This is a genomic window from Acinetobacter sp. G18 (genome assembly GCF_052660225.1).
This window is the reverse complement of the sequence record NZ_CP109658.1, coordinates 1384118-1614803: the sequence shown is the minus strand read 5'-3', so window position 1 is coordinate 1614803 and position 230686 is coordinate 1384118. Positions and strand designations below refer to the sequence as shown.

Here is a 230686-nt window from a genome sequence, read left to right as displayed (position 1 = left end):
AGTAAAGCTGATTTTGAGTTATGACTTTTCTCCATAATCTTTCTCTGTAAAATACCAATAATGTGCAGAGAAAAATAAACCCAGCCATTATTGGCTGGGTTGGGGTATCTTATTAAGTCGCTCTAATAAAAAATCACACGCAGCCTTTTCTGAAGGTCGTGGTGGTTGTATTGATTTTTTTTAGTAAACAGTTCATGAATTAAACTTGCTCATCATTAAAGCGCAAATAAACATAGCATAGTTGTTCCTCAAAAAACAAAGCTTATTTACTTAATTGAATGTAAGTACTCATAGGCCCCTTTTTCATTACTCTCCAGCTTAATAACTGCATCCGTTTCGTCATTTAGTGTCAAATTAAATATTATCCCATTCTCATAAGAAATTTGATGGCCCATTCGAAACTCAGAATCAAGTGATTCAAAAATAATAAATTTTCCCTCGCTATTTGAAGCGATATAGTAAGTATTGTTCCGATGAACATATCTAATTGTATACATCAACATGAAAATCCCATCTCAAATCAATTATGCTTTTTCTTAAAAATAAAAAGACCCATTTTCACTTTTCATTAAAAAGTCCTAATGGAAAAGACGCTTAAACCTAAAATAAGAAACAGTTATTTGATCATATTTCCTACTTAGTAACGTCTATACAACCTCAACACGAATTAAGATAAATAATTATTTAATTCAAACTATTAAAAAATGAACTCCTCCCTTTTACTTTCTAAAATCAATTATTTGGTTTTTCCAACTTATACTATTAAATTAATATTACAGAAATACTTAACAATAAAAAACCCCACCATTAGTCGATAGTTAGCAGGGTACATGGTAAAAAATTTGCTTTTAGCAGGTTATTTCAATTCAGAATTTTATATAATTTTTTAAAAAATTTATTTATTTTTAAATAACTTATCAGTCGTATTTCTATCAATTTTACTACGATGTCCATTTTCAAAGTATCGATCGACATGACATAGTTTTGCTTTGGTATCACAGAACACACCATTTGAGAGTGTAAATGCTGAAGTATCAAAATCGCCTTGAGAGAAAGCCTTATTCGCTTTATAAGGACCTAAGTATTTAGTTGTAAGTTTTTTTGAGATCCCTTTTTTGTCTGCGCATATGTATTTGTCACAAATTACACCCTTTTGAGGTGAAAATACACCAGAGTTGTTTTTTGCCATCGCTACTGAGCTAAACATGAAGCAACTACATCCAATGATACTAAGTAAAGTTTTAGAAATTTTCATTTTTAGAACCGAATAAAATTATTAATTGTTAAGGCATTATATAAATTAGAAGCTTGCCAGAAAACCTCTACCAGCCTATAAATAACAAAAAGTCCACCATTCAATGCCTTTTTAAATAACTTATGCATCATCTGCATAACCATCTCGATCCCGAACAGATAACAATAGTGTTTATGTCATCTAACGCCCAACATAATTGCCCCAGAACTACTTTATTTTAAGGTGTCTTATGCTAAGTTATTTAAAGATTGAATCTTATAGAACCATTCAACAATAATGTTCAAGAATAAGGAAATAACGTATATGAGCCATTTTCAGTTTCAAACCGTTCCAAATATCATCTCTGGCTTAGGTTCTATACAAGAATTACAAAATGTTTTGTCTTCAAAAGCTTATTGTAAGTTATTGCTAGTCACCGATGCTGGCATGATCAAAAATCAATTACATCTACCCATTCTTCAAATTTTAGATACGCTCAATATTGAATATGACATTTATGCAGATGTTCAGGCTGACCCACCAGAACAAGTGGTCTTAGATGCAGCCAATTATGCAAAGCAGCAAAATGTAGATGCCATTATTGGCTTTGGTGGTGGTAGTTCTTTAGATGTTGCAAAAGTAATCGCTTTACTCGCCCACCCCGACCAGACTCAAAGTTTGCAAGACATGTATGGCGTAAACCAAGTCACCACAGCTCGCCTTCCACTTATTTTAATTCCGACCACAGCTGGTACAGGTTCAGAAGTAACACCTATTTCAATTGTGACTACTGGCGAGACAACCAAAATGGGGATTGTCTCTCCAGTACTGTACGCCGACACTGCGATTCTTGATGCTACTTTTACTCAAAACCTTCCAGCGCATATTACTGCTGCAACAGGTATTGATGCGATGGTACATGCCATTGAGGCATATACCTCTAAGCACAAGAAGAATATATACACCGATATTTTAGCTAAAAATGCTTTGAAGCTACTAAACCATAACTTACCGAAAGTTCTTAAAGATGGTAATGATTTAGAAGCACGTCAAAACATGCTGTTCGGTTCAATGCTGGCAGGTCAAGCGTTTGCTAATTCACCTGTTGCGGCTGTACATGCTTTAGCTTATCCACTGGGTGGGCATTTTCATTTATCGCATGGACATACCAATGCCTTAGTTCTGGTTGAAGTTTTAAAATTTAATGCGCCGAATGCAAAAAAATACTATGCAGAGCTTATGCAATGGCTAGATCCATATAGTAATGGTAGCACCGATGGGTTATGTGATCTGTTTATTGACCATATGCAGAACCATTTAGACCGTAGTGGCTTGACCTTAAAACTTAGAGATTTGGGTATTGATGAGTCGAGTTTACCTCGACTTGCTCAAGATGCCATGGTGCAAACCCGCTTACTACAAAACAACCCACGTGACATGACAGAAGCCGCTGCTTTAGCAATTTATCAGGCGATTCATTAATGACTAAACCCGTTTTAAAAAACCGAGATCAATTTAAGTTCTTTTTAGACATTCAAACACGTTGGGCAGATAATGATATTTACGGTCATGTGAATAATGTGACTTACTATAGCTACTTTGATACAGCAGCCAATGCTTTACTCATTCAAAAAACAGGTTTTGATATTCATGAAGCGAAATCAATTGGTTTAGTGGTTGATTCAGCATGTAGCTTTTTTCAAGAGTTATCATTTCCCGAGATTATTCAAGTAGGTGTTGCGATTGGCAAAATCGGTACGACTTCCCTACGCTATGAGTTGGCAATCTTTAAACAAGGTCAAGAGCAAGCCTCAGCTCAAGGACATTTTGTGCATGTGTTTGTAGATCGTGAAACGCGTAAGACTGTACCTATTTCTGAGTCAGTTCGTGAAGCTTTAAAAAGTTATTTATTATAAAAAATGGGGCAAAAAGAAAATGATCTGTTCTTTTTGCCCACCTAAAATTACATCATTGCAGGGTCACTAAAAGAGTCTTCACCCGTTTCGACCCGACCAGCAAAACGTCGATAATAATATGGATCACTTTGACTAGTTACTTCAAAATCATACCAATGCCCTACATCAGCCAAAGCCCAATGTTGTTTAACAACCTGTCCCGCTTTTACGGTAAGTTGTAACGGCGCATCTTGTCGATATGCACAAGGTTTTACCGTCAATATTGCATCCTTGGTTCCTTCATTCATAAGTTCGACATAAACATCACCATTGGCAATGTCATAACAGACGCGAATTTCAGGTTTAACGCCACTATCAACAATACGTTGAATATCCCCTTTGAAATTACGATGGTAGCCATTTGGACCGAGTACCCATAAGTCGTAACGGCCCAAGTTATCTTTTAAAGCATCCCATTCATCATCTAAAGTTTTATTTGGCTCGACAATATAACGCTTAGGAATACGGTCTAAGTTGAGCTTGTCATAAACATGAAAAACCGCAGCTTGCGTACCTGTATTAGAGAATATTAATTGTACCTTACCGTCCGCTTTACAGCGCGCACTGGTATGCAATTCGTAAGGTAGCGCACGCGACAAACGTATGCCACTTTGCTGAATCGGTAACTTAATATCCGTAGGTACAGGAACAGCTGGCAAAGCTTCTTGATTTTCTCTTAATGCATCTGCCTGCAAGCGTGTCTGTTTACCGTTGAGCTGAGGTAAAACATCCGCATTTGGTGTTTTAAAGTTAAATGCACTGGTCAAATCACCACACACTGCACGGCGGTACGCACTAATATTCGGCTCTTTTACACCGAAACGTTTTTCTAAAAACATGAGCACGGACGTATGGTCATACACTTGCGAGTTTACCCAGCCACCACGACTCCATGGGGAAATCACATATAAAGGAACACGCGGGCCTGGACCATAAACACGACCATCAGGTATAGGCTGAGAATGGCTTCCTTCAGGCGCAGCATGATCAAAATATTCATCCTGCATATCGGCACTGCTTAATGTCGATTTGCCAGCATACTGACCATTTGCAAGTCGTGATGGCGCAGATGGTGACGGTACATGGTCAAAGTAACCATCATTTTCATCGAAGTTAATAAGCAGTGCTGTTTTACTCCATACTTCTGGCACAGCAGTTAATGCATCAATAATTTCTTGAATAAACCAAGCCCCTTGAACTGGGCTTGAAGGATCTGGATGTTCACAGTAAATTGATGGCGCGTTAATCCAAGAGACTTGCGGTAATTTACCCTCACGAATGTCTCTTTTAAAAGCGTCAAGGTATTCTTCGGGTTTATTGCCTGGTAAGGTATTTGCAATGCCTTTATAGAGTGGATTTTTGGCATTATCCGTTGCAGCATCATAGGCTTTATACGGTAGTTTTTGGCCCGTATCGGCATACGGTTTATTCGGTTCGCCACCACTTGCAACTGGGTAGCCAGAAGCAATGTTTGCCTTTCTAAAGGAACGAAATGCACCAAGCATATTATCGCCCCATTCATCCGGCATATTTTGATAACAAATCCAGCTTACCCCTGCTTCTTCTAATCTTTCGGCATAGGTCTTCCATGTATAACCGCGATCTGCCGTAGCGGGGTTACCATCAATCCAGTCCCATTCGTTATTTACAAATGAACGCTTGGTCGGTGTTGCCCCATTAGTTCCAGTTAAATGAAAAGATCGGTTCGCATCTGTTCCGGTGTGCATAGAACAATGGTAGGCATCACAAATCGTAAAGGCATTGGCAAGCGCAAACTGATATGGAATTTCTTTTTCTTTAAAGTAGCCCATGGATATATCAGTCTTATGAGTTGGCCAGTTCGCCATACGCCCATTATCCCATGCCAACTGACTATCGTTCCATGTATGCGGTGTGCCATCTGCACGCTGTGCATTATTGGCTGTACCGTCTAAATGAAAAGGCGTTAAAACTTGCCCATTGCGTCTAAGCTGTTCCCAAACCTTACGACCATTTGGCAAGGGAATTGTAAAGCGGTCAGCAAAACCTCGAACACCTTTTAACGTACCAAAGTAATGATCAAAAGATCGGTTTTCCTGCATTAAAATAATAACGTGTTCAATATCTTGAATAGTACCCGTTTTATTATTTGCAGGAATTGCTAAAGCTTTTTGAATACTAGATGGAAAAGCTGCCAATGCCGCAGCACCAAAACCCATATTTATAGAGTAATTTAAAAATTTACGACGTGTAATCATGATCAGGTTCTTTTTATTATTTAAGTTTAAGGAGCACAGCGCATTACAGGCTTTTTACCTGTCTCTGGTGTATTTGAATTATCATTTGATGAGTCGTTACAACCACTCAGCAGAATGGCGCCGATCAATAAAAAATAAGAATATTTAAAGGAAGGTGTTCCTGCGCATTGCCTTTTCATGACGATATATAGTCCATTTAAAATCTAAAATGGCTAACATAGAAAAGTACAATGACAGTGGCGTGACTTGAATATTTCAATCCAGTGAAAAATATGAAAACTCTATTATTTCCACATTTCTCACAAGGTTAAAATTTATGTAAATTTAAGGCTTTAATTGAATATTTTGGAGTTCGCCATCAAAAGTATCAATCAGGCTTTTTATAACGGGTTGTTGCTGTAATAGCTCTGTCGCTCTATGGAAAGCTTTTTCTTTACGAATGCTTTGCATGACATAAGGTGTAGATGTATTAACTGCACCATACTCAACCGTAAATTGTGTATTTGGCCATTGTTGTTTTAAAGCATCAATGAGGCCTTGTTGTAATTGGGTCAACATATTTTCATATTCTTGAGGAATATGGAAAATCGTATTGCCTCCAATTTCTCCAGTCATTACACCATGTTGAGCAAGTTCTTGAACGGCTGGAGAAAGCTGGCTGTTTCTAAACCAGTATTCCCATTTTTCAAGTGTCCACTCACCTTCTAAGACTTGAGCAGAAAGCTTCAAAATATCCTGAGGCATCAACTGCCCGTTATCAGTTGCGCTAGATTCTTCTACAGCTGTAGCAGTTTCAAGAACCACTTCGGGTTGCACCAATGGTTGCTGCTCAATAATAGGTTCAGAAACCAAGTCATGAGTTAAAGGCGCATCCTGACCAAGAGAAAATTCAGCAGCGCTAGATTCTTCAAATAAACCTTGCGGCTCAGCCGTAAAAGTTGGCTCAGGTTCAATTTGTTTGGCCTGAGTTTCAGCCTGAACTTGTACTGCCTTTTGTTCTGGCACGGGAATGAAATCTTCTTCCAGAACACTAATTGTTTCTTGAACAACTGCTGACTCAAGCCCAATTAGCTCATGATGATTTGGATCAAATACCATTAAATCCTGATTAGGTTCAGGTTCAGGTTCAGGTTCAGGTTCAGGTTCAGGTTCAGGTTCAGGTTCAGGTTCAGGTTCAGGTTCAGGTTCAGGTTCAGGTTCAGGTTCAGGTTCAGGTTCAGGTTCAGGTTCAGGTTCAGGTTCAGGTTCAGGTTCAGGTTCAACCATAGCGGGTTGATTAATAACTTCAACCAGCTGAATAGTACTTACAGGTGGAATCTCTTGAACTGTTTGCTGAGCTTGTTGATTTAGCCCTACTACTGCTTGCTCATTTTGTTGAACAGGCTCTGATACTAAAACTTCATTTGGCGCTAAAGGACGGAATGCCAATAAGCGTAAAATACACATTTCAAAACCTTGCTCTTGCGTTACGGCAAGTTGCAAGTCTGAACGACCTTTACATGCAATTTGGTAATAAAGCTGCAAATCTTGAGCAGAAATCAGCTTAGACAGTTGCATGATTTTGCGATTGATTTCATCGCTATATTTCAAACTCAAATCAGGTAGATATTGTAAAATTGCCAATTCATGCAATGTCGAAATCAACTGATCAAGCACCAGTGAAACATCTAAAGCTTGATGTCTAAATTGCAATAAAAGCTGACTAACTTTCTCACGTTGGTTTTGATGAACCGCTAAAATCAAATCATAAATGATCGTACGGTCAATCAAGCCAAGCATTTCTTTAACATCTTGGTGATGTACCGCACCCTGTCCATAAGCAATGGCTTGGTCAGTTAAAGATAACGCATCACGCAGTGAACCTTGAGCAGATTCAGCAATTTGCCAAATTGCATCTTGATCAGCAGTAATTTGCTCTTTTTCAAGAATAGCACCAAGGTGCTTGGTAATTTCATCGACGGCTAAAGGTCGTAGAGTAAATTGCAAACAACGTGAAATAACCGTAATCGGTAACTTTTGTGGGTCAGTCGTAGCAAATAGAAATTTAACGTGTTCTGGTGGTTCTTCTAGTGTTTTTAATAACGCATTAAAAGAATGCGTCGATAACATATGTACTTCGTCAATCAGGTAAACTTTAAAACGACCTTGCGTTGGCGCATAAGGAACGTTGTCTAAAAGTTCACGCGTATCCTCTACTTTTGTTCTTGAAGCAGCATCGATTTCAATCAGGTCAATAAAACGACCTTCGTTTACCGCCTTACACGTTGCACAGACTTCACATGGCGTAGAAGTCACACCTGTTTCACAGTTCAAACACTTGGCTAAAATACGTGCGATTGTAGTTTTACCTACACCACGCGTTCCTGTAAATAAATAAGCATGGTGAAGACGACCGCGTTCCAATGCACTACTTAATGCACGAGAAACATGGTTTTGCCCCACTAACTCATTGAAATTACGTGGACGATATTTTCTAGCAAGTACTTGATACATGTATGCTCCTTGTTACAGGCATAAGCATACTTTGTTTTTAAAAGAGTGTGAACGCATAAAGCTCATATCCGTACAGATAAACTGCGAACCACACTCTTTTTCAAAGCCAGAAGCGTTTATCTGTCTACGGATGATCATGATGAAGCTGTTGATCAGTTACGCCTTCATCCATGGTTTGAACCAGCCCGACACCATCCTTAATTTCAGCCGAATAATTTCCTTTCTCGGTAAAAATCTGCATGATCGTATAATGGTCTTTTTGACTTTGAGTAATAGTAAAGAAATCCTGATTTGGATCGCCTTGGTCAAATTTTCCAGTCCATCGAACAATATCTTGATCAACAGGTTCGATCTCTACAATTTCTCCTGTGCGATTAATGCCATATTCCAACATTTGAAACTTAACAGTGTCACCCACTTTTTTAAGTTCAATCACATTTGGATCATATTTAATCACCATACCTTTCGCATTTTTAAGTAACGGAAAATTAACATTAGAAGGAAGCTGATCTTTTTCTATTTCATTAAAAAAAATCTGTTGCCTAGACAATTTTTCCTTTTCTGAGGCGCTCAAATTCAGCATATTTTGTCGAGCAAATTCATTCTGACGATCTGCGACTTTTGTCCCAGACTCTTGCCGACTTTCTAAAGACGATGTTAAAGCAGAAGAGCTTTGCTGTGAAAAAGCAAACCAGATTAAAACTGCTAACGCCACACAAGCGATAGCAGTTCCTATTAACAATTTATTTTTCTTCATTATTTACAGCTAAAATAGAGATTAGTTATATAGAGAAATTTTCTGCGCATTCAGGTTAATGACACTGACAGCATCAATTTTTCCTTCTACACCTAAACGTACACCATATTTAGGGTTATACAGATACGGGCTAGAGTAAAAATTAATATTATTACCTCCCATTGCTGTACTTCCTAACGGATGGGCAAAGCCTGAGCCAATATTGGTTGAACCATTATGGTACAGGCCAAGATTGTGCCCAACTTCATGACGCATGGCGGCAAAAGAACAACCTGCAATATCATTTGCGCCAATCATGTTATATGCAGAAGCATTGATCCAAGCCCAACCACAGCCACCATCGCCCGGCTCATTACCTTGATAATAAACACCGTCTGCCAATACACGTTTACGCTCATTTTGTACCGTCGTGTCATCTCGTCCAGTCGAGATTGCTTCTTTTAAAGTGGTAGCAGGGATTTTATAAGTTAAATAGCCCACATCTCTTAAGTAAAAACGCGCATTTGAATTTTCAGCGGTTAAGTTTGTTAGATTTACGCCTTCAATCATTCTAAGTTTTGCAGCGCTCTCTCCTAAAATTGCATTTACTTCTGGACTAGAAACTAACAACATATCAATTGTATAACTATCTACTGTCCAGCCTTGAGCGGTGTAAATAAAACGGCGATTTTCACCATTTTTAATTGCAGTAGACAAACCATTAGCCGCATTAATCAAAGTATCTGCCGATGCATTCGACACAATAACTACCTTATCCCCGACTTGAGCTTGAGCGGGTAGTTGCAAGGCGGGCTGCCAATTTGATGTAGACAATTTTACCTTTAAAGTGGGCTGAGTCATATTCGGTAAAGTTGCTGGGATTGTTGCCGATGAATCAATCACCTTTGTAGGTGAAGAGATCAGCTGCCAATATCCTTTGTCACTTACATACATAAACTCATATTGATCGCCTGTTTTAAGCGTTAAAGTCGCTTGGCTATTAACATTGGTATTATTAATTTTTGCAGACCAAGTCGCTGTAGACTTGATAATAATTCTATCTCGATCACTTGCAGTGGTAGGCAAAGTGAAATTGGAAACCCAATTTCCATCTCCAAATGAAACTTCCGTTAGCGGGCTACTTACCGCGGCTATAGATGTTCCGATTTGCTGAACATTTAGCTTCTGAGGTTTTATATATTCTGGAACCCATTTTCCTAAAGCAGAATAATATTTAAACCAATATTCAGAGCCATTTTTTAATGAAAAACTGCTCGGGAAAAGTAAGTTGGTTTTATCAATATCCGAATTTGTACTTGCTGTTGAAACAATTTGTACGGTTGTTCCATCACGTACATCACTCGGTAATGCAATGGTTTGTGCCCATTTGTCATTTTGAATAAGTACTTTTTGCATGGATGCAGTGGTTAATGGAACGACTTCATAAGTCGCACCATTGGTAGGACTCACTGTTGCTAACTGAGCGATCCATTTATTTTGACTGCTATTGAAGATAAATTGATAAACATCTCCATTATTTATCTTCAATACTTCTAACGGAATATTGGTATTAGAAGTATCTAAATAACTACTATAGGCGGCACTAGAACGAACTGTAATCTTGTCCGAATTATTAGCACTTGCCGGTAAAGAGAGATTTTTGACCCAATTCCCATTTGCTAAAGAAAATTCTAAATCTGAATAACCAGATGGAATTGATCCACTATTATTATTCTGATTTGGTGAAAGTACAGTTGCGGCATATACAAGTGAAGACGCAACAATTGCTCCAATAATGAGTGATGTTTTTAATTTAAAATTCACAGCAGCCTCTTTTATTTGTTTTTAGATTTTCGAATAGCAGGTTAACAAACCATTTTTTTAGAGTCAATTTTCAATCAACTCATTTTTCATTAAATTTCAATTACATGAATATTGAATCATTTTGAAATAAAAACATGAAACCTATTAAAGAATAGTTTGTTTATGAGAATTAAATAACTAAATTTATTATAAAGAAAATATTAAAAAAGACATTTGAGGGTAAAAAGAAAGATAAATCTCTCTTTTTACCCTTTATTTTAGTTTACTTTCTTAGGAAAACTCAACCAGACAAATACAGTTAAAAGGAAGAAACAAATGGCGGAGATTGTAAGCACCCAACTATGCGCATAGCTAAAAGCTTGCTGAGCAACTGCAATTAATTGCCCTCCCAAAGGGCTTTCAAGGTTAGAAGCTAAGTGCATGGTTTCACCAATCGAGATACTCGCTTTTTCAATTAAGTTCGATGGAAGCTCTGCTGGCAAAATAATTGAGCGGCTATAAAACCAAGACAACATTAACCCGAAAATAGCGACACCTAAACCAGCACCAAGCTCATAAGCCATACCTTCAATCGCACCTGCTGCACTTGCTTTTTGTGGTGGAACGGATGACATAATCGCAGCAGTTGAAGCCAGTAAAGCAATCTCAATACTAAAGCCTAAAAAGACCATACACGTCCACGCTAAGAAGTGATCAGTCGAAAAGTTAAGCTGGGCAAGCCCCCATAGACTAAATCCACTTATTAAAATACCAACAGTAGATACAAGTCTAAGCCCCCATTTATTTAAACAAATTCCGGCTAATGGACCACCTAAACTAATTGCGATCATGAATGGAATAATAAACATGGCTGCCTGTAAGGGAGAAAATCCATGTACAAACTGCAATTCTTGAGACAAGAGTAATTCAAAGCCAACCAAAGCAATCATGGAAACCACCGCCATAACAATGCTGGTAGAAATGACTGGATGTTTAAATAACTCCAAATCAATCATTGGCGTGGTCGTTCTTCTTTGACTTCGAATGAAGTGGATTAAAGTACTTATTCCAACCACAAACATCACAACTGTAAGTACCGAGAAGTTGTACATTGCCGATTTGATTGAATAGATGAGGCTTAAAATGGCTACAACCAAAATTAAAGCTTGCCCTAAGTTAATTGGCTGATCAGTTTTTTCTTGTTGTTTAGGAATGATCATCGCAATCATGACCAGAACGACTAAAATAATCGGGATATTGATAAGAAATACAGCTCCCCAATGGAAATGTTCTAATACAAATCCACCAACTAATGGACCAAAAGCTGCTCCGCCACCACCCACTGTAGACCAAAGACCAAGTGCAAAATTTCTCTGCTTTTCTTCGGTAAAAGCATTACGAATGCCTGATAAAGTGGCAGGAATAAGCATTGCTGCCCCTAGACCTAAAACAGCACGGGAAGCAATTAAAGCGTAGGCTGTTGGAGAAAAAGCCGCAACTAACGAACCAACTCCAAAAACTGCGGTTCCAATAAATAATAATTTTTTAAAGCCAATACGATCACCCAGTGCACCCATCGGCAAAATCAAACCCGCCATAATCAGTGAATAGATATCAATAACCCATAAAAGCTGATTGGCAGTTAAATTCAATGCTGCACTTAAAGATGGTGTTGCAACATGCATCACCGTTGCATCAATCGTAACCGGTAAATAAATAAGGACGATAATTGTCAGGATTAACCATTTTTTTTGCATAACGCTCTTCAATATCCAAAACTTGGACATGTGTTCAAATCATGGTTATTATATACACAACTGGACACTTGTCCAACTTTTAGTTTTAATGTAATTTGTGTCGAATTCAGTCAGGTGAAAGAAACATGGCCTATCTTAATCGCGATCAACGCAGAGAAATGATTCTGCAAGCTGCCATGCAAGTTGCTTTGGCTGAAGGTTTTACAGCCATGACGGTACGCCGAATCGCAACAGAAGCACAAACCTCTACCGGACAAGTTCACCATCATTTTTCTTCGGCATCTCATTTAAAAGCTGAAGCTTTTTTAAAGCTCATGGAACAGCTTGATGAAATTGAACAAACCCTAAAAACGACTAGCCAATTCCAAAGGCTATTCATCTTATTAGGCGCAGAAAATATAGATAGACTTCAGCCCTATTTACGCTTATGGAATGAAGCTGAACTTTTGATTGAACAAGATGTTGAAATACGAAAGGCGTATAACCTTGCCATGCAAAGTTGGCATGAATCTATTGTGCAAGCGATTGAATGTGGGAAGAAAGAAGGTGAATTTAAAAATACATCTAATTCAACAGACATAGCTTGGCGGCTCATTGCCTTTGTATGTGGATTAGAAGGTATTTATCAACTTGGTTTACAAGGTTTAGCTGAAGAAGACTTCAAGCGTCATACCGAAGCAATTATTCGCCTAGAATTATTATAAATATAGAAGCTGGCATTCATTAGGATGCCAGCTTTAAAACACTAAAATTAGAACCAGCCTTTACGGCCTTTTAAAATTTGGTCAGTGCAACGTAATGCTTCTTGAGTCAGCCCCCACAAACGGTAATCACCCGTGATTGAACCAATCTGGAAGTTATGAGTATAGGCAAAACTCAGGTCACGCTCAGGATCGCACCATGCGCCTGAACCATTGTAACCAATATGTCCAAAGCCATTTTTAGCGCGTTTACCCATCGTAATAATGCGGTGATATCCTAAGCGCCAATTCATCGGAATTGGCATGACACGATCACGTGCATAACTTTGAATGGTACTGAGTTCTTTAAATACTTCTGGGCGAATGAGTTGTTGTCCATTCCATTCGCCTTGATTTGCTAGCATCGCATAAATTTTAGCAAGACTATTTGTAGTAAATGTACCGTTTGCTGCCGGAATAACTGCTTGTAATCCCTCATCACTAAAGAAACTAAAATTCTTCATTCCTTTTGGAATCATGGCATCCTGAAAATCTTGCGGGTCTTGTCCAGTCCAAGTAATCATTTTTTCAGAAAGTGAACTTTTGCGCGGCTGAGGTTTGTTAGGTTTTTCAGCTTGAGTAGGTGCTGGTTTTTCTGATTTTGGTTGAATAATTAATCGTGCTACTCGATCCAGCTCACTTGCAGGCGTACCAAAATAAGCACCGTCTAACTGCAAAGGTTCAACAAGATATTTTTGCATGAGTTGATCTAAAGATTGACCAGTTGCTTTTTCAAGCACGCCACCGACAAGCCAACCAAATGTTAAGGCTTGATAAGCATTGCCCTGTCCTGCAAGGAATCTTGGCTTGGTGGCTGCCATCACATCTAACATATGTGACCAGTCGAGCATTTCCCTTGCACTTTCGATGACATTTCGAATATCAAACATACCACTTTGATGGCTCAGCACATGGCGTAAAGTCATTTGCTCTTTACCATTTTGAGCAAACTCAGGCCAATAAGTCGCAATCGGTTTATCGTATTCTAAAAAATCTTCACTGACTAAAATATGCGCTAAGGTTGCAAGTATGCCTTTACCTGTAGAGTAGCAAACTGCCAAAGTATCGGGTTGCCAAGCTTCAGTTTGTGATTTGAGACCTGTATAAATATCTACAACTTTCTGGCCTCTAAAATAAATCGCTAATGCAGCTCCACCTTGTCCAGTTCTAGCATCTTGAAGACGGCTAAACTGGTGGGCTAAATCAATAAAACGTTCATCTAAAATACCGTGATAGTTATGGGTATCGGCCAGTAAAATCTCTTTAATCACATGAAGTTCCTTGCATTTTTTGTTATTTTGCTCAAAAGCAGCCCAAACCTCTGTTCAGGCTGCTGATATTTTTATAATGCTTTTACTGTTCCTGCAACGTGCGGTTTTTGTGATTTCGCATTACGAATCAAGAAATCAGTCTTTTTATCTGCATTGGCAGTTAAAAACTCAACTTTTGACGGTAAGAACATTGGTAGCTTAAACCACACATCTGCTTCATAAGCATTTGGTAATTCAAGATTCGCTAGTGCTTTAGCTTTGCTCCACATACCATGTGCAATTGCTTGTTTAAAGCCAAATGCTTTTGCAGTAATGGCATGAATATGAATTAAGTTAAAATCACCAGACACTTTCGCGTAACGGCGGCCTGTGTTTTCTAAAATATCCCACTGGGCCTTTGGAACATAAACTGGTGCTTGTTCTTCTTTGGCTTTCTCACCCACTCTTTTCTCGACTTTTTGGCGAGATAAATAAGTCGTTAAGCCTTCCATCACTACTTCATTGCCAACTTTTGCCGTGGTAATAAAGTCAAACTGAACGCCTTTATCATGCGGTTTTAATTCCCCAAATTTGCATGACAAAGTTAGTTTTTCAGTTACACCAATAGGTCTAGTCTGTTTAATCTGGTTACGGATATGCACTAAACCTAAAATTGGAAATGGAAAGGCTTCTGCTGTCATCATGTGCATTTGCAAGCTTTGAGAAAGCACAGCCAGATAAATTGCCGGTACAAAACCATTATTTTGGAAGCCACATACTTCGTTATAAGCTTTGAGATGGCTCTGATCAATTTCAAGACGGTCTACCACATATTCAACTTGTGGCAAGATTTTTGGCCCCTGAGGCTTTTTAAAAATTAAGCCTTGTACTACTTTTGGATAAGCCAATGCCGCTTTTGGTAGTTGGCTAAAATGACGAGTATTCATACCTAACCTTTTATAATTTATAGATTATTGAATAAAAAAGGGATGCACAAGCACCCCTTTTTAGCTAAAAGTGCTTAAGCGCCCAACAAGCTTTGACCACACACACGTACAACGTTACCGTTTACACCAGTAGACGCAGTTGATGCAAACCATGCAATTGTTTCTGCTACATCAACAGGTAAACCACCTTGTTGCATTGAATTCATACGGCGACCAGCTTCACGAATTGCAAATGGAATTGCCGCAGTCATTTGAGTCTCGATAAAGCCAGGTGCTACTGCGTTAATGGTAATACCATTTTTTAAGATAGGCGCAGTAAATTTCACTAGACCAATCACACCAGCTTTTGACGCAGCATAGTTGGTTTGACCAAGGTTACCAGCAATACCACTAATTGATGATACACAAACAATGCGGCCATTTGCATTTAGACCATCGTTTTCTAACAAGTAGTCATTTACACGTTCAGCAGCAGACAAGTTAATGTTAATTACCAAGTCCCAAAGCTCTGGCTTCATGTTTGCCAAAGTTTTGTCACGAGTAATACCTGCATTATGAACGATAATATCTAAACCGCCTTGTTTTGCCGCAGCAGTTTTAATTTTTTCGCCTGCATCGGCAGCAGTAATGTCAATTGCCAATGTAGAACCACCAATGTCAGCAGCTACACGGTCAAGGTCAGCTTGTTGTTGTGGTACATCTAAACAAATAACATGAGCGCCATCACGCGCCAACACATGTGCAATTGCTTCACCAATACCACGGCTCGCACCAGTTACCAATGCAGTTTTACCAGCAAGTGGTTTTGCCCAATCAACATCAACTATATCTGCTTTAGATACACGAATTACTTGACCAGACACATAAGCTGAACGTGGAGAAAGCAAGAAACGTAAAGTTGATTCAAGGTTTGCAGCAGCACCTTCGTCTACATAAACAACTTGTGCAGTAATACCCTTTTTAAACTCTTTACCTACAGATTTGATAAAACCTTCAAGTGCACGCTGAGCAATCGCCTGTTTTACAGTTTTTGCAGTTTCAGGCGTTGTACCAATCACAATTACACGACCAGAGGTTGCAACTTGACGTGCAATCGGATTAAAGAATTTATAAAGTTCGTTTAACTGTTCTGAGTTTTGAATACCAGAAGCATCAAATACTACTGCTTTGAATTTTGATTCTTTGTCGCCTGCATTGAATGGGCGTAAATTTAAACCAACTTTTGCAGCTTCTTGCTGTAATGCAACATTGTTGCCTACATAACTGTCAGCATGAATATTGCTAAGTACTTGTGCAATCGCACCAGACAATACACTTGATGGCGCTGCGCCAACCAATACTGCACCATTCACTACTGGCTGAGCACTTTCAAAACGCTCTAATGCAACTGGCGATGGTAAACCCAAATTTTTAACAACGAATTTACCAATAGGAGATTGTGTAAATGCTTGGTATTGATCAGTCATGATTATTATCTCTCAAAGAAATGAATTTTCTACGACAGGCTTCATTATGTTATGAGATGGACAGAAACAATATGAAATCAGTCGTTCATTAGAGTTACTCCAAATCATACTTGAGTTCATCTTTGGATGTCTTGACCTGAATGCTATCTACAATGTCATTCTAGTCAATACAGGTCTATTTGAATTGTGTTAAGGTAGCTTACAAGAATATCGTTATTATGCTTGGAAAAGCCTTATGAGCAAAACAACTCAAGAAAATCCAGCAGTCGAGAATTCTGCTCAGGAAAAAGTGTCAAATACATCAAAGTCGGCTTCTAACACGGCTAAGCGTAACAGCACTACTCCTAAAGCAGCAACTAATACACAAAAAACGACACGTACTCGTTCAACGACTGCACCTGCACGTAGCCCTCGTAGTAAGAGCGCTGCTTCAGCAACCTCGTCTACATCTTCAAATGTAGCTGCAGCACCAAAAGCAACAAAAACCAAACCTTCTGTTCAACAGGATAAAACCATGAGTCAAAACACTGTTCGCCGCGTTGCAATTATTGGTGGCAACCGTATTCCATTTGCACGTTCAAATACTGCTTATTTCAAAGCGTCTAATTCTGACATGCTGACAGCAGCATTGAATGGTTTGGTTGAACGCTTTAATTTACAAGGTAAGCGTATTGGTGAAGTTGTTGCGGGCGCTGTTTTAAAACACAGCCGTGATTTCAACATGACTCGTGAAGTTGTACTGAGCACAGATCTTGCTCCTGAAACTCCTGCTTATGACATTCAAATTGCATGTGGTACAGGTTTACAAGCAGCATTTGTCGTTGCCAACAAAATTGCACTTGGTCAAATCGATGTAGGTATTGCAGGTGGTGTAGATACAACTTCTGACGCGCCGATTGCTGTAGGTGATGGCTTACGTAAAGTTTTACTTGAGCTCAATGTTGCTAAAACGGGTAAAGACCGCCTTAAAGCTTTAACAAAAATTGATTTTAAAAAGCTTCTTGATGCACCAAGCAACGGTGAACCACGTACTGGTCTTTCAATGGGTGAGCACCAAGCAATTACTGCATTAGAATGGGGTATCACTCGTGAAGCACAAGACGAGCTAGCTGCAAGCAGCCATCAAAAGCTTGCTGCTGCTTATGAGCGTGGTTTCTTTGATGACTTAATGACTCCTTTCTTAGGTCTTAACCGTGACAACAACTTACGTGCAGACAGTACAGTTGAAAAACTTGCTAAGTTAAAACCAGTTTTCGGTAAAGGCGAAACTGCAACAATGACTGCAGGTAACTCAACTCCGTTAACTGACGGTGCTTCTGTTGTATTGCTTGCATCTGAAGAATGGGCAAAAGAAAACGGTCATGAAGTTTTAGCTTATCTTTCTTTCTCAGAAACAGCAGCTGTTGACTTCATTGGTAAGAACGGTCCTAAAGAAGGTTTGTTAATGGCTCCTGCTTATGCAGTACCTCGTATGCTTAAGCGCGCTAACCTTAAACTTCAAGATTTTGATTTCTACGAAATTCATGAAGCATTTGCATCACAAGTGTTATCTACATTGAAAGCTTGGGAAGACGAAAAATTCTGTAAAGAACGTCTTGGCTTAGATGCACCTTTAGGTTCAATTGACCGCTCTAAACTTAACGTAAATGGTTCATCTTTAGGTGCAGGTCACCCATTTGCTGCAACTGGTGGTCGTATCTTGGCTACTGCTGCGAAATTAATTAATGAAAAAGGTTCAGGCCGCGCATTAATCTCGATCTGTACAGCAGGTGGTGAAGGCGTTGTAGCAATCGTAGAGAAATAATTTTACGATTCACCTAAAAAAAGCACCCTGATGGGTGCTTTTTTACTTTAACTAGTTAATTTTAATGAAGTGATGCAGCTTTAGCATTTGGGAAAAACTTATCTTCAATATGGTCATAGCACCACTGGAAAATAAAGGTATAAACCAAAATACATAAGGTTAAGCCAATATCTAAAATAAATGCATCAATCACTGTCATCTGCATCATATATGCAATCATCGGTACAGTCGCAATCAGCAAACCACCCTCAAAACCAATCGCATGTAAAATCCGCACAGGGATCGTTCTTTCCCAATTATATTTATGCTCTACTTTTTCGAAATAGTGGTTAAAAATCATATTCCAGAAAACTGAAACCACTGCCATAAACACACCGAGTGTTCCAGTCACTTCCATCGGCATGTTAAAAATAAAACTTAATGCAATCGCAATGATGACCAATAAAATTCCTTCATAACTGATTGCATGAATGAGTCTTCTCTTGGAAATCAACATTTTTAAATACTCAATAATTACTTGGATAATGTGCATTTTATTTTTATAATTTTGATTAATCCAATTAGGTTCTTTCAGTTTTTTTGACAGATGAATATTAATCAAGAACAATTGCTCATGTTTCAGGCCGTGATTGAAACTGGCTCCTTTTCAGCAGCAGCACGGAAACTCGGTAAAGTTCCCTCTGCTATAAGCATGTCTATTGCCAATTTAGAAATCGATTTGAACCTGACATTATTTGAACGTAAAGGCCGTGAACCTACCCCAACAGCTGAAGCACGAGTGCTATATGAAAAAACGGCGCAACTATTAATTGAAATGAATCAATGGAAACAACACGCCCATGCATTAAGTACTGGTCTAGAACCAAACCTCACTATTGTTGTGGTGTCTGAGCTGCTACATACCAATTGGACCGACTATGTTTGTCTATTAGAAAGCCGCTTCCCTGACCTACAAATTAATATTGTGTCTGCCCCTCAAGAGGATGCTCTTCACATGTTACTTGATGGCTCTGCCCAATTGGCCCTTATGTTTGAACGTGAGCATTTAGACAATAGAGAGCAGTTTGTAGAACTCAAACGTGAAGCTTTAATTCCTGTTATTTCAAAAACCCATCCGCTCGCAAGCCAAGAGCATGTTTCTTATGAGCAGATTTTGGGCACAAGACAAATTGTGGTGGCAAGTCGAGATGAGACGTTAAAACCCGAATTATTATTTTCAAAACACTACTGGCGTACAGACAACCACCACTCTGCATGCCTAATGATTTTGCGTAATTTGGGTTGGGGGGTACTGCCACAAGAGATGTTTAAAGAAAACCCTGAATTAAACAACAAGCTAAAAGCATTAGATGTATTTGATTTTACACCGCGTTTTGAATATTACGTCGACTTAGTTTGGAGTCGTGAAAATGAACTTGGTGCTGCTGCAAGGTTTTTGATTGACTATATTCGCAATAAGCGCATACAGCAGGTCCCTTAAAATAATTTCAATTTAGATGCACAACATAAACGTTTTTCTTTGAAACATAACAATTGATATATCGACAGTATGGATAGAGTTTGTGCTATAAAGAAAACATAAGATTTATTACTGAAGATGTTGAATATCAATGACTCATACAGCACTTGACCAATTAAAAACATTAACGACCGTTGTTGCTGACAGTAGCGACCTTGATGCAATTCGTAAATTTCGTCCCTTAGATGCTACAACGAATCCTTCATTAATTACGGCAGCGGCGGAACAACCAGAAAGTAAAGAGCTGATTGAAGATGCTTATTATCAAGCCAAAGAAGAAGGCTATAGTAACGATGAGTTAATCGAAAGAACAATTGATATTTTAACCGTAAAATTTGGCGTAGAAATTTTAAAACTCATTGAAGGCCGAGTTTCAACCGAAGTTGACGCTGCCCTTTCATATGACACTGAAGCAACCATTAAAAAAGCGCATGAATTATGTGAACTTTACAAAGGTTATGGTATTGATCAGTCACGTATTTTGATTAAAATCGCGTCGACTTGGGAAGGCATTCAAGCTGCTAAGGTACTTGAAGCTGAAGGTATTGCCTGTAACCTGACTCTGCTTTTCGGTTTACACCAAGCGCAAGCATGCGCAGATGCAAAAGTGACTTTAATCTCACCATTTGTCGGCCGTATCTTAGACTGGTACAAAAAGGCTGAAGGTGTAGATGCCTACCCAATCGAAAAAGACCCAGGCGTAGTTTCAGTTAAGAAAATCTACACTTACTACAAGCAGCAAAATATCCCAACTCAAGTGATGGGTGCGAGTTTCCGTAGCATTGATCAAGTGCTTGGACTTGCAGGATGTGATTTGCTAACGATCTCTCCTGGTCTACTTACCCAGCTTGAGCAAGATACACGTACCGTTAAAGCTGCTCTTGATGCGACTAAATCAAAACAAGCAGAGGCTATTGTTAGACCTGCTCAGAATGAACAAAGCTTTAAAGACGAACTTAATCATGACTTAATGGCATTCCAACTTTTACAAGGTGGTGTTGATGGATTTATTAAAGCTCGTGACCAATTAAGTTTTTTATTACGTCAATCTTTTGGAATTGATGCGGAAATTAAACCTTAAAAAACTGCACTTTTCATACAAAATTGCCGATTTTTGTTATCATGACAAAAATCGGTTTTTTATTGGGTTTCTTGTGTTCGGCATAACAGATATAACAACATATATTATTGGTACATTCCTAATTGTGTTATTACCCGGACCCAATTCTCTTTATGTAATGTCAATTGCTTCACGCTACGGGATTAAAACCGGATATATGGGTGCACTTGGTATTTTTACTGGTGATCTTATTTTAATGCTCTGTACCGTACTGGGTGCTGCTTCTTTATTAAAAGCATTTCCTTGGGTTTTTATTATTCTTAAGCTCGTCGGTGCACTTTATCTGTCCTATTTAGGGTTTAAGCTTTTACAAGGCAGTATTCAACGCTGGAAACTACGTAATCAACCACAACCAGAAATGGCTGATTTACCTACTTTAGATAAAATTCACCCTTATAAAACCGCCTTAAGTATTAGTTTACTTAACCCGAAAGCGATTTTATTTTTCTTATCTTTCTTTGTTCAGTTTATTAATCCAGATTACGCTTATCCAGATTTAAGTTTTTTAATTTTAGCGGTTATTTTACAGATTATTAGCTTTAGCTATTTAACAGCGCTTATTTTCTCTGGAATTAAGCTCTCGGCATTTTTTAAACAAAATCATAAAACTGCAGCAAGTAGTATTTTCTTGGTTGGCATTTTATTTTTTGGATTTGGGTTAAAGTTGGCAACTTCAACGATGTAAGCTACCTAGCCTATAAAGATGAACATACTGAACTTTTAAAATGCCAGCATGCCATCTGTTTTGACTTCATTGAGTACAAAGAATGTCCTAACCTGTCTTACTCCTGGCAAGGCAATAATTTTCTCACTATGAAATCGGTTAAAAGCAGCCAAATCTTTAACACGAATTTTTAGAAAATAATCGACTTCTCCAGCAACTAGATAACATTCTAAAACATTCTCCAAACCACCCGATGCCTGTTCAAACGCTTGAAAGCTATCGGGTGTTGAACGGTCTAGTACTACGCCCACTAATACAATTGTTTCACGCTGTACTGTAGCTGGATTAATTCGCGCACGAACATCCAAGATGGCTCCTATTTTAAAAAGACGCTGGGTATGATTCCAACAAGATGAGGTGCTTATACCTACAAGTTTTGCCAGTTCAGCGTTACTTAAGCGTCCATTTTCTTGTAAACAACGCATAATTTTCAGATCAAGCGGTGTTAAATTTTCAGCTTGTTCATCCATAAGAACAATATCCAGTATTCATTAATTTTTATGAAATGAATAATAGCATTTATAGCTATTTAAAAAATATTATTTCATTTTTAAGATAAAAATAGAAAGCACCTTCTTAAAAAAAATTGTTAGATTTACCTAGCTGAAAATGTAGGCAGAAACATATTAATTTTTCAGGGATTTAGAACATTTAGCCATGCAAAAGATTCTTCAAGATTTTTCTATTCCAGCTGTATTCGCGGGTTTCATTACCTTTCTTATTGGTATTAGTGTTTCGGCTATTTTAGTGATTCAGGCCGCCCAAGCTTTAGGTGCTTCACCTGAACAAATTACCTCATGGTTTTGGGCTTTAGGTTTGGGTCTTGGTTTATCAGGACTTATTCTTTCATGGAAATTTAAATACCCTGTAGCAACAGCTTGGTCTACTGCTGGTCTCGCTTTAATTATTGCAACTGGCGGTGGATATAGCATAAATGAAGCAATTGGTGCTTTTTTAGTTGTTGGTGTACTGACTGCAATTTTAGGTTTTTCAGGAATTTTTCAAAAAGCACTTTCATATATTCCTCAAAGCTTGACCAGTGCCATGCTTGCAGGCGTTTTACTCAAATTTGGTATTTCACTTTTCGCAAGTTTACAAAATGATTGGGCATTCGTTTTATCTTTGCTCGTCATTTATATCATTACAAAAAGATTATGGCCGCGTTATAGCATCGTGTTCACAGCACTTGCTGGTGTCGTGCTCTGCCCTGTGTTTTTAGACTTTCATATGCCTACGCTTCACTGGTCTTTGGCTAGACCTGTTTGGATTAGTCCTGTCTTTAGCTGGTCGGCTCTTTTGGGCTTAGCGTTACCTCTTTTTGTGATTAGTATGGCTTCGCAGTATTTACCCGGTATTGCCATGATTAAGAGTTATGGCTATAAACCACATGTGAATCAACTCATTGGCTGGACCGGTTTAACCCAAGTTTTGCTTGCACCTTTTGGTTGTTATAGCGTCAATATTGCCGCGATTAGTGCGGCTGTATGCCTTGACGATCAGGTTCATCCTGACCCAAGCAAACGCTATATTGCTGGCATAAGCTCTGGTTTTTTCTATGCATTGATGGGACTATTTGCAGCAACACTGACAAGCTTGCTCATGTCTTTTCCTCATATTTTTATTGTAGCTTTAGCAGGTATTGCATTACTTGGTACCATTAGCCATAACATTGCACTTGCATTTGGCCCTGTTGAAGACCGTGAGGCCGCATTATTTACCTTTTTATGTAGTGCTTCGGGTATCCAATTTTTCGGTATAGGTTCGGCATTTTGGGGTCTGATTGTCGGTATTATTGTATTTGTAGTTCTTAAGTTTAAGGCTAGAAAATAAGGCCTAAAATAAAAACTTTGCGCTTAACCGTTTAGAACATTTCATGAACAGTTAAGTGCAAAGTCTTATTAAATTAATTAATTGCGTTTTATCCCAAAAAGCTTGGCGTATTTGTGGCATTGCATTTAAGTGGTTAATAATATGCTGTGCTTCTTCTGTCTCAATTGAAGTCGCAATAAGCGTCACTTCTATCTCAACTTCTTTTTCTCCAAAAGGTGTCACATCAATGTCTTTAGCAGGATAATTGTGATGCTTCAACGTTAGGTTTAACTCATCCATAACCACTTTACTCTGACTGCGGTCACATATGATGTAAATGACATGCAAGACCTCTGTATCATCGTCTAATGGACGGCGGTCAATGATATGAACAATCGGTCTCAATAGCGTATTGGCAGATAAAATAAAAGCTGTTGCCAGTATAGCTTCAATAATTAAATCGGAACCTGCTGCAGCTCCAACCGCAGCAGAACACCACAAAGTCGCTGCGGTATTTAAGCCATGGATATTACCTTCTTGACGCATAATCACACCTGCGCCCAAGAAACCAATACCCGAAACCACATAAGCAATGACCCGAACAGCGCCATCTGCTCCAGTAAGATTTGTTGCAACATCCACAAAAATTGCAGCGCCTACAGCGACGAGTACATTGGTTCGAAGACCAGCAGTCCGTTGCCTATATTGACGTTCAAATCCAATTAATGCTCCTAAAACAAAAGCAACTGAGAGACTAATTAAAGTATCAACAATATTGGATAAATCTGCATGTTGTAGAAATTGCAACTTCATCTTGCACCTATAGTTTTATTGCCAGCCGTAACGGCGGATGTAGATTTTTTTTACCCATTGAGTAATACACATATAAGCAATCAAAATGAATGGCAAATATAAGAAATAACTTAATGGTAGAGCTTGTAGTTTTAAATAACTTGCTAAAGGCCCCATTGGTAAGAAAATACCAATACACATAATCACCACTGTCATGACTAACAATGGGGTTGCAGCACGACTCTGAATAAATGGAATCTTAGCCGTACGAATCATATGAACAATCAATGTTTGGGTGAGTAAACCTACAACGAACCAACCAGACTGGAATAAAGTCTGATGTTCGGGCGTATTTGCGGAAAACACAAACCACATCAAACAAAAAGTGATAATGTCAAAGATTGAGCTAATTGGTCCAAATACCACCATAAAACGACCAACTTCTTCAGGCTGCCAACGCTGTGGTTTTGCTATTAATTCTTCATCAACATTATCAAAAGGAATCACGATTTGTGATACATCATAAAGTAAGTTTTGGATGAGTAAATGAATAGGCAGCATTGGTAAAAATGGAATAAAAGCACTCGCAATTAATACCGAAAAAACATTACCAAAATTTGAACTCGCCGTCATTTTGATGTATTTCAACATATTGGCAAAAGTTCGACGACCCTCAATTACACCCTTTTCAAGTACCATTAAGCTTTTTTCGAGCAAAATTAAATCTGCTGATTCTTTAGCAATGTCTACAGCAGTATCTACAGAAATACCAATATCGGCAGCACGTATTGCAGCAGCATCATTAATACCGTCTCCCAAGAAGCCAACCACATGACCATTTGCTTTTAACTGATCAACAATACGCTCTTTATGTACTGGGCTAAGCTTCGCAAAAATATGGTATTGTTCCACTGCTCTTTTGAGCTGCTCATCAGTTAAGGTTTCAACTACACCACCTAACAGAACTTGATCATAGTTCAAACCAATTTCACGACATACTTTTTGAGTGACAAACTCATTATCACCAGTAAGTACTTTTACTGTTACGCCATGAGCATGCAAACTTTGTACTGCTTCTCGAGCAGACTCTTTAGGTGGATCAAGGAATGCGACATAACCAATTAAAATGAGATCACTTTCATCAACAACCGAATAATTTTCCTGATTATTATCAAACTCACGATACGCTACAGCAACAACACGTAAGCCATCACGGTTATAACGTTGAGTTAATGCTTCAATTGCCACTTCACGTTGTTTTGTTAAAGGTTCTACTTTGCCATTTACTTCAACATAACGGCAAACTTTCAACATTTCCTCAACTGCGCCTTTAGTAATCATACGCACTTTTTCTTGAGGCGTTTGTACCACGACTGACATACGGCGGCGATCAAAATCAAAAGGAACTTCATCTAATTTTTTATAGCGTAGCTTTTGAGTTTTGATCTGATCATCAACAGCTTCCAATACAGCTACGTCAAGCAAGTTTTTCAAACCTGTTTGATAATAACTGTTTAAAAATGCCTGCATGAGTACGAAATCTGACTTTTCACCATTAACATCAATATGTTGAGATAAAAAGATTTTGTCTTGAGTGAGCGTTCCAGTTTTATCGGTACATAAAACATCCATCGCACCAAAGTTTTGGATTGCATCTAGACGTTTAACAATCACTTTCTTTTTAGATAAGAAAACCGCACCCTTGGCTAAAGTTGAAGTCACAATCATCGGTAGCATTTCTGGAGTAAGACCAACAGCAACTGATAGTGCGAATAAAAATGCCTCAGTCCAATCACCTTTGGTAAAGCCATTAATGAACAGTACAACAGGTGCCATCACCAACATAAAGCGAATGAGTAACCAACTGACTTTGTTGACACCCATTTGAAATGCTGTGTTGCTTCGATCAGTAGCCGTAACTCGGTGAGCGAGTGCACCAAAATATGTTTGAATACCCGTACTTAAAACAACTGCTTGAGCCGAACCAGAAACAATATTGGTTCCCATAAATACAATATTATCTAGCTCTAAAGCACTCGTTTCTTCGAGATTTTTCTGTAAAGGAAATTTCTCGACAGGCATCGATTCACCAGTCATTGCAGCTTGAGAAACAAACAAATCTTTGGCATTTAAAATTCTGCAATCAGCAGGAATCATATCTCCCGCCGATAGTAAAATCACATCACCTGGCACCAAATATTGAATTGGCATTTCAAATTGATGGTTGGTTTGATTCTTAATATCAATACCATAGCGCTCATGCATAAGCGCTAAATCTTCTGCACTGACTTGATGACGAAGTACTGTAGCAGTATTGCTCACCATTGCCTTTAAAGCATCCGCAGCTTGATTTGATTTTGCTTCTTGCCAATAACGAAGTAGCGTCGAGAGAATAACCATCACACTAATGATGGTTGAGCCAGTTAAATCATCGGTAAAGAAAGCAATTAATGCCAAAAGGCTAAGCAAAATATTGAACGGATTGCGGTAGCAATACCAAAGATGTTGCCACCAAGTTAATGGTTTCTCATGAGTAATCTCATTAAGCCCCACTGCCATTTGCTGGGTATGTGCTTGCTCTTCTGTAAGCCCTGTGAAGTGAGTATCGAATTGTTTTAATAAGTCACCTGTTTGGGCTCTTGATGCATCGAGCAAACGCATAGATAAATTTTTGCTAATTTCTTGAGCATAGCTTGATTGATGTAGCTCTTTAAAAGATCGATTACGACCAAAAAAACGCATCAAATGAAATCTTTGTAAAAATGCTGTGAAGAGTCGTTGCCAGAATTTCATCACGAAATCCTCCATTTTTTAGGCGTACAAAGCTCTCGACCTTATTAAGAAATAAAGTCTATAAAAATTTAAAATTTAGAAAGGAATAGGAGATCGTAGACTTACGATGAAGAAGAGAAAATTAGCCCAAAGCCAAACCAACGCTGACGGAAAGTCACAGGTTTGAACATAGCTCGGATACTTTGAATCGTATGAGACAAATTATTTACCAACATTGAAGTTTGGTACGCATAGCTGTGTGTGGAAGCATATAAAAACATTGGCTTCTCCCCATTTCTAGCGAGAAACTAAACAGATAAGCGCTTGAAGTACTTGATTACAAATAAAGTAATTTGTATAGGTTTAATCTAATTTTTTACAAAGCTATCTCATTGCAAGATAGCCCTTCCTAAAGGTGATCTTGCTCAGTATTGGCTTTGGTTTAATCGATAATTAAACTCGAACCTCGAACAACTACCCATTTAGGATCTCCATTAAATAAACTCGCGGCAAGTATATGTTTTACTATCTAGCACACAAGTTTATTTTTGTAATTTTTTATTAACAAAAATTTTAATCAAGCTCTATAGCTCTCTTACAACTACTGTTTTCGCCATTTTGTCATGCCATCCTTGTTTTTTCGGATCAAACGCCACCCAAAAAAGACCGATACAAAACACTAAAATGGATGGAATATATCCAATATAACGAATGATAGATTGCATCAAAGTTAACTTATTGCCTGTTTTTTCATCGAGAACCTTTAAACGCATTAAACGCTTTCCTGGGGTACCCGCAAGATAGATCCAACATAAAACGGTATATAAAAACGGAAAAGCATAATTCACGATCAAATCAAAACCATAATTTTGAGGTTTACTGCTCAAACCAGTAGAAAATATCAAATCATAATCGCCATGATAAAAAATCCATGCTGCAGGTATAATTGCTAAAAACATGATAAGGCTATCTATAATCATTGCCCCAAATCTTAGCCAGAACCCTGCATATTCGTATTTATAACTCATGCATACACCTCACTTTTCTTATGTTTTTACTTTACACCAAATACATAATTTCATTTTAGTTTCATCGTAAAGGAAACGTTTTTATTTTTAAATACTTGAAGTAATTTTTTAATTTTCAATTTTATTAAGAATTGCCCTAATTTTTTTCGAGACCCTACGCCCATCACATTAAAATAAAATAGATCATTTTTAAGTATTTTATAAATACAAAACTCTAAATAAAGTAGCTTAATTATTTTCATTCGATTAGGCATATATAACAGCTAACTATTTCCAATAGAAAAACATCGATTTTACGTTCTTTTTTAAATAATAAATCAGCACAAAAAGCCCTAAACTAATCATAATTTAAAGAGGCTTGAAGTTAATATGCTATTAAATTTTTCAGAATGTTAAATACCACCAAAAAACATGATAAAGATCATATTTCTTATTTAACTTCAAAATAATGCTTTTCAGTAACGAGTTTTATTTTTAGATTTTTATATAATCGATCCTTGGCATTCTCGAGCGAAGGGACTACTTTTTCTGCAAATTTATCATCAGCCATAAGCCTTGCATAAGTTTTGTAGCCGATTACTAACTTTTCTGGCTCTTTACCTGTTTGTTTAAATTCTTCAATAAGCTTACTTACTTTCTTTGCTGTTAAATCTGCCATATGATCACTCCCCCTCAATATACTATTTGGTTATACGAGTTCAGTGTGACAAAAATATGAAAAAGTAATTTATTGTAAAGTTCATCTAAAAAATAAGTTTTCAGTTTAATCTTTACCATCTTAATAGTTATATTTAAAAACCTTATAAAACAATGAAATAATTAAACTTAATTTAATTTGATTGCGACTTAATTGAATTGATTTGTACCTTTAAATAAATGTGTTACTCTTAAAGTAAGAAAAGCTTCATACATATAACAACTTGTAAATAAGAGGAATAACATTATGAATTATCAACATATTATTGTACCTGTAGATGGTTCAGAAATTTCTTTGGCAGCAGCACGTCAAGCTGCCCATATTGCTAAGGCTTTTGGTAGTAAACTTACAGCGATTAGTCTTGTTGCAGTAGACCCATTTAGCGGTGTCGATTTTTATTACATCTCCCCTGTTGTAAAAGATTACTTTGTTGAAGCTCGTGCAAATGCTGAAAAAACACTGGCTAAAGTAAAAGCTTTATGTGCTGAAGAAGGTGTTGATATTGATACAGAAATTATTCAGGGTGAAATTTCATCTGACGGTATTTTAAAAGCTGTAGAAGACTTAAAATCAGACTTAATTGTTATTGGTTCACATGGCCGTAAAGGTTTCCAAAAACTTATTTTAGGTAGTTTTGCGCAAGATGTTCTTAACAGCACCAAAATTCAAGTTTTGGTCGTAAAAGAATAATTTCTTGATGTTAAGGAAAAGCCTAATCTATATCTATGGATTGGGCTTTTCTTTTGTGAACTGCATAAATTTTACACAGACTAAAAATCATTATAGAATACCAACCTCGTTTCCTATTCTTTGTGAGTCACGCCAATGAAGTAAGTCCTTTTTCTCATCAATTTTCCTTTTTTTGATGTGCAAAATAGACTATTTCTTAGTGGCTTAACGTCTTTATTTAAAGTTTAACTTTCCTATTTTGTACATCCTGTATTTATGAGGTTTTAATGACTCAGCAGGCATGTGTAATATCACAACTCACTCTAGAATTTCCTTCGAAAGTGATGTTTAAACAATTGAATTTCTCACTAGAGTATCGCCAAGTATCCGCTTTAATTGGTCGTAATGGTCAAGGTAAATCCTTACTTATGCAATTGCTCCAAGAAGTTTGTCCCACTGAGGAAATGCACATCAGCGGTCAAATTACTTGGCAAACGAAGCATGCATATTTATCTCAATTAATGCGTCTTTCTTCATCCACCATTGCAGAAGCTTTAGAGATCGATCATCTCTACAATGCTTTGCAAAGAGTAGAACAAGGCGAAGCTGAATATGATGATTATGATTTATTAGAGGGCAAATGGGATCTTCCTTCAGTTTGGGAGACTTTATTGCGATCGGCACAACTACCAACCGATTTAAAATTTCCAGTTCATCAATTAAGTGAAGGACAAAAAACCAAGTTAGCGTTAGCAGCATTATTTTTAAAAACCGACCACTATCTATTGCTTGATGAACCAAGTAACCATCTCGATCAAGATTCTAGACAGTGGTTGATTGCTCACTTAAAAAATCATCCGGCAGGTGCTCTTATTATTAGCCACGATCTGACTTTACTTAATGAAGTAGACCATATTTACTATTTAAATGAACATGGTTTACATCACACTACTGGAAACTATGATTTCTTTTATGAGCAATATCAAGATCAAATTGAGTCTTTAGAGCAGTCGGTGCATCAACATCAACGTGAAGTTAAACACATAAAGCAGAAGCAACATGATGTCTTAATGAAAGCACAAAAACGTGAACGTGCTGGTAATAAGCTTCGTGATTCAAATTCACAAGCCAAAATTTTACTCGACTTTAAAAAAGAACAGGCTGGACAAAGCTTAGGAGCAATACATTCTCAACATCAGCGTCAAATTGATCAAAACCAGCAAGACTTAAAGAATAAAAAAGTACTTCTGGAAACCGTTAAGCCCCAGCAATTTGTCTTCCCCTCTTTTCAAAAAAGGTCAGGAGAAATTCTCAGGGTTCATAACCTAAAACTCAACTATGGCACACAGCAGCCAATTAATTTCGCAGTCAAAGCTTCTCAAAAACTTCACTTAGTTGGTCGCAATGGTATTGGTAAATCAACTTTGTTGAAACAGATTGTTCAAAGTAGTTTATTGCCTACCGACGAAATTAGCCTATTTGTAAATTGTTTTTATCTTGATCAGAACTTTAGCTTTTTGTTAGATCATCTATCAGCAGTTGAAAACCTAAGGAATATTAATTCGAATATTTCCGAATTGGAGTGGAGAAATTTACTAGGTCAACTCAGGCTCCGTGGTGATAAAGGTACCCATCCTTTAACTCAACTGAGCGGCGGCGAAAAACTAAAAGTAGCTTTATTAGGTTTGAGTCATGCAGAGACTATGCCTGAACTTTTATTACTCGATGAACCAGAAAATCATTTAGACATCGAATCAAGAGAACTTTTCGCAAAAGCAATTTCAAGCTATGAAGGTGCTGTATTAATTGTTTCTCATGATTCAAATTTTGTTGATAAATGCGGAATTGTAGAAAAACTTTATTTAAACTGATTCTATTTTTAATCTATACATAGGCTCGATAGTTTAGAGCTTATGTATAGATTATCTCTGTCATTTTATATTTTTATTATCTAATATTTGCAAATCTAAATTAAAGGACACTGTTCTATTTTTACGTGCACTATTTCGCATTTGATAAACTTGGATAATATAATCACCATCGACGGGCAATACTATTTCTCCGGAATAACCTAATGTCGAACCCACTAACAAGGCTTGATCTTTGCCTGGCTTTTTACCTGGAGCAAAAATATTAACATAAGCTAAATTACTATAACTATTAATATTGAATTTTAAAACTTGCCCACTTTTTGCAAACACTCTATATCTAACATCATCATAACCTTGAAACTTTCCAGTTAATGTCGTTTGATATGAGCCTTTTAAAAAACTTACTTTTGTTTCCACATTCTTAGCAAGAACTGATAATGGTATAGATAAAATTAAACCAGATAATAATATAGTTTTAATGATTTTATTCATTTTTAATCCTCAACATTATTTTGAATAATTATATGAAATATACTTTTTATTAAGTTTTAATTTATGTATAAATTTGATGTGTACCGTTTGAGTTTGTAAATCATTTTCTTATAGCCTTAAAAAAATAGATGTCACTAAACTTTAACTTGCCAGCCCAATAAAACCAATTTAGAATCCGCCCAACGAATTTCTGGGGGCTTCATTGTGAGTACTTGCTCGATTGATAGAATTAAATCATCGACTCATATCTAAGTATCCACTACAGCCCTTTGGCTCTCTTGTGGATCTAAGAGAGTCCCCACCTTATTTTATTCTTATTCATCAGTTTTGTTTACAAACTAGCAAATACTTACATGTGCTCTTTGCTGTATTGGAGTCATCAATGCTATTTCTGAACTTAAAAAAATCTATTGTCTTTGTGAGTACTTGCTTAGCCTTTATTTCAAGTTATGCTGGTCGACCAATGGTTGTCGATGATGCTTCTTTAGTTCCTGCCCACACCTGTCAGCTTGACTCATGGATGCAGAATAACCCTAACGATAAGGAATATTGGGTCATCCCTTCTTGTAATATTGGTGGTAATTTTGAATTTGGTATAGGCATGGGCCGTCATTTTTCTGACGACACTGGCAATGCGACTTATACAACTGTGCAAGGGAAAACACTCTTAAAACCACTTGAGACGAATAACTGGGGGATTGGTTTTTCATTTTCGACTCAAATGAGTAACAACCATACTTCTGAAAAAGATTGGACTGTGAATGTTCCCTTAAGTATTTCTATGTTAGATGACCATTTTTTGGTACATACAAATGTGGGTTGGCTTAAAGAACATACCACTCACCGCGAACAAACTACTTGGGGTGTGGGTACAGAAACATTCATTACGAAACCATTAACATTTACTGCCGAAGTTTATGGAAATGATCGAGACGATTCATTTTATCAAACCGGCATTAAATATATGTTGTACAAAGATAATGTCCAGTTCAATGCAAGTTATGGTAACCGTTTAAATAAAACCAAAGATGACTCATTTTTCTCTGTCGGCCTAATCTTTGTGACTAATCCACTTTTTTCTAAATGAAATGATCACTAAAAAAGCCCATCTCAGGATGGGCTTTTGTTTTTATGAATCTTTATCTAGCGAATGTGGCGTTGTAGTTTTATCTTGCTGCTTCGTATCATTCTCGCCTTGGCAACCCATAACAGAGATTGATACGATTGCTACTAAGCTTAGAGTAGCTATTATTTTAGTCATATTTTACCTCATACAATTTCCATTGATTAGCTAATAAATACTGGCTATCAATATTACGATCAGCATAGGTTTATAGACTTTTTTGTTTTATCTACATAGAAATGTAAACTGAAACAATCCACTGTAGCCAAAGTAAGACACTATTTTAGAAATTGTATAAAGCCACTACTTATAACTTTTCACTAATCCGAGTAATGCAATTCGTTCTGTTCTAATCGTAAGAAACACAAAAATCTAGCTTATCGTGAGGTTGTTTAAAGCATGTCCATGCATCTTTTTCAGGTTTATCAACAATTTTTTTTGTCTTTAAATTACGATAATAAATGTGTGCATCTTTTAAATTAGATAAGTTACTTCCGACAGAAACACATGGGTCCTCGTTTGAACAAATATTTGATTCTTTAATAAATACTTTAGTGTTAGGAAAAATTAATCTTTCAAAGTTAGATGTTGAGTTATTTGTAGAAGAGAGTAAGCAAGTCTCTGTAGTATTTTTACCATTTACGACAAAACAACTTTTACTGACCTCGAAGGGCTCTTGAGCGAATGTCCCCGTTGCATAAGGCAATAGAAATAAAGTAATAAGGCGCTTCATGTTCTTTCTCTCTGTATATTCGATATTTAGCCTAAAACTGCCTATTAATATTTAGACTATATTTAACTGAGTTGCCTATAATACCTCTATTAAGTTTAGTTAAATATTTACTATTTGATAAATTTTACAAAATATTGAAAAAAACAGCTAAACAACTGATATATCAAATCAAAAAATTATTGATCTAAAATTTCCCAATCAGTTCCAATTTGTGCCAAAGCAGGTAGTTCATCGCTATTAAAAACATTATTTTTACTATCAATAGCGAATCGATAGAGTGGAATTGAATCTGCCTCTGTTTTTTTAAAAAAACTAAAATCTTCGTTGATATGGATTAAGTCCTCTGAGCTATTATCTACTGCTATTTTACTTTTACCCACACCTAAAGGTATGTGTATATAACTTTCACAAGTAACATGAACTCTATTGCCATCCAAATCTTGATATGAACATTTCATATTTAAGCCCTTCCATAATTTTTATAGATGTGTAGGAAAACTTAACATGCTATGCACATAAGTTATGGATTTTTTTATGATGTAATTGTTTAAGTATGTATATCATGTTGAAAAGTGAACTGTTTTCTTTAATTAGGATTGATAGAAATTTTCAAAAAAAGCACCGTTATCGGTGCTTATTGTTATTTACACTTTCCATGAGGACTGTTTATTTCTTCTTTTAAAGAATCAATATCCATTTTAATTAATTCTTTATCATTTGCTAGTTCTCGACCAGATTTCTTCATGAAGGTTTTATACTCCTTAAATCTAGCAATAAGAAATTCATTATATTGTAGTTCAGATTGCATATAGGTACATTCTATTGAATCTAGCTTTTTTCTTTGTGCACTAGTTAAATTTTTGTTCGCATTCTTTTTGATAAAAGCGTCTCTTTCTGCCTGAACTACATGAATTTTCTCTATAAGATTATAATACTCGTCTTCAAAACTTGTGTTTGAAGCAGCCATACTATTAGTACAAATAAGTAAGCCCAAGATAAAAACTCTTAATTTCATAATATATAATATTAACTTATCATAATTAAAAAGTGCATATTATAAGACAATCATGATCAAATAAAGTAAATAAGTTATATAAAGAAAACCGCCCCAGAAGGCGGTTGCTGAAATTTTCCAGCGATTATAAAAGTGCGGTGGATACACACTTTTATAGGACTTTAGACTAGATTTATTTTTTTATTATTTTTCTTATACTCTTCAGAATTAAAATAATTTTCGATCATTCTGACGTTTTCTTCGGATACTGCTTTTTTATTTTCCAGTACCCTCTGGGCTTCTTTTTTTACATTAAAGTCTGCTGCTATAATACTTGAAAGTGGTGGAAGTTTTGGCTGCCCACCTATCGTAATTTTTTCAATAAAGCTTGCTAACCACATAATATATTCACCCTTATTTTTATATTTAGGCATTAAGCTCATGTCGATTTTAATGGTGCATTCATTTAAAGGTTTACTTAAGCACTCTTCAAAATCTATAAAATTATATTTCAGTTTACAGGGAGTGCCCTTTATCTCTTTTCGAATAATGCTGACTAAATTATTCAGTTGTTCAATCAGGTTGTCAGAAAATAATTTATCTTCTTCAAATCTTTTATAGATCTTTTCGGCAATTGTTATAAATTTTGGCATGGTTCCTTCCCTCTTATTCTAACTTTTTTTGTTAGACCGATTTTTAAGGAAGTATGATGGATATATCATTTCAGTATGTAAGTGTTGAAATGGCAAGTGTAATCAATAAGAGTGTTATGAAACTTGTGCCCATAACTCACCACAGCAAATAATTAAAATGCAAAATTCATCACAATTTATATGCGGAAAAATTTTATATTTGGTAATAATTTTCTAAAAAAATTAAGCTCATCAATAATATTATTTGACCTAAGTTTTTTCTGATATGTTAGCTAAAAATAGAATATAGGAATATTTGAATTATTTTTATTTACTGCCTTGCTGAATAACGAGGTGATTTAGTCGAAGAATAAAAGTTAACCCTATATTCAGCAAGGTCTTCTATGGTTTATATTTTAGATTGATGCAGCTTATGCACTACTTAGCGCTGCTTCAAACATTTCAATAATTGCTTTGGCTCCTTCAGCCTTTTGCCTTGCGTCTTGATCATCGAAGATAACCGTTTCATCATTGAGTTCACTCACATATCGCCGGGCTTCGTCTAGAGCTCTCCTTAATTTTTGTACTTTGTGTTTGTTTACGTCTTTGGCAATGGTTGGCGCATATCCTCCACGTTTTGCGTTTTTAAGTTGTCTAGCTCTGTTCTCTATTGCTGTAGCCATTCAAACACTCCAACTCACCTAACAAATTTTAGTAAAGCAACTTTATTGTTTGTTATTCTTAAACATTTAGTATTTTCTTTGTTCAAAGTGTCAAATTCGTTACTTAAGCCTCACTCCTTAAAAATTTTGCATCGAGTTTGCTTAAAAATCAGTCTTTTCTAAGTCATGAAACGCGCATAACTCATATAGTCAATTTATACCGCTATTTAATAATAATTTTCCAAAAATATTTATAAATTAATGTATAAAAATATTAAAAAAATGCTATCTACTTGAAAATTCAAAGAAGATAGCATTCTTGTACCACTTACTCTACTGTAAGTTTTTGAAAATCATGGCCTGATGGTGCCTGATACACTCTTAAACCAAACTCAGGCAAAATCGCGATGAGATGGTCAAAAATGTCGGACTGAATTGCTTCATAAGAAACCCATGCAGTGGTATTAGTAAAGGCATAAATCTCTAGTGGTAGACCTTCACTCGTCGGTTGCAATTGACGAACAATTAAAGTTTGATTTTGTGCGATTCCTTTGTGCTGACGCAAATAGAATTCAACATACGCTCTAAATGTTCCGATATTGGTTAAACGTCTTTTGTTATAGCGAGACTGACTACCTAAATGCTTATTGAACTCGTCAATCTCAGATTGTTTAGCATTGAGATATTGATCTAACAATAGAAAATCTTTTAGCTTTTGCTGCTCTTCTTCGGTCATGAAGTGCACACTGCTCTGGTCAATGAAAAGCGAACGCTTCATACGACGGCATCCAGCGTTACTCATACCGCGCCAGTTTTTAAAAGTGTCTGTAACAAGTTTATTGGTTGGAATAGTGGTATAGGTTTTATCAAAGTTTTGTACGGTTACAGTATGTAGTGAAATATCAATCACATCACCATCGGCATTTAACGACGGCATTTCAATCCAGTCCCCTATACGCACCATGTCATAAGAAGCAATTTGTACACTCGCGACCAATGACAAAATTGTATTTTGGAAAACCAACATTAATACGGCTGCCATCGCACCAAAACCAGCAAGCAAGGTAAATACATCCTTTTTAAGGAATGTACCTAAAATCATTAAACCACAGACTACAAACAGGATAAGTTTAACGAGTTGCAAATAGCCCTTAATCGGCTTGTTTCTAGATTTTGGATTACGTTGATAGATTAAATTAAATATATTTAATAATTCACTGATCGTGAGCGCAATAGTCAGGAAAATAAATGCTTGCGCACCCATCTGTACCAAAGCAATTGCTTTTTCAGATAAGTGTGGAACGGTGGTAATACCATTCATAATGACGATAGCAGGAACAATATTGGCAAACCGCTTTATGACACTATGTTGAGCAAAGACAGATTGATTAAGTGACTTGATTTTAGTCACTAAATGACGAATACCCCGAACAATAATTCGCTTAGCAATGAAGTTTGCCAATGCAGCAAATAGAATTAAAATTGTGAGTGAAACTATCATTTCTAGCCAAGGATAATTGCTTAACTCAGCCTGAAGATCTCGATAATAATTAAAAAAATTCAAACCTCTACACCTTAAAACTTTATTTTCAGTAATTTTAAAGTGTTCGTGTGCTATAGATTAAGACTTGTTTACATATGTCGTCATAAATACAACACGTCTATAATACTTAATCGCTAAATTAGATTAATTTATGGAAATATGATTCATACAGGCAATAAGCTTAAATTTTTAGAAAGTTCTTAAATAATTTCTAACGCAAAGCCGCTTTTATCTTTGTAGACCATCTAAATCAGATTTTTGTCCTTTAAGCACATGGTGAATAAATTTACCTAATGCTAAAAATTAGCCATTCGCATTAAATCAAAAATTATGAATGGAGTGACATCTATGCTCACAGGGAATCATCAACTTAAAGCAAGAAAAGTATATTTCGACTTTTCAGAGTCATCTGTATGTTGGATGCCAAATGACCCTCTGTGTTCACATGTTGCTAATGGCATAAATATGCTTTTGCCTGCGGGTGAGTTTTGGTTCTGCCGCGTGTTCAATAAAACTCTACCCTACATTAACGATGAAAAATTAAAACAAGAGGTCGTTGGTTTTGTACGTCAAGAAGCAGCTCATGCTCGTGCCCATGAAAAAGCACAAGACTTTTTAAGGGAGCATGGCTACGACATTCAAGATCCTCTCAATCGTGCTCATCTGGTTTTTAATATTTTATTAGGTGACAAACCTCTTGGTATTCCTTTTTTAAAAGGTGAGAAAGTTGAGGAGTATTGGTTACTATTCCGAGTCGGTGTAATTGCTGCAATTGAGCACTTTACCGGAACGATTGGTCAATGGACTCTCGATAGTAAGTCGTGGGATAAGGCAGATCCTGCCATGGCAGATTTATTCCGTTGGCATCTTGCAGAAGAAGTCGAGCATCGTTGTGTTGCCTATGACTTATTTGAGCACTTATTAACAAATAAATTTGGTTTTTATATTTCTAGGCAAGCCATCATGATGGCAGTTTTCCCATTATTTATTTATTTTCTTGCCGATTTCGCCCGTAGTCTTGGACGACAAGATTTGGAACACCAAGATATTCAAAAATTGATGCGTCGGGGTTACATTAATATTATTCGTGAGTTTGAAAAAACTGCTACTCAATCAGATAACCTACCAACAATCAAATATTTATGGAAAGCGACATTAAGATGGGTGTCTCCAAAATTTAATCCGATCCATGAAGGTGACACCGAACAAGCTTTAGCGTATATGGCTCGCTCACCTGCCGTTCAATACTTTGAACAAATGACACAACATCCTGCTACGGCTTCAACATTAAGCTAAATGCTGACCTATTTTTTGTTTTAATCAGCGCCCCTTTATAGGGGCTTTTTTTATGTAAAAAGCATTATTCACAAAATATATCCGTCATTTTTTCCAAAAGATTACTTTTTGTTAGTGTGATCAATTTTTATAAAATAGTAAGTTCCTGCCTATCTACTTATATTTAAAAACTTAATTTATTTAGCCTTTTACAAAATATAGATTTTATTATTCAAAGAATTAGATCAAAAAAATTAGTGAAAATTCCTATAACTCATCCTACTTTTGCTTTACAAACCGCAACAATCTTGGAATAAATCGTAATAATAATTTAATTAATAATAATTATCATTTACAGCACATAAAAACCTGAGAAGATCTGCCATGATCCATGAAAATATTCTCGAATGCATAGGTAAAACGCCACTATTACAACTATCAAGGCTGTTCACGCATCAATCAGTCTCAGTGATTGCGAAAATGGAATTGTTAAACCCAGGAGGAAGTATTAAGGACCGCCCAGCTTTATTCATGCTACAGGAAGGCCTGAAATCTGGAGTGATTAATAAAGATAGTCATATTGTTGAAAGTTCTTCTGGGAACTTAGCGATTGCACTTGCAATGGCCTGCAAAATATATGGATTAAAATTTACTGCCGTTATTGACCCGAAAATTGCCTCAGCAAATTTACAAATGCTGAAGCTTTACAAAGCCAATATCGAAATGGTTTCTGAAAAAGACCAAAACGGCGGTTACTTAAAAACCCGAATTGACACCGTAAAACGTCTTTGCCAACAACTGCCAAATGCAGTCTGGATTAACCAGTATGCAAATCCAAACAACTGGAAAAGCCACTATTTTGGGGAAGCAGAAGAAATCTTAAGTCAAATTGATCGCAAGATTGATTACCTTGTGATTGGAGCAAGTACCTCCGGCACGATTATGGGCGTGTCTCGTCGCCTTAAAGAAAAGTTCCCCGAATTAAAAGTCATCGCTGTCGATATTGTCGGCTCTGTGCTGTTCGGTGGCACATCTGGTCCACGCGAAATTCCCGGTATTGGTGCAAGCACTGTCCCAGCTCTACTCTCCCCCGATGAAATTGATGATGTCATTTATGTAGATGACTACGAATCGGCACTCGGCTGCCGAGAACTTCTTGAACATGAAGGAATCTTTGCAGGCGGTTCGAGCGGCTCATCTATTTCAGCCATCAAAAAACTGATTCCAACCATTCCAGAAGGTTCATGCGTTTTAACGCTGTTGCCCGATCGTGGCGACCGTTATCTCGATCTGGTTTATGAAGATGAATGGTTCGAAATGATCAAGAAGCGTCACTTCAATCGAAACGTACGACGCCAAGAAAACCTTACTTTACAAAATGTTGTTTAACTTTCTCCTTAGGACATATTCATGAGCAATTTGGCTACCCTTCGCTATTTAAGTCAATCAGATTTATTAAATCTTGGCGCAAATCATAGCAATTCATTTATTGAAGCGATTACTGAAGGTTTAACCCTGCATGCAAATAAACAGTTTGTACAACCCTTAAAACCTTATCTTCGCTGGCAAGGTGCAGACCATATTGCGGACCGTATTATCGCTATGCCTTGTTATTTAGGCGGTAATGACCCGATTGCCGGAATTAAATGGATTGGTTCAAGACAACATAACCCTAAAAAATTCAATATTCCGCGTGCCAGCGCACTGATTGTTTTAAATGACTCAGAAACAAACTATCCGGTTGCAGTGATGGAAGGCAGCTTAATTAGTGCCATGCGAACTGCTGCTATTACAGGCGTTTCGATTAAGTATTTAGCGAAAAAAGACTTTTCAGATATTACCGTGATTGGCTGTGGTCCAATTGCACAAATGCAGATTAAGACGGTACTTGAGCAATACGCTCAAGTGAAAAAAATCCATTTATTTGATGTAAACCCTGAAGCGGCTGAAAAACTCAAAGCGTTGTTCTTATCAGAATATCCGAATCTAGAAATTGAAATCCATGACAGTGCTAAGTCTGCGATTCAACAAGCCGATGTTCTCATTACCTGCACAGTTTCAGATAAACCTTACATTCCGTTTGAGTGGCTTAAAAAAGGCTGCTTTGTTTCAAACATTTCAATTATGGATATTGAGCCTGAAGTCTTCTTAAAAGTGGACAAAGTGATTGTAGATGACTGGGACCAATCAAACCGAGAGAAGAAAGTCATCAATGTGCTGGTTGAAGATGGCTTATTCAGCCGTGAAAAACTACACGCTGAACTTGGCGACATCATTATTGGTCATAAAAACGGCCGCGAACACGAAGATGAAATCATTTTGCTCAACCCAATGGGCATGGCGATTGATGACATTGTCTGCGCTAAGTGGTTCTTCAATGCCGCACAAGAACAAAACGTTGGCACGGTTCTACCGCTTTTATAAGAATAGGAATAAATAAAATGTTAGATCGGATTTACACAGCACAACTACAAAAAACAATAGATGCACTCTACATGGAGAATTATGGAGATTTTAAAGATCATATTTCCTATAAAAAGCCTTATCTGGCAATTACTCTCAATGATGAGTTGGAACTCTATTTCAACTGTTTAAAAGTAGATGGTGTAAATCCTTTCTATGTTACCCAACCCGAAGTTTTGCTTCATAACCTCTTGAGCAATACGACGTCTAAAATTTCTATTTCTGAAGTTTTTAACTATTTAACCCAAGCAAATTGGTGGCCGTCACCACACCATCAAAAAGCGATTGATTATTGGCTAGACAACTTAGTAACGGCTGGAAAAATTCCTCAAATTTTACAGTCAGCCATTTCATTTTCTTCGCCTTTAATCAAAAGCGAGTTGCTATCGCTGGTCGCTGACCGTCCATTTCATCCGTTCGCTCACTCAAAAGGTGAACTTGCACCACTCACAACTCAAAAAGAAATTGAGGTGTATTGGTGGGCATTTAAGAAAGATGACGTGATCAACAATATGGAGTCGATTCCTCACAAAGAGCTCCTGTTATCAGAAGTTGAGGAAAGTCTTATTGCTGACAAAATGGGTGAGCTTTCAGATGACTACATAGCCCTGCCTTTGTTAGAGACTCAACATCGCTATTTAAAGTTTGATGAAAATAAGTACGGCGGTATTGACCTAAACCATGTCACTACCATTGGTTTACCGACTTCTTCTTTAAGAACGCTTATTCACAACACAAAACCTACACTGCATTTGAAACTCTCGACCAATGCCAAAACATTAGGTGCAATCCGCTCTATGCCGGGCCGTTACTTAATGAATGGACATACGGCTTATGATTTTTTAAATGACGTTATTAATGAAACTGCTTTAATAAAAAATCGTCTCTTTTTGAGTAATGAAACACATTGGTGGGTGCTCGGTAAGCAAGAGCCGATTGTAAAAAATTTAGGTGTAATCGGTTGCCAAGTCCGACATTTACCCAATTTTTGCCAAGATAAAAACGTCACGCCTATTACTATGTCAGCTTTAAGCTGTACATATGTTGACCCTTGGAAAACTTTAGGTATTGAAGGTGACAAATGGTCATTACTAAAAGACTTAAGTGTTCATTTTATTCAAACATTCTTAACGCTTTGGGCAAAAGGCGTCATGCCTGAATGCCACGGGCAAAACACCATGGTGTGTTATGAAAATAATAAGTTTAAATGCTTTATTTTACGTGACCACGATACCTTAAGAATATGTACCACAGCCATTGAAGAAAGTGGTTTTATTCCTCCGATTTATACCATCGATACCAGCACGCCGAACAATCTTATCTTTACTAAAAATGAGGACTTATTTAATTACTTCATTACCTTAGGGATTCAAATTAACCTCTACCCAATTGCTTTAGCCACATTGAAATATACGGATCGAACGGAAAACGATTTCTGGGAGATGGTTCAAGACATTATTCAAGATTTTGTAGAAACCCAACCCATTTCAGAGCGAACAAAATCACAAATTCAAACTTATTTTTTTGACAATAAGACTTGGCCATTCAAACAGCTCCTTACGCCTTTACTTGCGCAAGAAAGCGACTCAACAGGCATGCCAAGTAAAATCGGAAGTACGCCAAACCCTTATCACAGCTTATCTGTTTCTAGCTATGAGACCATGGATATCTAAATCATGCGCTCATCTCGCCTAGATCATTTCATTATTTTGCTCTGTCAGTTTTTTTCCACTTTTGGGCTTATGGTGCTGATTCCGATCATGCCGCTCTATATGGAAAAACTGACGGCGCATATGAGTGCTCCAACTATCTGGGCAGGTTTAGCACTCGCGGCTCCGGCTATTGGCAGTTTATTTACAGCACCAATTGTGGGACACCTATCCGACACATTCGGCCATAAAAAAGCATTATTACTTTCACTGGCTGGTTTCTGTATTTCAATACTGCTTATGGCGAGCGCCCAGCATTTATACCTATTTATTTTCGCGCGAATTTTACTCGGGTTTTGCGGTCTTTCCGTGATTTTAAATGCATATGTTTCATATCTTTCCAATGAGCAACAACGAGGCGCTGCTTTTGGGCAACTACAAAGTAGTGTTGCGCTCGCTTGCCTATGTGGCCCCGTGCTCGGCGGGATATTTATGGATCAATGGCGGGTTGAAGTATTACTCAACGCAACAGCATTTGTTGTGATGACACTCATTGTAATTGCGTCATTTGTACTAACCACTCCTGTTAAAACTGAGGCGCCAAAAACCAAAGAGAAATCTAAGCTTCCCGCTTTCTTTGATAGAACGATTTTTTCATGGTTAAGCGCTGGCATTTTGGTTCAAGCCGGTGGCTTTGGTTTGGTGTCTTGCTTCGTTTTGTACATTAGTGAAATAAGCCAAAGCACTCATTCATCGTTATCTGCTGCAAGCTTAACAGGAACCATTCATGCGCTTTCATGGGGAGCAGCCTTTATTGCTGCAACCTATTGGGGAAAAAGAAATGATGATAAAGGAGATTCTTTTAATAACTTCATTTACGCATCTTTAATTTGCGGCATCACAATTTTCGCATTGATCTGGGTTTCAAATATTTGGCTAGTTCTTGTATTACGACTCATACAAGGCTTTTGTTTCGCCGCCCTGATTCCCTCGATCTTACACACCATTTCTCTAAAAGCTGGCGCTCAAAGCCAAGGAAAAGTGATTGGCATTTCTAACAGTGCTTTTGTCTTAGGACAACTTATTGGCCCAATCACCATCACGCTCACCTACTCATTTTTCAATATCACCGCTGCATTAATCTGCACCTCACTATTTTTTATCGGTGCGGGATTAGTGGTGATTTTGAACAGATTCTTAATGGATACAATTTTAGAAGAGGCACAAGAATGAACTCAATTATTACAACAGATGCATGGTCTTATAAACTTTTCGAACAGTACCTAAATACTTTCTTTCGTGAACTCAAAGTGAATCTTGAAGAATGCATTATTCCAGCTCAAGACTCTCCTTTATTCACCCTATATGCAGAGCAACCAGACACCCTATGTTTTGCTTATACATTTAATGCATCTAACACGATTGTTTATGGCGCAGTTCAGCACTTATCAACTACAGGTTATCACAGATATCAACGTGGTTTTGTTCTGCAAAACTTAAACGACAATACATTTGACTCACTTACCGACCCTAAACAGTTAGTGAAGCTGATTACAGATGAGCTGAATAGTCTATTTAAAGACAAAAACCAAAATAAGAACCTGTACTCCGATATTGCCAATAGTATCGAGAACACAAAATTCTTTTTAGAAAATAAGCCTTCCCAAACAGCAACTAAAGCGTTAAGTGGTTTTCAGGCAACCGAACAAGGCATGTTATATGGGCACCCTTTTCATGTGACTTCTAAAGCCAACTTAGGTTTTTCTAAAGAAGACATGAAAAAGTACAGCCCTGAGTTAGGTGCAAGTTTCCAACTCCACTACTTTGCAGTTCATTCTTCTTTAATCCAAAAGCTTGTAAGTGAAGAACAGCCTTCTCATCTTATTGAAAATGAAGTTTTAGAAACTGCAAAAGAGCATTTGCAAGAGAACTTCACTAATTATGAACTGATGCCAACCCATCCTTGGCAAGCCAATTTCTTACTTCAACATCCGTCTTTAAAAAAACATTTAGACAGCCAAAACATAATCTATCTGGGCGCTTTAGGTCAAACGGTATGGCCGACCTCATCTGTTCGCACGGTGTGGTTACCTCAATCGAACCTATTTTTAAAGCTTTCCATTGATGTGCGAATTACCAGTTTCATTCGTAATAACCCAATGGATGAAATGGAACGCGCGATTGATGCGAGCAAAATTATTATTAATCACAAGATTAATGAGCAATATCCTGACCTTGTGATTCTGCCGGAGTTGGAGGCAAAAACAGTCAAAATTCCAGAGCTTGAAAGTTCATTTGGCATTATCTATAGAGCTGGGCTCACTCCTGATGTATTAGAAAATACCCGAATGCTCGGTGGCTTAGTTGAAGAGAACGAAAACCATGAAATCCCGCTTTTAAGCTTTATTCAGCAAGCAGCACCGAATCAAAACTTACAATCGAACGATGCCAAAGACTTCATTACTTTCTGGTGGAAACAGTACGTTAAAGTTTCGCTTATTCCATTAGTTGAGTTGTTTGCAAACAAAGGCATTAGCGTAGAAGCGCACATGCAAAACAGCTTAATGGAATTTAAAAATGGCTATCCACATCGTCTTATTCTTCGAGATATGGAAGGCATTAGCATTGTTCCAGAAATGATAGAAGACGACTCATCTATTTCTGAAGATAGTACTGTTTGGTTCTCTCAAAAAGATGCATGGACGTTTTTAAAATATTATCTCGTGATCAATCACATTGCTCATCTCATCAGTGCAATTGCACGAGTTACAGCAATTGATGAATCTGAACTTTGGCAAGCCACCCGTCTTACGCTCACACAAGAAAACTTTAGCGCCAAAGGCCAGCAGTACCGCGATTTATTAATTCATTCACTCACATTACCAATCAAGGCAAATATGTTAAATACGCTCTACCACAGTGGTGGCAATCCTATTTGGATTGAAGTTGAAAACCCTATTTATAAATATCGCGGTGCAGACGCGCTTTGCCCTCTTCAACCAACACAACAAACCAATTATAAAACCCTCGCGGAAACTCGCGTGATGGGCCAATTACTAGAAGCGCTTATTTTTGAAAATACTTTTAAATACGAGTTTTCTAAAGGTCAGATCAAGTTTTATATTTCCGATACCGTTTTTTATACCTGCACGGCTAAACAACATTTCAGTTTTAAACGAATTAAGTTAGATCCTTCAAGCTTAGTCCGTTCTGATATTACATTAGACGCTGAAACTCACCCTAACTTAAAAACACTACTTGCCGATCTAAAAAATATTATTGAAGCAGACCCGGTTAAATGGCAAAATTTTAATGATGAGCTGAATTTAACTTACGTTAAACATGCGCAGACTTTGAGCCAAGTTCCTACCCAACCTTTAAGAACCTTGCCTTATTTAGAGCAAGAAGCACGGATTACCAACGCACATTTATATCATCCAAGTTTTAAATCTCGTATCGGCTTCGATTTAAAAGAAAATCAAAAATATGCACCAGAGCTTTCTGAAAGTTTTACAGTCCAATGGGTGGCGACTCATAACAGTTTATGCAAACTGGTTTTAAGCGAAACTATTAACTTAGAGCAGCTCTATAAACAGCATTTTTCAGAAAAAGATCTACAAGTCATTAACGATCAATTGAAAGAGCAAAATGTAGATTTTAAAGATTATATTCTTACCCCAATTCACCCATGGCAGTGGGATAAAATTATTGAATTATATTATCAAGATGCGATTAGCAACCAACTGATCATTCCGTTAGATATTAAAGGTCCGACTTATTTACCGCAGCAGTCCATTCGCACATTATCAAATATTAGGGATATCTCGGCGCTTTCTCTTAAATTGGCAATGAACTTAGTCAATACTTCGACCTCTCGCGTATTGGCACCACATACCGTTCAAAATGCGGCAAAAATGAGTGACTGGCTGTATAACATTGTTGAACAAGATCATATTTTAGAAAAACAGCGCAAGCCTGTTATTTTAAGAGAGATTGGTGGTCTTTCAGTTAACCAGCAAATTGCACTACCTGTTCAATACGGCGCACTCGCCTGCATTTGGCGCGAAAGTATTTACAGCTACTTAAAAGAAGGTGAATCGGCCACACCAGTAACAGGTTTGATGCAACTCGATACGGACCAAAAACCTCTCATTGATGAGTGGATTCAAGAGTATGGTATCGAGTTCTGGTTAGAAAAATTACTCACCAATGCTTATTTACCCATCATGCATATTTTATGGTGCCACGGCCTCGCTTTAGAGTCACATGCACAAAACATGGTGCTGATTCATAAAAATGGATTACCCGTTAAAGCGGCCTTGAAAGATTTCCACGATGGAATTCGCTTTAGTCGTCATCTTTTACGTGAGCCGGACCTTTTACCTAACTTACAAGATGCGCCAAAAGAACATGCCAAGATTAACCCGAACTCGTTCTTGGAAACCCACTCTCCAAATGAGTTAAGAGACTTTACTCAAGATGCGCTTTGGTTTGTAAATCTGGCTGAGTTAGCAATTTTCTTAAATGAACATTATGACTTCGATGAAATCAAATTCTGGACCATGTTAAGAACCATCATCAATCAACATAAAGAAGCTCACCCAGAGTTTAGCGAACGATATGAGTTGTTCAACTTTACAGATGACACCATCGATATTGAACAGCTCGCAAGCCGCCGTTTCCTTCCGGAAATTCGCTTGAGAGTACAAACCACACCCAACCCGCTCAGCCTTATTAAGGAAATTGAATATGAATAAGCATTCGATTTCTTTTAAGAAACGAATAGCAAATGGCGAGACGCTCTACGGAATATTTTGTTCCGTAGCGTCTCCAATTAATGTTGAGCAACTGGCACTTGCGGGCTACGACTTTATTATTATCGACTTAGAACATACTTTATTTAGTACGTCTCAAGTCGAGAGCATGATTTTAGCCGCTAGAGCTATGAGCCTTGATGTGTTTGTAAGAGTACCTTTAAACGCTAACTACCTAGTTTTACCTCTGCTCGATGCAGGGGTAACTGGTATTGTTTTTCCGCGCATTGAAAATGCTCAGCAAGCACAAGAAGCCGTGAACTATTGTCACTATATGCCGCTTGGACAAAGAGGACTGAATTCGACAAGGTTAAATCGATACGGCATGGATGATTTAGCGAGTTTTGTTGAACAGGCTGCAAATGAGACCGTTGTCATTGCCATGATTGAAAGCTTAGAGGGATTAGAACAACTAGATGAAATTTTAAAAGTCGAAGGTATTGATATTATTCTTGAAGGTGCTGCCGACCTTTCTCAATCGATGGGAATGCCGTGGCAAACTAGCCATCCAAAAGTGAAAGAAAAAGTTCAAGAGATGTATACAAAGACTAAAAATAGTCAAAAGCATTTCTGTGCTATTCCTCGACAACCTGAAGATATCGCGGCATGGAAACAACAATCCGTTCAGCTTTTTGTACTCGGTGATGACCGCAGCATTATTCGCCGTGCCCATCAAAACCATCTAAATGCCTTTAAGGACAACTCATAACTGTTCAAATCTTTTAGGGGAATAAAAGCCTATTCCCCTAATCCATTGAATAAATTTCAAATATATTATTTTAAAGCAATTAATAATATTGTTAATTACAATGATTCTCATTTATAATTCGGTCAATTTAAAATCACTCTCAGGGCGAGACAATGGGAAATAAGAAAAGTAATAAGCTTTTAACGAGGAAATCTGAAGTTAAAAATATCATTCCACTTCTTTCACTTGGTGGAGCCATTATTCTTTCAAACACAGCATTTGCAGCTTCAACTTCTGACACCACAGAAACAGAAAAAAAGCCTGAAGCTCTTCCTACCATTACCATTACCGCTTCACGTGCAGATGAACTTTCTACATCAGCCAAACAAGTCACCAAGCTCGATGAAAAACAAATTGAACTTTTAAAAAATGGTTCGTCTGGCAACATTGCGACAGTATTAGCGAAAGCCGTACCGGGCCTATCGGACTCAAGCCGAACCATTACCGATTATGGTCAAACTTTACGTGGCCGTAATGCGCTTATTTTGGTGGATGGCGTTCCTATGAACCTTACACGTGATACAGCGAGAGGACTTTCAGCCATTGACCCTGAAAGTATTGCCAACATTGAAGTGATTCGTGGTAGTAACGCAATTTATGGGGGCGGTGCTGCGGGAGGTATTATTTCAATTACTACAAAAGCTGCGGGCGGTGAACCTACGGCTAAAACCGTCGTTGGACTTCAAACACCACTTACAAATCTGCGTTCTAATGCTTTAAGTGGCGATATTCACCAGTATTTTACGGGCAGTTTTAACGCTTTTGACTATGCGCTCGACTTTGGTTATCAACGTATTGGTAGCCCATACGATGCAAGTGGTGACCGTGTTGCACCAGAACCAAGTCAAGGCGACCTTTACGATTCAAATGGTTATAGCATCGGCGGTAAGCTGGGTTACCACATTGATGACAACCAATACCTACAGTTTGCTGCAAACTACTATAATGCCGAGCAAGACTCAGATTATGCATCTGACCCAAGTGTAAAAAAAGCTCCTGCTGGAACTGTCCCAGCCAAAGCCATTAAAGGCTTAAAGCTTAAAGACCAAAATAAAAACGAAAACCAGATCTACAATTTAACCTATAACCATAAAGACTTTTTTGGTAATAAGGTTGATGCTCAAATTTATTACCGCGACTTCTTTACCCGTTTTTCACCGTTTGATGCCCGTGCAAATGCCAACCGTGGTAAACAAGTCGACCAGATTTATCAAGAAAATAACGTACTTGGTAGCCGCTTAACGGTAACCACTCCCCTTGAGTTTTTAGGTGATACATCATTGGTTTGGGGTGGTGACTTTAGCCGCGAAAAAAGCGAAATGCCTTTAGATATTTTCGACCCTAATATTTATGATGAATCTGGCGGTTTAGAGTTTGTAAAAATCGGAAAACTGATTTATCTACCTGAACTGACCACGCAAAGTGTCGGTGGTTTTGTGCAGTTAAAACACCGCTTTAATGACCAATGGTCAGCAGAAGCTGGTACACGCTATGAAGATAGCTATGCCCAGATTGATAGCTTTGTTCCATTATCACAATTAGGCAAAACCAATCCTTACACGGTTCCAGGCGGAAAAGTAAAAGCTGATGCATGGTTGTACAATGCTAATGTGACTTTCTCACCAAACGACCAGCACTCGATTTATGCATCGTTTAACCAAGGTTTTCAGTTACCTGATGTTGGTTTAATTATTCGTAATGCTGGTGAAGGTTTTAACCTTGGATCATCATTCTTAGAGCCTGTAAAAGTTGATAACTACGAGCTTGGCTGGAAAGGTAACTTTAATAACTTCTCTTCAAGCTTAGCGGTGTTCCACTCTACTTCTGACTTAGGTGCTGTGCAATCATTCAACAATGGTTTAGTACTGGCTCGAACGAAAGAGAAAGTTACTGGGGTTGAAGCAACACTTGATTATCTTGATGATGCAAATGTATGGGGAACTGGCGGTAGTGTTACGTGGATGAAAGGCCGTGAAAAACCTCAAAACGGTTCTGAACAAGACATGACAGGCTTCCGTATTCCACCATTAAAACTCACAGCTTATGTTTCTTATAGTCCAACTGAAACTTGGACGAACCGATTACAAGCAACTTACTTCGGTTCAGAAGATTACCGTCTAAATGGTGTAAATAGTTTTGGTCGCTACGATGTAAAATCTTATACCACAGCAGATTTAATCAGTAGCTTTGCGCTGAACAAGAAAGACACCATGACCATTGGTTTAGAAAACATGTTTAACCGCAAGTACTACCCGCTTTATAGCCAATTATTAAGAACGAACGATAACACCAGTCACTTACTTGCAAATGGCATAACGCTTAAAGTGACTTATAGCCATAAGTGGTAAGAGCTTTGGTTAGTCCCTAATATAGTAAAAGCCCCAATCTCGGGGCTTTTATTTTTAGAGTATTTTATAAAAACATCGCTATAAAATATTGGAATTGCTTATCCCGCTCATCTATATGGTTATCGCTGAGCCTTTGGATAATAGCACCTTCAATCATCTGTAAAAATAGTTTAGCCTCATCATAAGAAGTATACGCTTTAATCATTTTTAGCTGACTATAGATTTCATTGGTGAGCCACATTCTATATCTCACCGCAGTTTGATAAGCGTTTGGATAATTATTTTTAGTTTCAAAAATGGTTTTCAATAATAGGTAATACATTCCTTCCAAGTCCGTATGTAAGTCATATAGTGTTTTGAGTTTTTCTCTCACACTTGAGTCTTGGTCATATTCCACAGTTGCAACGACTTTATCTTGTAGCCGTTGTTTTTGCACAAGTAGGCAGATTTCAATAAACCGCGCTTTGGATTGAAAGTAATGATAAAACGTCATTTTTGTAATTTCAGACTCTTTCACTATTCTGTCAACACCAACAAGGTGAAATCCGTATTGATGGAATAAATGAATTGCATGATTCACAACTTTTAAAGCACGTGTAGAAAGTACTAAAGGTGACATATTTGTACCGTTTAAAATAATTTTTTGTTGTATATAAAAGAGATAGAAATGCCATCACTCTTAAATTGAGCAGTAAAAACGGGCATGCAAAAGCGGCACAATAAAGATGTGCTCGCCTATCTCGGGTTTATTGTTGCTATGATTTTTGAGTCGTAACGATTCTTAAGGTGCAGAAAACCTAGAGTCGATTAAACCGTTTTATAGACTGTTTAAATGGTATGAATAGAGAGACTTTGGCAAAGGCCAATAAATGAGAAGAAATAGTACGCATAGCGGACTCCTTTGGCTATAAAGAAGCTTCACCACATTACTGTCAAATAATGGTGGTGAAACGAGAGAAGGTTGACAGACTGATAGCCAAAAGATCAGCACACCCGAAGGTGTCCCCCTCCCGTTCCACCGCAGAGGGGGCACGCAGGGATGCCCACAAAAAAGAGAGACTTTTTCGTGTGCGTTGGCTATCCGACCTGTCAAAGTCGACTGGCAATGTAGGCCAGCAGGCAAAGCATAATCGGAGGGGTTTAGAGTGTCAATGTGATATTGGCTAGAAATAAAGCTTTAAAAACTTTAAAAATAATTTTAGTAAAATAGTTTATTAATCTAATACAGAAGCTTTTTTTCTGGAAATTTACTTATTATGAATAAAATAAATATCTATAATAATTTTAGTTTTTAAAATTAATTGCATTACTTTGGATATAAAAAAGAGATAAAGATGACTACAGCCGAAAAATCAAAAAGAGATTTATTTTTAGAATGTGATTGGTCTTATGATCTTAAAAAATACAAAAACTATAACTACACATCTCTTTGTTTGAGCCTTCATCAAGCTGCAACTGATATGCAGGAATCGGGAAAGATTAAACATTATGAAGTTCTTTTATTTCTTTCATATATTTCATCTTTATCTTTTGTTCCTGAAAGACAACATGAGCCATATAAGGATCCTTCAGAGAGTCTAAGGGAGCAATTAGCAGCATTTAGGCCAGCCCATATGATAAATGAAGACTTTATATTTTTAGAGTCAATTTTAGATGATGTTAAACATCCTCTACTAAAGGCTAGATTAGCGGATTTGCTATGGGTTTATAATAAACCTAAAAATCATCTTCATGCCCGTAAAGCAATTGATGCTTATATAGAAATACCGATAGATCAGAATTGGAATGATAGTATTGAGTTAGGTTGGGACCGAGCCATAACGTTAAGTTTGCAATTAAGAGATAACTCCCGATTAGATAGGATTAAAGCAGAAATGTTTGATGCTATTAAAAGAGAAATATCAAAACCTGAAAGTCACTTTTTAAGCCTTACAATTGGGCGAATGCTTCATAGAACTGGGATAGACAAAGATTATAGAGAACTACTTGGACAATTATTTTTTACTCATGCGGAATGTTTGAAAGGCAAACATAGTTATGGGTTAGCAAGACAATTTTATGAGTTGGCAGTTAAGAAATATTATCAGCTTAAAGATGTAGAAAGCTGGGCTAATTCACTATTAGCAATTGCACAATGTTTTGAAATGGAAGCTGAAGCTTTTCCAACTCCAATGCAAGCTCATGAATCATATGAAAGAGCATTACTTGCCTATAGATCAATTCCTAATGAGAGTCGAAAAACATTAGGAATAGAAGATAAAATAGACGAGATTCAAAGAAAAATAGCCAAAGCTGGTGAGGACTCATTAGCTTATATGGTTGAAATTCCATATCCAAAGACTGATTTCTCAGATGTTGAAATAGAGGCAAAAAACTATGTTAGCGGCAAAAGTGGGGCAATTAATGCTTTAATTTATTTTGTAAAGTTATACCAAGGCCCAAATTATGAAGAGATTGAAAATAATGCAAAACAAGCTTTACACCAATCATTTTTTTCTGGTTTGTATTCAGTAAAACATTTGGATCGTGGGGGGCGTGTTTTTGCTAAAAGCCCTGCAACTAATAAGTTTGAACCATATGACGGTTCAGTAAATGAAGAAGTACTGGAAGGTAAAATACTCGAATTATTTAAATTAGAAATTTCAAGAATCGTTCAACATATGGTTATGCCTGCTTTAGAGCAAATAACTCATGAATATAGAATTAGCAAGGATCTATTGAGGGCTATTTGCGAAGCCTCTCCTATTATTCCACGTGACCGGATTATGTTAATGGTTGATGCACTTTGGTATGGGTTTGAATACGAGTTTGCTGCTTCAATACACTTACTATGCCCTCAAATTGAAAATATTGTTAGGGTTCAGCTAAACAATAAGGGTGCTATAACTTTAACCCGTGATGAAGATGGCGTGGCAAATGAAAATGGATTAAGTACACTAATGAAGCACCCAGAAATTGTAGGAATTTTTGGTAAAAATCTTTCGTTTGAGATTGAAAGTATTTTTAGTAAAGCACTTGGGTATAACTTAAGAAACAATGTCGCTCATGGTTTATTGAATGATGCTGAAGCCACAAGTTCAGTTGGATGCATATATGCTTGGTGGATGACGTTAAGAATAATATTAAAGAACTGGCATTATAAACAAATTAACTTTGGTTGATTTTTTGCAGTAGTGGCCCTCACTTGAGGGCTTTTTTATTAAACTGAGTAATTCATTACTTAGATGCATAAAAGATAAATTTAAGTAACTCATCTGAGAAATTATTCATATGCTTTCTAAGAGTTGAAGAATGGGCATTAAGTACTTCTGAATGCTTCATATATTCATTTTTATCATTCTTATCAAATGCAATGGCATGTAATTTGGTATCAGTATGCTCTAAAACTTTCATTCCTCTATAAGCATTTAATCGTGTTGATTTATATAACTCATATTTATAAAACATGTCGTTAAAAGCAATTTTTAGATCTTCATCTTTTGAATATTTGTAAATCAAGTGACAATTTTCTAAAATTCTATGCATTTCGATATCTAATTGTTTTAATAATTCTTTGGAAAGATCTGTTTCAACCATCTCAATGTTGTCTAATATTTTTTTTAATAAAGTTTCTCGATAATCTTCATCTATGTGTTCATGAATTTTAGCGGCGTTAGTTAGTTTGAAAAAAGATTCTTCGGACAATCTTGATAAAACCTCACTTCCTTTTTGCTCTCTCCAAAAATGGAAGGTATAAATTAATGCAATTGATGGGAATAACGTTGCAGACCAGATCATAAGATTTGTAGCCGTTCCTCTATCAATTTCTTGAACATATACTTGCATGATTGCGTACAAGGCCAAACATAGGGCTAATAAGCATAGATAAATAAAAGTTAAATTAACTACAAGATTTTGCTTTTTCTGCATTTTTAGAACTCTAACTTTCTTTATGGAGTTATTCTAAATTATTTAATTCAAATACTGTTACTAAAATGTCTAAACAAGTTTTCTCTTACTGGAGCGGTATTCTTTGTTCTATCTCTCCTCCTATTCAGTTTAGCCAAATGCATAGAATTAGACAGCTTCTTAATGTGTATTCTCTGATTTAACTAGTAAATTCATACACCGATAAAATGAATAATAAAATCCATTTTATCGGCTTGCCTACAGAGGCTTTTTAAGATTCCATTTTATTTTCTAATATAGTTTGGAAACTCTTTTAAAACCGTACTACATAATTGGCCTTTCATATCTTCACGTTTGCGTGCTTCAAATTGGTCCATACCTAATCTCATAACTTCTCTACCATACTTTTCACCTAGTTCATGTTTGGTACATTTGTCGGCTTCATGAACTAATTCTTGTGAAGTATAGTGATAATTACAATCAAGTTGAGCACGGCTTAAAAAACCATGTAGTTGTACTGCTCTCTCGCAAGTTGTTCGCTGTATATAAGTTTTAGGCTCTTGTTCAGCATAAGCTGATGTTCCTACCAATAAAGTGAAAACTGTTACTAAAAAATTACGCATTATTTCCCCGATAAAATTATTAAAAGTATGAGTGGTAATGTTGCGGGCGTATTAAATAATAATTGTTTACAAGTGTCTATTAATAACAATGAAATTATATAAATCCTCTTATCTTTTGAATATTTCATCACCTTACTAAAAATGTGGAATTAATTTTTAATGAATAAGTGATATAAGTTTTTATAATTATCTTTATTAGTTAAATTAAATTATTATTCTAGTTAGATAACATTCTATTAAACTTAATAAAAGAGATTATAAAGCTATATAAGAATAGTTATAAAATAAAAATGAGAATTAACTTCATTGAATCAGTGCATTTAGTCTTTTGAAAGAGTATGCGATAGACATGCAAATAGATTTTTTTAAATAAAACTAAGATATATGTGAAAGTTGTTTTTTAAAGCAATTTTCGAAGCAAAAAATGCTCAGATTTAAATTTTTATAAGATCCGCAAAGAGCACTGTTTAATTATACTTACCAAAACAGTGCTCTTTACTCTTTTATTTATTCGACATGTTCATCATTTTAGAATGATCCATTTCACTCATTTTAGAGTGATCCATTTGAGACATATCTGCCATATTGCCATGCTCATGCTGCGTATGGTCTTGCTGCATTTTTCCATCATTCTTCATGCTACAAGGTTTTGTGCATTTTTCTTGTGCTTTAGAATTTGGCTTGATTTCCGCATTCGCAGCCGTTGTTTGTTTTGCATCTGCTGCCCAAGACTGGGTTCCAGTGATTAAAGCACCAACACACATAAGCGTTGTTAAACTACGGTGAAATAGAGTTTTCATTTTTAGATCCAAAAATTAACTTTATCTAAATACCCTATAGGCTTCCAACGGACATCTAAGTGACCTGAAAATGACATTTTTGTAATCTACACCGAATCATGTCTTTATAACGTTATTATGTTCTAAATGAATAATATGAGATTTTTTATAAATGAGAATCTTATTGGTTGAAGATGAAATAAAAACAGGTGATTACCTTAAACAAGGTTTATCTGAAGCTGGATATATTACCGATTGGGTGACTGATGGATTATCAGGTAAACATCAAGCTTTTGTAGAAGAATATGACTTGATTATTCTGGATGTGATGTTACCGAAATTAGATGGTTGGAGCATCATTAACGATATCCGAAAAAGCGGCAAAACTATGCCCATTCTTTTTCTTTCAGCACGTGATCAAATTGAAGACCGAGTGAAAGGTCTAGAATTAGGTGCCGATGACTATTTAGTAAAACCTTTTGCTTTCGCGGAGCTACTAGCCCGTGTAAAAAGCCTACTCCGCCGCGGACAGCAAAAAGAAGACAGCAATATTATTAGCATTGCTGATCTTGAGCTTGATTTACGCAAGCGCCGCGTCACTCGAGCGGGTCAACGTATTGACTTAACAGCTAAAGAGTTTGCATTGATGGAATTATTCATGCGTAGACGTGGAGAAATCTTACCTCGTGCTCTTATTGCATCTCAAATATGGGATATGAATTTTGATAGTGATACCAATGTTGTAGAAGTCGCTATTAAACGTTTAAGAAATAAAATTGATAGTAATTTCAGTCCAAAGCTAATCCAGAACATACGTGGAATGGGTTATGTTTTAGAGGTTGAAGATGCCTAATAAACTGTTTAATGCGATCAGCTTTCGTATTGCAATTCTTTTTTCTTGTTCTACAGTTATTATCTTAATGATTATGGGATTGGTCATTCATCAACTCGTCATGCATCATTTCGAAACTCAGGATAGAACTCAATTAGAAGGTAAAATTCAACTTGTAGAAAATCTACTTGAGCAAAATTATCACAACTCATCTGAACTAAATTTATATTTAAAAGATGCCTTAGTAGGACATCATGATTTAATCGTACAGATTGAACGCCCCACGGGCCAAATTATTTTTAGCTCATCGCCTACCGTGATTAAAAGTAAAACACTAATCAAATCTAAACATGGACAGTGGCTTGAATGGAAAGTCCAAAATAAAATTTATCATGGCTTAGTTTATAAAAAATCTTTCGATCAAAATAGCGCTATTCCATCGGCTCAAATTATTGTAGGTATTGATACATCTGAACACATACATTTCTTGAATGATTTTAGACGTCAGCTTTTATCGATTGGTGTAATCGGTACAATTTGTTTAATGCTGTTAGGTTGGTTTGCTGCTTGGCGAGGCCTACGCCCAGTTCAAAATATGGCAAAGGTTGCAGAAGGTATTTCGGCTCAACATCTTTCTGAAAGATTAGATGTCAATAAAACACCAACTGAATTGAAATCGTTAGCTATCGCATTTAACGATATGTTAGACCGACTAGAAACAGCGGTAGATAAACTCTCGGATTTTTCATCTGACCTTGCGCATGAAATTAGAACACCGATTAATAACTTGATGACTCAAACTCAGGTTTGTTTATCGCGTAGTCGAGATATCACCACCTATCAGGAAATTCTATTTTCAAATTTGGAAGAGTTTGAACGTTTAGCCCGAATGGTTTCCGATATGCTGTTTCTTGCCAAAGCAGAACATGGCTTACATATTGCAAACTTACAGGAAGTAAATCTATTTAAAGAAATCTCGGGATTATTTGATTTTTATGATGCGATTGCTACTGAAAAGGGAATGTCACTAGAACAAACAGGTCAAGGTTATATTAAAGGTGATCCTTCAATGTTACGTCGTGCGTTTAGCAATCTTTTATCAAATGCAATCAAATATGGTAAATCAGATTCAGTCATCAAAATTAAATGCCAACAAAATAATGACCAAATTGAACTCACAATTGAAAATGAAAGTCCCCCCCTATCACAAGAACAACTCACTCGATTATTTGATCGTTTTTATCGTACAGATACATCAAGACAGCGAGTTGAGGAAGGTACAGGTTTAGGTCTAGCAATTGCCAAATCTATTCTTGATGTACATGGAGCGACCATACAAGCCAACTATGATGATGGACATATCATTTTTAAAATTATCTTTAAAAGTTAAGAGTATTTTTACTTTCAGATATTTCTTCAAATCATCTAATTAAACAAGATGACTAACTCTGAAAAAGTCTTTGTTCATAATAAATTATCAGTTTTTAAAATGACAAAAATGTAATTTTGAAGTCATCAACGTGATTCTTTTTATGCTGAATAATAGACGTATCAAAAGTGTGATTAATCAAGTACGTCCTTGATTTTAATTCGGTCACAATCCAGTCAAATATTAGTTCTAAAAGGATGAAAAATGAAGATTTTTTATAATAAAATGACTGCTCTACGCAATGTTTTAGTAGGAGCAACTATGCTTGTTTCTGCGTCGAATGTATTTGCACATGTGAAACTTGAAAGCGCAATACCCGGTATTAATGCATCTATAGTCAACCAGCCTAAAAATATAACACTCAACTTTGCTGGTGAAGTGATGTTAATGAACGTTAAATTGCTTGATGCTCAACGTACAGATGTCCCTTTAAATTACCAAGTGAGTCATGATTTAAAAAAATCATTTAAATTTGCTGTACCTCAACTTAAGAAAGGAAAATATACGGTAGCTTGGAGCACAATGGGTTCTGATGGTCACAACATGAGTGGCGAATATACTTTCACTATTAAATAAAACAAAAAATAAAAATTAAGAATCAGCATGCTATTAGCTCAATAGCATGTTGATAAAGTGAAGGAGCGAAATATGATTTCTGAAACTTGGATATATGCTACTTGGTTAATTAAGGTCTTTTTATATCTGGGTGTTTCATTTGTTATTGGGGGTACCTTTTGCTATTTATTGCTTGGTCACTATGTAGAACTGAAACGCATTATTATTAAATATATCGCGATTGGTACAAGTTTAGGGCTTGTCTCTAGTGTTTTAGGTTTCTTCATTCTTATAGGAAGTTTTGCTAATACGGGTCTAGCTGGTATGTGGAATAATAACTATATCAACATACTCATAAATACCCCTATTGGGCATGCTCATATCATTCGATCACTTAGTTTTCTGCTTTTATTCATCTTTATGCTAGTAAAATTAAACAGTCGTACTTACCAAATTTCTAAAATTGAAGGAACAATTTTCGCTCTCTTACTCATCCCAATTATTTTAAGTTTCTCTCAATTAGGTCATGTCACAAATTTATCCTTATTTGCTCAAGCTTTACTTTCAATACATGTATTTGCGATGTCTTTATGGATGGGCTCACTCTATCCCTTATGGAAAACAAGCAGACTAATAAATGGACTCCCGCTACAAGAAAGTATGCACTTATTTGGAAGAATTGCAGGCGTTCTTGTTGGAATTTTAGTGGTCTGCGGAGCTAGTATTGCTTTGTTACTGATTAAAGATTTCAGTACACTCGTTAGTACTCCTTATGGACATGGATTCGTTATAAAACTGCTCTTTGTTCTCTGCATTTTATTACTAGCCGCCTTTAATAAATGGTATTTCACCCCTCATTTACAGCATCCAAAATTTGCAAACCAGTTAGGCTATGCCATTTTATTTGAAATGTCATTGGGTTTAATCATAATCTTAACAACAGGTTACATCACAACTGTCGTTGGTATTGAATAAAAAATAAATACAAATTTAGAGAGTGAGTGTCTAATAGTTTTGATAGCTTAATTAAATTAAGTAAACGTTCAATTTTGGTCAGAGTAATAGTTCTTATTAGATCCGCAAAGAGCACTGTTTAGTCACCCTTACTGAAACAGTGCTCTTTGCTCCATCACAACTCCTATCCAGTAGAGTCCGATGCATAGAAATAGTGTATGGCTGTCTCACTTAAAATGTTGACTGTATTTTCAGTTTTTTTAAATGATCTCAGCATAAAAATCACGTATATTAAAAATTAACAGAAGAATCTTCTTTGGTTTATATTTTGAACAGCACAGAATACACACTAGATCGCATAGATCGGAAAATATTATCTGCCCTTCGTGGAAATGGCCGCTTAACAGTTGCACAACTCGCCGAAGAAGTTGGGCTTTCATCTTCGCCCTGCTGGACTCGACTCAAACGTTTAGAAACTCTAAAAATTATTGAAGGCTATACGGTAAACGTAAACCCAAAAGCCATTGGCATTCACGAGTTATTCTTTATTGAAATTACGCTTGAACGCCACGACGACGAAATGCTAGAAAACTTTAGTGAAGCTTTGGCAGATATTCCTGAAGTGGTCGAGGCGCATTTAGTTACGGGTGACTATGATTACTTGGTGAAAGTGGCCGTAAAAGATGCCGAACATTACGAACGCTTTTTACGTAAAAAGCTCTATTCGATTAAAGGTATTCGGCACACGCGTTCAACCTTTGCTTTACGACCACTTAAATCTGCTAATACTGCCGACTTAATGTTGATTGAATAATTGACTTATATAAGCCGCTTTAGGTGCTTCATTGTTTTAATTTGATTTTATTCAATGTTACACATAAAGCCTTCTTGTCGGCTTCTTTTAGCTGAGGGTGCTGAACTGGCCACATATAGCTACAGCCATGCGGTGCCTTGTTATTATTTTTCTTGAGTTCATAGGCAATATTTTTTAGAAGTTCCGTGTTTAAAGAACTAATTTTTAAACGCACTTCGCTTAAGTCCTGAGGCTTCCAGTTGGTTTCAGGGCTAGACAACCAATCTGCTCTATATCGGTACTGAATAGCTTTGGCTACATTCATTTGTGTCACTATAAACGGCTTTACCGTTTCGCTATTCAGTCCAAAAGACTCGGCTTCAGAAAGTGATTGGTCAAGTACTTTCTTTTCTTGAGCTAAATCTTCAATCGGTAAATGCTGCTCTGCTTTATAGCCTGCAACATCTTTCATATAAGATAAGCGCTCATTAACTAAACGTGCTGCTTGATCATATTGATATGCTTGTGCCAGTGAAGAAAAGCACATCAAAGCTGCTACTGTAGTCGCTACCTTAACCGTTTGTTGAGCATTCTTAATATTTAACATTTGAGTACCTATCGAAATTATTGTTGTGCTGTCATTCCAAAGCAGTACTCTATTTTAAGAACACTCGAAAGTAAAATCTCACGATACGCTGAGCTCTTGGCTCCATGCAGAATCAGATTGGTGATAGATGTGCTGACACACTTGTTTAACAGATGAAATAAAGTGCGGGTTTTGTCCATCCCATTTTTCCAACATGCAATACGTGACATGTATGCCTTTGGGCTGAAATTCTCTTGCCAACGACTGCGATAACGCTCGAATACTCGCAAACATACTTTGGCTTAATACATCGTGGTGAGCAGAATGATGAGATGGCGCTCCAAGAAAAATAACTGTACCCCGCTGCTGCTTTAACATGGGTTTAAGTACGAACTGCGACACGCTCACGGCACTTAAACCTGTGGTCTGCCAACTATGCTCAATTTCTTCTAAAGATAAAGCTTCAATATTTGATGCAGATGAAAAATTTGGCTGAAACACGCATAACTCAATGGTATGACGATGCTCTGTTATATATTTCAGCAGACTTTTTAAATGCTTAGTTTTTACCAAGTTTAAGCGGACACTCGTCATGCCATCATTTATAGAACTTACTTGTATGTTCCGAACAGTAGAATCATGTATGACTTGATATACATGTAATGGAGCTTGATAGTTTTTATCTAAAATTACCAAATCATGGTCGAGTAGTTCTATATCATGACCGGCCACAACCACACAGCCCTGCTTTTTTTGAAACTTCTGAAATATTGTTTTTAGCATATTCGTCTCTCAAAATTTTTCTTGGTATGGGCGTAAATCTAACTCATGTGTCCAGAGTTCAGGGCCTTGCAGATAAAGCATCCAATAGTTTTCTGCTATTGCATCAAGATTAAGTCCGCCCGTTCCACGTGTAAGACGCGCTAAACCGCCTAGCCCAAATAAAGCTTTATTAATTCTGTCACCATTCACCATTCCATCAATAATGACATGAGCAATATGAATGCCTTGTGTTTTATATATTTGAGCTAGATTTAATGCGTAAGCTCGCAACGCAGACTTGCCCATCGTAAAAGCAGCAAAAAAGGGTTTGCCGCGTAAAGAAGCACTCGCTCCCGTAAAAATAAGCGTGCCGTGATTTTGTTCTTTAAAAATTTTTAAGCAGCTTTGAGAAACCAAGTAAGCCGATAAAAACGTGGATTGCCACATATCATTAAAAAACGATAGCGGGCTGCGTAAAAAAATTGAGGGAATATTTCCCCCAACATTATGAATAACAGCAGTAATACGTTCATTTTGACTAGTAACGGTGTCAAATAGGGCCTGTACTTGATTTATATCTTCGGCATCCAAACGAAATGCGGTAGCTTCACCACCCTTTGTATGGATTTCGGCCGCGACTGCTTCAATTTTCTGGAAAGTTCGCCCAGCAACGTAAACTTTTAATCCTTCTCTTGCAAAACGATGACAAACGGCTGCCCCAATTCCCTGTGAAGCCCCGACACCAATAACAACTGCACAATCTCGTGTTTTATCCGGTGTTGCTAATGACATAGTCGTTTCACCCTGTTTGTTTTTTATACCATAAAGCAATAAACGGACGATTCAAAATTTCTTTACTAAACTTTTTACTTGTTCGAACGACTTCACCAAGTTGAGCAACCACGGCAATGTCTGCAATCGTCTGGTTATTTCCCACCAACCATTCACTTTGTGATAAGACCTGCTCAATACGGTCTAAGTGTTTAATAAACTCTGCTTCAACATCCTCGGCTTTCATTCGGCCCAAGCCCTGAAAGAAAAGCTGTGTTTTTAATTCGGCTAGAATAAAAGCTTTCACCATCGGCTTTTCATACGCTGGGCGACCAATGCTACTAATACGGATGGCTTCCTCTAAAGCTTCCGAATCATTTACCCTTAAATACACTTCATAAAAATAAAGAGACTCATCTGCCCAGTCTTCCCACAGTTCGGCAAGTGCTTTTTGATTTGGATCTGCGGGATAAAGTCGCGGTGTATCTGGATAGGCTTCATCTAAATAACGAGCAATACGAGTACTGTCTTGTATACGTTGTCCTTTATGGTCAATCACAGGTACTTTGCCCACTTTACTCAGCAAAGGAACTTTGGCACCAAGAATGCCGTTATAGTTTACTGTATCAAATGGGATACCCTTAAATTTCAAAGCCCTTGCAACTTTTTGACAAAATGGAGAAATTTCCCACTGGTGCAAAATAATACCCGACATTTGTTCACCTTTATTTTAATTGCCTGTTTTACTTACTAGTTCCTTTTTGGAACCAAAAAATAAATATACAGAATACCCTTTTAAGTCAAACCATTTTTGATGACGGTCAAGTTTCTAAAACTAAGAATTATTTGATTTTTATTATGATTAAAAAGAGCTTTTAGTGTTTACGTTATCTTTTAATTTATAGTCTTTCGCAAAGCTATGTACCCTAAAAAACTAAGATACATAGCTTGGTTAAGTCTTTTCTTATAAAGCAACACCACAAATGTCTTTAGTCCCTGTTGGGTAAGTAAACTGCATTTTTGATTTATCTGTAATTAATTGAAGACCCACTGTTTTACCAGTTAAGGCCGAGTTAGCGAAATGATCTTGGTTAATTGCTCCCATGAAGCTGATATATTTTAATTTATTTTCCATATTAAGATTTAAGTAGCCGTAATTTACACCATTAACAATATATCCAATCTGTTTAGTATTTTGATTTACATAAATTCCGACTCTAACCTTTCCATCAGCTGGTACTTGTACCGGATTACTGGTTCTATTAGCACTTAAGAGTGTTAAATGACCATTTCCATCAGATTTATATGTAACACCTAAAGAAACAATTGAGTCTCCATTTAAAACACCTGAATAGTTATTACCTTTTGCAAACATTAAATTTAATGTAAATTCCACCTTAGACTCTGAAGATCCAGTAATAACAAAACCATACTCATACATCTGAGAAGTGCTACCAAGGTTTACCTTGAGATTATTCACATCAAAAATGAACTCCTGACTAAAAATATCTGAAGTAGTAATAGGTTTATCTACTATGGCAACATTATCTGGCGTATTAGAGGTATATTGAGTTTTAAACTGAATATATTTTTTTGAAGCTAAAAGCTTATCGACATCTTTATTTGAATAATAATTTATAACGTCATAACCAGACTGATTCGTATTATTTATATTAGCAACTTGCTCTGCATAACGATAATTAGCTGTGTTTGCTCCGTTTGCTGCTTCAAAAGCTTTTATGTCTTGTAAGGTCGCATCAAAGCTATAGGTACACTCAGCAAAAGAGTTACTCATACCCGAGATACCTATTATTGTTGCTAAAATTATCTTTTTCACGTCATTATCCTTTTTTATATTTGAACGTTTAGTATATATAAATACATAAATAATTTGATTAAATCTGATAAACGGCATTTTTAATAAGACAACAATATATTTATTAATTCTAAAAAAGCACTATCTCTTTTGAAGAAATAGTGCCTGAGGCAATTAATAAGTCACTGTAACAACAACACTATCAGAGTAGCTACCAGGTCTACTTGCAATCGTAGTACCTTGCGGAATTTTTCCATAAACTGTAGTGGTTTGAGCATTACCTGTTCCAGTGCCAGATACTCCTCCCGTTCCCCCAACGCTATTCACTCCACCCGTAGCATCCCACACCGAACTATAGTTAGAATCTTTATATAACTGATAGGGAATAAACTCATTATTACTATTGGCCATACGCCTGAACCCTCCGCTTATACGGTTATTGCCATCCCCTAAATAAATCGAATATGGCGTTCCAGAGTTACATGTCGTATTTACAGCACCTTGAGTCGTGTAGTCACGCTTAGTAATACCAATATCATTAATATTGCCGAAATCGACATTTGAGGTTGAGTTTAATTGGCAAAGCGTAGGTACCACAAAGTTCGCTGTTAACGTTACATTTCCAGAGCTCCAACTGATGACATCCCCTAAACATAACGCCGCTAGAATATCCATATCCCAAAACAGTTGAACCGTAGTTGTATAAGTTCCTTGAGGATATGCAATAAGCGACCCAGTTCGCGCTGGTACTTTCACATTTACCGAGTAACTAAGAATATTATTTGAAGCGACAGTGACCACTGGACCATACCAAACATTGGAAGTTTGGTTAGTGGTAGAGGAACCGGCTCCACCTACAGTTGCAGTGACTGTATACGGTAACGATACGCTATTATTCGCACTGGTTGTTCCTGTAAATACTGTCTTCATACACATAAATGGAGAGATCTGAATTATTCCTCCATTCGTGCAAGTAATTGTTCCCGAAAAGTTTACAGTTGCATCACTATTAATATTTGCTGCTGTGTAAATAAACGTATTATTGGTCGTTCCAGCTACCGTACAGGCAGCATGCGTTGGACTGAAAAATGCATAAACAAGATAAAATAAGCAAATACCTATAAAGTATTTTAAAGATAAGAAAATTTTTTTATAGCTCTCTATTTGAGCCTTATTCATAATATTTAATGACATATATAAGGTCCCAATTTCTTAGTTGAGTACTGATTACTGTTATAAGTGAAGTTAACTTGGCATGAACCATGATCGAGAAGATCTACTTCAAGTTTGTTTTGTTGTAATAGGTTGGGAACAAATACTTCACCATCGTAGCCCACTATTGCATCTTGCTGCCCATTAATTCGAACGCTATAACCCGGTAATAATGGTGAATTGTTTTTATCAACGAGTCTCACTAACCCAGAAACGACCTGATGTGCACCGAAGTCAACTAAAGTCCCTTGTCGATATCCCACCATTGCTTTTTGATCTGTAGATTTAACATTCCAATTTAAAGGTAAATAAGATGGATCTAAATAAATATGGTTCTCTCTATAGGGCATGAGGCTTGGAATAAGAAACCTTCCGGACTTATCAGTTGTTCCTAAATTTATCCCACCATTGATAATCTGGCTTTGCGGTCCGGCATTGGTAACAACAGCATAACCATCTCCAATTTCGTTGGACGCAAAGACGCGTCCTGCCGCTGCAACTAATGATCCTGTCGCTGAAAGTGCAACTTGGTCGTTATCTCCAATTCGGTTATAGCGGCCTGTTAGGTATGCAGCCCGTGCTCGGTAAGAACCATAGATCGATGCATTATTGTTATGTGCATCTTGATCTCGCTCAACATATCCACCCCATCCAAATGAACCAACTTGCGGTTCCGATAGAACAAATACTTCTTGTCGGTAAGTCAGCCTACCACTATCGTTAGATACGCTAGAAATTGCATTAACTCTGGTAGATGGCGTATAGCGAAGTGCAAAGTAAACGCCATAGTCCTTATGGTTTTCATAATCTTTATAAGCTGAACTATAAAAGCCCCAGTTCTTGTTCAGACTTCCGCTTAAGTTAGCAGACAGTAACTTATACGAATTATCACTGTATTTGATCTGGTTATAGCCGACATAAACGCTATAGCCCGCATAAAAGTTATAGTTAATCCCTGCCCTAATAATCTCATCTGCCAGTGCACTGTAGCTCAAATAATTTTGTGGCTCAGAAGTAATCTGGTTTTCTTTTAAATATCGAATTTGAGACACACGGGCTAAGTCAAAATAGTTATCGAATACTTTGCGGTAACTGGTATTAAACGAAATATTCTTGCTAATACGCCCTTCTAAACCAAGTAAGGCAGAATAGCCGTTCTCATCCTTATACTGGCTTGCTGCAATGTCGGCATTAATCACTCCAACACCAAAAACATTCTTGGCAAAACCTGTGCCTAGATTCGACAGGCCATCTGTTGAAGCCTCCGCACCACCACTTAAAGTCAGTGAGTTACTGTAGCCATAGCGAATCGCGCCCGAAGCAAAGGTAGCATCATCATAATCGTTTGAGTACAGCCCATAGTTGTAGCGTGGAACCCCAACATCCACTGAAAACTCATTTATACCTTTTGCCAGAATCTTCGATGAAAAATAGTAAGGTTTTTTAGTAATAGTTTGCCGACCTGTCGCATCGGTGGTCACCAGCGTGACTTCATTTCCTGAAATAAACGGCAGCTGTTTAATATCAAAAGGGCCTGAAGGAACAAGGCCTGAATAAATCTTTTGCTGGTTAACGTATAAGTCTAGTGTTGAAGGCAGTGCCGCTGAACCTGAAAACTGCGGCAGCGCCGAGGTAACAATATCACCACGTTGGGTATAAGCACTCGACCATTGCAAACCGGCAAGACGTACACTACTACCCCAGTCAGAACTGTTGGAAATAAAGTCACCTAGGGTATAGATTCTGACTTTCTCAGGGGCTACATATTGCCATTTACTTTCCAGACGTACCCATTTTTCATGGCTATAGCTCGTTTCATTACTACCGTTGTATAAAACGCCTGATGAAAAATTACCGATGCCGCTATTAAAAATACCTTCAGCCGAACCAGAGAAAATACTCTCATCATTGGTTATGGTGTGATACAGGCTGTAATTCAGGAGTGCAGCATTTAAGGGTTTCATTTTTAGCAGACTGGAGCTAGTGGTCTGTTGACCAGTTAAATCAACTGAGTAACCCATTAACATGTTTGACGGAACTTGTAAGTTCAGAGACTGCTCATTTTCTAAGTACTTAAACTGGATTCCTTTAAGTTCGTTAAGACATACCCATTGGCTATCAGGGATATGTTCATCCATTTTCACTCTTAGCGTTTTTAAGTCACCAGAACGAATATATAACTTTCCATCTTTAGATTGTTTTACGGAAAACAAATCTTCAGAGGTATTTGAATTAATAGAAATATTTAAAAATAGCTGAGTGAAATCATGTTCTTGCTGCTGTCCATTCGTCTTTTCATGCATATATTTATTATTACTTCCTATAGACTTAGGAACACTAGGAACTGCAGTATTTGTATGATCTAGTAACTGTTCAGCAAAAGAATACGTTGGAAAATACGCAACACATAAGACACCTATAATATATTTCATATAAGCCTCTTAAAGTGTGGTTTTCTTACCATTAACTGTCAGAGAAATGCTGTATTTATGATTGGGCTGATATGTAAAATTATTAACTGAATAGCTTCGTGCTTGGTTTGCAAGAATGTAGCCATTCACGGTATTCACTTTAATCGGATAACTCTTATTTTCGGTGTTATCTATAAGTGTTAAGTCATTTAAAAGTGCATGTCGGTTTCCAATATTTCTAATATTTAAAAAAGCTTCCTTTTGATGAGTATCAATTTTCCAATTTAGTTGAGTAATCGCATCTTTATTGACTACAAATACAGGCAATGATGAGCGAAGTAATACATTTACACCTTGAGAAGCTTTACGGCTATCAACTGGTTTTGGTAATTCGTCAATAATAATACGATAGGTTTTTTCACCAGAAATCGGCTCCGGATTAATTCGGACTACCCGTAAATTATAAGACTCGCTAGGTTTTAGCTTTAAAAAAGGTGGGCTAATAGTGATTTCATCTGTAGGTGTTAATTGATCTTGTCCATTATTTTGAGTCCATTCAAATATACGTGCCTGTAAATCAGCACTTTCATTTGACTGATTATATAGACTAATTGAAGAAGCTTTTTGATGACTTAAAATTTCTACACTTACTGGTGAAAGGCGGATTGTAGCGGCGTGAATAGTGCTAGATAAAGATAAGAATAATCCCGTAATAATAAAAATATTTTTTTTCATGTTTTACTCAAATATATCTTTTTAATATATTAGCCCTTTCAAAAGGGCTAACAGCTTTTCTAATTTATACAACTTAATAAGTTACCGTTATTGTTACCGTATCAACATAACTACCCGCACTCGGCAGTGCTGAGCCAGCAGGAAGACGACCATATACATTCACTGTTTGTACTGCACCACTACCTGTTCCACTATAAGCGGTTGTTGCTATCCCAATTGCGGTGGCACGTCCTGTATCCGAATACAGGTTATAAGGAATATATTCATTACTTGCCGCCCCTCCAATCATACGTCGTTGGGTTGATAAAACATTTTGGCCACCATCAAACGACAAAGTCCATGGCACAGTATTGTTACAAAGAACTTTAATTGAAGTACCACCTGTAGTTGAGGTATCCGCATCAACATTACTAGTGAGAGAACTCAAAGTACCAAAGTCCAAAACCGCATTTGTTGTAGTACCTGTTGCAGAGGTATTAAGGACACAACTATTTGTTACTGTCGCCTTAACAGTTAATGTCCCCGTCGCTGTAGCGGCATTTGCTGCGTTCAGGGAAAATAACCCTACAGCTATTGCCGAGAAATAAAAAAAAGTCTTTTTCATGGCCAAAACCTTTTAAATTAAATTGTCGAATTAATAGATATAAAAAAATTAACTCTTATTCTTACAATCATTTTTTATTTGACTGCTCTTTTAAAGCTTATTTTTTATCCTATTTTAAATATCATACATAAAAATAATTAAAATGCATAAACTTGTTATTATTTTTATTTCTATTTAATAAAATATAGTTACTTAAAGTTACTCCATAAATATAAAAATCAACATTAACAAATTATAAGCATTTGATTTAAATTAATTTAACCATTCTATCAAAAAATTTATTGATAAAAATTTAAGTAAATGTGTCATTTTTTAATTTTCGGTAATTAATCACAAAAAATAGCTTTTTTATGCAATACTTCAACTTAAAATTAAATTGATTTATTCTTTAATATATTTAAAAAATACATTTAATATAAATTAATAAAGGACATAATTTAAAGAAATATAAAATAAGGGTAAAAATAAAGGCCTCATACGAGGCCTTTATTAAGTATATTTAAATAATTAAACGCTTAACATACTATTTAAAGTTTCAGAAACGTTTTTAGATTTCACTTTAGGCTGCAATGCCTCTAAAGCTTGTTGTACTTGAGTACGCTGAGGCTCTGCAAGTGTGTACCAACGTGACAATACCTGTAATAGGCGTGAACCTAAAATCGGGTTCTTCTCATCAAGATATTGTGCAAGATTAATAAAGTGCGCTACACCAAAGCCCCAAGTATTTTCAGGATTATTTGACAAGCCCCCACTTACGGCTCGAATACGGTTTGGCGTCGTGAGGTCATAATCAGGATGTTGAGTGAGATATTCAATCGTCTCAACAGTAGCATTTGGATTTGCTGCCTGAATCATAAACCATTGGTCTAAAGACAATGCTTCATCTTTAAAGCGGTCATAGAAATCAGCTAGGGCATCTTGAGCCTGAGGTGCATTTTGCCAAACCAATACACGTAAGGCACCTAAACGTTCAGACATATTGCCTGTGTTTTGATATTGCACATGTGCTAATTCAAATGCAGTTTGGTCGCCCTGACGAGCCATCATCATCAGCATGATATTTTTTAATGCACGTACACCCATCGCTAAAGAAAATTCTTTTTGCTGGTCTGGGTCAAGGGTAAGGTAAGTATCTTTCCAGAATGAACCTAACTCTTGTGCTAATCGATTCAGCAAGGCCTCACGTTTTACATGAACATCGGCTGGTGCATAGTTCTGATCGATGCGACTACCTAAATAACCTTCACTTGGTACATCAAACAAACGTGATGCTAAAAGTGGGTCGCGGCCAACTAACTCAGGCAAAGTGCTCTGAATAGCTTGAATATACGCATCGGCAGAATGGTCTTCTAACAAAATACGCTCAAGCAAGGTTTGCGTTGCTTGCCATTGGTTAAAGCCATTTGTTTCATGTTGAATTAAGAAAGCTAATTCTGCATTGGTATAGTCAAATACAAGATTTACAGGTGCAGAGAAATTACGGAGTAACGACACAACTGGCTGTTCAGTCACACCTGTAAACTCAATGGTTGCCTCGTCTAGGTCAAACAAGTACACGCCATCTTTAACATCATTTACGAATAAGCTGTCACTGTGCAATGTATATTGCTCGCCTGTTTTAGCATTAAATAGCGCTAAAGCCACAGGAATCGGAACAGCTTTTAAATTTGGATATTTAGGATGTGCTTTTAGGCTTTGTTTAAAGCTTAAACGGTAAGTTTGTGCTGCTGCATCGTACTCACCTTTTGCTTCAAGCTTTGGTGTACCCGGTTGGTTATACCAAGTTAAAAATGCAGATAAATCGACACCCGAACCTGCTGATAATGCAGCAACCCAGTCTTCTACAGTTACGGCTTGTCCGTCATGACGGCGGAAGTATTCGTCTGTTCCCTTACGGTATTTTTCTTTACCAAGTAAGGTCGACATCATGCGGTTAATTTCCGCACCTTTTTCATAGACTGTCGCTGTATAGAAGTTATTAATTTCTACAAAGTGGTCTGGACGTGGTGGATGCGACAAAGGACCTGCGTCTTCAGGGAACTGGTGTGATTTAAGTACAGCAACGTCATCAATACGTTGAACCGCAGCAGATTGTAAATCTTCCGAGAAAGACTGATCGCGGAATACCGTTAAACCTTCTTTTAAACATAGTTGGAACCAGTCACGGCAAGTAATACGGTTCCCTGTCCAGTTGTGGAAATACTCATGGGCAATCACCGACTGTACACGCATAATCGCAGCGTCAGTTGTGTATTCTTCATCGGCAAGTACACATGAGGTATTAAAGATGTTTAAACCTTTATTTTCCATTGCACCCATGTTGAACTGGCTTACCGCAACAATCATATAGTTGTCGAGGTCATACGCACGGCCGTAGTGTTCTTCATCCCAACGCATTGAATGCTTTAAAGCTTCCATTGCGATATGGCATTTTGGAATGTCTTTCTCAATGGCATAGATTTCTAAAGCAACATCACGTCCTTCAGAAGTCGTATAGCGATCTTTCAGTACAGCTAAGTCACCAATAACACAAGCGAACAAATAGCTTGGCTTTTTAGTTGGGTCTTGCCAGATTGCAAAGTGGCGGTTTTCACCCGCTTCACCTGTTTCAAGCAAGTTACCATTGGCAAGTAATACTGGGTATTTTTTGTCTGCTTCTACACGAGTCGTAAAGACTGAAAGTACGTCTGGACGGTCTGGATAGAAGGTAATTTTGCGGAAGCCTTCAGGCTCGTTTTGCGTAACAAATAAATCGCCTGCTTTATATAAACCTTCAAGCTGAGTGTTGGTTTCCGGATGAATAATCACTTGAGTCTGTAAAATGACTTCATCTGGTGCGTTAGTGATCACCAATTGTTCACTATCGAGTAAATATTGTGCAGGAGTAAGCTCTTGACCATTGAGCTGAATAGATTGCAACTCAAGGTCACGGCCTAACAGCACCAAGTCTCCAGCAGTTTGACGCTTCATGACTAAAGTTGAATCAACAATTGTTTTATCGTCATAGACTTGAATATCAAGATTAATGGATTCAACCAAGAACGAAGGTTTTTGATAATCTTTTAAATAAACTGTTTGATCTGCCTGAACGGGAGGCTGTGCCGCAATATTCATCTTTATTCCTTATATACTTTTCGAAAACCGTAGTACGAATTTTATGAACTTGATCATACACATTCATACATACTATGTTTGCTTACCTTAATAAAATTAATGGGACTTGATTTATACATTTCAAATTAGAATCTGGTTTTATTAGCACAGATTAGACCAAAATTACGATAATCGTTGTTTATATAATCAATCTATACAATAAAAATAAAACTCCTTTCGCTTTTAACATTTTTTAGGAGCTGCTTACATTTTAGGCATGGTTCTTGCCTTAGCTCATATACCAGTATAAGTATTTCGATCAGAACAAGAGGTAGCTACTATGGAATTAAAAACTTATTTACATCGTTTAGAAAATATTAAAGCTATTCATGATCTAGATGCAGCGGGACTCGACCATCATGTGATTGCCGTGTTTTTAACTGCTGAAGGTATTTCAATAACTGCTCAGGAGGTAACAACTATCGTTAATACTTATGACGCATTAGGTAAAGTGAAATTACCAAGTAAAAAAGTACAGGCGCTTATTAATGCTAAAAAACTTGGACAACATGATGAGAGCTTGCCGTGCCCTGTTTAATCTTAACTTTTAATCTCTTATGAAAACCTAAAGTCAAAATAAAGATTTTAGGTTTTCTATTTTTGCACCAAACAAAAATACAATCTCAGCTATCGGCAATGCGGCTGTGTATAATAGGTCAATCATGATTGATTTAAGTGTTCGGAGCGAAATGGCCTTACAAATTCTACAGAAACAGCTAGATGAAAGTAGCCATTGCCCACTCTGCCAAGCTTCAATGTATTGGGTAGATGCCGAACAATTTGAGCAAGACATTCAGTTCCATGAATGCAGTCATTGCCAGCACCGTGTATTTAAAGACACAAAAATGACGTGCCACTGTGACCAATGCACTAAACAAAGAAAGAAACTTTTACAGCAAACCCGCCTACAAGAACAACGCCAGTTTAAGTCAAAAGATCAACCTCAACGCAGTCTGGAGCAACTTAGTTTTTTAAATAAACTTTTTCTGCTTAGCTTGCTCGATGATTATGCACGTGACGATGTTGCGCATGACGAATATATTCACTGGGACCAAATAAAATATCAACCTATTACACCCAACTGGATGTTCCAAAACCATCTCATTAAACAGCTTCATAAAGATGGGATTTTAAATGCACAGGATCAATCTGACGAACCACAGTGCTTTTATTTAAACATTCGCCTAGATGGCTATAGTGACCCAAGCTTATACAGTGTAGCCCAACAACTACGTCATTGGTTCTATGAAAACTTAAGTCTTGGTATTCCATTTCGTAGTGCCGATGAAGTGAAAGACGTCCTTTTTCAAGTGCTCTATCAAGAAATTATTCAGTTTACTCAGTTCTATTGCCGAACATGGGGTATTCAAATTGCGGGTAGCTCTAACTTTCAAACTTTTTGCTATCGTTTAATGGACTCATTGGCCATTGGTCAAATTTATTATTTGATTCAAACTGCACTCGAATATCTTTATAAACAAAAGGCGCTACAGCCACGTAATGAAAAGTTTATTAATACCAATTTATTAAAGAAAACTTTAGAGCAATATCGGGAACGGGCTTTAGCTGAAAAGTGGGAAACTTCAATGTTGCCACGCCCTTACAATATCCCTTACAGTAAAATGAGCCACATTTTGTTTAACCGCTTTTTAGGTTATGACGAACACATTTTTGTACAACCTGTATGGAAAGCATGGCGAAAAATTGAACCTCGGTTAAACTTTTACTCGGTTAAACGTTGTATGCATTGTGGTTCAAATGATTTAAGTGTTGATTATGATGCAGCAGATTATGTTTCTTTGATTTGCGAAAGATGTAAGCATCAAGATCACTACTTTACCCGTTAAATTCGTTATCTCTGGCTTATAAGGATAATCAGATGACTTCAACATCAAACCTCATAGAACAGGTGATTGAAGCTTGGCAAAACATGCAGGCACAAACGCCTCTTGTACAATGCATTACCAATAGCGTTGCAGCCAACTACACAGCCAATGTGTTACTGGCTTCTGGTGCTTCACCTGCGATGATTGATAATCCTTATGAAGCAGAAAGTTTTACCAAAATTTCATCGGCTTTAAGCATTAATTTGGGGACACCTACTTCAGAGCAAATGCAAGCCATGCAAATCTCTGCCAAAACAGCACAGCTTAACAATATTCCTTGGGTACTTGATCCAGTCGGTTACGGCCCAATTTTAGCTTGGCGTAGTCAAATGACAGACGAGCTTTTACAGTTCAAGCCAAGCGTTATTCGTGGTAATGCCTCAGAAATCAGTACCCTTGCAGGCAATCAGGTTCAATCTAAAGGTGTTGATAGCACTCTAAGTAGTGATCAAGCCTATCAACAAGCTTTTCCTCTCTTAACACATGCAAGCTGTATCGCTATTTCTGGCGAGTCAGACTATATATTGTCTCATGAAATAGATGCAGTGATTCAAGTAAACGGCGGAAGTCCTTTACAACCAAAAATTACTGCAACAGGCTGTGCTTTAGGTGCGTTAATTGGCGCATATAGCGCTGTGACAACACCAACCATTGCTGCTCTTTCAGCTCATGTTCATTTTGCAATTGCAGGTAAACTTGCAGCAAATCAAGCGCAAACCATGGGAAGCTTTAGTAGCATCTTTATGGATTATATCCATATGCTAGATGACAACCTGATTGAACAATATGCGAATATAAAGCTATTAGGTTTAAAGGCATAACCGCAAGTTATGCCTTTATCCTAGTACTCTTATTTTAAAAGTAAGTAGATATCTGTAATAAGGTCACACTCTTTCACATCATGCACAAAGTTGTGATAGTGAAAGAAAACTGGATATTCCCCTGCTTCTTCTGGTTGCTCAGGTAACCAGTTTCTAAAGATGTAATACACGCTATCTTTAATCTGGTCATGGCTACCCAAATGTCTTACGGTTGCATAGCGCCCCGCAGGAATTTCACCTGTCTGCACGCCATAACTATTTTCAGGTACAGCCTTTTCAATTGAACCTGCTATATCAAACCGAAACTCGTCAGCTGGTGTCTGATCGGGGTCAGCAAATGGAATACCATAAGTTCTAGACTTTGTTACAGGCGATAAGCCAGTTTCTTTGCGCCAAGCAATAAACTGCGCAGCTGTTTCCAAGATTTTATCGGGACTTCCTAAATGCGATAGATAGGCAATCTTTTCAGCAGGTCGCTCAACAATATTTACATTCATTTTTAGCTCACTTTTTGGAAGTGTAAAAACAAACTTCTGGTGCCAAGATTCCCAGTCTGGTTTATCTCTAAAAGCCCGAGGAGTTTGATCAAATGAACGTTTAAATGCACGAGTAAATGCCTCGGGACTGTCAAACCCTGCTTGTAATGCAATCTCAATAATCTTGAGATGGGGTTCAAAAGCCAATTGAAAAGAGGCCCGCTTCAAACGAGAAAGTTGAATAAACTTCATCACATTTAAGCCAATATGAATGGCAAAAATACGATGAAAATGAAACTTAGATAAGGCTGCAATCTGGCTCAATCGATCAACATCTAAATCTTCATCTAAATGTCTTTGAATATAGTCGCAAACCAGTTGCAGCTTTTGTGTATATACAGCCATACATTTATGTCTGTTCATTCGATAGCACTACTTTTACATAGTGCTGATCTCTATTCTTGATCGAAATTGCGCTTTTTATAGTTATACAACTTGCTTGAAATAATCTTCTCTTGGCATATCGACAAGCTCAACGCACAATTGAATTTCTTTATTAAACTCTTGTTGTAAATATTTTTTGTTGCTAAGCGCCGCTAATAACTGCTCACCCATAAGCTGTTTTTGTTCAGCCTTTCTTCCCGACAAAATATACGCCTTTACATGAATATAAGCTTGATCAGCTCCTAAGCCAATGAGGAAAACATCATCTTTACGTGCACGGCTTTTAATGTCTTCTGGACTAAATAACTCTGTCTCAATCAGTGTGGTATTAATTTCTTCAAGTAATTGTTTTGCGTTTAATCCAGTTAAGTTTTCTGAATAATCGACTACTACGTGCGGCATAGCCACCTCAAGTTATGTAATAAGTAATTAAGCCAATCAAACTTTATTCAATAAATAATAAAGCTAATCGAACCTGATCATATCCCATTCGAGGACTAGTTGCTTCAACAATTGGTCTTAGTTTGATCGAACCATCATCAGAAAAATGATCTGGATTCTGACGTTTTTTCAACTTCTTGTAAATTTTACGGACTTCTTCAACCACTTCTTCACCAGGATGAGCAACCGAAATATCCAGCTTTTGTTCTTTATGAAGTCGAGCCAAGTGATTAATAATCGTCGCTGGTGTCAGGCCACGTTCATGCGCGATGTCTTCAATCTCGTAGCCTTCTTCAAACAAGGCACGTGTTTCATCTAGCGTTGCCGTAGCGTAATTTTGCTTGCCACCTTTTGCGAGTTTCTTCTCATTACGAGAAATCTCAGTTTCATTTAAGGTGCCGCCACAATGACGAATAAAGGCTTTATGCTGAGCCGTTAAATCTACATCTGCAAAGTTATCTTCGGCTTCAGCCGATAACTCCTGAAAACGGCGATCCGCTTTGACCGCTAAACTATCTAACTCTAAAGCTTGTTCATTAATACCTAATAACTTTAATCCAGTTAAAGATTTTAAGCGCGAAAGCGCAACATAACCCTGACCTTTTTCAAAGGTGTTCATGAGGTTAATTTCTGCAGCTTCCAAAGTCATGCCTTGGCTTTTATGAATAGTAATCGCCCACGCTAAACGAAGTGGAATTTGCTGAAAACTTGCAATCACTTTGCCTGCTTCATTTTCAACTGACCATGTTTCAGGGGCAACGAGCAATGTCGTGCCATCGGTTAGTTTTACTTTCGGCAGTAAGCCATTTTCGTCATCTTCTTCAAAGCCGATAACTTCACCCAAGCTTCCATTGATATATCCCATATCAAAGTTGTTTTTGACAAACATAACTTTGGCATGCTTTTTCAGTGTGAGTTCTTCTGGTGCGCGTACCGAGGATTTTAAAGTTTCTACCAGTTTCTCATTACCATCTAAAACGGCATTGAATTGATGCCCTTCATTATCAATTTCATTTAAATGCTGATAATTAATATTGTCGACATCCATATTGTGCGTATAAAGACGAGTAAAGGTCTCACCAATATCATGCGAGCGTGATTGACGTAATGCGTGTAAATGATCTGCTTGAATATTTTGCGCACGGATCGCATTTAAAATCTGATTCAGAATTTCATCGTCTTGACGGTGTTGTTCTGTTAAATAACATACGCGAAATTTGGCTTCGACCCATGCATCTGACATAAAACAAAACTTGTCGCGATTGGCTTCACCATTACGTCCTACAGGTGGTAACTGGAAGAAATCTCCAGCCACAATGACTTGAATGCCACCAAATGCCTCATCACTTTCTTTAAAATATTTTAGGACTTGATTGACCAGATTGAGCTGCTTTGCATGCAACATTGAGATTTCATCGATAACGAGAACTTGCGCATTTTCAAGGTGTTCCTTGAGATATTTACGCTCTTTCATACGTTTTAGGTCATCGTCAGTTAACTGATCTTTAATACCGATGCCCGCCCACGTATGAATGGTCATGCCGTTCATATGCGTTGCCGCAATACCTGTAGATGCGGTAATAGCCACAGGCACTTTACGTGCTTTTAGATATTGGATGTACTGATTGAGTGTATAGGTTTTCCCTGCACCAGCCGAACCGGTTAAAAAAACATTTTCACCTGCTTTGAGCAGTTTAAGCGCAGTTTCCTGTTTCATAATCTCATATGTACATCTTCAACAGCCCATAGCTTAACGATTTTCCCGAAAAAATTAAATGAATGCGCCAAATTTTATATAAAGTCATTAAAAATCAATAATTAAATCCCAAGTAATATTTGGTAGGTTTTTGGTAGGTAGGAAAATAATCTTCAGATCACAATACTAAGCCCATGGTGAGGCTCACCTGTAATAACAAACAATGGATTTATGGAAAAAGGAATCACTCCATGGCTTTTAAAAATATTGCAGATCAAACAAACGGTTTTTATATTCCTTGCGTATCACTCTTTGGACCAGGATGTGCTAAAGAAATTGGTACGAAGGCACAAAACCTCGGCGCAAAAAAAGCATTAATTGTGACCGATGAAGGCTTATTTAAATTTGGCGTTGCAGACCTTATCGCAAACTATTTAACCGAAGCAGGCGTTTCGAGCCATATTTTCCCGGGTGCAGAACCGAACCCAACCGATATTAATGTTCACAATGGCGTGAAAGCCTATAACGACAATGGCTGTGACTTTATTGTCTCTCTAGGTGGCGGTTCATCTCACGACTGTGCAAAAGGTATTGGCCTAGTTACTGCTGGCGGTGGTCATATTCGTGACTATGAGGGCATTGATAAAAGCAAAGTGCCCATGACACCACTGATTGCAGTAAATACAACGGCTGGTACTGCATCTGAAATGACTCGTTTCTGTATTATTACCAATACAGACACTCATGTAAAAATGGCAATTGTTGACTGGCGTTGTACTCCTCTCATTGCAATTGACGACCCGAAACTCATGATTGCAAAACCGGCTGGTTTAACCGCTGCAACAGGTATGGATGCGTTAACCCATGCAGTTGAAGCATATGTTTCTACGGCAGCAAACCCAATTACTGATGCGTGTGCAGAAAAAGCAATTACGATGATTAGCCAATGGCTACAACCTGCTGTAGCAAACGGTGAAAATATCGAAGCACGTGATGCAATGAGCTATGCACAGTACTTGGCTGGTATGGCATTTAACAATGCATCTCTAGGCTATGTACATGCAATGGCGCATCAATTGGGCGGTTTCTATAACCTACCTCACGGCGTATGTAACGCAATCTTGTTACCACACGTGTGCGAATTTAACTTAATTGCTTGTCCAGATCGCTACGCAAAAATCGCAGATTTAATGGGTGTAAAAACTCATGAACTGACGGTGATGGAAGCTGCATATGCTGCAATTGATGCCATTCGTAAACTGTCTTCATCCATTGGTATTCCATCTGGATTAACAGAGCTAGGCGTAAAAACTGAAGACCTTGCAGTTATGGCCGATAATGCTCAAAAAGATGCGTGTATGCTGACCAATCCACGTAAAGCAAATCATGCACAAGTTGTGGAGATTTTCAAAGCAGCACTTTAATCTTGATGTAATGGCACATCCCTCTAGTAAGTCAAACCCCTCCGACCGTTGACTTACTTTTTGGGGAATACTTAGCTCCAGCGGTATTCCCTTTTTTTAAACCTCTATTCCAATCCAACCTCTAAACCTGATTGACAATTCGCCCATTTCATTGAAGGATACTCAGCATGTCTTAATTACAATAGCTCGATAAAAATGAATACATCCTCAGCTACTCAAAATTATGTTCCAGATATTTTAGGTACTGGCTACGAACAGCTCACACTAAACTTTCCCGATGATTATGAAGGTAAAGTTGTAGCTACCTTAGTACGTAAAAAGGCCGCTCAATCTACTCAAAAAGCTGTGCTGTATATTCATGGTTTTTTAGATTATTTCTTTCAAACTGAAATGGCTGAACAATTCAATGCACATGGTTACGACTTCTATGCCTTGGATTTAAGAAAATATGGTCGTTCCAAGCTACCCCATCAAATCTTCTATAATGTGCTTGATTTAAGTGAATACGATGCCGAAATTACTCAAGCATTAGATATCATTGCTAAAGAACAGCACACACAAGTATTGCTTGCAGGCCATTCGACTGGCGGTTTGACAGCAACGCTTTATGCTGCCCATCACCCGAACCATCCTCTTATTAAAGCGCTATGGACGAATAGTCCATTTTATGACTTTAATTTAAGCTTGGTCGAAAAGAAGTTTGGTATTCCAGTACTCAGTCGAGTAGGAAAATATCTACCTAAAGTTAAATTCCCAAGCCAACTGAACAAATGGTACACCGCGAGTCTTCACAAACAGCTCAAGGGCGAATGGGACTTTAATCTGGACTGGAAACCTACCTCTGCCCCTACGGTTCAACTCAGTTTTCTACATGCGATTCATACAGCACAAAAAGAAATACATCGCGGAGTTAAACTGAATGTTCCCGCACTGATTATGCATTCGCACCAAACTAAAAACCCTAAAAAATGGGGACCAGATGCGACTCAAAGCGATATCATTTTAGATGTTAAAGACATTGCCAAATTTGGTAAAAAAATGAAAGGCGATGTCTCTGTGGTTTCTATTCACAATGGATTGCATGACTTAGTGCTTTCAGGCCAGCCAGTACGGGAACAAGTCTATCAACAATTGTTCCAGTGGCTAGATCAAAAAATCACTTAACTGAGTTTCGGTGAGTCAAGGTATTTCACCAGCAGTTGATGCGCGGGATGTTCACTCGGTACTAACTCCATAAGACGTTCTACCGCATCAATTGCTTCAGGGAAATGAGCTAAATGCTTAAGTAATAAATCTGTTTCTTGAGTTTTAAAAATTGCATCGCTCAAGCGCGATTCAAGGCAGTCACGCCATGCACATAAAAACGGGCTTTCCGTTTTTGCCAGAAAAACACCTGTGTAAAGCTGCAAAGCAGAAGCCGCATATCCCGCATCCAGTGCTTGTTCAGCTTGTAAAAAATCGGCTTCAACATGTACAAGCAAACGATATGGCCGAGATCCAAGTAAACCACCCAAAATATCTCGAAGTTGAGACATTTCAGCTTTAAGCGTCCCCATACTGACTTTACGTTCGCCATAGAGCGCCTGATAAAGATGCTCTAAAGTTAAGCCATGTGGACATAAGGCCAATATCGTCAAAATTTCAATTTGACGCGGTGTTAATAACAGACTTTTGCCATTAAATTTAACTTGTGGTGTCGAAAAAGCACGAATATGTAATTGCTGGCGCTGCTGCTCTAGCAAAGCGGATTGAATAATGGATGCACAACGTTCAGCAGCCAATATTCCTAAACTATTATGATTCTTCCAAGTGGTTGATAAATCAACAACCCCTAGAGTTTGTTTTGAGTATGGATCGATAATCGGCGCAGCATAACACACCCAATCATGAATCGATTCCATGTAATGTTCGTTTGAAAAAACACAGCTTGATTGTTGAGTTTTTAAAGATAACGCTAAGGCATTGGTGCCCACAAATTCTTCACGCCATTGCCCACCTTGTACAAAGTGAACACGCTCAGCTGCACTTTGCATTTGAGCACTTGTTGCCGTCCAAATGATCGTACTACCAATGTCACCAACGGCAATTACCATTGAGGATTGTTCAGCAATATGACGTAAATCATCGGCACACTGACTTAAAGCCATATCTAAAGCGTTTTGTGAAGCAGTTTTTTTCTCGACTAATGGAGCAGCAAAACGTTCTTTAGGAATCGCAGCAGAAGCTGATCGCTCCCACGAGCTTGCAATACTTTGGCCGAGTTTGGCAGCATTCTGAGGAGAGAGACTATTTTGCGTGCGCAGTTGATCAATCAACGTCCGTTGCTGCAATAAATCCTTTTTTGTGAACATTTGTAAATTCCTTATATATCCACATTTCTATTCCAACCTTTCTCCAACCTTCTTCTTTATATCCTAATTATACAAAGTACGAAAGTACCTACTGACAGGGTTCTTGTTAGTCTTTAGTCCTAAAAAGCAAAGGAATATTTATATGCGCTATATCGATCCAAATCAACCAGGCTCAAAAGTTCAATTTAAATCACAATATGAAAATTTTATTGGCGGTGAATGGGTTGCACCTGTAAAAGGTGCATATTTTGATAATGTATCTCCTGTTGATGGAAAAGCTTTCACACGTATTCCACGCTCTAGTGCCGAAGATATCGAACTTGCTCTAGATGCAGCACATAAAGCGAAAGCTACATGGAATAAAGCCTCACCAACGGTACGCTCTAATATACTTTTAAAAATTGCTGATCGTTTAGAAGCAAATCTTGAAATGCTTGCTGTCGCAGAAACTTGGGATAACGGTAAAGCGGTTCGTGAAACTTTAGCAGCAGACCTTCCACTTGCGATTGACCATTTCCGTTATTTCGCAGGTTGTATTCGTGCTCAAGAAGGCGGCATCTCTGAAATTGATGAAGATACCATTGCCTACCATTTCCATGAGCCATTAGGTGTGGTTGGCCAAATCATTCCATGGAACTTCCCAATTTTAATGGCAGCATGGAAACTTGCTCCTGCTCTAGCGGCTGGTAACTGTGTCGTGATTAAACCAGCAGAACAAACACCAGTAGGTATTTTACTGGTTGCTGAACTGATCCAAGACATTTTACCGCCGGGTGTACTTAATATTGTCAATGGTTTCGGTTCAGAAGTCGGCCGTCCTTTAGCGACAAACCCACGTATTGCAAAAATCGCGTTCACAGGTTCCACTCAAACTGGACAGATGGTGATGCAATATGCGACCGAAAATATTATTCCAGTGACATTAGAACTTGGTGGTAAGTCACCAAACCTTTTCTTTGAAGACATCATGGATAAAGAAGATGATTTCTTAGAAAAAACACTTGAAGGTTTTGCGATGTTTGCCTTGAACCAAGGTGAAGTATGTACTTGCCCTTCTCGTGCTTTAGTACAAGAAAGTATTGCTGATCAGTTCTTGGAGTTGGCTGTAGAGCGTGTAAAACGTATTAAAACTGGTCATCCTCTCGATACCGAAACCATGATTGGTGCTCAAGCATCTCTACAACAACAAGAGAAAATCTTACGTTGTATTAACACTGGTCGTGAAGAAGGTGCAGAACTCTTACTTGGTGGTAGCGGCCGTAAAGAAGTAGGCGATGGTTACTATGTCGATCCGACTATTTTTAAAGGTCACAATGGCATGCAAGTTTTCCAAGAAGAAATTTTTGGACCTGTACTTGCTGTGACAACGTTCAAAGACTTTGACGATGCAATTAAAATTGCCAATGACACCATGTATGGTTTAGGTGCAGGTGTATGGTCACGTTCAGCTCACATTTCTTATCGTGCTGGTCGTGCTATTGAAGCTGGCCGTGTTTGGACAAACTGCTACAACATCTACCCTGCACATGCTGCATTTGGTGGTTACAAGAAGTCTGGTATTGGCCGCGAAAACCATAAGATGATGCTAGATCATTATCAACAAACTAAAAACTTGTTGGTGAGTTATTCAACTAAACCAATGGGCTTCTTCTAAGTTTCGCACCAAGTTGATACCAAACTATCAACACTAGAAAGAAGTAAGATGACTAATTATATAAGAAGCCAGTAATTTAGATTGCTGGCTTCTTTATTTACGGTTGTTAAGCTTGAATTTTTATCATTTAGAATAAAAAAGCTCCATCTACTCTCTGAAGAGCTTCATTTAGGCATTGCTTTTGCATTGATTCATACAAATCCACTCGCAGGAGTATTGTATGAATCAACCAGAAACAGCTTCCGTCATTTCTTCAAGCACAGAAGTCTCATCAGCAGAATATTTTGCTCAGCGTCAACTCAAACAAGGTACGGTTGGTTGGTTACTCCTGATTGGTTTAGGCGTAGCTTATGTGATATCGGGTGATTTTGCTGGCTGGAACTTTGGTATTGCTCAAGGTGGTTGGGGCGGAATGTTTATTGCCACTGCACTCGCTGCGCTTATGTACTTATGTCTGTGTCTTTCTATGTCGGAAATGTCCACCATGATGCCTACAGCAGGTGGCGGTTATAGTTTTGCACGTGCTGCCTTTGGCCCTTTTGGAGGCTATTTAACAGGAACAGCCATTTTAATTGAATACGCAATTGCTCCTGCGGCGATTGCCGTATTTATTGGTGGTTATTGCGAATCTTTATTTGGCATAAATGGCTGGATGATTTATCTCGCCTGCTACGCCATTTTTATGGGCATACATCTGAAAGGTGCCGGCGAAGCTTTAAAAATCATGTTTGCGATTACACTTGTCGCAGCAGTTGCTCTGGTCGTGTTTATTGGGGCAATGATTCCACACTTTAATGCACAAAATTTATTTGATATTCCAGTTGGAACAGGTATTGGCGCAAGCAGTTTTCTACCTCATGGCTATTTAGGCATCTGGGCCGCTGTTCCTTTTGCAATCTGGTTTTTCCTTGCAGTTGAAGGTGTTCCATTAGCAGCCGAAGAAGCGAAAGATCCAGCCAAATCTCTCCCACGCGGTTTAATCGGTGCAATGCTTATATTAACGGCGTTTGCCATGCTCATTTTATTCTTGGGTGCAGGTGCAGCGGGTGCAAGTACTTTACAAAACTCTGGCGCTCCCCTCGTAGATGCTTTGGTTAAAGTTTATGGCACCAACACTTGGCTTGCGACTTTTGTTAATTTTGTTGGTCTAGCAGGTTTAATCGCGAGTTTCTTTTCAATTATCTATGCCTATTCACGTCAAATTTTTGCATTGTCACGTGCTGGTTACTTACCTACTTCACTCTCTTTAACCAATAAAAATAAAGCCCCTTATCTTGCGATTATTATTCCGGGCATTATTGGGTTCTTGCTTTCACTCACCAAAGAAGGCGATTCACTGATTTTAATCGCGGTTTTTGGTGCAACCATTTCTTATGTGTTGATTCTTTTATCCCACATCAAACTACGCCTATCTAAACCCGACATGCCTCGTCCTTATAAAACTCCTGGAGGAATCGTTACTTCAAGTATTGCCTTAGTTCTAGCAGTCGCTGCTGTAATTGCAGGCTTTGTTGTTAATCCAAAAGTTTGGTTTATTGCTGCCGCTATTTATGTCGTATTTATTGCTTACTTTTTATTCTATAGCCGTTATCATTTAGTTAAAGGTACACCAGAAGAAGAGTTTGCAAATATTAAAGCCGCAGAACAAGAACTATAAAAAAGGATGCAACTATGAGTTATCGCAATATTGTCGCCAATCAACAGTATCACTTTGCTGACTTGAAGACCTTGATGGCAAAAGCAACGCCGTTACGTTCTGGCGATGAATTAGCAGGTGTAGCGGCCAGAGACGCAACCGAACATGTTGCGGCACAAATGACTTTGGCCGATGTACCGCTTAAAACCTTTTTGAATGAAGTTGTAGTCGATTACGAAACTGATGAAATTACACGACTAATTATTGATGAACATGATCTGGCTGCCTTTGCCCCTATTTCACACTTTACAGTAGGTGATTTCCGAAATTGGCTACTTGGAGAAGAAGCCACTGCTCAAAGCTTAAAAGCATTAGCATCGGGTTTAACTCCAGAAATGGTGGCTGCTGTCAGCAAAATTATGCGCAATCAAGATTTGATTTATGTCGCCAGCAAATGTGAAGTGGTTACCCAATTTCGTAACACGATTGGTTTAAAAGGCCATCTTTCTACCCGTTTACAACCGAACCATCCGACCGATGATGTACTCGGTATTTCTGCGAGTATTTTAGATGGTTTGATGTATGGCAATGGTGATGCAGTAATTGGCATTAACCCCGCCACAGATAATCTGCATAATTTATCAGAGCTACTGAAATTACTTGATCATGTGATTCAGGAATATCAAATTCCGACGCAATCTTGTGTACTTACCCATATCAGCTCAGGCATTCAGCTTGCTGAAAAAAATGTGCCTATTGATTTAATGTTTCAATCAATCGCTGGTACCCAGCTGGCAAACGAAGGATTTGGAATTTCACTCGATTTACTACAAGAAGGATATGAAGCCACACTCGCACTCAACCGCGGAACTATTGGACAAAATGTTATGTACTTTGAAACGGGTCAAGGCAGCGCCTTATCCAGCAATGCTCATCACGGCGTTGATCAGCAAACATTAGAAACGCGTGCTTATGCAGTAGCTCGTAAATACAATCCGCTTTTAGTGAATACAGTCGTTGGCTTTATTGGTCCCGAATATCTTTTTAACGGTAAACAAATTATACGCGCAGGACTAGAAGACCACTTCTGCGGCAAGTTACTTGGTGTGCCAATGGGCTGCGACATTTGTTACACCAACCATGCCGATGCTGACCAAAATGATATGGATGTTCTACTTACTCTGTTTGGCGCTGCGGGCATTAACTTCATTATGGGAATTCCAGGTTCAGATGATGTCATGCTCAATTATCAAACGACCTCGTTCCATGATGCCCTCTATTTAAGACAACTCCTCGGTTTAAAACCCGCTCCTGAGTTTTCAGCTTGGCTTGAACAACAAGGTATTTTTAAACAGCAAAACTCTCAAATTTGTTGGGCAGACCACATGCCTGACCAATTCTCTCGTCTGCTCATGAACTAGGGAGAACGCCATGAAACTGAACCGTGATATTCAATATCCATCTTCTACCCACCAAGACCAGTGGGAAAAACTTAAACAGTTTACTGATGCCCGTATTGCTCTGGGCCGTGCGGGTTGTAGCATCCCCACACAAGCCTTACTTGAGTTCCAGTTGTCTCATGCGCAAGCAAAAGATGCGGTTTATCAAGACATGGATGTTTCCTATTTATCTGAACAATTAGCGCCAAGGCAGCTGCAAAGTCTTCATGTCCAAAGCAACGCCCCTAATAAGGAAATCTATCTTAAACGTCCAGATTTAGGACGTCAGCTTTCAAACCTATCAAAAGAGGCCTTAATTAAGAAGTATGCAGAAAATCCGCAACAATATGATGTTTGTATTGTGGTCGGTGATGGACTCTCGGCAAGAGCAATTGAAGCGAATGCTATTCCATTCATTACCGCGCTAAGTGAACAAGTTCAGCAAGAAAACTGGACTCTTGCACCCATTGCACTGGCAACAGGCAGTCGGGTTGCTTTAGGTGATGAGGTTGCTGAAATCTTTAAAGCACCCATGCTAGTGATGCTTATTGGAGAACGTCCAGGTTTAAGCTCTCCTGATAGTATGGGAATTTACTACACATGGAATGCATATTCAGGCTGTCTTGATGCAAAACGAAACTGTATTTCCAATGTACGCTCAGCAGGCTTAAGTATTCCTGTTGCAGTACAACGGTTAATCGCACTCATGAAAAAATCAAAACAACTTGGCTTTTCAGGTGTTAATTTAAAAGATGAGCATCAACTTGCAGATATAGGCCTTGAGACAACTCAAAAGCTATTATTTTAAAAGATGGAATATGCAAACAGATTCACTCAAAATAGGTAATCGTTTGCATAACAACATTATCTTAACGAAAAATATCAATTTTCAGGTATTGACGATTTATACAGATATTTTCTTCTTTATATTTATCGCTATACTCCACCTATTGATCTTCTATGAATCATTTGTATGAACACAACAAACGCCTTCCCAAAAACTATTTATGCCATTCAGCATCTTGCTTTCGAAGACTTAGGTTCATTAGAAGATGTCTTTTATCAACTTGGCTTCCGCGTCCGTTATTTTGAAGCGGGTGTAGATAATTTAACTGCTGCTTTTGCACACGATGGATTAACTATTATTTTAGGTGGTCCAATCGGAGTTTATGAAACTGAAGATTATCCATTTTTAAAAGATGAAATTACTTTACTTAAACAACGTTTAGCAGCGGATAAACCCACACTTGGTATTTGTTTGGGTGCACAGTTAATTGCTCATGCACTTGGTGCCAAAGTATATGCAGGTCATCAAAAAGAAATCGGTTGGAGTCCACTCAGCTTAAGTTTACGTCCTAATCAGGTATTATCTGCTTTACTTAATAATGTTCATGTCCTACATTGGCATGGTGATACTTTCGATCTTCCTGAAAATGCTGCCCTTTTGGCTAGCTCAGATATTTATACCAATCAGGCATTTGAAGTTGGCAATAATATTCTCGCGTTGCAGTTCCATATTGAAACTACTGAAGAACATTTTGAAAAATGGCTTATTGGCCATACATGTGAACTTCGTAATGCTGGAATTTCTATTTCTAAATTGCGCGAGCAAAATATAGAATATGCATCTGCACTTGAACATGCTGCATTTGAGGTTATTCAAAAATTCCTTAAACGCATTGGATATAGTGGCTAATTTTTAATTCAATATATTAGTTAAAGTATATCCATAAAGCCAAATGCTTATTTTTCACCCAGAGATGGATTATTAATCTGTTTTTGGGAACCTTTATAATTAATTTCCGTGTATTATTAATTTATTAACTTTGTAACATAAAATAAACGCTGATTTATTATGGAAATCCTGAAATTTATTAAAAGCTTTAATACAGTGAACACATATTTATTGCTAGCATCGCTTCTTCTTATAATTATTGTTCTTTATTTCTATGTGGTTAATCCGGCTTAACTTATTTGCCAAAGCATAATATCTGTAAGAAAGCATTTATAAAAAAGCCCAACTTAGTTGGGCTTTTTTATAAATGCTATTTACTCAAAACATGCTGTTCGTCTTGCAAAAAAGTAAGAGATAATCAATCTCTGCTCTCTACTCACAACATGTGGCTCGTCTTGCGAAAAAGTAAGAGATAAGCAATCTCGACTATCTACTCACAACATGTTGTTCGTCTTGCGAAAAAGTAAGAGATAAGCAATCTCGACTATCTACTCACAACATGTTGTTCGTCTTGCGAAAAAGTAAGAGATAAGCAATCTCTTACTTTTTCTCAGGTTTGAAGCTGTCCTTCAAATCAAGAACGCGGTTAAAGACTGGTTTTTCAGGAGTGTGATCGTGTTGATCTGCAACAAAATAACCTTCACGTTCAAATTGGAAACGATCTTCAGGACTCGCTTGAGCTAAAGCAGGCTCAATCACAGCCTGTACCACTTTCAACGATTCTGGATTAAGGTTTGCCAAGAAGTCATCATCTGCATCAGGTGCTGCTTCAGTAAATAAACGATCATAAATACGCACCTCAGCAGGAATACCTTTTGTCGCAGATACCCAGTGAATTACGCCTTTTACTTTACGGCCTTCAGGGTTCTTACCTAAAGTTTCAGGATCAATTGAACACTTCAACTCAACCACTTCACCATTTGCATCCTTAATAACTTCATCACACTTGATGACGTATGCATGGCGTAAACGCACTTCACCATCAGTTGTTAAGCGCTTAAAGCCTTTAGGAGGCACTTCTTCAAAGTCTTTGCGGTCAATATAGATTTCCTTAGTTAAAGGAATCACACGGTCACCCATATCTACGTTAGGATGGCGAGCATGTGTAAGATCCATATCTTCTGGTAAATTAGTTAAAGTCACTTTAAGTGGACTTAAAACAGCCATTCCACGCGCAGCTGTATTTTCCAAAGATTGACGAATACAGAACTCAAGCATTGCAACATCAACAATACCGTCAGTTTTTGATACACCTACACGCTTACAAAACTCACGTAAGCCTTCTGGTGTGAAACCACGACGACGCATACCCACTACAGTCGGCATACGCGGGTCATCCCAACCATTCACATGACCACCTTCCACCAATTTACGTAATTTACGTTTTGATGTAATGGTGTAGTCCACATTTAAGCGTGAAGATTCATATTGATGTGGAACCGCTTGAGATTTTACCTTTTCTACAATCCAGTCATAAAACGGACGGTGATCTTGGAACTCTAATGTACAAAGCGAATGAGTAATCCCCTCGATCGCATCAGACAATGGATGAGCATAGTCATACATTGGATAGATTTTCCATTTATCACCTGTTTGGTGATGTTCTGAATGCAATACACGGTATAAAATTGGGTCACGCATGTGTACGTTTGGACTTGCCATATCAATTTTGGCACGTAAAACAGCTTCACCCTCTTTAAATTCGCCACTGCGCATTTTTTCAAAACGCGCGAGGTTCTCTTCAACAGATGCATCACGGTATGGTGAGTTTTTACCCGGCTCAACAAAACTACCGCGGTTTAACTTAATTTCTTCTGGAGATTGTAAATCAACATAAGCATCGTCTTGCTCAATGAGTTGAACAGCCCATGCATATAATTGATCAAAATAACCCGATGCATAGCGTGGTTCACCATTCCAGTTAAAACCAAGCCATTTCACGTCATTGGCAATACCATCAACATATTCTTGTTCTTCTGCATCTGGGTTTGTGTCGTCAAACCGTAAATTACAAAGGCCATTAAACTCTTCAGCAACACCAAAGTTTAGACAGATTGCTTTTACGTGACCAATATGTAAATAACCATTTGGTTCTGGCGGAAAACGCGTTACGATTTGTTTTGCACGTCCGGCAGCCAAATCATCAGTAATGACTTGGCGAACAAAATCTAATCCAGCCTGTTGTTCTTGCTGCGCAGAATCGACAGAGGCATGAGTATTCGGTGTCGGGTTGTTTGGCAGGTTCGAGACAACATCATTAGGCTTCATAGTGTATCAATCACTTCTTTGTAGATAAAATTTCGAAAAAATAAACGCTATCTTCATTTTTCACAAAGATTTTAACGTTTTTTACTTGCCTTGTAGTTTACAGTTTGCTTATGCTTCTCTCAACCAAAAAACCCATGGTCATAAGCCCATGTTTAGGAGATTAATGTAATGAGTTTTCCTCAAGTCGAATTAAACACCAATAAAGGTCGTATTGTTCTTGAACTAAATACTGAAAAAGCACCAAAAACAGTAGCAAACTTTTTAGAATACGTACGTGACGGTTTTTATGACGGCGTTATTTTCCACCGTGTCATTGATGGTTTCATGATCCAAGGCGGCGGGATGGATGAAAACTTCAAAGAAAAAGCAACTCGCGATGCGATTGAAAACGAAGCTGACAACGGCTTAAGCAATGATGTTGGTACAATTGCTATGGCACGTACTCAAGCGCCTCACTCTGCTTCAGCACAATTCTTCATTAACGTAAAAAATAACTCTTTCTTGAACCATACTTCAAAAACTGCTCAAGGTTGGGGTTATGCTGTATTTGGTAAAGTTGTTGAAGGTATGGACGTTGTAGAAGCAATCAAAGGTGTACGTACAGGTAACCGTGGTTATCACGCTGACGTTCCTTTAGAAAACGTTGTTATCGAATCTGCTAAAATTATTTCTGAATAATTTTAGGAATAAGCTGTGACCTATCTGTTTATTTCAGATTTACATTTGTCACCTGAACACCCTCGACTCGTTCGAGGGTTTTTAGATTTGTTGATACATTATCAAAATAAGCAAACACAGCTTTACATTTTAGGTGACTGGTTTAACGCTTGGATTGGTGACGATTATTCAGCCCCTTGGCTCGATGAAATTGTCGAAGCTTTAAAAGCATTTAATCAAAAAGGTAATCGAGTATACTTTCAAGTCGGTAATCGTGACTTTGCTCTAAATCAGGTTTTCCTGAATAAGTTTAATGGTGTGTTATTACCAGATACGTATTATCTTAATATTTCAGGACAGCAATATCGCCTAGAACATGGTGATGCGTTGTGTACAGATGATATTTCTTACCAAAGATTTAGAAAAATTATTCGAAACCCGCTTTTAGTCGCTTTTTTACGACGAACACCTCTAAGTTTCCGCACGAAACTTGTCAATGGTTTCCGCAAAAGAAGTCATTCAGACAAACAACAAAAAAGTTACGAGATTATGGATGTGAATGAACAGGCCGTAATTGCTGCTTTAGAAAATGTTGATGCACTTATTCATGGTCATACTCACCGTCCCGCAATTCATGAGATACAACAAAAACAAAGAATTGTACTAGGTGACTGGCGTGAAGATCATGCAAAAATTTTAGAAATTGATCCCTCTTCACATATGAAACAAATTAAACTAACTCATTGGTATTATTAATTAATAATTATTTATTTTTCAAATGTCTAGCTTGTTTATTTAAATCGAAATCCCAGATCATACATAGACAGGTAATGAATACAAATTTCCAGTTTATATGTCCGTACTTTTGATATTCGATATATAGAATTAAAATGCACAATACAAATGCAAAAATTAGAAAAGCTTTAACAATTCTAATTTCTCGCAGTTTACTTTTTCGATTAATTGATATTAATTCAAACATTTTCAATAAATTAGTAAAAAATCTATATAAGTATTATATTTATTTATCACATTAAAATGCAGATGTTTTTCTATAAAATCGCGTATGATGCCAATGATTAAAGCCCTTCCATTGTAATATGATTGATATGGAGTAAAGTATGGATATATTAAATACGGTTAAAAGTCGCTACACCACAAAAGCCTATGATCCTGAGAAGAAGATTCCTCAAGAAAAATTCGATAAATTACTAGAAATCTTACGCTTTACACCCTCTTCAGTAAATATCCAACCTTGGCATTTTTTAGTTGCTGACAATCCTGCGGCTAAAGAACGTATTGCTAAGGCTTTAACAGGTCGCTATGCATACAATGCGCCAAAAGTCCTTGAGTCATCACATACACTCGTATTTTGTACAAGAACAGATATTTCACCTGAGTTTTTAAACCAGTTACTTGAACAAGATGATTTAAGTGGCCGATTCAAAGATGAAAAAGCAAAACTCGGCCAAAAAGATACTCGCCATGGCTATGTTGAGTTTTATCGCAATGAGCAGAAGAACTTATTTGGTTGGATGGAAAATCAAACCTTTATTGCTTTAGGGCAACTACTTTTTGCAGCTGGATTAGAAGGAATTGACGCAACACCCATGGGTGGTTTTGACGAAGATATCTTAAATGAAGAATTTGGTCTAAAAGAAAAGGGCTTACGAAGTTCAGTCATTGTCTCACTTGGCTATAGAAGCGAAAATGATTTTAATGCCAAGCTCCCAAAATCTCGCCTACCTGACGAAGTGATTTTTACTCACTTATAAAAGTTAGTAGAGTTCAAAAGAACTTTCTTTTGGACTCCTATTTCATAGTAAGTGCTAAACATACTAGACCACTTATTCCTAAAATTGTTCCTAACATGGTTGGCAGTTTTAATTTTTCTTTATATAAAACTACACCACAAACGATGCCAAGCAATACGACCAAAATATTCATGCTTGCAAAGACAATAGCTGGAGAGTCTTTAAGTAAAATATGTGCTTTAACATATAGAGCTATGTTTGAAAAATTCAGAACTCCAAGTAACAATCCAGCCAGTGTGTTTTTAAAATTCCATGCTGACTTTTTTTGGAAAAATAAATAAATAATTGATAAGACAAAAGATGTTATAAAAATTAGATTCAAAGTTAACGTAAACTGTAATCCTAAACTACTCGTATATTTTAATAAGATATCTACTGCTGCATAACCAAACCAAACACTCATTAAAGCAAAAATTGCTTTTTTTGTCTGCTGGCCTGAAGAACCATTGAACTGTCCAAATACAATTAAAAAAACAGCAAAAATTCCTAAACCTATTCCCAATAATTTAAGAGAACTAAACTGTTCATGAAAAAAGAAATAAGCTGCTAACAAAGAAAGTACTACAGATAGCCGCTGAGCGATTTCAGTTTTGACAATACCAGCATATTCTAATGATTTTGCAAGACACAAAAAAATACTTGGTAGAATGATCCCTAATACAAAAATTAGCCACCAAGGCGTGTTTTGTGTAGATATATGCTGTATATCTGGCTTAAACCACCAATAGCATAACAAGCTTGCACTTGCATAATTCCATGCGATCATCTGCATGGGCTGGTATCCCTTTTTCTTTAAATTTTTGAGCAGCACGGAAACCAAAACACTGCACAGTGCTGCAGCAAATATTAATATCATTCGCAAAGAACCTATTAATTAACCAAAATTTTAAGAAATGAGATGAACTGAAAGCTGGCTAATTTATTTTTATATTTTTAAAGCCATAAAAAAACCAGTCAGTTTATGACTGGTTTTTTATGGTAATCAATTAACGATTATTTTCGTCTTCTTGACCATCTTCAAATTTAGAATCGCCATCAAAACCGCCTTGGTGTCCACCGAAGCCACCTTGACCGCCGAAGCCGCCAGCTTGACCACCGAAGCCACCTTGACCGCCGAAGCCACCTTGACCGCCAAAACCGCCACCTTGACCACCGAAGCCACCTTGACCACCGAAGCCACCTTGACCGCCGAAGCCGCCACCTTGACCGCCGCCAAAGCCAGTACCTTGACCACCGAAGCCACCTTGACTACCACCCTGAGCTGGGAAACCTGCACCTTGTGCACCTGCTGGACGAGGGTTACGAGCTGGAACAACCGTAGAAATAGCGTGTTTGTAAACCATTTGACTTACAGTATTTTTTAATAAAACAACATATTGGTCAAAAGATTCAATATGACCTTGTAATTTAATACCGTTAACAAGGAAAATAGAAACTGGGATACGTTCTTTACGGAGAGAATTTAAGAACGGATCTTGTAAAGTTTGACCTTTAGACATTTTTAACTCCAAAAAAAAATTTTTAAATCAGCGCAAAAAAACTATCTTTATTTTTCAACTAAAAATTATAAAAAGACAGTGTGCAAATTTTGCTTTATCCATAAGAGTTTCGCAAGTCTTCTTTCGCCTGCTTTATCGTCAAGTAAGTTTTAAAATCGTGTATTTCTTGCAAAGAACGTAACCACGTATATTGACGTTTGGCAAGTTGTCGTGTTGCAAATAAGGCTTTATCCTCCATTTCCTGCTTTTTTTTGAGACTCATATCACTTTTTAATAGAAATTCTAGAGCTTGTCGATAACCAACTGAACGCATAGAGGGTAAATTTTCATCTAAATCGTATTTTTCAATTAGAGACTCAACTTCACTCAAAAAACCGATATCCCACATTTTGCTCAATCTTTGCTCAATGCGTTGATGTAATTCTAACCGATCTGGAAGCAAAGCATAGTTATGAAATATGTATCGATATGGTACATTTTTTGGTTGCTCAGCCTGTAATTTAGTAATTGGTTGACCTGTAATACGATAAACTTCAAGCGCTCGGATAATTCTTTGCTTATCAGAAACTTTAAATTTTCCAGCAGCAATCGGATCTACTAACAATAAATCATTATAAACGGCTTCCCAACCTTCATTTGCCGCCTTTTCTTCAATTGCTGCACGAACATTTGCATCAGCACTTGGTAAATTACTTGATAAGCCTTCCAAGAGCGCCTTGAAATACAACATGGTTCCTCCTACCAAAATAGGAGTTTTACCGCGCGAATGCATTTCATCAATTAAAGCACATGCATCTTCAACAAACTGAGCAGCCGAATAAACTTCAAGTGGGGTAATAATATCAATCAAATGATGTGGATATAGCTCCTGCTCTTCACGAGTCGGTTTAGCTGTACCTATATCCATATCTTTATAAACAAGTGCAGAATCAACTGAAATTAACTCAAAATTTCCACGCTCATAAAGTTCACATGCCAAAGCGGTTTTTCCGCTTGCAGTCGGTCCCATTAAATTGATGACGGGCAATTGATTTGACATGTAAAACTACTCTCCTCGAGCAAATAATTTATCTAGTTGAGATAATGGAAATGCACGCCAAGTTGGACGGCCATGATTACACTGACTCGCAAATTCAGTTTGTTCCATTTGGCGCAGCAAAGCATTCATCTCAGAAAGGCTGAGTTGTCTGTGCGCTCTCACTGCCCCATGACACGCCATACCAGCTAACAGTTCATCACGCTTTTGCAGTAACCCTTGTGCTTCATCATTTGGATCTAAATCATTTAGAAGTTCTGGAATAAGATTTTCAAAATCTGCTTTTTGCAAAATAGCTGGCACACCACGCACAATCACTTGCTCGTCCCCATACAGATCGATCTCTAATCCTAAGCGTTCAAGCTGAGGTTTTAAATCCTCAACCCGCACAGCTTGCATACGACTAATTGAGATCACTTTAGGTATAAGCAACTGTTGAGACGTCCAAAACTCAGGTTTATCCCAAGCATTTTTCATTTGCTGCAGCAAAATACGTTCATGTGCTGCATGCATATCAACAATAATCAACCCTTCCGTATTTTGCGCCAGAATATAAATTCCATGAAGCTGAGCAATGGCAATACCTAATGGAAATTCATCGACTTTAGCAACAGGCTCAATATTTTCATCAACTGAAAAATTGGCAGCAGGTTGATCACGTAATGGAGCCAAGTAAGTCTTTAAGGCATTATTTAACTGCGCAGAACCATTATATTTTGGGGTTTGTTCTGCATAGTGAACAGCTTGTGGACGACTGTCATTAAAATCAGTTAAAAGTTCAGTAGACGGCTGATAACTACTCGGCTTGTCTAGTGTTGTATCAACAGCTTGCTCTGTACGATGCAATGTGAATTGTTCTTGATATTTAGGCTGAGGTTGTACCCATGAGGCCTGAGTATCGTCCACCTTCATAGCTTGGGCTAAATCAGCACTCGCTGTCTGAAATTGTGCTAGGGTTTCTTTAGCGTAATGTCTTACAAACTCATGTACTTCGCGTTGATTTAGAAAACGAATCTCATGTTTGGTTGGATGAACGTTAACATCAATATTTTCAGGATCAACTTCTAAGAAAAGTAAATAAGATGAATGCTGATGACCATGTAAAATACCGTCATAAGCCATTCTTAAAGCATGTGAAATGGTTTTATCTTTCACAATTCGGCCATTTACATAGACATATTGTAAGTCTGCTTGAGCACGTGCATCTGAAGGATGTCCTAACCAACCCGACAAACGCATGTTGATACTGTCAGCATCTATCCAGTAAGCATTTTGAACAAACTGTTGACCCAATAATTGCTGTACACGCTGAAATCTTAATTCACCGCTATCGGCTATTGGTAAATTAATCCGAATGTTATCGTTATGCTCGAGTACAAAACGTATATCAAAATGTGTTAAAGCCAGACGACGTACAATTTCTTCAATATGACCAAATTCAGTTGTGGGCTTTTTTAAAAATTTACGGCGAGCAGGAACGTTAAAAAATAAATCCTGAACTCGAATATGAGTGCCCTTTTGTGCAGCCACAGCTTGTACTTGTTGGTGGTCAAAGGCTGTACCATTCACTTCAACCTGATGACCAATTCCGCTTTCATCTTGGCTACTGGTTAAAGTTAATCGTGAAACCGCTGCAATAGAAGCAAGCGCTTCACCACGGAAACCTAAACTGACGATTGCGTGTAAATCTTCTGCTGTTTTAATTTTACTGGTTGCATGACGCATGACTGCCAATGGTAAATCATCAGAATGTATTCCATGCCCATTGTCAATGATCTCGATTAGTGTTGATCCGCCTTGTGCAATCCGCACAATCAGTTCAGTTGCACCCGCATCAATTGAGTTTTCTAATAATTCTTTTACAACCGATGAAGGACGCTCAATTACCTCCCCGGCAGCAATCTGGTTGGCTAACGCGGCGTCTAATGTATGAATACGACGTTGTGCTAGCTTTTCATCAGTCATGAAGCTGTTCCTGCAAAGTCTGGTACAAATGCTCTGTTGGTAAAGTTAAGGTGACGAAACGATTGAGTTCATCATCTGATTTTTGAATATCAATGACAATATCTGCCTGCGGTATTTCGTCTCCACCTTTCGACGGCCACTCAAATAAAAATAGTGCATCCTGAATGTCTAAATAATCACGGATTCCCATTAATTCAAGTTCGTAGGGGTCATTCAAACGATATAAGTCAAAATGAAAAATTTCTTTATTATTGATTTTGTATGGTTCAACAAGTGTATAGGTAGGACTTTTAACCGAGCCTTTATGCCCTAAAGACTGCAAAAAATAACGGGTTAATGTCGTTTTACCGGCACCCAAATCGCCAATCAGATAAATCACTCCAGCCTGAACATGCTGCGCCAATGCCTGAGCTAAACGCTGGGTATCTTCTTCATGATTTAAGACAATTTTCAATGAATACGACATAACACACATAACATGATTCAAAATAATCGATATGATACCATTGCCCTGCTTTAAAGCCTACTTAAGTCCTTAACGATGGCTTTTTTTACACCACATTTATTAAATATTGACACAGTTTTATGTCTAGTCCGATTGAATTTTTCCCACCTATGATTGATGGCGTAAGCGCAAGCCAAGTCTATCTTCCGACTCAAACAAATGCTCAGACCATCTATCAATTTCTCTGCGAAAATTTTCCTCATATAAAAACAGTTGAGTGGCAACAACGTTTTCAAGATGGGCTTATTTACGCGGCAAATGGCGAAAAATTAACATTAGACAGCCCATATATAGCAAACACTCATATTTTTTATTATCGCTTTCTTGCTTATGAAGTTCATGTTCCGTTTGCACATCAAATTTTATTTGAAAATGATGACTTGCTTGTTGTAGATAAACCTCATTTTTTAACCATTAGTCCAACAGGGCAATATGTACAAGAAACGCTATTAGTCAGATTAAAAAAACAAATGGGTAATGAGTTTTTAACCCCAATCCATCGATTAGACCGTGAAACTGCGGGAGTCGTTTTATTTTGCAAACGGCCACAGTCACGCGGGATTTACCAACAGTTATTTGCAGATCGTCAAGTTCATAAGATTTATCATGCAATCGCTCAATATAAAGCTGAATTAAAATTTCCTCAGACTTTAAAACTCTATTTAGATAAAGGTACGCCCTTTTATACAATGTGTGTTATTCCCCATACTAAAACCAATACAGAAACAAAAATTGAGTTGCTTGAGCATAACCAATCTTGGGCTAAATACTGTTTAACACCCACTACAGGAAAACAACATCAACTCCGTGTGCATTTAAGCCATTTGGGAATTCCGATTAAAAATGATCCGTTTTACCCAATAGTTCAACATAAAGCTGACGATGATTTTTCTCAACCATTACAGCTATTAGCTAAGCAAATTTCTTTCATAGACCCACTGACAAAACAGGAAATGGTTTTCAATTCTCGCTCTGAATTGACACTGTAATCATATCGTAATGACAAAAAGATTATTTTTTATGCTGAAAGACATTGAAATTACATTCCGATGGTTTAAAATAAATCCCTAAAAATTAAAAATCATTTGGTTTTGTTATTCATGCGAAAAACAGAAGTTTATCAGGTTCGACTTGACTCCCAAGAGAAAAAACAGGCTTTTGCTGTTTTTAAACAATTGGGGATTACCCCTGCCCAAGCAGTGCGACTGTTCTTTAAACAAGTCGTCTTAACTAAATCTATTCCTTTTGCTATCGAAAATCAGAACATTAATATGGAACAATTATTAAAACTGAGAAAAGCGAAAGCATCTTCCTTAAATCAAAACCCTTCAAGTTTAAATGAAGATGATGACCACGAAGATTTATTTGAAGAGTTAAATGCCTTATTGGGTGAAAGTGACAACACTTAACAGTGTTGCATTTTTAAACAACTTTTAACGTCAATTGGCTTTTTTTTTAGTTATGCTCTCTTTGTAAAAACATAAACATAAATACAAGGAGCGCCTAATGATTGTAAGACGAGCGACCAAAGAAGATTTAACACAACTTGCTGTCCTATTTGATGAGTACCGTCAATTTTACGGTGCATCTTCGAATCTTGATGAATCACATCATTTTTTAAAACAACGTTTTGAAAATAAAGAAAGTGTATTTTTTATTCATATTAAAGATGAAAAAATCACTGGTTTTGTCCTTCTTTATTTAGGTTTTTCTTCGGTTGCTTGTTCAACTTATTACATTTTAGATGACGTATATGTCACTCCAATGTTCCGTCGTCAGGGTTCAGCAAAACAGCTTATTGATACGGCGATTTTATTTGCAAAACAAGAAAATGCTTTACGTATTAGCCTAGAGACTCAAACGAACAATCATGAATCTCACCGTCTCTATGAAAAAATGGGATTTATTCGAGACAGTGAATTTCAGACATTTCATTGTTTTCTTAAATAATGTTTTGAGCGAGTTGTTTTTCCTGCTCAGACAAATACATCCAATCCCCTTCCTCAATTTCAGGTAAGACCAGTTGGCCTATTTGATATCGATGCAGTTTTTCGACTTTATTGCCAACAGCAGCAATCATTCTTTTGACTTGATGATATACACCTTGATGAATGGTCATCGTTAATTGATGAGTTCCAAGTAGTGCTACATCTGTAGCAGCAAATATCCCTTTTTCTTGGTGTAAATTAACGCCTTGAGTAAGCATTTCAATTTGTTCAGGTGTGACTGGGTCGTAAGTCGTCACATGATAAACCTTTGGAACATGTTTACGAGGATGCGTTAAAGCTTGAAGATATTTACCATCATCAGTGAGTAACAATAAGCCAGTTGTATCTTGATCTAAACGACCAATGGCTTGCACACCACGTTGAATCATAGTTTCAGGCAATAAGCTAAAAACACTTTGATGATGCTGAGGATTGTGCGAACACTCGAAACCTTGCGGCTTTTTCAGAGCAATATAAATTTTTTCTCTATACAGATAATTTTGACCAAAAACAGAAAATTCAAAATTTTCTGGAGAGAATTGCTTTTTAAGATCACTCGCAACCTCTCCATCAATACTTACAGAACCATTTTTTATTAACTGCTGGCAATATTTACGTGAACCGAACCCTTGTGATTGCAAAATTTTTTCCAGCAGCATAAAGCTTTCTCTTTAAAACCAAACCATTATTTTAACGCAGTTTTAGAACTTTATTACCCTTTTTGCTTTATCAACTTTGTACTTAACTCTCATCATTTTGAAGTTACTCTTCAATGACGCGATAAATTTTCTCGTTTTGTTCACTTTCAAATAACAATTCAGTCGTAGGCAAGATAATTTCATTATCCATAATAATATGTTCAATTCGCTGACTTAGCTTTAGAGGCTCATTATCATGTTCAACCAAATTCTTCTTTAGTTGAGCTTTCGCATCATAAATTTTTTCGAATTGATCTTTAATTTTAATATCGACAATGTCCATATGAATCATCCTAAAATTATGACTAATGATTATTTTTATATCACAACATTTCAAAAGAAGAGTTTTTAACTTGTTAATTTATATAACATCGTTTCCAATCGTAACCAGAAAGCAAAACTCTTTATGATTGAATCATATAGACTAAAATTGTGATTACAAATTCATACTCTAATATTTGCAACTTTTAAATGCTTTCACATTTTGATTCTCAATTATTATACAATTCAAATTATTTGCTTTCCTTGCCACTCTCCATGCTTGCCCAATTCGATGTTAATTTAGTTGTTTTACTGGTTTTGCTGATTTGTGGCTTATTGAGCCAAAATGCTGCTGTAACAATTGCAGCAGGTGTGCTTATTGTGATTAAAATTACCCCGCTAAATGAGTTTTTTCCTTATATCCAAGCGCATGGCCTTAATTTAGGAATTCTTATTTTAACGATTGGCGTACTTACCCCCATTGCGAGTGGCAAGCTTAGTGGAGAAAGTATTTTAAAATCGTTTGTTAGTTTTAAATCTTTGATTGCCATTGCAATCGGTCTACTTGTTGCTTGGTTAGGTGGACGTGGTGTAAAACTTATGTCAAGCCAACCTGATGTAGTTGCAGGCTTACTCATTGGTACAGTTGCAGGCGTTGCACTACTTCGCGGAGTACCAGTTGGCCCACTCATTGCAGCAGGGCTATTATCTTTATTTATAGGCAAATAAAAAAGGCACATCTAAGTACCTTTTATTACTACTTGGGCTAAGTACCTATGTTTAGCCTGAATAATAAGAATTTCGCTTTAAAGAGAACTTTTCTAATTGTTTTAAAAATCCCTCAAAATAGCTCTTCTCTTTTTCTTCAACTCGATAGCCTGCATATAATGTACGTCTTAAACCATTTTGAGAAACACAATCTAAACGGCGGCTAGTGACCCATCCCTTTTGCTCATATTCATTTACTACCCAGTCTGGTAAAGCAGCAATACCTCGCCCACTCGCTACAAGCTGAATAAGCATTTGAGTTAAATCTGTTGTGCGAATTTGTTTTGGTTGAATATTGGCAGGTATAAACAGTTTCGACATGATATCTAAACGATGCTTATCAACGGGATAAGTAATAAGAACTTCTTCTGCAAGGTCTTGGACCGTAATATTTTCAGCACGAACCAATCGATGAGTGTTTGATAGAACTAAACGTGATTCATATTCAAAAATTGGAAAATATTCAATTCCTTTTAATGCAATTGGATCGGCTGTAATGAGTAAATCAAACTCACCATTTTGTAAAAGCTCATGTGGGTTTGACTCAAAGCCTGAAGCAAAATCTAAATCAACATCTGGATATTGATGACGGTATTGATTGAGCAAAGGCATTAGCCAGTCAAAGCAGCTATGGCATTCAGAAGAAAAAATAATTCTACCCGTTTGCCCATGCACAATACGAGTAATATCACTTTGAGTAATTTGAATCTGTGGCAATACATCATCAGCCAATTTAAGCAAGCGCTGTCCAACGTTAGAAAAACTAACAGGTCTGCTTCGACGATTCACAACCTCTACCCCATACCAATGATCTAATTCTTTTAATTGGTGAGAAATAGCAGAGGGTGTTAAACACAAATCATTAGCTGCCGCAACAAGTGAACCATGTTCACGTAATGCAACCAAAGTTTTAAGATGACGAATTTCTAACATGGGCAAAAGCCTGAATAAATAGATTTATCCATAAATTTTGAAACTTTTCTCTTATTTGAAGAAGATAGAGTGAATCTAGATAAATCATTATTAATGAATAGTATTCATCTTATCACAATATTAATTAATGTGTCTCAACTTGCTTTTTACTTGATGATTTTTAAGGTGAATAAGCCAATTAAATTTTAAAACAATGATTTTATTTAATATAATTTTTTAACATATACAAAGAAAAAGGCCTAACGGCCCTTTTCATTTCATCACTCTGCTTTTGGTTTAGGGAATGCCTGCTCAAAATCGATGAGCTTAAAACTTTTCACCAAATCATCTTGCCCATACGTTACTTCATAAGAAGTTTCTTTCCCACTAAAATATGCCTCAGTCGGTGTTCCAAATACTTCCCATAGCCCGAATGAAGCAACATCAGCTATACCATGTCCAAATGCACGGCTTACTTTCGCCCATTTTGGATAGCCTTGTTGGAAAGTATAAATCTCGACTCTTGTACCATCACGATATTCAGAAAGTACAGGTGCTCCTAGCTCAGCAATGACATAATTTCGAGAACTACCCGGATTTAACACGTTTAAATTTTTTTTACTTGGTTGATTACCCGCCATAAAGACTGAGCAACCTGACGTAGATAACATAACCAACCCCATAAGGCAGGCAATACTTAATTTTCTCACGATTTAGATTCTCTATTTTTTAAATATTTATACAACTTATTGTAATGCCTAGAGTATTATGAACTTATCATATATAATTTATTAAAAAATTTCGATAAATTATTTAAAATAAATATCAAATGCTTTTGCTTAAAACCTGCAACTGTACGCTCAATGTTTTAGTTTTTTATTATTTTGACCTCTTTTCCCTTATACTTTCATTTTTGAGTCTCCTTTTTTAATTTATTATGGCGTCCCCCCAATCTTCATCCAACACACCTCAACATTATTCACTGTTCTTAGCAATTTTCTCTCTCGCAGTTGGTGGTTTCTGTATTGGCACCACAGAATTTGTGGCAATGGGCCTTATTCAAGAAATTGCACACAACCTAAATATTACAGTACCTGAAGCTGGACATTTTATTAGTGCGTATGCATTAGGTGTTGTTATTGGTGCCCCTATTATTGCTATTTTGGGTGCTAAAGTTCCTAGAAAAACGCTATTACTTGGTTTAATGCTGTTTTATGGTATTGCTAATGCTTGTACAGCCCTAGCAGATATGCCTGAGACCGTTTTAGTTTCTCGTTTTATTGCAGGTTTACCCCATGGTGCATATTTTGGAGTGGGTGCTCTAGTCGCTGCTGAACTTGCAGGCCCATCACGAAGAGCTTCTGCAGTTGCACAAATGATGATGGGTTTAACCGTTGCTACGGTTATTGGCGTACCTTTAGCGACATGGTTAGGCCAACATTTTGGTTGGAGAGCAGGTTTTGAATTTTCAGCAACGATTGCATTTTTTACTTTAATTGCTGTAGCTTGCTTTGTGCCGAATATTCCGGTTCAAGCTACTGCCAGTATAAAAACAGAATTGGCTGGGCTTAAAAATATAAATATGTGGTTAACCCTTGCGGTCGGTGCAATTGGCTTTGGAGGCATGTTTTCGGTATATAGCTATGTCTCACCTATTTTGACTGAATATACAAAAGTTAATATTCAAATCGTTCCTATTGCGCTAGCACTGTGGGGGATCGGGATGGTGATTGGAGGTTTAGCAGCTGGCTGGCTGGCAGATAAAAACCTCAATAAAACCATTGTAGGCGTACTTATTAGTTCAGCAATCGCCTTTGTTGTTGCAAGTTTTCTAATGAGTAATATCTATACTGCTATTGCTTCTTTATTCTTAATTGGATTGACTGTAATGGGCTTAGGCGGAGCATTACAAACACGCCTGATGGATGTTGCAGGTGATGCTCAAACACTAGCAGCTTCGCTGAATCACTCAGCTTTTAATCTTGCGAATGCATTAGGTGCATTTTTAGGTGGTTGGGTACTTAGTCATCAGATGGGCTGGATTGCACCGATCTGGGTAGGGTTTGTATTAAGTCTTGGTGGTCTTATTATTTTACTTATTGCATTTGCTGTCGAGAAAGCAACTCAAAAGCCTGACTAGCGCCAGACTTTTTGACCAAAATACTAGTCTGTTAGCTTTCCACCACAATGTGGGCAATAACATTTCTTTTCCCTTTCCACTTCTTTTTCTTCTAATACCTTTTCGCGCATGATTTGAATAATCAGATTATGCGCTTGTTCTTTTGGCAATCCGACTTTTTGCCGAATACGTTCTATTTCAATTTCATCGTGCATGATATCTATACCACGCACTTGAAGTAACTCTCGGAACTCTTGTTCAAGGCGCTGATTACGCTGGTTCAGTTCATTAGCTAAACCAGAGGCTAAAATACCAGCCGGTAAAGCAGCAATCCCTACCCCTAAAATTGTAATCAAAGCACCTAGCAACTTTCCTAAGCTGGTTACGGGTGTGACATCACCGTATCCGACTGTAGTTAAGGTAACGACTGCCCACCACATGGCTTTTGGAATAGAGCTAAAAGCTTCTGGTTGAGCTTTATTTTCAACCACATAAATACCTGAAGCAGTCATAATAATCATAATGATTAAAATGAAAATCACTGCCTGAAACGAGCCCTTTTCCCTTTTAATGACACAAAGCAATATTTGTAAAGAGATAAAATAGCGAGTTAATTTTAATAGTCGAAGTAAACGTAAAATTCTAAGCATACGAAGGTCTATTCGTACAAAGAAATTTAGATATGCAGGCAGAATTGCCATGAGGTCAATCAGTGCCTCTCCACTCTTCATCCAAGCAAAACGCTGTTTCCAAGCAGGTTGTGTCGGATCACGTTCGACTACACTCCAGAGGCGCAAGAGATATTCAATACTGAAAATTGTGATAGAGATATTTTCAAAGTAGTCAAACCATATACGATAGCTGTAGTACAGATCATTTACTGTTTCTAGCAATACCGCAATTACATTACCTATAATTAAGAAAACCAAGAAATAGTTAATACATCGACTTACTGTCGTTTCGTAATCATGATCATGAAGGTTGTTATAGAAGAACTTACGTAATGCCTTCCAAGCTAAAACTTGCATACGGATCTGAGCCACATTATTTTGAACATATATTAAGCTCACATACGTAAATTCACCACTATAACTCTTAATAAAATATTTTATTAATTGTATTAGCTAAACAATCATAAAGAATATTTCATATTTTCTAATTATATTTTAATGGGCAGCAACATATCTAAACTCATTTTCTTCCCACCATTGCACATCATAAATACCGCCATGTGATTTCAAAATGACATTAATATAATTTTGAAGCAGCATAATATGATGAGTAATATCCAATTTTCTAAAAAGAAATCTTTTCAAAATTGGTGTATTTGGTGAAATAAATATTGCGAAACCATTGCTATATTCTTCATAAACACTAATACCAATATACATCGTGATCTCTGGTAGAGGTACTTCTATTTCCCACCCCCAACGTTCAGGATTTAATTCGATATTTAAGTGATATCTATTTTTCAAGATACTATAAATATATTGTGCAATATCTTCAGTTTTCTGTACTAACGTATTTCCGTCTTCTGTTGATAATTTTTGATCATATAACTGATAATCATCAAATTTAAATTCAACAATTGTCTTTAGCATTTTTAAGTTCCATATATAAAATACCCGTGTTCTTTTTAATTATTTTTAAGTTCATGAAAACATTTTAAAACAAAAACTTCTTTAATATCTAGCGCTATATTTATTTTTACATTTTAAATATACAAAATATGATCTATTTAATATTTTAATTTGAAAATTGTGTATTAATTCTCTTTTAAATAAAAAAGGAGCTGAATAATCAGCTCCTTTTTTGTACTAAATTGAGGTATTAAGTCAATTGAGCAGCAGCAATTTTCTTAGTATCTACTTTATCAGCAGCATTTGTATATTCGCCCATTTGGTCGAAATTCAAATATTTGTAGATGTCAGCAGACATACTGTCAATTTGAGCTGCATATTGTTGATATTCTTCTGGAGTTGGTAATTTACCAAGTACAGCAGCAACAGATGCAAGCTCAGCAGATGCTAAGTAAACGTTAGAACCTTGACCTAAACGGTTAGGGAAGTTACGTGTAGAAGTCGATACAACAGTTGTGTTCGGCGCAACACGTGCTTGGTTACCCATACATAATGAACAACCAGGCATTTCAGTACGTGCACCAGCACGGCCATAAGTGTTATAGAAGCCTTCTTCCATTAACTGGTGTTCGTCCATACGTGTTGGTGGAGCCAACCATAAACGAGTTGTTAATGAACCGCTTGGTACTTTCTCAAGTAACTGACCAGCAGCACGGAAGTGACCAATGTTAGTCATACAAGAACCGATGAATACTTCATCAATTTTGTCACCTTGAACGTCAGAAAGAAGTTTTGCATCATCTGGATCGTTCGGGCAGCAAAGAATAGGTTCTTTGATTTCTGACAAATCAATTTCATACACTTTAGTGTATTCAGCATCCGCATCAGCTTTAAGTAGGCTTGGGTTTGCTAACCATTTTTCCATGTTTTCAACACGGCGAGCCATTGTACGAGCATCACCATAGCCTTGTGAAATCATCCACTTAAGCATTGTGATGTTAGAACGTAAGTACTCAGCAACCTTCTCTTCAGAAAGTGTGATTGCACAACCAGCAGCTGAACGTTCAGCAGAAGCATCAGAAAGTTCAAATGCTTGCTCAACTGTTAAGTCAGTTTCCATTTCTGTTAAGTCGATTTCTAAGATACGACCAGAGAAGATGTTTTTCTTACCTTTTTTCTCAACAGTAAGATCGCCTTCTTTAATTGCATAGTAAGGAATCGCATGTACAAGGTCACGTAAAGTGATACCAGGCTGCATTTTACCTTTGAACTTAACAAGAACTGATTCAGGCATATCAAGTGGCATTACACCAGTTGCAGCAGCGAAAGCTACAAGACCCGAACCTGCTGGGAACGAAATACCAATTGGGAAACGAGTATGCGAGTCACCACCAGTACCTACTGTATCTGGAAGAAGCATACGGTTTAACCAAGAGTGGATAATACCGTCACCCGGACGTAAAGACACACCACCACGGTTCATGATGAAGTCTGGAAGTGTATGTTGCATTTGTACGTCAACTGGCTTTGGATAAGCAGCAGTGTGACAGAAAGATTGCATAACTAAGTCAGCAGAGAAGCCCAAGCAAGCTAAGTCTTTTAACTCGTCACGAGTCATAGGACCAGTTGTATCTTGAGAACCAACTGTAGTCATCTTAGGTTCGCAGTAAGTACCAGGAATTACACCTTGACCTTCTGGAAGACCACATGCACGACCAACCATCTTCTGAGCTAAAGTGAAACCTTTGCCAGTTGCAGCAGGTTGTACTGGAGTACGGAATAATGTAGATGGTGCAAGACCTAAAGCTTCACGCGCTTTAGCAGTCAAACCACGGCCAACGATCAAGTTAATACGACCACCAGCACGTACTTCATCTAAAAGAACTGGAGTTTTAAGTTCAGATTCAGCGATTTGCTCACCGTTTTTGAACGCAGTTACTTTAGCTGCAGAGTGATCAATCTTAAGAACGATTTCGTCGCCCATGTTCATGTTCGCAACGTCAATTTCTACAGGTAACGCACCAGCGTCTTCCATAGTATTGAAGAAAATCGGAGCGATTTTAGAACCTAAGCAGAAACCACCGTCTTTTTTATTTGGAATGTGAGCGATTTCGTCACCGAAGAACCAAAGCACAGAGTTTGTTGCAGATTTACGAGATGAACCTGTACCAACAACGTCACCTACATAAGCAACTTGGTTGCCTTTAGCAATAAGTTCTTTGATTTGATTTAATGGACCAACTTCACCTGGTTTTTCAGGATTGATACCATCACGCTCGTTTTTCAACATTGCGTTTGCGTGTAATGGGATATCCGGACGGCTCCAAGCGTCTTGAGCTGGAGACAAGTCATCGGTGTTTGTTTCACCCGTTACTTTGAATACAGTAAGTTTGATTTCTTCTGGTACGTCTTTACGACTAGTGAACCATTCAGCATCAGCCCAAGATTGTAAAACAGCTTTTGCATTTGCATTGCCAGCTTTAGCTTTGTCAGCTACGTCATGGAATGCATCAAATACAAGTAATGTTTTTTTCAATGCTTCAGCAGCTAAGCTACCTAATTCAGCATCATCTAGAAGCTCAACTAAAGGCGCTACGTTATAGCCACCAAGCATCGTACCTAGTAAATAAACTGCACGTTCTTTAGAAACTAGCGGAGATGTCGCTTCGCCTTTTGCAATCGCTGCCAAGAAAGCTGCTTTTACGTAAGCTGCTTGGTCAACACCTGCAGGAACACGGTTTTCAAGCAAATCAACCAAGAATGCTTCTTCACCTGCCGGTGGGTTTTTTAATAACTCAACAAGTTGAGCAGTTTGAGCATCATCAAGTGGCTTCGGTGGGACTCCGAGTGCGGCACGTTCAGCAACGTGTTGGCGGTAAGCTTCTAGCACGGTGTTCATTCCTCTTTTTTTAAAAAATTACTTGTAAATTCCAGCTTTCACAAAGCTTCACAAGTAATATGGACTACAAAATTTTACTAGAGTTCAAGCTAAAAGTTAATGCGCGCGGGGTGTTTCTCCGTGATGCCCATTATTTTGTAACTAAATACCCCTGTGTAAATAATGATCTTAATGACTGACGTATCATGCGATATTTTGAATTGAAAGAACACTCCACCTTAGTGGAGTGTTGACGATGTCTTGTACACTTAGAACTTTTTGTAGTTTGGCATTTTGTCATGTGGTGTAACTAAGCATTCATCTGCCATTTGTTTTCTAATTTTTTCTTGTAGAGCTTCTGGATTAGTTTTTAGCTCATCTTGTGGAATAGCATAAACTTTCTCAATAATATTCAAGATGAATTTTTTGGTGATCTCATCTTCAATTTTATTTGCATGCTCAACCGCTTGAGACTTTTCAATTGCTTGCTGGCGGTCAAATACAATACTTCTAGCCGCATTACCAACACTGGTACAAAAGCCATGCCATTGTTCTTCAGGTGTCAAAGGTTTTTTCTCTGTACAGCCGACTAACAGCATTCCCATCAAGACAAATAAAACTTTTTTCATCATTACTCTACACAGACTAAGCTGCCCACATCATACTGAATCTGACAGACTTTGCAAAAACTGCCATAAAAAAACCGAGATACTCGCTCACGGTCTTTTATATGAAGTGTCAAAAATATAGGTTGCTTTACTCAAATTAATTAAAGAACTTAATATCCGTAGGTGTAGATATTTTTGCAGCATCGCCAGCAGGTTTTAAACTACCGCTTTTTGCATCAAAGCGGAACAAACTGATGTTATTACTATATACATTCGTCACATATAAATATTTACCTGTTGCATCAAAGGAGAAAGCTCGTGGTTCAATGCCATTAGCTTTATAAATGACTGGTTGACCTAACAACCCATTTTGTTGAATTTTAAATACCAAAAGTTTGTTGTCTGCACCACGATTGCCTGCGATGACATATTTTCCATCTGGACTCAAGATAATTCCACTCGCACTCTTAAATTCAGGTGTTTTATCTTCGTGTACCAACTTTAGCTCAGCAATTTTTTTCAAATGTCCATCTTGTACATTAAACGCTACAATCTCACTTCGCATTTCTGCGGTAATGTACGCATGTTTACCATTTGGAGAAAAGACCATATGGCGCGGCCCAGAACCATGAACAAACTTCACATCTCGACTGCTGTCTGCTTCAAGTGGTTGGGGTTTGTTAGGGTTATAACGAAAGGCATAGACTTTGTCATTTCCTAGATCGCTCGCATATAAATACTTACCATCTGGGCTGAAAGTTGTCGAATGTGCATGACCACTTTCCTGCCGACCTTTGACATGGCCAGAACCTTCCGCGAAAACAATATTCTGTACCATTTCACCTATATGTCCATTTGGTAAAATTGGCAAAACGGCTACACCACCACGACCTTTATCAAATGCAGAATAGTTCGACACGAATAGGAATTTACCATCTAAACTGATTGAGGCGTGTGTTGGATGCCCACCATGGCTATCTATTGTGTTTAGCACTTCTACCTTTCCGTTTTGAACTGATAATGCAGTGACTTCTCCTAAATTTTCTTCATTTGTTGTATATGCAAAACGGCCATCTTTCGATTTCACAATCCAAGAAGGACTTTTCATTTTTAAAACTTTAATAGGAGTTAAAGTCCCATCCGTATTAACTTTAAACTGGTACAAACCTTCACTGGCCTGCTTTGGCTTTTGCACAAGTGGTGCATTAGGAATAGATGTCCAAGTTCCCACTAAAGCGATTTGTTGGTCTGCGGCATTAACTATGTTACCCCACCCAAGTGATATAAACGTCAACGACAAAGTTGCTGTTAATTTCTGAATCAATCCACGATATTTAAGCTTTATATCGTTATCCTTGCTCTCTGTAATTTCAACACAAGTAACTTTTTTCACCGGCATTTCCTTGAAAAATTCACCTTATTTGTAATTATCAACAAGGCTTTATCGATCTAATTTCATTTAATGATTTTGAAAATTAATTTATAAAACAGCAATTTTCAAGTGAATTTTCTTTAACCAGAATCGTGTTTAATATGTGATTACTTCAAAGTAAACTAATGATCTATATCAGAATTATTAATTTTTTTTAAAATGGTATAACCTTAATAAAATAAGAGCCCACTTAAAGTGAGCTCTTAATTCATACATTTAGAAACGCCAATTCTGTACGATTAATCTATATACATCTATAAGCAAACCTACACTCGCATAGATGCCAATAAAATAGGCGCTCCTATATTTTGAATAACTATATATACATATATTGGTCTTTATTGAACTATAGCTCAACAGTCTACAAATGAGTCTACAAATTTTTTTTAAATAATGGAAAAATAAATTTGTAGACTGCACGCTTTATAAGCAAAACATACCCAACTTTCAAACCTGAGTAATTCTATCATTTTGCATAAGATATAAATGAATTATTATCGATTGTTAGTTGATAGTTGTTGTTTTAATAGGATTAAGAATGAGTGCTGAACCTACGAAGGATTGGGTCTACTTTTACATCGAACACACAATAAAATATGGTGAGCCATTTTATAAAGAGATAGGATGGTCATTAGGTTTAAGTAATAATTTTATGGTAGTAAGTTTGATACATAGCTGAAACGGATTGATTATATAAATTTAGAGGGATCTATAATGTGCGCCAATTATGAACCTATCAGTAAAGATCGTGTCCACCTTTTAGATCTCCTCGAACCAACTTTCGACTATAAAGCTGATGTTTATCCCGGTTATGACTGCCCTCTTATTTTTTCTAAAGATGGGAATATTGAATGGCGACAAGTAAAGTTCGGCATGATCCCGCCTTGGAACCATGATTTGAAGTTCTCTAAGTACACATACAATGCCCGAACTGAAACTGTAGATCAAAAGCCAAGTTTTAGGCATGCATGGGCTAAAAGCCAGTTTGCTTTAATACCAGTAGAAAAGATTTATGAGCCGCGTTATGTAAACGGGAAAGCAGAACGTTGGGGAATATATAGAGAAGATGGCTTGCCTTTTACAGTAGCTGCTATTTACGACTCTACAGTGATTGATGGCCAACAAGTTAGATCTATGTCTATGCTAACTATTAATGCAGATAATCACCCTTTTATGAGCCAGTTCCATAAACCTGAAGATGAAAAGCGATCGATTATTGTCATTCCAGAAGAGTATCGAGAAGATTGGTTGAACTGTAAGAAAGAAGATGCTGATCAATTTTTCTTTGAAATGCCATTAGGTGAGTTTACTGCTGACTATTTCCCTAAACCTAAAAAAACTGCAAATTAGCACCGTTGATTTTCCGACCAAATGCACTAACAACTGCGACAAGTTGTGACTAGTCTTTATTTATCCACAGTTTTTTAAATTTGAATTTTAATTGATCACTAGCATATCATTTGAATTTGTAACAAATTCAAATTAAGGGGAATGCTATGAGCGAAATTGCACCATCCATTATCCAGATAAAACCTTATCTTACGCAAGGTATTGCTTTATCTGATGTTATGTCTATTAAACTGGTTATACCTTCAACTCATATGCTTGTCCCTTATGCTTTAGAAAAGATCAATGCGGGTTTTCCCTCTCCAGCACAAGATTACATTGATAAAGCGCTCGATATGAATGAGCACCTAATCAAAAATGAAACTGCCACATTCATTGTCAAAGTTGCTTCCCTCTCAATGTTAAATGCAGGCATCGATATTGATGATGAGTTGATTGTCGATCGTAGTTTAGATGCAAAGCATGGGGATATTGTTGTGGCACTAATCGATAATGATTTTACAGTTAAGCGTCTAATGATCGATGAAAAAGGCCAATGGCTTAAAGCTGAGAATCCTGAATATAAAAATATCTATCTACAAGATAGCCAAGAACTAATTATTTGGGGCGTTGTCACTCATATCATTAAAATGACACGGCATTAACTCATGAAACATGAGAACAAAGTATTTTTTCTCATCGATGTAAATAACATGTACGTTTCATGTGAGAGAGTCTTTGATCCATCTTTGAATGATAAGCCTGTCATGGTCTTATCAAATAACGATGGTTGTGCCGTTGCTCGCAGCAATGAATCCAAGGCATTAGGCATTAAAATGGGCGTTCCCCTATTCCAGATCAAAGACATTGTTCAGCAACATAACGTAATCGTGCTTTCAAGCAATTATGCAATGTATGCCGAAATGTCACGGCGCTTTCATAAGATTCTTGCTTCATACGTAACAGATGAGGAAGTTGAGCCTTATTCTATTGATGAATGCTTCGTTGATTTTACCGCTTACGAGAAAAACTTTGATTTAGAGAAGGTTGGCCAGCAAATGCGCCAACAAATTTGGAAGTGGCTTGGCTTACCAGTCTGTGTTGGGATTGGTAGAAGTAAGACAGAATCAAAGATAGCTAACCATATAGCTAAAAAGAATGCGGGCTTTAACAGTGTTTGCGATCTTGTAAATATGGATCCATGCAACAAAGAATATTACTTTTCATTGATTGATGTTTCTGAGGTTTGGGGTGTTGGACGAAAACATTCAAAAAAGCTTCAAGGGATGGGTATTAATACAGTATTTGATTTAGCCTGCGCAGAGCCGCGCGAGATGCAAAAGAAGTTTTCAATTGTAATGGCTAGAACTATCTATGAACTTCAAGGTATCTCCTGTATTGAGATTGAACATACTCCCCCATCTAAAAAGCAAATAGTTGCCAGTCGGTCTTTTGGTGGTCGCGTGACTGAATTGACTGATCTAAAAGAAGCTATCTCGATGTATGCTCAAGATGCATGTAAACGCTTGCGTGATGAAGGGCTGTTATGCGGATGTATGATTGCTTTTGTTCAATCAAATCCATTTGACCCCAATGTGCCATTTTATAACAAGTCGATTACTGGCTCTTTTTCTGAACCGACTGATTGCACGCTAGATTTTGTTAGAGCTGCGACAAGGATGTTAAACGATATATACAAAGAAGGAATTAAATATAAGAAGTGCGGCGTAGTGCTGACAGGACTTGAGCCCAAATCTGGCCATACCTATGACCTATTAACCGACTTTGAGCACATAGAGAAAAAGGAATGTTTGATGAAAGCTATGGATGGTATCCATAGTAAGTTTGGAAAGAAAAAACTCGGTGTCGGACCGTGTTTTGTTCCTGGTCGGAACTGGTCGATGTCGAGAGACAAACTTAGTAGAAATCCGTTCAGATGGGATGAGTTGTTACTTATAAAAAAGTAGTTATACCTTAAAAAAATATATATCCTTAATAATCATCAATAGTCATTAGAAGACTTTTAAAATGTTTAAAAGAATTTATACAAATATTAAAAAAAGTGCTGAATTGATAGAGCTGCTAGGTAAAATATTAGCTTTTATATTGGTCTTTTTTGGCACTACAGTTTCTGCTTTCTGGGCTCGCACATCTAAAGAATTAAATGACATGGGGCCATTTATATGGGTGATCGTAGCAATATCCACTGCTTTAATTTTAACATTAATTATATATGTAATTAATCTTTCATTCAAAATACGAGCTCAAGCTAATCTAGCAACCGTAGAAGCTAATCATATAGCAATCTTAAGCACCCCTAGATCAAGGATCAATCCACTTGCAGAAGTATTTTCAGATCTAATAATTTATATACCTGATTTGTATCTACCACGAATACAACTACATGAAAATAAAGTATTTACAAGATGCAAAATAGTTGGGCCAGGTGCCATTGCAATTATGGGAGGAACAATTGCAAATAATAGATTCACACATTGCGGAGATTTTATAGTTTTACCTGATAATTCCTTACTAACTGGAATATTAGTCTTTAAGAACTGTACTTTTCAAAATTGTGAAATTGTACAAGTAACGGTTACTGGGAGTAGTAAAATTATTGAGGAGTTAAATAAAAGCTCCAAGCATTGAATATAAGTATTTAATATTTTAAGTTAAAGATGACTAAATGTTTGCTTTTTTTATACCGTTTGGTTTTAATAAATAAAACTATTTAAGGTTAGTATTATGAGAAAACTCTCGGTAACAGATATAGAAAAAAGTGAATTAATAGAAACAATTTTTTTCTCGAAAGCGTGTAAAGACAACTTTACAGCGGATAAAAAACAAGAGTATGTAGACCTTTTCTTAAGTGTACTTGCACATAATAATGTGCAATTTAACACAGAAAAGTATGGTGAATTTTCATACGAAAATAGAATTCCTTACACTGTCAATAATAAGGAAAAATGCATAGAAATTGATCCTAAATTTGTTATTGATAGATAAATGAATTAGCTGTGAATCCAAAAGTAGGATGCACAGCAAAGCTAAAACCTTTCTTAAGATATTCGATTAGCAATCCACCCGTAGAAAAACTGCTCTTGGCTAGGGCTGCGTTCACAGATTTCGATGTAACGTTGACCTTGTATAATATTGAGTACTCGCACCAATACTTTCTCGCCTTCTTTGCCGCGCTTGGCCAAGTAAGTTTTAAGTGCATTTAATGTCGCTGGACCATAAATCCCGTCCACTGATAAATCTGGCCAACCTGCTTTACCTTGGTTATTAAGCAAGTTCAAAGCTCGTTGTAAAAGTGGTTTTGCAAAACCGGTACCACAATTTACACCTGTATCCAAAAGCTCTTCTGCCACCATGGAACTAACAGTATTTACTTGGTCAAATCGTGGAGCTGTCCAATAGTTTTTATGGTAAATTGCTTTGGCCATATCCAGAGGTAAATCTCGCATATTACCTTTGTAGCCATTTTCTCGAGCAACAGCTTCAGTAATTCCGTACTTTGTAGCACCGCCACGGTCTGCGGGGTTATTCACGTAACCACCTTCGCGCTTAATGAGTTCTTCAAGGTATTGTTCAATGTTCATTTCGGTTTCCTTCAGATGAAAAAACCGCCCGAAGGCGGCATTTAAGGTTGAATAGTTACTGATGATTTGAATCTTCAGTTTCTTTCTTTTGTTTATTGGTAGATCCAAAATAGAAGGCAATCACAGCACTTGATAACCCAAGCAACGTGCCTAGAGACACGTTTAATAAATCACGGTTTTTGTCTGGATATTCAATAAAGAACAAGCCAAGAACACACAGGAATGACATAGCAATAACCATGTATGCCAAATATGTCCGGGTGTTTTCACTACTCATCACCATCCCCTTTTAAACGTTTTTTAGTAAGTTCATATTGCTTCGTTTGAAGCGCATGAATCTCGTCCTTACGCTTTTCATCTCGCTTTTTGAAATAGAGATTCGTTAGGTAGGTTGCTATACCGATTAAGATTGAAAAGACAACGGCCCAATCAATTTTACCTATTACACCGATCAAACTGCCTCCTACTACATACCCATACGTAAATTTTGTTGCAGTCGCGGCAGCCGTACTTGCAGCCGCTTCGACTACACTATTTGTTTGACCGTTCATACATGCCTTCCTCCAGATCATAGGCAATAAAAAAGCACCCGAAATGGGTGCTCTAAGTTCTTTCAAAGTATTAAAGGGTTTGTAAGATTTTCCCTCCATTTATCAATTTTGTTGTGAGTGGTGCAATTCCAATAATGGCAGTTCCACCTACACCTGGTTCACCTTCAGTTGTGCCATGATAATTCCAATTCCAAGTACCACTATTTGTAGATTTGGTACCACGTTGGCCCCAGCCTCCACCATCACCAGACAATGGAGATCCGTATCGATCATCTTGAAAGCGATAACCTTTGCCAGGTATTGAAGCTTCAGCATCAGTAACTTTAAAGACCAGCAAGTAACCGCCATCTAAATACCAGCGCCAGTCCTGAGTATCATTGTAAATCGGCTGACCAGTCATAACTCGACCAAAAGGTGCTCCAGCTCCACCAGGTACTCCCTGCACTCCATAAGTCAAACCAGTGTAAATACCGCTTGGAGTTGCTCCACCGCCTGAGCCTCCTCGAGCTAAAATCCCACCATCAATAATCAGATTCAGTTTGCTGTGTCGGTTTAATAAACCCGGTGCCCCTTGAAATCCATCACGGCGAGTTTTGGTGAAATTGTAATTTGGATCAGTACTCCACCCTCCATATGCAATATGAGGAAGCCCACCATCACCACCACGCCCAACGACCGAACCTTTGATCGTTAGATTGACTGTAAGACCAGAAGGAAATTCCCCTGTATCGATTGCTGGTAATTCAGGTGCAGCAGGAACAACATACTCTTTAGTTTCTGAGTTATTCGTATGCTTATAAATCATTCGTGTTTCAGTTCTAAGCGAACTTGAACTTGAAACCAAAGCTCCAGATTCAACCACAAAACTAATTTCTCCAGTCGTTGGTAAGTCACCTCTTTGCATTTGATATAAGCGAGCTAAATTAATGTCTAGCTGGTCATATCGAATGTAAATCGGTGAATCATCTACGGGTACGTCAATGAAGTCTTTATCGTTGAGATAATAGCGCCCATCGTAATTGACTGCCGTAATCGTATTTGAGAACTGATCCACTGGATCTTTTTTAGCTACAAGGTATGGTAATGAGTCTTTTGTATCGTCATTAACAACCGTATAGATCGTATTAACAAAATCATCTGGACTTAGCTTGAGAGCACCGTTCGGTAATCGGCCTAAAATTACCTTGTTCTTGGCAGATCCAGCTGTAACAGGAATAAGGTCCACTGTGCCATCGCCCATTTGCAGATAAATCACATAGCTCTTGCCTGCTATGAAATCAACATCATGGCTCAATGTAAGAATTAAGCCCTCTTGCTGAATTACTTCACCGCTTTGATGAATACCATTTCGATAATCTGCAACGGCAATCCGGTCATGTAAAACAAGTAACTCAGATTCAGGAGCAGCATCGAAAGTAATGGATTTACGTTGAAAGCGGAGCTTGTTCCAGAGCCGATATGCATTGAAATGCGCTTGCCACTTGTTACGTACACCTACTGATTTAACCTCTTTGGGGTTCTTGGCTCCTTTATCTGGAAGATAAATATTGATACGACTATCATCAGTCGGATCCGTGTATTCATAGATCAGTCCATCGTAATCATCTATTACACCGAAAGTCAGATCATGCTTATAACTATCAGGGATGATATTCCTGAAGTTAAAAAGCAAAACTGAGTTATCCGTAGGTCGCTCAAAGTAGATTTTAAGCTTATTGTTCTGACGATAAGCAGTACAAAAGACAGCATCACAAAGATTAGTAACCAGCTCTTCAAAAGATAGGTTTGTATCATCAATAGTTGTACAGAATTCTGCAGCTAAAGGTGTTCCAAAATAATCGACAATATCGTTATAAGTACGATAGATGTTTTCGATATCAATTTCATCGATCGTACGGCGGCCAATCTTGTCATCCAGTGCCATTGAGACCAATGCATCAGCAAAGCTTGATGTTGGAAATAGCTCTGTTGTCATTGCCCCGTTTTTATAAGTCGGTAACATTCGCTGAAGATCAAAATTAATCTTGCGGGATTTAACGGATAAAGCTCCAGTCGTTGCATATGTACGTGCACGGAAAACCGTTTCATACTCGTATTTCGTGCTTTGTAAAGGATATGCACCATATAGCGCTTGCCATTTCACATCATCAACTACCGTTGTTACCCCCGGAGTTGGAGTTAAACGGCGTGCACGGACACTACAGCGGCCCTGAAATGTGACCATATCCAGCGTTGCCCCAACCGTTTGCCGTGACTTAGCCGAACCCTTGAGAATGATCTGCTTTAGCATTGGATTACCAATAGCAGCACCGGACTCATTTACTGGAGTAACTTCAACTTCAATCGTGACGTTTACAGCAGCCTGATTGCCCCCTGATGAAACGGTATAAAGTCCATTTGTAGCAACGAAGTTGCAAAGTACTCGACTACGTTCAATATTGTCTAAGATAAATGGACCAATCCACTTTTCTCCTATTGATGAAAGCTTTGGAGAAGCGGCGGCTGTTTGCTGATTTGAAAGTTCTTTAAGCTTTAACCAGTTTTTATTCACAGCTGCTGGATTTGATAATGTCATACGGTCATCGGCAACGGATAGGACACTATAAGTACCGTTTAAATCGTATGTTTGCCCGTTATAAATAAATGAAGCATTAGTGATTTCAATGCGATCATTGCTGACAAATTTAGTCGTTAAATCTGTGTTGTTTGCAGCTGCCCGAAGTATTTCATTTGGATATGCAAAAACAAGGTAATTGGTCCCTTCCAATGTCTGCGTATCAGCTGGCCGTAATACTTGACCATTAACAGATGTTTGATGCTGTACTGTTAAAGGTGGTGTGGTAATTTCGGTACCAAGCGAGAAATATGGCTCACCAGAAACAATATCAACGCCTGGCCTAAAGACCTCTACAGATGCGCCAGCAATATCGACAATGTTGGTTTCACCATCATAAGCTCCATTGATTTTATAGTGTCCACGGCCTATGCAGCCGACCATATGCTCAACTTCAATATTGTTTTCATAAACCTTATAAGGCACAGCAATTGAGTCAGGCGTATCCCAAGCAGCACCATAAATATCTGCAATACGACCATTCACCCGGATCTTGTTTTCACGGTTCGAAAGTTCATTATTTGCCGATGAAGATTGATTAATATTCTGAGTTGTCTGCGCCATCGATGGCGTAGGCATTAAAAAAGCGATCGCAATACTAATTACAATCGAAACAATAGCAGCGACCCATTTAGGGTTCTCAATAACAATGAAAGTACCAGGTAAAAAATCAAGCTGCTTTAAGTCAAATGCATTCTTGGGAGTTACTTCATTCGCTAAAGAGATTTCCGCATGGTCCATATTGCTTGTGGTATGAAAGATACGGATGTGCTCAGGCATATGTTCATATTTTGAAGTTAGCCATTGTCCAATAGTTTGAGCCTGCTCAATTGTCTTTTCTTCAGACAATGCATCTTGTTTATAAATAACCTTAATCATAATAACTGACTCGACTAAACCCCATTCCCATAACGACATCTTCAGGTAAGTAAGTGACTCCGCTTTCCATGAGATGCAGAATTTTTTGCCCACGAAAAAGCCCCACATGCGGGGGCTTGTTTTTTTGTCTAGGATGGAAAGCGACTATGCAACCCTCCTTGGGCATGGGCAGCGGATTTAAGAGTTTTAAACGTGAAGATAAAAAAGTAATTTTCCCTTTTGGTTGCATAAAGAGTTCAAGTGCCTCACCTCTATCTACTCCATATAGATCTATTGCAGCTTCGTGAACAAAATGGACACAGTTGTAATGTTCTTCGTCGTATTGCTTATCAAGCAAATGATCATGACTTTTCATACTGCTCCCTTGAGGCCACTAAAACGATCAAGTGAGAAGATATCCCCTGTTTTATTTGTGTTTAGCCGCGGTGATTCAGCCTTGAATGTCACGGCTTTATGATTCATTGCAACACTAGCAAGCTGGAGTCCAAGCAAATAAAACATTGGGGAATTGAGGTTGTCTGAACTATAAAGTCTATAATTTACAGTTGGTTTAACGTTCGGATACTGCCCTTCAATGACTCTCTCAAATTCATCGGGCAATACATCCCCCAAACCTGAAACCGAAACTGTCAAAGTCTGGTCCAGATCCCCCAGCATTCCGGATCTTTGAATTGAAACAGGCAAATATTCATAAAAGACCTGACCAGTACCAGCCTTATGCTGCACATAGACACCTCGATCATCATTACGAACAAGTCGATATGTGTTTAGAAATGATGGATGTGATAGCTCAATACACTCCAGTTGATAAATATCAACTTTACGATTGAGAAAGAACTTGGCGTATTCGTTATCCATTAGACCTCCCAATCTTTAATCAAGGCTGCATCAGCTGTTAAGTTCGGCTGGTTTTGAACAACCTCTATCTGAGCTGTTACCCGGTAAAGATTTCCATTCACCTCGTTAGTCTTGAATGAATTAGGAATGAAGTTACATAGATATTGCTGCCGTGCTCCCTGATCAATCACCAAGTCTGCATAGAATGAGGCTGGCTTGCTTTGGTATACACGCCAGAAAGCCATCATTTTATTGAAATCTGTTTTACTTAAGTTCCAGTTCACATCGACAATGTGGCTATTACGTTTTACATCGATGTAATAACGTCCTCGGCCACCATCCATCTGCTGACGTTTAACATCATCACCCGGTGTTACGCCATAGCCATTTGTTTGAGGATTTAGCTTTAACTTGTACATAACTTTCCTTCAGGCAATAAAAAAGCCACCTTCAAGGGCGGCTTCTAATAAAAAAATATCTATTCATTTTTTCTAAATAGAATCTTATGTTGATCATTTTCAATAGAAAAATTAAAACTTACATTATTAATATCATAATTTAACCCATTCTCATCAAAATCTTGGAAACTTTTATTACCCCACATATCTTCATAGCAAACAGAGAAAACTTTCAAATCGTCCTCTTGACCATGAAGCAAATAAAATCCAAACTTTTCTTTACAAAGAGTATTTGAAATTCCAGATAATAATAATAACTCAATTATATTTCCTGTACTGACATACCCCAACCATTGATGAATTTTAAATTTTATCTTTGAATAATCGATACCATTTATTTTTAGAGTGTTAATATTTACCTTTACATTAGGTTGCTGTAAAGTTTTTATAGAAAATTTATTCTCCCCTATTTCGATCTCTGTATTTTCATCCATTTTTACATTTTTAATGAACTCCTCTATTGTCAAATAATCTATTAAATATTTTTCCTCAACTATTTTAAAATAATAACTTTTATCAGAAGTACATAAAACTGTTATCAATGGATTTGTAAAAAATTTATCATCATTTTTCTTATAACGTGCCAATTCACTACTTTGAGAATCACTTGAAAAAGAGAATAATACAGTAGGAGCTCGGCCTCCCATTAATTGGAATTTTGAGAATTTCGAAATTGTCGTCTTAAGCTCAGTTGAATTTAAGGTGCTTTTTACTTCAAAAATATATTTGACAGCCTCTACAGGTACAAATGCAAAGTCACTCTTTAAATAAGGAGGAAGTATTTCATTATCATAAATAAAAAAGTCTGTCTCGTTAGACTGCTCACCACTAGAATTTTCAATTATTCCCCTTGAGATATTATATTTTTGAGGAATTACCTCTTTTATCAAAGAGGAAAGCCCAACTTCATTTAGTCCTCCTTTAACACCTTGATGAGTAATTTCTTTATTTACTTTAAAATCACCTCTTAAGGCATCTATTTTCGCTTTAAATTTTTCTGAGATAACAGTCATAAAAAAATCTTTAAAAAATAGTAAATTAATTTACATAAATTACTAATTTTTTGATAAAAAAACCACCTCGAAAGGTGGCTTTAATCAATTATCGATTACGTCTAGCAGTCGTATTCTCAGTCAAAGAACGGCTAATAGTTGAGTTTGGATTACCAATTTGATCACTTACAAGTTTTGGTACCGTTCTTGGAAGTTGCTTATCCAGTTCTTCTTTAACAATGATCCGGACTGTTTGCTCATCCAATTGCTCAGCTTCAACCGTTGCACCACTTACCTGATTTACAACTTCAATCTTGAAATTGATAGTTGGAGAAGATTGCTCAAAAGAAGGCATAAATTCAGCTTGAGGGCGCGGAGATTGACCTGAGGTAAAATCCTGCACATCTTCGAGATTTGAACGATCCTGAACTAAACCATTTGAAGAGAAGTAGACTTTGCCATCATGGAATAGATCTGAGTTCGCCGTGTTAGCTGGGTTGGCTGCACTAGAATTGCCTTTATAGATAATCTGATCATCTTGATAAGACTGATTAAAGATGTTCGAGATATCTCTACTCTGGTTAAATGCTCGTGAACTTTGATTTGCCCGATTCATGATATTTTCGAAAGAGGTGTTATTTTGAGCATAGTTAGAAATAAATGAATCAGGACTTGTAGCCTTCCTCAACTGTTCTACTTTCTCAACCCCTCCCCAATTTCTAATATCATCCTGAGACCAGACAATCTCATTTCTATGCACAGCACCAGCTACATCATACTTTTTGCCTTTCCCTGTAAACCCTCCATTAGCAAAGCCTTTCGAACCATCCACGACAATACGATTTGGATTACCACCATCCCTGAAGATCGAAACTTCCTTCAGCAATTCTTTCTGAGCATTCTGAATAGTACTGTTTGAAACATTACTATTTTGAATTTTCGAATTAGAAAAATTCGATAAGTTCGATTTATTCGCAGTAAAGGATTTACTACTTTGAACCGATTTATCTAGAACGTTGCTAAAGCTTGAGTTGTTCCCAGCGTACTGGTTAGTAATGCTTTGAACATCTCCCGATCTTGAAACTGCATCTTTGCTAGGCTTGAGAGCATTAAAGATAATCTGATTCTCTCGAGTAGGCTGATTAAAGATATTCGAGATCGTTTGATTGTCATTAAAAGCTTTTGAGCTAAGGAATGAACGATTAAAGACATTTTCTGCTGAAGTGTTGTTAATGGCATGGTTATTGATAAATGCTTCAGGGCTTGAGCTCTTACGCATATTTTCAACCAATCCAACACCACCCCAACGGCGAATATCTTCTTGGGACCAGACTACTTCTCCCTTGTGGACAATACCAGCAGGTTCGTATTTACCACCAGATCCAGTGAAACCACCATCAGCAAAGCCTTGATCTTTAATTGCACGAATGTTACCGATAATGCTTGCACCTTGTGCAATTGCTGTTGCTATTAACGGAATATTGGCTGGAAAACCTACCTTTGCTGCTTGGGCGATACTTTGCTGAATCGCAATGCCAGCTGAAGCAATAGCGAAAGCTTTATCTGCTGCAAACATAATTTTGTAGGCTTTGGATTGCTCACCAAACATGGAGCCGAACATTGAAGTTAATGAGCCAGTCATTTGCTGGCCGTACATTAATTGCGTGTTCAGACGATCTTGTTGATATTTGTCTTCAACCTCCTGAACATTCTGTGCATATTCAGCAGAAATTTGTTCTCGCTGTAATTGAGCAGCTTGAATAATCGCAGTTTTCTGATTCTCAAAATCCTGTTGACTTATAAGCTGCTGCTCAAATTGAGCATTTAGACTATCTAAACCACTTTGCTCGGTGAGATCAGTTGCAGCAAATTGACTATCAGCTAGTTCATTGGCAGCACCTAAGCGGCTAAATTTTTCCTGATCTTGTCTAAAAAACTCATTGGTACCATTCATTTCAGCCTGAATACCACCCCAGTTTTGAACAGCATTATTTACTTTATTGCGTGTCTCTTTATCCTGAGTGGCTTTAGATAGAGCAATAGATTTTTTACGCTCCTCCTCAGTAAGTTTAGTGTTTAAGAGAATTGCTTCACGCTCTAATCGGTAGCGTTCCTGCATAGCTTGGGTTTCTGTCAGTAAAGCTTGTTTAGCTTGAAATAGACGCTGCTCTTGAGCTAATTTTAGTAAGGCTAACTCTTGCTGCAATTGCTGTGCTAAAAGATCAACTGCTATTTTTCTCTGATCTTTTGTAAACTCTAAATCATGTGCTGCTTCAAACTGACGTTTAGCGAAACTATCTTTTAAAAGCTGTTCTTCGCTTTTCGTAAAGTCACGAAATGAATCAAGCTTGGTTTTTGTTGCCTGCTCAGCAATTGCTATGTCATTCTCAGCCCGTGCTTGCAATTCCGATTTGATTTGAGCCTTACGTTCAGGACTGAAATTGGCTTTATCAACTTCCTCAAGTTTTTTTGCTAATTCATTTCGAATTTTGGCTACTTGATCCGCAACATCATTTTCTAACTTAATCCGAAGATTAGCTTGTTCTTCTGCCATTTTAGTGGCGTCTTGAATAAGTTTATCGAAGTCTTTTGAGGAGATATCGCCAGCTGTATAACCATTTATACCTGCCATATATCCCTGATAGTCCTTCCAGTATTGGTTATTATTTTTACCAATACCTTTACCCTTCTGCACGTTTCCTTCACCTGCATGATATGCACGCACAGCTTTTTCTAGATCTCCCTTGAAGAGTTTTAATAGATAAGACATGTATTTCCCTGCACCTTCGGCAGATTGTGCTAAATCATTTCGATCTTTTACTCCATATTGTTTGGCAGTACCCTCAAGAAACTGAAAACCTCCTGTTGCTCCAGTTTTCTTATTATAAGCCCTAGCATTACCTTTAGATTCAATCATATGAATTGCTGACAAGGTACCTGATGGCAGATTATTTTTTGCCTCAATTTCTGCAAAATTATATTTTGCTGCATTAGCTTGAACTTTAGCATTAACAGTTAGAACTTTTTGCTGCTTTGATAGTTCGTTTGTACTTTCTCTAAGTGCTTTATTTCTGGCATCAATTACCTCATTGTTTTTTTGCTCGATTGCAAGTGTTTGTAAACCAATTTGATATAACTCATTGGTAATTACAACACCGTGCTTACGAGCCCAGTTTGCAGTTTCCACCATACTTTTAACTTGTTCAGGTGAATATCCTTTGTCGAGCAAACCTTTAGTTACCCTAGCTTCATAATCTCTATCAAACAAAGATGCTCTAAATGCTTTCTGAGCTTTTTCAGCTTTTTGTGCAGCAGTTTCATTATTAGTTAATGCTTTGGAGTTTTCATCAATGCCAACTGCTGCCGTTTGAGCCTTATTTCCTGAAAGTTCTACTTCAATATTAAGAAGTTTTAGAGAATCTTTAGTGGTTTTAGCAGTCTTAGCATTTTTTTCAAACTCTAAAGTATTCTCTTTAAATGCGTTATAAATATCCTTACTTATACGCAACTCATTAAAGCGCTTAACTGCATCATTCATACTTATGGTGCCATCTTTAGCATCATTAACTACCTGAACGATTTCTTTATTATTTTTATAAAGTTGGGTAATCGCATTTAACTGAATATTGATTTTACTACTAGACTCGGCGAGTGCTTTGTTCTGACGTTCAAAAGATGCAGTCATATCATTAATGGCTGAGTCCTTTTCCAATCCTCTTAAAGCTAACAATTCATCTTTAGCCCTCTTAGCTACCGCAGCTTGCTCTTCTAACTTCTTATTAGCTTTATCTGCTTTATCCTGAAAATACATATAGCCCGCTGCTAATGCGGTAATTCCAAGAGTTATTGCGCCAATTGGTCCACCAACTAAACTTAACGCACGGCTTCCAAGTGACGCAACCCTATTTAAATTTCCTTGAGCTACGGTATATGCAGCAGTTGCTGCGGTGGCTTCTTTTAAAGCAACACTATGAGCAACCTCAGCTGCAGTCTTGCGTTGTACAGCGATTGCACGTGCATCTGCTGTAACAGCTGAGTTATATTCTGCTCTTGCTAATCCAATTTCTGTTAAAGCGAGTGCCGCAGCCTGTCTTGCTCTCATTGCTTCAATACCAAGTAACTGTACTTGAGATTGTGCTTCAGCCAAATTAGCAGCTCTTTGTTGAGCAGAAGCCACTATGCTTGCTTGAATAGCAATAGTTTTTGTTAAAACAGCCTTCGTAATCAAACCAATTCCAAGAACAAAAGCACTATCTACAATTAGATCGAGATTTGTGGCGAGTACTTGAATAGAACCAGCTAAAGACTGCGCAGCACCAGAACCTTGTCCAGTTTCACCAACAAATTTTGTAATGCCATTGCTTAACATCTCTAAAGATTGAGCAATTGTTTTATTTGTTTTGCCATAAAGCTGTTCAACGCTATCGCCCGCTTTTAATAAAGCTTTAGTAATTACTTCACCAGTAAGTTTACCGTCTAACATCATTTGACGGAGTTCACCACGGGTCACACCCAAACCTTTTGCCATAGCATTCAAGAGGCCACCAGCACCATCGACGAGGCTGTTAAACTCTTCGGCCCTTAATACCCCGCCGTCTAATGCTTGTCCATATTGAAATAAAGCAGCTGCTGCTGATTCAGCATTAGATCCACTAATTGCAACAGCTTTGGAAGTAATTTCTGTAAGTTTTGCTGTTTGTTCTTGAGTTAAATTCAGTGTCTTCGCATTGGACATGTATTTTGAATACACATCATTGACAGCACTCCAAGATGAAGCGGAGCGTTGCGCAATTGCAAAAGTATCATCCATTGCCTGATTCAATTCTTTCTGGTTACTAGTAACTAACTTCAGTTTGTTATTAATGCCAGTGTAAAGATCCATCTTGCTAATTGCAGAACCAATTGTAACTACCCCAGCCATATATCCAGCTAATGAACGAGTAGCTACAGACAAACGATCCATAGACTTTGTTGCGAAGTCACCATTCTTCTCTATACTGTTAAGTTCATTGCCTAGATTTCGTGCATTTCGTTCAGCATTTTGCGAATCAATTACAATGACCAGACGGGATTCTTGCGCCATTTCACTTTCCTCAGGGCAATAAAAAAGCCCACAAGAGGTGAGCTATGAATTTTGGGTAATAAAAAACCGACCTCTTAATGGGTCGGCTTAATAAATAACTTCAATCAATTTAGATACGGCGATTAATATCGATGCTGCTTGTCATATCAATATTCCAATTAAGACGGCGAAAACCATGATAAAGGTCCAGACTCTTAACGACTTGCTTTCAGACTGAGTCAGCATCAAAACCATTCCTTTCTTATGACAAAGATGCCTCACATGTGGTTATTGGAGATGCTGAGGAGCGTAAACGTCTAGCCCATATTGCAGCTAAAGCAGTTTTTGAGGCTCTAGTGGAAACCTACGATGAAGATGATGATAAAAAAGCACCCTAGGATGCCTTTTACTCATTTAAAGTTTTTTATACCAATCAAGCATTTCATTAAATTTTTTTGTAAAACCTGTTAGATCTACTTCGGAGTCTTTATTGTAATCATATGGCCATTCTCTATATCGAATAGCTGCTCTTTTTCCATCCTTCATTTGTTTAATGATTAGATTTGAATAAAGCGGATTAATTATTCCTTCCTTTCCTGAATAAGATACATTGTCATCAATTTTTATTGCACTACTTGATCTTGGATAATGATGTCTTCCTACACCTACCGCAAATCTACCATCAATAAGCAAAACCATTAATCCATTCTTACTAACGGAACATATCTTTTTCCCCTCGAATGCATCCTTTTTGCAGCTCACATCCCATCTATTATAAATATCATTGCTTGCCAAGTTTGTTGAATTGGACTTCGTCTTATCTTGTGGATTTTCAGCCTTAAAGCAACCCCAACCATCACTTATTTCAATTTTTGATGCATCGCTTGCTTCAATATAACCCTCGTCCTTATTATCTATTTTGACCTTAAAAATTATATCATCCCGATAAGTACCTTGATTAACTTCAGCCTCTAAAAAAGTTACAGGTACATATTTGTCATCGGTTTTGTATGAAGCATCATTATAAGACATATTCAATTTATCAGCATAAATTGGATTTGTTAAACACCCCGTAGAGTTATACCATGCTGTCTTACCAATGATACTGTCAGTATATTGTTTGGTTATAACTAATCTTTCGGCAAGCATTTTCTTTTGTTGCTCTTGAGGTGTCTCAAATCCTGCATACAGATTTACAGCAATACAACCTATTATCGGAATCCCGGTACGTCTCAAGATGCTCACAATTAAAATAATCTTTTCCATTTAAAACCAATCTAATATCAATATTTAAAAATCAGCTAATGATCCAAATAAAAATCATTAAAGCTATAAATAATATAATTCCACAAATAATCCATTCAGATTTAGGGTAGCCCCATACGTTATCTGGATTATTAAAATCAGGTTCTCTTCTGTGAGTTGTTTTCTTAGTATGACTAGAAAATTTAGAATAAGATAAACCAGTACCCGGTAACCCTACTGTTGTTCGAGTTCCCTTCTTACTAACATTTACTCGTGCCCCTTTTCTACCAACGGAAACACTTGAGACTCCTTTTTTACTTATATTTACTCGGACTCCCGGAGCAATTTTTATACTTTTTCTAAAATTTAATCCCATATCGTCACCTATCTAGTGCAAATCTTTTTAGAAGCGCTTATTGAGCCATCTTTACAAACAAATTTACTACCATCACAGTGGCTAATTCCTCCTTTACTACCTGAGCAAGGTTGTCTTCCTCGCCCCGCTTCAGCAAAACTTATAGAACCTAAAATTAGTAAGACACTTATAATAATTTGCTTCATGAGTTTTTAACCTTTTGTTATAAAGTGAACTAACTTTAACAAACTGGTTACTAAATGTCACATAAAGAAAAACCACCAAAAGGTGGTTTGAAAATTTCTAAATAATTTATTAATAGCTGATTGAACTAGCATCACCAGTTTCAGATTGGTATTTAGAAAACCTAAAACCTTTCCCATTAGAATTACATGCAACCTTCCATATTCCTTCCGCAATTGTTTCTGGGAAAATCAAATTAAGATTTGCAGAAGGTGTATCCCTTGACTTTGTTACATTACCAGATTGTGCATACTCGACAAATGCAATACTTTTAAACTTCTTCATAGAGCAATAGTATTTATCTAATGATTTGGAACTAGTATAAAAACCACTTCCATCACTCTTTTTACCTACTGACTTACTCCATATTTCTACAGTCTTATTCTTAGCATCGTAATGGTAATAGTCCTTATCAACATAGTAGCTTTCATTAGAAGACGAAGTTACATAAACCCAATTTGCTGCAAAACAATTAATTGGAATAAGTAAACCTAATAATAAAAATATTTTTTTCATAAAGTTTCTCCTTTGAAAGGAAGGATAACAGAATGTAGATTACTAAACATTCGACAAATAGCTAAAAGAAACTTCAGTCCACAAGCTTTTAAACTGAGTTAAAGCATTTAATACCTAACTTTTCTTTGTAGTAATCAGCCGCTGCTTTCAAATCACTTAAAAGCTTTGCTTCAGTATGATCTTTAGGTGCCAATACCATTAAGGCTGGCATGTAATTTCGCTTGTATTCATTTGGATAACTCTCACAAAGGATCTTTTCTTTAACCTTAGGTGGTGTCGAGGGTGAATCCAATTTATCTAAATAAGTACTAATTAGAGCATCGGATTTTTCAAACTTGGCTTTATAATCTATCTTTGAACCGACATCAGAATCTTTCTCACACCCCGCCATTACAGCCACAAGCAAAATTAGAAGTATATATTTCATAATTAAAAGAATATTTAATGTTATAGAAAGATATTATATTAAAAAACCACCCGAAGGTGGAATCTTAATGGGATATATCCAACTCATCAATTAGATTAATCCAGGAACCACACCTAACACCGAATCGTTCTGCGAGATTTGGAACCTTGATTCCTTTATGTGCTTTGGATTTGTTCCAATCGATATTCGGATTAATTTGTTCTGAGGTTAAAACATAACCCTCACCATTAAAATGCTTTCCTAGACTTACAATATCTAAATCAGCATAGTTGTCTTCTAAAACATGAGGAGATGCTATTGCAATTGGGCAAGTCAAAAGATCATTTTTGAAATCTGATGTTGCCTGTCCATGCGTATCCGGATTTACAATCAAAGGCCTAAAAGCATTCTTAAAGTTATCATATTTTTCTTCATCGTATCCAAATCTTGAAATTTGTTCTAAAACTTCATCCTCGACAGAAGCACAAATGAAAAAACCAATCGAACCAGAAGACTTACAAACTTGTAGTCCTTCCCAAATCCATGGAAATTTTTCACTTGGATAATAGCGGTAACATAAATCAAGTATTGCATTAGTGTCTATACAGATTCTTATCATCAATTAAAACACCTTCTCTTGAAGGTGTTTAAATGACTCTCGGCTAGTTGAATTTCTAAAACCAAGGATCGATTTCGCTGTACTTGATGATATTTGTTCTTGCCACATTGCGCTTAATACTTTTTCAACGTAGTTATGACCAAAATACCTTAATACGGTATTTTCCTTTTTGTTGTTTGGAATACCATCATTTTTTGGTGTGATGAATTCTAGATAATCGCTTAATTCATCATTTCCAATATAGCCCAGGGTTTTTAATTGGATTGCAATTGCTGCTTTGCTAGCTTTTGTATCCCTTCTTATTAATAGAATAATTTCATCCAGAGTTAAATCCTCAGTAAAATATTTTTCTATAATATCTTTAGGAGCAAGTACATATCCAGCAACACGATCACAGTATCGCTCAATTTCTTTTTGAGATTCAGTCATCTTCCCATCAAAAACACTTTGACCTAAACCTAGATGTACAATCTCATGAATTAAAGTAAAAAGTTTTCTAGAAGCATACTGTCCAGAACTAAAAATAGTAATAATAGGGAGAGTTTTATAAAACATACACATCCCATCTGAACCATATTTCTCAGTGCCTCTATCTAAAACAATAATATCCTTATCTTCAACTAGTTGTCTCCAAGAATTGTAATAATCATCATTATTTTTTACTTTTTTCTTAAATTCTCGAAAGCCAAAATATTCAACAAGTTTTTCAGCATCTTGTTCAGCATACTCAATGTTTCCAGACAATGACAAGTCAAAATCTAGTATTTCCTCATCCAATGCTTCCTTAATTGAAATATAGTTTTGCCTTACAAGCGAAAACTCTTCAATTAAAGACTGATACTTGTATTTATTTTCTGAAATATCTAATTTATTTCGATGTTCAATTAAATCTGGTGTGTCTCTTTTGAATACATGTTGCTCAGTGGTTAGATATACTGTAGGAACATAAAGAGCCTTCGCAATTTTTTCTAACTGGCTTAGTTTAAAAACTAATTCATCATCTAGTTCTAAAGCTTTAGTTAACTTGGATTCGGCAATTTTTGTTAGACGTGCTAACTCATCAGCAGATATGTTCATATCTACCATATAGCGTTTCAACGCTTTATTTGAGTGTCTAACTAATTGAACTTTCATGTTAACTACCGATAGCCTACATCGCATTTCTAGAGAAAATTGATCCAATTTTACTGCACATAATTAACACTTATGTGCAGTAGTAGTTTATCTAAAATATTAGTGTGCTCATACACTTTTAACAAAAGTTTTCTTTTCATTGTGAGTTAGAAAGTGCTCCTTCTCACACCCTTATGTTATCCCTTCTTTCTTTTATCGCTTTCTATCTGAGTCTTCTTATGCGATTCATCCAGAAACAAGTTATCCAAAGCAAAGATACAATCATTAAAGATATGAGCATCAACAGGTAAATCATTATGCTCAGCATAGACATTAATAGCCTGCTGATCTAACGATAGCGGTATACCTTGCTCATATCTCCTAGATCTGCAAATAGTGCTAAATGCTGAAAGAATGGACTGAGCCGCATAAGAATATTTTGGTGGCTCTGGAACAAGTCCACCTAAGAACTTGATTTGTTCGATTTCGTGCGGCGTTTTCGACGCGTAGGTTTTTTGGTATTTGTAGAGTTCGAGGACTTTCCCAAGATCGTCGCCTTGTCTTTATCAGCATTTTCTTGAATCTTTTGAGCTTGATCTTTGATAAATGTCCAAATCACAAGGCCAATATCACCAAGGTTTAGTAGCTTAGAGGCATTCTCTGGTGTGTATGGCTGCTCAGTTTCAACAGTCTTACCTTCAACCACTTCAGAGAAAACAACACCCTTCCAGTCTTCAATTAAATGTGCCCCTGCTGCATCCAATAAGAGCTCATGGTAAAGCTTACCGTTTTCATCTTTTGCCATTACATCATAGCCTTTTGATGAAATTTGATTACCTGCTTTTTCTAATGCCACTTGAAAAGGTTTATAGCCAATACCACGAATTTTAAACTCTGCTTGTCCACCTGCAGTTTCAAAGGTACACCATTTTGATACTTCTGAGCTTCGTACAATTCCGACTTTTAAAGCCATATCTACCTCGAATAATTTGAAAAAAAAGCCCATGGGATTCCACGGGCTTTATTGATTTAAATTGAATTACAAAAGAGCACGCACAATTGTCGGTGCTGTACGAACTTGAGCAAAGTTGATATCTAAAGTGATGATGTCATCACCTCCACCATCCGGGTGATTGGCTTCCATAACTTCTAGCTGCGGGAAATTGAATGAGTATTTACTTCCCTTACTATCTTTAATATCGAAAGTCAGAGTGAACACATCACGGGTTTTGATTGCATCAATCCAGCCTGCTGCCGTAGTTGAGAACATGAATGAAGCATTTGCTTCAATATCCATCATCTTTTCTAAGTAAAACTCTGGAGTGTATTTGCCTGAACCAATACAACGCACCGCTTCAAGGTTGTTATTGATCGAAAGCGTAAGTGACTGCATACACGCTTTACCTTGGATAGACTGGCCATTAACTAGCAAGTTTTCAACGTTTGGCATGCTTACCAATGGTCGAGTTGAAGCTGCAACGGGATTCACAACAGGGCTTGTAGTTTGGCGTGTAAATGAGCTACCTACTAACCCAAAGTTACCAGTGATTTTACCAGTAGTTTGAATAGTAATTTCGCCAGTATTTACCTGGACACCACGGTAGATAAATACCTGCCCAACATCTTCAAAAACTTTAACAAGCGTTAATGACTTACGGACAGTGCCGCCAATAGTTAAGCTGTTTGTTGCCCAGTTATTGAAAGCTAAAGCACTTAAGAATAAATCAAAGGTACCAAGTGACAATTCAAACTCTAACTGACCAGCAACTTCAGCTTCAGTTACTACCCCACCTTGTCGATAGCGGGAATCTACAACCTCACTGCTTTCTTCAGTTGAGACGTTTTCTGATAAACCATCACTTACACGGCGTACTGTGTACCAAATTGGGTTTGCTGGAGTTGTTCCTAATACTGCTTCTTCACAAGCATATAATCGAATTTTCGCGCCTGAACTCATTTATTGTTCTCCAAAATTTAGGCATAAAAAAACCCGCTTCATGAGCGGGTCGGTAAAAATAGAGGGCGTAAAAAAACCCGCTTAATTAGCGGGTCATTACTTAGTTTCTTCTGAGAGTTCTGGCGGGGCTACGCCGACCATAGCAGCTGAAACTGCTTCGGATAAATTGGTAGGTTGGAAATTAAAAGGTATTTCTGATAAATGTTCTTCTTCAGGCTCCGGTTCGGGTTCTTCATGCAATCGAATATCAATCCAGCGTGCTTCAGGGATTTCAACAGGATTTTCGAGATCTGCAACTACAGCAGCAAGTTCAAAATCAAACTTACGTTTATAAGTTTTAATTGAAATATCGCCGTTTTCTAATGTGTCATACACCACCGCGACAATTGTGTTGCCGTTTGCGTCTTTGGGTACTTCGATATACCAACCTTCCTGAGCAAAGCCTAAAGAGCCCTTAAGCAGATATTCACCCACATCAACTTTCTTAAATTCAATAGGCTGCTTTTCTGCATCACTATTTAGATCGATATGATCGCTAAAAAGCTTCACTACTGGCGAGGCTGATTTTAAAAATCCGTTTGCATCGACAGAAGTGTTAAAGCTTGTCTTTAAATGTCCCCAAGCAGTCCATGCGTCAGCACCAGCACCATATCGATATGACATTTGGTGTCCTGAAATGCCCTTAAAGAGTTGCCATGAATACGTACCATTTGAGTCATTGGTGTGATAGGCCATCAATGTTCCGTAACGCATTGGCATCAAAAGAGGATTGGAGACATTACCGCCTTGCCAGTCACCATGCGAAATATTTACTAAGCGGCCTGATCCAAGAGCAGTTACCCATTGTGAAACTAATGATTTGTCATAAAGAGAAGCAATAATGTTCGCTAAATATCCCAATACACCAGCATCACCTAGACCTAACGCAGCTTTGGCACCACTTGCTGTATTACCGCCCGTTCCACCTTGTGCAACTGAAAGTGGTGTAACTAAACCTTTCATTTCAGTAATATCGGTATTTGTACCTTTTTCAGCTGCTCCAAGATTGTTTCGAGCATCTGCTGCAGTTGTTGCTCCTGTACCTCCTTGGGAGATAGCTGCTGTACCAATTACTTGTGAAAAGTTAGGGTTTAAATTAGGAATGCCGGATGCAAACGGCAGCATAAATTGCCGCTTCCCCTGTAATGCATTATATGGGAACGGTCGATGGTCCCAATTAAATTTAAATACAAGATTTGCCATTATGCTGTTACCCCATCAATCACTTGGAAAGTCAAAGTTTCGGTGTGTTGTGTATTACCACTCACAACCGCTTTAATATCAATCTGACATAAACCCACAGGCCATGCGGCTGTGCTAGCTCCAGATTTCACATTAAGCCAACCTTTCTGTGTGCTTTGGCTTAAAGGTGCACAAGTCAAAGTTGCTACCGTAGTACCATCGACTAACGATTTAATTTGCGATGTAAACGCATAGCCAGTTAGATCGATAGCACGGCGTACATCATCGGGTGGATATTGCAAAGCTTCATCTGTATCAACGAGCTGCAAATTCAAGTTGAATGTGTCACCACGCTTAAAAACGAAATTGCTCATAAGTGATTCCTATAGACATAAAAAAACCACCGATGAGGTGGTAGTGAAAAAGTTGGATTGTTATATGTTTTAGTTAATGAGGTAGCTTATTGATACGTTGTATTGAATGAAGTCAGCATCTTTCCCCGCATCAATCGATTCGCCCTTCAAACACTCTAAATCATCAATTGAGAAATACTCAAAATGCGCCAGTAAAGCATCACTTAGAACTGTTAGTGCTTTTTCTCCAGTATGGAGTCGATCAAAGCATTGAATCATGATATTCCCTGTACGACGAGTACAAGGTTTATCGGCAACACCTGAAGTAAAGCTCGGACCACCTGCTATCTTTAAACGACACCACAAGCCTTCCTTTGGTACTGTAAAGCCTGGTGCATTTGGATACTGAATTCTATTCTGGGCAATACCAGTAAAGCTTTGCATACGATCGATAATTGCTTGCCTTGTCTGCTCTAAAGTCATTGCCATCTTAACCACCGTACTTCTGAGAAATATAAGTAAACGTGGTCTTGTAAATACCTTGTGGTGCTTGATCAGACCAACCATTTTCTAAGCGTTCAGCATAGGGCTGGTTGTTTTGAATATAGATCAAACTACCAAGTTTAAATTTCACAGCTTGAATCGCTGCATCTTGCACGGCGTTTGTTTCAGGTCCACGTACACCATAGTCACCAGATCCAATCGAAACAATATGAGAAGCACGATAAGCACCAGTATCAACCGGACTTGAAACGACCAAAGACTGAACAGCATCCATTGTAATTTTCTTTACCTTTTCCTCTGCCGTTTTAGCCACATCAAAACTAAATTCAGTTGGCTTTTTCCCCTTCCATCCCATCGTTTACCTCACTTTCTTCATACATTTTAAAAAGGTCTTGAGCGATTGCTTGAATTGAATATGCTTCAAATTCTGAACTGGGCTCTTTTTCTCCCATTAGCTTTTTAACTTTCTGCCAAACATGAACAGCTTCATGCAAAAGCAATCCGTACACTTCAATTAGATTTCTTTTTGAAGTATCGCCCAACTGAACAACTGCATATGCACCATCAGAATAGTAACTAACTTGAGCCGCTGCACCTTCAGCAGACAAGAACTTATCAACGTTATTCATGTCCTCGAATAACAGATCCATGTGAAGCTGATTTCGAGCTAATGTATATTGAACATGTTGGAAGGGAGAGATATGCCATAAAGGTACGTAATCTGTGCTAACCATGGTCTAACCTATCAACTTAGCAAAGGCGTTTCAGTTGCCTCTCTGCCATCAAATGCGTTATGAATAAAAATGCCATCCACATATTCGGGATGGCATTCGCAGTGAATAAAAGAATGAGGTTTTAAATCATCATCAGGTACAACCTGAAAGCTGTCATAGACCTCATGTGCAGTCCAAGTCATTACACCTTCCTCAACTGACATTTCCAAATAGTTGCAGCTGGATCCTGTTTAATATGAATTACCCGGAATGAGCCTAAGTCTGTAATCCACTCATCATCAATTTTCGGGGCCATATTCACTTCATTTTGCAGCACGGTGGCTTTCTTATCTGTAGCCAGCACTCCAAGCGTCTGAATCTCATATTGACTGTAAGAGCCGAACAGAACACCACGGCCAGAATAGTTTTCTTTAACTTCAACATGAGTTTCAGTCTTAGGATCCCAATTTGTTTTTGATATCCGTTCACACGTAAAGGTATGAACGGCATCAGCCAAATCTTCATTAAATGCTTCAGCAATTTCCGCCTGTAGCTCATCTCTTAAGCCCATTATTTATGCCCTGTATAGTGGAATGCCGAAGCCATTAATACTTGCATTTGGATCTTTCAAATCAAGCGAATCAATATAATCAATTGCTATCTGTTCAAAGCTAGAAATAGCCTCAGAACCTTCTTGAAATTCTTTTTCAGATTCGACTGAATCAGCTTTAACTTTCTTTCGTTTAAGCAGCTGCTCTTTGCCGTTATAAATTACTTTGGCCAGAATGCCTTTAATGATTTCACAAGCAGCATCTATAAGAAGTGAATCTATAGGATCCGGCACAAATCCAATTCGTTTTTTCATCCAAACATTTGCAAGTTGAACCAGACGAGCTTTATCACTGTCTGGTGCAAAATCGCTGCCCAAAATTGAATTTGCGTCATCTACAGTAATAAAGCTCATTGCATTATTCCTTCGGGATTAATTTAAGAAGTTCTGCTTTTGAAGCAGATGGTTTATAGCCAATGTTTTTACTAGCTAAATATTCTTTTATTTGATCATTTGACCAACTTTCAAAATCATTTGCCGACGTTTCTGTTGCTTGGTTTTGTGCCGCTTTTCCAGCTTCCAATTCACCAATACGCGCTTGCATAGCGGCAATATCATTTTTGAAAGCATCAAATTCTGCTTGAATGCTTACTACCTTTCCTTCAGCCGCTTTAGTAGCATTGTCAGCTTGAAGTACAGCATCTTTTAAACGTGAGTTTTCAGAAATTAGTTCTGAACTATCACCATTTGCCTGTTCCAAGATTTCGATTTTCTGTTTAAGTTGCCCGTTTTCCTCAACAACCTTTTCACACTCAGCTTTTGTATTATCAATTACCTCTTGCAGCTCAGGGGTAATTCCAACTGCGACATTTACTGTGGCCAAAGTCGTTTTTGCAGGCTCTTCCAGTTTGCGAACTTCAACTGGAATATCCAAAGCTTCATAATCATTCTGGATTTTTGGATAGTCACCATAAATGATTACTTCTTCAGCACTACGATTTGGATTTTCATAATAGTCAGGATTCGCAATAGTCCCAACTTCTAAAGCTGCTACTGCAGCAATACGTGTATAGATTAACTTCATGACACTTTTCTCTTTATAATAAAAAAGAGGGCAAAATAGCCCTCGAATAAAATTAGATGTTTAAAGTATTAAGGCGTACCAGACAAATCTAACAATGTACCAGCGGTCATTTTGTTGCTGGTTGCATGTTTCTTCCAGTTAGCACTTGACCCAAGTAAAGTAAGATCTGGATTCTCACCTTTTGTTGTATCCCAGCTATAACCAAGAATGTCTAGGTTAAATGTACCTTCAGCACGCATACCAATAGCAAAGTTTTCTTCATCATTGATGTCGTATGCTCGGAAGCCTGGTACTTGTGACTCAGTTACAGTCACAGCACCATACTGCAAGCCAAATGCATCGTTATCGCCTACAGCGTCAGTAACAAGTACAGGTTTACCTAAAGTACCTGGTAAACCGCCATAAATAACGACTTCAGATTCACCATAAATCTGCTTGGTGATTGCATCATCTACGATATCGAAATAGGTATCTGAGTTCATTACCCACAAACCGATACGCCCAAACTTGTCACCAAATTTACGCATTCCTTTGGTTAAAGCTTTACGACCATCTACTGCAATACTTCCTTTTGCAACCATATCAGGATTGCTTGTAATCGCTGCTTTTAATGAAGCCAAGCTGTACTGTAAACGCCCTGCAACCAAAGCATCTGCCAGATCATAACCAAGAATCATTGCGAACTCTTCAGGTGTGCGAGCACGGCGCTTAAAAGCTTCTTCAGTTGATGCATAAGGACCATATTTAAACGGAACTTTTACACCTACAGATTCTCCAGCACCAATTTTTTCATGGTTAACTTTAGCGTTTGAGTTCACATCACGGTGCTTAATGCTGCCACCAACACGATAAAATGATTCTTTATTAAAATCACCTTCAATGATTTCATTTTTATAAAGAATCGCTCCAGCTGATGCCTCGTTAAAGACATTCAAATTGTCTTGCAAACGCTCTAAATAAGCAGTTTGTGCCAATTGGTTGTAGATGATCATGTCTGAATTAACTGTTGTAGTCATAACGACTTATCTCCAAATATTTAATGATTAGTTCGGTAGTTTTAGGAAGGATTCTTGACCATGTTCTTTGATGTAATCAGCTCTTTGAGATACTGACATCTCACTACGCTTCATACCTACAGGTGCTCCACCTTTGCCCCCGCTTTGGAAACCACCGCCATTTCCTTTACCACCTTTAAGGATTAAGTCTTTATGTTGGTATCCACCAACCAAGGACTCTAAAGCTTCATCAACATTTGCAAGTTCACCAGGGCGGACACGGGAATAAATCTTTTCGCCTTTTTGGTCGTAGGCAACCACTTTGCCTTCTTCGATTTTGAAGTGCTGGCCAAAGGTTGCTTGAACCATATCAACTGGAACTGCAATGTTGTCTTGAATGTACTTAGAACGAGCAAAACCACCGCCAATAAGCTCACCATGCAATTGAGCTTCTAGAGCATCACGTTGTTGAACGATTGGAGCATATTTGTCTTCAACAGCTTTAATAGCTTCAGCTTTGACTTTCTCAACTTCACCAGCATCCACCAGCTTTTTATCATCAAGATTTTGTATTGTCTGAATTGCTTTTTTAGCTGCTACAGGATCATCAATCCCCTCAAAAGCCTTTAATGCTTTTTCTGCTGCTTCTTTCGCTTCACGATGTGTTTTAGCTTCCCCATTTAAGCGAGCAATTGTCGCCACGGAATGTGCAGCATCGTGGGGCATTTCTTTGCCGTCATCATGGACATAGATAGGTTTATCACCTTCTACTTCCGCATAAACTTTACCGTCGATTGTTACTGTTTTAAGTTTCATGGGTCATCCAACCTATATTTTCAAAATGGGCATCCACCCGGATTCGCCGTCTGCATCCACTTTCGGCAGGCAATAAAAAAGCGCCCTTTAGGACGCTTTATTTCAATGAGTTATTTATGCAATGTTGTAGCCTTCTACACCGCGTTTTTGTCGATTTCGAGTACGTTGCTCAAGCCACATTTGACCTTGTTCAATATTCGTAATAGCGAGCGAATTTTCACGGCAAGGAAACTTTTCATTTAGAATACGTAAACGATGTAAAACAATCGCAAGTAACGCTTCATTCGTTATACCATTAACTCCAACTTCCTTAACTGGACCAAGTTGAAATTGAATTGGAGTAAGTGAATCTCCAGCTATGACATCATAGAAGTGACCTAGTTCAAGAGGCTGTTCACCATCTCGGGTTTTCACTGTTTCATTATGGGTAACTGTTACACCATTATCATCTTTGTGGATTTCATGGCCCATTACACAATTTTGAAAACCATCTAGTTGATATGAATGTTCAAAAACATCTTTTGGCGACCAAGAAATATAACCTTCATGATCTGGATGATTAGCCTTGCCACCATCTTTATATTCGATTAAATAACCAGGATCATCCGGGTCTTCATTTTCAGGGATTTGCCACCCTTGGTATTCATTGTATTCACCACGTGACATAGGCGCTGCTAAAACTGATTTAGTACCGATATAGGCAACCATTGATAAAGCTAATAGCTTCTTAGACATTTTTGAACTCACAAAAAAAGCACCCTAAGGTGCTATGGTTAAAATATATTGATTACTTTGCTTTCCACAGTTCTTGTTTACATACTGGACAGGTCACAACTAAGCAGATTTCATTCCTATCATTCACTATGCGTGCTTCTTTTTCGTAAAACTCAAGTTCAGCCTTGCAATGATTGCAGGTAATGTTGTGAATTTTATCCGCTGGCAATTCACCACGCTTCAGTACTTTCACAGTCCTAACTCCTTAAATGCCTGTTCATCCAACTTACGAAGTTGGTCCAATGTGTAAAGCCGCCCTTCAGGGTCAAAGAACTTTTCAAAATCAAATTTCCCATCTTTATAGAGCTTAAAGCGCTTTGGCCCCAACCATTCTTTTTGAAAGAAATCGTCAGTCTTGCCGAAGAACTCTTTAAATGTGGTGTTTGCGTCTAGTTGCCCGATTAACTGACTGCGCTCATCTTTGGGGATGTCTTTCACTGGTTGTTCGTCCATGACAAACGGACGCTCTCCAGCAAGGCGACCATCTTTATCAACTGGTACCAAAATGCTTCGGCAATGTGGATGTAACGGCGGTACACGTTTAGATGGGTCGTTAATTTCCCATATTGTTCCATCCAATGACGCACATAGCTTTGAGGTCCTGCCATCCAAGACACTAACAAATCGAACATATTCAAAGCCAATTTTCTTATAGCTGTCTAGATAGGCTTGATTAGCCACATGGCTTCGTATAGTTCGAACAGTCCGGTCAATATCAGATTTAGTGCTGTTTAAAAGACCATCTTCGAAATTAAGGCGTTTGGTACCGCGAATACGCTGAATAATTTCTTGATTTGTTTTACCTGTGCTGATTCCATCACGAATCGCGTATTCAACTTTCTGGCGAGCACTTTCTGCAATTCTTGATAAAAGATCATCAACTAAAGCACCACCAGCCAAAGGAACTTTTTTTGCTGCTGAAAACAGTTTTTCACCATCAGGCTTACTAATCTTTGCGCCGTATAACTTTGCTATGTAGTTAGCTTCATATACGGCCATCGCTGTAGCTGAAATGGCGAATGCTTCAGGTAAGCTTGTATTAACACTACTAAACCATTGGGAAATTAAATCTCTTATTTCCTTAAGGTTTGAAGTTGTGTATTTCCCTCCAGCTAAAGCTATCTTTTCTGAATCACTAAGTTCATCCAATAAATCACGAAGCTTTGAAAGCATTACGTTCGTATCATCATTGAATAAACCCAATAATTCATTTACTGATTGCGAAGAAGCACGATAAAGATAAGCCTGATGTTGAGTGAGTACCTCCAAAAGATTTTTATTATCTTTAGCCATATCACCCACCTATAGATTCACGGTCCCGTCTTTTTCACCTTCGACATTGACCAGCTCTTCTTCATATTTTTGTTTTGGGAACATTCCAGTCTGGTTATATTCCCACCAAGATTTAAATGAAGAACGGCCTTGTAAAGCTGCCTCATACAATTGACGAGCTAGTTCAGATTGATATCCTTGTTTATTGAATTCCTGACTGATTTCGAACATCAGTTCATCTTTAGTCAAAACATCAACATTAGGCGTTACAAACTTAGCTGCCCATCTTAAAGCCATTGAAAAAGCTTCATTCATATTCACAACACAAAGTGAAAGAACGGAATGCTGCACGGCGTCATCACTATTTGATTCAGTAGCAGTCTTTTTCCCTGCTGAACCCTTTTCAATTAATCGCGCACCCATCTCTTTCATCTGTTCCCATTTATCCTTCATAGCCTCTCTAGCTAAAGTATTTGGATCTGCTTGTACAATCCCCAAATCACCGTTTTCAGGTAAAGGTAATAGAACTTTTGCACCGATATAAATGCCACGCTTTTTGGCCTCGTCGTACCAAGCCCAATTGACACCCTTAGCAAAAAACTGTGGTTGGCCCATATAAAAAACGGACTCTTGAAAGTCCGCACTATCTCGGTAATGAGCCAAATTAAGATTAGCTAATGGGAGCAATGGAGGCTTCTTAATCTCTTCGGAGTTATCTATAGCTCCCACAAAAGTGAATGGAATATAAGACCAGAAATCCCCATTATTATCAGTTGGATACTTCTTATCTTCGCCCTTCCATGTACCCTTATCGCCTTTTGTGTAAACCTGAACTGTATAAATGTAATTTCCTTCACCATCAGGTTCTAAACGAAGCACTCGGTACTGCTCTACCTCAGATTTGCTAAAGCCATCAGCACCTCGTTCTGAAGTAAATTCACGGATGACCACCAAGCAAAGCTTTTTCTGGTTATCGATCATCATTGAATCCCAATTGATCACATCAATGGCATTCAATAAGTGAATCATCGGATAGGCTTTTTGCTGTTTAAACTCTGCAAGATTTCGTGCCGGTGTAACTGTTGGGTAGTCAACATACAGGGCGCATCTGTAATGCTTTAATAAGTGTCGAATACCAGTTTGAGCCAATTGATAAGCACTTAAGCCTGCGCCGTTAGCATTACGCTCTAAATGAGCTAGCTGGGATGGAAACTTAAAGCTTGGATCTGTAGCAAATGCAGCACCCACTAAACTGTTTGATGTTGTACCTGTAACTTCATAAAACACAGCACGTATCAAATAAGCTAAGTAAGCACTCTTATTTGCTGGCGTTTTGTCATGTGCATTAGGCTTAGGTAAATATTTTTCACCTTTAGCCTTAACTGCATCCTCACCCTCACAAACATCATCTAGCTTCTGCCAGTATGGCAAGTTTTTAACATACTCAGGATGTTTAAAAGTTACGTCACTCATCGAGAAAATCCCATATCAGCAAAGAAGGCTTCAAAACCTCCATTCAATTCATTAAATGCATCCGAACCAGCATCAACCTGGTCGTCATGCGTTCCGTTCGGAAAATTTCGAAGCTCTTCAATAAAGTCTTTATTCCAATCCCCCCTCAGCATTCTGACGTTACCCACGTTAACTTGAGCTGCAAAAGGCTGTGCTCGTGTGAGTTTGTCTCCCGAAACCGGTTTAGCTTTGACGTCATATCCTGCAAGAAGTTTTACGAATGAACTGGCTTGTGATTTACCAGCTTGTCCAGGATCTTGAGGAATCCTTACTGATACGCCCATTCCATCTAACTCTGTGACTTGTTTTAAGCGTTTATTAACATTGTCTGGACCAAGCTGCCCTCTCGTTACATCAACAATATATGTATAGCCATCTGCGCCTAAAGCCTCCCTTACACCTGCTGTAAAGTCACCTTCATTCTCAGTTGCACCAAAGTCCCACGCTCGCACCTGCTTCACTACATCCGCAGGCAAAGCATCCACAATTTCAATATTGTCAGGCTTAAAAAAACCGCCTGCTGGCGGTGATGGCATTTGACGGTATTGACCAGCAAATACATATGGAGCGGCTTGCTCCATTTGCTTTAACTTTTGAATATTATGTTTTGCTGGCCAAAGCGCGGATCCATCTTCTTGTATTGCTGAAAGGCAAAGATGATCCCACACCTCGCCGTTACCACCCTCAGCAGGTAAACCGTCTTCTCTCTTCCCTAACAACCAACCCGCCAAATCATCTTCATGCAATCGCTGCATAATGACAATAATTGGCGTTTCCGGTGAGTTAGTACGAGACTCGAGTGTATTTTGGAACCAGTCAATTACACCTTCTCGGATAGTTTTTGATTTGGCTTCATCGGCCTTATGCGGGTCATCAATGATGATGCAACCACCAAAGCCTTCACGCATTTTGCCTGCACCGAAACCGGTAATGGTACCTCCTGTACCAGTCGCATAGCAGACACCACCTGCAGCTGTACGCCAGAAATCCTTGGCTTTACTATCATCACGCAATTTAAGTTGAGGAAATACCTTTTTATATGCCTCCTCTTGAACCATATTGCGAGTCTGAAATGCGTTATTTGCAGCAAGCATTGCCGAATAGCTGATATGAATAAACTCTGAATCAGGATTCTTTCCAAAACACCAAGCCATAAAATTAATTACGGCAATTTCAGTTTTTGAATATCGAGGTGGAACGTTAATAATTAACCGCTTAGTTTCACCACGATAAACCTTCATCAAAGCTTCACAGATTTCTAAGTGGTGCCAGTTATGCATCCATTTATAACCACGGCGCTCCTTAAACATGTACCTTGTGAAGAAATATAAATCTTCTTGCGCCTCGATCCTGATGGCTTTATCCCGAGCCGCATCAGTACTCATCTAAGACCTCTCTCCGCGCTTTTAAATACTCTTCCATTGGAACTGGCACATCTGAATTAACCGTTTGTAATGGTCCGCCGTCCTTGCCTGTTATTTCTTGGCGGTTAGTAAACTGACCTCCAATATCTTTTGCAGCTTGTTCAAGAATTTTTAGCGCTGTTTTAACGTTTCTAGTTCTATCAAGCTGTCTTTGATATTGCTTTAGACGGTAGTACTTATTAGCAATTGGAATATCAATTAAGCCTTCATCAAATTTCTCTCTGGTCGATTCAAAAAGCTCAACAAATTTCTTGCTCAAGTTTCTGCCCGAATATTTCGTTGGGTCATAGCATTCGCATTGGCTACGACTAATATCAACTCCAAACTCTTGCTTGACCTGTTCAACCACTTCTTGAGGGGTATCACGGCATGCAAGAGCTTGAACAATAAATATTTTCACAGGCTCTTTTAGTGCTGCCATAAATTCCCCTTCGTACAGCTACGTACAGCAAGCAGGTCAAAAAAAAGAGCCTTAAGGCTCAGTTGATTACGCAGTTTCCGCAGCATCTTGAAATTTCTAGATCCGAAACAAACGGCGGGTTCTTTGCAACTTCAATAAGCCGCTTCACATTTTTGCTTGGTCCATAACGTTTAACTACGCCAATAAACTCTTCAACATCGTGACCAGCAAGATAGTGCTTAGGTAAGCCCGTATTGTCGCTATAAAGGATCTCACCATCTTCATCTTTCATAACGCCAATGTGATACAGCTCATGTTCAAGCAAATAACAGAACTCAGTATCATTAGCACGCTCACAAAAAGAAGCATCGACCGTTATTAAGTAAGTTGGTACCGCACCAAACCAATCGCGCATCTGTTGCTCTTGTCTAGCTTTACGCCAGCCACCAACATTGAACATTACTTTTTCACATTGGCCTAAAACCATAGCCTGCTTGCTTTTATATGCGGAAGAAGCCCAAGCAAATACTAAGAACTCTTCATTATCATGAAGCAACTCAGCAATATGGTCATGATCCGGGTTATGAAGTGGTCCACCAATCTTTAAGTAATTAGCAATAACCCATTTCTTTAGGTCTGGTGCTGGAATTATACGGATAGCTTCCTCTTCTTCAGCCTGATCAATAAAGTCAGTTGGTGGGAATGGTCTGATCTGATCCATTGAATATTTGCCTCTTCAAATTCTTAAGCCATTGGCTTGCGTAATCTTTTCGCATTTGTAGCGGTCCAGTCTCATCTATCCTGTGCCTTGCTGCTGTCTCAATGCGGACCACGGTATAACCCATCTCTTCAGCCACATCGTAACGATCAAGACTCCAAGCTTTATTTTTAAGCTTCCCCTTACGACCGCCAGACCAAGGGCCACCAGCAATTTCAACTAAAATACGATGTTCAATTAAATGAAAATCAAACCGCCAATGCTTTGTAGACTTAAACTGGAATTTCTTTTCGTATTTGATTTCCAGATTATCTAAAACTTCAGTAAGTTCCTCTTCTGCTTCTAAGTACTTTTGCGTTGCTTTAGGAAGCGGTCTGCTTTTAGGTTTGCTTTTAGGTTCTTTTTTCCGTGTTAGCCAAAAATACTCTTTATCGTCCATAAATGAGCCCCTTAAAAGAAGACCTCTGGCTTATTGTTGAGCTTTGCAATTAATTTATTTAGTTTTTCAATGGCCAAAAAAAATCGCTCATCTAAGTGAGCGATCTCTTCTTTGGTTAAGCCTTGAGTGGTGCAACTACCTGTGTGATTTAGCTCTCTTTGGAGCTGTCCAATTTCATAAGTATTTTTTTGAAAATCAATCATACTTATTCCAAAAAGAAAAAGCCCTACCAAAGACAGGGCATCTACTAAATAATTCTATCTGAGATCAAATTTCTTATTACTCTATAATTCAAAGTTGGTATCTGAGTTGCTTCATCAATCCAGACTTCCATATTTAAACCTGATCTAAATATTACTCTTTGAGCTTCAAGTATTGCGCAAAATTTCAAAATTGGATGCTCATTGAGTAGAAATACATCAGAAGTTTCAGTATTTTCAGTATTATTAAAGTGAGGTATTACATGTCCAAGGATACTATCAGCTAAATCCATGACCATATTTTTCTCTTTATCCCCAAGAGCAGGTCTATTTAACTTCACATTCTCGAAGGCTTGTTTCATATATTCACCAATTAGCAAGTTTAATATTTAACCACCTTATCAAACCGCAACAGTAAAATCAAATATATTAATAAATTTCAAATACTTAGTTCTCAATAGTAAATTATTTACTATCGAGAACTAAATCATCAGTTTAATAAAATAAAAAGCCCCGCCAATAATCGATATTTAGCGGGGCCATTTGCGTCAAAGTACATTCGGCAAATTAATAAATTAGCTAAAATAACTATCTACTCTAGCTTTCACTTTAGGATCTAAATCTTTTTGCATAAAGAAACAATCCCTATATTTTTCAGTAAATTAAAAATCTACACAGGAAACATAGAAACATGAAAACATAATAAATTTTTCATAAAATCAACCCATTAAAAAAGCCCCAACAGTAACTATTATAGAGGCCTTAAATAATTCATATTTTAAAACAAATATATTAACAATCGAAAAATTAAGCTAAAAAACAAATATTAGTTAAAAGAGCAAGCTTCAGCTCACATATAACTTCTACAAATTTATAGCTTCAATATTTGTAATTAATTTAGTAATACTCGTATTAAACTGCGCAAATGGATTTGCGATTTGGGTTTCAAATGTTTTTTTATACTTTTCTCTTGTGTTAACTGTAAAATCAATAACCTTCTGCCCCTCATCACTACTTGAGTTGCACCATTCAGTTTCTCCAATATATCTTTGACCATCAACAATTGATTCAATTGCCTTTACAGTCCTTGAATAATATTCTTTTACCGTTCTTCCAGTGTCAGGATCTACAAGTACATCTTCCTCACAGGTAATTTGTGTTGTTGTTTCATTAGGTCCTATAACTTGTTTATCGAAATCTTCTTGAATTTGCATTACTTTTGAATTGAGAATCGAGTTGATTTGTACTAGTGCAATTCTAAAATTTTCTAATTCACTTTTAGGATCGATATCTATATCTTTAAAAAGACTTATTTTTTCTGAATAAATACTAACTCTTAGCAAACTACATGTCATTAATGAATAAATAACTGTACCCCTTAAACTAGTGCTTGAAAGCTGTAACAATTGGTTGAAACACTTCAAAACATCACTTTCCAGTTGATATAGTTTAAAGTCATTCCCCTCTTTTGCATTAATATACTCAATTAATGTTGTTGAATAAGTTTGTAAATTTGCATTTTCAATATCTAACCTACTTTTATCAATCTTCAAACTGATCTCATTAATAATATAATCTGAATACTGACGTAATAGAGCTTCCAATTCTGCCTTACTAATATCGTAATCTCCATTTAGCCCCAGAAATCCAAGTATTGCTTTACCAATACCCTCTCCTAGAGTTTTACCTAATCCTTTACCAAATTCTTCTGCAAAACCCTCCAAAGCTTTAATTGCTAAGCCAATTAAAATTGCAGTAGTAGTTGGTTCTAGATTCATATCTAGTTCTTTATTAGAATTCCCATAAATAAACATAATTATTTCCTTTTGTTGTTTTACATCTTTCATTTTAATCTTTCTAAAACATATTTTGTATTTTTTTTAAACACTTTATTTATAAAAAGAATATCCTCTTTAAGCTGAACATAAATAAGTTATTCCCACAATCCGTCAGTCAAAGTGACAAACAAACCATCCGAAGCGAGTAATCTTTAAAAATTAAAAAACCCGCTTCTAAAAAAGAAACGGGTCATAAAAAAAACTTTCAGCGCAGTATTTGATACTGATAATACAAATTAAAATATGTATTTTCAATATATATTAAACTTAATTTTTAGGTGTTCTTAAGATATCTAATACTAATTTAGACATTTCATGTAGATCGGAACCTACAGGCAACCAAAATTGATAAACAACATTGTCGCGGTTGAAAATCTGTTTGTAGTATTCGGTTTTAAAAGAAGGATCTAAATCAGAAGCCTTAAGTAATCTGCCATCTTTCTCTATCTTTTGCCCATCCAGTTCACCACCAACACATATATTCATTTTACTAACCAGTTTTTAATTAGACTGGACTATAGCACGAATGAAAACCGCCCGAAGACGGTCAATTTTAAGTCATTATTATATTGCATAAACATCAGTTTTAACTTCATCCCATAAATCAATGATCTGATCTCTACAATCTATGGGCTTCTTTCCATCAATTACGAAAAAAGTTTTGACAGTGCCATGAAAGCTAATTTGCAATTTTCGATAGTATTTTCTTTGCTGATCAAAAGCTTTTAACTTTTCGCCGAAATCACAAATTTCACTTTTATGCATATCCTCAAAAGCCACTTGTTGACCACTTTTAGAGCCGCCAATGTAATAAGTCATCTCTACACCACTTGAAATGTTTAATATTTAAACACTTTAACAAGCAACTTTTATCTTTTCAATAAGTATTTATATTTCAAAAACTTATTCTCAATAGTGAATTATAATTGATTAAATTAATGCACAAAAAAAGCCCACCAATTGATGAGCTTTAATACTAGTGCTTAACATACACTTCGAACACTATAGCACGAATATGCCACACCCTGTATTTACAGTCAAGAAGATTGATTTTCCACAACTACTATCTTGATGAACTTTTCAATTTGAAAATGTGGATAACGTGACTTGATAAAGGCTAAGCCACATTTAATGTCTTGCTGAATTTGCGAACCATATGTATCACAACTCTTTGCAATATCACGAATTGACTCACCCATAACGTAATGCCACCAGATCGCCCCAATCCACTCCTGAAGTACCTCATCATCTATAGATTGAAGATCAAGTATTAATCTATGGATTGCACGTGCTTCGTTATCGTTTAACTGACAGCAAGTACCTTTACGGCGTGTACATAAGCGATCTTTAAAACTCTCATCACCCATATACATAGCCATTAACTTTTCACGTTGTTCTTGAGTGATGCGTTTAGTTGGCATCGTCTTAACTATTTTGACCATTGTTTCATTATCGCCGTTAAGCCATGCCCCAAGCTGTCGGCACCATTCTTCAAAACTATATTTAGACCAATTGACCGCTTGTAAAATGTGTTGTTGTGCTGCCATATTCATAATCATCCCACCAATTGCTCAATTTTTTTTAATGCCAAACCTGACTTAACTTGCTCAGTACTGAACCGTAAAACCGTATAACCCATCGCTGCTGCTTCGTTGTATTTTTCCATATCTCCTAAATAGCCTTTACCTCTCGTATGACGGCCTCCGCTCCAGATACCGCCTTCCACTTCAACCAAAATCTTTGTACCCGTAATTAAAAAATCAGCTCTCCATTTACGTGTTGGATGGAATTTATATTCCTGTTCAAAACTGATCTTGCATGCTTTTAAGTGTGTTGCTAATACCGTCTCGCCTTCACTCGGCTGTCTGGTACCTTGCTTTGCTGAACGGCGTTTTTTATTTTTCTGAATAGGAAATAGTTCACGATATTCAGCAAGGCTTATTGATGACATCAAGCACCGCCCTTTAATAAATGATCTAATTGATTAGCAATGCCGTTATAGACACGTGATTTATCCAGATCACCCAATAGCGTTAATGCATGAGCATCTTTTATGAATTTATCTCTTAACTTGGTTAAGCCAGTTTTTAAATTGATTAAAGGATCTACCTCATTTCCATTGACGGCTTCGTGATCAGTTATAGCCTCCTGAACTCTTTTTATATGAACAATAAAAGCTTTATTACCTATTGAAAAATAGATCATTTTGAAACCATTAAAATCAGCAATAAATACTTTGCCTTTAGCAACTTCAACTCCACCAATTTGCTCTATTAATTCCAATGATTGAACCAATTTTTCGAGTTGCTTGGTTGTAAAACCCCAACCATAAGTCCACATGTCTAACCCGCTTTCTTTAGCGGCCTTCAATTTTTCTTTAGCCTTATGGATACCTTGGTCCTTGATAAACTCGATTGCTTTCATAATTCTGTTTCCTTTTTCTCCAACCACCACAAAACCACCGCACCGCTAATAGCTGCTGTAAAAAATGAAATGAGTAAACCCCACGCTAAAATCTCGAATTTATTCATATTGAAACCTCATTTATGAATTTTTGAATGCGGAGACCTATCCACTTCATTACTGAAACGGCCATTGAGTTTCCTAATGTTTTATATCGCTTACCTGAAGCAACACCCTTTACATTGGTATAGTTATCAGGGAAGCCTTGAAGGCGCTCACATTCAACTTCTGTTAAATAACGGGCTAAGTAGAAAATATAGGGTGGAATATACTGAAAAACTGCTTGTTGAATTGGTCCTCCTTGTTTTCCACCACAACGTAATGTTGGGGCAATATTATTACCAAGGTCTCTCAGTGCATCGTTCTTAGTGCCGCAATACAAAACTGCATGCTTATCAGTTGATGTAAGCGTATAAGAAACTTCTTCTTGAAAACCCAAGCCCTGAGGTCCTGAATTTTCATTTCGCCCAATTAAAGAGCCCTGAATACCATAAGAAGTGATTAAATAACCACGATCGTGATTGGCTAATAGTGTTGGGTACAATTCTTTTGAAATTCCAGCGTTAGCTGTCATTCCCCCTATACCAATACACTCCACTACCATATTAGGCTGCTTGTAATCTGTTGCAGTTAAAGTTGGTGCTTGCTCACATGTGCATGGAAGCCCCATAGAGCGTGGAGCAATACCAATTGCATGTTTAATATAGTAATCACCACAAAATGCCTCTTGATTACCTAGCCATTTCTTTTCACCATGTGATGCTAATAAGGGTGAAAGATAGGATTTCCCGCTAACAGTTTTGCTTGCTCTTGTAATGTATGTTGTACAATTGGAGTGAGTATTTTCCCCCTTGCAGCTGCTCTCCGTAAAATCCCCGTGCACGCTTTTTCGCTCAAAAAGTATTTCTCTGATACATTCTGCTCGAGCACTTGCGATAACAAACACACGTTTACGTCGTTGGGCGAGTCCGAAATGTTGAGCATCAAGGACTCTCCAATAGACTTGTCGAGATGGTCCAAGCACACAACCAGCGTTTGGCCATTTGCGCCCTGTCGGTTGAAGTTCACACCCCGAACCTGACAGTTCTCCCAGAAAGCAACCGAATGCATTATCTTTTGTGTTGAGAACACCAGGGACGTTTTCCCATAGGGAAATACATGGTTCTTTTCCTGAAACAGATCGAGTTGTATCAATTGCATCTAATAACCTCACATACTCTAAAGTTAATTGACCACGTTCATCATCTAAAGAAGTTCTTAAACCTGCCACAGAGAATGCTTGGCATGGTGTTCCACCAACCAAAATATCTGGTGCTTCTACTTGCTGATTTAGAACTTTCTCACGTATTTTTGTCATATCCCCCAAGTTCTTAACTTGCGGATAATGATGTTCCAATATTTGACTTGGTGCTGTTTCAATCTCCGAAAACCATGCTGGTTCCCACCCTAGCGTATGCCAAGCAACTGTTGCAGCTTCAATACCCGAACAAACAGATCCATATCTCATGCTGCTGCACCCTTGCCTTGTTGAAAACCGACCTGAATTAAGTAAGGCATCAATTTTTGTTGTTGCTCAGGATCTGCAAGCTTTACAGCGATACGAGCAGCAAGTTGTTCATAGCTCTCGTTACCTTCGGCATACTTGCTAGAAAACTCAGGATGTTTAGAAAGTTTGTCAGCGAAGACTGCAATCTGTTTTTGACTTAAACCATTTGAACTTTGTTGTTCACCAGAAAATGATTTAGCCGGTTGTGATGCTTTTTGACGGCGTTCGTATTTAGCTTTTGCATTCAGCAACCAATCAGCAAAATGGAAAATCAAAAGATCATCACAAAGATTCTTTGATGAATTGTTGAGTTCAAATGCTCTTAATTCGCGGTGGTACCATGACTCCATTACGAGTTGGTCAAAATCTACAGACTTGTCAGAAAGTAAAATTTCTTCACGAAGTTTTTTAAAACAAAGCCAAGTTTTTTTCTTTTTAGATTCATCTGAAAGATTACTTGATAGATTCCGTGTACCAACGTTGGTACTCTTTGGTGGAAATGTTGGTACTGTTTGCTGGAAATGTTGGTACTGTTCCAATGTTGGTACTGTTTGAGAATCTTCCCCTTGTGTATCAAGGCTTTCCGAACCTAACTGTTCCAACGTTGGTACTGTATCTTCTCGACCTTGCACACCAATTAAACGATAGACAATTACCTGCTTTGTTCTGCCCTTTCTTTCACCGGTATCAAAAATTACGCCCTCAGAACTGAGTTCATCCAGAATCTTAAAAAGGGTTTTTTTATTAATCTGACAGTCATCAGCCAAGCGTGTAGAACTCGGATAACAGCAATGTTGCTCATCCGCACGATCAGCCATTGAAAGCAGCACTAATTTTTTTAGAGCTGGAGACGAACCACCCTTAGCTTGAGTGAATTTCTTTTTCCAAGCCCATACAGTAGCATCTAAGCTCATTTATCCCCCTCTTCATTCAATTGAATGAAAGTGCTACCTAGGTAACGGATCCGCTTGGCACGGTATAAGCTTGAGATGATTTGTCCAGCATGGCCGAGATAAAGACCATGTTTTCCGTGTTGATCTATCAGTGCTTGCATAAACTCTTCACGTGTTACAGCAGCATTTTTTTCATCACGATTTTGGCGGGCTAAATTCTTCTTCCGTCCATCCAGTAAACCCGATAGAGTTTTTAAAGCTGGTTCATGCCAAGATTGATAACTTTGCTGGCGCTTTTGTTCTAAGAGTTTGTCTTTAGCCGATTGATTTGATACATTAGTTTGCATATTCATTGGTTCCTAAATTGATGAATTAAGAAGCCTGATCTAGTACATCAGGCTTTTTTATTTCCAATTTCTGCAAAGCCCTCTACTTCCCTAAGCTTCACAGTATTTCCATTGGCTTGCCCAACATTCCCTGTTAATCCCAAGCGCGTCATTTTTTCTGCTGCTACAGTTACGGTATGCCATTCACCCATAATCATTTTTTCTAGGAGCACGCTACCTTGGGCAGCAATATCGTTCCCTTCCAATTCAGCAAGAACTACCAATCTGCTATGCATGTCCTGATCGATACGAATGTGAATAGATTTCTTTTCAAGGCTCATAAGCTTTTCTCTAAGCAACTGAAGTCTTCTTCTCTTCAGTCTGTTGGGTTAAAAATATTTCTGGAAATTTCAATTTTTCTTTTGCTGGAATTCCACGAACAGTCCAGTTTTGAACGCGGTGAGAGCGGTAATTCAACTTGCGAGCCAGTTCAGTAGCGCCGCCATATTCAGCAATGATTTTTTTATCTTCTTGAAGTGATGTCATAAACAATGCTCTAAAACAAAATGTTTCATAAATACTAAAACATTTTGTTTTATTCGGTCAATCACTTTGTTTCACACAGATTGTTTTTATTCTGAGAAAATTTTAATAATTGTTTTAGGTTGTTTTGTTATGAGTGATAAAGAGCTACACCCTACTATGCAGCGCATTTATGATGAAACAGGTTTAAATGCCAATTCATTAGCTTCGCTTTTAGATGTAGATTCTCAGAAAGTATATAACTGGGATAAGCGAGGAATTTCCAAACAAGGTGGATTGCAAGTCGCTCAAAAATTGAAATTAGACTATGCATGGATCCTAACAGGCGAAGGTCAGCCAAAAATTGAAAAACTTTATAATGAAAAAAGTTTTAATGTTTCTCCAAGAATTGGAGGATGGGTACCAGTGAAGTCATATTCAAAGATGGGGTATGACGGTTATTACACTGAAATGGGCTATGGTGGGAATGGTGGAGATGGTTATGTACCATCACTGACAGCGGGTCTTAATGCATATGCAGTTAAAGGAACAGGTGATTCAATGTACCCCGCCATTCGTAATGGTTGGTACATTGTTTGCGATCCAGATGCCACCCCAACACCAACGGAATTTGTTGAAGTTCAGCTAAAGGATGGACGTAGAACAGTAAAAGAGTTTATAGGTATAGTTAATGATGTTTTACATCTTTTAGCAGTGAATGGTGAAAAGCGAACGACTTTCGAAATGGATGAAGTTGAAGCAATTGTTGCTGTAACAGACATTGTTCCACCTAGCCGCCATGTACAGGATTATCCAACAATACCATTACAAGATATTCATTACGATTAGATAGCAAAGTTATCGAAGCCGCCTTAGGGCGGTTTTTTTGTGCCTGCTGAAAATAACACATTTTGTTTTAAAAATATCTTGACCAAATAAAACATGATGTTTTATATTTTAATAACACATTTTGTTTTACCAAATAAAAAAGCACATCGACCGCTAAATCTAATGTGCTTTTGCAAACTGCGAGATAAGTATGAACGTAAAAGCAAACCCTTTCAACTCATTTGCATTTGTCAGCATGGCTGCACTTGCAATCTCTGGTGGTTCTTTAGTCGCTTGCCAGCTTCAACCAGCTATGCAAGAACAAGAGCACGTTTCTTTCTTTACACCTAAAACACAGCCAAGCACTTACGGTGTTTTAACAGCGAAAATCACAGGTAAGCATTCTGGTGTTGCTGTCGTCAAATTAGATAGCTTCCGTGTAAACGTTAGTTTTGATTTTGAAGCTCATCCTGACAGTTACGGCGTGCCAGGTTCTGAATTTACTGCTGTTGATATTACCCAACTAACAGTTAATGAAATCACAGATATTAACGGTAAGTCTTACAGCGACTTCACTGAATTTGAAGACATACGCAACATCAATGCAACTCTAAAAGGCTTCATCGAACGTAACAAGTTGGTGGAGGCTGAACATGTCTAATTTCAAAAAGCACCCTGACGGCTACAAGTCTTTCTTAGGTCTTGACCGTTTAACAAGCCTCTACTCTGTTCGTATTGGCTGGCAAGTATATGCGTCAAATGCTAACGGCTCAGTTCTTTACAAAGTTAAAGACGAAGTTAATACACCTTTGGATGTTGAAAGATTCAAAACAGATTATCCAAAAATTTGGAATGAAATTTCTCAAGAAATTGATTTTCAACGCAGAAAACAACTCGCAATAAAACTGCGTGAAACCAACATCCCTACTTATGACCGCAACGCATATAAGCAAAAACGCGGCTTCATTGGCTCAAGATAAGGATAAGAAAAATGGCTCTACCGATTATTACTGCTGACCAAACATTATTGGTTCAAGCAATCATTGTTTACCTATACGCCGATCCTGGTCTTGGTAAATCATCAATGGGTTTTACTGCGGAAAAAGCAATTTCTTTTGACTTTGATCGTGGTGCTCACCGTACTGGTGAATTACGGCGCGGTGCGGTTGTGCAAGTCCAGCAATGGAAAGATGTGACAAATTTAACACCTCAAGACTTGGCTCCTTATAAAACTGTAGTGATTGATACAGTAGGTGCAATGCTCGAATGCATTAAATCCCATCTATTAGGTATTACTGAAAACCGTCAAAAAGATGGAACCCTTAAATTAAAGGCTCAAGGTCTAGCAAACAATATGTTTAAAAGCTATGTACACATGCTCATAGCTTTAGGTAAGGATGTTGTTTTTATTGCCCATGCTGTTGAAAGTGAAAGTGGTGATCAAACAATTTATCGACCAGATCTAGGTGGTAAAAATCGTAATGAACTCTACCGAATTGCTGATGTCATGGGGTATCTAACAACTGTTCGTACTCAAGAGGGTAAATCAGCTCGGGTCATTAGTTTTAATCCTTCAAATAGTCATCACGCAAAGAACGCTGGTGCTTTAGGCAATGAGACTGGTGAAGTATGGGTACCAGATCTAAAAGCTAACCCTACTTTCTTGGCTGACCTCATCAATCAAGCCAAGGACCACATCAACACATTAACACCGTCACAACTTGCAGCAGCTAAAGCTCAAGAAGAGTTAGAGAACTGGAAACAAAGCTGTGAAGAAGCTGAGCATGCTGGTGATCTAAATCAATTAACAGAGTCGCTTGATAAAGAACACATGTATTACCAGAACATGCGCCAAGCAATGTTAATGCGTTCAAAAGCCTTAAATTGCACGTTTGATAAAGAGCGCGGTGTTTGGATTAGTCCACCTGAATTTAACGGTATTTCAGACGAACAAAGAGACGAGCTTCAGAACTTTATTGCTGAACGTGGCCTCGATGTAAAAACCGTGTGTGAACATTTTGGTATTGATGCACTTACTCAAATTGAAGCAGCAAAACTAACGGCAGTTAAACAAGACATTGAAATATTGGCTAAAACGGGGATGACAGCATGATTGAGCGTTGTGAATGGATAGTTAGAGTTCAAAGTACACCAGGCTTTTATGCCCAATATGAAGGCAATGTGACAGTTTGGGCTGACGAAGACGCGGATGAAGACACTCTTTTCCGTGCGGCAGTTAAAGAATTAGGTAGAGGTGCCTTTTTCGATAGAAAGCATCTTAGTTTTTGGAAATTAATTTCGGTTAAAAAAGGATAAGAACATGAAAAATATTTTAACTGCTCAAGAAGCATTTTCAGCTCTTCAAAAAGGTAAAACTGTTCTATGTCGTCCTATTGGAGACATGTTGGACTTTTCGGATTTAGATCAGTTCCCTGCTTCTGTATTTGGTAAGCCTGGTTTTGAGTTTTGCATTAAAGCGGAACTAATGGATCTAGCAGGTATCCAATTTACTAAACCCTTAGTGCCTCATGAAGTTGAGGATGATCAAGAAATCTTTATTGTTATGCCAACTCGAATTGTGAAGGTTAAATATAATCCTGAAAATTGCGAGATTTTTTATAGCGTAATGAATGGTTTTGCTCAGGCAGACGCAGAAAATGCAGTGCTTCAACTAAAAGCATTAGGTGCAACGTTTGGTCAAGCTATCGACTATGTGGAAGTTGAAGATGGTTTTAATGAGAAGCCTAAAAAACAGCGAGGCAAAAAAGAGCCACAAGTTAAAACTGTACAGACAGTAGTTACAGAAAAGACTTCTGAAGTTATTGCCGAAGCAAAACAGCCCACAATTGTTATTACTGAACAAACTAATGTCACTACTTCTGAGGATGCACTAGCTCCAGTAGCTAATGAGCCTAAAGCAGATCCTGAATATCAAAAGACACTTGATACCTTACTTCAACGTGTAAAAGAGTCGAAAACGCCTGCCGAAGTAAATGCTGTTTATCGTTATACCCGTACTTGGTCTGATAAACAAATGGACCCTTTACTCAAAGCTACTCATAAGCGTTTAACTGAACTTGCAGATGAAAAGCCTGTTGAGAGTGAACCTCCTTCTTTAATGGTTCAGATCCAAAACGCACCAGACCTCACAACTTTAGATGCTCTTGAAATTGATGTGGCTGCACGTGATCCACAAATTCAACCAAGACTAATGGATTTTGTTAAAAAGCGCCGTTTTGAATTAGAAAATCCTCCATCAAATGAACCTGATTGTTTACTGGAGGAACCATTTTAATGTCGAAACAGACAACTCCAGAATTTCTATTCGAACCTAAGCTGCTACCCCAGCAGCTTTTCGAAAAGTTCGTAGTTTTCAATGTAAATGCTGGGTATCGCGGACGAGGTACACCACACGGCGTAAACCTGATTAAAGGTAATAAAGCCACCCTTTCAGTAAACAACGAAGGTGTGATGAACAAGGCAGCTCAAGAGCGATACAAGCTAATGCTTTTGAAGTATTTCAAAGAAGGTCGCTCAGCGATGGATGAGCTGAATCATGAAGTTAAACGTATTTATAGAATGGTGGCGTGAATGATTAAAGCTGAAAGTGGTGTGGAATTTGATGGTGATGACGTTTGGATAGGAAGCGTTCTTATCTCTAAATGTTTCGGCAATGAAGAGTGGACGGCATTTCTCGACAATGATGTTGAAAAAGAATTTGAAACCTTAGAACTAGCTGTCACTTACTGTCTGGAGCAAGCGAATGATTGATTTAAAAACTAAACAAGCATTTTGGGCAGAACAATTACCTTTTTTCAAAGAAAAATATTGGCTTCCAAATCATTTAGAAGTTCTTAAATTTGACATGATTGGTGGATGTTTTGATATTGCTGAAGGTGTCAAAACTGATCTAAGTGAAGAAGACCTTTTTGATATTTACCATCGTGTAAATAGTGGTTGGGCAATGTGGAAAAAAGCCGTTAGTTTCATGCGAGAAAAAGCAGAAGCTCAAGCGGTGCCTGAAACTCACGTGCTTGTTGAGAAATCTAAAATATCTACATGGTGGCAAGATGTAGATGAACCTGAAAACTTTGCTAGCACAGAAGAACAGTTATTAGGATTGATCTCAGAATCTGAAATTTATATAGACGATATGTTTGTTGTTGAAAAGCATGTTCAAGCTCAGTTAAGTACTCAAAAACTTTTTTGTGTTTATGAAATTACCAATAAAGAAACTGGTTTAGCTGAAATCAAATTTTGTGAATCAAAGTCAGAAGCGCAAGAGATTCTTAATAACAATGCCAAATGGGTTGTAGAAAAAGAAGCAGATCAATATGAAAGTATGAATGCTTTTTTTGAAGAGGAAGAGCGAAAATCGGGAGCTGAGGGATGAACATAACTCTTAACGGACACCAATTAAAAAGCCTTCTCGAATTTGTAAATCCAGATGGTGAAAATGATTTAGATCAACTTGAAACTGAACTAACTATTAAATTTTTTGAAGATGGATACGATGGCAAAGGCTATTACTTTTGGATGACTGAATATCCTGAAGAAGGTGCAATGAAGTTGGATATTGAATCGGGAGCTGAGGGATGAGTGAATTAGAAATACTTGAATCAGCACCTAAAGGTGCTACCCATTATTTTCTTGTTCCTAATGGATCTGGTGAGCCTTATTTTGTTGAAGAAAAAGAAAATAAGTTCTACTGGTTTTACGATCAAGATGAAATAACTAAGCCACACATTTTGAGTTGGATTAAGCCAATTGAATCGCTGAAAGAAGTTAAAGCGGAAAGTAAGGAGGGGTGAATGTCTAAATTAGATCAAATGTCAGAACAAGAAAAAAAGGAGCTTTTAGAAGATTTTCTTGAAGCCCCTTTAGAAAAGAGTTTCGGGCAAGAAGCTGTAGCATTGTTCTTGAAATGCTCTACTCATACTTTGCAGGCTATGCGTTGTAATGGCAGCAGCTTACCATATTCAAAAGTTGGTAGATGTGTTGCATACCAAAAGGCTGATGTACTGGCGTATCAAGCTTCAAAGAAAGTATTTAATACTGCTCAACTAGCAAGAGCCAGTTAGTCAAATGGATTAAGTTCACCTCTATAAACTGCTTCGATGTCATTCATTGCTTTACGAAGCTTTTTAACCGATACCTGAACATAATTCCCAGTGACATCATCACGAGCGCCTGATCTGTGATTGAGAAGGCGCTTAATTGTATATTGACCATAGTCAAGATTATTACAGATAGTTGCAAACGTTCTTCTTAGATCATGTAGTGAAATCTTAATTCCCGTTTCCTTCTCTACATAATCAAGCACACCTTTCGGTGTTGAAATATATCCTCCACCATTCCCTTTTTTAGAAGATCCTGCAAATACATAATCTCCTTTTCGGTTTTTATATCTTTCTTTCAATAGACTCCACAATTGATCACCCATAGGCAGCAAATGATCATCACCATTTTTTGGATCTTTAAATATGAAAGTGCCCTTCTCTATATCAACTTCTGACCACTTTAATGTTTGACCCTCTTCTCTCCGGCAACCAGTGAACATCACACATAGAACAAGGTCTCTTGTTGAATTAGTAAATTCAGTTAACCGAATAGAGTCTTCGCCGCGATATTCCATCACAGCTTTATAGAAAATAGGAATCTGATCTTCATCTAAATGTCTTGATCTTGGCTTAATCTTATTCCACCCCCTTTTTGCTGGGATAATTTCTATTGGATTGGACTTTAGTATTGGATTTTGCTCAGTTGAGTAATGAATCTTTGCAAATGTCCATATTGAACCAAACATCTTCAGAGCAAGGTTTGCTTGTGAATGACTATATTCTGAAAGCTCAAGAAATTTATTAAATACTTCATCCTTTGTGATTTCAAAAATATCTTTATCTTTCCAGTCATATAGGAAAGTTCGGAAACAATGGTTATATGTATTGATAGATAACTGCTTAAGTTTCTTATGCTTTAGGTAGAGCTCAAAAGCTTCATGAAAAGTAGGATTTATTTTTGTGGTTTCGTTTTTAACTTTATACTTCCCTGTAGCGATTTCTGCCAGAATTACTTGAGCTTGCTTTCTAGCTTCTGCTACTGAAAATTCATTTGTTTTACCAATAGTGATTCGGTATAACTTTCCTTCACTGCGCCTTTCCACAATAAAAACTTTACTTTTAGTTGTAGCCCGAACAGCGAAGCCAATTAGATCAGAATCTCGATAAATCTTTTGACCAGATTCAGACAAAGGGATAGCATCTACATTAGTTTTATTAAGCTTCATTACTGGACCAAAACATGAGTTTTACACTCATATCTTAGGTCCAAAATAAGCAACAGTCTACACATAGTCTACACTGCTTTTTATGATAGAGTTTTATAAGTTATTAATAACATACATATCAATAACTTATATATTTTTATCATTTTCCTTCATTAGAAACGCCAATTGTAGAATAAGTCGATCGCTCTTTCTAAAGACTGACTTGCTTCTAAATATAAGCGGCGATTCATTTGATAACGTAAGGTAAGCTTATTGACTGGCGTAAATACACCAACACCATAACGAATAAATAAGTCAGGTGTGATATATCCAGTTAAGCTTACCTGAGTATCATCCCCTGTACCTTGGGCATCTAATGCAAGTCCACTTAAGCCAAAAGTACGACCAATTTGATTCGTTAAAGCGCGAGTACCACCTAAGCCCATACTAATACCAGCAGCGGCAATAGTATTGTTTACATCAGATTTAAAACCTTCCGAATTACTTAAACCGCTTGAACCTTCATTAATACGACCCGTTACCAATGCATTCAAGGCTTCTTGTTCAGACAAACCAGCATCATTATAAACTTGAATACTTGGTGATGATGCAGTACCTGTAACACGCACACCAACCATACTTCCCTGAACATTTTTATTCGCATCAATATCTAAAGTCGGGTTTGACAGTGGTCCATTGAAACGAGCAATTGCACGATTTAAATCTAAGCTTTGACCATATGCTTCAATTTTCACTTTTTGACTTACACCAATAGCACCCATCGCACGCATTGCAGTTTCATAACCACGTTGAGTCAAGTTCAAACGACCAACTAAAGGAATATTACTGTTAAAGCCTTGGAAGATTACTTGGTTACCAATATTCACCGAAATATCGGCACGAATATCCCAAGGTTTAGCTGCGCGTAAAATTGCAAGTGGGTCTTGGCCCTGACGAACGATACGCACATCTGAAGATGTATTAATGACAGGTGCCGTTGTTTCAGGCATTGAAATACGTGCACGAGGAACATCTACAGACCCTTTCAAACTTAAACGTTTATCGAAAGGATACATATCAAGTGTCAAATTCGGATTTGCAATTGCTGTAATTAATGGTGCTTGGCGTACCAGTAAGTTATCACCTTTTAAGTTCAACTGTAGACGTGGTGAATCTTTCCAGTCGAAACTGCCTTTAAGTAAACCTACCCCTTGTCCACTGTTAAATGCACCATCAATTGTTGCCATATCCTGACGAATAGATGAATACACTTGTACGTTGGTTAAGTTCACTGGCAGGGAAATCATACTGATTGCCCCGTTTTTCAAACGCATTTCACCCGTAAACTGCGGTTGGGTTAAAGTACCATTTACTTTACCAGCTAAAGCTAACGTACCACTCATTGAGCGTACATCTTGAATAAATGGTTTCAAAACTTTTAATTGCACATCATTAAAGGCCACCTCACCACGCATTGGCATAGAGGGTTGGTATGGATTAATAATGACATTTGCATAGCCAGTACCAATATCAGGTGTTTTCACATCAACGCGTAACAATAGACCATCTGAAATACTTTTCGCAATTACACTGAGTTCATCATAAGTCAATGTGGTTGGCGGATCCTGAGGATCTTCAGCAGCTAGGCCTAGTTCACCTTTTCGAGTTACTAAGCGTGCATCAAGTTTAGGATGTCCACCATTTACCCAAGAAGCTTTCGCATAACCATTGAGTTGCCCTGTCATTGCCAACCCTTCTGGCATAAACGCAGCAAAATCACCTAAATCCAGATTTTGGGTAACAAATGAAATATTACCCTGTGCTTTACTTACACGTACAGGTTGATCAAGACATAACTGACTATTTTTACTCTGCCAACAATGTTGCCCAACAAATAATTCAGAACGTGCGGATGAGAAAATAATAGGTGCATTTTGATTTTGTGCTAAACGAATTCGTCGCGAATCAAAACTTCCTTTTTGAATTTGGCCTAACCAATCATTATTTTGGTTAAAACCACCTGCCAACTGAACATAGAATTTAGAAACATTATTGTTTGCCTGCACCTTTAATAAATGCGCTTTCCGTGTTCCTGTTAAATTAACTTCAGCAGACTGAATTAGACGGCTACCACTACGTAAATTATCTAACTTAGCTGTGAGCTGGGTTGGTGTTGTTTCAGATGTTGGGAGTTCACCCTGTATACGCAGTTTTTTTATGCTTACTAAATTAGTATACGCAAAGTTATCCACTGCAATATTCGCGGTAGCTTTTAGGCGAGGTTGAGATTGGACACTCAAATCTCCATAGGCACGCCCACTCAAGCCAGGATACAACTCATAAAGTGCAGGTGCATTGAGCTTAATTTTTAAATTTTGCGCATTACCTGTTGCTTGTAACTGGTTTTGTGCATAAACCAAAAATAGATTATTCGCTTCGAATTGTTGAGGTAAGAATCCCTTTTGGTTCGAATCCATAAGTACAGATAAGTTACCTTTACCTCTCACTGGCTTGTTATTCAAAAATCCTGCAAGATTCAACTGTTGAATATCAATACGCTTTAACTTATCAGACCAAACACCTTGCGTTTTTACATTTCCTGAAATTTCGCCTTTTACACTTGAAGCAAAATATTGAGGTTTAAAACGTACAAGCGAGCTATTGATATCCCAAGCAATACGATCTTTTAAGTTTACTGAGCCAGTCGCATAGATTTTTCCAGCAACACCATCATGTTGTAACTGGTTAATTCGAATAAACTCTGGAGTACCCGCAATAGAAAACTTTAATAATCCATTCGCCTGATTAAGTGCTTTCAAAGATCCATCATAATTAACTGCAAAACCTTTAAACCCACCACCTGCTTTAACATCATTAAATAATAAAGCAGCTGTACTTTTCCCTGCTAGCGCAACCGTTTCTTGGCTTGCTTGAGCCAATTGACCTTTTAAATCGATTTTTTCAAGTTGAATAATTTGTTGATTTGGTTTTGCAAAACCACTTGCTTTGATTGATCCATTAAGTAGGTTAACAGGTGCTGCTGTATGAATACTTTGCGGATTAAAGTCTTTTGCATTTAATAAGGCATTCCAAGCCAACTGACGTTTTTCAGTAGGCAATAAAACTTTGGCTTGGCCTGTAAGGCTACCTTTTTGAGCAGCAAAACTAAAACTAGGAACATTGAGAATATTATCTTTAACATTCAACGTTGCGAGATATTGTCCTGCTGGTAATAGAGTCTGTTCATGCTGATATACTTTGGTTGCGACTTTAATATCTTGCTGACCATCTCGCAAAGTAAGATCAACTTGTCCACTATCACTGCTCAACCAACCTATATATGGCATAGCACGGTCTATTTTCGACCAAGCCACATTCATAAACATTGGTTGAGGTTTTTTATTCTTTTCAGGTGCTTGGTTTAATTTAAGTTTCCAAGATTCATAACGGTCGAAGTCTACATTCGCTAATACTTCAGTGCCTTTTTCTAAAGAACCAGTGGAAGAAACTGCTGCATCTAAACTTGGTGGTAAGAAGTCCTGAACGACTTGAGGAATCGCTTTATCTTTAGGATTAACATGATCTAAACGACCTTTTATGTCCCAAGTAACATGGTCTTTCCAGCTCACTAACCCTTTAAGGTTAATTGCACCTTTCATGACTTGGCCATTAAAGTCAGTAATATTCAACTGATGTACTAAATCAGTATTCATTAAGGCGTTGTATTGGCCTTCAGGTAAGTTCACACCTTTTAAATCTGTATCAAGTGCTAAGTTAAGCTTTTGAACATTACCCTCAAATTTAATAACACCATTTTTAGCAAATAATTTTTGATCAACTAGTAAAGGCAAGTGATAATTTTTAAGTAACAAAGCCCCTTGCATTGGAACTTCATGACGAACCGGATGTAAAACAACCCAGCCTGTTAAGAGGTCTGGTGTTGTAGTTGCTACGCCAGCTTGTAATGTATCTAAACTTCCTCGGGCTGCAACTTTTATATTTTGAATATTTAAGCTTTTTAAAGAAGGAATTCTTAAATCTGCTGTCGCATTAAGCGGATATTTTCCACTAAAATCCATGTTTCCTGTTGCGTTATGTACAGAAAGATAACCCATATCCATGCTTGAGTTTTCAAACTTCAGCTTTGTCTCTGACCACAGCGCATCGTTTAAGTGGACATCATGAAAATTTACAACAGAACCCGAATTTTTAATTTCTAAATGATCAACATCTGCCTTATCTATACGTAAAACAAATGGCAGTTTTATAGGTTTAAATCCAAATGGTTTATCTGACGGCGGCGCTTTATTAATAATGATTAAGTTACGTACATCTGCGTTGCTTAAATGGACTTCTTTTTCTAATAGTAAAGAACGCCATCCTAAGCGAACATCAGCTCTATCTAAAGTAACATCGACTTCTGCCAACTGAACAATAATATTTTTAAGGATAATTCCCCTAAGTAAATTACCCCCTTCATACTCATATTTAATGACTTGTTGAGCTTGTAAAACACGGTCTAATAAAAAACGGCTTCCACGGTCAGTCGACATCATAATAATGATGGAAGCAACAAGTAATAAAAGTATGATTAATATTGTCAGCAAGAAGCTACGCAAAATACGTCGCTTCTTAGGAGAGCTTGGTGCCGAAGTGGGCTGCTGTTCTACTTCCGCCATAAAATAAACCTAATAAAATTTTATTTTTAAAGTTGTGGACCAATAAAGAAATGCAAACGAATTGGATGATTTTCATCAGAAATACCCGAAGCTACATCCAAACGAATTGGGCCAATAGGTGACTTCCAACGAATACCAACACCAACGCTATAAGCGGTCGGGTTACTAAAATTCTTATCGTAAGCATTACCAAAATCAGAAAAAATTGCTGCTCGCCAACCTTCTTTGAATTGATAGTTGTATTCCAATGAACCTACCGCTAGAGCTTGTCCACCAATTTTATATCCATCTACTTCCGGAGAAAGACTTTTGTAGTCAAACCCACGAATTGTTTGGTCACCACCTGTAAAGAATCTTAAATTGTATGGAACTTTATCAAACTCATCGGTAAAAATATAACTAAGATCTGATCGGCCCACAAACTGATGGTCATCATGCTCACCTAAAGAATAAATAAATCTCCAACCAGCTGTTGCAATTGCCATATTGGCATCGGAAAGTAAACTGCTACTTCCTAGTTCTAACTTATAACTTTGTTTAAATGCTTTAGTTGGGTTTAAACGTGTATTACTTGAAGTTTTAGAAGTTTCATAACCAAACAATAACGCCTCTTGCTCTGAAGCGGCAGTTTTAAAAGCATCGGGTAACTCAGAAATATCGACATTTCCTTTTTGAGTTAAACGATCCAGGCGATAACGAACTCCAATGGTATGTTGCCAATCACCTAACGGTTTTTTAATAACGCGCTCTCCACCAAACACGGCAGATTCGGTTAATAAACTGACATCAGGTCCAATATTATCTCTAGTCTCACGCTCATAACCACCCACAATGTTAAAGTAGTCATTTAATGGGTGTTTATAAGGAATACTATAACGGCCATCTATGGACTGACGAATTTGAGAAAGCTCAAAGTTCGCGTCAAATGAATGACCATATTCGTTCACAATTGAGCGACGATATTGACTACGTAAGCGAGCTCCCGTATCGGTACCATAACCCACACCAGTTTCCAGACTATTTAATCTGTCTGCATTTAGAGTCACAATTACCGGAATCCTTTTTTCTTCACGTGCTTTGGCTTGTAAACGGTCTTGTTCCGATTCTTGCTCTTGATGATCTGCTGCAGTTTTTAAAGCAGCTGGAGCTGCAGCTAATTGTGCATTTTCAGTCCCAGCAAATTGTTTTTCGTCTACAACATTTTGACTAACCTCTTTAGTAGGTGAGGCTAATTGACGTGCTTTAGCAAGTTGTTGTTGCTCTGGAGAAAGCAGTTTTGATTCATCAATCGTGACATTTTGCTGATCGACCAGTGCTTGTAAATCTGGAGGTAACTCAAGCGGCTTTTCAATTGGATCAGGTTTAATTGAATCGACCAAAGTATAGTTAAAATACCGCGAGTTAGTCAGGTTATTAGCTAAAGCATTTACACGCCAAAATGTATAGTCATCGCCCTCTTTCCAAGGCGCCATACTTTCCAAAATATTTAATTTGATAGGTAATGGTTTTGAAGGATCGCTCATACGAAACTCAACCTTACCAAGCTTGTATCGCTCACCCGTTTCATATTTGAGATTAATATCTGCTTTGTTTTCAGGTTGGCTGACTTTTACATCGTGTAACCGCCAGAATGCATCAAAGTATCCATTATTTGATGCAGCATCTACAATTCGGCTTTTAGTTGTTTCATACAGACCATGATTAAAAATATCTCCTACATCTTGGTCTGGAACTAAACGAATAACTTGGAACTGTGGTTGTTTTGCACCTGCTCCACTAAATTCAATATTTTGTTCATTAATTCGAACAGGTTCATTTGGTGTGACTTTTACGCGTACTCGACTTGCACTTAGTTTTTCAAAACGAAATTCGGCATTGTAATAACCTACAGCTTGTGCGGCTTGGTTACTTAAACTTCTAAGCTGTGGTAACGCAGAATTAAAATCTTCAAATGATTCTTGGGTAAATGTAGATAACTTACCTTTGATATTTTTAGCAAGATCATCCGGTGCACCACTAACCTCCGCAGTGATACGTGGAATTTGTTCCATCGGAGTCACACGCGGCGGACGAATTTTATTGATAATACGTTTAAAGAAACCTTTCTCTTCAGGTGGTTCTTCTGTAGCGGCTGTAAGTTCTGGTAAAGTTTTTCCCGTTTCATTTGCTTCGACTACAATCTTACTATCCGATTGAATCTCACTCATGAGTTGGTCAATATTTACAGGTGCTTGAGTAATTTCATGTAATTCTGCTTGAGATGCATCATTGACCACCATTTCTGGATGTTTTTGAGTTCCATTTTGGAAGTTTTGCGCTTCAGTTTTTGCCTCTTCTGCAACCCGATAAATTTCATTTGCCATACTCTGATCAACAGGCATAACGGGTAAATCATCAAGGTTATCCAGCGTGATTGGTTTAAATTCTTCAATCTGATTTGGAAATTGTTCTTGTTGTTGCAATATAGCCAAGCTATCTTGTTGCTGCTGTGCTTGAGTTACCAGAGTAGCGACATCCGTAATTGGAACATCATTTTGGTTATTTGTACTCGTTTGTTGTAGTGATAAATCAGCTACGGTCTGTTGGGCTGCTGGTGTTACTGTTTCTGCCGAACTTTCGGCATAACAAGGAGTAACACATAAACTTAACAATAAGCTGCTACAAATAAGTTTAGGTATACTCTGCATTTTTAAGATTAAATGCATAGAGTGAGAAAGAGTTGACTGTTTAAACTTAATTTTAGAAGGCATGGAAAACTCTAAACTTATTTTTTAATAAACGCACCAATATGAGGATAAAACTCACTCGAAACCATTGATTTTTCATTTAATCAAGCGTTAAAAATATCATACATGGTTTTCGATGCAAATTAACACTCGGTCACATTTTTTAATAAAACTCAATGAAGCTTGCACATGATGAAACAAGATGAATCCCTGATGACATCACGTCGGTTTGTACCGATGTTTTTTACACAGTTTTTTGGCGCATTAAATGACAATGTTTTTAAGCAAGCTTTATTGTTAGTCATTACGTATGGTTGGATTCAACAACAATCTGCCCCAGTAAGCACACTCAATAATTTAGCAGCATTATTGTTTATATTGCCATATTTCTTTTTTTCAGCAACTGCTGGACAAATTGCAGACAAATACGAACGATCACAACTTGTACGCGGCATAAAAATCTTAGAAATTATTATTATGCTCATTGGTTCTGCTGGCTTTTTATTGGGGCATTTATGGTTGCTGCTCTTCGCCTTATTTTTAATGGGTACACATTCAACTTTCTTTGGCCCAATTAAATATGCAATTTTGCCTGAAATTTTAAAACCAAACGAACTCATGTCGGGTAATGCCTTATTTCAATCTGGTACATCGATGGCGATCTTGTTTGGCATGATTTTAGGTGGTGCCGTAATTGCATCATCAGAAGGCAATTTACTGTGGATTAGTATGACTGTAGTTGCTATTGCTTGCATAGGCTATGTGTTTAGTCGCTTTATTTTGCCACAGAAAGTTGCTGCACCAGATTTAGATATAGACTGGAACTTTATTCGGACAAGCTTCCAAACCATTACATATGCCAAAAGTTTACCGTTAGTGTTCACAATTTTATTAGGTAACTCGTGGTACTGGTTTTATGGGGCAACTTATTTAACGCAAATTCCGCAGCTCACTCAGCAAAATCTTCATGCATCGGAAAATGTAGTTAGCCTGTTACTCACGTTCTTCTCAGTCGGAATTGGTGTGGGTTCACTACTTTGCCGCAAAATTGGCGGGTCGGAAATTAATATTAAAATGGTGCCAATCGGTGCAATTGGCCTTACTGTTTTTGCACTTTACCTTGCAGCCAGTCTAGCTTTTGTACCTGAAAGAACTGGAGCATTACTGACCTTAAAAGATATTTTCACTCAAGGTTGGGTTTACTACCACGTCATGATTGCTGTGACTTTATTGGGTATTAGTGGTGGTTTTTATATTGTTCCTTTATATGCCATGATGCAGGCTTACTCACCACGCTCACATCGTGCCCGTGTTGTTGCAGCGAATAATATTTTAAATGCTGTATTCATGGTTTCTTCTGCAATTTTCTCAATCTTAATCTTAAGTGTTTTAAAAATTGATATTAAAATACTATTTATTATTACAGCTGTACTTAGTGCAATCTTTAGTATCTGGCTTCTCGCCCGACTAAAACCAATGCTTGCCACAGCACATCTTTCTTTGGAGGACTAATTTATGCGCCACTACACAGGAATTGATCAACTTATTAACTCCTTTGATCAGGCATTACGTAGTCTTGTCCCAGGTGCAACCGCAGCACAGCGCCAAAATCCAGCTGAAACGGCTGAAACAAAACTTGGAGTAGAAGATGCTCGCCATGTTGCGGGCTTAATGCGTGTTAACCATAGTGGTGAAGTATGTGCTCAAGCGCTTTATCATGGACAAGCATTAACGGCGAAATTGCCAAATGTGCGCCGCGAAATGCAACAGGCAGCGATTGAAGAACAAGATCATTTAGCTTGGTGCGAAGATCGTTTAAAAGAGTTGAATAGCCATACAAGTTTATTAAACCCTATCTGGTACGGGTTGTCATATGGTATGGGTGCTCTTGCAGGTATTGCTGGTGATAAATATAGCTTAGGCTTTGTTGCTGAAACTGAGCGTCAGGTAAGCATGCATTTGCAAGACCATTTAAACCAATTACCTGCTCAAGATGAACGCTCTCGTAAAATTTTAGAGCAAATGAATGAAGATGAATTACATCATCGTCATACAGCGCTCGAAGCAGGTGGTGTTGAATTACCTTATGCGGTAAAAATCAGTATGACCGCTATTTCAAAGTTAATGACAAAAACCAGTTATTACCTTTAAAAAATAAAGGATTGATCTTAACCAGATCAATCCTTTTCTCAAATATTATTTTAATCCGTGATCGTATTTGAAACGTTCAATATCTCGAATTGAGTTCCAATAGTTACGATTAATACGGTCACGATCAATTTGTAGTTCTCTTAAAAGCTTACGATAACGTTCACGCTCTTCTGGCTTCAATTTTTCGTTATAAGCACTGTCAGAATACTGCTTAAACTTTTCATCATAACGGTCATATTCATTTTTTGCATTGTAGTAGTCAGAAGCAGCACGATAATACGGTCTTAAACGATTACGCTGCTCGATTGGGCATACATTAATATTACCGTTCCCCTCTAAAGCGTTATAAAAAATGTTTGATGGCTGGCAATAATACCCTAGACCTTCTTTGTAACCACGTTCATATGACTTTTGATCTGGAACAATATTAGCTTTTCCACATGCTTTGTAATATTGATCTAAGCGCGGTGAAGAACCTTTTGCTCCATCTTTCTCACCCACTAATGACCAATTCGCAGTCTTACATTCTTCTACGCTCATTGCAGCACAACCTGAAAGGCTGATTGCTAAAATGGCAAAACCGATATTTTTCATATTAAGAGAACTCAAAAATAAAATTTAAAAAACGCAAAAAATAAAATTCCATTACACACCTATATAAGTCCTACTTTATTCGAGACTTATACATAAATGTTTAACTGGATAAGCATTTTAAGTTTAAATCAGTTTCACCATCTGACCAAATGATAGAGTTCAATTTCCAACCACATTTAACTTTAGAAAGTGAAATCCGTAGAAGTTTTATATCTCTCCGACTATTCATATACGCTAATTTTACTTTAAAAATCCATTATCAAAATAAATCTCAATACATTGATTATAAATATAAAAAATTAAATTTTTCATAAAATATTCTTCAACCATCTTTACTCTTTTTTTACGCGATTTCCTGCAAAGGCTCAGGTAGGATTTGAGTTAAATAACCACCAAGGTTTTTTATAATGAGTACGCTTATTTACCCCAATTTAAACTTAAAAGATTCTCACTTTAAGGCATTTAAAATATCAGATGATTTTATTCCACAAACGAAAATCGATACTTTTAACTCAGAACTTTTTTTAAAAGAAGTTGATGAATATTTAAGTTTATATCCTCAGACTCAACACATTGATATTTGTCTACACGACTTAAACGGGCATATTCGTGGTAAACGTATTGATGTTAAGAGTCTAAAAAATCTATCGAATGGATGTTATTTTCCACTTTCTGTTTATGCCATGAGTCTTGATGGTAAAGTGATTGAAGAGACAGGCTTAGGAAAATATATTGGTGAACCAGATAGACTTTGTCTACCCATTTTAGGCAGTTTACAACCTAGTGCTTTATCTCCTGAATTAAATGCTCAGCTTTACCTATCCATGCAAGAAGAAGATGGTACAGACTGCCGCTATGAACCACGCAATATATTAAAAAAAATATTAAATCAGTTACACGATCATAATTATTTTCCTGTCATGGCTGCCGAGCTAGAGTTTTATCTTTTCTCACCTCAGTATCAGGCTGAAACATGTATAGAAAACCAATGCTTTGATATAGATGCACCAAATAACTATCAACAAGTCCTAGATGAAGTTGAAAAAGCCGCCCTACTGCAATCTATTGAAATTACTGCGATTGTTGCGGAGTCATCACCTGGACAATATGAACTAAATCTTCAACACAGCCATGACATTTTAAAGCTATGCGATCAAATTAATGCCTTAAAAAGAATTGTAAAGCAAGTTGCAAGAAAGCATGACTTAACCGCTTGTTTCATGGCGAAACCGAACTTGGCAAAAGCTGGTAGTGGCATGCATTTTCATATGAGCATGCTCAATCAATACCATGAAAATATATTTAGCTCAGAAGAAGAAAAAGATGAGCTGGCAGCCAAATTACTCAGTGCGATTAGCGGACTCATTGAGTTAATGCCTGCATCTATGGCGATTTTAGCGCCTAATATTAATTCTTATAGACGTTTTAAAATTGGGCATCATGTGCCATTAGAAGCCAATTGGGATACCAACAATCGTAATGTCGCAATTCGAATTCCATGCTCAGATGTGCAAAATCAACGTTTAGAATATCGTGTTGCTGGAGCTGACTGTAACCCCTATCTTGTTACAGCCACTATTTTAGCGGGCGTATCTTATGGCTTATCTCATAAGTTACCGCTACCAAAACCTGCACATCTTTTGAAGTTTCAAGATGAGCACATTTTATTAGCCAACAACCAACCAGAAGCCTTAAAAATATTTAAAGGAAGCCTTATTTTAAAAGGATATTTAGGAGCTGACTTTGTAGAGCATTGGTACACGGTTAAGCAGGCTGAATATCAAAATATTTACAGCCAAATGACTGAAGCAGAGCAGCATTGGGATATATAAATAAAAAAAAGCAAAAAACTATAAACCACTTTGCAAACCCTTAGGGAGAAATACCCTAAGGTTTTTTTATATCTCATTAATGATTTTTCTGTTTAGCTAAAAAGCGTAATCCCACACCAGGTTCAGTAGCAATATAGCGTGGCTGAATCGCGTTATCTCCTAGTTTACTGCGCAACTTACCCACCAAAATACGCAAATAATGCGTATCTTCCTGATGGGTTGGCCCCCACAGTTCTTTTAAGAGCTGTGGCTGGGTTAAAAGCTGTCCTTGATAGCGCATTAATAGGGTCAAAAGTTGAAATTCTTTTCGAGTTAACGTAATTGGCTGCTGCTCGACCCAAACCAAACGTTGCGTAACATCGACTTTAAGATAACCATCGTCATAAATATGTGCTTCTTGCTGAATCGGTTGATTTCTTAAGATGACACGTATACGTGCCAAAAGCTCTTGGACACTAAAAGGCTTGGTCATGTAATCATTTGCGCCAGCATCGAGCAAGGCAACTTTTTCGTATTCATCAGCGCGTACAGATAGCACAATAACCGGCACATTTGACCAGCTACGTAACTCTTGAAGGACTTCTTTCCCATCTAAATCGGGTAAGCCCAAATCTAGGATAACCAAATCAGCCCCTTGTGTTGCTAAAGCTTCTAGACCTTTATAACCCGTTTCGCAGAGCGTGGTTTTATATTTTTGAGTTCTTAAAGCGATATCTAAAAATTTACGAATTTGAGGCTCATCATCAATAATCACAATGCGTGTTTCTACAGGTGATGTTTCGGAACTTATCATGAATTTACAACTTATTCTTTTACGGGTGAATGGGTAATCTGATTTGAATTAAAGTACCTTTATTTTGGCGCCCTGAAAATGCTTCTATTGTACCCATATGAGCACCAATAATCGCTTTTACGATTGTAAGCCCTAAACCAGTACCAAATTTTCCACGGTCTCCTCGTTCCATCGTATAAAACATATCAAAAATACGATGTCTTTCGTCTTCAGGAATTCCCGCACCTCTATCTTCAATTTCAATTTTTACTTCATCTTCTAATGAAAGTTGAGCACGAATCATGACAGATTCATCTGGAGGTGAAAAGTTTGCGGCATTTTCTAAAACATTAAAAATAGCTTGCTCTACCAGCGCTGGGTGAACATACAAACTAATGGGTTTCTCAGGTAACTGAACAACCACTTGAGTATCTGGTTTATAACGCTTTAAACGGCGGGTTGCCGAACCAATTAATTCATCTACTCCAATCCAGTCTCTTTTTAAAGTTAAGCCTTCGTGACCTAAGCGTGTCATATCAAGCAAGTTTTGAATATAACGGTCTAAACGCTCACCTTCTAAATGAATTGTTTCAAGCAGATCTTGCTGGTCTTGTTCTGACATATCAGCTTTAAAATTGGCAAGCGTATCTGCAGCTCCAATAATAGAAGCAAGTGGTGAGCGTAAATCATGCGATACCGAAGATAATAAAGCTGAACGTAAGCGCTCTGTTTCACTGGTGACTTTTGCTTGTTCAAGTTCATTGACCAATTGGGTTCGAAGTGCTGCCTGTGCAATATATTCGATTACACTTTCCGTCAGTTTCTTTTGCTCAAAATTTAGAGAAACTACGTCATCCTTAAAGTAAATTCCCACTATACCTAGGCTATTTTTCTGCTCTAAAAGAGGTAAAAACCACCAATTCGACTGACTAAGAGTATCGGTAAAACGCCCGCACGGTTGTTGATGTTTTAAGCACCATTCTGCGGCTACTTTTTCTTTATCGTTTAGCTCAATATCAGATGAAATGACTCTATCTTGAATAGAAATCCACACTTTAGTTTGAAGCTGGGTTTCTAAAGTCATACGTCCTGTTTGCATGACTTCTTCAAGGTTCACCGCACTAGAAAGCTTACGTGCCAAGTCTTGCATCACTGTGGTGTAGGCATTGGCAGCTTTTAAAGACAAAACTTGCTGGCGTAACTGAGAAGCCAACCGCCCAGCAATTAAAGCTGCTGCAAAAAAAGCAACAACGGTAACTACACCTTGGTGTGCTGAAATTTGAAATGTAAAACGTGGTGCTATAAAGAAAAAATTGTAGGCTAAGAAACAAATAAGAGCGGCTACTACTGCAGCAAGCATTCGGGTTTTTGTTGCTACAATTAAAACTGAAATAATGAAAATGACAGAAAAGTCTTCAATACCCAATAGAACTTCGGCAAAGTGAGCTATAAAAATACTGACACATGTAACCGCTAAAACAAAAACACTCTCTTTTAATGATAAAAATGATGGCTTTTCAAGTTGAGTTGTCTTTTTAGTGCCCTGTTCTGGATGCAAAATCGTTAAAGCAATCGAATTTTCTTGATTTAATAATTGCTGAGCTAAATTTTTCTTAAATAACTTTAACCACCACGGCGAAATACTTTTACCAATGACCAGATTGGAAATACCTCGATCAAGTGCAGCATCCATTAACACTGACGCAACTCGATGCCCATATAAGACTTCTGTTCGACCACCGAGTTGGCGAGCCAGCTCAAATGCTCGGTCAATTTCAATATATTCTTTTTTATATGAATTTCCTGAACTCTGCCCAAAGTCCAAACTTTTAGCAACATTCACTACAGTCCATGTTGCTCCATAGCGTTCAGCTAACCGACAACCTGCCCGCACTAAATATTCAGATGAGCCTTGTCCATCTATCGCAATCATCAATTCATTTTGCAACGAGATAGACTTCAAACCCTTAGAGGTGTAACTCTGTTTTAAATCTAAATCGACATGCTCAGCAACGCATTGCATTGCTAGTTCACGCAATGCTGTTAAATTTGAAATGCTAAAAAAGCCTTGCAATGCCAGATTCGCTTGCTCCGGCACATAAACTTTTCCTTGATGGAGCCTTTCAATGAGTTCACTGACAGGTAAATCAATTAAACGAATGTCTCGAATACGATCAAATACCCGATCTGGTACAGTTTCATTTACTCGAATGCCCGTAATCTGATATACCACATCGTTTAAGCTTTCTAAATGCTGAATATTAATGGTGGTAAATACATCAATACCAGCGTCTAGTAATTCATTGACATCTTGCCACCGTCGTTCATGGCGACTATTTGGTATATTGCGATGAGCCAACTCATCAACTAAAACAATTTCCGGATGCCTGAGTAAAATAGCATCCAAGTCCATTTCTTCTAACGTATGCCCCTGATATTGCATTTCCCTTCTAGCAATTTGAGGCAACCCTTCCAAAATTTTTAGAGTTTCTATTCTTCCGTGGGTTTCAACAATACCCACAACAACATCTGTGCCCTGTTGAAATAGTTCTTTTGCGCGGGCAAGCATGGCATAGGTTTTTCCGACACCAGGTGCCGCACCAAGAAAGACCGTTAGTCGACCGGCTTGATATCTATTCACATGATTTAATAAGGCCTCAGCCTGATTTTCGCGATTGCTTTGCACTTGATATCATCCGGTAAACTAACAATTTTATTTTCAAGTTAATGTGTAGATTGTAATTGATCTAAAGCGATATTTAACTCTAATACATTAACACGAGCTTGCCCTAGTACACCAAACTGCACAGGTTCAATATGCTTTTGTAATAACTCTTCTACAACTTTAGGGTCTAAATGACGCGCTTGAGCCACTCTGGTAACCTGTAACTGAGCAGATTCAGGGCTAATATGTGGATCGATACCACTACCTGATTTAGTCACTAAATCACTTGGAATAACTGTATTGCCCGTATGGTCTTGTTTTTTCACGTCAAGAATCTGAGCATCAATTTGTTTTTGAAGCTCTGGATTGGTAAGGGCTAAGTTTGTGGCCCCCATAGACATTGGGTCATAAGCAACTGCTGAAGGACGTGGATGAAAATAAGCCTCTCCAACAAATGGCTGAGCGACTAATTTTGATCCTAGAACTTTATGGTTTATTTCAATCAAACTACCATTTGCTTGATTGTTAAATAACACCTGTCCCGCGCCTGTAGCGATAGCACTGTAAACAGCACCGCAACCGACAAGAGTAAAAATTAGAAGTCCGAAAGATGCTCTTAGGGTCTGTCCCAAATTTGCTTCTGAATTTTGTGCATAAGTTTTCATTTCAAACTCCAGATTACAAACCAAATAATTGAACAATCACAACATCAATCGCTTTAATGGCAATGAATGGTAAAACCACACCGCCCACCCCATAAATCAACATATTTCGACGTAGTAACTGAGTTGCAGTTGAAGGTTTAAATTTGACGCCACGTAATGCAATTGGAATTAATAGCGGGATAATAATCGCGTTAAAAATTAATGCAGATAAAATCGCGCTGCTTGGACTTGCTAAGTGCATTACATTCAATACTTGCATTTGTGGAATCGCAGCAGCGAACAATGCAGGCAAAATGGCAAAGTATTTAGAGACGTCGTTTGCTAACGAAAATGTTGTTAAAGCACCACGGGTAATCAGCTGCTGTTTCCCAATCTCAACCACAGCAAGAAGTTTGGTTGGATCTGAGTCTAAATCGACCATATTGCCGGCTTCTTTTGCAGCTTGTGTACCTGAGTTCATGGCTAAGCCAATATCGGCTTGTGCTAATGCTGGTGCATCGTTGGTTCCGTCACCGACCATTGCAACTAAACGACCTTGTTGTTGTTCGGTGCGAATACAAGCCAACTTATCTTCTGGTTTTGCTTCGGCAATATAGTCATCTACACCAGCTTCAGCAGCAATCGCAGCAGCAGTTAATGGGTTATCACCTGTAACCATAACGGTTTTGATGCCCATTTCTCTTAAACGGGCAAAACGTTCTTTAATGCCGTGTTTAATCACATCTGAAAGTTCAATCACACCTAATACATGATGTTGATTTGCGACAACCAATGGTGTTGCACCTTTTTTGGCAACTTGTTCAACACGTGCTTTTAACTCTAGATCTTGAGAATAATCTTCATCTACAAATTTCAAGATTGCATCTAAAGCACCTTTACGAATTTGCTCACCATTCGGTAAATTCACACCAGAAATTCGAGTCGAAGCACTAAAAGAAATAAATTCGGCTTGCTCAGGTTCTTGCTGTTTTAAACCTTGTTCTTTTGCTAACTTAACAATCGATTTCCCTTCTGGTGTTGGGTCGGCAAGTGAACTCACCCAAGCAGCAGCTCTCAACTCAGACTCGGTTACCGAAGTTAAAGGATAAAAAGAAGTCGCTTGACGGTCACCATAAGTAATGGTTCCTGTTTTATCGAGTAAAAGCACATCTATGTCGCCCGCAACTTCGACAGCTTTACCTGATTTCGCCAAAACATTGGCTTTGAGTGCACGGTTCATACCCGCAATACCAATCGCAGGTAACAAGCCACCAATAGTTGTTGGAATTAAGCACACTAACAATGCTACGAGTACAACTGGATCAAGTTCAATATGCAAATAATGAGCAATAAATGGCAAGCTAATCACAACAATTAAAAACGTGATTGTCATCACCATTAATAAGAAGCCAAGCGCAATCTCATTTGGTGTTTTTTGGCGATTTGAGCCTTCAACCAAAGCAATCATACGGTCTAAGAAACTTTGACCAGATTCAGCAGTCACTTGCACAACAATACGATCTGTAAGGACTTTAGTCCCGCCAATAACACCTGAACGGTCTGTTCCAGCTTCACGTAGCACAGGTGCTGACTCACCTGTAACAGCCGATTCATTAATGGTGGCAAAGCCTTCTACAATTTCACCGTCGGCTGGAACAAGCTCACCTGCATGAACTTCAATATAATCATTTAAATGAAGTTCGGTAGCTGCAATTTGAGTGGTTTGACGGTCTGTCAAAGAATTAAGTCTTCGAGCAGTCAAGTTTTCTCTTGCTGCACGCAATGAAGATGCCTGTCCACGACCTCTAGCCTCTGCAACCGCTTCAGCATAGTTAGCAAATAAAATCGTAATAAACAAAATTGCTGTGACGACCAAACCAAACACCAGTGTGGCATATCCCATTAAGGTACTTAGAGCAGTGATTACTGTTCCAAGCCATACAATTGCCATGACTGGGTTTTTAATTGCATGCTGTGGTAACAATTTTACAAAAGCATTTTTCCAAACTTCAAAACTTGGTACTGCCACAGTCGTTTTATGGCTATTTACATGAGTTTGTGTATTCATTTTCACTCGCCTCCTTAGCCTTTAACCAACAAAAGTTGATCGGCAATTGGTCCAAGGACAAGAACTGGCATAAATTGTAATAAGGTAAGCAGCACAACAATCGTAATCAGCGTTAAGGCAAAGGTTGGAGTTTCAACCTGAAGACTACCTGTTGTTTCGGGTGCTTTTCTTTTTGCTGCTAAACGTGTCGCAATCATTAATGGCAAAATTAAGGTCGGGAAGCGTCCTAAAAGAAGAGCAAGACTACATGTGACATTCCACCATACCGTGTTGTCTCCAAGGCCTTCAAAACCTGAACCATTGTTGGCAAATGCAGAGACATATTCATAGAACACTTGGCTAATACCGTGTGGTCCAGGGTTTGTGATACCTGATAATCCCGGAATACTAAGACTCAAGGCTGTAAAAGCCAGAATAATAAGAGGCTGAATTAAGATAATAATCGCAAGTAACTTGATCTCTGCTGCTTCAATTTTGCGTCCAAACAACTCAGGTGTACGACCTGTCATTAAGCCTGCAATAAATACCGCAAGTAACAGATAAATCATAAACTGTTGCAGACCACAGCCCACACCACCCCAAATCGCATTAATCAACATGTTGATAAGTTCAACCAGCCCAGTAAGCGGCGCAGAAGAATCATGCATCATATTGACCGAACCGTTATTCACTTGTGTGGTCAGTGCAGCCCAAACTGCCGATGCTGCGGGTCCAAATCGTTGCTCTTTACCTTCCATTACAGCAATTTGAGATGCGGTCGATGACATACTTTCAGACCAGACAGCTGCTGCACCTGAAATAACTGACATTAAAAGCATGCTACCAAACACAAAGTAGGCAAATTTTTTACGTCGAGTAAAATGTCCCACCATAAAAACGACTGTAATTGGAATGAGTAGAATCGCAATCATTTCTAATAAATTAGATAGCGGCGTTGGATTTTCTAAAGGTACAGAACTATTTGGACCATACCAGCCACCACCGTTACTACCCAATTGCTTAACAGCAACCATGGGTGCAACTGGACCTAATGGAATTTTTTGGGTTTGTACGGTATTCGCTTTATCAATAAGCTGTATTTCCGGCCCACCCTGAAAAGTTGCTGGTACGCCTTGGCTGTTAAGCAACAATGACCAAACAAAACAGAGAGGAAGCAAGAAACGGACTGTAGGGCGTATTACATCTGCCCAATAGTTACCAATTAAAATTTGATCTGGCTGTTCGGCAACATCAGCCGCAATATGGCTAGGACGTTGATAAAAGAAAGCTCTTAAGGTCGCAACAACTAAAGCCAGCCCCATCATTGGAGTAATGACTTGCAAACCTACAATACCTGTCATTTGCGACAAATAAGACAATTGAGCTTGACCAGAATAATGCTGCTGGTTTGTGTTTGTTAAAAATGAAATAACTGTGTGTAATGCTAAATCCCAACTCATATTTGGTGCATGATTTGGGTTTAATGGCAGCCATGCTTGCGTCATAAAAATAGCAAAAACGGCTACAGCTAAAAAAATACAGCTAACAACAAATGCTAAAGAATATTGTTTCCAGTTCATTTGTTGTTGTGGAGATATACCTAACAAGTGATATACAGGATTTTCAATCCAACGAAATAATCCATCGCCAACCATCGGCTGATTTGCCATTACTTGGGATAGATATTTGCTAAGGCACCATGCTAAAAAAATAGCAATAAATAAAACAAGGATAAGTTCTAACATGGCTATTCTCCTCTATACCCCTTGGCTTGATTTGCCAAAATGGAAATAAGGAGAGATGAAGAAATATCACTTTTTTTGAGTCCGCATAAGGCTATGCCAGACTGATGCAAGATGCGCATTTGAGAATTTATAAGCATCTTTATTGTCCTGAAGTAACACTAATTTAGTGGATTTCAGTATGGATAAAATGCTCGTAAATTCTCTATTGAGGAACTCAAAGGCCGCGTAAATTTTGCGTAAATTTTAGTTTGAAAGACCTTAAAATTTAAAATTAACAACTGGGTAAAGCGTACTATCAGCCTTTAGTTTTTCACAATGCCAAAGTTCATATAAAGGAATCTTTACATCGAGCGCCAAAGGTAATTTTTTAGAATTAAATTGCATATAGTCCAGATCACTTCCCCATGCAATCAAATCTACATCTAAAGAAATATGATGCGATGGTCGAACACGTCCAGAATCTGATTCAAGTTTCTTTAAAAAAGATTCTATTTGTTCACAGGCTAAAGTGCTTCTTAATAGACATGCTGAATTCCAGTAATCATCTCCAATACCATCTCGGCATGGAATTTGATAAACAGATGAAAACTGCACTTTCCCCAAAGTTGCTAATTGCGTATAAGCAAAAGTAAAGTGCTGATCTGCGTCTAAATTACTCGCTAGGGCGAGTGCAAAAATTGTTTCTGGTGCGTTCAAGACGAATTCCTACAGCATTAGCTTCTGCAATGATGGCTGGCTTACGGATGGTTATGGTAATTTTTTCAATTGTTGGAAAGGTTTCAAATAAACATTGCAAAACTAGATGAGCTGCGTGCTCGATTAACTCAGGTTTGGCTTGCTGAATGGTTTGAGCCGATAACTCACAAATCTGGGCATAGTTGAGTGTGTCCTCAAGCTTGTCAGACGCTGCAGCTCGGCTCAAATCATTATGGATGGTTAAATCCAACATTAAAGGTTGAATGATTTGTCTTTCCCAGTTGAAACAGCCAATCACTGTCTCAACCTTCAAGCCTTCAATAATAATGGCATCCATAAATTTAAACTGACCTTAGTGCTTTAACAACGAAGCAGGTTCCATATTTTGAACCATTTTCAAACGTTGGTCTGCATAAATATCAGTATATGGTGCGAGTACGCGCATAAAACGATCGAAATAAAGCATTTGCTTAAATAACAAGGCAAAATCGCGAGGGAATTTAATACCGTGGCGCTCACCTACACCAACCATATCCATCATGATGTCATTTAAATCGGCTGGATTGGTAGACAGAATTTGCTGTGGATCGGCCATTAATACGCCATTAAACAAACGTTCTAAGTCTTGAGCTAAAACCTGAACATCGACCTTGTTATGGGTCATGCCCATTTTGAGCATGTTTTCAGCCATAGCCTGATAATCAGTTTTTTGTAAGGCATCCATAAACGCAATACACGCTGTCCAGACTTCTGGCTTTAACTGACCCACAATACCGAAATCGATAAAACCAATTCGGCCATCTTCGAGCAACATTAGGTTTCCTGCATGTAAGTCAGCGTGGAAACTCTTACAGAGCATAAGACTACCAAACCATGTATTCATGGCAGTAATGAGTACTTGTGAGGGATCTTTAGCATATTGTTTTACGACACTAAAATCTGTCAAAGACACACCGTATAAACGCTGCATGGTCAACACACGGCGTGTAGAAAACTGATGATAAACTTTAGGCGCTGTCGCAGCGTGGTTTTGAGAAATATTTAAATACTCTATAAAGTCATCTAAGTTCTGGGCTTCCTCAATGAAATCGACTTCACGCACCATACGAGTTTTAATTTCATCGACAATGTCAGAAAGAGCAGCAAACTTGATTTTAGGGACTGCACGTTCAAGTAGTTTGGCTGCCCAATGCACCACATTTAAGTCAGTGTATAAAATAGTTTCTACACCAGGTTTCTGAACTTTGATAACGACATCTTCACCGGTCGTCAGTTTAGCCGCATGAACCTGAGCAATTGAAGCAGAAGCTAAAGGTTTTTCATCGATATAACTAAAAATCTGGTTTAAATCACGCCCTTCAAATTCAGAGGCAAGCACGCCTTGAATATAACTAAATGGCAGAGTTGGTGTCTGATCTAAACAACCTTGAAATTCTTCTACATATTCACGCGGAAATAGCGATGGTGTACTCGCGATAAACTGACCAAGCTTAATATATGTTGAGCCAAGCGACTCAAAAGTCTCTCGCATGAGTTTGGCATTGCTTGGTTTATCAGTTGCATATTTAATACCAGCTTTAGCAGCAACCACTGCGGTTTCACCGATACGGGCAACTGAGCGCAATCCATCAAATAAAATATTTTTTTTCATATTTCTTTAGAACCAGAATATTCGTCTCAAGTGTAGCAAATTTTGCTTTATTTGCTGATTAGCTTGCCTGACAAAGTGGACAATTTATATCTTTATCAAAATTAACAACACGTTGTGTCATATTTAATCCATCCCAAAGTAACAGTTTTTGTTTCAGAGGAGTGCGATTAAGCCCTAAATAAAGTAAAGTGTGATGTGCTTGTAATGACGCTATCATTACAGGAGTCGTTGCAAGCACTCCTGACTCTGCACAGCGCAGGCCTTCATTGTCATGCTGTTCTTTTGGGAATAAACATTCATAACAAGCTGATTCACCTTCAACCATAAACATTTGCGCCTGAAATCCAATTGCAGAAGCACTAATTAATGCGACCTGATGTTTCTTACAAGCACTATTCACTAAATAGCGAGTTGTAAAGTTATCACAACCATCTAAAACGACGTCTTGGTGTTCAACAAGTCTATCAATGTTATGTTCGTCTAAACGTTCATTAAAGTATTCAACACAGATATAAGGGTTAATTTTCTGTAACCGTTTTGCTAGAACTTCAGCTTTATAGCGACCAATATCTTCATGACCAAATGCGATTTGGCGCTGTAAATTACTTATCTCAATGGTATCTGCATCAATGAGTGTAATTTTCCCAACCCCTGCTCGTGCAAGTAGTTCTGCACTGCTACAGCCTATGCCACCAGCACCCACAATCAGTACATTAGCAAGTTTGAGCTTTTCCTGAGCTTCAATATCCCATCCATCAAGTAAAATCTGACGGCTATAGAGATGCATTTCTTCATCACTTAACTCTACAAAATCGATATCTTGAAGCTCGGTCACACGTTAATCCTTTCACTTAGAAGCCAAATGATTTTATGACTAAGTCAATCATTATGAAAGCTATAAAATAGAAACAGTTTTTTATTCGGTTACTGCTCTATTGTTCACATTACTTCTTTCACACTTTCTGCAACAATAGAACGAATTAGTTTCTTTGTTACTTAGGCTAAATATGTCTCAATCATATATTGCACCAGTAGAGTTAGAAAAAGCTTATCGTTTATTAAATCATGGTCCAACTGTGCTGGTTTCTGCACAACATGGTGATGAACGCAATGTAATGGCCGCTGCATGGGCATGTGCCTTAGAATTTAAGCCTGCCAAAGTGTCTGTGATTTTAGATAAAAGTACGAAAACTCGACAGCTTGTTGAGCAAAGCGGTTACTTCACCCTACAAGTTCCTTGCTATGCACAGCTTAATATGACCAAGCAACTTGGCACCATTAGTAAATTAGATGACCCACAAAAACTTGAACACTGTGGAGTTGAACTATTCTATCAAGAAGACCTGAGTAGCCCACTTGTATCAGGTTGTATCGCATGGCTGGTTTGTAAACTTATTCCTGAACCGCATAATCAGTCAGTTCATGATTTATTTATTGGTTCTGTTGTAGGTGCATGGGCAGATAGTCGCGTTTTTAGAGATGGGCACTGGCATTTTCAAGATGCGCCAAAAGAACTTCGTAGTCTGCACTATATTGCTGGTGGAACGTTTTACTTAATTGGTGAAGAAGTGAAAGCCGATCTCTAATATAAAAAATAAAGGGAAATATTTAAATATTTCCCTTTGTTCAATTTAGCTTGCATAGGCTTGCTGCATTTTTGCAATTTCTTGCTGCTTCAATAATCCTCTTTGAATTTTTCCGCTCGTGGTTTTCGGTAGACTATCCACAAACTCAATTTCTTTTGGGTACGCATGACGAGATAAACGGTTACGAACATATTGCTGTAACTTATCTTTTAATGTTTCACACGCTTGATAAGCAGGCTTAAGTACCACAAAAGCTTTTACTATTTCGGTTCGTTCTGGATCTGGCTTACCAATTACTGCTGACTCTAATACCGCCTCACATTCTAACAAAGTACTTTCAACATCGAATGGTCCAACTCTATAGCCCGATGTTGTAATGACATCGTCAGCACGTCCGACAAAATCAATACCGCCATGTTCGTTTAAAGTGACCGTGTCACCTGTTAAATAATACTTACCAACAAACGATTTGCGATTATTGCCACCATAACCTTTAAACCACATCAATGGCGATTGCTCCGAGTCCATCGCCAAAATACCAACACCCCCAGTTGGTAATTCTTGATAATTTTGGTCTAACACTGCAAAACGATGTCCAGGAATTGCGAAACCAGCTGAACCTACTTTTAATGGGTGCTCAAGCGCATGATGATTTGCAATCACCATTCCTAGCTCAGTTTGGCCATATTGATCAAAAATATTGACCTCTAAATCCTGCTTGAACCAGTTCACAACCTCAGGAGTTAATGGCTCACCTGCACTACTCACTACGCGTAAATGTTGTTTAATTGAAGGGTCAAATTTTTCCTTAAACCCAAAGAACATTCGAAATGCTGTAGGCGAACCAGTTAAATTACTTACTTTATACTTTTTAATTAACTCAATTGCCTGATCTACATTAAATGAACGCTCATCCATAATAATGCTATGCCCCAAGCTTAAAGGCCCGGTAATGCCATAGTACAAACCATATGCCCAGCCCGGATCTGCCAGATTCCAGAACACATCCTCTTCACGCAAATCGACAGCATGGGTCATATAACCTTTAAATGCCAAAATTGCTTTTAGTGGAACGGGTACAGACTTAGCAAGTCCAGTTGTACCAGAGGTAAACATCATTAAAAAGTCATCTTCAAAGCTACGATTTACTGGCTCACATTGCTCAGAATAGCGCTGTAAAGATTGCCAAAAATCGAAGTCATGCTCAGACAAAGGACCAGTCTGATGAACAGTGACAATAACCGGAACATTCAAGGTATTCAGTTTAGGGCGCTGTTCATCATTGGTCACAATCAATTTAGTTTGAGCAGTCGTAATACGGTGATCAATCGATTTTGCTTCAAAGGCAGTAAATAAAGGCTGATAAATAGCGCCTATACGCCACGCTGCCAAAATTGTAATTAATAACTCAGGCGTTCTCGGTAGAAGTCCTGCAATACAATCTCCAGCTTGAATTCCTTGCGCTTTAAAGAAGTTAGCAAGTTTTCCAGAAAGCTCAGCAAGTTGTTCGAAAGTATAGTGCTCTGCCTGTCCGTTTTTTCCTTCCCAAATGAGCGCTATTTTATTTTTTCCTACATAACGCTCACAGCACTCAACATAAGCATTTATCGCTTGGGGATGCCCAACAACTTGCTCTTCGATGAGTTGTGCAAGATCAAATTGTTGATAAGCTTCTGCCAAAGTTTTCATGATGCTCACCTTCATTCCATTTGATGATTAATTTTGTGTTAGGCCACAAAATCTGTCCTGACTGTTATTGTTTTAGCTAAAGCTCGAAGAATATTTCTTCAACTTTTCCATCTATTTCAAACAAAACTAATAGCAAAAATGTTCCATTTCAATTGCAAGAAACCGCACATGATGTGCGGCTTCTTGCATTTTTAAGTTTAAAAACTCAATATCTTATGAACTAAACTTGAGCCACTTCACGAGCAATCACTAAACGTTGAATGTCTGAAGCACCTTCATAAATCTGGCTTACACGAACATCACGATAAATTCTCTCAACAGGAAAATCACTGACGTAGCCATAACCGCCATGAATCTGGATGGCATCCGAACATACTCGCTCAGCCATAGTTGATGCAAAGAGTTTGGCCATTGAGGCTTCTTTTAAACAAGGTAGCCCCGCATCTTTTAAAGTTGCCGCATGTAAAACCAGCTGATGTGCAGCTTCAATCTGAGTTGCCATATCGGCTAAGCGAAAACCAACCGCCTGATGCTGAACCAGCTCTACACCGAAGGCCTTACGCTCATTCGCGTATTGCACAGCAGCATCAAAAGCTGCTCTTGCCATACCAACAGACTGAGCAGCAATACCAATACGACCGGCCGCTAAATTAGATAGCGCAATTTTATAACCTTCACCTTCTTGTCCCACCAAATTTTCTAAAGGAATCCGGCAGTCTTCAAGCGTAATGGTTGCGGTGTCCGAAGCATGTTGACCCATTTTGTCTTCAATACGAGTGACCAAGTAACCTTGTGTATTGGTCGGTACAAGAAAGCATGAAATGCCTTTTTTACCCGCTTGTTTATCTGTCACCGCAAATACCAAAGCCACTTGAGCATTTTTACCACTGGTAATAAATTGCTTTACGCCATTGAGCACCCAATGGTCGCCATCTCGCTCGGCTTTACATAAAATCGCGCTCGCATCGGAACCGACATGTGGTTCAGTTAAACAAAAGCACCCTAGCCATTCGCCAGAAGCAAATTTTGGCAAATAGGTTTGTTTTTGCTGCTCTGAACCGTATGCCAGTGTAATGCCGCAAATTAAAGAGTTTTGTACGCTGACGATTGTCGAAATAGCACCATCACCTGCGGCAATTTCTTCAATAGCAAGAACTAAAGAAACATAATCCATTCCAGCACCGCCCCATTCATCGGGCACGGTCATCCCCATTGCGCCTAGCGCACCTAAGTCTTTTAATTCCTGAGCCGGAAATTCATGGGTCTTATCGCGATGTGCAGCTGTTGGTTTTAACTGATTTTGCGCATAGTTACGCATCATCTCCTGAACCATGCTTTGTTCAGCATTTAGAATCATTTCAACATCCTTATTTTATTATTTTGCTGCCATGCGAATTGCACCATCTAGACGGATAACTTCACCATTTAAATAGGAATTTTCAGCAATATGCGCAACCAAACGAGCAAACTCTTCTGGTTTTCCTAAACGAGATGGATACGGAACCATTTGCCCCAAAGCATCTTGTACATTTTGCGGCATACCCTTAAGCATTGGAGTTTCCATAATTCCCGGTGCAATGGTCATAATACGAATGGCATGTCGCGCTAGCTCACGAGCGATCGGCAAAGTCATCGCCACAATAGCGCCTTTTGATGCAGAATAAGCTGCTTGTCCAATTTGACCGTCAAATGCTGCAACAGAAGCAGTGTTAACAATGATGCCACGGTCCTCTTCACCTTCTTCAATTGTGTTTTTGCTCATGGCATCTGCTGCAAAACGCAGCATGTTAAATGTACCTGTGACATTAATACTTAAAGTCTTTGCAAATAATCCCAAGTCATGAACGCCCTCACGGCCAACTACTTTCGCAGAAGGCCCAATACCTGCACAGTTTACCAAACCATGCAAATGACCATGTTTAGCCAGCACATCTTTAAAGAACTGCTCAGCAGCAGCTTCATCGGTTACATCAAGTTTTACAAAGTCAGCTTTTGACCCTAACTGTTTCGCCTGCTGCTCACCTGCTTCTACATTCATGTCTACTAATGTGACTGAGGCACCCTGCTTTACCAAATACTCAGCAGTTGCAGCCCCTAAACCAGAACCACCACCTGTAATCACGAAATGTTTTCCTTGAATTTTCATTATGTAACGTCCTATAGAAATGTTCTTTAACCTTAGTAGTGAGAGTAAAATTTGTTTTTTTCCGATACAATTTCAAAAAACCTCAAAATGCTTGCAGCTTTTGATCAATCCAAATTTTGAATTTGAAATATTTCATTTGAAATACGTAAAAAAATGAGTCTTTGACATGGTTGTCCAATCTTCTTTAAGTAAAGGAACAATTTCGATTGCACTGGTACATGAAGCATTAAGTGCGGCTTATGCCAAAGGGCTAAATACTCAAATTATTTTGAATAAAGCTGGTATTCCTACTGAATTACTCATGACATCCAAAGCGCGTGTTCCAGTAGCAACGTATGCACAATTATGGATAGAACTCGCCAATGCCATGAATGACGAGTTTTTTGGGATGGATAGCCACCCTATGCGCCGTGGCAGCTATAAATTACTTACAAAACTCGTCAGTACGGCTGAAACTTTAGAAAAGGCTCTCTATGATATTTTGAAGTTTTTTAACTTCGTTTTAGATGATATGCGTGGAGAACTCATTCGAGAACAAGAAAAAGCTTATTTGGTCATTCGTGATCATGACCAACCCAAACGTATGTTTACCTACGCAACCTTTTTAATGTTGGTACATGGGCTTATGTGTTGGTTAGTAGATCAGCGAATTGGCTTAAACAGTATTGCTGTACGCTGTTCAAAACCAAACGATATTCAAGATTATCTAGTTCGTTTCTGTGAAGATATACAATTTAATGCCGAGATAAATCAGGTTGAGTTTGATGCCCACTACTTAGATATTAAAATTAAAAAAGATAAAAAATCGCTTTATGATTTTTTAGAACAAACTCCGCAAAATCTGTTAGTTCGCTTTAAAAATGAAAATGCCTTGAGCGTTCTTATTCGTCGTCATTTATTAAAGCTCCACCCTGCTCAATGGCCCGAACTTAAAGATGTCGCACAGCAACTCAATATTTCGGAAGCTACTGTTCAACGCCGCCTCAAACACGAAGGAGTAAGTTATCAACAAATTAAAAATGAAATTCGCTGTGATATTGCGATTGAACGCTTAAGCAAAAGTAATGATTCAATACAAGATATTAGTGAAGACTTAAATTTCCACGACCCAAGTGCTTTTCACCGTGCTTTTAAAAAATGGACAGGTGTTAGCCCAGGTGCGTATCGAGATAATTTAACTACCCACAAGCAATAGCATATGCACCAACGAAGCTTTAAGTCTAAACACTTAAGCTTATGATATTTATGTCTTTTAAATTGAATATTTCATATAACGCATTATTTAAAAATTAATAATGCCTATAAAACATTAACTTATAATTTTATCTAAACTTTTATCTTTCAAACTGATTTACAAATCAAAATAACTAAGTTTGTAAGCCACTAAACACATGAAAGGATGTTCTATTATTTCATTTCGGTTTTATTTTTATCATGTCTTTAAAATCAAAATTTTCTATACCAAAGACTTTGTTGGCATCAACATTGGGGTTTGTATTTGCTTCATCTACTTTTGCAGCAATTCCGACTACGCTTAAACTTGATTACGCTTACTACGCCCCAACCAGTTTGGTGGTCAAAGATCAAAAACTTCTTGAAAAAGCACTTCCAAATACTCAAATTAAATGGGTTTTCAGTCAAGGCAGTAACCGCTCATTAGAATATCTCAACAGTAATAGTATCGATTTTGCTTCTACTGCTGGATTAGCTGCTGTATTAAGTCGAGCAAATGGTAGTCCAATTAAAACGGTTTATGTACAAAGCCAACCGGAATGGACCGCGCTTGTTGTCGCAAAAAATTCACCAATTAAAAGCCTAAAAGATTTAAAAGGTAAGAAAATTGCAGCTACCAAAGGAACAGATCCTTTCTTATTTACACTACAAGCACTAGATACTGTCGGTTTGAGTAAACGCGATGTACAACTGGTCCATTTACAACATCCAGATGGTAAAACCGCATTAGAACGTGGCCAAGTAGATGCTTGGGCTGGGCTTGATCCATTAATGGCTTCAGCTCAAATTCAATCGGGCGCGAAATTACTTTATCGTAATGTAGCATTTAATAGTTATAGCGTGCTTAGCGTGAAAGAAGACTTTGCAAAGCAAAGCCCTGAAGCGGTAGAAGCCGTTATTAAAGCCTACGAACAAGCCCGAAAATGGGCAAAAGCCAATCCAGATAAAGTAGCAGCACTTTTAGCTCAAGAATCAAAACTCCCTCTACCTGTGGCTAAACTACAACTGAGCCGAACCAACTTTGATCAAAGCATTCCATCAGCAACTCAAGCACAAGCGCTAAAGCGTTCTGGAAAAATTTTGACAGAAGAAGACTTGGTTAGAAAAGGTACCAATGTCAATCAAGTGGTTGATCAGTTGTTAGACCCACGTTTTGCTCAAAAAGTCGTGAAATAGTTTATGAGTGATTCATTTAACAAAGCTGAGCTAAATCATTTCTTAGCTCAGCAGGCTTTAAAATCTCAGAAAAAGCATCTAAACCATAAATTTACACGGTGGTTTAAAGCGCTACTCATTCCCCTCATCTTTTTAGCGGCTTGTGAGTTTTTAGTCAGAAATGGCTATATCGATGCTTATCTACTCCCTGCACCGACTAGTTTATGGCAATCTTTTTTAGATTTAGCTCATAGCGACCTATTTGCCCATATTTATATTAGTACATGGCGTGTTCTATTCGGCTTTATTATAGGAAGCGGTTTAGGTTTAACTTTTGCGATTTGGGTGGGATTAAGTAAAGAAGCAGAAGCTTATTTAGAACCGACCTTTTCAGCAATTAAGTCGATCCCAAGTCTTGCGTGGATTCCACTGCTATTACTTTGGTTAGGAATTGATGAGGGTTCAAAAATTACGCTTATTGCAATTGGAGCATTTTTTCCAACCTATACCAATACAGTTGCAGCAATTCATAACGTAGATAGAAAGCTCATTGAAGTTGGAAAAGTTTATCGGCTTAATGTTTTTCAGCGGATTATATCTATTATTTTACCAGCAGCATCTCCGGGCATTTTAACGGGTTTACGCAACAGCTTAAGCTTATCGTGGATGTTTATGATTGCAGCTGAACTGATTGCAGCCACTCAAGGAATTGGGTATTTACTCAGTGATGGCCGAGAAACATCTCGACCTGATATTGTTATCATTGCAATTATTTTATTAGCCCTACTGGGTAAAGTAACCGATACCTTAATGAAATTTATCGAAAATTGGTTATTACGTTGGCGGGATACACTACAAAAGTAATTTTAAATCCAGCATGCCAAAGTGACTCGATCATTTTGGCCATAGTCTTGAATAGTTTTAATTTGGCTAAAACCATGCTCTGTGAAAATATCTCGAACAGCTTGCCCCTGATCATAACCATGTTCAAGTACAATCCACCCTTGAGGTTTTAACCAGTTTTTCCCTTGAGCAATAATAATTTCAATATCAGCCAATCCCTGATGGTCTGCAACCAATGCACGGCGTGGTTCTGTTGCCAAAGCTTGCATGTGTTCATCTTCTGGGTCAATGTAGGGCGGATTAGAAACAATTAAATCAAATTGTTGTGGCTCTAATGCTTCAAACCAAGCACCGCAAGCAAACTTCACATGTTGCAAGCCATGTGTTTGTGCATTTTCTTTTGCAACTTCTAACGTAGGCGCATAAATATCTGTTGCTGTTACCAGCCAGTTCGGACGTTCACTTGCCAATGCAAGCGCAATTGCACCCGTTCCCGTTCCCAAATCCACAATATTTGCATTCTTTGGCAAATTTAGATTTAAAACAGTTTCAACTAAAACCTCAGTATCTGGACGTGGTACTAAAGTATCTGACGTTACTTTTAAATCAAGCGTCCAAAATGGCTGCGAACCTGTCACATAGGCTAAAGGTTCACCATTTTGAATACGCTCAAGACCAGCCAAGTAGTCTTGCTCTTGCTGAGATGTTAACTCTTGCTCAAGTCTAAACTTTAATTCAAGCGAATTGATTTTTAGAAAATGCTCAAGTAACCAAGCATTTTCCTGTCGTTCATAACTGTCAGGCTCACCACGAATTGCAAGCGCTTGAGCAATATTCATTAGCCGCCATTTTCCTGTGCAAGCATTGCAAGCTGATCTGCCTGATATTCACGATGTAAGCTATCAAGCAATTCAGTTAAATCACCTTCCATAATCGCGTCTAACTTATATAAAGTTAGGTTAATACGGTGGTCCGTCATACGACCTTGTGGATAGTTATAAGTACGGATACGCTCAGAACGGTCACCAGAACCAACCAAATCACGGCGCATTTCAGAAGTCGCTGCATCGGCTGCTGCACGTTTCGCATTTTCTAAACGCGATACTAATAAGGCCATCGCTTTAGCTTTGTTTTTATGCTGTGAACGTTCTTCTTGGCACTCAACCACTGTACCTGTTGGAATATGGGTAATACGCACGGCCGAATCGGTTTTGTTAATGTGCTGACCACCCGCACCTGACGCACGGTAAGTATCAATACGTAAGTCTGCCGGGTTAATTTCAACGTTAGTATCAACATCAATTTCAGGCAGAATTGCCACTGTACAAGCCGATGTATGCACACGACCTTGTGATTCAGTTGCTGGCACACGTTGTACACGATGCGCGCCACTTTCAAACTTTAAGCGGCCATACACACCATCACCATCTACACGGCAAATGACTTCCTTAAAGCCGCCATGCTCACCTTCATTTTCAGAAAGGACTTCAATACGCCAACCTTGTGTCTCGGCATATTTGCTGTACATGCGAAATAAATCACCAGAGAAAATTGCAGCTTCATCACCGCCCGTCCCGGCACGAATTTCTAAATATGCAGCATTAGAGTCATTTGGATCTTTTGGAATCATCAAGATATTGAGCTGGCTTTCTAGTTCTTCAAGCAATGCTTTATTCGCTTGAATTTCTTCTTCTGCCATATCTTTAAAGTCAGGGTCTGACTTCATCATTTCAGCAGTTTCAATATCTTCTTCTGCTTGACGGTATTTGCCCCAAACTTCTGTAATTTCAGTTAAATCACTATGTTCACGAGACAGTTTACGGAAACGTTTGTTATCGGAAATCACTTCTGCATCTGCAAGCAATGCGGTAAGTTCTTCATGACGATCACAGAGTTGATCAAGTCGTAAACGGAGTGACGCTTTCATAAGAGGAAATATCTCAAAAGTCCAAAAAACTTATCTAGATAAATATAAGAAGATAAGCCAAATCATAAAAATAGCGCATAGTTTACAGATTATGCTGATTAAATGACATATGTAATCCTTTAATTCCTGAACTTTAGAAAGGTCTATCTATCATCTGTAAACCTATTAAATTATATATTGTCCCTCTCAAACACTTATGACTTACGTTCACTAATTTTTATTGTTCAGTTTTTAGACAAGATTGTTGGTTTTCCATTCTGTTTTAATAGAAAGCATACAAACGAGACACTAAACTCTAATAATCGAGTGATGGTTCTCCACATTTGAAGAGAAGTGTTTTGTTACATTTGCCGTAACGAAAGATATAAGGTCCTGCAACTTGGGACATGGAGTAAATGATGAAATTAAATACTTTATTATGTAGTACTGTTTTAGCTACTTCTATGATGACTGTAGCACATGCAGACAATACAACTCACGTAGCAGCTGCTTCGGCTTTAGGTAGTGTTGCTGGTACTGCAATTGGTAAAAGCATGGGTGGTACATCTGGCGCAACAATTGGTGCTGCTTTAGGTGGTGCTGGTGGCGCAGCAGTTGCAAGTGATCGTCGTCACCGTACAGAATCTGCAATTGGCGGTGGTTTAGGTGGTGGTGCTGGCTATACTGTTGGTAAAAGCATGGGTGGTACAAACGGTGGATACATCGGTGCTGCTTTAGGTGCGGCAGGTGGTGGTGCTTTAGGTAATAAAATTTCTAAAGACCGCGATTATGATCGATCTTCTAAGCACTGGAAGAAAAAACACCGTCATCACCACTAATCACAGTGAAGACATAGATTTAAAAACACCTTCGGGTGTTTTTTTATAGTCAAAATTTTGCCATCCCCCGATATATCGTTCATGATTTATTCACATCTTAATATAAACCATACAAAGCAGACACAAAACTATCGTATCAGCATGGCCCTTCTCCATAATTTTCACGAAATTTTTAATTACATTTAGCTCAAGATATTAAAGATTGCTCTTCAGCAAAATGAGCATGGAGTTCCAAAATGAAAATGAATATTTGGTTAGCAAGTGCATTAATCGCAACAACCTCTATGGTGTCAGTTGCACATGCAGATAATGGTACCCGTGTAGCGGCAACTTCTGCTCTAGGTAGTGTAGTAGGTACAGCAATAGGTAAAAGTATCGGTGGTACATCTGGTGCAACAATTGGTGCTGCTTTAGGTGGTGCTGGTGGTGCGGCTGCAGCAAGTGACCGTCGTAATCGTACAGAAGCTGCTATTGGTGGCGCTTTAGGTGGTGGTGCTGGTTATACCGTTGGTAAAAACATGGGTGGTACAAACGGTGGTTACATTGGTGCAGCAGTGGGTGCAGCTGGTGGTTCTACTTTAGGTCGTAAAGTTGGTCAAGACCGTAACTATGATGACCGTTATGACCGTCGTTATGATCGTGATGACCGCCGTTACGATCGTCGCTATGATCGTGATGATCGTGCTTATTATCGTCATGATAATGGCTTACACCGTGGTTGGTATAAACACCACTAATTGGTATACAGATATTAAAAAGCACCCTAGCGGTGCTTTTTATTTGGGAGTAAAATTTATATCGAAAAAAAACGATATACATCACTCCATTTATATCGTATTATTTCGATATAATGTTTTTTGAGAATATCGCATGCGATCACTTCAAGACACCAAATTTTCAATTTTGGAGCTTGCTCCTATACGTGATGATAAAACAATCGAATTTTCATTACGTCATGCATTAGAGCTCGCCCAACATGCAGAAAAATTAGGTTATGACCGTTTTTGGCTTGCAGAACATCATAATATGGATGGAATTGCGAGTTCAGCAACTGCTGTTTTACTTGGCTTTATCGCGGCTCATACCCAGCACATTCGTTTAGGTTCAGGTGGTATCATGCTACCAAACCATGCACCGTTAGTGGTTGCAGAACAATTCGGTACATTAGCAACCTTATATCCAAATCGTATTGAGCTAGGTTTAGGTCGTGCTCCAGGTACAGATCAGGTCACTATGCGTGCCTTACGTCGCGGGCATCAGGAAACCGAAGATCAGTTTCCTAGAGATGTTGTTGAGATTTTGCAATATTTTAAAGCACCTCAACCCGGCCAAAGAATTATTGCCACTCCTGGACAAAATACTCATGTACCTGTCTGGTTATTGGGTTCAAGCTTATTCAGCGCGCAATTGGCTGCGAAACTAGGATTACCCTACTCATTTGCATCACATTTTGCTCCACGTATGCTTGGTCAAGCGATCGAACTTTATCATGAAAATTTCGAACCTTCTGAATATTTGGACAAGCCTTATGTTTCCATGGGTGTACCTGTTGTGGTTGCCAATACAGATGAAGAAGCACAGTTTTTAGCAACAAGCGCATACCAACGTGTTTTAGGATTAATTCGTGGTGAAAGTTTGAAACTCAAACCGCCAGTTACATCAATGCAAGGACTATGGAACACAGCAGAACAGCTTTCTGTTGAAAATTTCTACCAGATGGCCCAAATCGGTTCAGCTGAAACAGTACGCTCAGGTTTAGAAAAGCTTTTGGCTACATATGAAGTCGATGAGTTTATTTTTACTTGTGACGTCTATGATACAAATAAACGTTTAGACAGCTTTACTCAATTAATGCAATTAAAATCAAACAATTAATACATACACAAAGTCTCATGCTTGAATAGGTTTCAAGCATGAGATAACCATCTATCTGAAAATACTTTACCCAAACTACTTGCTTGGTTATTTATATTAAAACGATAAAAAATCATCATAAATGAAAACCAAAAGGACTTTTGGAAAATGAGTATTGAACTTAAAAATAATGTTGCCAAATCAGCTACTTTTCAAAATGCAGTTCAGGATTTTGACGCCTTTACTGGTCAAATTCTTTTATCAAATACAATCAAAGCATATGATTTTTCTAATTTAAATGTAGCGATTATTGGAACAGATCAGGAAACTGTCACGCACTTAGAAAAAATTTGCCAACAAGCAAAATTTGTAACTGTATTTCAAATTACACCACATTTTATTTTGCCCCATAGTCAAATCGGCATACATCGCCTCATTACCCACCCACTGATTGCCAAAAACCGGAGGTTATTTAACAATCGGGTTAAAAGCATCCTAGCTCTACGTTTTCTTGAAACTCAAGTAAATGAAATATGGCTGAGACGACTTTTAATGCCTAATACAGTACAAGCCAATAAAACCTTTTTTAAATCTGATAGCTACTATTCGGCCTTGCAAAGATCAAATTGTAAATTGCAAACTTGGCCAATTATCAAAGTTACTCAAACAGCTATTTATAGTATGGATGGTACTCAACATCCTATTGATGTCATCATTAGAACAACATCTTAAAAATAAAAAAAGCATGGTTGAAATACCATGCTTTTTTCATTCAGTTCAAATCATATTTTTGCAAATGCCCATGCTCATCATAATGCAGAATGACACGTTGAGCTTTTTGCAATTCTGATAATGACGCTGTACTTACTGTAAATTTAAAAGCCAATAAATCATCAGAACTATTTGGCGCTTTACTACGTCGATCATCACCATGAAATCTAAGCCAGTTATAACTTGCCCATAAAATTAGAACCAAAGCACTTAAGCAAATTAAAAGAAGTAAATGCAGTAAAGTTTTGACTTCCGAAATATGATCTACCCACACATAGTCATAAATAAGATGTCCTTCAAAAAACCACAAAAATAAAGAAACCAGTGGAAAAAGCAGCCACATTAAACAAAACCAACCTATTGTTTGCAAGGTATAGTTCGCGGTCTTATTTTTTACATATTCAGGCTGATCAATATATTCAGGTATATCTAAAACTTCTACGTCAGTATTTTCTTCATTTTTCATGAATTATCTCCACGGAAGCCTCGATCGGGACTAACCCAGCGGGCACGTTTTTTTGTATTAAATATAGTTTTAGGTACCGCAACCACGCTGGTAAATAACGTTAGTAACCAGAAAAACAACGGATACCAAATTACCCAAAAGTAATTTCTAAAAAGACGCCCACGGTCATAACGATGATCGATCCATAAACTGACTAAAAATTGGATGAGACATGTTCCACCTAATATCACGCCATACCACTGTGGCATTAGAGAATTGATCTGCCACTGCTGAGGTAATTCAATAAAAAGCCCAATCAAGAAAAGTAAGAAAATAAAGATCATCACATATGACCAAACAATACTGACTAAAGCTTCAAGCATGACTGGCCACATACGGCGCAAGCGAACTTTGAACATTTTAGGAATATATTCTAATAAGACTTCTACCCCACCTTGTGCCCAGCGTAACCGCTGTTTCCAAAGACCTTTAAAAGTTTCAGGCATATAGATATAACAAAGCGCTTGAGGAATATATTGAATATCCCAATGGTCCATTTGAAGCTTCCAAGAGATATCAATATCTTCAGTAATTTTGTCATCAGACCAAAAACCGACACGAGCTAGGGCTGTTTTTCTAAACGCTACAATTACCCCAGATACTGTAAAAATACGGCCATACGTGCGCTGTGCTCGCTTAATTAAACCAATAATTGAAGAGAACTCCCCAACCTGTAATTTCCCTAAAATACTTGAGCGATTTAAAATTCTTGGGTTACCGGTGACGGCCCCAATACGCGGAAATTTCAGAAATGGCTGCATGAGCCAAAGTACAGCATGAGGATGTAATAAAGCATCCCCATCAATACAAACTAAATATTCGTATTTGCTTACTAACACTCCTGATCTTAAAGCGACTGCCTTACCTTGGTTTTCTGCTAAGTGCACAACCCTCAGACGAGCATCTTGCGCTGCTAACTCATCAAGAATCTCTGCTGTTCTGTCACTACTACCATCATTTACAGCAATCACTTCAAAATTTGGATATTTTGTTTGCAAGGCATAACGAATGGTTTGCCGCACTTGAGCTTCTTCATTAAAGCAAGGAATAATAATACTGCACCCTTCACCTGAGGGCTCAGGTAACTGTTGCTCATGGTATTCCCGTTTAAAGAAAAACCAGAGGCCACCTACCATCCATGTCCAAGCCATCAGTAAGGGATATAAAAAGGCAAAAGCAAATAGAATATCGAGTAATACTCTCATTACTTTTTCCCCTCAGTCGCTAGACCTGCAAAGGGCTGATACATCACAGAACTGGAATTTAAGCTCATTGGGTTATATAAATACTCATGAACATTTTTTGCATTTTCAGTGTTATAGCCATCAACACCAAATTTCTGAATACCTATGCGCTGAATATCGAAAAGGCCTTGTTTTACTTCTTGCCAAGCATTTCTCTGGTCATTTTCTGGCAATGTTAATGTCAGCATAATTCGTTGTTTGTATTTGGCATCAAGAGTATTTAAAAGTTCTAAGGCTTGTTTAAATTGTTTTTGCTTACCAACCATATTAAATTTTAGGTTCACTAAATCATGTTGGGTTAATAGTGATTTTAAAAGCACTGGTAACTGTTCAATGTGCTCTAAGTCTGGTGTCAGCAACAAACTAAACTGGGCCTGATTACTCATATTCAAATAAGGCTTTGCAGCTTTTTGAGTAAGTTGACTCAGTTGTGATAATTGCGTTACTTGTTCAACACAGTTGCTTTCGTTCAGCGTTGTGTTTTGCATTGCACAATTTAAAGCAGTTCCGGCATTAAGCTGAATACCACTTAAATTGCTATTAAAACGCGCAATATCCTTAGCTAAATCTGCCACCAAAAATGGTTTATTTTTTTGAGGATAAATAGGTAGTTCTAAAATAACCGCCTGACCTGCACGAGTTTGTGCCTGCCATAAACTACGGTTCAAAATATCTTGCTTAACTGGCATTTGAGTTGTTGGGAAATAAGCAACGTCATATTGTCCATCTCCATCTTGGTCATCTAAAGGCTTCAATATCAGCGTATTGTTTTTTAAGCTATAAAGTTTTGATAACAATACCCCTAATTTTTCATCTGACTGAGTATTAGTTGAAGCAGCTAATTGCTTTAAATCCATACTCACAAAATGTTTTGGCTGCTTATACAAATCTTTCTCTGCAGAGTTCAAAATATTAAGCAACGTCTCCGATAGCTGCTCAGCTGTAGAGTTATCAACCATAAGACTACGTTTAAAGGTCAGATCATTAATCTGATTTACCCCATCACGTCCAAGACTAAAAGAAAAAGTAAACCCTGCTTGTTGAGCTAGTTTTTCTAACTGCTGATTTACCGCACCATACGGCCATACAATCGCTTTCGGCTCTACACCCAATTCTTTTTTTAAGACATCATGAGATTTTTTTAAATCTTTCAAAATACGTTCTTGATATTCCGCATCCGTTTCATAACGCGCCTGTGATTTTAAATACATATAAGAAGTTGCTGCGGGTTGTTCATTCCCTTGAGGGTTAGCAAGCACACCATGATGCAAATCATCACTATGGCTTGCAAACTCAGCTAAGCCAGAAGCCTGCATTTCTCGTACTTGCTTCCAATTGACCAAGTTCCCTTGTCCATAGGCTTCATAGCCAGCTTTTGTATTACCATTTAGCCAACTGGTTGGGAGTGCAAAAACTGCCGGAATCTGATATTGCTTAAGCAGTGGAAATATACGACTGTAGCTACTTAAAGCACCATCATCAAAGGTTAACAAAATAGCATTATGAGGTAGCTCTTTGCCTTGCTTACGAGCCTCTTGAATATCTTTTAATCGTATTGGCTTCCAGTCAGATTGACTGAGCCAGTCAAAAAACTGCGCTAAATTTTTAGTTTGAATTGCATAAATATCCCGATCTCCCTCTTTTAAAACATCATCTCTGACGTCATGAAAAGTTAAAGAAACCACATGATTTTTTGGTAAATCTTTTTCTATCTGGGCATATGCAAATTGCAGAGGTAACAATGTCGAGGCCAAAGCACAGCCCAACACTTTTGAAAATAAATTATTCATTAAAAACGCCCTTCAAATCCGAAAATACCATAGGTATGCTGTTCAGCATGTCCATCGTAAGGATGGTATTGCCAGCCAATTCCATAATTGAGTTGCCATGTCCGTGATAGCTGCCATTGATGTTGATACTGCAAAGAATAGGTTGGCTTAGTGGAATAATCAGCTTGTTTATAAAGGCCCACCCCAGCTTCGAAATGCTGTTTAAATGAACGTTCATATTCACGCCAAGTCACCCAGTCATGACTTAAGTTCAACTCGGCGCTGTAATGCGAACTTGGGCTAAAATAAGCAGTTTGATCTTGGCTATTACTGCCGAAAAAACCACGGACGGTGCCATAAGTAATGTGATGCGGCGCTGCAAATAGTCTTTCACGCCAAAAAGTTGAAAATTCTTGTTGTTTATTGCCATCACTAATATCAGTTAAACCGTAACTTGCGCCAATTTGACGAGATTCATCCTTTTGCCATGTCAATGCAGCTCGATAAGATTGACCATCTTCTCCTGCATCAATCGCTTGTAGAGGGATGTCAGCCTGACTGTTATATTGCAATTGATACTGCCAGTGATCATTTAACCACTGTGACCAATCAAGACGAACACCAGCTTGTCCGCCATCTGTACTTTGCGACAAGATCGCAGATAACGCCTTACGATTGGCTTGCCATTCGGCCCCAACACCATAGCGCTGGTTATGCACGTCGCCAAAATTGTATTCGCCATAACGATCTTGATGCCAAGCGAATAAACGATAATTATCTTTTATCCACGGGCTATTAAGGCGAGTTTCCATCTCACGGTCTTTTAAACCGTTTTGTCCACTTACAGAATCGCTATTATTAGCTTTACTTTGGCCCCAAGTCGTTGAATGTGAAATCGTAGCTCTATTACGATCATCCAACTCTTTGCGGCTTTTAATAACGCCACTATCTTCGGGATAAAACTGCACTAAGTTTTGCGTTGTTTTACGCCATGTCTGGATATCACCTAAAGCCTGAGCATTTTGCATTTCATTAATGCGAGTATCTTTAGCAATCGGATCTATACCATTTAAACGAGAAATTGTTTTTTTTGCTTCTAAAGGCTTTTCTCTCCAGCGCTCTACGCGGGCAAGGTTATTAATCAAACTCTCATTTGCAGGTGCCTGCTCTACTGTTTTTTGAAAGTGTTTTTCAGCTTGATCTAAATGATTTGCATAAGCTAAATGCATTCCCTTTAAAGCAATATAATCGTCTCGGTCAGGATGACTAGTTTTATCTACACCCTTTGCCTGACTATATTTATAAGTCGGAATAAGATGATCAACTTTTGCCAAAAGCTGTTCCGCTTCCTTATATTTTTCTTGTTCAATATAAGAATAATACAACCCGCTATAGACGATCATATCCGGATAATTTTTTTCGGTTAAAAGTGTCTTATAAACAAGTTCAGCTTGCTTCGGCTTTTGCTTAGCTAAATAACTATCAGCAATTGCATGACGTACATATGCAGGTAATTTCTCAAGCGGAATATTTAATTGAGTAAAATTATCTAAAACCGCTTTTGCTCGCCCTCTAAAATCTAATGCATATAAATAATCGTAGTGAAACCTTAAATAGTTAGGATCTTCTGGCTTTATTTGCTGTTGTAACTTTTGCCCCTTTTCTAACACGCTATCTAATTCAGCAAAACTTTCTGTATCTGATAAGCCTTGGCGATTTAAATATTTATAACGGGTAATTGCATTATTGACCTGCTGAGAAAATTCACTGACTTGTAAAGTTTGCTGTAATTGCGCAGTTTGCTGATTTTTTTCGCTTGTTTGGAGTAATTGCTGAGCTTTTTTATATGCACCAATAGCAATCAAGTCATAGATATACTCTTGTAAAACGGATGAAGACTTAGGTTGTTGCTGATAAGCATGCTCAATTGTAGATAAAGCATCTACAGGCAAATTAATTAGACGGTAAGCATATGCAATACGTACCAATTGATCAGCATTTAAATTTTTAATATTGATTTTAGATAACAGAGTCTTAGCATTCACTGTGTCTTGCGATTCAGCATATAAAACAGATAATAAAATGCGCCCATCAATCGTTTTTTGAATATTAAGCTTATTTGCCCATTCAAGCGCTATTTTAAAATATTTAAAATCTCGAAAATTTTGAATTAAAGGTAGCTCTGCATATTCCGGAAAATTCACATAATTAATATTTACCAATAAATCTGTAAATTTAGTTAGATCCTTTTTTTCATTAGACATAACAATTAAATAATCAGCCAACAATTTTTGATCATGTGGATACTGTTTTAACAATTGATCTAGCTGATAAACAGCGTGTTGAGTTTGCCCTGCTCTATAATCTTGAATAGCCTGCTCACGCAAGACATCCACTTGAGCGGCGTACAATTGAATTGGCAAGAGATATACCAATGAAAAAACACATTTTTTTAGCATTTTGATAATCGGATAGTCCCATATCGAGATGGGAAATTATAGTTAAAAATGTGAACTTCATCACAATAATCAAAATGCGCATGATATTTACAACAAATGTAAAATATGAATAAAAAAAGTATTTGTATTTTTAAAAAATAACTAAAAACAAATATTTATAAAAACATAGATTATTAGTTTATATACATTTCTTTTCAAAAATCTTATTTTAACTCACAAACTGTAGTGTAAGAGTTTACTCGCTGATAACTAATCAGAAACGATTCATTAACTTGGCGTTTTATATTTAAAACTTTTATTTTTAATATGTATATAAATTTAAAACCATTCAATCTAATTAACTTTAAATTATTTAAATTGAATGGCCAAAATAAACAGTTGATTTAATTAACCGATACGTCGTTTTAAACCGGTCATTTGTAAAATACGAGTAGAGATTTCTTCAATTGACATTTCAGTGACATTTAAATATTTAATACCTTCTGAAATATAAATACCTTCAATCGCTCTTAATTCCATTTGACACTGACTAAAACTTGCATATCGGCTATTTGCTTTGCGCTCGCTTCGAATAGCAACCAACCGTTCTGCATCAATCATTAAACCAAACAATTTGCTACGATGCTCTCTTAATACTGCTGGTAGACGGTTATCGTCCAAATCTTCTTCTGTCAAAGGATAGTTAGCTACACGAATACCAAACTGTAGTGAAAGATAAATAGAAGTTGGGGTCTTACCTGAGCGTGACACACCAATTAAAATCAAATCTGCTTTATCGTAATGACGAGTACGCGCCCCATCGTCGTTATCAAGTGCGAAATGCACTGCATCAATACGTGCTTTATAATACTCAGAATCAGTAACTGCATGTGTTTGCCCAACCAGTGTCGTTGGCGGCGTTCCAAGCTCCTGCTCAAGTTTACTGATTAGTCCTTCAAATACATCTAAATTAACCGCTTTTGCAGTATTAATAATTTCACGGACATGCGGATCAACTAAAGTATCAAATACTAATGGTAAGCATCCATCACGGGTTTGACATTTATTAATCTCAACCACAATAGCCATTGCTGCCTCTTCAGTTGTGATATAAGGCATGATGTGAATGTCAAAATCTACATTAGGGAATTGTGCTAATAACGAATGTCCAAGAGTCTCGGCAGTAATTGCAGTTCCATCAGAAATAAAAAAAACACTCCGCTTATACTGTTTACTTTCTGACATTAAAATTCTCCTTAAACATTTGTCTTAGTGCTATATAATCTTTATAGTAAACTGATCTTACATGACTGTCGCTTAGTAAAATTCTCAACTAAGCACTTTATTTTTTTAATTTCATGCCAAGATAGACATTAATACTGCAAAAGTGGAGTGAAAACTTTGGAAGCGCGCGTAATCGGTCTAGAAAAATTAGGGAAACACGATGTCGAACTCGTAGGTGGGAAAAACTCATCTTTGGGTGAAATGATCAGCCATTTATCAAATGCTGGTGTATCGGTACCTGGTGGTTTTGCAACAACTGCTGAGGCCTATCGTGAGTTCTTAGACCAAAGCGGTCTTAACGCTCGAATTCAAGCAGAACTTGCACAACTTAACGTCGATGATGTAAATGCACTTGCAGAAACAGGCGCTAAAATTCGTCAATGGATTGTAGAGACTCCACTCACTGCAACCTTAGAACAAGAAATTCGCGCCGCTTTTACAGAACTCTCTAACGGCAACCCAGATATCGCGGTTGCCGTTCGTTCATCTGCAACTGCTGAAGATTTACCAGATGCATCTTTCGCAGGTCAACAAGAAACTTTCTTGAATATTCGTGGTGTTGATAACGTACTTATCGCCATCAAAGAAGTATTCGCTTCTTTATATAATGACCGTGCTATTTCTTACCGTGTACACCAAGGCTTCGATCATGATGTTGTCGCATTATCTGCGGGCGTTCAGCGTATGGTTCGTTCTGAAACTGGCGCTGCGGGTGTAATGTTTACACTCGATACTGAGTCTGGTTTCCGTGATGTTGTATTTATTACTGCATCTTATGGCTTAGGTGAAATGGTTGTACAAGGTGCAGTTAACCCTGACGAATTTTACCTATCTAAACCATTATTAAATGCTGGCAAACATGCGGTATTACGCCGTAACTTAGGCTCTAAGCACCAAAAAATGATTTATGGTGAAGAAGGTTCAGCTGGCAAATCAGTTGTTGTTGTTGATGTTGAAAAACAAGAGCGTCAACAATTCGCATTAAATGATCACGAATTACAAGAATTAGCAAAACAAGCGCTTATTATTGAGCAGCACTACGGTGCACCAATGGATATTGAATGGGCAAAAGATGGTGACGATGGTCAAATCTATATTGTCCAAGCTCGTCCTGAAACCGTTAAGAGCCGTCAAAATGTCGGCACAATGGAGCGCTACCTACTTAAACAAAGAGGTACTGTTCTTTGTGAAGGTCGTTCAATTGGTCAACGTATCGGTTCTGGTAAAGTTCGTATTGTTAGCTCAATTAAAGAAATGGACAAAGTACAAGACGGTGACGTACTTGTATCTGACATGACTGATCCAGATTGGGAACCAGTAATGAAACGTGCTGCCGCGATTATCACTAACCGTGGTGGTCGTACGTGTCACGCGGCAATTATTGCTCGTGAACTTGGCGTACCGGCAATCGTAGGTTGTGGTAACGCAACTGAAGTATTGACTGACGGCCAAGAAGTTACTGTTTCTTGTGCTGAGGGTGACACTGGTTTCATCTACGAAGGTGCATTAGATTTTGAAGTTCAACGTAACTCTGTTGAGTCCATGCCTAAACTTTCATTCAAAATCATGATGAACGTAGGTAACCCTGACCGAGCTTTTGACTTTGCTCAAATTCCAAACGAAGGTATTGGTCTTGCTCGTTTAGAATTCATTATTAACCGCATGATCGGTGTTCACCCTAAAGCGCTTCTTAATATTGAAAGCTTACCTCGTGAAACTCGTGCTGCTGTAATGACACGTACAGCTGGCTATGCATCACCTGTAGAATTCTATGTTGAAAAACTAGTTGAAGGTATTGCAACACTTGCTGCAGCGTTTGCTGACAAACCAGTAATCGTTCGTATGTCTGACTTTAAGTCAAATGAGTACGCAAACCTTATTGGTGGTAAGTTATACGAACCGGAAGAAGAAAACCCAATGCTTGGCTTCCGTGGTGCAAGCCGTTATGTTTCAGATAACTTCCGTGACTGTTTTGAACTTGAATGCCGTGCACTTAAAAAAGTTCGTGATGAAATGGGTCTAACCAATATCCAAATCATGATTCCTTTCGTGCGTACAGTATCTGAAGCAAAACGTGTAATTGAGCTACTTGCTCAAAATGGCTTGAAACGTGGTGAGAACGGCTTAAAAGTAATCATGATGTGTGAATTACCAACTAACGCATTGTTAGCTGAACAATTCCTTGAACACTTTGATGGCTTCTCTATCGGCTCTAACGATTTGACCCAATTAACACTTGGTCTAGACCGTGACTCAGGTATTGTTTCTCACTTATTTGACGAACGTGATGCTGCTGTTAAAGCACTTCTTTCTATGGCAATTCATGCTTGTCGTAAAGCGGGCAAATATGTGGGTATCTGTGGTCAAGGACCATCTGATCACCCTGACCTTGCAAAATGGTTAATGGAACAAGGTATTGAGTCAGTGTCTCTTAACCCTGACTCAGTTTTAGATACATGGTTCTTCCTTGCTGAAGAAAAAATCAAGCAAATCTAATTTGTTATAGAAAAAGACCCATCCGTGGGTCTTTTTTCATCTTTAGAATAGAGAATTTTTACTTATGCAAATTTACTTGGCACGTAATAATCAACAAGCTGGGCCTTATACCTTAGAACAACTAAATCAGATGTTGGCAAGCCAACAGGTTTTACTCACTGATTTAGCTTGGCATGAAGGCATGACAGAGTGGAAAGCTTTAGGAGAATTAACCCAAGGTAAACTTGTATATCAACCTACGGGTTATTCTGCTTTTTCAGCAAATACAAATACGACTCATAATGAGACAATTCAGCACATCCGTGTAGAAACTAAAGCACATGAACTTGCTTCAATTTCATCTCGTGCTCTTGCAAAAATTATTGACTTATTACTTTGGTTACCTATTGCAGCCATTCCTTCTTTCTTCTTTAACGAAGCTCAATATAAGCAACTTTTTGAGTTACAAAAACAGATGCAATCTGCAGAAGTTGCCTCAACTAAAGCAGCAGAACTTCAACAACAGCTTTTTACGCTTATTCCGATTGAAGCATGGCATACAATGTTAGTTTATGTCGTCATCATGCTCGCTATCCAAGCTTTTCTTTTAACTAAATTTGGTCAAAGTATTGGCAAGAAAATTGTCGGAATTAAGATTGTCGATGCTGAAACTAATGGTAAAGTTAATTTAACGCGTGTGTTCTTACTCAGAAGTATTGTTTTCATTATATTAAACTTACTGTTTATGCCTATTAGCACAATTATTGACTATGCTTTTGCATTGGGCCAAAAACGACAGACTCTACATGACAAAATTGCAAGAACAAAAGTGATCAAATGAGTGTGAATGACTCATTCATTTAAAGTCTAAAAAAAAGGAGGCACCCCACCTCCTTTTTTCTATAGAGAATTGATATTTAAATAAAAGCTCTATCAAGATTCGATACCCTACAAAAAAAATCGGGTTTTAAAACAATTATTTCAAGCTGCTTTATGTGTAGCTTAGTTTGTCGATATGAGGCATAATGCCCTACAACGTAGCGGTGTCGCATCATTGAGAAGTCTAAATTTTTAAGACTAGCATTCTCAATCATGCGACACTTTAATCGCTATCCCATATTTAATTAGGGAATGGGACTCTTCACCGAGGTTGTAAAATGAGACAAACGATTTTAGCTGTATTGTCTTTATCAACGCTTGCCGCACTTTTGACTGGGTGTGGTGGTGATATGGTACTTCTAAACTCTAAAGGTCCAGTTGGTCAAGGTCAAAGTGACCTTATGATGACTGCGATCTATTTAATGTTACTTGTGGTGATTCCTTCAATCATCATGGCATTATGGTTTGGTTGGAAATATCGTGCGTCAAATAAAGATGCAGACTATAAACCTACATGGGCACACTCAACTGCAATTGAAGTTGTAGTATGGGGTATCCCTGTCATTATTATTGGTATTTTAGCTTGGTTAACTTGGTGGGGTTCCCACAAGTATGACCCATACCGTCCTTTAGAATCAGATAAAGCACCTTTAACTATTCAGGTTATTGCTGAACAGTTCAAGTGGATCTTTATTTATCCTGAACAAAACATTGCGACTGTTAACGAAGTACGTTTCCCAGAAAAAACTCCGTTAAGCTTCAAAATCACTTCTAACTTCACAATGAACTCATTCTTCATTCCACAGTTAGGCGGTCAGATTTACGCAATGGCAGGTATGCAAACTCACCTTCATTTGTTAGCAAATGAAACTGGTGTATATCGTGGTTTCTCTTCTAACTACTCAGGCTATGGTTTCTCTCAAATGCGTTTCAAAGCGCATAGCGTTACAGAGCAACAATTCAATGAATGGGTAGCAGCTGTTAAGGCTGGTAAGGGTTCAACTATTAATCCAGAAGCAGTTCAAAAAGCTACGCTTGACCAAGCTGAATTGGCAACCTTACGTGATGGCGACCGTTCTAAGCACCAAATCGAGCATTTAGTAAATCGTGCTAAAGCTGCTGGTGATCAAGAAGCACTTGCTAAAGCAGAAGCGATGAAACCGTTCCCGACTAAGCCGCACCCTGTGACTTATTACTCTTCAGTTGAACCAAAACTGTTTGAAACAGTTATCAACCATTATATGAGTAACTATCATGGTGTTGACCACTCTGCTGAACATGCAACAGCTGACACTCATGCTGCAGCTGAACACGCTGCTCAAGGGGAATAAGACATGGATATGATTTTTGGTAAACTGGGTTGGGACTCTATCCCGACAGAGCCAATCGTACTTGTCACCATGGTCCTTATGGCAATTGGTGCAATTGCAGTGCTTGGCGGTATCACCTATTTCAAAAAATGGGGATATTTGTGGAATGAGTGGTTTATTACTGTAGACCATAAAAAAATTGGTATCATGTATATCATCGTATCTGTTGTCATGCTTTTGCGTGGTTTCGCCGATGCAATCATGATGCGTTTACAACTTTTCCTCGCTAAAGGCGGCGGCGAAGGTTACTTACATCCTGACCACTACGACCAGATCTTCACCGCACACGGTGTAATCATGATCTTCTTCGTAGCAATGGGTCTCGTTGTAGGTATGATGAACATCTCTGTACCTTTACAGATTGGTGCTCGTGACGTTGCTTTCCCATTATTAAACTCTTTAAGCTTCTGGTTATTCGCTGGTGCTGCTGGTTTAATGATGCTTTCACTTGTATTAGGTGAATTTGCTGCAACTGGTTGGATGGCTTACCCTCCTCTATCTGGCATTCAATATTCTCCTGGTGTAGGTGTTGACTACTATATCTGGGCACTTCAGGTTTCTGGTCTAGGTACGCTTTTATCTGGTGTTAACTTCTTCGTTACCATCATTAAAATGCGTGCACCTGGCATGAAATTGATGGACATGCCTATTTTCACGTGGACTTCACTTTGTACGGCTGTATTAATCATTGCATCATTCCCTGTATTAACAGGTACACTTGCAATGCTTACTCTAGACCGTTACTTTGGCTTCCATTTCTTCACAAATGAGCTTGGCGGTAGCCCAATGCTTTACGTGAACTTGATCTGGACATGGGGTCACCCTGAAGTATATATCTTGGTATTACCAGCATTTGGTCTATACTCAGAAATCGTTGCAACCTTCTCTCGTAAAGCGTTGTTCGGTTACAAGTCTATGGTGTATGCAACTATCGCGATTACTGTTCTTGCGTTCGTTGTATGGCTTCACCACTTCTTCACCATGGGTGCTGGTGCGAACGTTAACGCGTTCTTCGGTATCATGACCATGGTTATTGCGATTCCTACTGGTGTGAAAATCTTCTCTTGGTTATTCACCATGTATAAAGGTCGCATCACCTTTACTACTCCAATGTTATGGACGCTTGGCTTCCTTGTAACATTCGGTATCGGTGGTTTAACTGGTGTACTTATGGCTGTTCCACCTGCGGACTTCTTAGTACACAACTCATTATTCTTGATCGCTCACTTCCATAACGTAATTATCGGTGGTGTGGTGTTTGGTATGTTTGCCGGCATCATTTACTACTGGCCGAAAATGTTTGGTTGGAAGCTCAATGAAGCATGGGGTAAAGCTGCGTTCTGGTTCTGGTTCTTTGGTTTCTATTTTGCATTCATGCCACTTTATATCCTTGGTTTCATGGGTATGACTCGTCGTTTGAATACATATGACAACCCAGAGTGGGACCCATACCTTGCGATTGCATTATTTGGTGCTGTTCTTGTTGCTATTGGTATTGCATGTTTCTTAATGCAAATCATTGTTGGTTTCTTACAACGCAAAGACAACATGGACCTTACAGGCGATCCATGGGATGCTCGTACGCTTGAGTGGGCAACCTCTTCTCCAGCTCCATTCTATAACTTTGCGCATGAACCAGATGCAAGCGGTGTTGACCGTTTCTGGACTGACAAAGAAAATGGTGTAGCATACGCACGTAACACTAAATATGAAGACATCCACATGCCGACTGATCGTGCTGCTGGTTTTGTCATTGCAATGTTCATTACACTTCTTGGCTTTGCACTTATTTGGCATGTTTGGTGGCTCGTTGTTGTTTCATTCGTTTCTGCTGTTGTTAGCTTGATCGTAAGCTCATTCACTAAGAATGTTGATTACTATGTTCCAGCTGCTGAAGTTGAGCGTATTGAAAACGAACGCTATGCTTTACTTGAAAAACACTTGAAGAAGGACTAAGGAAATGGCTGAAGTACTTCATCACGACAACCATGGCCACGATGGTCATCATGAACATGATGATACAGATTTAACGGTCTTTGGTTTCTGGACATACTTGATGAGTGACTTGATTCTTTTCGGATCACTCTTCATTGCGTTCGCTGTATTAAGCAGTCATGTTCCAGCAGGGACTCCAAGTGCATATGACCTGTTCCATAACTCATTAGGCTATGTGTTAACTGAAACATTTGCCTTATTGATTTCATCGGTAACATTTGGTTTTGCTGTACTTGCATCTTATAAAAAGAATGTAAATCAAGTGATCACTTGGTTATTTATTACATTCCTTTTTGGTGCAACCTTCATCGGTATGGAGCTCTATGAATTCCATCACCTTGTTGAAGAAGGTCACGGTCCAACTCATAGTGCATTCTTGTCGTCTTTCTTTACCTTGGTTGGTACGCACGGTATCCACGTAACTTCTGGTTTAGTGTGGATGTTAGTATTGATGTATCAAATCAAGACTAAAGGTTTGACTTTACCGAATACACGTCGTCTTGCTTGTTTAAGCTTGTTCTGGCACTTCCTTGACATCGTTTGGATCTGTGTATTCAGCGTCGTTTACTTACTGGGAGTTCTCTAATGAGTAGTCATGAGCATAATGCTGCTGGTGCGTCACACGGTAACTTTAAGCAATACACTGTAGGTTTTATTCTATCTGTTATTCTTACCATCATCCCATTCGGGATGGTGATGGCAGGTGGTTTTAGCCGCGGTCTTTTAGTTACAGTAATTGCTATTACTGCTGTTGCTCAGGTTCTTGTACAACTTGTGTACTTCTTACACATGAATACATCATCTGAACAACGTTGGAATATGATTGCATTTATCTACACAATTCTATGTATCGCTGTACTTTTAATTGGTTCTGTGTGGATTATGAATTATCTTCACTACAATATGATGATCTAAACTGATTGTCATGTTGAGAAAGTATCTATTCCTGACTAAACCAGGAATTCTCTTCGGTAATTTCATTACCACCTTGGGCGGCTTCTTCTTAGCCGCCCAAGGCTCTATAGACATCTTATTATTATTACTCACCCTTATTGGAACAACGTTAGTTGTTGCTTCTGGCTGTGTTGTTAATAATGTTATAGATCAAGATATTGATATAAAGATGCAGCGCACACAAAACCGTGCACTTGTTAAAAAAACCATCTCTCCTACTGTTGCACTTGTATATGCATTTGTACTTGGATTAATTGGTTTTAGCATTTTATGGTTTGGTGTAAACGGTTACGCATTTTTATTTGCAGTCATTGGTTTTGTTGTCTATGTCGGTTTTTATAGCTTGTGGACTAAACGTACCTCAATCCATCAAACCGTTATTGGTAGTATCTCCGGAGCGAGCCCTCCTGTTATTGGTTATACAGCAGTAACTCATCAATTTGATGTGGCAGCCCTGCTTTTGTTTTTAGCATATGGTTTATGGCAAATGCCTCACTCTTGGGCAATTGCAATTTATCGTTTTGATGATTACAAAAATGCAGGAATTCCAATTTTGCCTGTAGCGCGTTCAATTTATCGCACGAAAATTGAATGTGTAATATATATCCTGTTATTTGCAGCTGTTTTGAATGGGTTATATTGTTTTGGCTATACCAATATATTCTTTTTAATTACCTTTAATGCGTTGACCGCATATTGGTTCTACTTATCAATTATTGGATTTAAAGCCGAAAACGACCAACTTTGGGCCAAGCGCTTTTTTCTTTACTCAGTAATCTTAATTACTTTGTTAAGTTTAAGTTTTAGCTTTACCTATCAATCCCCCGCTCCAAATCTTCCTCTCTTTTAATTAAGGGAGGATTTCCTCCTCTAAAACAAGTTTTCATATTTCTTATCAAAAGATTTGTTTTTAGTCTAATTTTTACCTATAATTCAGCCTTCGCATTTTATGCGACGTAGCTATTTATATTATATTTTAGCTATGACTCCTTGCTTCTAATTTTTTAGGGGCTGTTTAAACCGTAAGGAGCTGACAATGCGTCATTACGAAATCGTACTTTTGGTACACCCAGACCAAAGCGATCAAGTTGTAGGTATGGTTGAACGCTATATCTCTCAGATCAAAGAAGCTGAAGGTCAAATTCACCGTTTAGAAGATTGGGGCCGTCGCCAATTGGCTTACCCAATTAACAAAATTCACAAAGCGCACTACATTCTTATGAATGTTGAATGTGGTCAAGCTACGCTTGATGAGTTAGAAGAATTATTCCGTTATAACGACGCAATCATTCGTAACCTTATCATCCGTCGTGAACACGCAATCACTGAAGAGTCATTGCTTGCTAAGAGTGCTGAAGAAAAGCGTGCGCGTAAAGCTCAACGTGAAGAAGCACAGCAAGTTGCTCAAGAAGCTGAATAAGGAGAACATCAATGGCACGTTTTTACCGTCGTCGCAAGTTCTGCCGCTTTACAGCTGAGAATGTTGCGTACATCGACTACAAAGATATCGACACTTTAAAACAGTACATCACTGAAAACGGCAAGATTGTTCCTAGCCGTATCACTGGTACTAAAGCTCGTTATCAACGTCAATTAGCACTTGCTATCAAACAAGCTCGCTATTTGTCTTTGATTCCGTACACTGACAACCATAAGTGAGGTGATCTGTGGACGTTATCTTATTACAACGCATTAAGAACCTTGGTAAATTAGGCGATAAAGTATCAGTTAAAGCTGGTTACGGCCGTAACTTCCTTATCCCTCAAGGTAAAGCAGTTGCAGCTACTGAAGCTAACACTGCTGCTTTTGAAGCTCGTCGTGCTGAACTTGAGAAGCAAGAAGCTGAAATTTTAGCTGCTGCTCAAGCACGTGCTGAACAATTGAATGAAGTTAACATCGTTATCACTGCTAAAGCTGGTGACGAAGGTAAACTCTTCGGTTCTATCGGTACTCGTGACATCGCTGACGCATTAACGAATGCTGGTCTTACAGTTGACCGTGCAGAAGTTCGTTTACCTAATGGTGCGCTTCGTCACACTGGTGAATTCAACATCGCAATTCAATTGCATCATGATGTTGTTGCAGAAGTTCTCGTTACTATCGTATCTGAGTAATTTCTCATCAAAAAAAAGAGCATGCTCACGCATGCTCTTTTTTTATCTCTTAAATTTATGCAATAAAATTAGATATATTAATTCCTGATCAGTTCTTCAGTTTAATTGGTTTTTTAATTAGGTAGTTTATTTATTTTTGTTTTAAGATAGTTCTCGGCTTAAAACCCTTTTTTGTGTACACATTTTATCATCAGGTCTAATTATGTCTCAGGCGAATGCCACTTCTTTAACGCTTTCATCTCCAACAGAAAATAAGACGAGTGAATCAGGCCAACTTAAAGAGTTTCGCACTCCCCCACACAATTTAGCCATCGAACAAGCTGTGCTTGCTGCGCTGATGACTGTTGCTGAATCTTTTGAGCAAGTCAGCGATCTACTCAAAGAAAATGATTTTTATGCCACTCGCCATAAATATATTTATCGCGCGATTGAAAAATTGGCACAGGAAAATTCACCGTACGATGCGGTCTTAGTGAATGACTGGCTTTTAAAACAAAATTTACTTAGTGCAATCGGTGGTGAAGAATATTTGATGCAGCTTATGGCTGACTCGCCTTCGAGTTTCTATAACCTTGAAACTTATGCGACCAAAATTAAAGAATTCTCTACGCTACGTAGCATGATTAAAGTCAGTACTGAAATTTTGCAAAATGCTTATGACACAAAAGGTCGAGGTGTGAGTGAAATTTTAGATTTGGCTGAAACCAGTATTTTTTCTTTAGCAGAACAGCATAATAACAACAAAAAAGATTCTGGCCCTAAAGCAATTAGCTCTGTAACTGCTGATGTGATTAGCAAACTTGATGAGCTCTCAAAACTCGATGGCAATATTACAGGCTTAACCACAGGCTTCTTAGAACTTGATAATAAAACTTCTGGTATGCAACCGGGAGATTTAATTATTGTCGCAGCACGTCCATCTATGGGTAAAACTACCTTTGCAATGAACTTGGTTGAAAGTGTTTTACAATACAACCAACTCCCCGCTCTGGTATTTTCTATGGAGATGCCAGCAGACTCAATTGCTATGCGTCTAATTTCGGCAATGGGTAAAGTTCACCAAGGACATTTACGTTCAGGTAACTTAGATGCCGATGAATGGACTAAAGTTACAGGTACCATCCTGCAACTTCAGCAAATGCATTTGTATATTGATGACTCATCAGCCTTACCTCCAACCGAACTCCGTGCTCGTGCTCGCCGCGTTGCCAAAATGCATGATGGTAAAATCGGCTGCATCATGGTCGACTATTTACAGCTCATGAAAGTGCCGGGTATGGGTGACAACCGTGTTGGCGAGATCTCGGAAATTTCACGTAGCTTAAAAGCATTAGCGAAAGAGATGCAATGTCCTGTTATCGCACTTTCTCAGCTTAACCGAAGTCTGGAAAACCGACCAAACAAGCGCCCAGTAATGTCTGACTTACGTGAATCGGGTGCGATTGAGCAGGATGCCGACTTAATCATGTTTATTTATCGTGATGAAGTCTATAACAAAGAATCTAAAGAAGCAGGCACCGCAGAAATTATCATTGGTAAACAACGTAACGGACCTATTGGTACGGTGCGTCTTGCCTTTGAAGGTCAATACACTCGTTTTAGTAATCTCTCTCCTGAGTATTACAGCCAATATGATGATGAAGAATAAACTCTATCTCTAGCCCAAAGGAGTAAATGAGGGTGCGTCAAGCAACAGTTTATATTGATCGCCAAGCGCTTCAATATAATTTAAACCGTGTCAAACAACTCGCAGCAAATTCAAAAATCGTAAGCATGGTCAAAGCCAATGCTTACGGACATGGAGTCAAAGACTGTTTAGCAGCCTTAAATGCCTCAGATGCCTTTGGTGTCGCCTGTCTACAAGAAGGCTTGGAAATTCGACAACTCGGATTTAAGCAACCTGTAACTTTAATTGAAGGAGTGTTTTCTGAAGAGGAAATGCCTATCGCTATTAAAGAAAAATTTGAATGTATAATTCACCATCAACAACAATTTGAGTGGTTAATTAAATATAAACAAGCCTATATCGCCCAAGGTCTAAAAGTATGGGTTAAGCTGAATAGCGGTATGAACCGCTTAGGTTTTAAAAATCCTGAAATTATTGAAGTTATTAAAACTTTAAAATCTGAAGGATTTACTTGTGTACTTGCGATGCATTTTGCCAATGCAGATGTAGACCACCCACTTAACGAGCAGCAAAAACAACAATTTTTGCACGTAAAACAAGCTTGTGATCCAGTTTTAGCCTCTTGTTGTAATTCAGCCGCTATTTTTAAATGGCCAGAACTAAATTTCGACTACGTACGGCCTGGTATCATGCTCTATGGAGCTTCTCCTTTCGCAGATAAAACCGTACATGAACTTGATTTAAAACCAGTCATGACATTCAAAGCAGAAATTATTGCACTAAACCACATTCAAGCTGGTGAACATGTGGGTTATGGTTCTAATTTTTGTGCTCAACAGGCTATGGATATCGCTATAGTTTCTATTGGTTATGGTGACGGTTATCCACGAGCTTATATAAAGCAAAATTTTGTCGCTGTTGATGGCAAACTTTGCCCAGTTGTAGGGCGAGTTAGTATGGATATGATTGCAATTGATGTCACAAATACCCAAGTAAAACTCGGTACTCAAGTTGAACTTTGGGGTAAACATCGTTTAGTTGATGATGTTGCTGATGCAAATGGCACAATTGGTTATGAATTACTTTGTCGCTTAAGTACTCGACCAGTCCGCCAAAGCACTTAATAATTTAATCAATAAAAAATCCAAGCTCAGCTTGGATTTTTTATTTAAAGTCATTTTTAACGCCAATAATCATCAGTAGGTTTTGGCATTTCTTGCAGTCCACGGCGTAAAGTATCCGACCACTGATGACTTATTTGTGAAAAATAAGGATCATCTTCACTAATTCGCTTCCCCATAGGGATTACAAAACTATCTTTAGTATAGACTAGCGCATCTAAAGGTAAACCTACCGAAACATTAGAACGCAACGTCGAGTCAAACGAGATTAAGCTACAGCGTAGCGCATCATCCAACGGCATAGCATAATATAAAGCACGATCTAAAATAGGCTTACCGTATTTACTTTCACCAATTTGAAAGTAAGGTGTATCTGTCGTTGCACAAATAAAATTACCTTGTGGATAAACATTATAAAGCTGCATATCGCCGCCTTTAATTTGCCCACCCACTAAAATACTACAGGCGTAATTCATTTGTTCTTGAGTATCCGAGCTAATATCCTCTAAAACATTTTTTAAAGTCTTACCAACTAGATCAGCCACTTCAAACATTGTGTTAATACTATATAGATTAGGCTCTTGCTGCAAAGTAAGGGCATTTTGCAAATGCCCGATAACCGCTTGTGTTGTTGCTAAATTACCTGCTGTTTGCAAAGCAATAAATCGCTCACCCGTCACACCAAAAGTATGAAGTTTACGAAACACAGAAATATGATCGACCCCTGCATTAGTTCGAGTGTCACTTATAAACACCAAACCCTGCTCTAATCTCAGTGCACAACAATAGGTCATTTCGCTCTCTTCACATTCAACAGGCCAACACTTGAACCACAGACATCATATTTTCGACTCCACCTTTTTCTCTCACACCTCGAATCGGCGCAACATCAAGATAGTCTCGACCAACCGCAAGATAAATATGATGCATTGGTGTAAACAATTGATTGCTTACATCAAAACAATACCACTGATTATCTAAAAATACCTCCGCCCAAGCGTGACTGGCAAGGTGGGGGGAATTTTGATCAAATAAATAACCAGAGACATAACGTGCTGGTAATTGTAACGCACGGCACATAGCAATTAAAACATGTGCATGATCTTGGCATACCCCCTGTCCTGCATGAAAACCCTCTGTAGCAATCGTATGAACAGAGGTACTATCTGGTTGATAAGGCATCTTTTGCAAAATATTTTCACTCAGTAAAGCAATATGTTTTCTATCTTTTACCGTTACAATTCTCCTAGCAAAATCCAACATTTCGGAATCATATTTTGTGGCTTCCGTATTTTGAAGAAATAGGCTCATAGGTATAGATACATCTACTCCACCTATTTCTGTATTAAGAAGCTCGACAATCCCTTGCGCCATAAAAGTTAAATGCTGATACTCATAGCGCTGAGTAGCCGTTAACCAAATATTATTAAAGATATCCCTTTTGAGAGTTTTATCTCCAGGCACACTGATTGCCCAATTCAAGACATGCTGATGTAATGATGTTTGAGGCATCATTTTAATATACTGAATACTGTTTTTAGCAGTTTCCGTATAGTGATAATGCGTTTGATGATTGATCATCAGTTTCATAATTATGCCTCGAACATATATTCCAACTGCTGTGTGAAATTATAGTAACCCTCCCAATTTGGATGATCTTTCAACAATGTCCACACTTCATTTAATTTATCCCACCCTAAGTCATTAAGTCGTTTGAGTAATTTTTCCAAATCTTGTAAAAGCACTGTAAGGTCTTGTTGAAAACGTAGTTGTATATCGAATTGTTCTATCTTTTGGCCCAATTGCAGAAAAAGGGCAATATCCTCATGTTCAGCACTAAGTATTTGATTACATTTATCCAAAGCCTGATTTAATGAATCAGGGTTAGCTTGAATAGACTTAATCGCATGATTCAATTCTGCATACGCACTAGAAGATAATATTCCTCTTAATTCATGGATATTATCTTTGGCAATAGCGAACTGGTTCAGTAATGAATATGTTTGTTGAGTATCTAACATATAGCAATTCAGTAATTCCGCTTGCTCAATAACCAACCCAAATGCTGATGCAAATTGACTTGCTTTTTCATCATTTGTAAATGGCAAGTGTGATACAGCAAATTTAATCCGCATTAAATAACGGCCTAACCAATAAATGTGGTGTGCACTCGAATTGAGTAAAACCATAAATTTCCTCTTTAACCAACGATTAGGAATGTAATGTCTCAACAACCCATGTATCTTTAATACCTCCTCCTTGTGAGGAATTTACGACTAAAGATCCTGCCTGCATGGCTACTCGTGTTAAGCCTCCAGGTACAATTTCAGTACGATATGGAGAACTCAATACAAACGGTCGTAGGTCAATGTGACGTTCAGCCACCCCTGATGTTGTTAAAGTCGGTGCAACAGATAAAGCTAATGTGGGCTGCGCAATATATTCATGCGGTGTAGCAATCAGTTTTTTTCTAAATTCATCAATTTCACATGAGCTCGCTTTAGGTCCTATTAACATGCCATAACCACCAGAACCTTGAGCTTCTTTAATTACTAATTGATCAATATGAGTGAGTACATAATCCAAATGTTCTTTTTCTCGACATTGATAAGTAGGTACATTCTTTAAAATTGGTGTTTCTCCCAAATAATATTGAATCATCTGATCAACATATGGATAAATTGATTTATCGTCAGCAACCCCTGTACCTGGTGCGTTGGCAATCACTACATTTTTCTGTAAATAAGCAGACATAAGCCCCGCCACCCCAAGAGCACTATCAGGTCGAAATGCAAGTGGATCTAAGAAATCGTCATCTAAACGTCGATAAATCACATCAACTTTTTGGCGTCCGCGAATGGTTTTAACAAAAACTTGATCATTTTCTACAAATAAATCTCGGTTAGTAACCAGTGGCACATCCATTTCACGCGCTAGAAAAGCATGCTCATAATAAGCACTGTTAAAACGCCCAGGAGTTAAGACCACAATAAAGGGTTGATCAACTTCTGAATTTTCTTGAAGTATTTCTTTTAATAAACCTGGATAATGTTCAATTCCTTGTAAATTATTGGCAGCACAAAGCTCAGGCATAAGTTGTTGACTAATATTTCTACTTTCAATCATATATGACACGCCAGAAGGTGTTCGTAAGTTATCTTCTAGTACAAAGAACTCCCCATCACCATCACGAATAATATCTATTCCACTAATTTGAGAATAAATTTTACCTTTTAGTGAATGCTTGAGCATATGTGGCTGAAAAGCCTCATGACAAACAATCTGGTTCTCTGGAATTAATTTCTCCTTTAAAATATGTTGTCCATGATAAATATCATCTAAAAAGTAATTTAAAGCTTTAACTCGCTGCGCACAGCCTGCTGCAATTTTTTCCCATTGTTTTTTTTCAATAACTCTTGGAATTAAATCAAAAGGAATCGTCCGTTCTGCGCCCTCTTTATCACCGTATACATTAAAAGTAATCCCTTGATAGAGAAAATGCTGTTTGGCCTGAGCATTTAATTGCTTAAGTTCATCTAAGGTACGAATACTCAACCATTGCTCAATTTTTTTAGAAGCTGCACCATTAAACGTTACATCATCTAACATCTCATTGAAAAACTGCGATTTTAGTTGTTCAAATAAATTCGTCTGTACAGAAAGATTTTCTATAAACGATGGACTCTGGTTAAGTAATGCTGCGTTGGTCGCCTGCTCTTGTAAAAAATATTCAATATCGGCTTGTAGGTCTTTCTCTTGTTCTGACATAGCAACCTCGTCTTATCATTTATCTATATTTCATTTTTAAATAAGCAATTTCAGTGCCACTTATATATCTATAATACTTATTGGCTTTCATTGTTATAACTTTCTTCTAAATTTTAGCATTGATTGTAACGGCAGCCAAAAACTGAATCTGACAAACTTGCTAAATGTGTAAAGTTTTTTTATTGTGGTGACACCAAAGCAATTGGATATAGATTTATTACGCTTATGTCTGTAATAGAAAAAGAAACTTCAAATAGTTTATATCGCCAATGGCAGATTTTATCTCGCCTCCCTACCGGTAAATGGATCGGAACTCGAGAATTACAAGAAATGCTTGAGCGTGAAGGTATTGAAATCAGTTTAAGGACAATTCAGCGTGATTTAAATCAAATTGCTCAGCGTTTTCCAATTGAAAGCAATAAAGCCGTACCTCAAGGCTGGCGTTGGCAATCAGATGCTCCAATTCAAAGCTTACCGCATATGACAAGCTCTCAAGCGGTGACCTTTATGATGGTTGAAGAACATCTCAAACATTTGCTTCCACCTAGCCTATTAGATGAAATGGGGCCTTGGTTTGACTTGGCAAAACGGAGTCTATCTACACAGAATAATGTAAGGCAATGGATTAATCGTGTACGCATTGTGCCAGCAAGTCAGCCGCTTATTCCACCTGTAGTCGATCGTGCTGCTCAACAAGCTATATACGAAGGCTTGCTACAAGACAAACAAATTGAATGTGTATATCAAGCTCGTGTAAACCAAGGTGAAGACAAAACTTATATTTTAAATCCACTTGCTTTGGTCCAAAAAGGTGCTGTCATTTATTTAATTTGCACCCGACATGACAAAACTGAAGTACAAACATTTGCTTTGCACCGTTTCAGATCAGCAAAAGTTTTAGAAAGTCGTGCGCTTCACCCCGTCAACTTTGATATTGATCACTATATTGACTCAGGTGCTTTAGGTTTTAGAGTAGATTACAACCAACCTACAGAGTCTATTCAACTCACATTAACAATGACTGAGCAAACCGCTAAAACTTTTTATGAAAGCCAGTTAAGTAAAGATCAAACAATTACTCCAATTGAAGAAAACATTGTCGAAGTTACTGCGACTGTTCCATTTACATCTCAACTGGTGTGGTGGCTACGAAGTTTTGGGAAAAAACTACTACGTATAGAACCTATTCAAGTAAACAATGCTGTACGAGAAATTGATTCTGAGAATAAATAGATATAAAAAAGAGAACCATAAGGTTCTCTTTAGATTTTGAATTATCATTTTCTTAATTTTATATTGGCATTTATATTTTTAGTTATGTTCAGATCAGTATGTTCTCCCCCGCCAAAACTGATCTGCCTCTTGTCTTGTTTTGCGCTATTTTGAACATGAGCATTGGCATGCCATTTCATCTCTATTGTAACGAATCGATTTCATTGTCATATTTAAAGCCCTCTTGTTTGAACGTGAATTTAATATAACCTTCGTTTTGAAACCTGTGAAATAAGAAAAAAAGGAAGTGAAATCTATTTTCTTCCTTAGGAAATTTCCATATATTTTTTGATCAGAAAATAAAAAAGCCCAGTATAAACTGAGCTTTTTTACATACTAAAATAATTAAGCTGTTTTTCTCATCATGTTATTTTTACGAATCGTGATCATTACAAGCTGAACAGCAGCTGGGGTAACACCAGGAATACGACTCGCTTGAGCTAACGTTTCTGGAAGAACAGTTTTCAATTTCTGAGTAATTTCACGCGATAGACCAGAAACAATATCATAATCGAAATCGGCTGGAATTTTGGTTTCTTCAAGACGCTTTAATTGAGCTACATCTTCATGCTGACGGTTAATATAACCTTCGTATTTAACAGCAATTTCAATTTGATCACCAACTTGTTCAGAAACTTCCGAACCTGTAAGCTCTGCAATTTGAGCAAAACTAATATTAGGACGTTTGAGTAAATCAATCGCACTACATTCTTTACTCAAGTCAGCACCAGTCATTTCGACAAATTTCTTACCCATTGGATTGTTAGGCGCCGCCCACAAATGTTGTAGACGCGATGTTTCGCGCTCAACTGCTTCCATTTTTTCACAATAAGCAGCCCAACGAACATCATCAACCAAACCAAGTTCACGACCAATTGTTGTTAAACGTTGATCGGCATTATCTTCACGTAACATCAAACGATATTCCGCACGTGAAGTGAACATACGGTATGGTTCTTTTGTACCCAAAGTAATCAAGTCATCAACCAATACGCCCATATAAGCTTGGTCACGTTTCGGTGTCCACTCTTCTTGTTCCCAAGCACGGCGTGCAGCATTTAAACCAGCAAGTAAACCTTGGGCACCCGCTTCTTCATAACCGGTAGTACCATTAATTTGCCCTGCAAAATACAAGCCGTTAATTGCTTTGGTTTCAAGGGTGAATTTCAAAGCTTGCGGATTGAAATAATCATATTCGATTGCATAACCCGGACGCAAAATATGGGCATTTTCCATACCACGAATTGAGCGAACAAGTTCAAACTGAACATCAAATGGTAATGAAGTCGAAATACCATTTGGATAAAGCTCATGAGTATCGAGACCTTCTGGCTCTAAAAATACCTGATGTGAGTCTTTATCAGAGAAACGATGAATCTTGTCTTCAATTGAAGGACAGTAACGTGGACCTACACCTTCTATGACACCGGTATACATTGGTGAACGATCTAAACCACCACGAATAATGTCATGCGTTTTTTCGTTAGTATGCGTGATATAGCAGTTCACTTGTTCAGGATGCATCGAAGCATCACCCATGAATGACATCACTGGAGACGGAAAGTCACCCGGTTGTGGTGTCATAACAGAGAAATCAACTGAGCGCGCATCAATACGTGGTGGTGTCCCAGTTTTTAAACGACCTACTGGCAGTTTTAATTCACGAAGACGCTGAGCAAGTGCAATAGAAGGAGGATCTCCTGCACGACCACCGCTTGATTTTTCTAAACCAACGTGAATAACACCACCTAAGAATGTACCTGTAGTCAACACAACAGTTTTTGCGTCAAAGCGAATACCCATTTGGGTAACAACACCCTTAACAGTATCACCTTCAACAATCAGGTCATCGGCCGCTTGTTGGAAAATATCAAGATTTGCTTGGTTTTCTAAAGTCTCACGAATTGCAGCTTTATAGCGAACACGGTCAGCCTGAGCACGCGTTGCACGTACTGCCGCACCTTTACGTGAGTTTAAAATACGGAATTGAATACCACCTTTATCGGCAGCCAAAGCCATCGCACCGCCAAGTGCATCAATTTCACGTACTAAATGTGATTTACCAATACCACCAATTGCTGGGTTACAGCTCATCTGACCCAAAGTCTCAATGTTATGGGTCAAAAGCAAAGTCTGTCGTCCCATACGCGCCGCAGCAAGTGCCGCTTCCGTACCTGCGTGACCGCCACCGATAACGATAACATCATAAACTTTAGGATAGTGCATGAGTACAAAAACACCAGAAAAAAAAGACGGAACATTATAGCAAAATTATCTGCTTATTGATGTACATAATTACAAAATTGTCATCACATGATTTACGCTACACCACATGTTTTGACATTTTGTTGCATGAATTCAATACAAAGTGAATGTTTTTTGAAATATTTCATTTTAGAATAAAAATTGTACAGCACTTATATGACTTTAAAACTAACGCAACTAGAAGGAACACAAAATGAAAAGCACCATGTTAAAAATCTTAACTGCATCTCTCCTTTGTTTTTCAGGCGTAACGTTGACCCACGCTGCGACTAATCATACTGCAAAGTCGACTCATATGGCTAAATCCAGCAAAACAACTCATCATTCTGCCGACTCAAGCAAATTAGTGATGCAAAAAGAACTGAGAGCTTGTGCGAAAAAACGTCAGGGCGAATGGGTGTCTTACAGCCATAATGGGGTAACCTTTAATGGTACTTGCCAACCAAATGAAAATGGCAAATTACAATTTAAAGCCCCTGCTCCTTAATATAGTTTTGACTTAAGGTATAAAGAAATCACTTTATTTTCTTCTATACCACATCATCATTTTCAAAAAGCGGTCCATTAAAGATGGGCCGTTTTCTTTTTTAAAATACTCCAGTCGGCTACAATAGACCTTTAAATAAAATTTTAGGTCCTTTTCGTGAAGTGGTTACAAATACACATTACCGTTGATCAAGAACAAGTTGAATTCACAGAAACACTATTAATGTCTCTAGGTGCGGTAAGCGTAACTCTGGATGATGCCGAAGATCAGGCTCTACTTGAACCATTACCAGGTGAAACACCTTTATGGAATAAAGTAATTGTTACAGGTATCTATCAACAAGACGAACAAGACCCAATCGATGTCGATACATTAGAAGCTTTCTTAAAAGCTCAACTTCCAGATGTGCCAATGCGTCATGAAGAACTTGAAGACCAAGTTTGGGAACGCGCATGGATGGATTATTATGAACCTATTCAAATTGGGGAAAAATTCTGGATCGTACCTGAATGGTTAGAGCCACCAGAAGCAGACGCGACCAATATTAAACTTGATCCAGGTCTAGCTTTCGGCACAGGTAACCATGCAAGTACATTCTTATGCTTACAATGGTTAGGCAAAACTGATGTTAAAGATAAAATCGTAATTGATTATGGTTGTGGTTCAGGTATTTTAGGTGTTGCAGCTTTATTATTAGGTGCTAAAAAAGTCTATGCGACAGATATTGACCCACAAGCTGTTTTAGCAACAAAACAAAATGCTGAGCTCAATGGCGTTCTAGATGGTTTATATGTTGGCCTCCCTGAAGAGTTTGATCAAGAATTCAAACCTCAACAAGCAGATGTTTTAGTTGCAAATATTTTAGCAGGACCTTTAATGGCACTTGCGCCAGAGTTTGCAAAATTAGTTAAATCTGATGGTGAGTTCGCACTTGCTGGTGTAATTGAAGAGCAAGTTGCTGATGTTTCAGGTGTTTATTCTGAATTTTTTGATATATTAGATATTGAAAAGCGCGAAGAAAATTGGTGTCGCATTTCAGGAAAACGCAAAACAATAAACTGAGACTATTTAACTCATGAATGAAAAACAAACCCGCTGCCCTAAGTGTTTAACAGTTTATAAAGTTTCTCTTACCCAGTTAACTGTTGCTCAGGGTATGGTTTGTTGCCCTAAATGTAATTTAAATTTTAATGCTCTTACCAACTTGGTTAGTGTTGAACTACCAGAACCAACAAACTCATCTGTTTTAGCCAATGGTTCTATTCAAACACGATATATGACTCACTCTCATGTGTTAGATATCTTTGATCAAAAAGTTGAAAACTCTAATATTGATCTTCTGACATATTTAAATAATTTAAATTATTTTCATAATGAACCAATCAATGCACTACCTAATCTCAACTTAGCAGAGCAAGCAACCTCCCCCGAACAAGATCATGGTAAAAAACATAGTTGGTTATATTATACGCTTTGGAGTTCGGCAAATCTGATTCTGATTTTGGTTTTCACTTTTCAGATTCTCTGGTTTAACCCAAAACTCATGCAACAGAGTCCTGCTATTAGTCATGCATTTAATTATGTATGCGAAATTTTGCATTGCAGTAGGTCAGCTGAACAATACGAACTTCTTAATATAGAGAAAGTGAAACTACGTAGAATTGATTCAGAACATACACAAGTTTCAGGTGTTTTGGTCAATCAAAATAATAAAAGTATTGAGCTACCAAGCCTGAAACTCAGTTTTGGTTCACAAACTGATCAAGAACAAATCATTTTTACACCTAATCAGTACTTGGTAGAAAATTTACGTGGAATTCAACGTATTCCAACCAATACACCTTTTAGATTCCAATTTGTCTTAAATAAAAGCAAAAAGAGCTTACTAAATTATCGATTAGAAATTGTCCACCCCTAAATTGTAAAAAAAGTGAAAAAAAAATAAAAAAAAATGCAGTTAATTTGCTCACTTTTTCCTAGACAATGGTATGATACGCGCCACGAAAGCTTTGACTCATATACTCCTCGCTCTCAATTCAAAAAATATACTGTTAAGCATGTGTGCTTTTCTAAATTAAGCGCATAGCCTAACTTTTTTTGTTTTTGAGGGGGCTGTAACAAATATTTAACTATTGTTACGCTTATTTTTTACTCAATACGAAGATTTATGGCAAGCTAATTGTTCTTATGTTTTAGAGTCACTGTTTTAGGATCTAAAACAGGACTCCGTATTTTAGACCACATTTATATACTACTTTACCCAAGCTAGTATTTGATTTTCGGATTAACTCGCATGAATAGCAAATCTCCTATTTTTACTGCACAATCTGATGTTGCTCTTCGCATCCACGTGGATCGCGCAGTTCGTCATTATTTTGCACAATTGCAAGGTGAGCAACCATCTCAGGTATATGACATGGTGCTAGCAGAAATGGAGAAACCTCTTTTATCTGTAGTTCTTGAATATACTCGTGGCAACCAAACACGTGCTGCAGAAATTCTTGGACTAAACCGCGGCACTTTACGCAAAAAGTTAAAAGCTCACGGTTTAATGAGTGAATAAATGATAAAATGCTCACGACGTCGTGGGCATTTTTTTATGCTTCTAATTGGTTTTAATCCGTAGACTTGAAATTGTTGACTTGAACATCATGACTATTAAACGTGCTTTGATTTCTGTATCAGACAAAACAGGAATTGTCGAATTTGCTCAAAACCTTGCAGCTTTAGGGGTAGAATTATTATCTACAGGCGGCACATATAAGTTGCTTAAAGATAATAACATTGCTGTTGTTGAAGTATCTGAACATACTGGTTTCCCAGAAATGATGGATGGCCGTGTAAAAACACTACATCCAAAAATTCATGGCGGCATTTTAGCTCGTCGTGGTCTAGACGAAGCAGTTATGCAAGAACACAACATTGATCCAATCGATCTAGTTGTAGTCAACCTTTATCCATTTGCAGCTACAGTTGCTAAACCAAATTGTTCACTTGCTGACGCTATCGAAAATATCGACATCGGCGGTCCAACAATGGTTCGTGCTGCTGCTAAAAACCACGCTTCTGTGGGTATTGTTGTAAATGCTTCAGATTACGATACAGTGATTAACGAATTAAAAGCTGCTGGTTCACTTTCTTATGAAACACGCTTCGATTTAGCTGTTAAAGCATTTGAACATACTGCTCAATATGACGGCATGATCGCTTCTTACTTAGGCGCTCGCGTTGGTAAGACCGAAGGTGAAGCTGATTTATTCCCTCGTACGTTCAACACTCAATTGAATAAAGCACAAGATTTACGTTACGGTGAAAACCCACACCAATCTGCTGCTTTCTATGTTGAAGCAACCGCAAAAGAAGCATCTGTTTCTACAGCAAAACAATTACAAGGCAAAGAATTGTCTTATAACAACATTGCTGACACAGATGCTGCACTTGAATGTGTTAAATCATTTGCTAAACCAGCTTGTGTAATTGTAAAACATGCTAACCCTTGTGGTGTTGCGGTTTCTTTAGACGGCATTAAAGCTGCTTATGATTTAGCTTATGCAACAGATCCAGAATCTGCTTTTGGTGGCATTATTGCATTTAACCGCGAGTTAGATGTTGCAACTGCTCAAGCAATTGTTGACCGTCAATTCGTTGAAGTTATTATTGCTCCAAGTATTGCTGATGGCGTACTTGAAGTGACTGGTGCGAAGAAAAATGTTCGTGTTTTAGTATGTGGTGAATTACCTGCAATTGATGCACGTGCTCCACAACTTGACTATAAACGCGTTAACGGCGGCTTACTTGTTCAAGACCAAGACTTGGGCATGATCACTAAAGATGATCTTAAAGTTGTTACTAAAATCGCTCCAACTGAACAAGAAATTGATGACCTTATTTTCGCATGGAAAGTTGCGAAATATGTAAAATCAAATGCTATTGTTTATGCAAAAAACCGTCAAACTATTGGTGTAGGCGCGGGTCAAATGAGCCGTGTTAACTCAGCGCGTATTGCTGCAATTAAAGCAGAACATGCTGGTTTGGTTGTTGAAGGTGCTGTTATGGCTTCTGATGCATTCTTCCCGTTCCGTGATGGTATCGATAATGCAGCTAAAGCTGGCATCAAGTGCATTATTCAGCCAGGTGGTTCTATGCGTGATGAAGAAGTTATTGCAGCAGCTGATGAAGCTGGCATTGCAATGGTCTTCACTGGTATGCGCCATTTCCGCCACTAATTTAAATTTAGTCCTCCCTAACCCTCCTTTTATTCAGGAGGGTTTTCCACAATAATGGAACTATCTCTCCACTTTGAGAAATAGAGGGGGATGAAAAAGGATTAAAGTTAAGGAACAAATTAAAAATGAATATTTTAGTTTTAGGTAGTGGTGGCCGTGAACATGCTTTAGCATGGAAAATCGCACAAGATACCAAAATTACTCAAGTTTTTGTTGCACCTGGTAATGCTGGTACTGCAACAGAAGAAAAATGCGTTAATGTTCAACTTGATATTTTAGACAACCCAGCAATTATTGCTTTTGCTAAAGAAAATAATGTTGAACTCGTTGTTGTTGGTCCAGAAGCACCATTAGTAAATGGTGTAGTAGATGCTGCACGTGAAGCGGGTGTAAAAATTTGGGGTCCGACTCAATATGCAGCACAACTTGAAGGCTCAAAAGCATT

General features: G+C 37.9%; 228 protein-coding genes and 1 pseudogene (2 of these 229 cut by a window edge). 91 read left to right on the top strand and 138 right to left on the bottom strand.

The genetic code is table 11. The features are described 5' to 3' along the window. The 3 genes from NE363_RS07710 to NE363_RS07700 form a co-directional block, all read right to left on the bottom strand. Positions 1-35 carry the 5' portion of a cysteine hydrolase family protein gene (locus NE363_RS07710; protein ID WP_445536197.1) on the bottom strand. The gene continues 508 nt to the left of window position 1, outside the view, so 35 of the gene's 543 nt are visible here — the first part of the coding sequence; the start codon lies at positions 33-35; its stop codon lies off the left edge, out of view. Between the two features lie 231 nt (positions 36-266). Next, positions 267-497, bottom strand: a complete 231-nt coding sequence (locus NE363_RS07705; protein WP_031944961.1) for a hypothetical protein — start codon at positions 495-497, stop codon at positions 267-269. A 398-nt stretch (positions 498-895) separates the two neighbouring features. Continuing rightward, on the bottom strand, positions 896-1255 hold the full coding sequence (locus NE363_RS07700; RefSeq protein ID WP_445536196.1) for a YcgJ family protein: 360 nt from the start codon (positions 1253-1255) through the stop codon (positions 896-898). Between the two features lie 303 nt (positions 1256-1558). Here NE363_RS07700 and NE363_RS07695 point away from each other — a divergent pair, with 303 nt between their 5' ends. Both NE363_RS07695 and NE363_RS07690 read left to right on the top strand, forming a co-directional pair. Beyond that, positions 1559-2716 carry an iron-containing alcohol dehydrogenase gene (locus NE363_RS07695; RefSeq protein WP_445536195.1) on the top strand — a complete coding sequence of 386 codons (1158 nt, stop codon included), beginning with the start codon at positions 1559-1561 and terminating at the stop codon, positions 2714-2716. After that, positions 2716-3150 carry an acyl-CoA thioesterase gene (locus tag NE363_RS07690; RefSeq protein WP_100290844.1) on the top strand — a complete coding sequence of 145 codons (435 nt, stop codon included), beginning with the start codon at positions 2716-2718 and terminating at the stop codon, positions 3148-3150. Before NE363_RS07695 ends, NE363_RS07690 begins: the two co-directional genes overlap by 1 nt. Positions 3151-3197: 47 nt before the next feature. Here NE363_RS07690 and NE363_RS07685 read toward each other — a convergent pair whose 3' ends face one another. From NE363_RS07685 to amvA, 5 genes are all read right to left on the bottom strand, one after another. After that, positions 3198-5426 carry a phosphocholine-specific phospholipase C gene (locus NE363_RS07685; protein ID WP_445536194.1) on the bottom strand — a complete coding sequence of 743 codons (2229 nt, stop codon included), beginning with the start codon at positions 5424-5426 and terminating at the stop codon, positions 3198-3200. 324 nt (positions 5427-5750) lie between these two features. Then, complete coding sequence (gene dnaX, locus NE363_RS07680; RefSeq protein WP_445536193.1) at positions 5751-7919, bottom strand: DNA polymerase III subunit gamma/tau; 2169 nt, start codon at positions 7917-7919, stop codon at positions 5751-5753. Positions 7920-8043: 124 nt separating this feature from the next. Next, the gene (gene cpaB / locus NE363_RS07675; RefSeq protein WP_445536192.1) at positions 8044-8676 is read right to left on the bottom strand and encodes a metalloprotease secretion chaperone CpaB; all 633 of its coding nucleotides are present in this window, start codon (positions 8674-8676) and stop codon (positions 8044-8046) included. 21 nt (positions 8677-8697) lie between these two features. Beyond that, positions 8698-10479, bottom strand: coding sequence for a metalloendopeptidase CpaA (gene cpaA, locus NE363_RS07670; protein WP_445536191.1), 1782 nt, complete (start codon positions 10477-10479; stop codon positions 8698-8700). A 257-nt stretch (positions 10480-10736) separates the two neighbouring features. Continuing rightward, entirely contained in the window at positions 10737-12215 is a 1479-nt protein-coding gene (amvA, locus tag NE363_RS07665; protein WP_445536190.1) for a multidrug efflux MFS transporter AmvA, read from the bottom strand. Positions 12216-12340: 125 nt separating this feature from the next. Here amvA and NE363_RS07660 point away from each other — a divergent pair, with 125 nt between their 5' ends. Further along, positions 12341-12919, top strand: coding sequence for a TetR family transcriptional regulator (locus NE363_RS07660; protein WP_445536189.1), 579 nt, complete (start codon positions 12341-12343; stop codon positions 12917-12919). A 47-nt stretch (positions 12920-12966) separates the two neighbouring features. On the opposite strand, the gene NE363_RS07655 is transcribed toward NE363_RS07660, so the two are convergent. The 3 genes from NE363_RS07655 to NE363_RS07645 form a co-directional block, all read right to left on the bottom strand. Beyond that, a complete protein-coding gene (locus NE363_RS07655) occupies positions 12967-14226 on the bottom strand; it encodes a serine hydrolase domain-containing protein (RefSeq protein WP_445536188.1) in 1260 nt (419 codons plus the stop codon). A gap of 71 nt (positions 14227-14297) precedes the next feature. After that, positions 14298-15152 (bottom strand): MaoC family dehydratase, encoded by an 855-nt coding sequence (locus tag NE363_RS07650; protein ID WP_396478859.1) that lies wholly within the window; start codon positions 15150-15152, stop codon positions 14298-14300. A 74-nt stretch (positions 15153-15226) separates the two neighbouring features. Beyond that, complete coding sequence (locus tag NE363_RS07645; RefSeq protein WP_445536187.1) at positions 15227-16618, bottom strand: 3-oxoacyl-ACP reductase; 1392 nt, start codon at positions 16616-16618, stop codon at positions 15227-15229. A 235-nt stretch (positions 16619-16853) separates the two neighbouring features. Here NE363_RS07645 and NE363_RS07640 point away from each other — a divergent pair, with 235 nt between their 5' ends. Further along, positions 16854-18422: an acetyl-CoA C-acetyltransferase gene (locus NE363_RS07640; RefSeq protein WP_200002226.1), complete on the top strand. Its 1569-nt coding sequence runs from the start codon at positions 16854-16856 to the stop codon at positions 18420-18422. Between the two features lie 61 nt (positions 18423-18483). Here the strand turns inward: NE363_RS07640 and aceI are convergent, their stop codons facing one another. Then, on the bottom strand, positions 18484-18918 hold the full coding sequence (gene aceI, locus NE363_RS07635; protein WP_005135057.1) for a chlorhexidine efflux PACE transporter AceI: 435 nt from the start codon (positions 18916-18918) through the stop codon (positions 18484-18486). A gap of 90 nt (positions 18919-19008) precedes the next feature. On the opposite strand from aceI, the gene NE363_RS07630 reads away from it, so the two are divergent. From NE363_RS07630 to leuE, 3 genes are all read left to right on the top strand, one after another. Then, positions 19009-19902, top strand: coding sequence for a LysR family transcriptional regulator (locus NE363_RS07630; RefSeq protein WP_445536186.1), 894 nt, complete (start codon positions 19009-19011; stop codon positions 19900-19902). Positions 19903-20032: 130 nt separating this feature from the next. Next, a complete protein-coding gene (tal, locus tag NE363_RS07625; protein WP_445536185.1) occupies positions 20033-21022 on the top strand; it encodes a transaldolase in 990 nt (329 codons plus the stop codon). 73 nt (positions 21023-21095) lie between these two features. Continuing rightward, a complete protein-coding gene (gene leuE, locus NE363_RS07620; RefSeq protein WP_445536184.1) occupies positions 21096-21746 on the top strand; it encodes a leucine efflux protein LeuE in 651 nt (216 codons plus the stop codon). Positions 21747-21781: 35 nt separating this feature from the next. Here leuE and NE363_RS07615 read toward each other — a convergent pair whose 3' ends face one another. After that, a complete protein-coding gene (locus NE363_RS07615) occupies positions 21782-22255 on the bottom strand; it encodes an Lrp/AsnC family transcriptional regulator (protein WP_004701051.1) in 474 nt (157 codons plus the stop codon). A 187-nt stretch (positions 22256-22442) separates the two neighbouring features. On the opposite strand from NE363_RS07615, the gene NE363_RS07610 reads away from it, so the two are divergent. After that, the gene (locus NE363_RS07610; RefSeq protein ID WP_039255278.1) at positions 22443-23615 is read left to right on the top strand and encodes a benzoate/H(+) symporter BenE family transporter; all 1173 of its coding nucleotides are present in this window, start codon (positions 22443-22445) and stop codon (positions 23613-23615) included. Positions 23616-23666: 51 nt separating this feature from the next. Here NE363_RS07610 and NE363_RS07605 read toward each other — a convergent pair whose 3' ends face one another. From NE363_RS07605 to NE363_RS07585, 5 genes are all read right to left on the bottom strand, one after another. Beyond that, positions 23667-24407, bottom strand: coding sequence for an MgtC/SapB family protein (locus NE363_RS07605; protein ID WP_445536183.1), 741 nt, complete (start codon positions 24405-24407; stop codon positions 23667-23669). Between the two features lie 15 nt (positions 24408-24422). Beyond that, the gene (gene mgtA, locus NE363_RS07600) at positions 24423-27179 is read right to left on the bottom strand and encodes a magnesium-translocating P-type ATPase (RefSeq protein ID WP_134262971.1); all 2757 of its coding nucleotides are present in this window, start codon (positions 27177-27179) and stop codon (positions 24423-24425) included. Positions 27180-27280: 101 nt separating this feature from the next. Continuing rightward, on the bottom strand, positions 27281-27439 hold the full coding sequence (locus NE363_RS07595) for a hypothetical protein (RefSeq protein ID WP_191001467.1): 159 nt from the start codon (positions 27437-27439) through the stop codon (positions 27281-27283). Positions 27440-27742: 303 nt separating this feature from the next. Then, the gene (locus tag NE363_RS07590; RefSeq protein WP_004701040.1) at positions 27743-28186 is read right to left on the bottom strand and encodes an RDD family protein; all 444 of its coding nucleotides are present in this window, start codon (positions 28184-28186) and stop codon (positions 27743-27745) included. A gap of 430 nt (positions 28187-28616) precedes the next feature. Then, positions 28617-28844 carry a hypothetical protein gene (locus NE363_RS07585; protein ID WP_004701036.1) on the bottom strand — a complete coding sequence of 76 codons (228 nt, stop codon included), beginning with the start codon at positions 28842-28844 and terminating at the stop codon, positions 28617-28619. A gap of 285 nt (positions 28845-29129) precedes the next feature. Here NE363_RS07585 and NE363_RS07580 point away from each other — a divergent pair, with 285 nt between their 5' ends. Further along, positions 29130-29573, top strand: coding sequence for a universal stress protein (locus tag NE363_RS07580; protein ID WP_004701033.1), 444 nt, complete (start codon positions 29130-29132; stop codon positions 29571-29573). Positions 29574-29839: 266 nt separating this feature from the next. After that, positions 29840-31423, top strand: coding sequence for an ATP-binding cassette domain-containing protein (locus tag NE363_RS07575; RefSeq protein ID WP_445536182.1), 1584 nt, complete (start codon positions 29840-29842; stop codon positions 31421-31423). A gap of 60 nt (positions 31424-31483) precedes the next feature. Here NE363_RS07575 and NE363_RS07570 read toward each other — a convergent pair whose 3' ends face one another. Next, positions 31484-31915 carry a DNA breaking-rejoining protein gene (locus NE363_RS07570; RefSeq protein WP_445536181.1) on the bottom strand — a complete coding sequence of 144 codons (432 nt, stop codon included), beginning with the start codon at positions 31913-31915 and terminating at the stop codon, positions 31484-31486. 382 nt (positions 31916-32297) lie between these two features. On the opposite strand from NE363_RS07570, the gene NE363_RS07565 reads away from it, so the two are divergent. Next, the gene (locus NE363_RS07565) at positions 32298-33002 is read left to right on the top strand and encodes a hypothetical protein (RefSeq protein ID WP_077169275.1); all 705 of its coding nucleotides are present in this window, start codon (positions 32298-32300) and stop codon (positions 33000-33002) included. Between the two features lie 42 nt (positions 33003-33044). Here NE363_RS07565 and NE363_RS07560 read toward each other — a convergent pair whose 3' ends face one another. The 7 genes from NE363_RS07560 to NE363_RS07530 all read right to left on the bottom strand — a co-directional run bounded on the left by NE363_RS07560 (position 33045) and on the right by NE363_RS07530 (position 37623). After that, on the bottom strand, positions 33045-33176 hold the full coding sequence (locus tag NE363_RS07560; protein WP_445536180.1) for a hypothetical protein: 132 nt from the start codon (positions 33174-33176) through the stop codon (positions 33045-33047). 211 nt (positions 33177-33387) lie between these two features. Next, on the bottom strand, positions 33388-33771 hold the full coding sequence (locus NE363_RS07555; protein ID WP_068935445.1) for a hypothetical protein: 384 nt from the start codon (positions 33769-33771) through the stop codon (positions 33388-33390). 176 nt (positions 33772-33947) lie between these two features. Next, positions 33948-34229 (bottom strand): hypothetical protein, encoded by a 282-nt coding sequence (locus NE363_RS07550; protein ID WP_004701021.1) that lies wholly within the window; start codon positions 34227-34229, stop codon positions 33948-33950. A 182-nt stretch (positions 34230-34411) separates the two neighbouring features. After that, positions 34412-34738 (bottom strand): hypothetical protein, encoded by a 327-nt coding sequence (locus tag NE363_RS07545; RefSeq protein WP_228270855.1) that lies wholly within the window; start codon positions 34736-34738, stop codon positions 34412-34414. Between the two features lie 209 nt (positions 34739-34947). Then, the gene (locus tag NE363_RS07540; RefSeq protein ID WP_077169279.1) at positions 34948-35418 is read right to left on the bottom strand and encodes a hypothetical protein; all 471 of its coding nucleotides are present in this window, start codon (positions 35416-35418) and stop codon (positions 34948-34950) included. 410 nt (positions 35419-35828) lie between these two features. Next, positions 35829-36080 (bottom strand): hypothetical protein, encoded by a 252-nt coding sequence (locus tag NE363_RS07535; RefSeq protein ID WP_016804989.1) that lies wholly within the window; start codon positions 36078-36080, stop codon positions 35829-35831. Positions 36081-36387: 307 nt separating this feature from the next. Beyond that, complete coding sequence (locus NE363_RS07530) at positions 36388-37623, bottom strand: mechanosensitive ion channel family protein (protein ID WP_004701012.1); 1236 nt, start codon at positions 37621-37623, stop codon at positions 36388-36390. 327 nt (positions 37624-37950) lie between these two features. On the opposite strand from NE363_RS07530, the gene NE363_RS07525 reads away from it, so the two are divergent. From NE363_RS07525 to NE363_RS07490, 8 genes are all read left to right on the top strand, one after another. Next, on the top strand, positions 37951-38898 hold the full coding sequence (locus NE363_RS07525) for a metal-dependent hydrolase (protein ID WP_068935436.1): 948 nt from the start codon (positions 37951-37953) through the stop codon (positions 38896-38898). Positions 38899-39261: 363 nt separating this feature from the next. After that, a complete protein-coding gene (gene sbnA / locus NE363_RS07520; RefSeq protein WP_445536179.1) occupies positions 39262-40266 on the top strand; it encodes a 2,3-diaminopropionate biosynthesis protein SbnA in 1005 nt (334 codons plus the stop codon). Between the two features lie 21 nt (positions 40267-40287). Further along, a complete protein-coding gene (gene sbnB, locus NE363_RS07515; protein ID WP_002115662.1) occupies positions 40288-41301 on the top strand; it encodes a 2,3-diaminopropionate biosynthesis protein SbnB in 1014 nt (337 codons plus the stop codon). Positions 41302-41372: 71 nt separating this feature from the next. Beyond that, entirely contained in the window at positions 41373-43013 is a 1641-nt protein-coding gene (locus NE363_RS07510; RefSeq protein WP_445536364.1) for an IucA/IucC family protein, read from the top strand. A 3-nt stretch (positions 43014-43016) separates the two neighbouring features. Then, complete coding sequence (locus tag NE363_RS07505) at positions 43017-44222, top strand: MFS transporter (RefSeq protein WP_086497196.1); 1206 nt, start codon at positions 43017-43019, stop codon at positions 44220-44222. Beyond that, positions 44219-47746: an IucA/IucC family protein gene (locus NE363_RS07500; protein WP_445536178.1), complete on the top strand. Its 3528-nt coding sequence runs from the start codon at positions 44219-44221 to the stop codon at positions 47744-47746. The genes NE363_RS07505 and NE363_RS07500 overlap by 4 nt, the downstream gene beginning before the upstream one ends. Next, positions 47739-48512 (top strand): HpcH/HpaI aldolase family protein, encoded by a 774-nt coding sequence (locus NE363_RS07495; RefSeq protein ID WP_445536177.1) that lies wholly within the window; start codon positions 47739-47741, stop codon positions 48510-48512. Before NE363_RS07500 ends, NE363_RS07495 begins: the two co-directional genes overlap by 8 nt. A 152-nt stretch (positions 48513-48664) precedes the next feature. Continuing rightward, complete coding sequence (locus NE363_RS07490; RefSeq protein ID WP_445536176.1) at positions 48665-50899, top strand: TonB-dependent receptor; 2235 nt, start codon at positions 48665-48667, stop codon at positions 50897-50899. A 64-nt stretch (positions 50900-50963) separates the two neighbouring features. Here NE363_RS07490 and NE363_RS07485 read toward each other — a convergent pair whose 3' ends face one another. After that, positions 50964-51518 carry a TetR/AcrR family transcriptional regulator gene (locus tag NE363_RS07485; RefSeq protein ID WP_445536175.1) on the bottom strand — a complete coding sequence of 185 codons (555 nt, stop codon included), beginning with the start codon at positions 51516-51518 and terminating at the stop codon, positions 50964-50966. Positions 51519-52233: 715 nt separating this feature from the next. Here NE363_RS07485 and NE363_RS07480 point away from each other — a divergent pair. Further along, the gene (locus NE363_RS07480) at positions 52234-54060 is read left to right on the top strand and encodes a DUF4209 domain-containing protein (protein ID WP_445536174.1); all 1827 of its coding nucleotides are present in this window, start codon (positions 52234-52236) and stop codon (positions 54058-54060) included. Positions 54061-54115: 55 nt separating this feature from the next. On the opposite strand, the gene NE363_RS07475 is transcribed toward NE363_RS07480, so the two are convergent. From NE363_RS07475 to NE363_RS07465, 3 genes are all read right to left on the bottom strand, one after another. After that, a complete protein-coding gene (locus tag NE363_RS07475) occupies positions 54116-54808 on the bottom strand; it encodes a hypothetical protein (RefSeq protein WP_445536173.1) in 693 nt (230 codons plus the stop codon). A 263-nt stretch (positions 54809-55071) separates the two neighbouring features. Further along, positions 55072-55410, bottom strand: coding sequence for a hypothetical protein (locus NE363_RS07470; RefSeq protein ID WP_191001454.1), 339 nt, complete (start codon positions 55408-55410; stop codon positions 55072-55074). 503 nt (positions 55411-55913) lie between these two features. Next, on the bottom strand, positions 55914-56210 hold the full coding sequence (locus tag NE363_RS07465) for a hypothetical protein (RefSeq protein WP_445536172.1): 297 nt from the start codon (positions 56208-56210) through the stop codon (positions 55914-55916). A gap of 151 nt (positions 56211-56361) precedes the next feature. Here NE363_RS07465 and NE363_RS07460 point away from each other — a divergent pair, with 151 nt between their 5' ends. From NE363_RS07460 to NE363_RS07440, 5 genes are all read left to right on the top strand, one after another. Further along, complete coding sequence (locus NE363_RS07460; RefSeq protein ID WP_445536171.1) at positions 56362-57042, top strand: heavy metal response regulator transcription factor; 681 nt, start codon at positions 56362-56364, stop codon at positions 57040-57042. After that, positions 57035-58411 carry a heavy metal sensor histidine kinase gene (locus NE363_RS07455; RefSeq protein ID WP_445536170.1) on the top strand — a complete coding sequence of 459 codons (1377 nt, stop codon included), beginning with the start codon at positions 57035-57037 and terminating at the stop codon, positions 58409-58411. Before NE363_RS07460 ends, NE363_RS07455 begins: the two co-directional genes overlap by 8 nt. A gap of 243 nt (positions 58412-58654) precedes the next feature. Beyond that, positions 58655-59026, top strand: a complete 372-nt coding sequence (locus tag NE363_RS07450) for a copper resistance CopC family protein (protein WP_445536169.1) — start codon at positions 58655-58657, stop codon at positions 59024-59026. 72 nt (positions 59027-59098) lie between these two features. Beyond that, on the top strand, positions 59099-59980 hold the full coding sequence (locus NE363_RS07445; RefSeq protein WP_445536168.1) for a copper resistance D family protein: 882 nt from the start codon (positions 59099-59101) through the stop codon (positions 59978-59980). 307 nt (positions 59981-60287) lie between these two features. Beyond that, positions 60288-60773: an Lrp/AsnC family transcriptional regulator gene (locus tag NE363_RS07440; RefSeq protein WP_031944456.1), complete on the top strand. Its 486-nt coding sequence runs from the start codon at positions 60288-60290 to the stop codon at positions 60771-60773. 28 nt (positions 60774-60801) lie between these two features. On the opposite strand, the gene NE363_RS07435 is transcribed toward NE363_RS07440, so the two are convergent. The 10 genes from NE363_RS07435 to pepN form a co-directional block, all read right to left on the bottom strand. Next, positions 60802-61359 carry a chorismate mutase gene (locus NE363_RS07435; RefSeq protein WP_445536167.1) on the bottom strand — a complete coding sequence of 186 codons (558 nt, stop codon included), beginning with the start codon at positions 61357-61359 and terminating at the stop codon, positions 60802-60804. A 78-nt stretch (positions 61360-61437) separates the two neighbouring features. Continuing rightward, the gene (locus NE363_RS07430; protein WP_445536166.1) at positions 61438-62121 is read right to left on the bottom strand and encodes an SDR family NAD(P)-dependent oxidoreductase; all 684 of its coding nucleotides are present in this window, start codon (positions 62119-62121) and stop codon (positions 61438-61440) included. Positions 62122-62130: 9 nt separating this feature from the next. Next, positions 62131-62892, bottom strand: coding sequence for an SDR family NAD(P)-dependent oxidoreductase (locus NE363_RS07425; protein ID WP_445536165.1), 762 nt, complete (start codon positions 62890-62892; stop codon positions 62131-62133). A gap of 7 nt (positions 62893-62899) precedes the next feature. Beyond that, positions 62900-63586 (bottom strand): glutathione S-transferase, encoded by a 687-nt coding sequence (locus NE363_RS07420; protein WP_445536164.1) that lies wholly within the window; start codon positions 63584-63586, stop codon positions 62900-62902. Between the two features lie 249 nt (positions 63587-63835). Continuing rightward, positions 63836-64708, bottom strand: coding sequence for a DUF4882 family protein (locus tag NE363_RS07415; protein ID WP_445536163.1), 873 nt, complete (start codon positions 64706-64708; stop codon positions 63836-63838). A 153-nt stretch (positions 64709-64861) separates the two neighbouring features. Next, on the bottom strand, positions 64862-65881 hold the full coding sequence (locus NE363_RS07410) for a Csu type fimbrial protein (RefSeq protein ID WP_445536162.1): 1020 nt from the start codon (positions 65879-65881) through the stop codon (positions 64862-64864). Continuing rightward, a complete protein-coding gene (locus tag NE363_RS07405) occupies positions 65872-68331 on the bottom strand; it encodes a fimbria/pilus outer membrane usher protein (RefSeq protein ID WP_445536161.1) in 2460 nt (819 codons plus the stop codon). Before NE363_RS07405 ends, NE363_RS07410 begins: the two co-directional genes overlap by 10 nt. 9 nt (positions 68332-68340) lie before the next feature. After that, positions 68341-69045, bottom strand: a complete 705-nt coding sequence (locus NE363_RS07400) for a fimbrial biogenesis chaperone (protein WP_263613991.1) — start codon at positions 69043-69045, stop codon at positions 68341-68343. A 73-nt stretch (positions 69046-69118) separates the two neighbouring features. Continuing rightward, complete coding sequence (locus NE363_RS07395; protein ID WP_445536160.1) at positions 69119-69649, bottom strand: Csu type fimbrial protein; 531 nt, start codon at positions 69647-69649, stop codon at positions 69119-69121. A 507-nt stretch (positions 69650-70156) separates the two neighbouring features. Continuing rightward, positions 70157-72763 (bottom strand): aminopeptidase N, encoded by a 2607-nt coding sequence (gene pepN, locus NE363_RS07390; protein ID WP_445536159.1) that lies wholly within the window; start codon positions 72761-72763, stop codon positions 70157-70159. 319 nt (positions 72764-73082) lie between these two features. On the opposite strand from pepN, the gene NE363_RS07385 reads away from it, so the two are divergent. The 3 genes from NE363_RS07385 to thiM all read left to right on the top strand — a co-directional run bounded on the left by NE363_RS07385 (position 73083) and on the right by thiM (position 75509). Beyond that, entirely contained in the window at positions 73083-73340 is a 258-nt protein-coding gene (locus tag NE363_RS07385) for a hypothetical protein (protein WP_039251716.1), read from the top strand. 151 nt (positions 73341-73491) lie between these two features. Next, positions 73492-74649, top strand: a complete 1158-nt coding sequence (locus NE363_RS07380; protein ID WP_025465696.1) for a hypothetical protein — start codon at positions 73492-73494, stop codon at positions 74647-74649. A gap of 32 nt (positions 74650-74681) precedes the next feature. After that, the gene (gene thiM, locus NE363_RS07375; protein WP_445536158.1) at positions 74682-75509 is read left to right on the top strand and encodes a hydroxyethylthiazole kinase; all 828 of its coding nucleotides are present in this window, start codon (positions 74682-74684) and stop codon (positions 75507-75509) included. Positions 75510-75538: 29 nt separating this feature from the next. Here the strand turns inward: thiM and NE363_RS07370 are convergent, their stop codons facing one another. The 3 genes from NE363_RS07370 to NE363_RS07360 form a co-directional block, all read right to left on the bottom strand. Then, positions 75539-76390, bottom strand: coding sequence for an AraC family transcriptional regulator (locus NE363_RS07370; protein WP_445536363.1), 852 nt, complete (start codon positions 76388-76390; stop codon positions 75539-75541). A gap of 81 nt (positions 76391-76471) precedes the next feature. Next, complete coding sequence (locus NE363_RS07365) at positions 76472-76831, bottom strand: 5-carboxymethyl-2-hydroxymuconate Delta-isomerase (RefSeq protein ID WP_445536157.1); 360 nt, start codon at positions 76829-76831, stop codon at positions 76472-76474. 43 nt (positions 76832-76874) lie between these two features. Next, a complete protein-coding gene (locus NE363_RS07360) occupies positions 76875-78587 on the bottom strand; it encodes an AAA family ATPase (protein WP_445536156.1) in 1713 nt (570 codons plus the stop codon). Between the two features lie 230 nt (positions 78588-78817). Here NE363_RS07360 and mdh point away from each other — a divergent pair, with 230 nt between their 5' ends. Then, complete coding sequence (gene mdh, locus NE363_RS07355; RefSeq protein ID WP_445536155.1) at positions 78818-79990, top strand: iron-dependent methanol dehydrogenase; 1173 nt, start codon at positions 78818-78820, stop codon at positions 79988-79990. A 195-nt stretch (positions 79991-80185) separates the two neighbouring features. Beyond that, entirely contained in the window at positions 80186-81154 is a 969-nt protein-coding gene (locus NE363_RS07350) for an alpha/beta hydrolase (RefSeq protein ID WP_445536154.1), read from the top strand. Here the strand turns inward: NE363_RS07350 and NE363_RS07345 are convergent. After that, a complete protein-coding gene (locus NE363_RS07345) occupies positions 81151-82341 on the bottom strand; it encodes a helix-turn-helix domain-containing protein (RefSeq protein ID WP_151683429.1) in 1191 nt (396 codons plus the stop codon). The genes NE363_RS07350 and NE363_RS07345 overlap by 4 nt on opposite strands. A 142-nt stretch (positions 82342-82483) precedes the next feature. Here NE363_RS07345 and exaC point away from each other — a divergent pair, with 142 nt between their 5' ends. The 6 genes from exaC (at position 82484) to NE363_RS07315 (ending at position 89039) form a co-directional block, all read left to right on the top strand. Beyond that, complete coding sequence (gene exaC, locus NE363_RS07340) at positions 82484-83995, top strand: acetaldehyde dehydrogenase ExaC (RefSeq protein ID WP_004643247.1); 1512 nt, start codon at positions 82484-82486, stop codon at positions 83993-83995. Positions 83996-84215: 220 nt separating this feature from the next. Further along, on the top strand, positions 84216-85652 hold the full coding sequence (eat, locus tag NE363_RS07335; RefSeq protein WP_445536153.1) for an ethanolamine permease: 1437 nt from the start codon (positions 84216-84218) through the stop codon (positions 85650-85652). Positions 85653-85666: 14 nt separating this feature from the next. Continuing rightward, positions 85667-87052: an ethanolamine ammonia-lyase subunit EutB gene (locus NE363_RS07330; protein ID WP_445536152.1), complete on the top strand. Its 1386-nt coding sequence runs from the start codon at positions 85667-85669 to the stop codon at positions 87050-87052. A gap of 10 nt (positions 87053-87062) precedes the next feature. Beyond that, the gene (eutC, locus tag NE363_RS07325; RefSeq protein ID WP_348900372.1) at positions 87063-87878 is read left to right on the top strand and encodes an ethanolamine ammonia-lyase subunit EutC; all 816 of its coding nucleotides are present in this window, start codon (positions 87063-87065) and stop codon (positions 87876-87878) included. A gap of 165 nt (positions 87879-88043) precedes the next feature. Then, positions 88044-88766 carry a glutamine amidotransferase gene (locus NE363_RS07320; RefSeq protein WP_445536151.1) on the top strand — a complete coding sequence of 241 codons (723 nt, stop codon included), beginning with the start codon at positions 88044-88046 and terminating at the stop codon, positions 88764-88766. Positions 88767-88925: 159 nt separating this feature from the next. Beyond that, positions 88926-89039 (top strand): hypothetical protein, encoded by a 114-nt coding sequence (locus tag NE363_RS07315; protein WP_081409826.1) that lies wholly within the window; start codon positions 88926-88928, stop codon positions 89037-89039. A 306-nt stretch (positions 89040-89345) separates the two neighbouring features. Here NE363_RS07315 and NE363_RS07310 read toward each other — a convergent pair whose 3' ends face one another. Further along, the gene (locus NE363_RS07310) at positions 89346-91073 is read right to left on the bottom strand and encodes a glutamine--tRNA ligase/YqeY domain fusion protein (RefSeq protein WP_445536150.1); all 1728 of its coding nucleotides are present in this window, start codon (positions 91071-91073) and stop codon (positions 89346-89348) included. A 168-nt stretch (positions 91074-91241) separates the two neighbouring features. Here NE363_RS07310 and NE363_RS07305 point away from each other — a divergent pair, with 168 nt between their 5' ends. Both NE363_RS07305 and NE363_RS07300 read left to right on the top strand, forming a co-directional pair. Then, entirely contained in the window at positions 91242-91751 is a 510-nt protein-coding gene (locus tag NE363_RS07305) for a peptidylprolyl isomerase (protein ID WP_004700945.1), read from the top strand. A 15-nt stretch (positions 91752-91766) separates the two neighbouring features. Next, positions 91767-92486: a UDP-2,3-diacylglucosamine diphosphatase gene (locus tag NE363_RS07300; RefSeq protein ID WP_348885086.1), complete on the top strand. Its 720-nt coding sequence runs from the start codon at positions 91767-91769 to the stop codon at positions 92484-92486. A 7-nt stretch (positions 92487-92493) separates the two neighbouring features. Here NE363_RS07300 and NE363_RS07295 read toward each other — a convergent pair whose 3' ends face one another. After that, positions 92494-92712: a hypothetical protein gene (locus tag NE363_RS07295; protein WP_077169307.1), complete on the bottom strand. Its 219-nt coding sequence runs from the start codon at positions 92710-92712 to the stop codon at positions 92494-92496. Positions 92713-92851: 139 nt separating this feature from the next. Here NE363_RS07295 and nfsB point away from each other — a divergent pair, with 139 nt between their 5' ends. Continuing rightward, positions 92852-93505 carry an oxygen-insensitive NAD(P)H nitroreductase gene (nfsB, locus tag NE363_RS07290; RefSeq protein WP_039255256.1) on the top strand — a complete coding sequence of 218 codons (654 nt, stop codon included), beginning with the start codon at positions 92852-92854 and terminating at the stop codon, positions 93503-93505. 37 nt (positions 93506-93542) lie between these two features. Here the strand turns inward: nfsB and NE363_RS07285 are convergent, their stop codons facing one another. The 5 genes from NE363_RS07285 to tsaE all read right to left on the bottom strand — a co-directional run bounded on the left by NE363_RS07285 (position 93543) and on the right by tsaE (position 98510). Next, complete coding sequence (locus NE363_RS07285; RefSeq protein WP_445536149.1) at positions 93543-94400, bottom strand: EamA family transporter; 858 nt, start codon at positions 94398-94400, stop codon at positions 93543-93545. A gap of 130 nt (positions 94401-94530) precedes the next feature. Next, positions 94531-95043, bottom strand: coding sequence for an RNA chaperone Hfq (gene hfq, locus NE363_RS07280; RefSeq protein ID WP_004700932.1), 513 nt, complete (start codon positions 95041-95043; stop codon positions 94531-94533). A gap of 94 nt (positions 95044-95137) precedes the next feature. Next, positions 95138-96082: a tRNA (adenosine(37)-N6)-dimethylallyltransferase MiaA gene (miaA, locus tag NE363_RS07275; protein WP_077163431.1), complete on the bottom strand. Its 945-nt coding sequence runs from the start codon at positions 96080-96082 to the stop codon at positions 95138-95140. A gap of 6 nt (positions 96083-96088) precedes the next feature. After that, positions 96089-98044 carry a DNA mismatch repair endonuclease MutL gene (gene mutL, locus NE363_RS07270; RefSeq protein WP_068932986.1) on the bottom strand — a complete coding sequence of 652 codons (1956 nt, stop codon included), beginning with the start codon at positions 98042-98044 and terminating at the stop codon, positions 96089-96091. Beyond that, positions 98037-98510: a tRNA (adenosine(37)-N6)-threonylcarbamoyltransferase complex ATPase subunit type 1 TsaE gene (tsaE, locus tag NE363_RS07265; protein ID WP_031944951.1), complete on the bottom strand. Its 474-nt coding sequence runs from the start codon at positions 98508-98510 to the stop codon at positions 98037-98039. Before tsaE ends, mutL begins: the two co-directional genes overlap by 8 nt. Before the next feature lie 119 nt (positions 98511-98629). On the opposite strand from tsaE, the gene NE363_RS07260 reads away from it, so the two are divergent. From NE363_RS07260 to NE363_RS07250, 3 genes are all read left to right on the top strand, one after another. Further along, entirely contained in the window at positions 98630-99538 is a 909-nt protein-coding gene (locus NE363_RS07260; protein ID WP_445536148.1) for a pseudouridine synthase, read from the top strand. Between the two features lie 111 nt (positions 99539-99649). After that, positions 99650-99958 (top strand): type II toxin-antitoxin system RelB/DinJ family antitoxin, encoded by a 309-nt coding sequence (locus NE363_RS07255; RefSeq protein ID WP_004700921.1) that lies wholly within the window; start codon positions 99650-99652, stop codon positions 99956-99958. 97 nt (positions 99959-100055) lie between these two features. Then, positions 100056-100499 carry a GNAT family N-acetyltransferase gene (locus NE363_RS07250; RefSeq protein WP_077163434.1) on the top strand — a complete coding sequence of 148 codons (444 nt, stop codon included), beginning with the start codon at positions 100056-100058 and terminating at the stop codon, positions 100497-100499. Here NE363_RS07250 and NE363_RS07245 read toward each other — a convergent pair. Continuing rightward, on the bottom strand, positions 100492-101196 hold the full coding sequence (locus tag NE363_RS07245; RefSeq protein ID WP_445536147.1) for a pseudouridine synthase: 705 nt from the start codon (positions 101194-101196) through the stop codon (positions 100492-100494). The two genes, NE363_RS07250 and NE363_RS07245, sit on opposite strands and share 8 nt — an antisense overlap. A 103-nt stretch (positions 101197-101299) precedes the next feature. Beyond that, positions 101300-101518: a hypothetical protein gene (locus NE363_RS07240; protein ID WP_445536146.1), complete on the bottom strand. Its 219-nt coding sequence runs from the start codon at positions 101516-101518 to the stop codon at positions 101300-101302. 254 nt (positions 101519-101772) lie between these two features. On the opposite strand from NE363_RS07240, the gene NE363_RS07235 reads away from it, so the two are divergent. Continuing rightward, entirely contained in the window at positions 101773-102225 is a 453-nt protein-coding gene (locus NE363_RS07235) for a DUF441 domain-containing protein (RefSeq protein ID WP_004700914.1), read from the top strand. A 51-nt stretch (positions 102226-102276) separates the two neighbouring features. On the opposite strand, the gene NE363_RS07230 is transcribed toward NE363_RS07235, so the two are convergent. After that, the gene (locus tag NE363_RS07230) at positions 102277-103197 is read right to left on the bottom strand and encodes a LysR family transcriptional regulator (RefSeq protein WP_004700912.1); all 921 of its coding nucleotides are present in this window, start codon (positions 103195-103197) and stop codon (positions 102277-102279) included. A gap of 260 nt (positions 103198-103457) precedes the next feature. Further along, positions 103458-103886 carry a hypothetical protein gene (locus tag NE363_RS07225; RefSeq protein ID WP_025465208.1) on the bottom strand — a complete coding sequence of 143 codons (429 nt, stop codon included), beginning with the start codon at positions 103884-103886 and terminating at the stop codon, positions 103458-103460. 227 nt (positions 103887-104113) lie between these two features. Between NE363_RS07225 and NE363_RS07220 the strand changes: the two genes are divergently transcribed. Beyond that, the gene (locus NE363_RS07220; RefSeq protein WP_200002365.1) at positions 104114-105316 is read left to right on the top strand and encodes an MFS transporter; all 1203 of its coding nucleotides are present in this window, start codon (positions 104114-104116) and stop codon (positions 105314-105316) included. 23 nt (positions 105317-105339) lie between these two features. On the opposite strand, the gene NE363_RS07215 is transcribed toward NE363_RS07220, so the two are convergent. From NE363_RS07215 to NE363_RS07195, 5 genes are all read right to left on the bottom strand, one after another. Beyond that, the gene (locus tag NE363_RS07215) at positions 105340-106323 is read right to left on the bottom strand and encodes an ion transporter (protein WP_445536362.1); all 984 of its coding nucleotides are present in this window, start codon (positions 106321-106323) and stop codon (positions 105340-105342) included. 138 nt (positions 106324-106461) lie between these two features. Beyond that, entirely contained in the window at positions 106462-106896 is a 435-nt protein-coding gene (locus NE363_RS07210; RefSeq protein ID WP_004700904.1) for a hypothetical protein, read from the bottom strand. Between the two features lie 229 nt (positions 106897-107125). Beyond that, positions 107126-109765 carry a bifunctional aconitate hydratase 2/2-methylisocitrate dehydratase gene (locus NE363_RS07205; RefSeq protein WP_004700901.1) on the bottom strand — a complete coding sequence of 880 codons (2640 nt, stop codon included), beginning with the start codon at positions 109763-109765 and terminating at the stop codon, positions 107126-107128. 257 nt (positions 109766-110022) lie between these two features. Continuing rightward, positions 110023-110385: a hypothetical protein gene (locus NE363_RS07200; protein ID WP_031944952.1), complete on the bottom strand. Its 363-nt coding sequence runs from the start codon at positions 110383-110385 to the stop codon at positions 110023-110025. Positions 110386-110518: 133 nt separating this feature from the next. Then, entirely contained in the window at positions 110519-111760 is a 1242-nt protein-coding gene (locus tag NE363_RS07195; RefSeq protein ID WP_445536145.1) for a lactonase family protein, read from the bottom strand. Positions 111761-112507: 747 nt separating this feature from the next. Between NE363_RS07195 and NE363_RS07190 the strand changes: the two genes are divergently transcribed. From NE363_RS07190 to NE363_RS07170, 5 genes are all read left to right on the top strand, one after another. Continuing rightward, positions 112508-113143: an SOS response-associated peptidase family protein gene (locus NE363_RS07190; RefSeq protein WP_445536144.1), complete on the top strand. Its 636-nt coding sequence runs from the start codon at positions 112508-112510 to the stop codon at positions 113141-113143. Between the two features lie 146 nt (positions 113144-113289). Continuing rightward, complete coding sequence (locus tag NE363_RS07185; protein ID WP_445536143.1) at positions 113290-113784, top strand: LexA family protein; 495 nt, start codon at positions 113290-113292, stop codon at positions 113782-113784. 3 nt (positions 113785-113787) lie between these two features. Next, positions 113788-115086 carry a Y-family DNA polymerase gene (locus NE363_RS07180; RefSeq protein WP_445536142.1) on the top strand — a complete coding sequence of 433 codons (1299 nt, stop codon included), beginning with the start codon at positions 113788-113790 and terminating at the stop codon, positions 115084-115086. A 61-nt stretch (positions 115087-115147) separates the two neighbouring features. Further along, positions 115148-115768, top strand: a complete 621-nt coding sequence (locus NE363_RS07175) for a hypothetical protein (protein WP_445536141.1) — start codon at positions 115148-115150, stop codon at positions 115766-115768. A 96-nt stretch (positions 115769-115864) separates the two neighbouring features. Further along, positions 115865-116125, top strand: coding sequence for a hypothetical protein (locus NE363_RS07170; RefSeq protein ID WP_445536140.1), 261 nt, complete (start codon positions 115865-115867; stop codon positions 116123-116125). Between the two features lie 53 nt (positions 116126-116178). On the opposite strand, the gene NE363_RS07165 is transcribed toward NE363_RS07170, so the two are convergent. The 50 genes from NE363_RS07165 to NE363_RS06920 form a co-directional block, all read right to left on the bottom strand. Further along, positions 116179-116721 carry a glycoside hydrolase family 108 protein gene (locus NE363_RS07165; RefSeq protein ID WP_445536139.1) on the bottom strand — a complete coding sequence of 181 codons (543 nt, stop codon included), beginning with the start codon at positions 116719-116721 and terminating at the stop codon, positions 116179-116181. A 55-nt stretch (positions 116722-116776) separates the two neighbouring features. Continuing rightward, the gene (locus tag NE363_RS07160; RefSeq protein WP_032052311.1) at positions 116777-116998 is read right to left on the bottom strand and encodes a hypothetical protein; all 222 of its coding nucleotides are present in this window, start codon (positions 116996-116998) and stop codon (positions 116777-116779) included. Then, positions 116991-117272 (bottom strand): phage holin, encoded by a 282-nt coding sequence (locus NE363_RS07155; protein WP_078224826.1) that lies wholly within the window; start codon positions 117270-117272, stop codon positions 116991-116993. The genes NE363_RS07160 and NE363_RS07155 overlap by 8 nt, the downstream gene beginning before the upstream one ends. Positions 117273-117342: 70 nt before the next feature. Then, positions 117343-120765, bottom strand: a complete 3423-nt coding sequence (locus NE363_RS07150) for a host specificity factor TipJ family phage tail protein (RefSeq protein ID WP_445536138.1) — start codon at positions 120763-120765, stop codon at positions 117343-117345. Next, a complete protein-coding gene (locus tag NE363_RS07145) occupies positions 120758-121120 on the bottom strand; it encodes a hypothetical protein (RefSeq protein ID WP_445536137.1) in 363 nt (120 codons plus the stop codon). Before NE363_RS07145 ends, NE363_RS07150 begins: the two co-directional genes overlap by 8 nt. Beyond that, a complete protein-coding gene (locus tag NE363_RS07140) occupies positions 121117-121623 on the bottom strand; it encodes a hypothetical protein (RefSeq protein WP_445406175.1) in 507 nt (168 codons plus the stop codon). The genes NE363_RS07145 and NE363_RS07140 overlap by 4 nt, the downstream gene beginning before the upstream one ends. Further along, on the bottom strand, positions 121623-122021 hold the full coding sequence (locus NE363_RS07135) for a hypothetical protein (protein WP_445536136.1): 399 nt from the start codon (positions 122019-122021) through the stop codon (positions 121623-121625). The genes NE363_RS07140 and NE363_RS07135 overlap by 1 nt, the downstream gene beginning before the upstream one ends. A 59-nt stretch (positions 122022-122080) precedes the next feature. Next, entirely contained in the window at positions 122081-123073 is a 993-nt protein-coding gene (locus NE363_RS07130; protein WP_445536135.1) for a DUF6602 domain-containing protein, read from the bottom strand. An 88-nt stretch (positions 123074-123161) separates the two neighbouring features. Further along, on the bottom strand, positions 123162-128135 hold the full coding sequence (locus NE363_RS07125) for a tape measure protein (protein ID WP_445536134.1): 4974 nt from the start codon (positions 128133-128135) through the stop codon (positions 123162-123164). Between the two features lie 393 nt (positions 128136-128528). Next, positions 128529-129380 carry a hypothetical protein gene (locus NE363_RS07120; RefSeq protein WP_445536133.1) on the bottom strand — a complete coding sequence of 284 codons (852 nt, stop codon included), beginning with the start codon at positions 129378-129380 and terminating at the stop codon, positions 128529-128531. A gap of 31 nt (positions 129381-129411) precedes the next feature. Next, positions 129412-129735, bottom strand: a complete 324-nt coding sequence (locus NE363_RS07115; RefSeq protein WP_445536132.1) for a DUF4236 domain-containing protein — start codon at positions 129733-129735, stop codon at positions 129412-129414. A gap of 8 nt (positions 129736-129743) precedes the next feature. Further along, positions 129744-129920, bottom strand: coding sequence for a YdcA family protein (locus NE363_RS07110; RefSeq protein ID WP_445536131.1), 177 nt, complete (start codon positions 129918-129920; stop codon positions 129744-129746). Positions 129921-130029: 109 nt separating this feature from the next. Next, positions 130030-130473, bottom strand: a complete 444-nt coding sequence (locus NE363_RS07105) for a surface-adhesin E family protein (RefSeq protein ID WP_445536130.1) — start codon at positions 130471-130473, stop codon at positions 130030-130032. Between the two features lie 88 nt (positions 130474-130561). Next, on the bottom strand, positions 130562-130900 hold the full coding sequence (locus NE363_RS07100; RefSeq protein ID WP_445536129.1) for a hypothetical protein: 339 nt from the start codon (positions 130898-130900) through the stop codon (positions 130562-130564). A 64-nt stretch (positions 130901-130964) separates the two neighbouring features. Next, positions 130965-131498, bottom strand: coding sequence for a DUF4411 family protein (locus NE363_RS07095; protein WP_347913204.1), 534 nt, complete (start codon positions 131496-131498; stop codon positions 130965-130967). 3 nt (positions 131499-131501) lie between these two features. Beyond that, a complete protein-coding gene (locus NE363_RS07090; RefSeq protein ID WP_347913205.1) occupies positions 131502-132632 on the bottom strand; it encodes an XRE family transcriptional regulator in 1131 nt (376 codons plus the stop codon). Positions 132633-133074: 442 nt separating this feature from the next. Continuing rightward, positions 133075-133584: a hypothetical protein gene (locus NE363_RS07085; RefSeq protein ID WP_347913206.1), complete on the bottom strand. Its 510-nt coding sequence runs from the start codon at positions 133582-133584 to the stop codon at positions 133075-133077. A gap of 66 nt (positions 133585-133650) precedes the next feature. After that, positions 133651-134568, bottom strand: coding sequence for a phage tail tube protein (locus NE363_RS07080; RefSeq protein WP_312824990.1), 918 nt, complete (start codon positions 134566-134568; stop codon positions 133651-133653). A 96-nt stretch (positions 134569-134664) separates the two neighbouring features. After that, positions 134665-135810 carry a phage tail fiber protein gene (locus NE363_RS07075; RefSeq protein ID WP_445536128.1) on the bottom strand — a complete coding sequence of 382 codons (1146 nt, stop codon included), beginning with the start codon at positions 135808-135810 and terminating at the stop codon, positions 134665-134667. After that, positions 135810-136163, bottom strand: a complete 354-nt coding sequence (locus NE363_RS07070) for a hypothetical protein (protein ID WP_445536127.1) — start codon at positions 136161-136163, stop codon at positions 135810-135812. Before NE363_RS07070 ends, NE363_RS07075 begins: the two co-directional genes overlap by 1 nt. Before the next feature lie 69 nt (positions 136164-136232). Further along, positions 136233-136631, bottom strand: coding sequence for a hypothetical protein (locus NE363_RS07065; protein WP_445536126.1), 399 nt, complete (start codon positions 136629-136631; stop codon positions 136233-136235). A 1-nt stretch (position 136632) separates the two neighbouring features. Continuing rightward, positions 136633-137001, bottom strand: a complete 369-nt coding sequence (locus NE363_RS07060) for an HK97 gp10 family phage protein (protein ID WP_238615497.1) — start codon at positions 136999-137001, stop codon at positions 136633-136635. Next, positions 136973-137380 carry a hypothetical protein gene (locus tag NE363_RS07055; RefSeq protein WP_445536125.1) on the bottom strand — a complete coding sequence of 136 codons (408 nt, stop codon included), beginning with the start codon at positions 137378-137380 and terminating at the stop codon, positions 136973-136975. The genes NE363_RS07060 and NE363_RS07055 overlap by 29 nt, the downstream gene beginning before the upstream one ends. A gap of 11 nt (positions 137381-137391) precedes the next feature. After that, positions 137392-137562: a hypothetical protein gene (locus NE363_RS07050; RefSeq protein WP_348911274.1), complete on the bottom strand. Its 171-nt coding sequence runs from the start codon at positions 137560-137562 to the stop codon at positions 137392-137394. Next, positions 137562-137930 (bottom strand): glutamate 5-kinase, encoded by a 369-nt coding sequence (locus NE363_RS07045; protein WP_348911275.1) that lies wholly within the window; start codon positions 137928-137930, stop codon positions 137562-137564. Before NE363_RS07045 ends, NE363_RS07050 begins: the two co-directional genes overlap by 1 nt. 3 nt (positions 137931-137933) lie before the next feature. Then, positions 137934-138323: a hypothetical protein gene (locus tag NE363_RS07040; protein WP_445536124.1), complete on the bottom strand. Its 390-nt coding sequence runs from the start codon at positions 138321-138323 to the stop codon at positions 137934-137936. A 4-nt stretch (positions 138324-138327) separates the two neighbouring features. Then, positions 138328-138993, bottom strand: a complete 666-nt coding sequence (locus NE363_RS07035) for a stress-responsive nuclear envelope protein (RefSeq protein ID WP_445536123.1) — start codon at positions 138991-138993, stop codon at positions 138328-138330. A 68-nt stretch (positions 138994-139061) separates the two neighbouring features. Then, the gene (locus NE363_RS07030; protein WP_445536122.1) at positions 139062-140009 is read right to left on the bottom strand and encodes a major capsid protein; all 948 of its coding nucleotides are present in this window, start codon (positions 140007-140009) and stop codon (positions 139062-139064) included. A gap of 27 nt (positions 140010-140036) precedes the next feature. Further along, on the bottom strand, positions 140037-140804 hold the full coding sequence (locus tag NE363_RS07025; RefSeq protein WP_445536121.1) for a DUF6651 domain-containing protein: 768 nt from the start codon (positions 140802-140804) through the stop codon (positions 140037-140039). Between the two features lie 114 nt (positions 140805-140918). After that, entirely contained in the window at positions 140919-141470 is a 552-nt protein-coding gene (locus NE363_RS07020) for a hypothetical protein (protein ID WP_445536361.1), read from the bottom strand. Between the two features lie 297 nt (positions 141471-141767). Beyond that, the gene (locus tag NE363_RS07015) at positions 141768-142871 is read right to left on the bottom strand and encodes a minor capsid protein (protein ID WP_445536120.1); all 1104 of its coding nucleotides are present in this window, start codon (positions 142869-142871) and stop codon (positions 141768-141770) included. 9 nt (positions 142872-142880) lie between these two features. Next, positions 142881-144323, bottom strand: coding sequence for a DUF4055 domain-containing protein (locus NE363_RS07010; RefSeq protein WP_445536119.1), 1443 nt, complete (start codon positions 144321-144323; stop codon positions 142881-142883). After that, positions 144320-145747: a phage terminase large subunit gene (gene terL, locus NE363_RS07005; protein WP_445536118.1), complete on the bottom strand. Its 1428-nt coding sequence runs from the start codon at positions 145745-145747 to the stop codon at positions 144320-144322. Before terL ends, NE363_RS07010 begins: the two co-directional genes overlap by 4 nt. Further along, positions 145737-146207, bottom strand: coding sequence for a DUF2280 domain-containing protein (locus tag NE363_RS07000; protein WP_002132557.1), 471 nt, complete (start codon positions 146205-146207; stop codon positions 145737-145739). Before NE363_RS07000 ends, terL begins: the two co-directional genes overlap by 11 nt. Positions 146208-146265: 58 nt before the next feature. Beyond that, positions 146266-146907 carry a putative metallopeptidase gene (locus tag NE363_RS06995; RefSeq protein WP_445536117.1) on the bottom strand — a complete coding sequence of 214 codons (642 nt, stop codon included), beginning with the start codon at positions 146905-146907 and terminating at the stop codon, positions 146266-146268. Further along, a complete protein-coding gene (locus NE363_RS06990; RefSeq protein WP_445536116.1) occupies positions 146876-147343 on the bottom strand; it encodes a hypothetical protein in 468 nt (155 codons plus the stop codon). The genes NE363_RS06995 and NE363_RS06990 overlap by 32 nt, the downstream gene beginning before the upstream one ends. 11 nt (positions 147344-147354) lie before the next feature. Continuing rightward, complete coding sequence (locus NE363_RS06985) at positions 147355-147546, bottom strand: hypothetical protein (RefSeq protein WP_445536115.1); 192 nt, start codon at positions 147544-147546, stop codon at positions 147355-147357. Between the two features lie 44 nt (positions 147547-147590). Next, positions 147591-147905, bottom strand: a complete 315-nt coding sequence (locus tag NE363_RS06980) for a hypothetical protein (protein WP_445536114.1) — start codon at positions 147903-147905, stop codon at positions 147591-147593. 501 nt (positions 147906-148406) lie between these two features. Continuing rightward, positions 148407-149390, bottom strand: a complete 984-nt coding sequence (locus tag NE363_RS06975) for a hypothetical protein (RefSeq protein WP_445536113.1) — start codon at positions 149388-149390, stop codon at positions 148407-148409. A 258-nt stretch (positions 149391-149648) separates the two neighbouring features. Beyond that, positions 149649-149867 carry a hypothetical protein gene (locus NE363_RS06970; RefSeq protein ID WP_445536112.1) on the bottom strand — a complete coding sequence of 73 codons (219 nt, stop codon included), beginning with the start codon at positions 149865-149867 and terminating at the stop codon, positions 149649-149651. A gap of 78 nt (positions 149868-149945) precedes the next feature. Next, positions 149946-150200 carry a hypothetical protein gene (locus tag NE363_RS06965; RefSeq protein ID WP_347913228.1) on the bottom strand — a complete coding sequence of 85 codons (255 nt, stop codon included), beginning with the start codon at positions 150198-150200 and terminating at the stop codon, positions 149946-149948. A 218-nt stretch (positions 150201-150418) separates the two neighbouring features. Then, on the bottom strand, positions 150419-150940 hold the full coding sequence (locus tag NE363_RS06960) for a hypothetical protein (RefSeq protein WP_445536111.1): 522 nt from the start codon (positions 150938-150940) through the stop codon (positions 150419-150421). After that, complete coding sequence (locus tag NE363_RS06955) at positions 150937-151332, bottom strand: endonuclease domain-containing protein (protein ID WP_445536110.1); 396 nt, start codon at positions 151330-151332, stop codon at positions 150937-150939. Before NE363_RS06955 ends, NE363_RS06960 begins: the two co-directional genes overlap by 4 nt. After that, positions 151332-151721 (bottom strand): hypothetical protein, encoded by a 390-nt coding sequence (locus tag NE363_RS06950; protein ID WP_445536360.1) that lies wholly within the window; start codon positions 151719-151721, stop codon positions 151332-151334. Before NE363_RS06950 ends, NE363_RS06955 begins: the two co-directional genes overlap by 1 nt. A gap of 80 nt (positions 151722-151801) precedes the next feature. Beyond that, positions 151802-151912, bottom strand: coding sequence for a putative phage replication protein (locus NE363_RS06945; RefSeq protein WP_445536109.1), 111 nt, complete (start codon positions 151910-151912; stop codon positions 151802-151804). Beyond that, entirely contained in the window at positions 151909-153351 is a 1443-nt protein-coding gene (locus tag NE363_RS06940) for a DNA cytosine methyltransferase (RefSeq protein ID WP_445536108.1), read from the bottom strand. Before NE363_RS06940 ends, NE363_RS06945 begins: the two co-directional genes overlap by 4 nt. Beyond that, positions 153348-154304: a helix-turn-helix domain-containing protein gene (locus NE363_RS06935; protein WP_445536107.1), complete on the bottom strand. Its 957-nt coding sequence runs from the start codon at positions 154302-154304 to the stop codon at positions 153348-153350. Before NE363_RS06935 ends, NE363_RS06940 begins: the two co-directional genes overlap by 4 nt. Then, positions 154301-154630, bottom strand: a complete 330-nt coding sequence (locus tag NE363_RS06930; RefSeq protein WP_445536106.1) for a hypothetical protein — start codon at positions 154628-154630, stop codon at positions 154301-154303. The genes NE363_RS06935 and NE363_RS06930 overlap by 4 nt, the downstream gene beginning before the upstream one ends. 47 nt (positions 154631-154677) lie before the next feature. Then, a complete protein-coding gene (locus NE363_RS06925) occupies positions 154678-154950 on the bottom strand; it encodes a hypothetical protein (protein ID WP_445536105.1) in 273 nt (90 codons plus the stop codon). A gap of 10 nt (positions 154951-154960) precedes the next feature. Then, positions 154961-155155: a hypothetical protein gene (locus NE363_RS06920; RefSeq protein ID WP_205200783.1), complete on the bottom strand. Its 195-nt coding sequence runs from the start codon at positions 155153-155155 to the stop codon at positions 154961-154963. A 129-nt stretch (positions 155156-155284) separates the two neighbouring features. On the opposite strand from NE363_RS06920, the gene NE363_RS06915 reads away from it, so the two are divergent. From NE363_RS06915 to NE363_RS06860, 12 genes are all read left to right on the top strand, one after another. Further along, a complete protein-coding gene (locus tag NE363_RS06915) occupies positions 155285-155980 on the top strand; it encodes a LexA family transcriptional regulator (RefSeq protein ID WP_233759430.1) in 696 nt (231 codons plus the stop codon). 190 nt (positions 155981-156170) lie between these two features. Further along, on the top strand, positions 156171-156620 hold the full coding sequence (locus NE363_RS06910) for a hypothetical protein (protein ID WP_445536104.1): 450 nt from the start codon (positions 156171-156173) through the stop codon (positions 156618-156620). Next, complete coding sequence (locus tag NE363_RS06905) at positions 156613-156939, top strand: hypothetical protein (protein ID WP_445536103.1); 327 nt, start codon at positions 156613-156615, stop codon at positions 156937-156939. Before NE363_RS06910 ends, NE363_RS06905 begins: the two co-directional genes overlap by 8 nt. An 11-nt stretch (positions 156940-156950) precedes the next feature. Continuing rightward, positions 156951-158072 carry an ATP-binding protein gene (locus NE363_RS06900; RefSeq protein ID WP_445536102.1) on the top strand — a complete coding sequence of 374 codons (1122 nt, stop codon included), beginning with the start codon at positions 156951-156953 and terminating at the stop codon, positions 158070-158072. Further along, positions 158069-158275, top strand: coding sequence for a hypothetical protein (locus tag NE363_RS06895; RefSeq protein WP_445536101.1), 207 nt, complete (start codon positions 158069-158071; stop codon positions 158273-158275). Before NE363_RS06900 ends, NE363_RS06895 begins: the two co-directional genes overlap by 4 nt. A 4-nt stretch (positions 158276-158279) precedes the next feature. After that, positions 158280-159254 carry a hypothetical protein gene (locus NE363_RS06890; protein WP_445536100.1) on the top strand — a complete coding sequence of 325 codons (975 nt, stop codon included), beginning with the start codon at positions 158280-158282 and terminating at the stop codon, positions 159252-159254. Further along, on the top strand, positions 159254-159550 hold the full coding sequence (locus NE363_RS06885; RefSeq protein ID WP_445536099.1) for a hypothetical protein: 297 nt from the start codon (positions 159254-159256) through the stop codon (positions 159548-159550). The genes NE363_RS06890 and NE363_RS06885 overlap by 1 nt, the downstream gene beginning before the upstream one ends. Continuing rightward, positions 159551-159730, top strand: a complete 180-nt coding sequence (locus tag NE363_RS06880) for a hypothetical protein (protein ID WP_445536098.1) — start codon at positions 159551-159553, stop codon at positions 159728-159730. It abuts the gene before it with no gap. After that, the gene (locus tag NE363_RS06875) at positions 159723-160352 is read left to right on the top strand and encodes a hypothetical protein (RefSeq protein WP_445536097.1); all 630 of its coding nucleotides are present in this window, start codon (positions 159723-159725) and stop codon (positions 160350-160352) included. Before NE363_RS06880 ends, NE363_RS06875 begins: the two co-directional genes overlap by 8 nt. Next, complete coding sequence (locus NE363_RS06870; RefSeq protein ID WP_445536096.1) at positions 160349-160558, top strand: hypothetical protein; 210 nt, start codon at positions 160349-160351, stop codon at positions 160556-160558. Before NE363_RS06875 ends, NE363_RS06870 begins: the two co-directional genes overlap by 4 nt. Beyond that, positions 160555-160770, top strand: a complete 216-nt coding sequence (locus NE363_RS06865; protein ID WP_445536095.1) for a hypothetical protein — start codon at positions 160555-160557, stop codon at positions 160768-160770. Before NE363_RS06870 ends, NE363_RS06865 begins: the two co-directional genes overlap by 4 nt. Continuing rightward, positions 160771-161040 carry a helix-turn-helix domain-containing protein gene (locus NE363_RS06860; protein ID WP_114220053.1) on the top strand — a complete coding sequence of 90 codons (270 nt, stop codon included), beginning with the start codon at positions 160771-160773 and terminating at the stop codon, positions 161038-161040. Here NE363_RS06860 and NE363_RS06855 read toward each other — a convergent pair. The 3 genes and pseudogenes from NE363_RS06855 to NE363_RS06845 all read right to left on the bottom strand — a co-directional run. Beyond that, positions 161037-162245 carry a tyrosine-type recombinase/integrase gene (locus NE363_RS06855; RefSeq protein WP_445536094.1) on the bottom strand — a complete coding sequence of 403 codons (1209 nt, stop codon included), beginning with the start codon at positions 162243-162245 and terminating at the stop codon, positions 161037-161039. The genes NE363_RS06860 and NE363_RS06855 overlap by 4 nt on opposite strands. A 152-nt stretch (positions 162246-162397) precedes the next feature. Then, positions 162398-166903 carry a translocation/assembly module TamB domain-containing protein gene (locus NE363_RS06850; RefSeq protein WP_445536093.1) on the bottom strand — a complete coding sequence of 1502 codons (4506 nt, stop codon included), beginning with the start codon at positions 166901-166903 and terminating at the stop codon, positions 162398-162400. A 26-nt stretch (positions 166904-166929) separates the two neighbouring features. Beyond that, positions 166930-169434, bottom strand: a pseudogene (locus tag NE363_RS06845) (autotransporter assembly complex protein TamA); the annotation flags it as partial. A 384-nt stretch (positions 169435-169818) separates the two neighbouring features. Between NE363_RS06845 and NE363_RS06840 the strand changes: the two are divergent. Next, entirely contained in the window at positions 169819-171141 is a 1323-nt protein-coding gene (locus NE363_RS06840) for an MFS transporter (RefSeq protein ID WP_019458319.1), read from the top strand. A gap of 3 nt (positions 171142-171144) precedes the next feature. Continuing rightward, positions 171145-171780, top strand: coding sequence for a 2-polyprenyl-3-methyl-6-methoxy-1,4-benzoquinone monooxygenase (coq7, locus tag NE363_RS06835; RefSeq protein WP_004700887.1), 636 nt, complete (start codon positions 171145-171147; stop codon positions 171778-171780). Between the two features lie 45 nt (positions 171781-171825). Here coq7 and NE363_RS06830 read toward each other — a convergent pair whose 3' ends face one another. Further along, positions 171826-172374 (bottom strand): DUF2799 domain-containing protein, encoded by a 549-nt coding sequence (locus NE363_RS06830; protein ID WP_437256811.1) that lies wholly within the window; start codon positions 172372-172374, stop codon positions 171826-171828. A 407-nt stretch (positions 172375-172781) separates the two neighbouring features. On the opposite strand from NE363_RS06830, the gene NE363_RS06825 reads away from it, so the two are divergent. Continuing rightward, the gene (locus NE363_RS06825) at positions 172782-174206 is read left to right on the top strand and encodes a glutamine synthetase family protein (protein WP_445536092.1); all 1425 of its coding nucleotides are present in this window, start codon (positions 172782-172784) and stop codon (positions 174204-174206) included. 76 nt (positions 174207-174282) lie between these two features. On the opposite strand, the gene NE363_RS06820 is transcribed toward NE363_RS06825, so the two are convergent. The 9 genes from NE363_RS06820 to NE363_RS06780 all read right to left on the bottom strand — a co-directional run bounded on the left by NE363_RS06820 (position 174283) and on the right by NE363_RS06780 (position 185261). After that, positions 174283-174999, bottom strand: coding sequence for a response regulator (locus tag NE363_RS06820; protein ID WP_004886519.1), 717 nt, complete (start codon positions 174997-174999; stop codon positions 174283-174285). Positions 175000-175018: 19 nt separating this feature from the next. Further along, positions 175019-177664 (bottom strand): ATP-binding protein, encoded by a 2646-nt coding sequence (locus tag NE363_RS06815; protein WP_445536091.1) that lies wholly within the window; start codon positions 177662-177664, stop codon positions 175019-175021. A gap of 38 nt (positions 177665-177702) precedes the next feature. Then, a complete protein-coding gene (kdpC, locus tag NE363_RS06810; RefSeq protein WP_342371358.1) occupies positions 177703-178308 on the bottom strand; it encodes a potassium-transporting ATPase subunit KdpC in 606 nt (201 codons plus the stop codon). A 13-nt stretch (positions 178309-178321) separates the two neighbouring features. Then, positions 178322-180361 carry a potassium-transporting ATPase subunit KdpB gene (kdpB, locus tag NE363_RS06805; protein WP_445536090.1) on the bottom strand — a complete coding sequence of 680 codons (2040 nt, stop codon included), beginning with the start codon at positions 180359-180361 and terminating at the stop codon, positions 178322-178324. 8 nt (positions 180362-180369) lie between these two features. After that, positions 180370-182079, bottom strand: a complete 1710-nt coding sequence (gene kdpA, locus NE363_RS06800) for a potassium-transporting ATPase subunit KdpA (RefSeq protein WP_445536089.1) — start codon at positions 182077-182079, stop codon at positions 180370-180372. Positions 182080-182337: 258 nt separating this feature from the next. After that, the gene (locus NE363_RS06795; protein ID WP_039251478.1) at positions 182338-182775 is read right to left on the bottom strand and encodes a 2-amino-4-hydroxy-6-hydroxymethyldihydropteridine diphosphokinase; all 438 of its coding nucleotides are present in this window, start codon (positions 182773-182775) and stop codon (positions 182338-182340) included. Further along, positions 182732-183112: a dihydroneopterin aldolase gene (gene folB / locus NE363_RS06790; RefSeq protein ID WP_004700874.1), complete on the bottom strand. Its 381-nt coding sequence runs from the start codon at positions 183110-183112 to the stop codon at positions 182732-182734. The genes NE363_RS06795 and folB overlap by 44 nt, the downstream gene beginning before the upstream one ends. Before the next feature lie 15 nt (positions 183113-183127). Beyond that, positions 183128-184426 carry an ABC1 kinase family protein gene (locus tag NE363_RS06785; protein ID WP_077164894.1) on the bottom strand — a complete coding sequence of 433 codons (1299 nt, stop codon included), beginning with the start codon at positions 184424-184426 and terminating at the stop codon, positions 183128-183130. A gap of 58 nt (positions 184427-184484) precedes the next feature. Next, the gene (locus NE363_RS06780) at positions 184485-185261 is read right to left on the bottom strand and encodes a HesA/MoeB/ThiF family protein (RefSeq protein ID WP_445536088.1); all 777 of its coding nucleotides are present in this window, start codon (positions 185259-185261) and stop codon (positions 184485-184487) included. Positions 185262-185433: 172 nt separating this feature from the next. Here NE363_RS06780 and NE363_RS06775 point away from each other — a divergent pair, with 172 nt between their 5' ends. Beyond that, on the top strand, positions 185434-186012 hold the full coding sequence (locus NE363_RS06775; protein ID WP_445536087.1) for a flavin reductase family protein: 579 nt from the start codon (positions 185434-185436) through the stop codon (positions 186010-186012). 45 nt (positions 186013-186057) lie between these two features. Here NE363_RS06775 and NE363_RS06770 read toward each other — a convergent pair whose 3' ends face one another. The 3 genes from NE363_RS06770 to NE363_RS06760 all read right to left on the bottom strand — a co-directional run bounded on the left by NE363_RS06770 (position 186058) and on the right by NE363_RS06760 (position 189847). Beyond that, a complete protein-coding gene (locus NE363_RS06770; protein WP_445536086.1) occupies positions 186058-187701 on the bottom strand; it encodes an AMP-binding protein in 1644 nt (547 codons plus the stop codon). A 220-nt stretch (positions 187702-187921) separates the two neighbouring features. Continuing rightward, positions 187922-189058, bottom strand: coding sequence for an acyl-CoA dehydrogenase family protein (locus NE363_RS06765; RefSeq protein WP_000602467.1), 1137 nt, complete (start codon positions 189056-189058; stop codon positions 187922-187924). A gap of 18 nt (positions 189059-189076) precedes the next feature. Further along, positions 189077-189847: a 3-hydroxyacyl-CoA dehydrogenase gene (locus tag NE363_RS06760; RefSeq protein WP_346789260.1), complete on the bottom strand. Its 771-nt coding sequence runs from the start codon at positions 189845-189847 to the stop codon at positions 189077-189079. 166 nt (positions 189848-190013) lie between these two features. Here NE363_RS06760 and NE363_RS06755 point away from each other — a divergent pair, with 166 nt between their 5' ends. The 3 genes from NE363_RS06755 to NE363_RS06745 all read left to right on the top strand — a co-directional run bounded on the left by NE363_RS06755 (position 190014) and on the right by NE363_RS06745 (position 193099). Then, a complete protein-coding gene (locus NE363_RS06755; RefSeq protein WP_445536085.1) occupies positions 190014-191042 on the top strand; it encodes an AraC family transcriptional regulator ligand-binding domain-containing protein in 1029 nt (342 codons plus the stop codon). A gap of 239 nt (positions 191043-191281) precedes the next feature. Then, positions 191282-192256, top strand: a complete 975-nt coding sequence (locus NE363_RS06750; protein WP_022575493.1) for an aliphatic sulfonate ABC transporter substrate-binding protein — start codon at positions 191282-191284, stop codon at positions 192254-192256. Between the two features lie 3 nt (positions 192257-192259). Next, the gene (locus NE363_RS06745) at positions 192260-193099 is read left to right on the top strand and encodes an ABC transporter permease (protein WP_445536084.1); all 840 of its coding nucleotides are present in this window, start codon (positions 192260-192262) and stop codon (positions 193097-193099) included. A gap of 2 nt (positions 193100-193101) precedes the next feature. Here NE363_RS06745 and prmC read toward each other — a convergent pair whose 3' ends face one another. Then, the gene (gene prmC / locus NE363_RS06740; protein ID WP_445536083.1) at positions 193102-193917 is read right to left on the bottom strand and encodes a peptide chain release factor N(5)-glutamine methyltransferase; all 816 of its coding nucleotides are present in this window, start codon (positions 193915-193917) and stop codon (positions 193102-193104) included. Beyond that, positions 193917-195005 carry a peptide chain release factor 1 gene (gene prfA / locus NE363_RS06735; RefSeq protein WP_002049300.1) on the bottom strand — a complete coding sequence of 363 codons (1089 nt, stop codon included), beginning with the start codon at positions 195003-195005 and terminating at the stop codon, positions 193917-193919. The genes prmC and prfA overlap by 1 nt, the downstream gene beginning before the upstream one ends. A gap of 398 nt (positions 195006-195403) precedes the next feature. On the opposite strand from prfA, the gene NE363_RS06730 reads away from it, so the two are divergent. From NE363_RS06730 to NE363_RS06715, 4 genes are all read left to right on the top strand, one after another. After that, the gene (locus NE363_RS06730; RefSeq protein WP_445536359.1) at positions 195404-195823 is read left to right on the top strand and encodes a glycine zipper domain-containing protein; all 420 of its coding nucleotides are present in this window, start codon (positions 195404-195406) and stop codon (positions 195821-195823) included. Positions 195824-196059: 236 nt separating this feature from the next. Further along, on the top strand, positions 196060-196560 hold the full coding sequence (locus NE363_RS06725; protein WP_445536082.1) for a hypothetical protein: 501 nt from the start codon (positions 196060-196062) through the stop codon (positions 196558-196560). Positions 196561-196693: 133 nt separating this feature from the next. Continuing rightward, positions 196694-197698 carry an LLM class flavin-dependent oxidoreductase gene (locus NE363_RS06720; protein WP_445536081.1) on the top strand — a complete coding sequence of 335 codons (1005 nt, stop codon included), beginning with the start codon at positions 196694-196696 and terminating at the stop codon, positions 197696-197698. Between the two features lie 147 nt (positions 197699-197845). After that, positions 197846-198409, top strand: coding sequence for a flavoprotein (locus NE363_RS06715; RefSeq protein ID WP_445536080.1), 564 nt, complete (start codon positions 197846-197848; stop codon positions 198407-198409). 40 nt (positions 198410-198449) lie between these two features. Here NE363_RS06715 and pgaD read toward each other — a convergent pair whose 3' ends face one another. The 5 genes from pgaD to ppsR form a co-directional block, all read right to left on the bottom strand. Then, entirely contained in the window at positions 198450-198914 is a 465-nt protein-coding gene (gene pgaD, locus NE363_RS06710) for a poly-beta-1,6-N-acetyl-D-glucosamine biosynthesis protein PgaD (RefSeq protein ID WP_004700853.1), read from the bottom strand. Then, positions 198911-200158, bottom strand: coding sequence for a poly-beta-1,6-N-acetyl-D-glucosamine synthase (pgaC, locus tag NE363_RS06705; protein ID WP_445536079.1), 1248 nt, complete (start codon positions 200156-200158; stop codon positions 198911-198913). The genes pgaD and pgaC overlap by 4 nt, the downstream gene beginning before the upstream one ends. Then, a complete protein-coding gene (gene pgaB, locus NE363_RS06700) occupies positions 200158-201987 on the bottom strand; it encodes a poly-beta-1,6-N-acetyl-D-glucosamine N-deacetylase PgaB (RefSeq protein ID WP_445536078.1) in 1830 nt (609 codons plus the stop codon). Before pgaB ends, pgaC begins: the two co-directional genes overlap by 1 nt. Then, positions 201987-204425: a poly-beta-1,6 N-acetyl-D-glucosamine export porin PgaA gene (pgaA, locus tag NE363_RS06695; protein ID WP_445536077.1), complete on the bottom strand. Its 2439-nt coding sequence runs from the start codon at positions 204423-204425 to the stop codon at positions 201987-201989. Before pgaA ends, pgaB begins: the two co-directional genes overlap by 1 nt. Before the next feature lie 387 nt (positions 204426-204812). Continuing rightward, positions 204813-205649 (bottom strand): posphoenolpyruvate synthetase regulatory kinase/phosphorylase PpsR, encoded by an 837-nt coding sequence (ppsR, locus tag NE363_RS06690; RefSeq protein WP_004700844.1) that lies wholly within the window; start codon positions 205647-205649, stop codon positions 204813-204815. 147 nt (positions 205650-205796) lie between these two features. On the opposite strand from ppsR, the gene ppsA reads away from it, so the two are divergent. From ppsA to alr, 12 genes are all read left to right on the top strand, one after another. Beyond that, positions 205797-208184, top strand: coding sequence for a phosphoenolpyruvate synthase (gene ppsA, locus NE363_RS06685; RefSeq protein ID WP_445536076.1), 2388 nt, complete (start codon positions 205797-205799; stop codon positions 208182-208184). 64 nt (positions 208185-208248) lie between these two features. Then, the gene (locus NE363_RS06680; protein ID WP_445536075.1) at positions 208249-209004 is read left to right on the top strand and encodes an RDD family protein; all 756 of its coding nucleotides are present in this window, start codon (positions 208249-208251) and stop codon (positions 209002-209004) included. Positions 209005-209320: 316 nt separating this feature from the next. Then, positions 209321-210373, top strand: a complete 1053-nt coding sequence (gene cyoA, locus NE363_RS06675) for a ubiquinol oxidase subunit II (RefSeq protein ID WP_004700839.1) — start codon at positions 209321-209323, stop codon at positions 210371-210373. Positions 210374-210376: 3 nt separating this feature from the next. Continuing rightward, entirely contained in the window at positions 210377-212368 is a 1992-nt protein-coding gene (gene cyoB / locus NE363_RS06670) for a cytochrome o ubiquinol oxidase subunit I (protein WP_019458343.1), read from the top strand. 4 nt (positions 212369-212372) lie between these two features. Beyond that, the gene (gene cyoC, locus NE363_RS06665) at positions 212373-212993 is read left to right on the top strand and encodes a cytochrome o ubiquinol oxidase subunit III (protein WP_002049203.1); all 621 of its coding nucleotides are present in this window, start codon (positions 212373-212375) and stop codon (positions 212991-212993) included. Then, on the top strand, positions 212993-213322 hold the full coding sequence (locus NE363_RS06660) for a cytochrome o ubiquinol oxidase subunit IV (protein WP_000094534.1): 330 nt from the start codon (positions 212993-212995) through the stop codon (positions 213320-213322). The genes cyoC and NE363_RS06660 overlap by 1 nt, the downstream gene beginning before the upstream one ends. 10 nt (positions 213323-213332) lie before the next feature. Further along, entirely contained in the window at positions 213333-214211 is an 879-nt protein-coding gene (gene cyoE / locus NE363_RS06655; RefSeq protein WP_039251506.1) for a heme o synthase, read from the top strand. A 186-nt stretch (positions 214212-214397) separates the two neighbouring features. Beyond that, the gene (gene rpsF / locus NE363_RS06650) at positions 214398-214781 is read left to right on the top strand and encodes a 30S ribosomal protein S6 (RefSeq protein ID WP_004700831.1); all 384 of its coding nucleotides are present in this window, start codon (positions 214398-214400) and stop codon (positions 214779-214781) included. 11 nt (positions 214782-214792) lie between these two features. Beyond that, positions 214793-215020: a 30S ribosomal protein S18 gene (gene rpsR, locus NE363_RS06645; RefSeq protein WP_000090661.1), complete on the top strand. Its 228-nt coding sequence runs from the start codon at positions 214793-214795 to the stop codon at positions 215018-215020. A gap of 8 nt (positions 215021-215028) precedes the next feature. After that, positions 215029-215475: a 50S ribosomal protein L9 gene (gene rplI / locus NE363_RS06640; protein WP_004700828.1), complete on the top strand. Its 447-nt coding sequence runs from the start codon at positions 215029-215031 to the stop codon at positions 215473-215475. Positions 215476-215677: 202 nt separating this feature from the next. After that, a complete protein-coding gene (gene dnaB, locus NE363_RS06635; protein WP_004700827.1) occupies positions 215678-217123 on the top strand; it encodes a replicative DNA helicase in 1446 nt (481 codons plus the stop codon). 32 nt (positions 217124-217155) lie between these two features. Beyond that, the gene (alr, locus tag NE363_RS06630; RefSeq protein ID WP_445536074.1) at positions 217156-218226 is read left to right on the top strand and encodes an alanine racemase; all 1071 of its coding nucleotides are present in this window, start codon (positions 217156-217158) and stop codon (positions 218224-218226) included. Positions 218227-218282: 56 nt separating this feature from the next. Here alr and NE363_RS06625 read toward each other — a convergent pair whose 3' ends face one another. From NE363_RS06625 to NE363_RS06610, 4 genes are read right to left on the bottom strand one after another with little or no spacing between them, the layout of a single operon-like run. After that, positions 218283-219017 (bottom strand): proteasome-type protease, encoded by a 735-nt coding sequence (locus tag NE363_RS06625; protein WP_004700824.1) that lies wholly within the window; start codon positions 219015-219017, stop codon positions 218283-218285. Positions 219018-219033: 16 nt separating this feature from the next. Continuing rightward, positions 219034-219813 (bottom strand): transglutaminase family protein, encoded by a 780-nt coding sequence (locus NE363_RS06620; RefSeq protein ID WP_004700822.1) that lies wholly within the window; start codon positions 219811-219813, stop codon positions 219034-219036. Positions 219814-219815: 2 nt separating this feature from the next. Beyond that, positions 219816-220412, bottom strand: coding sequence for an alpha-E domain-containing protein (locus NE363_RS06615; RefSeq protein WP_049066018.1), 597 nt, complete (start codon positions 220410-220412; stop codon positions 219816-219818). A 22-nt stretch (positions 220413-220434) separates the two neighbouring features. Further along, positions 220435-221991 (bottom strand): circularly permuted type 2 ATP-grasp protein, encoded by a 1557-nt coding sequence (locus NE363_RS06610; RefSeq protein ID WP_445536073.1) that lies wholly within the window; start codon positions 221989-221991, stop codon positions 220435-220437. A 225-nt stretch (positions 221992-222216) separates the two neighbouring features. On the opposite strand from NE363_RS06610, the gene NE363_RS06605 reads away from it, so the two are divergent. Next, positions 222217-223224 carry a helix-turn-helix transcriptional regulator gene (locus tag NE363_RS06605; RefSeq protein WP_004700816.1) on the top strand — a complete coding sequence of 336 codons (1008 nt, stop codon included), beginning with the start codon at positions 222217-222219 and terminating at the stop codon, positions 223222-223224. Between the two features lie 384 nt (positions 223225-223608). On the opposite strand, the gene mnmG is transcribed toward NE363_RS06605, so the two are convergent. Then, a complete protein-coding gene (gene mnmG, locus NE363_RS06600) occupies positions 223609-225489 on the bottom strand; it encodes a tRNA uridine-5-carboxymethylaminomethyl(34) synthesis enzyme MnmG (protein WP_107973607.1) in 1881 nt (626 codons plus the stop codon). A 232-nt stretch (positions 225490-225721) separates the two neighbouring features. Between mnmG and NE363_RS06595 the strand changes: the two genes are divergently transcribed. The 6 genes from NE363_RS06595 to purD all read left to right on the top strand — a co-directional run. Then, positions 225722-226015, top strand: coding sequence for a hypothetical protein (locus NE363_RS06595; protein WP_445536072.1), 294 nt, complete (start codon positions 225722-225724; stop codon positions 226013-226015). Between the two features lie 156 nt (positions 226016-226171). Beyond that, positions 226172-227077, top strand: coding sequence for a 50S ribosomal protein L11 methyltransferase (prmA, locus tag NE363_RS06590; protein ID WP_039251517.1), 906 nt, complete (start codon positions 226172-226174; stop codon positions 227075-227077). Between the two features lie 13 nt (positions 227078-227090). Beyond that, positions 227091-227933: a zinc-ribbon and DUF3426 domain-containing protein gene (locus tag NE363_RS06585; RefSeq protein WP_039251518.1), complete on the top strand. Its 843-nt coding sequence runs from the start codon at positions 227091-227093 to the stop codon at positions 227931-227933. A gap of 375 nt (positions 227934-228308) precedes the next feature. Further along, positions 228309-228578: a DNA-binding transcriptional regulator Fis gene (gene fis, locus NE363_RS06580; RefSeq protein WP_001086304.1), complete on the top strand. Its 270-nt coding sequence runs from the start codon at positions 228309-228311 to the stop codon at positions 228576-228578. A gap of 88 nt (positions 228579-228666) precedes the next feature. Then, a complete protein-coding gene (gene purH / locus NE363_RS06575; RefSeq protein WP_004700806.1) occupies positions 228667-230241 on the top strand; it encodes a bifunctional phosphoribosylaminoimidazolecarboxamide formyltransferase/IMP cyclohydrolase in 1575 nt (524 codons plus the stop codon). 125 nt (positions 230242-230366) lie between these two features. Further along, positions 230367-230686: the start of a phosphoribosylamine--glycine ligase gene (gene purD, locus NE363_RS06570; RefSeq protein WP_445536071.1), read on the top strand. Its footprint extends 967 nt past the window's final position; the window shows 320 of its 1287 coding nt (coding positions 1-320); its start codon is at positions 230367-230369; the stop codon falls past the right edge of the window.

Excerpts from the sequence above, each read along its gene's own strand:
- NE363_RS07705 (WP_031944961.1), bottom strand. The coding sequence starts at position 497 with ATGTATACAATTAGATATGTTCATCGGAACAATACTTACTATATCGCT.
- NE363_RS07700 (WP_445536196.1), bottom strand. The coding sequence starts at position 1,255 with ATGAAAATTTCTAAAACTTTACTTAGTATCATTGGATGTAGTTGCTTC.
- NE363_RS07695 (WP_445536195.1), top strand. The coding sequence starts at position 1,559 with ATGAGCCATTTTCAGTTTCAAACCGTTCCAAATATCATCTCTGGCTTA.
- NE363_RS07690 (WP_100290844.1), top strand. The coding sequence starts at position 2,716 with ATGACTAAACCCGTTTTAAAAAACCGAGATCAATTTAAGTTCTTTTTA.
- NE363_RS07685 (WP_445536194.1), bottom strand. The coding sequence starts at position 5,426 with ATGATTACACGTCGTAAATTTTTAAATTACTCTATAAATATGGGTTTT.
- dnaX (WP_445536193.1), bottom strand. The coding sequence starts at position 7,919 with ATGTATCAAGTACTTGCTAGAAAATATCGTCCACGTAATTTCAATGAG.
- cpaB (WP_445536192.1), bottom strand. The coding sequence starts at position 8,676 with ATGAAGAAAAATAAATTGTTAATAGGAACTGCTATCGCTTGTGTGGCG.
- amvA (WP_445536190.1), bottom strand. The coding sequence starts at position 12,215 with ATGCAAAAAAAATGGTTAATCCTGACAATTATCGTCCTTATTTATTTA.
- NE363_RS07660 (WP_445536189.1), top strand. The coding sequence starts at position 12,341 with ATGGCCTATCTTAATCGCGATCAACGCAGAGAAATGATTCTGCAAGCT.
- NE363_RS07650 (WP_396478859.1), bottom strand. The coding sequence starts at position 15,152 with ATGAATACTCGTCATTTTAGCCAACTACCAAAAGCGGCATTGGCTTAT.
- NE363_RS07645 (WP_445536187.1), bottom strand. The coding sequence starts at position 16,618 with ATGACTGATCAATACCAAGCATTTACACAATCTCCTATTGGTAAATTC.
- NE363_RS07640 (WP_200002226.1), top strand. The coding sequence starts at position 16,854 with ATGAGCAAAACAACTCAAGAAAATCCAGCAGTCGAGAATTCTGCTCAG.
- aceI (WP_005135057.1), bottom strand. The coding sequence starts at position 18,918 with ATGTTGATTTCCAAGAGAAGACTCATTCATGCAATCAGTTATGAAGGA.
- NE363_RS07630 (WP_445536186.1), top strand. The coding sequence starts at position 19,009 with ATGAATATTAATCAAGAACAATTGCTCATGTTTCAGGCCGTGATTGAA.
- tal (WP_445536185.1), top strand. The coding sequence starts at position 20,033 with ATGACTCATACAGCACTTGACCAATTAAAAACATTAACGACCGTTGTT.
- NE363_RS07615 (WP_004701051.1), bottom strand. The coding sequence starts at position 22,255 with ATGGATGAACAAGCTGAAAATTTAACACCGCTTGATCTGAAAATTATG.
- NE363_RS07610 (WP_039255278.1), top strand. The coding sequence starts at position 22,443 with ATGCAAAAGATTCTTCAAGATTTTTCTATTCCAGCTGTATTCGCGGGT.
- NE363_RS07605 (WP_445536183.1), bottom strand. The coding sequence starts at position 24,407 with ATGAAGTTGCAATTTCTACAACATGCAGATTTATCCAATATTGTTGAT.
- mgtA (WP_134262971.1), bottom strand. The coding sequence starts at position 27,179 with ATGAAATTCTGGCAACGACTCTTCACAGCATTTTTACAAAGATTTCAT.
- NE363_RS07595 (WP_191001467.1), bottom strand. The coding sequence starts at position 27,439 with ATGTTTTTATATGCTTCCACACACAGCTATGCGTACCAAACTTCAATG.
- NE363_RS07590 (WP_004701040.1), bottom strand. The coding sequence starts at position 28,186 with ATGAGTTATAAATACGAATATGCAGGGTTCTGGCTAAGATTTGGGGCA.
- NE363_RS07585 (WP_004701036.1), bottom strand. The coding sequence starts at position 28,844 with ATGGCAGATTTAACAGCAAAGAAAGTAAGTAAGCTTATTGAAGAATTT.
- NE363_RS07580 (WP_004701033.1), top strand. The coding sequence starts at position 29,130 with ATGAATTATCAACATATTATTGTACCTGTAGATGGTTCAGAAATTTCT.
- NE363_RS07575 (WP_445536182.1), top strand. The coding sequence starts at position 29,840 with ATGACTCAGCAGGCATGTGTAATATCACAACTCACTCTAGAATTTCCT.
- NE363_RS07570 (WP_445536181.1), bottom strand. The coding sequence starts at position 31,915 with ATGAATAAAATCATTAAAACTATATTATTATCTGGTTTAATTTTATCT.
- NE363_RS07565 (WP_077169275.1), top strand. The coding sequence starts at position 32,298 with ATGCTATTTCTGAACTTAAAAAAATCTATTGTCTTTGTGAGTACTTGC.
- NE363_RS07560 (WP_445536180.1), bottom strand. The coding sequence starts at position 33,176 with ATGACTAAAATAATAGCTACTCTAAGCTTAGTAGCAATCGTATCAATC.
- NE363_RS07555 (WP_068935445.1), bottom strand. The coding sequence starts at position 33,771 with ATGAAGCGCCTTATTACTTTATTTCTATTGCCTTATGCAACGGGGACA.
- NE363_RS07550 (WP_004701021.1), bottom strand. The coding sequence starts at position 34,229 with ATGAAATGTTCATATCAAGATTTGGATGGCAATAGAGTTCATGTTACT.
- NE363_RS07545 (WP_228270855.1), bottom strand. The coding sequence starts at position 34,738 with ATGGCTGCTTCAAACACAAGTTTTGAAGACGAGTATTATAATCTTATA.
- NE363_RS07540 (WP_077169279.1), bottom strand. The coding sequence starts at position 35,418 with ATGCCAAAATTTATAACAATTGCCGAAAAGATCTATAAAAGATTTGAA.
- NE363_RS07535 (WP_016804989.1), bottom strand. The coding sequence starts at position 36,080 with ATGGCTACAGCAATAGAGAACAGAGCTAGACAACTTAAAAACGCAAAA.
- NE363_RS07525 (WP_068935436.1), top strand. The coding sequence starts at position 37,951 with ATGCTCACAGGGAATCATCAACTTAAAGCAAGAAAAGTATATTTCGAC.
- sbnA (WP_445536179.1), top strand. The coding sequence starts at position 39,262 with ATGATCCATGAAAATATTCTCGAATGCATAGGTAAAACGCCACTATTA.
- sbnB (WP_002115662.1), top strand. The coding sequence starts at position 40,288 with ATGAGCAATTTGGCTACCCTTCGCTATTTAAGTCAATCAGATTTATTA.
- NE363_RS07510 (WP_445536364.1), top strand. The coding sequence starts at position 41,373 with ATGGAGAATTATGGAGATTTTAAAGATCATATTTCCTATAAAAAGCCT.
- NE363_RS07505 (WP_086497196.1), top strand. The coding sequence starts at position 43,017 with ATGCGCTCATCTCGCCTAGATCATTTCATTATTTTGCTCTGTCAGTTT.
- NE363_RS07500 (WP_445536178.1), top strand. The coding sequence starts at position 44,219 with ATGAACTCAATTATTACAACAGATGCATGGTCTTATAAACTTTTCGAA.
- NE363_RS07495 (WP_445536177.1), top strand. The coding sequence starts at position 47,739 with ATGAATAAGCATTCGATTTCTTTTAAGAAACGAATAGCAAATGGCGAG.
- NE363_RS07490 (WP_445536176.1), top strand. The coding sequence starts at position 48,665 with ATGGGAAATAAGAAAAGTAATAAGCTTTTAACGAGGAAATCTGAAGTT.
- NE363_RS07485 (WP_445536175.1), bottom strand. The coding sequence starts at position 51,518 with ATGTCACCTTTAGTACTTTCTACACGTGCTTTAAAAGTTGTGAATCAT.
- NE363_RS07480 (WP_445536174.1), top strand. The coding sequence starts at position 52,234 with ATGACTACAGCCGAAAAATCAAAAAGAGATTTATTTTTAGAATGTGAT.
- NE363_RS07475 (WP_445536173.1), bottom strand. The coding sequence starts at position 54,808 with ATGCAGAAAAAGCAAAATCTTGTAGTTAATTTAACTTTTATTTATCTA.
- NE363_RS07470 (WP_191001454.1), bottom strand. The coding sequence starts at position 55,410 with ATGCGTAATTTTTTAGTAACAGTTTTCACTTTATTGGTAGGAACATCA.
- NE363_RS07465 (WP_445536172.1), bottom strand. The coding sequence starts at position 56,210 with ATGAAAACTCTATTTCACCGTAGTTTAACAACGCTTATGTGTGTTGGT.
- NE363_RS07460 (WP_445536171.1), top strand. The coding sequence starts at position 56,362 with ATGAGAATCTTATTGGTTGAAGATGAAATAAAAACAGGTGATTACCTT.
- NE363_RS07455 (WP_445536170.1), top strand. The coding sequence starts at position 57,035 with ATGCCTAATAAACTGTTTAATGCGATCAGCTTTCGTATTGCAATTCTT.
- NE363_RS07450 (WP_445536169.1), top strand. The coding sequence starts at position 58,655 with ATGAAGATTTTTTATAATAAAATGACTGCTCTACGCAATGTTTTAGTA.
- NE363_RS07445 (WP_445536168.1), top strand. The coding sequence starts at position 59,099 with ATGATTTCTGAAACTTGGATATATGCTACTTGGTTAATTAAGGTCTTT.
- NE363_RS07435 (WP_445536167.1), bottom strand. The coding sequence starts at position 61,359 with ATGTTAAATATTAAGAATGCTCAACAAACGGTTAAGGTAGCGACTACA.
- NE363_RS07430 (WP_445536166.1), bottom strand. The coding sequence starts at position 62,121 with ATGCTAAAAACAATATTTCAGAAGTTTCAAAAAAAGCAGGGCTGTGTG.
- NE363_RS07425 (WP_445536165.1), bottom strand. The coding sequence starts at position 62,892 with ATGTCATTAGCAACACCGGATAAAACACGAGATTGTGCAGTTGTTATT.
- NE363_RS07420 (WP_445536164.1), bottom strand. The coding sequence starts at position 63,586 with ATGTCGGGTATTATTTTGCACCAGTGGGAAATTTCTCCATTTTGTCAA.
- NE363_RS07410 (WP_445536162.1), bottom strand. The coding sequence starts at position 65,881 with ATGTCATTAAATATTATGAATAAGGCTCAAATAGAGAGCTATAAAAAA.
- NE363_RS07405 (WP_445536161.1), bottom strand. The coding sequence starts at position 68,331 with ATGAAATATATTATAGGTGTCTTATGTGTTGCGTATTTTCCAACGTAT.
- NE363_RS07400 (WP_263613991.1), bottom strand. The coding sequence starts at position 69,045 with ATGAAAAAAAATATTTTTATTATTACGGGATTATTCTTATCTTTATCT.
- NE363_RS07395 (WP_445536160.1), bottom strand. The coding sequence starts at position 69,649 with ATGAAAAAGACTTTTTTTTATTTCTCGGCAATAGCTGTAGGGTTATTT.
- pepN (WP_445536159.1), bottom strand. The coding sequence starts at position 72,763 with ATGAATATTGCGGCACAGCCTCCCGTTCAGGCAGATCAAACAGTTTAT.
- NE363_RS07385 (WP_039251716.1), top strand. The coding sequence starts at position 73,083 with ATGGAATTAAAAACTTATTTACATCGTTTAGAAAATATTAAAGCTATT.
- NE363_RS07380 (WP_025465696.1), top strand. The coding sequence starts at position 73,492 with ATGGCCTTACAAATTCTACAGAAACAGCTAGATGAAAGTAGCCATTGC.
- thiM (WP_445536158.1), top strand. The coding sequence starts at position 74,682 with ATGACTTCAACATCAAACCTCATAGAACAGGTGATTGAAGCTTGGCAA.
- NE363_RS07370 (WP_445536363.1), bottom strand. The coding sequence starts at position 76,390 with ATGGCTGTATATACACAAAAGCTGCAACTGGTTTGCGACTATATTCAA.
- NE363_RS07365 (WP_445536157.1), bottom strand. The coding sequence starts at position 76,831 with ATGCCGCACGTAGTAGTCGATTATTCAGAAAACTTAACTGGATTAAAC.
- NE363_RS07360 (WP_445536156.1), bottom strand. The coding sequence starts at position 78,587 with ATGAAACAGGAAACTGCGCTTAAACTGCTCAAAGCAGGTGAAAATGTT.
- mdh (WP_445536155.1), top strand. The coding sequence starts at position 78,818 with ATGGCTTTTAAAAATATTGCAGATCAAACAAACGGTTTTTATATTCCT.
- NE363_RS07350 (WP_445536154.1), top strand. The coding sequence starts at position 80,186 with ATGAATACATCCTCAGCTACTCAAAATTATGTTCCAGATATTTTAGGT.
- NE363_RS07345 (WP_151683429.1), bottom strand. The coding sequence starts at position 82,341 with ATGTTCACAAAAAAGGATTTATTGCAGCAACGGACGTTGATTGATCAA.
- exaC (WP_004643247.1), top strand. The coding sequence starts at position 82,484 with ATGCGCTATATCGATCCAAATCAACCAGGCTCAAAAGTTCAATTTAAA.
- eat (WP_445536153.1), top strand. The coding sequence starts at position 84,216 with ATGAATCAACCAGAAACAGCTTCCGTCATTTCTTCAAGCACAGAAGTC.
- NE363_RS07330 (WP_445536152.1), top strand. The coding sequence starts at position 85,667 with ATGAGTTATCGCAATATTGTCGCCAATCAACAGTATCACTTTGCTGAC.
- eutC (WP_348900372.1), top strand. The coding sequence starts at position 87,063 with ATGAAACTGAACCGTGATATTCAATATCCATCTTCTACCCACCAAGAC.
- NE363_RS07320 (WP_445536151.1), top strand. The coding sequence starts at position 88,044 with ATGAACACAACAAACGCCTTCCCAAAAACTATTTATGCCATTCAGCAT.
- NE363_RS07315 (WP_081409826.1), top strand. The coding sequence starts at position 88,926 with ATGGAAATCCTGAAATTTATTAAAAGCTTTAATACAGTGAACACATAT.
- NE363_RS07310 (WP_445536150.1), bottom strand. The coding sequence starts at position 91,073 with ATGAAGCCTAATGATGTTGTCTCGAACCTGCCAAACAACCCGACACCG.
- NE363_RS07305 (WP_004700945.1), top strand. The coding sequence starts at position 91,242 with ATGAGTTTTCCTCAAGTCGAATTAAACACCAATAAAGGTCGTATTGTT.
- NE363_RS07295 (WP_077169307.1), bottom strand. The coding sequence starts at position 92,712 with ATGTTTGAATTAATATCAATTAATCGAAAAAGTAAACTGCGAGAAATT.
- nfsB (WP_039255256.1), top strand. The coding sequence starts at position 92,852 with ATGGATATATTAAATACGGTTAAAAGTCGCTACACCACAAAAGCCTAT.
- NE363_RS07285 (WP_445536149.1), bottom strand. The coding sequence starts at position 94,400 with ATGATATTAATATTTGCTGCAGCACTGTGCAGTGTTTTGGTTTCCGTG.
- hfq (WP_004700932.1), bottom strand. The coding sequence starts at position 95,043 with ATGTCTAAAGGTCAAACTTTACAAGATCCGTTCTTAAATTCTCTCCGT.
- miaA (WP_077163431.1), bottom strand. The coding sequence starts at position 96,082 with ATGTCAAATCAATTGCCCGTCATCAATTTAATGGGACCGACTGCAAGC.
- mutL (WP_068932986.1), bottom strand. The coding sequence starts at position 98,044 with ATGACTGATGAAAAGCTAGCACAACGTCGTATTCATACATTAGACGCC.
- tsaE (WP_031944951.1), bottom strand. The coding sequence starts at position 98,510 with ATGTCGTATTCATTGAAAATTGTCTTAAATCATGAAGAAGATACCCAG.
- NE363_RS07260 (WP_445536148.1), top strand. The coding sequence starts at position 98,630 with ATGTCTAGTCCGATTGAATTTTTCCCACCTATGATTGATGGCGTAAGC.
- NE363_RS07255 (WP_004700921.1), top strand. The coding sequence starts at position 99,650 with ATGCGAAAAACAGAAGTTTATCAGGTTCGACTTGACTCCCAAGAGAAA.
- NE363_RS07250 (WP_077163434.1), top strand. The coding sequence starts at position 100,056 with ATGATTGTAAGACGAGCGACCAAAGAAGATTTAACACAACTTGCTGTC.
- NE363_RS07245 (WP_445536147.1), bottom strand. The coding sequence starts at position 101,196 with ATGCTGCTGGAAAAAATTTTGCAATCACAAGGGTTCGGTTCACGTAAA.
- NE363_RS07240 (WP_445536146.1), bottom strand. The coding sequence starts at position 101,518 with ATGGACATTGTCGATATTAAAATTAAAGATCAATTCGAAAAAATTTAT.
- NE363_RS07235 (WP_004700914.1), top strand. The coding sequence starts at position 101,773 with ATGCTTGCCCAATTCGATGTTAATTTAGTTGTTTTACTGGTTTTGCTG.
- NE363_RS07230 (WP_004700912.1), bottom strand. The coding sequence starts at position 103,197 with ATGTTAGAAATTCGTCATCTTAAAACTTTGGTTGCATTACGTGAACAT.
- NE363_RS07220 (WP_200002365.1), top strand. The coding sequence starts at position 104,114 with ATGGCGTCCCCCCAATCTTCATCCAACACACCTCAACATTATTCACTG.
- NE363_RS07215 (WP_445536362.1), bottom strand. The coding sequence starts at position 106,323 with ATGCAAGTTTTAGCTTGGAAGGCATTACGTAAGTTCTTCTATAACAAC.
- NE363_RS07210 (WP_004700904.1), bottom strand. The coding sequence starts at position 106,896 with ATGCTAAAGACAATTGTTGAATTTAAATTTGATGATTATCAGTTATAT.
- NE363_RS07200 (WP_031944952.1), bottom strand. The coding sequence starts at position 110,385 with ATGATGAAAAAAGTTTTATTTGTCTTGATGGGAATGCTGTTAGTCGGC.
- NE363_RS07195 (WP_445536145.1), bottom strand. The coding sequence starts at position 111,760 with ATGCCGGTGAAAAAAGTTACTTGTGTTGAAATTACAGAGAGCAAGGAT.
- NE363_RS07190 (WP_445536144.1), top strand. The coding sequence starts at position 112,508 with ATGTGCGCCAATTATGAACCTATCAGTAAAGATCGTGTCCACCTTTTA.
- NE363_RS07185 (WP_445536143.1), top strand. The coding sequence starts at position 113,290 with ATGAGCGAAATTGCACCATCCATTATCCAGATAAAACCTTATCTTACG.
- NE363_RS07180 (WP_445536142.1), top strand. The coding sequence starts at position 113,788 with ATGAAACATGAGAACAAAGTATTTTTTCTCATCGATGTAAATAACATG.
- NE363_RS07175 (WP_445536141.1), top strand. The coding sequence starts at position 115,148 with ATGTTTAAAAGAATTTATACAAATATTAAAAAAAGTGCTGAATTGATA.
- NE363_RS07170 (WP_445536140.1), top strand. The coding sequence starts at position 115,865 with ATGAGAAAACTCTCGGTAACAGATATAGAAAAAAGTGAATTAATAGAA.
- NE363_RS07165 (WP_445536139.1), bottom strand. The coding sequence starts at position 116,721 with ATGAACATTGAACAATACCTTGAAGAACTCATTAAGCGCGAAGGTGGT.
- NE363_RS07160 (WP_032052311.1), bottom strand. The coding sequence starts at position 116,998 with ATGAGTAGTGAAAACACCCGGACATATTTGGCATACATGGTTATTGCT.
- NE363_RS07155 (WP_078224826.1), bottom strand. The coding sequence starts at position 117,272 with ATGAACGGTCAAACAAATAGTGTAGTCGAAGCGGCTGCAAGTACGGCT.
- NE363_RS07150 (WP_445536138.1), bottom strand. The coding sequence starts at position 120,765 with ATGATTAAGGTTATTTATAAACAAGATGCATTGTCTGAAGAAAAGACA.
- NE363_RS07145 (WP_445536137.1), bottom strand. The coding sequence starts at position 121,120 with ATGAAAAGTCATGATCATTTGCTTGATAAGCAATACGACGAAGAACAT.
- NE363_RS07140 (WP_445406175.1), bottom strand. The coding sequence starts at position 121,623 with ATGGATAACGAATACGCCAAGTTCTTTCTCAATCGTAAAGTTGATATT.
- NE363_RS07135 (WP_445536136.1), bottom strand. The coding sequence starts at position 122,021 with ATGTACAAGTTAAAGCTAAATCCTCAAACAAATGGCTATGGCGTAACA.
- NE363_RS07130 (WP_445536135.1), bottom strand. The coding sequence starts at position 123,073 with ATGACTGTTATCTCAGAAAAATTTAAAGCGAAAATAGATGCCTTAAGA.
- NE363_RS07125 (WP_445536134.1), bottom strand. The coding sequence starts at position 128,135 with ATGGCGCAAGAATCCCGTCTGGTCATTGTAATTGATTCGCAAAATGCT.
- NE363_RS07120 (WP_445536133.1), bottom strand. The coding sequence starts at position 129,380 with ATGGAAAAGATTATTTTAATTGTGAGCATCTTGAGACGTACCGGGATT.
- NE363_RS07115 (WP_445536132.1), bottom strand. The coding sequence starts at position 129,735 with ATGGGATTAAATTTTAGAAAAAGTATAAAAATTGCTCCGGGAGTCCGA.
- NE363_RS07110 (WP_445536131.1), bottom strand. The coding sequence starts at position 129,920 with ATGAAGCAAATTATTATAAGTGTCTTACTAATTTTAGGTTCTATAAGT.
- NE363_RS07105 (WP_445536130.1), bottom strand. The coding sequence starts at position 130,473 with ATGAAAAAAATATTTTTATTATTAGGTTTACTTATTCCAATTAATTGT.
- NE363_RS07100 (WP_445536129.1), bottom strand. The coding sequence starts at position 130,900 with ATGAAATATATACTTCTAATTTTGCTTGTGGCTGTAATGGCGGGGTGT.
- NE363_RS07095 (WP_347913204.1), bottom strand. The coding sequence starts at position 131,498 with ATGATAAGAATCTGTATAGACACTAATGCAATACTTGATTTATGTTAC.
- NE363_RS07090 (WP_347913205.1), bottom strand. The coding sequence starts at position 132,632 with ATGAAAGTTCAATTAGTTAGACACTCAAATAAAGCGTTGAAACGCTAT.
- NE363_RS07085 (WP_347913206.1), bottom strand. The coding sequence starts at position 133,584 with ATGGCTTTAAAAGTCGGAATTGTACGAAGCTCAGAAGTATCAAAATGG.
- NE363_RS07080 (WP_312824990.1), bottom strand. The coding sequence starts at position 134,568 with ATGAGTTCAGGCGCGAAAATTCGATTATATGCTTGTGAAGAAGCAGTA.
- NE363_RS07075 (WP_445536128.1), bottom strand. The coding sequence starts at position 135,810 with ATGGCAAATCTTGTATTTAAATTTAATTGGGACCATCGACCGTTCCCA.
- NE363_RS07070 (WP_445536127.1), bottom strand. The coding sequence starts at position 136,163 with ATGAGCAATTTCGTTTTTAAGCGTGGTGACACATTCAACTTGAATTTG.
- NE363_RS07065 (WP_445536126.1), bottom strand. The coding sequence starts at position 136,631 with ATGGCAATGACTTTAGAGCAGACAAGGCAAGCAATTATCGATCGTATG.
- NE363_RS07060 (WP_238615497.1), bottom strand. The coding sequence starts at position 137,001 with ATGGGATGGAAGGGGAAAAAGCCAACTGAATTTAGTTTTGATGTGGCT.
- NE363_RS07055 (WP_445536125.1), bottom strand. The coding sequence starts at position 137,380 with ATGGTTAGCACAGATTACGTACCTTTATGGCATATCTCTCCCTTCCAA.
- NE363_RS07050 (WP_348911274.1), bottom strand. The coding sequence starts at position 137,562 with ATGACTTGGACTGCACATGAGGTCTATGACAGCTTTCAGGTTGTACCT.
- NE363_RS07045 (WP_348911275.1), bottom strand. The coding sequence starts at position 137,930 with ATGGGCTTAAGAGATGAGCTACAGGCGGAAATTGCTGAAGCATTTAAT.
- NE363_RS07040 (WP_445536124.1), bottom strand. The coding sequence starts at position 138,323 with ATGAGCTTTATTACTGTAGATGACGCAAATTCAATTTTGGGCAGCGAT.
- NE363_RS07035 (WP_445536123.1), bottom strand. The coding sequence starts at position 138,993 with ATGAAGTTAATCTATACACGTATTGCTGCAGTAGCAGCTTTAGAAGTT.
- NE363_RS07030 (WP_445536122.1), bottom strand. The coding sequence starts at position 140,009 with ATGACTACAACAGTTAATTCAGACATGATCATCTACAACCAATTGGCA.
- NE363_RS07025 (WP_445536121.1), bottom strand. The coding sequence starts at position 140,804 with ATGAAACTTAAAACAGTAACAATCGACGGTAAAGTTTATGCGGAAGTA.
- NE363_RS07020 (WP_445536361.1), bottom strand. The coding sequence starts at position 141,470 with ATGTCACGTGGTGAATACAATGAATACCAAGGGTGGCAAATCCCTGAA.
- NE363_RS07015 (WP_445536120.1), bottom strand. The coding sequence starts at position 142,871 with ATGGCTAAAGATAATAAAAATCTTTTGGAGGTACTCACTCAACATCAG.
- NE363_RS07010 (WP_445536119.1), bottom strand. The coding sequence starts at position 144,323 with ATGAGTGACGTAACTTTTAAACATCCTGAGTATGTTAAAAACTTGCCA.
- terL (WP_445536118.1), bottom strand. The coding sequence starts at position 145,747 with ATGAGTACTGATGCGGCTCGGGATAAAGCCATCAGGATCGAGGCGCAA.
- NE363_RS07000 (WP_002132557.1), bottom strand. The coding sequence starts at position 146,207 with ATGGCAGCACTAAAAGAGCCTGTGAAAATATTTATTGTTCAAGCTCTT.
- NE363_RS06995 (WP_445536117.1), bottom strand. The coding sequence starts at position 146,907 with ATGGATCAGATCAGACCATTCCCACCAACTGACTTTATTGATCAGGCT.
- NE363_RS06990 (WP_445536116.1), bottom strand. The coding sequence starts at position 147,343 with ATGGACGATAAAGAGTATTTTTGGCTAACACGGAAAAAAGAACCTAAA.
- NE363_RS06985 (WP_445536115.1), bottom strand. The coding sequence starts at position 147,546 with ATGATTGATTTTCAAAAAAATACTTATGAAATTGGACAGCTCCAAAGA.
- NE363_RS06980 (WP_445536114.1), bottom strand. The coding sequence starts at position 147,905 with ATGAAACAAGCCTTCGAGAATGTGAAGTTAAATAGACCTGCTCTTGGG.
- NE363_RS06975 (WP_445536113.1), bottom strand. The coding sequence starts at position 149,390 with ATGAAAGATGTAAAACAACAAAAGGAAATAATTATGTTTATTTATGGG.
- NE363_RS06970 (WP_445536112.1), bottom strand. The coding sequence starts at position 149,867 with ATGAATATATGTGTTGGTGGTGAACTGGATGGGCAAAAGATAGAGAAA.
- NE363_RS06965 (WP_347913228.1), bottom strand. The coding sequence starts at position 150,200 with ATGACTTATTACATTGGCGGCTCTAAAAGTGGTCAACAAGTGGCTTTT.
- NE363_RS06960 (WP_445536111.1), bottom strand. The coding sequence starts at position 150,940 with ATGATTATGAATATGGCAGCACAACAACACATTTTACAAGCGGTCAAT.
- NE363_RS06955 (WP_445536110.1), bottom strand. The coding sequence starts at position 151,332 with ATGTCATCAATAAGCCTTGCTGAATATCGTGAACTATTTCCTATTCAG.
- NE363_RS06950 (WP_445536360.1), bottom strand. The coding sequence starts at position 151,721 with ATGTGGACTTATGGTTGGGGTTTTACAACCAAGCAACTCGAAAAATTG.
- NE363_RS06945 (WP_445536109.1), bottom strand. The coding sequence starts at position 151,912 with ATGAATAAATTCGAGATTTTAGCGTGGGGTTTACTCATTTCATTTTTT.
- NE363_RS06940 (WP_445536108.1), bottom strand. The coding sequence starts at position 153,351 with ATGAGATATGGATCTGTTTGTTCGGGTATTGAAGCTGCAACAGTTGCT.
- NE363_RS06935 (WP_445536107.1), bottom strand. The coding sequence starts at position 154,304 with ATGAGCTTAGATGCTACTGTATGGGCTTGGAAAAAGAAATTCACTCAA.
- NE363_RS06930 (WP_445536106.1), bottom strand. The coding sequence starts at position 154,630 with ATGCAAACTAATGTATCAAATCAATCGGCTAAAGACAAACTCTTAGAA.
- NE363_RS06925 (WP_445536105.1), bottom strand. The coding sequence starts at position 154,950 with ATGAGCCTTGAAAAGAAATCTATTCACATTCGTATCGATCAGGACATG.
- NE363_RS06920 (WP_205200783.1), bottom strand. The coding sequence starts at position 155,155 with ATGACATCACTTCAAGAAGATAAAAAAATCATTGCTGAATATGGCGGC.
- NE363_RS06915 (WP_233759430.1), top strand. The coding sequence starts at position 155,285 with ATGAGTGATAAAGAGCTACACCCTACTATGCAGCGCATTTATGATGAA.
- NE363_RS06910 (WP_445536104.1), top strand. The coding sequence starts at position 156,171 with ATGAACGTAAAAGCAAACCCTTTCAACTCATTTGCATTTGTCAGCATG.
- NE363_RS06905 (WP_445536103.1), top strand. The coding sequence starts at position 156,613 with ATGTCTAATTTCAAAAAGCACCCTGACGGCTACAAGTCTTTCTTAGGT.
- NE363_RS06900 (WP_445536102.1), top strand. The coding sequence starts at position 156,951 with ATGGCTCTACCGATTATTACTGCTGACCAAACATTATTGGTTCAAGCA.
- NE363_RS06895 (WP_445536101.1), top strand. The coding sequence starts at position 158,069 with ATGATTGAGCGTTGTGAATGGATAGTTAGAGTTCAAAGTACACCAGGC.
- NE363_RS06890 (WP_445536100.1), top strand. The coding sequence starts at position 158,280 with ATGAAAAATATTTTAACTGCTCAAGAAGCATTTTCAGCTCTTCAAAAA.
- NE363_RS06885 (WP_445536099.1), top strand. The coding sequence starts at position 159,254 with ATGTCGAAACAGACAACTCCAGAATTTCTATTCGAACCTAAGCTGCTA.
- NE363_RS06880 (WP_445536098.1), top strand. The coding sequence starts at position 159,551 with ATGATTAAAGCTGAAAGTGGTGTGGAATTTGATGGTGATGACGTTTGG.
- NE363_RS06875 (WP_445536097.1), top strand. The coding sequence starts at position 159,723 with ATGATTGATTTAAAAACTAAACAAGCATTTTGGGCAGAACAATTACCT.
- NE363_RS06870 (WP_445536096.1), top strand. The coding sequence starts at position 160,349 with ATGAACATAACTCTTAACGGACACCAATTAAAAAGCCTTCTCGAATTT.
- NE363_RS06865 (WP_445536095.1), top strand. The coding sequence starts at position 160,555 with ATGAGTGAATTAGAAATACTTGAATCAGCACCTAAAGGTGCTACCCAT.
- NE363_RS06860 (WP_114220053.1), top strand. The coding sequence starts at position 160,771 with ATGTCTAAATTAGATCAAATGTCAGAACAAGAAAAAAAGGAGCTTTTA.
- NE363_RS06855 (WP_445536094.1), bottom strand. The coding sequence starts at position 162,245 with ATGAAGCTTAATAAAACTAATGTAGATGCTATCCCTTTGTCTGAATCT.
- NE363_RS06850 (WP_445536093.1), bottom strand. The coding sequence starts at position 166,903 with ATGGCGGAAGTAGAACAGCAGCCCACTTCGGCACCAAGCTCTCCTAAG.
- NE363_RS06840 (WP_019458319.1), top strand. The coding sequence starts at position 169,819 with ATGATGAAACAAGATGAATCCCTGATGACATCACGTCGGTTTGTACCG.
- coq7 (WP_004700887.1), top strand. The coding sequence starts at position 171,145 with ATGCGCCACTACACAGGAATTGATCAACTTATTAACTCCTTTGATCAG.
- NE363_RS06830 (WP_437256811.1), bottom strand. The coding sequence starts at position 172,374 with ATGAAAAATATCGGTTTTGCCATTTTAGCAATCAGCCTTTCAGGTTGT.
- NE363_RS06825 (WP_445536092.1), top strand. The coding sequence starts at position 172,782 with ATGAGTACGCTTATTTACCCCAATTTAAACTTAAAAGATTCTCACTTT.
- NE363_RS06820 (WP_004886519.1), bottom strand. The coding sequence starts at position 174,999 with ATGATAAGTTCCGAAACATCACCTGTAGAAACACGCATTGTGATTATT.
- kdpC (WP_342371358.1), bottom strand. The coding sequence starts at position 178,308 with ATGAAAACTTATGCACAAAATTCAGAAGCAAATTTGGGACAGACCCTA.
- kdpA (WP_445536089.1), bottom strand. The coding sequence starts at position 182,079 with ATGTTAGAACTTATCCTTGTTTTATTTATTGCTATTTTTTTAGCATGG.
- folB (WP_004700874.1), bottom strand. The coding sequence starts at position 183,112 with ATGGATGCCATTATTATTGAAGGCTTGAAGGTTGAGACAGTGATTGGC.
- NE363_RS06785 (WP_077164894.1), bottom strand. The coding sequence starts at position 184,426 with ATGAAAAAAAATATTTTATTTGATGGATTGCGCTCAGTTGCCCGTATC.
- NE363_RS06775 (WP_445536087.1), top strand. The coding sequence starts at position 185,434 with ATGTCTCAATCATATATTGCACCAGTAGAGTTAGAAAAAGCTTATCGT.
- NE363_RS06770 (WP_445536086.1), bottom strand. The coding sequence starts at position 187,701 with ATGAAAACTTTGGCAGAAGCTTATCAACAATTTGATCTTGCACAACTC.
- NE363_RS06765 (WP_000602467.1), bottom strand. The coding sequence starts at position 189,058 with ATGATTCTAAATGCTGAACAAAGCATGGTTCAGGAGATGATGCGTAAC.
- NE363_RS06760 (WP_346789260.1), bottom strand. The coding sequence starts at position 189,847 with ATGAAAATTCAAGGAAAACATTTCGTGATTACAGGTGGTGGTTCTGGT.
- NE363_RS06755 (WP_445536085.1), top strand. The coding sequence starts at position 190,014 with ATGGTTGTCCAATCTTCTTTAAGTAAAGGAACAATTTCGATTGCACTG.
- NE363_RS06750 (WP_022575493.1), top strand. The coding sequence starts at position 191,282 with ATGTCTTTAAAATCAAAATTTTCTATACCAAAGACTTTGTTGGCATCA.
- NE363_RS06745 (WP_445536084.1), top strand. The coding sequence starts at position 192,260 with ATGAGTGATTCATTTAACAAAGCTGAGCTAAATCATTTCTTAGCTCAG.
- prmC (WP_445536083.1), bottom strand. The coding sequence starts at position 193,917 with ATGAATATTGCTCAAGCGCTTGCAATTCGTGGTGAGCCTGACAGTTAT.
- prfA (WP_002049300.1), bottom strand. The coding sequence starts at position 195,005 with ATGAAAGCGTCACTCCGTTTACGACTTGATCAACTCTGTGATCGTCAT.
- NE363_RS06730 (WP_445536359.1), top strand. The coding sequence starts at position 195,404 with ATGAAATTAAATACTTTATTATGTAGTACTGTTTTAGCTACTTCTATG.
- NE363_RS06725 (WP_445536082.1), top strand. The coding sequence starts at position 196,060 with ATGAAAATGAATATTTGGTTAGCAAGTGCATTAATCGCAACAACCTCT.
- NE363_RS06720 (WP_445536081.1), top strand. The coding sequence starts at position 196,694 with ATGCGATCACTTCAAGACACCAAATTTTCAATTTTGGAGCTTGCTCCT.
- NE363_RS06715 (WP_445536080.1), top strand. The coding sequence starts at position 197,846 with ATGAGTATTGAACTTAAAAATAATGTTGCCAAATCAGCTACTTTTCAA.
- pgaD (WP_004700853.1), bottom strand. The coding sequence starts at position 198,914 with ATGAAAAATGAAGAAAATACTGACGTAGAAGTTTTAGATATACCTGAA.
- pgaC (WP_445536079.1), bottom strand. The coding sequence starts at position 200,158 with ATGAGAGTATTACTCGATATTCTATTTGCTTTTGCCTTTTTATATCCC.
- pgaB (WP_445536078.1), bottom strand. The coding sequence starts at position 201,987 with ATGAATAATTTATTTTCAAAAGTGTTGGGCTGTGCTTTGGCCTCGACA.
- pgaA (WP_445536077.1), bottom strand. The coding sequence starts at position 204,425 with ATGCTAAAAAAATGTGTTTTTTCATTGGTATATCTCTTGCCAATTCAA.
- ppsR (WP_004700844.1), bottom strand. The coding sequence starts at position 205,649 with ATGTCAGAAAGTAAACAGTATAAGCGGAGTGTTTTTTTTATTTCTGAT.
- NE363_RS06680 (WP_445536075.1), top strand. The coding sequence starts at position 208,249 with ATGCAAATTTACTTGGCACGTAATAATCAACAAGCTGGGCCTTATACC.
- cyoA (WP_004700839.1), top strand. The coding sequence starts at position 209,321 with ATGAGACAAACGATTTTAGCTGTATTGTCTTTATCAACGCTTGCCGCA.
- cyoB (WP_019458343.1), top strand. The coding sequence starts at position 210,377 with ATGGATATGATTTTTGGTAAACTGGGTTGGGACTCTATCCCGACAGAG.
- cyoC (WP_002049203.1), top strand. The coding sequence starts at position 212,373 with ATGGCTGAAGTACTTCATCACGACAACCATGGCCACGATGGTCATCAT.
- NE363_RS06660 (WP_000094534.1), top strand. The coding sequence starts at position 212,993 with ATGAGTAGTCATGAGCATAATGCTGCTGGTGCGTCACACGGTAACTTT.
- cyoE (WP_039251506.1), top strand. The coding sequence starts at position 213,333 with ATGTTGAGAAAGTATCTATTCCTGACTAAACCAGGAATTCTCTTCGGT.
- rpsF (WP_004700831.1), top strand. The coding sequence starts at position 214,398 with ATGCGTCATTACGAAATCGTACTTTTGGTACACCCAGACCAAAGCGAT.
- rpsR (WP_000090661.1), top strand. The coding sequence starts at position 214,793 with ATGGCACGTTTTTACCGTCGTCGCAAGTTCTGCCGCTTTACAGCTGAG.
- dnaB (WP_004700827.1), top strand. The coding sequence starts at position 215,678 with ATGTCTCAGGCGAATGCCACTTCTTTAACGCTTTCATCTCCAACAGAA.
- NE363_RS06625 (WP_004700824.1), bottom strand. The coding sequence starts at position 219,017 with ATGACCTATTGTTGTGCACTGAGATTAGAGCAGGGTTTGGTGTTTATA.
- NE363_RS06620 (WP_004700822.1), bottom strand. The coding sequence starts at position 219,813 with ATGAAACTGATGATCAATCATCAAACGCATTATCACTATACGGAAACT.
- NE363_RS06615 (WP_049066018.1), bottom strand. The coding sequence starts at position 220,412 with ATGGTTTTACTCAATTCGAGTGCACACCACATTTATTGGTTAGGCCGT.
- NE363_RS06610 (WP_445536073.1), bottom strand. The coding sequence starts at position 221,991 with ATGTCAGAACAAGAGAAAGACCTACAAGCCGATATTGAATATTTTTTA.
- NE363_RS06605 (WP_004700816.1), top strand. The coding sequence starts at position 222,217 with ATGTCTGTAATAGAAAAAGAAACTTCAAATAGTTTATATCGCCAATGG.
- mnmG (WP_107973607.1), bottom strand. The coding sequence starts at position 225,489 with ATGCACTATCCTAAAGTTTATGATGTTATCGTTATCGGTGGCGGTCAC.
- NE363_RS06595 (WP_445536072.1), top strand. The coding sequence starts at position 225,722 with ATGAAAAGCACCATGTTAAAAATCTTAACTGCATCTCTCCTTTGTTTT.
- NE363_RS06585 (WP_039251518.1), top strand. The coding sequence starts at position 227,091 with ATGAATGAAAAACAAACCCGCTGCCCTAAGTGTTTAACAGTTTATAAA.
- fis (WP_001086304.1), top strand. The coding sequence starts at position 228,309 with ATGAATAGCAAATCTCCTATTTTTACTGCACAATCTGATGTTGCTCTT.
- purH (WP_004700806.1), top strand. The coding sequence starts at position 228,667 with ATGACTATTAAACGTGCTTTGATTTCTGTATCAGACAAAACAGGAATT.